Origin of the sequence: Pedobacter sp. B4-66, from assembly GCF_018492665.1 — a bacterium.
In the GTDB taxonomy this organism is placed as follows: domain Bacteria; phylum Bacteroidota; class Bacteroidia; order Sphingobacteriales; family Sphingobacteriaceae; genus Pedobacter.
In genome coordinates this window covers 57,672-288,357 of record NZ_JAFVME010000012.1, presented here as the reverse complement: position 1 = coordinate 288,357, position 230,686 = coordinate 57,672, and the positions used below count along the sequence as shown (strand labels likewise).

The following is a 230,686-nucleotide window of genomic DNA, read 5'->3' as shown; positions in this document are numbered from 1 at the left end:
CAAGACTTACACCATCTTTTCCAGTTAAGTAAGTAATGGTTTGTCCGTTGCGCATGAACCATTTGTAAGTAAGACCAGTTACCGGGTTCTTAACAAACAGGTTTGCTGAAGTACCTGTACAAGCAGTAGCTGTAGCACTCTGTACTGATGGTGCTACCAGGATACGTTGAGCATAGTTAAAGTCAAGTGTGGTTAACACAGCTGCTAAACCAGATCTTAATCTTAACTCTACTCCATCAAATTGTTTTTGTGGAACATAAGTAATGATTGCTTCACTATTACCACTAAGGATTTGTACATCTACAATTGGATTGCTAATAACCAGCATATCGTTATTGCTTGCGCCGTTATTTAAAGTAGTTACCTCAATAGATGACAAAACACCTAATGAAAGCAATTTACCTGGTGAAGTAATACGTAATCTAAGGGTATCACCTACACTGCTAAGACCACCAGTGAAGCCTACTTGTTGATAAACCGAAGCACCTAAGGCACCTACCGGCATAACAAATGAAGATCCACTTTCTGAATTGTTGTCTACTGCAAATCCAGGGTTGAACACAGCTGACAGAACAGCTAAACCATCAACACCATCTTTGATAGCTACTGTTGCGGCCTGACATGGAATTGCACCTGGAATCGGTTTTGGAAGAATTGTAACATCAACACTTGCAGCGGCAGAGGCAGGACATGCTCCCACTCCTGTTGTTTCTACTGTAACGTAGAATGTTTTTATAATTGGCGCATTGGTTGTATTATCTAAAGCACCTGTTGTATACTGTGCACCAGTATGAACTAATGTTGCTAAGGTTGCATCACTATACCATTTAAATACTGCACCGGCAGTACTTGAAGTAGCGACAAGCACAGCAGGAGAACCTGAACTAATGGTTACATTGGCTGGAGTAATTACCGGTGGATTTAAAGTACCTATCTTAATAGTAGCTGTTGCTTTTCCTGAAGTACCACATGAAGTTGTTGCCTCTACTGAGTAAGTAGTTTGGGCTGCTCCTACTGTAGTAGTAAAGGTTACACCATCTTTTAATGGGATATAAGTACCAGTACCATCATACCATTTATAAGTTACGCCAACAAGTGGGTTACTTACCTCAATGGTAACCTGATTTCCAACACAACTGTTAATAGTTGCATTAACTAATATTGGTGTTGTTGGAGCAGGGGTAACAATTACATTCACAGATGTTCTGTAGCTAGTACATCCTGAAGCAGTAACTGCTTCTACATAGAATTTAGTGTTAGCTGATAAAGCTGGTGTTGTAAAGGTAGCACCGTCTTTTCCAGTTTGATATGCACCAGCCTCATTGTACCATTTATATGTAATACCTGGTAGAGGAGTTTGAACTGCTAAAGTAGCTGTTTGGTTTGCACAGATTGTTACATTTTGCGCAGTAACAACTGGAGCTACCACTACACGTTGTGCATACTTGAAATCTACAGTAGACAATACTCCTGCAAGACCAGAATTTAAACGAACTTCAATTTTATTGAATCTTTTTGTCGGCACAAAAGTCACTAAAGCCTCAGTGTTACCACTTAACAATTCAATACGTACAAGTTGATCGTTTAATGGAACACCATCACTATTACTTGAGTTGCCATTATAAGTGCCTATCATAATGTTTGATAGTAAACCTACTGAAAGCAGTTTTCCTGGGGCACTTATTGATACACGAACAGTATCACCTACGTTTGAAAGCGTGTTAAAGCCTACTCTTTGATATACAGATGCACCAAGTAAGCCAACTGGCATTACCAATGATGATCCGGTTTTAGAATCGTTATCGATTGCTAAAAGTGGGTTGAATACTCCTGCAAGAAGAGCAACACCATCAACACCATTTTCTTGAGTTGTTGGAGCTTCACAAGCAATTGGATTTGGTCCACCACCATTTACTGTAATAGTTACCTGTGCACGAGCCGAAGAAGTACATCCAGAAGCATTTTTTGCTTCAAGGAAATAGGTAGTTGTTACCGTAAGTGGAGAAGTAACATAAGTTGGTCCAGTATATACTGGCGTAGTAGAATTAGCTGAAGTATACCAGTTGAAAGTAACATTTGCATCTGTTGATGTTCCTGTTAATACAACTGTTTGACCTACATTCACTGCTGTTGCAGATGCCGAGATTTGTGGCAATACAGGAAGTGGATTTACTGTAACTGGCACCGCTACACGCGTTGCACTTACACAAGTTCCATTTGCTGCTTCTACATAATAAGTAATACCTGAAGTTAATACAGGGGTAGTAAATGTTGATCCGGTAAATATAGCAGTACCACCGGTTGCAGTTGTGTACCAATTGTAATCAGTACCCGCTACTGGAGCAGTTACTGAAATCACAGCAGTAGAACCTGAACAAACAGGAGCTACGGCAGCAACAGTTGGAAGACCTGGTGCTGTAGTTACTTTAACAGTAACCGGAACACGAGTAACATTAGCACAACTACCTTTACTTACTTCTATATAATAAGTTGTTGTTGCGGTTAATACTGGTGTAGTGAAGTTCTCACCTGTATGTAATAATGTTCCATTGGTAGCAGCGCTATACCATCTTAAAGTTGTACCACCGTTTGCAGCAGCAGAAAGTACAGTTGCGCTTCCAGAACAGATCGTTTGACCTGCGGCTGAAACAGTTGGATTAGGGTAAACAATTGTAGCACCGTAGATATTAAGGTTTACTAAAACGTTAGCTAGACCTTCAGCTCTTACTTCTACCCTGTCATAAACGCCACCTGCCGGTAAAGTTGCAGTAAAGCGTTTACCGCTTAATAATGTTAAATTAAGTAATGACGACTGAAGGTTATAAGTTTTAACCACAGATGATCCGTTCATTACTGTTACTTTGATGCCACCCAATAGAGTTACATCAGCAAGACCACCCGGAGTTTCAAGATCCAGACGGATGCTATCAGTAGCCACACCCGGGCTACCAAAAATTAGACGTTGATATCCTGAACCACCAACTCCTACAGGTAGAGAGATTGTGGTGAAGTTTGTAAAGTTGTTATCAATTGAATTACCAGCATTCTGAATTGTACATAATACGCAAATGCCTTCAATTCCACTTTGCTGACTATTTGCAGCATTACAATTAGGGTTAACTGGTCCGCCCAATACCGTTACAGTAACAGGAACTCTAGTTGCACTTACACAACCTGAAGCATTAGATGTTTCCACATAGTAAGTAGTGGTAGCAGATAACGGTGCAGTTGTATATGATGTACCCTGAGCCAATGCTACTCCACCTGTAGGTGCACTATACCATTTGATAGTTATACCTGCTGGAGCAGTTGCGGCTAATGTTGCAGTTTGTCCTGCGCTAATGGTTGAATTATTAGTTGTAACCGTCGCAAGAGCTGGCAAAGTATTTACCGTTACTGCAACCGCAGTACGTGTTACACTTGTACAGTTACCCGCTGATGCTTCTACATAATAAGTAGTTGAAGCTGTTAATACAGGAGTAGTAAAGCTTGAGCCTGTGAATAATGATGCTCCACCATTCACAGCTGCATACCATTTATATGTTATACCGTTTACTGGTGCAGTAATTGCAAGTATTGCCGCTGATCCTGAACAAATCGGAGCAACCGTAGCTACTGTAGGATTTGATGGAGTAGTGGTCACTGTTACAGTTACCGGGATACGTTCAACATTTGCACAACCATCTTTACTCACTTCAATATAATAAGTAGTGGTAGCTGTTAGTGCCGGAGTTGTGAAAGTATTTCCTGTAGCTAAAACTGTTCCGCTAGTCGCAGAAGCATACCATTTTAAAGTAGTACCTCCATTAGCAGTAGCAGTTAAAGTAGTAGTGCTACCTGAACAGATTGTTTGACCTGTGGCAGCTACAGTTGGATTTGGATAAATGATAGTTGCACCATAAACATTATAAGTAGTTAATGCTGTGATTAAAGCTCCGAAACGGATCTCGACACGGTCGTAAACACCACCTGCCGGAACTGTTACGTTAACTCTACTTCCACTTAACAATACAAGGTTTAAAAGTGATGAGTTTAGTGGATAAGTGCTCACAACAGTGGTACCATTAAATACAGTAACCGTAGTACCTGCCAATACGCCTACATCTGCCAAACCTGTTGGAATACCAAGGTCTAAACGGATACTATCTGTTGCAGATCCAGTTTTACCAAAGATCAATTTCTGGTAACCTTGAGCACCTACTCCAACAGCTAAGTGAATACCAGTAAAGTTATTTGCGTTTGCATCTGTAGAAGCTCCTGCGTCAGAGATTCCGCACAATAAACAAAGTCCGTCTATTCCACTTTGCTGAGTTGTTGCAGCGTTACAATTTGGATTTACAGGTCCGCTTGTTACTGTTACAGTAACTGGAACTCTGCTTGTGCTTGCACATCCCTGTGCACTTTCTGTTCCTACATAATAAGTAGTGGTAGCTGTTAATACAGGAGTAGTAAAGTTTGCTCCTGTTGCAAGTGCTGCCCCACCTGTTGCAGCTGCATACCATTTGATCGTACTACCAGCTTCAGTTGTGCTTGCACGAAGTGTTGCTGTTTGTCCTGAACTGATATTTTCATTGGCAGTCAGGATTGAAGCTAAAGCCGGAGCAGGATTAATAGTTACAGTAACTGCTGTACGGCTGCTTACTGCTGTTCCTGAAACTGCTTCTACATAATAAGTAGTAGTGGCGGTTAATGCCGGAGTAGTGAAACTTGAACCCGAAGCAATTGAAGTGTTTCCAGTTGCTGCATACCAGTTATAAGTTACACCCGGCAAGGTGTTACTTACCGTTAAGGTTCCAGTTGTTCCATTACAAGTAGTAACACCTGCAACTACGGGCTGACCTACATTTACCAATAAGGCATAATCGGTGCTGGTTGAAATACCGGCATTGTCGGTAGCTGTTAATTTTATAGTAAAGCTTCCACCTAATGTTGGGGTACCACTGATTTTACGAGTTATTGGATCAAAAGTCAATCCTGCTGGAACACCTGTTGCTGCATAAGTGTATGGTGATGTACCACCGCTTACTGCAGGTAAGGTTTGTTCCGGATAAGCTGTCCCCACCAATCCGTTTGGTAAAGTTGCACCTGGAAGTACCAATATCCCGTTTACTTTAATTGAATAAGTCTGGGTTACTGTTCTGCCCGCAGCATCTTTAGCAGTTACACTTACACTACTTGTTCCTGAAGCTGTCGGAGTGCCTTTGATTTCGCGGGTAGCGATATCAAAAGTCAATCCTGCAGGCAGGTTAGTTGCAGTATAAGTATAAGGACCTGTTCCGCCTGTTGCAGCAGGAATAGTCTGTGTTGCATAAACAACACCCACGTTACCATCAGCAAGTACTTTTGGTGCCAGTGCTAATGGATCAACTACTTTAATCGTATAGTTAGTTGTTACTTTTTTACCATCTGCATCAGTTACTGTTACCGGAATAGTAAAGGTTCCTGAAGCGGTAGGCGTACCTTTGATCTGACGGGTCGTCGGATCAAAGGTTAATCCTGCCGGAACACCCGTTGCAGCATAGGTATAAGGACCTTGACCACCGGTAGCAGATGGAATAATTTGTGTTGGATATAATGTACCTACTGTACCATCAGCCAAAACAGCTGTCGGTAATAACAGTGGATCCCTTACAATAATGGTGTAATCATTTGTTACTGTATTTCCGTTCGCATCAGTTACTTTAACCGGAACAGTGAACGTTCCTGCTTGAGTAGGTGTACCTGAAATAACACGCGTTCCAGGAGTAAAGGTTAATCCCGGGGGAAGGTTAGTAGCTACATAAACATATGGACCTGTACCACCTGTTGCAGCAGGAAGAGTTTGCGGAGGATAAGCTGTACCAACCGTTCCGTTTGGAAGTATTGCATCTGCCAATGCTAAAGCAGCAGTTACTTTTAAAGCATAAGCAGCAGTTGCATTACAGCCTTTGCTATCAGTAGCGATAATAGAGAAAGTGAAATCACCTAAAGCTGTTGGTGTTCCGCTGATTGCTCCTGTTGCTGATAAACTCAGACCTGCTGGAAGTGTACTGCCAGAAGCAACTGTATAAGTAAATGCTGGAGTACCTCCTGTTGCTGCAGTAATCTGTTTTGAATAAGCTGAATTTACAGTTGCATTAGCTAATGTAGTTGTTGCAAAAGTAATGGCTGGATTTACAGTAACCAATACAGGAACACGTTGTACATTTGCACAGCTTCCTTTAGCGACTTCGATATAATAAGTAGTATTGGCAGTTAACGCCGGAGTTGTAAAAGTATTTCCTGTAGCCAAAGCTGTACCACTGGTCGCAGAAGCATACCATCTCAAGGTAGTACCACCATTAGCAGTAGCAGTTAAAGTAGTGGTGCTACCTGAACAGATTGCCTGACCAGTTGCAGCTACAGTTGGATTTGGATAAATAACGGTTGCACCATAAACGTTATAGGTAGTTAATGCTGTCACGACTCCACCGAAACGAATTTCAACACGGTCGTAAACGCCACCCGCAGGAACGGTTACATTAACTCTGCTTCCAGTTAACAATACAAGGTTTAAAAGTGATGAGTTTAATGGATAAGTACTCACTACATTAGTACCGTTAAATACTGTAACTGTAGTTGAACTTAATACCCCTACATCTGCCAGACCAGTTGGAATACCAAGATCTAAACGGATGCTATCTGCTGCTGATCCTTGATTAGCAAAAATTAAGCGTTGATATCCTGATGCACCTACTCCAACAGCCAAATTAATGCCTGTAAAGTTATTTGCGTTTGCATCTGTAGAAGCTCCTGCGTCAGAGATTCCGCACAATAAACAAAGTCCATCAATTCCACTTTGCTGAGTTGTTGCAGCATTACAGTTTGGATTTACAGGTCCGCTTGTTACTGTAACAGTAACCGGAACTCTGAGTGTGCTTGCACATCCCTGTGCACTTTCTGTTCCTACATAATAAGTAGTAGTAACTGTTAATACAGGAGTAGTAAAGTTTGTTCCTGTTGATACAGCTGCCCCACCTGTTGCAGCTGCATACCATTTAATCGTACTACCAGCTTCAGTTGTGCTTGCACGAAGTGTTGCTGTTTGTCCTGAGCTGATATTTTCATTGGCAGTCAGAATCGAAGCCAAGGCCGGAGCAGGATTAATAGTTACTGTAACTGCTGTACGGCTGCTTACTGCTGTTCCTGAAACTGCTTCTACATAATAAGTAGTAGTGGCGGTTAATGCCGGAGTAGTGAAGCTTGAACCCGAAGCAATTGAAGTGTTTCCAGTTGCTGCATACCAGTTATAAGTTACACCCGGCAAGGTGTTGCTTACCGTTAAGGTTCCAGCTGTTCCATGACAGGTAGTAACACCAGCAGCTACTGGCTGACCTACATTTACCAATAAGGCATAATCAGTGCTGGTTGAAATACCGGCATTGTCGGTAGCTGTTAATTTTATAGTAAAGCTCCCTCCTGTTGTTGGAGTACCACTGATTTTACGAGTTATTGGATCAAAAGTCAATCCTGCTGGAACACCTGTTACTGCATAAGTGTATGGTGATGTACCACCGCTTACTGCAGGTAAGGTTTGTTCCGGATAAGCTGTCCCCACCAATCCGTTTGGTAAAGTTGCACCCGGAAGTACCAATATCCCGTTTACCTTAATTGAATAAGTCTGGGTTACTGTTTTTCCAGTAGCATCTTTAGCGGTTACACTTACATTTTTCATTCCTGATGCAGTAGGTGTTCCTTTGATTTCGCGGGTAGCGATATCAAAAGTCAATCCTGCAGGTAGGTTAGTTGCAGTATAAGTATAAGGTCCTGTTCCGCCTGTTGCAGCAGGAATAGTTTGGGTAGCATAAACAACACCCACGTTACCATCAGCAAGTACTTTTGGTGCCAGTGCTAATGGATCAACTACTTTAATCGTATAGTTAGTTGTTTTAGTTTTGCCATCTGCATCAGTTACTGTTACCGGAATAGTAAAAGTTCCTGAAGTAGTTGGAGTTCCATCAATTTTATTTGTAGCCGGATCAAAGGTCAATCCTGCAGGCAGACCTGTTGCCGCATAGGTATAAGGATCTTGACCACCGGTAGCAGATGGAATAATCTGTGTTGGATATAATGTACCTACTGTACCATCAGCCAAAACAGCTGTCGGTAATACCAGTGGATCTCTTACAATAATAGTGTAATCTTTTGTTACGGTATTTCCATTGGCATCGGTTACTTTAACCGGAACAGTGAACGTTCCTGCTTGAGTAGGTGTACCTGAAATAACACGCGTTCCTGGAGTAAAGGTTAATCCCGGCGGCAGATTAATAGCCGTATAAACATAAGGACCTGTACCGCCTGTTGCAGCAGGAATAGTTTGCGGAGGATAAGCTGTACCAACCGTTCCGTTTGGAAGTATTGCATCTGCCAATGCTAAAGCAGCCGTTACTTTTAAAGCATAAGCAGCAGTTGCATTACAGCCTTTGCTATCAGTAGCGATAATAGAGAAAGTGAAATCACCGATAGCTGTTGGTGTTCCGCTGATCACTCCTGTTGCCGATAAACTTAGACCTGCCGGAAGTGTACTACCTGAAGCAAGTGCATAAGTAAACGCTGGAGTACCTCCTGTTGCTGCAGTAATCTGTTTTGAATAAACTGAATTTACAGTTGCATTAGCTAATGTAGTTGTTGCAAAAGTGACAGCAGGGTTAACAGTAACCAATACAGGAACACGTTGTGCATTTGCACAAGTTCCTTTAGCGACTTCTATATAATAGGTAGTGCTGGCAGTTAATGCTGGAGTTGTAAAAGTATTTCCTGTAGCCAAAGCTGTACCACTAGTCGCAGTAGCATACCATTTCAAAGTAGTACCTCCATTAGCAGTAGCAGTTAAAGTAGTGGTACTACCTGAACAAATTGCCTGACCAGTTGCAGCTACAGTTGGATTTGGATAAATGATGGTTGCACCGTAAACATTATAAGTAGTTAACGCAGTCAGCACACCACCGAAACGAATCTCGACACGGTCGTAAACACCACCCGCAGGAACCGTTACGTTAACTCTGTTTCCACTTAACAACACCAAGTTTAAAAGTGATGAGTTTAATGGATAAGTGCTCACTACATCAGTACCATCAAAAACAGTAACGGTAGCTGAACTAAGCAACCCTACATCTGCCAGACCACCTGGAATACCAAGATCTAAACGGATGCTATCTGTAGCAACTCCTTTGTTCGCGAAAATTAAACGCTGATATCCTGTTGCACCTACGCCAACAGCCAGGTTAATACCTGTTGAATTGGTAAGATTTGCATCAGTGGAAGCTCCCGGATCGGAAATTCCGCACAATAAGCAAATTCCATCAATTCCACTTTGCTGAGTTGTTGCAGCATTACAAGCAAGTCCCGTAGTTACTGGTATTACTGTAACTGTAACAGGGACTCTTGATGAGCTTAGACATCCTGATCCATTTACTGTTTCAACATAATATATAGTGGTGGCTGTTAATACAGGAGTAGTATAGTTTGCTCCCGTTGCCAATGCTACACCACCTGAGGAAGCTGCATACCATTTAATGGTATTACCAGCATCAGCCGTAGCACGAAGTATAGTTGATTGACCTGAACTAATAACTTCATTATTTGTTGTTATAGTAGCTAAACTCGGTGCAGAATTTACAACGACATTTACCGCTACTCTCGCACTGGCACAATTACCCAATACCGATTCAACAAAATAAGTTTTATTAGCTGTTAGTATTGAAGTATTATAGGTAGTCCCTGTGAACAAAACTGCTCCGCCAGTGGAATTCTCATACCAACGATATGTTTGACCTGAAACCGGAGAAGTGACTTGCAAAGTAGCCGTTGTTCCATTACATATAGGCAAAGGCGCAACAACACTAGGCAGAACAGGATCATTTACATTAATTATTACTTCTGCAAGAGGTGAAGTATTACTACACCCTGTTCGTTTGGCTTCTACATAAAATTTATTAACCCCAGCTACCAAACTCGATGGAGTAAAGCTTGTACCATTAGTACCCGTACCACCAGAGGCTTGGGTATACCATGTATAAGTTGCTCCCAATTGGGGATTATTTATTTTTAGAACTACCGGCTCACCAAGACAAACTGTTGCTAGTTTTGAAATTGTACCATTAATTTCTGTTGTAGTAGGCATCACCCTACTAACTTCATGCAGGTTAATAGAAGACAAAACACTTAATACTCCTCCAATTCTAAGTTGAACCCTGTCGAACTGTGTTGTAGGAGCAAAAGTAATAACAGCCTTATTTCCTCCTGCACTAAGTAATCTCAAATTTAAAAGCCCCCCTGAACCACCTACTGTAGCACCAGGAACATTCCCATTAAAAGTTTGAATTTCAATAGAACTTAAAAGCTGAGCTTCGAGCAGTGCCGCTGGTGTTGATACAACCATACGAACAGAGTCACCAACAACAGATCCGCCTAAAAAAACTATGGTTTGTTGAGTATATCCAGCTAAACCAGCTGTAGCAGTTAAAACAGATGCGGTAGTCTCATTTCCATCAATAGCATTTCCAGGATTTACTACTGCTCCTAAAGCGACCACACTCCCACTAATACCATGAAGCTCTTCAACAGGAACATCACAAACATTAGAGGTGGCATCTTTCAAATAGTAAGCATGATAAACATTTATACTCGCAGCAGAGACTTTCAATAGACCACCACCTATGGTGACCCTTAAACGATCATAAGCTCCACCAGGCCCAGGGACAAAAACTTCTGATTGATTTCCGCTAGCTAATAGTTTTAATAAGCCTGAATTAATATCGATCTTAGAGCCTACCGGAGTTGCTCCGTTATAAGCTTGAACAACAATTTCTCCTAGAAGATCCACATCTAAAACCGAGCTTACTGAAACCTTAACAACAGAACCAGTACTACCACTAAGTTTAGCTCCAGGGAATACAAGTTCCTGATAAGCATTTCCACCAAGCAAACTTGTAGTAACGGAAATAGTGGATGCAGTATTAACATCTCCATCTACCGCGTTTCCTTGACCGGAAATACCGCAGATAAGACAAGTTATTGGGCTAGTTTTACTAACTTGTGTTGTAGCATAAACGCGCTCTTTAGCTTGAGCATACGATTTAGTATTTAATAACGTTATGGTTATAATACTTATAAGAACAAGAATAGACTTTTTAAGATTTCCTGGCAGGGTAGATGTCCATTTCATAGGAGAGGGATTGAGATTATCTAATTAACGTGGTACAATTTTAATCATAGATTAGATCGCAAGCCGCGTTCGAATTGTTCATTTAGACCATAAAAACCCTCATTAACCGTTCATTTTGTTCATTTTTGGATAAAAAATTCGACCCAACAATCAATACAAATCACAATTAACTGAAAAACAGCACATTAAGAAATTAATTCATTAACGTTCATTTTTTATCCACTCACGAAATATTCACTATTCCTACATAAAGCTTTATATTCGTTACGTTCAAGAATTTGACGCTCAATTACAATGTATGGATGAAACATTTATCTTAAACGAACTCAAAAGCTTAATTCTATCCAAAACAGGAATTCGAACCATTACACCTGCAGATTGCAAAAGAATTTCCATTGAGATCAGTAAGACATTGAACAAGAATGTTAGTGAAACAACGATCAAGAGATTATTTGGCTTCGCTATGGTTAAGCATAACTTCTCTAAGTTTACGTTAACCACATTATCAGAATATGTTAATGAAGAATATCCTGAAAACGGAAGTATTCAAGTAAACTTAAGCAAGCAAACTTCTCTTCGTAGTTGGAAAGAGATTCATGATAAAGCATCAAAAGTAACTGACTTTACACTCAAAAGTGTGAGGAATCGATCGGGCATGCCATATGATCTGACTATAGGCAGAAAATTTGCCGAACATGATTTTGAAGATTTCTTTAAGAATAATTATAGCTTCACCTGTTTCATTTCTCAGCCTGGCTATGGAAGAACTATTCTACTTAGTCATTTGGCAGAAAAATTTCTTAATAGTAATACACCAGAATATAAAGACTCTACGCTCCTATTCATAACAGCTTATAGTTTCTTCAATAAAGACAATTCAATACTAAATTTTGAGGATCAATTGAAGCTCCAATTAGGCATCCACCCTAAGGATAGTTTAATTAACTATATAAAGCAAAACTATAATGCATCAGGAGGTAAATTCATTATCTTTCTTGATGGTTTTTCGGAATTAATTGTAAAAGGTGATCTTAAAAAACAACTATTCGAAAGCATTATAAATTTCATATGTAATATTGAAGATACCGAATCTATTAAATTGGTAATGAGTATGAGATCCACAACCTGGATCAAATTTTATGACCGGATAAGACATTCCGCGTTCTTGAAAACTAAGTGGTTTCCTGGAAATTACTTTAATGCTAATGACGTATCCAATGTTCCTCCACTTACAGAAAAAGAAGTCGATTTAATTCTAACAAAAATCAATAAAATTGAGTCGAATACAATAAACACAAAACTTAAAGCTCAATTAAAATTCCCATTCCATATTCAGCTGTATTATCAGCTAAAAGAAGAAGACCCTCATTTCAATTATTCTACTAATATTACCTTCTATGAGCTAATATCTCGTTTCATTCAGGACAAGATATATAGATCTAATTATTACACTGAAAAGATCCTCTTCTTAAAGAAGATAATTCAGCTAACTAATTATGGAAAAAAGGGCAATTCAGTACCAAAAGACGATCTTATTAGTGAACTATTGGCATTTAAAAATGCATATATGGAGCTTCTATCTGAAGGAATACTTATGGAAGAGAAAAGCCAGCAGGAATTTCACCCTCGTGAGTTTGTTCGTTTCATTCACCCCCATATTTTTGAATATTTCTTGTTCATTGAGCTTTTAGAAAAATTCCATCTAAAGGTAGACAGCTCTTTCTTTGATTATATCAAAGAAGAATACAAGAACACTAATGCCAAATTTCAACTTTTACAGTGGACAATTAGGTTTATTATAAGAATTGGTGATTTTAAATCTTTAAATAACATATTCAATCTTGAACTAAATAATTACGAAAAAAATTACTTAATTCTATTCATAGCGGAGAATTTAGAATACCGCAATAAATACAGTCCTGAAACAATCAAATTATTGAGAGAGCATAAACTCCACGATGCCATAATTAAAGAATTGATTAATTTCGACTTCATAGATTCTTGTTATAAAGAAGCCATAACAGTACTTATTACAGTAACTGATACGAATGAAAATCTAATGATTTATCACTCGCTCTTAGCCTTTTTCGATATTTTAAGTCTAGATACAGCGCTAATTAAGGAAAGAATTGAAATACTAACTCAATTTAAAAGTACAAAATGGCTAGTAGCGCCAGATCAAATCATTTCATTAATTCATTCTAAAATCTTGAATATACATTCAGACGAGGAATTGATATTTAATGATATTGAGGCTTTAATATTGATGCAAGATCCTAATGATCTTACTCCTCAGCAGGCTGTTTCCTATTTTCTTATCATCATTTTAAATCAATTCTCAGAGGACAAAAAGAACACAATACATCTTATTAATTCAATTTCGGCTCATCATGTAAAAGCGCTTTCAAAACGAGCTCCTCTATCGGTTTTTTTAATGAGTATTTATGCACTTATCAGTTCTAAGACCGATCCAGATAAAAAAACAGAAAGACTAGAGAATATTCTTATTTCCTTTGCGGACAACAAATCAAGATTTAAAATCACAAAATATACTGAATCAATTATTAAACTAGTTCAAGCCTATCAATCAAAAAATAGAAAAGAATACACTATGGCTTATACCTATAGTAATGAGTGTCTTGATTTATTTAAGAGAAATCACCTAAACCTAGATTGTCTTGCCGTTTATAATTTAATCATAGAAATTTTTACTGCTATGAAAGATCCCATAAAAGTAAACGAGTTTAAATACGAACGTCTTTGTTTTATGGAAGATAATAATATATCCAATCGTTTATTTTCATTACCAAACGAAACAAAGAAATTTTAAGGGGCTCTTTTGCCCCTTAAAGCTATTTTTTATATTCTGATGCAATCTTTAATGCATTATAAGCATTAACTATACCTCCTGTAACACAAAGATCTGAAAAGGGAACTGCCTTAGTAGACTCTTCCTCTTTGATCATCACACTTTGATCTACTTTAACCACAGATTTCAAAATGATATCCTTAACTTCAATTGCAGTTAATTTAGGGTAATAGGAACGAATTAATGCAGCCAAACCTGCCACGACAGGTGAAGCCATACTAGTCCCATCTAATTTTTCATATTTAGATCCAGGAATTGTAGAGTTAATATTTACACCGGGAGCAAAAACATCTACAGTAGTTTTTCCATAATTAGAAAAGCTAGCTTTTACAGTTTCATCATTTGCCGGCCCAGAGGCTCCTACTGTGATCCATGAAGCAGCAACTCCCCCATCCTCATAGTTTGGACTTGGAAAATTTTTAGAGACTTCAAGATTCTCATTATCATTCCCTGCAGCATGTACAATTAAAACGTCTTTTGAAACCGCATATTTTACAGCCTCATCAACCACAGCTTTATCCCATGAATAAGATTTACCAAAACTCATATTAATAACCTTTGCACCGTTATCTGCAGCGTAACGGATTGAGTTAGCAACATCTTTATCTCTTTCATCTCCATTTGGGGTGCTGCGAACAGCCATAATTTCTACGTTATTCGCAATGCCATCAATCCCCATTCCATTATTTCTTACTGCCCCAATTATCCCTGCGACATGAGAGCCGTGCCTAGCATCCGGACCAGCAACATCATTATTTCCATAAAACCTTTCTTTGCTATTATTTGGATCATCTCCAACAATAGAACGAGGATCATAGTCAAGATTTAGATTATAATCAACCTGGGATTTGAAGTGCTCATAGCCATCCAATATTTGAGTTTTATAGAAGTCCTCAAAAGTTGTGTTTTTTATTTGTTGCAGTAATATCCTCTGAATATTTGTTTCAATATCAGAAGAAGGCTGAAATGCTTGAATATCATCTGACGAAGGATTATCTTTTCCAATTTTCTTTACTACATCATCAATCGCTGATTTGATTGCAGAATAATTTTCAAGTCCTGCTTTTGCTTCTGCCAGCTCCTTCTCAAGTTCAGCCTTATTTTTTTGATAAACCTCAAAAGCTACAAGGTCATTTGCAGGCACCGAAGATGTATCTAATTTATCAAATTTTGCATTATCTCGGCGTACTAATCTGGTCAACTCTAATGTTTCATAATTAACTGACCCTTTGCTAGACCCCAAGAAATTCCAGCCATTTATGTCATCGATATAACCGTTTTTATCATCATCCTTACCATTACCCGCTTTTTCTTTCTTGTTGATCCAGATTACAGATTTTAGATCTTCATGGTTAGTATCAACCCCTCCATCTAAAACAGCGACAATTACCTTAATGGATTTCTTACCTTTTAGTAGCTCATTATAGGCTCTTTCGGTACTGATTCCAAATGTAGAATCTGCTTTCAAATCCAGATTTTGCCAATTGTTTTTTTGAGCGAACGTCATAAATGGAATAACCATTAATAAAGAGATTCCAAGTATTCTACTAGAAAATTTACTCATGTTCTTTTCAATCATATATAAAGTTTTAAATCAAAGTTAATTAAATAAAAGTTCAAGGCGTTAATAACAAATGTGTGATTATCACCCTATACAACGAGAAAACCAGATATTCTATATCTGGTTTTCATAATAACAGCAAAATGTATTCCAATCTTCAAATAAGACTATACTTGAAGCACTCTTTCGTAAAACAGGGTTATCAGAGATTTAAGAAACGATGTTTTCATCAGTCTCTCGAGCTATTACATCGGCTATTGATGTTTGCGCCAATACGTTTAAAGTTGCATTTCTCACATCTATAAAAGTCTTTCTAATGCCACAGGTTACTTCATCATGGCATTCATCACATTTACGATAAAACTTTAAGCTAGCACAGGGTACCATTGCAATTGGCCCATCGGTAATACGCAGGATATCAGCAAGAAATATATCTTGTGGATCCTTATTTAAACTGTAACCACCTCCGGCCCCCTTTTTACTATAAAGGTATCCTGCATTACGCATATCTAACAGGATTTGTTCCAAAAACTTTCTGGGGATCATTTCCTGTTCAGCTAATCTCACTATTTGCATTGGGGGATTACCCGTGTTCTTACCAAGAGCAACCAGTGCTTTTATTGCATATTTCGTTTTCTTAGACAGCATATAACAAAGCTAAGAAAAGATATAAGTATAGTAAAGCTTCGTCAAAGATAATTTACCTAAATAGTTAACAAATTGTGTTTTTCCTTTATTATCTCAGCTTTTCGCCAAACATTATTTCAAGTTTACCCTACTGACTAGCTGTTACAAGCAAAATTCAGCATCCCACTTGAAAGAATAGAAAACTAACAGACTCCTCATATTCATTTCATATAATAAATCACAAATTTCATCATCCAAAAGCCTAATATTTAAAATTCGTATAATTAATTAAACTTCCAATACAGATTGAAAATTAAGAAACATTATTTAAATATCTTAAAAATTGAACTCCAAAACCAACTCTCTTCGGCCTTCAACATAGTCTCTAATGTTTTATTGACATTTTTTGCCAGTTTATTTATATCCTTTACTGAACTCCTGAATGTTTTATAGTTTCTGTCCTTATCATCCCCCTTCACTTCTGACAATTCGTTCAAGAGCTTTATTATCGGATCAAGCTCACGCTTCTTTCTTTCCTTAGCAACTTGCCTTGCAATATTCCAAGTGTCTTTATCTGCATAAAAATACTCCTTACGTTCACCAGATCTATGTTGTTTCTCAACAAGCCCCCACCCTATTAAATCTCGTAAATTCATATTAGCATTACCCCTTGAGATAGTTAACTCTTCCATAATCTCTTCAGTAGTCAATGCCTCAGGTGAAATAAGAAGCAAGGCATGGATCTGAGCCATCGTCCTATTAATACCCCATTCAGAGCCAAGCTTTCCCCAGGCTTCAATAAATTTCAATCTTCCTTCCGATAATTCCATAAACAAAAATAAAATTAATTATCAAAAGTTCAAAAATTACTGAAAGTTAAAATAATAATTAAAAGTAACCGTTTTACATTCGACGAGTACCAACCGTTAAATTTAACTTGAATTAGACATTATAAAAAGCCGTGTTTAAGAATTTGTATCGAATAAAAGCCAAATTCCGCTAGTCTTTTGTATTTTTGCTAATATTTACCTGCTTAATCCCTATGGCGAAAATACTAATTATTGAAGACGATTTAACTTTCTCTCAGATATTAGAGGGCTTTTTAAAAAAGCATGGACATGAGCCACTCGCTATAAATGAAGTAAAAAAAAGCTTTCAGATACTTGAGAAACAAACTTTCGATTTGCTTTTGGTGGACTATCGTTTACCCGATGGGAATGGTCTCGATATTTTGACACATCTTCGTGAAAAGGGGTCTTTACAACCAATCATCATCATGACAAGTTTTAATGATGTAAGAACGGCAGTAAAGTCTATTCAGTTAAGTGCATTCGATTACATTACAAAGCCTGTTAATCCTGACGAGTTGTTAATGATTATCAATAATGCTTTAGGTAAAAAGGAATCCGAAAGCACAATCGACTCTGTGGAACATGCGGATGCAATAAAAGGGAAAAGTGCAATTGCCGACAAGCTATATGAGCATATAAATCTTGTTGCGCCAACTGATATGTCCGTAATTATTCAGGGAGAAAGCGGAACCGGTAAAGAGTACGCAGCAAGGGCTTTGCATATGCAAAGTAAACGCAAAGACAAATCATTTATAGCAATAGATTGTGGTGCACTCTCTAAAGATCTCGCAGCCAGTGAGCTCTTTGGTCATGCGAAAGGGGCATTTACTGGAGCACTAAATGATAAAAAGGGACAATTTGAAATAGCTAATGGCGGAACCCTCTTTCTAGATGAAGTAGGAAATCTTAGTTATGAGGTTCAGGTAAAGCTGCTAAGAGCTCTTCAGGAGAGGACAATACAGCCTGTTGGAAGCACTAAAACGATCAAAGTTGATGTCCGTATAATTACCGCAACAAATGATGACCTAAAAGCGAGCGTTAGCAATGGAACATTTAGAGAAGATTTGTACCATCGTCTTAACGAATTTAAAATACATCTCCCAGCATTAAGAGACCGTGGAAAGGATCTCGAACTTTTCATTAATCACTTCATCAAGCTATCAAATACCGAACTGCAGCGGAATGTATTGAATATATCTAGCCCTGCCAAAGAACTTCTACTTCAATACGATTGGCCTGGAAATCTAAGAGAATTAAAAAATGTAATTAAGCGTATGGTGTTGCTAACACCTAACGAAACGGCCGAAGTAGATTCTTTACCTGAAGAAATGATTGTAGCTATTAATCAAGCACCCAAACCTAGCGGATCAGACCTTAAAGCAATTAATGAGGTGAATGAAAAAGCGCTTATCCTGGAAACATTGGTAAAAGTGAAATATAATAAATCAAAAGCCGCTAAATTACTTAACATAGATAGAAAAACTTTGTATAGCAAAATGGAACGCTATGAGATAGAATAGTCTGTTTTTTTCATTTCTTCTTCTACTTTTACCAAAAGCTCTTTTAATCCGCCAAGTAATGAGCCTATTTCAACCTTTAAATGGTCATTCAAAAGCACCGTGTCGTTTAATTTTAATTCACACTCCCTGTAAGCCGCAGCCAGACCTTTAGCGCCAATTTGAGCTATCCTACCTGCCAACCTATGCGTCAACAATCTTAAAACTGCTAAATCATTATCAGCAATCGCCAATTCAATTTCATGGCTGTCATTCAAACAGTCTTCCGAAAATCTTAGTAGAATTTTATTCAACTGTTCTTTATCATCATATGTCATCTTTCTTAAAGAGGAAAGGTCTAATTCAACATCTTGAAAAACTAGACTATCATTATTAGAAATTTCAAAAAAAGCAGCCAAAAGTTCTGCTTCTCTAAATGGTTTCATTATTATTCCGTCGAAACCATTTTCTAATAAAAACGTACGTTCGTCAGGCAAAACCTGAGCAGTAATCGCATAAATTCGTACATTATAACCTACCTTCTCTCGCAATAGTCGGCAAAGTTTTACCCCATCCATTTCAGGCATCCTCATATCCATCAGCACATAATTCACGGAACTATCCCAATCAGCATTTAACAACTTAGATGGAGAGTTAAAGCTTTTATAACTAATCGCGTTCTTTTTAAAAATGATCTCACATAAATCCAGTATTAGTTGATCATCGTCTACTATCCATACTTTATAACTTGACAATTGTTTATAACTTGACACCTGGGTATCAACGGTCTCTAGTTCTTTTGCAAATGCAAAGGTTAAATAAACCGTAAAAGCACTCCCCTCATTTACCTTACTTTTCACATAAATTCTTCCACCTTGATTCTCAATAAGCGACTTTACAATTGTCAGGCCCAACCCAGTCCCTGTACTGTTAACCGCATCATGCTCGATAGCATTAATCTGTTCAAATTCGTTAAAAATCAATTTACTCTCTTCTTCAGAAAGTCCAATACCTGTATCTTTTACAATAAAAGTAAAATGTATGTTTTCACCTTGCCTCTTATAAAATGCAGAAAGTATGATATCTCCTACCTGAGTAAATTTCACTGCATTGCCTAATAAATTATAGAGAATCTGCTTCAATCTAAATGGATCACCATAAATATATTTAAGCCCCTGCAGATCAAAATCAACAATCATTTTCAATGATTTGGCCTCAGCCTGTGGTCTCATCACAGAGATAACTTCATCTAAAAGCTGCTTTACATCAAATATTTTATAAGAGAAGGTAAACTTGCCAGATATGATCCTATTGTAATCCAGTACTTCATTAACAATTTGCAGCAGATGCTCAGATGAGTGATAAATAGCATCAATATCTTTAGCCTGTGAGTATTCTTGTTGCTTAATCAGTTCTGCATAACCAATTATAGATTGAAGAGGCGTCCTAATCTCGTGACTCATGTTCGAAAGAAAGCGCTGCTTTGCCATACCATGATACTCTGCCTCATCTTTTGCCAACTCAAGTTCATTCCTATATCTCCCACTTCTGGTAATATCTGTTAAAATAAGATATAGCAATACGCCCGTCAATACCAAAAAGACAAGCATAATTAATGAAATTGTATTGATTCCTGTATTTACAACCTTTTTTGCTTGAATCCCATTTACTTCTATCTGACTTACAACTTCACTTTCTACTTTCCTTAAGACATCTAACATTTGACTAACCAACAAACTATTGGCGTTAGCCAGAACTGCTTCTCTATTTAGAAAACTAGCATTTTTTTTCCTCTGATCGTTCTCGATAATTTTTAGAGATTTCTTTAGATCACTAGCCATTTTCTCCTCAGCCGACAGCGCAATAGTATCCCTTTTTACCTTTTCCTCACTTACAATTCGTATTGGATTATCATTTTCACTTTTCTTTTTCCCAAAAATCTTTCCAAAAAAGCTCCGCCGTCTATCTTCATCAGGATAGATCGTTGTTGTAGATGTTTTCTCCTCAGTAGCAAGAATAGTACTATCTGCTTGCTCGGCACTCTTAGAAACAATATCATTAATATTCTTAACCTGTTCAGAAAACGACCTATTATTTATCAGACGCTCCCTAACCTTTAAATAATCAACAAATTGCTTATCTCGCTCCCCTAGCAGCCTTTTTATAGTTGCAATTCTGGCTAGCTGAAGAGAGTCATTTGCATACAAAAAGCCTAAGCTATCCAAAACAGATCTTAGTTGTCGCGACTCTTTAAAAAGTTGTCGATAATTCCCAGGGTCATTAAAAGCCTGCTTCTTCTGCGACTGATCCAAGCTTCCAATCTTTCTTGAAATAACATTAACAATCCTCAATCGTTCGCTAGGAGCTGAAATATTTTCGACGGTATTTAGCATTTCTTTAAATGCTACTCTGCTAACTCCCCATGCCAAAAAAAGGGCAAAACACGCCAATAGCAAGGCTATAATAACCTTACCTTTTATTGATTTCATGAAACCTTTCTTGGAAATATTATTCATTTTAATAAAAGAGTACTTCTTTACCTAACGAATAATCAACAAGTATTGTTCCACTTAACCTAAATAAGCAATATTAATAACATCGAGACTTCACTATGATCATTAAAGATCCGGCTTACACGGTCAATTCCCGATTATACTTGCTACGATATTGAATAGGTGACAAACCTGTAATCCTTTTGAAAGTTGTGCGAAAAGCTTTATTATCAGTATACCCAACCTTATACATTACTTCATTAATGTTTTCGCGGGAAGATTCTAAACTAATTTTAGCAGCCTCCATCTTTACTCTTTGAATGTACTCTACTATGGTATTAGATGTTGCTTTTTTAAACCTACGCTCAAGATTCCTCCTTCCTATCGCCTGCATAGAAGCTAACTGATCGATAGTTATTTTCTCCTGAAAATTATTCTCAATAAACTCCTGAATTTTCTTTATTGATTCATCTTCATGCTCCTTTTGTCCCTGGAATATTGTGAATGACAATTGATTTTCCCGGTCAAGTTCTATGGCAAATACTTTTGCTGATAAAACAGCTATGTCCCTACCTGCATATTTTTCTATCAGATATAAGATTAGATTCAGATAAGAAAAAGCACCTCCACTCGAATAAATTCCGTTCTCATCAGTAATAATTTTCTCTGTAACCAAGCTTACATCAGGAAACATTCTTCTAAAGTCATTTTCAGCCAACCAATGAGTGGCACATTTTTTTCCTTTTAGCAGACCTGTTGAGGCCAACAAAAAAGCACCAAGACATAAACTTGCTATCTCAGCTCCCCCATTATACTGTTTTACAATCCATGGAACAAAATCCTTATTCTGTTCTATTGCTCCACTTATTTCTCCATCAATAGCTGGTATAATGATAAGGTCTGTTTTTTCTACATCCCCAATCAACAAGTCTGTATTTGCGGTAAACAACCCACCACTTATCGGCGTCTCCTTTGTTAAACCTATCAATTGAACTGAAAATAGAGGTGGTTGACCTTTTGCCTTAAAAAACTCATTCACCTGACTAAATAATTGTCGGGAACCTTCAAGACTCCCTAAAATAGCCCCTTTAGGAACCAGGATAGATATATGTTTCATAAATTAAAATTAACCATAAAAATCATTTAAAAAAATTCGTGAAAATCAGACAAATATGTACCTTAACAAAACCATTTATAAACACCAAAAACAGTTTAGCAGTAGAGAAATAGGGGTTTCTGCACTAACGTTTATTGCTTGAGTAATAGAATTACCTCAAGGATAGGCCATGTTAAATAAATGTTAACTTGAATTAACCAAAATATAATAAAAGCAAATCAAGGAAGTAGCTAATTTTGTTGCGTAATGGCGAATAAAAAATTACCAGATCATGAATTGTTACAAAGATGCCGGGAAGGGAACACTCGCGCATTTGATCTGCTATTTGAAAGATACTTCAATAGATTAAATCTTTTCGCATTAAAATACATCCGACAACAATCCATAACAGAAGAACTGATAATGGATTTAATGTTAAAGGTTTGGGAGAAAAAGGACAACTTTCAAGAAGAGGGCTCTTTAGGTCCATATCTTTTTAAAGCGCTCAAAAATTCAATGATTGATCATTTCCGGAAAAAGGAACTCTCAACAACCCCCATTAACGAGTTAATAGAAGATACTTTTGTACAAGATACCACCAACGAGGTAGTTTCTTACAATGAGCTTCAAAAAATTTATCTTGACAATCTCAACCAGTTAAGTCCTCAGAGAAAGCTTGTATTTGAAATGAGCAGACATGAGAACCTCAGCTACAGACAAATTGCAGACAATCTAAACCTATCTGTAAAAACAGTTGAAAGCCATGTTTCAGCAGCTCTTCTCTTCCTTAGAAAAAAAATGAGAAGCCACATCAATCTTATCATCAGCATAATCACAATCCACTTTTTGTAACTGATAATCAATTAATTAAATAGAATTCAATTTTTATAGCATTTAGCATTCAGGGTATTCTTCCTTTTTTACGTATTCTATTATGAAGGCCCAAATGCCAAACCAAATTGAACAAAGTATTACTAAAAAAGTATTTAAACAATACCTGCAGTGATCAAGAACTGGAGCAGGTAAAGCAATTTCTGCAGCAGCCGGAATCGGCAGCTCTATTTCGTGAAGTTCTCGATGAGGTCTGGCAGGAAATGGAAGATCCGGAGCTCGATCTTCAAGCAATGGCTAGTTATCGCCAGCAATTAATGCAGAGCTTTCAAAACGAAAATGAAAGCAGTCAGGAAACAACCAGACTATGGCCAAAAAGATGGCTTAAATATGCTGCGATTCTACTTCTCCCACTTATGTTTGGTATATACCAATTCTCAAAAAGAAGCAAAGAAGGCCCTGTTAAAGTTGCCCTCTTAGAAGCATACAATCCAAAAGGTCAACGTTCAAAAGTCACCTTATCAGATGGCACGATAGTCTATCTTGGCTCAAACAGTAAAATACGATATCCTAAAACATTCGCAAACATTCGGGAAATGGAACTAGTTGGTGAAGCATTTTTTGATGTAAAAAGAGACACTACCCGCCCATTTATTATCCATACCAATAAAATTCAAACTAAGGTACTTGGCACATCTTTCAAGATTGAAGCATTTCAGGGAAGTCCAATCGAGGTAAGTGTGGCAACTGGAAAGGTTAGAGTAGACAGGCAAGCTAATAATTCTAATAAACATTTAACATCTGTTGCAGTCCTCACACCTGGGCGTCTTGTGAATTGGGATGAAAAGTCAGAAAAAGCAACTTTAAATGAAGTCTCAACTCGAGAATTGGAACTATGGAAAGATGGAAACCTAACCTTTAACAATCAACGGTTAGGAGATGTTGTAGCGGTATTAGAACGATGCTATAATGTAAACATCAAAATATTATCAAACGACCTATCCAATTACCGAATCAATACTACCTGTTCTTTAAACGAATCGATAGATAAAATTATGTCTGTAATGGGCAAAGCAGGTCGTTTTAAGTACAAACTAGAGCGCAATCAAATCATAATTTCAAACTAAAAAATTAAACTATGTAAAGAGAAAAGCTACCAAAAAAAACGCCCTGTTAAACAGGGCGAATTCACTAGAAATCCATTTAGTCATTGGTTTACGAGGCCTCAAGACTTCAAGGATTCGCTTCCGAGTTAAAGAACTCAGAAGGCTAACAGATTTATTACCCCATTTTCTTTGGGGAAAAACCTACTAAACAAACAAAAATATGCAAAAAGGATTGTACCTCCACCCATGTATCAGATTTATTATGAAGATATCTGCAATCACATTAATTGTACAACTTACCTTAACAGGAATGTTGTTTGCAAACAGCGCCAATAGTCAGGATTTGAACAAGATACAGTTAAACCTAAAATTGAAAAATGCAGGTTTAAAAGAATGTTTCCAAACCTTACAGAAACAAACGGGCATAAAGTTCTCTTTTGGAGAAGCGCTAGTTAAAAGAAATGAGAAAAAGACCAGCATCACTGCACGTCAGATTTCAATGGAAACAGCTTTAAAACTGATTCTAGATGAAACCAACTTACGTTGCATACAGATTGGTAATAACCTCATCATTGATGAAAAGCCTGCCCCACCTAAGCCCACAACACCAGCTGTTGAGCGAATTGTAACAGGTACCGTAACCGCCGATGACATTGACGGCCCTTTACCGGGTGTTACCGTTCAGCTAAAAGGAACAAACAAAAGAACGGCTACAGCATTAGATGGCAAGTACAGTATTGCCGTTGACAATGACCAGTCTGTTCTTGTATTTAGTTATATGGGTTACATTGCTCAAGAAATCACCGTAGGTAGCTCAGCTAGCTTAAATGTAACCCTTAAAACAGACAGACAATCCTTAAATGAGATTGTAGTAATTGGTTATGGAACTGCTAGAAAACAAGATCTTTCCGCTGCTGTCGCAACAGTTCCGGATATGGATAAAATTAAAGATCGTCCGGTTTTAAATGTTGAAGCCATGATTCAAGGGAAAGTAGCTGGCGTAACAGTAGTAAACAACGGCGGTCATCCTGACCAGACTCCAAAAATAACTATCCGCGGTATAGGCTCCAGAAAAGACGAAAGTGCATTATATGTTGTAGATGGTGTTCCAAATGCCCCTTATAATCCTTCCGATGTAGAATCAATTACTATATTGAAAGATGCGGCATCTGCAGCAATCTATGGTGCTTTCTCTGGTTCTGCTGGGGTAATCTTAATCACCACTCGTCAAGCTAAACAAGGCGCTCCAAGTGTAGAATACAATAGCTTTGCAGGACTAAAAAGTGCCTGGCGTTTACCACATGCGCTCACTGCAGAAGAAGAAGCTAAAGTATCAAACCTTGCTAATACAAATGCAGGGCAAAGCCCTCTTGATGGCTGGGACGCAACAAAAAACCCATATGCTCAAGTAACACGTACTGATTGGGTTGACGAAATTTTTAGAACCGGCTTAGTACAAAGACATAATGTAAGTATCAATGCAGGGACTGAGAAGTTCTCTAACCTAATACAAGGACGTTATGAAAAAGAAGAGGGAACACTGCTTAATACCTATAACCAAAACCTATCTCTGCGTTTTAACTCTAATTATCAGTTTAACAAAAAAATAAAACTACGTCAGGAATTGTTTTGGAACAATAATGACAAGAGAGGGACTTCAACCGAAAGCGGTTATAGCGGCACAATTCTTTCTGCTATTTATATGCCAAGTTCAGCTACACCCTATTATGAAGATGGAACTTTCGGAGGTGTTGGGCCAAGGGACTCTAAATATTTAGGTATTCATGGTGACGCTATTAATCCAGTAGCTACGCTATTAAGGTATAAACCTTTCAATAAAGGCAATGACTTACAATCTACGACAGAGCTCTCCGTTTCTGATATTATTAACGGGTTAACGGTTTTTTCGCGTTTTTCATACCGAAAAACCAACTCTTTATTCAAAAATTTCGAACCAATCAGAACTGAACCTGGAAAACCAAATACTCAGAATCAGCTAACTTATGAATCAAACAATGGGTATCACTGGATTTGGGAAAGTACTGCGAATTACAATCGTACGTTCAATAGACACAGTATTGGCGCTATGATTTCAACGACTGCTCAAGAAAGTGGTAGACGCTTTTTTAAAACAGGAGCTAAGGGATTTGAACTTGAAGAAAACTGGGCACAATTCTTCAACAATGCCACAATATTTGACCAGAATATCCCTGAAGATCTACAAGAGTATGATAGGAACTTATCTTATGTAGGACGACTTTCCTATAGTTGGGCAGATCGCTATTTTGTAACCGGTAGCTACCGTTATGATGTAGCAGGCCGCTTAACAGTAGGACATCGCGGCAAAACCTTCCCTGGGGTTACTGCTGCCTGGAAATTAAGCTCTGAACCTTTTTTCAATATTGAAGGTATAGATCTTTTTAAAATTCGTGCCAGCTGGGGTAGAATTGGAAATATTGCCTCTATAGAGGACAAAGCATACGGATATCCAAGATTAAATGCCAATTATACTTATCAGGTAGGCGATGGTGCTCCAAGAAGCAATTCGCTTTCTTTAGGAAGTTTATTTAATCCGTTATTATCATGGGAAACCTCTCAGCAAAGCGACATAGGGTTTGACTTATCATTATTAAAACAAAGATTATCAATCACCGGTGATTATTTTAATAAGCTAACCTACGATCTAATCAAAACCCAAGATACAGAATGGACAAACACTTACGGCCTAGGTGCACCTCTAATTAATCAAGGAAAAATTCGCAACACAGGGTATGAGCTTGCAGCATCCTGGAAAGATAATGCAGGATCACTGAGCTATGATTTCGGTGCTAATATTGCAACTTTAAAAAACAGAGTTGACTATATAGACCAAAATCCAAATTCCTTCTTTTTACACACCGAAAACTGGAGATCTGTATTAAATCCATTCCGTTCAGTTGTTGGTCAACCTTATTATTCTTATTGGCTTGTTAAACAGGAAGGCATTTTTCAGTCAGATGCTGAAGCAAATGCTTATGTAAAGGATGGCAAGAAAATCCAACCAGACGCAAAAGCCGGCGATTTTAAATTCAGAGACTTAAATAATGATGGAAAAATTGATGATGGCGACCGTTCTTATATGGGAAGTGCAGCTCCAAAATTAACCTATGGTTTTACAACCAATCTGGCTTGGAATAACTTTGACTTCAGTATGTTTTTACAAGGAGTAAGTGGTGCAAAACTTTTCCATGCATTCAAACAATCAACGCTAAATGGGTCAGAACAAGGATACAACAGATGGAATAAAATTCTTAACGCCTGGACACCAGAAAACACTAACACTGACATTCCACGAATTTCAGCAAGCGACAAGAATAAGAATTTCCAAACTGTATCAGATTGGTACCTTGAAAGTGGCGATTACTTACGTATCAAGAGCATTATTATAGGTTACACATTCAAAAACATGCCTTTTAAGTCAAACTTAAGAATATTTGTAGGTGCAGACAATCTTGTAACCTTTACCAAATACACTGGAATGGACCCAGAGGTAGGCGGCATTGGACTTGATGGTGGCCAGTTCCCACTATCTCGTATCTATTCATTTGGACTAAAACTTAAACTTTGATCAAAGTAATTCAATCATGAAAAATAAACTTAACTATATATTAGCGGCCTTACTCCTTTTATCGGTAAGTGCCTGTAAAAAAAGCTGGGTAGATAACAAGCCTTTCGGAACGCCATCAACAGCATTTTTCTGGCGTACTGACGCAGAACTAACAAAAGGTGTAGCCGCCTTATATGTTCCAATGCGTTATGAATCAACTTGGGGAAGAGATTTATTCTGGGTACAAAATGCAAGTGATGATCTTATCGTGGGAAGAACAAAAGCAGATGGTGAGAATATCAAAAACTTTATTCCAAGTGGTAGAGAAGGCTATCTAACTGGTGGATGGAATGACTTATACTGGATGCTAAGCAAAGCGAATGATGCCATTAAAGAAATACCAAATGCAAACCAAGCAAGTGAGGCTATTCGCAAGAGATCTTTAGGAGAAGCTTACTTTGTACGTGGATTCGCACATTTCTGGATCGCTTATATCTGGGGTCATAAAGATCAAGGTGTGCCATTTGATGCTGTTGAAAACCCTGAATATGGCAAAAGAATACCCCCGCAACTAAAATCAGTAACGGACAACTATGCACAAATTATATCCGATCTAGAAAAGGCAGCAGACTTACTTCCCCTATTTGAAAGTTATGGTGGTTCAGATCGCGGAAGAGCTCATAAAGCTGCTGCCTGGGGATATATGGTAAAAGCCTATGCTTATTGGGCTCAGTACGACAAAAGCAAATGGCAACAGGTTCCTGCACTTTGTGATAAAATAAAAAATGAAGGAAACCGCGCTTTGATTACAGGTAAAGCGAATGGTAAAGAAAACTATCAAAGTGTATTTACTATCGCTAATAACTGGAGTTCTGAATACATCTGGTCTGTAACATCAGGAGTAGAAGGAGGTTCGGAATTCCCAGGTGTAAGCCTTGAAAATAAAGGATGGGGAATCTTCAATGGATGGGGATACTTCCAGCCAACACTAGAGCTTTATAACGAGTATGAAGTAAATGACCCAAGGCGTGAAGTTACTATTTTGAAATTTGGCGATAAGTTCAAATTTTTTGGACAGGAAAGATCGTACTACTCGACCAATAGTCTTTCTGGCTTCCAAATCAACAAATACATGGAGCCCTTTGGTTATGGATCTAATGGCGATGCATCTTCAAATGATAAAATTAATCCAAGTGGAGATTATCCTACCACAATGCTTAACCTATCATTAATGCGCTATGCAGAGATTCTTTTATTTAAAGCTGAAGCACTAATTGAGCAAGGTAAAAATGGAGAGGCTGCAGCACCGATAAATGAACTGAGAACAAGAGTAGGTTTACCGTCTATAAACACCCCTACCTTAGATGATTTGAAACATGAACGTCGTGTAGAACTTGCATGTGAGTGGACAGACAGACTACAGGATTTAAAGAGATGGGGTGATTTCGCTAAAATCAATGCACCACTTCATGGTCGTGATCATGCAGACAAAACAAACCCTAACTCCCCATTTGTAGTTAAGGAAGTATGGCCAGCACGCAGTTTCACTGTTAAAAAAATTGCATGGCCAATGAGCCCTGATGAAGTTACAAGAAGTAACGGTGCTTACAAACAAACACCGGGCTGGTAATAAATCAGTATAAAAAAGGGTGTCCGAAAATTAAACGGACACCCTTTTGCTTTTATTAAAATCATCAACCACCTAATCAAACCATTTGCTAGATTTACATCACTGATCTGGGGTAAGATCCAATACATAGATCAAGACAATCCTAAGCGTATATAAATGCAATACCAACCATATTGCAAACAATAACAGATTAGAATGAAAACAGAAAACCCGATCCAAAAAATCATTAAAACAAGCCTATTTGCGCTACTATTAACCGTAAATGCTACCTATTCACAAGCTCAGGAGAACACTAAAGAATCAAAGTATTCCTTATCGAATGCTCATTCTCATAACGATTATGAAAATGACATTCCCTTTCAAAGAGCTTTCCAAAAAGGATTTGGTTCTATTGAAGCAGATATCTTCCCTGTAAATAATGAATTACTGGTTGCGCACAGCAAAGATCAACTCAACCCCTCAATTACGCTATACGGCACCTATTTAAAACCTGCAATAACTGCTTTACGGAAAGATCCAAATCGCAAACTTCACTTGCTAATCGACATTAAAGAAAACTATCCTATCGCTTTAGCAACATTAGTTAAGCAGTTAGAACCGCATAAAGAGATACTGAAAACAAGTACTCATGCCGGTCGGCTAACCATTACAATAAGTGGTTCCAGACCAAAACCTGCTGACTACAAAAACTATCCTGATTACATTTACTTCGATGGAGAATGGCCTCTACAGCATACCCCTGAAGAGTCAAAACATGTAGACCTAGTAAGCTTTTCATTTACTAATTACAGCAAATGGAATGGAAAAGGAAGATTAGATCATGCGGATTACACAAGAGTCAAAAACCTTATTGATAGTGTTCATGCGGAAGGTAAAAAGATCCGTTTTTGGGCAACTCCTGATACAAAAAGCACTTGGTTGGCGTTAATGAATCTTCACGTAGATTTAATCGGAACAGATGTTATCGAATCATTCGGAAACTTCATAAAAGACCTCCCTAAAAACATCTATACCAATAAAGAAATCCACAAAGCCTACCAGCCTACCTATCAATCAGATGGAAAAAATGGAAAAATAAAAAATGTCATTCTTCTAATTGGTGATGGAATGGGACTTACTCAAATATATTCTGCATTTACAGCAAATCAGGGTCAGCTTAATCTATTTCAGATGCGCAATATTGGTCTCTCTGTTACTAATGCAGCTGATACTTACATCACGGACTCAGCAGCTGGTGGAACAGCAATGGCTGGTGGCAAGAAAACAAACAACCGCGCCATTGGAGTAGATTCTACAGAGAAACCACTGAAATCACTAGCCGTTTACGCAGCAGAAGAAGGCAAAAAGACTGCTATCGTATCTGTTGGAGATCTTGCTGATGCTACCCCGGCAGCATTTTATGCCCATCAACCAGACCGTTCAATGGAACCCCAGATTGCACAAGACATGCATACTTCTGGAATCAACATGCTCTTGGGCTCTGGTATTTCTAACTTCAAGAAGAATCTAAATGGCACAACTGCAGTTGAATTGTTAGAAAAGAAAGGCTATACAGTTGCTTACTCTTTTGAAGATTTCAAAAAAAGCAATGCCGATAAACTTGTTGGAATAGTTACTGACAATGAAACAAGACCTAAAATCGAAGGTAGAGGAGAATTCTTAACTGAAGCTTTTTTAAAAGTAACTCAACAATTCTCTAAAGCCCCTAAAGGTCTATTTATGATGTTAGAAGGCGCGCAAATCGACCATGGTGGTCACAGAAACAACCTTTCGCAAGTAATCACCGAAAACCTTGATTTTGACAAAGTTATTGGCAAAGCACTTGAATTTGCAGATAGTAATGGCGAAACGCTAATAGTAGTTACTGCTGATCATGAAACAGGAGGCCTTACCTTACTTGATGGCGATATTCAATCGGGCTATGTATTGGGCGAGTTTTCTACAAATGACCATACTGCTGTTCCTGTGCCTGTTTTTGCCTATGGTCCTCATTCAGATGATTTCAAAGGAGTATACTCTAACACAGAGATATTTAAAAGACTGCTAAAATATATTCAGAAATAATCTCTGAAATTACACCCCAGCAAATAAATAAAAAACACATAAACCACTGACATACTAACAATTAAAAGCTAACCATAACTTATTTTAGCTATTTTAGATAAAATAAGGTGTTAGCATGAACAGAAAGTTTTTTATTTATTTGCTTTTAGCTGTGGTAGCTTATGGCTGCAAAAAAGACAAAGCAGTTACCGATGTAAAGGAACCTGTTGTTGAAAAAGACAGTGTTGAACTTTCTTTTGTTAAAATAGAAAAGAGCAAAAACACTGGAAAAGTTAACAGTGACATCTATGGTGTAATTTCCGAAAAAGAGATAAACCTATTTGTCCCAGAATTACTTAAAAATAAAAAATTCATTACAACATTTGCGACAAAAAACGCAAGTATTACGGTTAATGATACATTGCAAGTCAGTGGGGTAACCTCAACCGATTTCAGCAAATCTGTAAACTATAAATTAACCTCTCCTAGAGGCACTACAAAAACCTATAAATTTAACATTAAGTACTTTACAGGTATTCCAATCCTTTATCTGAATACCACCGATTCTGTTACGTCAAAAGATGTTTATGTTACCGGAAACTTGATTGTAGATCCAAATAATCTAGAAAATCCCGAAAAACTAAATATCCCTTTACAAGTAAAAGGGCGTGGAAATAGCACCTGGGATAAGCCTAAAAAACCATACCGCTTAAAATTCAACACTAAATCTCCCATTTTAGGTATGGAGACCGCTAAAAACTGGGTACTGTTAGCAAATTATTCCGACAAAACATTGATCAGAACAAGTATTGCCTTTGATCTGGGCACCAAAATAGGAGCCGATTTCACACCGAAAGGATGTTTTGTTGAACTGGTAATGAATAACTACCATGTAGGCAATTATTTTTTAACCAGTCAGGTTGAAGTAAATGAAAACAGGGTTAACATCACGGAGTTAAAAAAGGGGAACACATCGGCAGATGACATAACAGGAGGTTATTTACTTGAACAAGATAAAAGGCTCGATGAAAAATTCTGGTTCAAAACAACAGCAGATATACCTTTTACTATTAAATCTCCTGATGAGATAACAGAAGATCAGTTAGCCTACATTCATAACTACATTCAACAAACCGAAGATGCTATCTATTCTGCTGATTTTGCAGATCCAGAAAAAGGGTACGCAAATTACATTAAAATAGAGTCTTTTATTAACTGGTTTTTAGTTCAGGAGCTACTGAAAAATGAAGACGCAAAAGAGTTTAGCAGTAATTTTTATTACAAAGAGAGAAATGGTAAATTGGGCTTAGGTCCATTATGGGATTTCGATCTCTCCTGCGGCAATAACGACTACTCTAATTCGCGCTACCCTACCGGTTGGTGGGTAAAAGATGGACCTTGGTTTAGTCATTTATTCAAAGACCCGGCATTCAGACAAAAAGTTAAATTGCGGTGGAACCAGATTCGTGGTAAAGAGATTAATGAAATTACTTCAACAATAGATAAAACAGTGGCCTATATTGATTTGTCACAAAAAAAGAACTTTAATAGATGGCTTATTTTAGACCAGTATGTTTGGCCAAATCAGTTTGTATTAGGAACGTACCCTAAAGAAGTTGCTCAGCTTAAAGCATGGTTAACGGAAAGAATAGCATGGCTGGATAAAGAGATGAATAATCTTTAACTTTTCTTTATAACATAAACAATCATCTCAGTTCTTATATAAAAACCAAGCTTCTTGTATAACTTAACGGCACCATGATTATCATTTCTTACATGCAAAAAAGGCGTTTCTGACTTAGCCAATATCCTTCTGATTTGCTCACAAATTAATTCATAAGCGTAGCCTTTACCAAAGTAATCAGGATGCGTACATACAGCGCTAATTTCAGTAAAAGGTGTTGGATTAAACCTATGCCCTGCCATTGCAATCAAATCCTTACCATTAAATACACCCGTATAATTGCCTAGTTCAATTGTTCTTGAATTAAATGGCCCCGGTTTAGTTAACTCAACAAGTGCAGTCATTTCTGGAACATGTGACTCATCCAAGTCTCTGAAATCTATATATGCTCCTCCCGGAACTTTTTTAGACTCATAAATCATCTGAAACATATCGATGTGAGTAACAATGCGCCATTGATCAGGAATATTTATTGGATCAGGTGTAAAAACAATAAACAGGCTTTCCTTTGGGCTGTTTTCATAAAGAGTCTCAAAATCATACCTCGAATTATCCTTCAGTCCGGCGAAAGAAGCCACGTCTTCTAAGTAGTATTTTACATCATCAGTTCCTCTCGAAAAAATGCTATGAGCCGAAATTAGAGCATTGTAAATAGGATTATCTAAAATATGTTCCATCATGTAGAATGTCAAGACTGTAAAGATATCAAAAAGTTAAAGCAGATAATTCTAACATAAGTTTTACCATACAACACATATAAATTATTTATTATTGTTAAAACCGACCAAATATACCCTATGCAACCTTTTAGCAATATTATCCTCATTATACTCTTATTAACCCTCTTTCTAAATACAAACGCACAATCCCTTAACCCTCCATCCGATTTGCGGGTTGATTTACTTTTAAATACTGATAAAGTATGGAAAAACGGCCTGCCTGTTGCAGTATCATTACAGCAGGCAAAGCAATCCACTATATCATACCAGATGGCTCGTATACCTAACCAAACCCCGTATTTTTCATGGGTAATTAATGATCATTTGGAAGGCAGTTTCCAAACTGCGTATAGGATTTTTGTTGCATCTTCCGCAGAAAACCTCAAAGTGAATAAAGGCGATTTTTGGGATTCAGGAAAGGTAATTAAAAGCCAACAGACAGGAATCATTTATAATGGGCGCAAGCTTAATCCTAATACTGTTTACTATTGGAAGGTAAAAACCTGGAACAATAAACAAACTGCTAGTGATTTTTCACAAGCTAGCTCATTTATTACCGACAGCACCTTAAAGCCCTACCAAGCTGCTCATCAACCACTTGTAAAATCATTACAAAAACCCGTTTTCAGTAAACAATTAAATAGCCTTAGTACTTTATATGATTTTGGGAAAGATGCCTTTGGTCAATTAAAAATGCGCATCAGCTCATTTTCTGATGGAGATACTATGTTAGTCCACATAGGGGAAGCAATAGATTCCCTTGGAGGTGTTGACAGAAAACCAAGGGGCACTATCCGCTATCGCTTAATAAAATTGCCATTGCTAAAGGGAGAACACAGCTACGATCTTAAGTTTTTAGCTGATGAACGCAACACCGGATCGAAAGCCATACTTATGCCAGATTACATAGGAGAGGTACTTCCCTTCCGATACGTGGAACTAGAAAAAAATGACAAGATTGTAATTGAGGTACAGCGTTATGCTGTAAACTATCCATTTAACGACCAGGCCTCCTCATTTAAAAGCTCCGACACCCTTTTAAACAAAATCTGGGATTTATCTAAGCACACTATTAAAGCCACTTCATTTACAGGCTTGTATGTTGATGGCGACCGCGAGCGGATTCCTTACGAAGCAGATGCATTAATTAATCAGTTATCACACTATGCCTCTGATGCTGAATTTAACATGGCTAAAAGATCATTAGACTACCTGATTTATCATGCTACCTGGCCAACCGAATGGTCATTGCAAAACCTATTAGTAGCCTGGAATGATTACCTCTATTCTGGTGATATCAGAACTGTTCAACTACTTTATCCTCAATTAAAACCTAAACTACTACTTGCCCTTGCCAGACCAGATGGACTAATAAGCACCAAAACCGGCAAACAAGATAGTAGCTTTACCAAGTCGATTCATTTTTCTACTTTTAATGGAGAAACTGTACTAAAAGACATTGTAGATTGGCCGCAGAAAGGAGGTTTTGGACTGCCTCCATCCTATCCAGGCGAAACGGATGGCTTTGTGTTTACAGATTATAATGCAGTCGTTAATGCCTTTCACTATCAGGCCTTAATTTGCATGAAGGATCTAGCTGAGGCATTGGGTGAAAAAGAAGATGCTATTTTTTATACCCAGCAGGCTAAAAAAGTAAAACAGGCTTTCCAACATAGTTTTATAAATCCAACCACGGGAACAGTAAAAGATGGCGAAGATACCATGCACAGCTCATTACATGCCAACATGCTCGCGCTTGCTTTTAACCTGGTCCCTAATGTGAACAAAGCAAGTGTTATAGCTCATATTCGCACAAGGGGAATGGCGTGTAGTGTTTATGGCGCGCAGTTCCTGCTAGATGCACTGTATGATGCAAATGAAGCAGAATATGGATTACAGCTTTTAACATCAACAGATAAGCGCAGCTGGTATAATATGCTACATTCTGGTTCAACCATGACAACTGAAGCATGGGATACTGATTACAAAAATAATCAAGACTGGAACCATGCCTGGGGAGCTGCCCCAGCTAACATCATTGTTAGGAAACTTATGGGGGTTGAACCTTTATCTCCCGCTTTTGGAGTTATACAAATAAAACCACAACCGGGCACACTTAACTCAGCCGAGCTCCAATTATCGACCTTACATGGAAAAATAAATGTAGCATTTAGTAAAACTCCAAAGCAGTTTCAATTAAAAGTCAACATCCCTCCCAATACAAAAGGGATTATCTATTTGCCAAAGCAAACTGAAAGTGATCGCATATTTATGAACGGGAACTCATTAACAGCAAAACCAGATGGCAAATTTTGGATAATTAAAGATGTCAAATCAGGCACACATACCTGGAAAGTAAGCTATTAGCAAAACACTACAATTAAATTCTGATAATGCTGCTTAATGGCTTTCATAACTGATATGTTTTATACCAACTTACCAAAAAAAAAATTAAGCTATTTATTTAATAAATGAATAGCCCAGCCTATTACAAAGAAGCCCAATCCAGTAATAACTGGAGGCAAAATTACCTTAGGCCCCGATATTCCAATATAAATTATGGCAACTCCTAAAACGATTAATAAAAATACCGCGATGTTTAAAATTGATTTCTTTTCCATATGCCTTCCGCTTAAATAAAACCCTATAATAGAACCTCTTTGTCCTATTGCATAGCTATTGCCCCATCACCAATCTGGTTTGAGCCACATCATTAACAGCATCTTGTAATTGAACACTTAATACACCATCCTTTACCACAGAACGATCAATAGCTAAGGTTATTTGTTGGATACCCTGAGGGAAATTAGTAACTACACTGTTATCTGTAAACTTCAAAACAGTTTGACCGGCCCAGGCAGTTACACCCGATGTAGTGTTTAATGCCAACTTAACATTTCCTTTATTCAATACTTCTAAATCGAACTTTATGAAGCTATAACGTTTATTATTCACCTCTATAACAGGTAAATCAACAACTGGCAATTCTCCTGAAACCTTACTATACAAAGGCACCAATGGTACTTTTGTATTTGCTTTCGTAATTAGATCTAAACCTCCTGCACTAAGTTTACTACCTAACTCTTTACTTGCTGTTACTGTTCTCCATCTACGCACATAACGCTCATTCGGAACACGAAATTTACCGGTTTCACCAATTTTAGACAAGAAAGCAACCAAATTAATAAATTCTTGCTTATCCAAATTAGTCGTTAATCCTGGCGGCATTAATGAACCAGGCACCTTTTCAATCACTTTGATCTGCGTTTTGACAATGGCTATTTCCTTCCCACTCATATCCCGTATAACCACGTTTGTATTACCATCACTTATCAGATATCCCAAAACTTCAGACCCATCATTTTTAACAACCTTCTTTAGCTCAAAACCTTCTTTGATAGACTGATTAGGGTATAATATAGAACGGATAATAGTTTCTACAGGAGAACTTGTTCCTAAACTACTCAAATCCGGCCCAATACGTCCACCTGCACCACCAGTTGCATGACAGGTTTGGCAGCTAATTGCAGTTTTTCGGTATACTGCTTCGCCTAGTTCTGGATTACCCAAACCTTTTACTTCGCTAGCCAATTTGGCAATTTCTTGATCATTAGGCTGCTGTGGAGTACGCTCAGGAGGCAAAACCCCACCCGAAGCTTCCAATGCCTTTTTCAGATTTTTAACATCTTCATCATTATTTCTACTTGCTGCCAATTGACTTTGCATGGCTTGACGAGCTGCTTTTGCAAAACTTACAGGAATCTTTTTGGCACTAACCGCAACAGAAAAGGCATTCACGCTTTCTTTACTAGCCAATAATGGCTGGAATAACTCCGTAGCATCTGTTTGGGCAGGCAGGCTTTTTAATAAAGCAACGGCCATATTACTGGCTTCAGTAGCGTCAACACTAACCAATTGCGCCGTAGCCAATATTCTTAAATCCGTAGGATTTTTTGCTGTGGTCAATTCCAATAATGATTTTTTCGATTGAGTTGAACCTATTGTCGCCAGAGAGTTAAGAGCCGATTTCTTAATATTTTTGTTCTCTTTTTTAGCCAGGCTAGCTAACCTAGGGATTAAGCTTTCCAACTTCCACAGACCCACTAAACGAATTGCACCTGTCGCTTCAGATTCATCTTCATTCTCCAAAAAAGAAGCAATATGATTTAAATTCTGGTCGGGCTTTAAATTCCGCTGACGAACAACATCTTCCAATGTAGCCAACTGCGCTGTTATACTTTTATCATGCTTACTATTTCCCTGAAAAGCTAAATTGAAAAGTATATTCAAATCAGCAACCTTACCATATTTGGCAATCGAGCTTAAAACATCTTTCTCATACTCATCTGGCACCTTCCCTTGTTGATAAAGTTGAACCAGTTGCCCTACCGCATCCACATCACTTACTGATTTTAAAGCATACACCGTTTTCTTGTCATCTCCTAAAAAGGAAGGATCAGCTTTAATCTTTTTTAACCATACTGACTCCAATTCTCGGGTAGTTTGCCATAATGCAAAGTCAAGAAACTCATCCATAGGTTGCTCTAAAGCCTTCAATGCAATACGTTCTGCTTCGGGTGTATTTAATTTGCGCAGGGCAATCACAGCTTCCAATCGAACTTGGGGATGTTTATCTGTTATTGCTTTTGATAATATCGTCTGCACATCCGAAACCTTGTTAAACCAAAGTTGAAGCGCTCTCAAAGCAGCGGCTCTTGCATTATGAGTTTCAGCATTCAGCAAACTATTCAGTAATTTTTGGTTCACCACATCTAAGGATTGATATACCCAAAGTGCTTCCAATTGCTGATGCTCATAGTTTACATCTTTTTTATCCAGATTATCCACCCATTTTTCCAAAGCCGGAATAACATTCTTAGCTCCACGATTTTTCAACACTTGCTTAGCTTGTGAACGTGTCCAATCTTCAGGCAACTTCAAAGCATCCAAGAGCTCATCAATGCTGGCTTTACTCAATTTAGGAACTTTAACCAGCGGCCTATTTTTAGCTACAATACGCCAGATACGGCCATGCTGCTGATCACGACGAGGATCATAAAAATCGACCTCACCATGCTGAATGATAGGATTATACCAGTCTGCCACATAAATTGCACCATCCGGTCCTACTGTAATATCTACAGGCCTAAATGCTACGTTATCTGTCCACATCAAATCCTCCACCTGTTTCGAGGCGTAGCCACTTCCCTGTTCTTCCAGCTTAAAACGATTGATGCGATTGGCTCTAAAATCATTCGTAATAACACTTCCCTGCAATGATTCAGGTAAATGACGGCCTGAAATCACATCCAATCCACTGTGTTTAGGTTGCCCCGGATTTAAACCACGAATAGTCCTTTCCGCACCCAAAGCAGTCACAAAAGTTGCACCCGGGAAGGAATAATTTATACCTTCACCACCAGCGCCATCTGTTAAAAAAGACTGCCCCCATTTATCAAACTGTAACCCCCAGGGATTAACTAAACCTCTGGCATACACATCCAGTTCTAAAGTTTGAGGTTGCAATTTCCAAACGCCTCCTCCTTCCAGTCTTTTTGTGCCAAAAGGAGTTTCCACGTGGCTATAGATGTAAATAGATTGGTTAAAATAAAGTCGGCCTTCTGGTCCCCAACGAAAAGTATGAATCAAATGATGAGTATCACCGGTTCCAAAGCCAGTTAGAACTTGTCGTCTGGTATCTGCCTTGCCATCGCCATCTGTGTCCTTTAAATGTAGAATTTCTGTTGAATTGGCTACATAAACACCACCATCACCAGGTAAAATACCTGTTGGTGTCATCAAACCTTCAGCAAAAATGGTAGACTTATCAGCTTTACCATCGCCATCCGTATCTTCTAAAATAAAAATCTTATCATTTGCTTGCTCTCCCGTTTTCAAATGCGGATAAGCAGTACTGCTCACTACCCATAAACGTCCATCTTCATCCCAATTCATTTGAATAGGCTTTGCCACCATTGGCTCGGAGGCAAACAAGGTAACTTCAAAACCATCTGCTACTTTAAAGGATTCCTGTTCTTTCTTAGGGTCCGGATCAGGTTTTTCTTCATCAAACTGATAAACAGCGGCCGTAGCTAAAATAGCCACCGGAATCATCATCACTCCACAAAACACCTTGATTGAACGTTTAATTTTCATCTTACTTTACTGTTACAATTTGATATACGATAGATTTTGGTGCACTATTTAAATAAATTTGATTTTCCAACCAAACCATAATATATTCTAAATCAGCTAACCCCTCTTTATGTCTGCCTTGCTCATAGGCTCTAAAACCTGTAATATAGGTTTCGTTCCAAGGACGATACTGTTGAAAAAACAAATCATTCTTTTTGTTAATTAAATGTTGAATCTGCTTTGTCTGATCAAAAACACCACCCTGCTTGATTTCTATACCAGCCCCCCAGCTCTTTTCCGAAGCAGTAATCACGGGTACATTATCTGCAATTAAGGTATAAAAGCCTTTTTTTAAGCCTCCAATTTTGACAGTCCTCTTCTGCTCAATTTTGGGTAATTCAGCAGCTAATAGCGGCAATGGCAAGTAAGATTCTGCTATCGTAAATTTCATCTGTTGAGCTTCTGAGGGGACTATTTTCGCCGGTGTTGCAGCCTCAAGACCCGATTTTACCACTTGGATGTTTATCACCTGAGGTTGCGAAACTAAACCTAACCCATTCTCTAAGGCAGTGGCCATCAGGTAGTATCCGACTTCATTTAAATGGATACCATCCTCAGAAATTTTAGCTTGCTTTTGAAAATCGGTCACGGGATTATACAGATCGATAAACTGCTTATCCCGAGCCTTCGCAATATCAGCAATAGCTTTAGCATAAAGTTGTAAATCTTTATTTCTGGATTCCAAAATATCAACCGGTATTCCAGAAAGTACCGGAATGGGAGAAAGTAAAATAGCTTTAGCGCCTAGTTCGTCGGTTTTATCCAATAATTTATTTAAACCATCCTTAAATTTATCCAGTCCGGCAGCACCATCTTGCGCCTCTACACCACCATAAGCTATAAATATTATTGTAGGTTTAGCCGCGGTAATTTGCTGCATTAAAGTTTCGTAGGCCGTTGGAGGATTAGTAAAATGACTGCGTGCTTGCCCAAATACATTATCGCCCTCCCAGCCAAGGTTGCGAAAAGTCACTTTTTTATCTGGCCAACGTGTGGTTAATGCCAATTCTAAATAGCCATTTTTATCGCTTTCAAACAACGAATTGCCCAGGAAAACGACGCGATCACTATCCTTCAATTCAAATTCTACCGTCTTTCCTGCTTGATTTTGCGCCATAACAATAGACGGTATAGCAAAGAACAATAATAAGACATAACCAAACGTGGTCGACAAAGCGATCTTTCTCATGTATAGTTTTAGGTAATTTCCTCAGAAATTATTGTTAAAAATGCGATTTATATAGGTCGCATAATTGTACAAAAAACTTTTCAAATTATCATCCTGTTCTCTAGGTTACCAATTGTATCAATCTTAATAGATTAGATCATTTTCAGCTACAACTCTTTGACATACAGACACTAAAACAACTATCTATACCAAAAGCAATGATTATTGCCACTTACCGTCCTTTATTGATCCGTCCTTTAAACTTACTAATACCGTCCATAAAAGCTTCCACAATTATTCTTCCTGCAGGAAGATGCTTAAGATCATAACTGAATACAGCATTCTTGACAGATTTGTATTCATGTTTTTGCCATACAATACCATCTACCGTGATCTGCACCGTCATGTCACTTAGCTTGTTGGAAACCACGCTCAATTGCGTTTGGTCAACTACTGATCTTGGAAACATGGAAAACGCATAACGAGCTATTGTGCTATCTACTTCAAAGCCCGGAACTACCTTAAAACTAAACATTTCACCATTCCCGCAATCACTCTCGAAAGCATGGATAAGATTTCTCTTCATATCAAATAGGCGAAGATAACCATCTCCATTTTTAGGCTGTGCCCAGAATTGTAATCCATTGCCGGCAGTGTCGATCAGGTGAAGGGAGTGGGTACCTGCAGAAAGGCGTATGGTATCAGTATAAAGCGTTACAGCGGCTAACTGCGATGCTGTTTTTTGAAAAATAGTATCTTTTTGTGCATTTACAAGAAAAATGCTGTTGTCTTTAGGTTGTTTATTTGTAAGAAATTGCAGAACAAATTCTGAAGGGAATTTCTCTGGTGCAGTGAAGACAGCTTTCATTTCATTATCCGCTGACCATGCATCTTTCTTCCCGTTAGGTTGAATAAGCATTACATTAAATACATTTTCGCCATCTTTTCCCTGAATTTCTCCCGGTAATACAACCTCGACTACTTTATTAAAAGGAAGGTTTCCTTTCCAATGGAATGTTTTGGAGGGGAAACCATCGGTTCCATACGCAATTGTGAGCGAACGAACTGGATCGGCACCAAGATTCCTAAAGGATATACGAGGGCCGGAACTGGCCGGGTTCAACCGAAAAAAACGTTGTTCATCACTAGGAACCATAATGGATTCAACCGCCACATCTATTTTTTGCTTAGGTGGCGAATAATGAAACAAATAGGCTGAAATATTTTCAACCGCCTGTATGTTCTCAGTAGCGGTGTAAGGTTCCATTTGCAACGACACCTTATGGCTTCCCGGCTTTGTAAATACATCGATCACATCAGGCTGTTGTAAGTCACCCGGACACCAGTACGCCCGGTCGTATATCCAGGTACCCCCTTGCGGATACAGCGGATTGTTGCCACACTTTTTCCACATATCCCTCCTGTCAACTACTTTTCCATCCAAGATGAGTTCACGCCAGCGACTACAAAACTCACTGCAACCACGTGGCCTGTCCATACCATGCCCGGTATGCTGCATACGTATCCGACTTAACGCCGCACCACTTATCGACTCATAACTTATCGGCAGCAGATTCTCTTCAATTTTCTCTTTCGGATCTCCATATTTATACGCCTTATTCCACAAGGTTGTTATGCCAAGTGGTGTAACAACAGGAGGACCGGATAGGATTTCAAAGTCTAGGGTAAGTGCCCAGCCTACAGTTTTATCCTCATAACCGGAATGTACATAAACAATTTCTACACTATCACGAAGGAAAGGAGCGAAGTCGGTAACATCTACCTGCCATTTCCAGCTCCACCCTTTATTGTAAATACTGCCATACGGTGTAAGCATCCTGCCCAATTCGTAGTTAAGCACTGGGCCATGTGTTCCACCTTTGCGCCTCAATACAATATGATCCAGGTAATCCCAATGCGCAGTATGCAGGCTATCAGGGCTTCCTAGCGTAACGTGCATTGTTATTTTCCTTACGGGGTAATCAGCCTTAGGAAATATACCCCATGCAGGATAGGGATTTTCACCTTTAGCATCGCAAATAATAGTAGAATGGTTATGTGTAACGACGTGGCTTATCTCCTGCTTTTGCGCGACAGCGCTATAACAGATGATAAGACACAACAGAGTTAGTACAGGCTTTAAGTTCATTAATTTGAAAAAATATTAGTTAAGAAACGAAATAAAGATAACATGTTTTAATCACTTGAATTATTATTTCGACCTCAATAACTAAAATACGCTGTGGGATTTTTAGCATAAAAAAATCCCGCTCTACTCAACGTAAAGCGGGATCGTAGCCCGTAGGGGAATCGAACCCCTGTTTCCAGAATGAAAATCTGGCGTCCTCACCCCTAGACGAACGGGCCATTTTGGTTGCCTCAGCATTATTAATGCTGCGAACCTTTTGGTAGCGGGGACCAGACTCGAACTGATGACCTTCGGGTTATGAGCCCGACGAGCTACCAACTGCTCCACCCCGCACTATATACAATTTGGAGTCTTTATTAAATCCTTAACTCTTCTTCCGAATTGGAATGCAAAGATATAATTCGTTTCTTTGCGGTGCAAATTTATTTTAAAAAATATTTTTATGTCGCATAAAGCAGGTTTTGTAAGTATCATAGGTAAGCCCAATGTGGGCAAATCAACCTTAATGAATGCCCTGGTGGGCGAAAAGCTTTCGATCATTACTCCGAAAGCCCAAACTACCCGCCACCGTATTTTAGGAATTGTTAATGAAGAAGATTATCAAATAGTTTTTTCTGACACCCCGGGCATCATAAAACCGAGATATGGTTTGCAAGATTCTATGATGAGTTCAGTAAAAGGAGCCTTAACAGATGCGGATCTTATCCTGTTTGTTACCGACATTAATGAACAACACGACGAAAATGATGTGTTAGAAAAAATCATCAACACTACAATCCCGATGATTGTATTAATTAACAAGATTGATAATGCAACTCAGGAGCAGGTAGAGGAAAAGTCAGCATACTGGCAGGAAAAATTAAATCCAAAGCATATTTATGCTATTTCGGCTCTTCACCAATACAATCTTGAAGGCATTCTTACCATGATTTTAGATCATTTACCAGAACATGCACCTTTTTATGATAAAGATGACCTTACAGATCGTAACCAAAGATTCTTTGTTTCTGAGATCATCAGAGAAAAGATCTTTAACAACTATCAGAAAGAAATACCTTATAGCACAGAGGTCGTAGTTACTGCTTTCAAAGAAGAAGAAAACATCACTAGAATCAGTGCAGAAATCATAGTAGAGCGCGATTCTCAAAAAAACATACTAATAGGTAAAGGAGGTGCAAGTCTGAAGAAAGTTGGGACTGAAGCACGTAAGGATATTGAGAAATTTTTAGATCAAAAAGTCTTTCTTGAAACCTTTGTAAAGGTAATTCCAGACTGGAGAAGTAAAAAGAACTACTTAAAAAGTTTCGGGTACGAAAATTAAGCTTACCTTTGCAACCCCTTAATAATTAATACAATTCACAACACACCATGAGCAATATTATCGCAATCGTCGGAAGACCAAACGTAGGCAAATCTACCCTTTTTAACCGCTTAACAGAAAGTCGTAAAGCTATTGTTGATGATTTTAGCGGCGTAACCCGTGATCGTCACTACGGCTCGGCTGAATGGACAGACAGGCAATTCACTGTAATTGACACAGGTGGCTATGTAGCAAACTCTGAAGATGTTTTTGAAACAGCAATCCGCGAACAAGTAATTATTGCTATCGAAGAAGCAAGTGTATTACTGTTTATGGTTGATGTTACAACAGGCATTACGGATCTAGACGACGAAATAGCACAATTACTTAGAAGAAGTAAAAAGCCAGTATTTACAGTAGTAAACAAGGTTGATAATACCCAATTACAAAACGAAGCTTCTGTATTTTACGGATTCGGCCTTGGAGAAATCTACCCTATCTCGTCTATGACTGGATCAGGAACAGGTGATCTTCTTGATGATGTTGTAAGAAACTTCGAGGATCTTCCTGAAGAAGAAAACACGCTTCCTAAAATCACTATAGTAGGTAGACCAAACGTTGGCAAATCATCATTAATCAATGCATTAATTGGTAAAGACAGAAACATTGTTACCCCAATTGCAGGTACAACCAGAGACTCAATACATATTCATTACAACCAATTCGGTCATGAATTCATGTTTATTGATACTGCCGGTTTACGTAAAAAAACCAAAGTAAAAGAGAACATTGAGTTTTATTCTGTAATGCGTACAATTAAAGCATTAGAGGAAGCTGATGTAGTTATCTTAATGGTAGATGCAACTGAAGGTTTAGAATCTCAGGACGTAAACATTTTCCACCTTGCAGAGAAAAACAAGAAAGGCATCGTGATTCTTGTAAACAAATGGGACTTAATTGAGAAAGATAGCAAAACTGTAAAAGCATTTGAAGATCAGATTCGTCAGAAATTGCAACCATTTACGGATGTGCCAATTGTTTTCACTTCAGTAGTAACTAAACAACGTATTTTCCAAGCTATTGAAACTGCTTTAGAAGTACATAAAAACAGAGGCAAGAAAATCCCTACATCTAAATTAAATGATGTAATGTTGCCGATCATTGAAAACTATCCGCCACCTGCATTAAAAGGTAAATACATCAAAATAAAATACATCACACAGATCAACGGAACATCTCCAATGTTTGCTTTCTTCTGTAACTTACCTCAATACATCAAAGAACCTTACAAAAGGTTTATTGAGAATAAGCTTCGTGAACATTTTGATTTTAGCGGAGTACCAATCCAGATTTATTTCAGACAAAAATAAGCTTATTGCAAGCTTGTTAATGCCTGTTTTACCATAGCATCACTTAGGTTAAGCGCTTTATAATAACCTGCATCACCTAAGTGATACTTACATAAAAGCACCTTCATATCATTCAAGATAAGCGGCTTTGCCGAAGCAAGCTGCCTCTGGTCAACAACTATATTACGGTTCTGGATATACTTTACCAGATCGCGGTAATCTACCTCACTTACATTAAAGGTTGCCAAATTCTGTTCAATAAATGGCGTGGAGTACCTACTAGCCAAAACATCATAAACAAAATCAAGCAATACTCTTTTCGAGGCCAGAATGTTATAGCATTTATTATAACCAACAGTATCCATCTTCACGTAAATATCTGGCTGAATACCTCCACCAACATAGGTTCTGCCCTTCACACTGTCTTTTTTAACCAATCTTTTTGAGGTAAGCTCTCCATCATTGAAACGATTTTCGATCTCATCTTGATAAGCCTTGTAGCCATCTTTATATGACTTTTGAATACTTCTTCCAGATGGAGTATAATATCGCGCAATCGTTAAATTTAGTGCTGAACCATCAACAAAAGGAAACTGCTCCTGAACCAAACCTTTACCAAAAGATCTGCGACCAATAATCAGTCCCCTATTAAGATCCTGTACCGCACCAGCAAGGATTTCGCTGGCTGAAGCTGTATTCTCATTGATTAGAACAACCAACTTACCATCTTCAAACTCTCCGCCACCTGTTGCTACATAGTCTGTACGCGGCTCATGTTTGCCTTCTGTATAAACAATCAGTTTATTTTCTTCAAGGATTTGATTAGCTAAACCTGTGGCTGCAGTTAAATATCCGCCGCCATTATCACGAAGGTCAAGCACTAGTTTCTTCATCCCTACCGCTTTAAGCCCCCTTATTGATTCGACAAAGTCACTATCCGTATCCGCACCAAACTTACTAATTCTCAAATAGCCCACATCATTATTCAGCATATACGAAGCATCAATACTACTCACCCGCACCCTATCACGTTTTACGGTAAAAACAGTGGCCTGCGCATTACCCGGATGCATAATAGTTAGTTTCACGGCAGTCCCCTTTCGTCCTTTAATCTTACCAATCATCTGATCTCTTGGCAAAGCTTTACCACTAACAAAAATTGTATCCACTTTAAGAATTCTATCACCTTGTCTTATTCCAGCTAAAAATGCAGGCCCATCTTTAATTACATTAGTAACCAACAAAGAATCATTCAAAATATAATATTCGATACCAATGCCTTCAAAATTTCCACTTAGTGTTTCAGCAAATTCACTTGCCTTAGCAGGAGGAAGATATACGCTATGTGGATCCAGCTTATGCAATAAACTATCAATAGGAAGGTTATTTAAGCTATCCGGGTTAACCTCATCAACATAATTTCTATTAATGATGTGAAGAATCTCATCTACTTTCTGTGCATTATTATCTGCCACATAAGTAGTTTTTTGAAAGCTATAGCCCTGGTCTTTCAAGAACTTATAGCCCAAGAACATACCACCTATTAAGGTTACAGAATAAGTTAATGCAATTAGGAGATTATATTGGGTGTTCTTTTTCATTAGTAAAGGCACTGTAAAGGTATAAAATTACACGGGGATATACAGCAAAATTCGGGAGAGTTTATCAGTAAATATGTGCGATTTTCGCTATTTACAATTGATTTCCCCTATTATTTCTAGTTTAACAAGAAAATCGCCAATTTTAACAAAAATTAGAACAATGATAAGAATAACCGAGCAAGAATCAGCCTACAATGATATTGATAAAATGTCTGTACTTGAAATTCTGAAGGGTATAAATAATGAAGATAAAACAGTTCCGCAGGCCGTTGAAAAAGTAATCCCACAAATAGAAAAACTTGCTACTGCAGTTGCAGAGCGGATGAGGAATGGAGGAAGATTATTTTATATCGGCGCAGGCACTAGTGGTCGACTTGGCGTTGTTGATGCTTCAGAATGCCCTCCTACCTTTGGTGTTCCATTTGATTGGGTTGTCGGCATTATCGCCGGCGGAGATAGAGCGATAAGAAGAGCGGTTGAAAATGCTGAAGACGATGATAAGCAAGCATGGATTGATCTGCAAGAATTTAACATTGGCGCTAACGACTGTTTAATTGGTCTTGCAGCCTCAGGAACTACCCCATATGTAATTGGCGGATTAAACACTGCCCGTAAAAACAGTATTTTAACCGGTTGCATCGTGTGTAACGAAAGTGGTCCAATAGCCAAGGAAAGCGATTTTCCTGTTGAAGTTGTTGTGGGTCCTGAATTCTTAACAGGATCTACCAGGATGAAATCTGGAACAGCACAAAAACTAGTGCTAAATATGCTTAGCACTACTGTAATGATAAAATTAGGCCGAGTTAAAGGCAATAAAATGGTCGACATGCAGTTAACCAATCATAAGCTGGTAGACAGAGGAGTACTAATGGTAATGGACGAATTAAAAATAGATTATGGCCAAGCCGAAGAGCTACTTATCCGTTATGGTAGTGTTCGCAAAGCTGTAGAATCCTTTAATAAATAACCAACCATGCACGAAATAGAACCTTATTATCTTTGGAGAGATGATTACATCGCGGCCGAAGATGAGCGTTCTCCATTCTATAATACTGAATACTCGGAGTTTTACTTCGACAAGCAGCTATATAATTTCCTGATACACCCGCAATGGGATGATTTCGGATCAAGCACCATGTACCTCAAAGTACTTTATGCTGATTATGACAGAAATTATGTAATTATAGAACTGATTGGAGAGTGGAACGATGCAATTGGAAACGACATTATGCTCTTAAAACGCGAAATAATAGAGTTGATGATTGATGAGGGTATCAACAAATTCATATTGGTTGGCGAAAATGTATTGAACTTTCATTCTTCTGAAGACAGTTATTACGAAGAATGGTTTCAGGATATTGAAGATGGCTGGATTACAGGCATCAATTTCCAGGAACATGTGATTAATGAATTTCGCAGCGGTAATATCGATTACTACATTAACTTCGGTGGTGAACTTGACGATATGGCATGGAGAACACTCAAACCATTGCAATTCTTCAAAAAAGTTGAAGAAATACTGACAAAAAGGCTCGGGGCATAGCTTTTGTTAGAATGAAACTATTAGTATCTTTAAATAAATTTAAAACACATGGATAACAACAATAATTACGATTGGGCACAGAAATCTGTTTTTGTGCAACAAGAAACGGGAGTAGTTGCCAAGAAATTCTTTGCAAATGTATTCTTATGGATGTTTGTAGCATTAAGTGTTTCTACAGCGGTAGCATTTTACCTGGCTACCAATCCGGAATTACTTTTTAACTTTTTTAGTGCTCAAACAGGCAAACCTAATATACTTGGCTGGGTAGTTATGCTTTCACCTCTAGCCATATCATTAATTATGAATGGAGGACTAAATAGGCTATCATATGGCGCCATAGTTGGTCTTTTTATCCTGTTCGCAGCATTGCTAGGTATTAGTCTGAGCTCAATATTATTAGTATATACTTCAGCTTCCATCATTAGTTGTTTTGCAGCCGCGGCCGGAATATTTGGTATTATGGCAGTAATGGGCTATACCACAAATGTTGATTTAAGCAAATTTGGCCCTATTTTAATGGTCGGGGTAGTTGGTCTTATTATTGCAAGTGTTGTAAACGTGTTCATTCAAAGTCAAAACTTTAGCTTGTTCATGGCCTATATAGGTATCGCAATTTTTACGGCATTAACAGCTTATCACGTTCAAATGTTAAAAAGAATAGGACAAGGGATAGAGGAAAGTGGAGCACAGATGCTTGATACCGATTCTAAAAAATTAGCAATTATTGGAGCAATGTCACTTTATGTTACTTTCATCAACATTTTCATGTTCCTGTTAAGAATATTTGGCAACAGAAGATAACAACCCGTTTTCAAACAATATTCAAAAAGGCTGTGCAGATTTGCATGGCCTTTTTTGTTTTATTTCCAAAACAATATTCCGAAGACACTGAATAATTGCATCTTCCGTGCAATTTTATATGCTTTACCTCCCGTTTTTTTGGAAATCATTTTTCTTTGTTGCACCTTTGTAATGCTTATAGAGAAAGACGGAGGGATTAGACCCTGCGATGTCTTAGCAACCTGTGCTTACAAGGTGCTACATTCTACTGGAACCAAAACATTGATTCCCGAAAGATAAGTTAAAGTCGACACCTAAACCGGACTTTTCGAATAAGCTTTGTATGTAATGAGTTCGGCACTTGTTTAGGCGTAGCCTCTATCAACTTTAGCTTATTACCTACTCATATTACTATTAAAAATGGACATTAGAGCAGAGTTAGAAAAACGTATCTTGATCATTGATGGTGCGATGGGCACTATGATACAACGTTACGTCCTTTCTGAAGAAGATTTCAGGGGCGAACGATTCAAAGATCATCCGTGTGATGTAAAAGGTAATAACGATTTACTAAACATTACCCGTCCGGATATCATTAAGGCTATTCATACCGAATACTTAAAGGCCGGTACAGATATCATTGAGACCAATACCTTTAGTACCCAGCGTATTTCACTGGCCGATTACCAGATGGAAGAGCTTGACTATGAAATGAGCTTTGAAGGTGCTAAAATAGCCAAAGAGGCTGTTAATGAATTCATGGCGGCTAACCCCGACAGAAAATGCTTTGTTGCAGGTGCAGTTGGCCCTACCAACAGAACATTATCAATTTCCCCAGATGTAAACGACCCTGGATATAGGGCACTTACTTTCGATGAATTAGTTGATGCTTATTACGAACAAATACGCGGATTAGTTGATGGCGGTTCAGACCTGCTATTAATCGAAACCATTTTTGACACCTTAAATGCAAAGGCTGCCATATTTGCCATTAAAAAATATGAGGATGTAATTGGTTGTAAAATAGAAATAATGATCTCTGGAACCATTACTGATGCTTCTGGAAGAACTTTATCAGGTCAAACTGCCGAAGCTTTCTTAAACTCTGTAATCCACGCCAATCCTTTAAGTATAGGTTTCAATTGTGCCTTAGGTGCAAAAGATATGAGACCGCACATAGAAGAACTTTCTGCTAAAGCAGGATGCTACGTTTCTGCCTATCCTAACGCCGGTTTGCCTAATGAATTTGGCGCTTATGATGAAATGCCTCATGAAACGGCTCATTTAGTGGAAGATTTTATTCAGCATGGCTTTGTAAACATAGTTGGCGGTTGCTGTGGAACTACTCCGGATCACATCGGCTGTATAGCTGCAAAAGCAAAAAATGTAGCACCTCGTAAAATACCTCAAATAGAGCCACACCTGCGTTTAAGCGGCCTGGAACCAGTTACAATTACTCCAGAGAGTATTTTTGTAAACATAGGTGAGCGTACAAACATTACAGGTTCTCCAAAATTCTCTAAGCTAATTTTAGGTGGAGATTTTGAAGCTGCACTTACAGTTGCTCGTCAGCAGGTTGAAGGTGGTGCACAGGTTATCGACGTGAACATGGATGAGGGGATGATTGATTCAGAAGCCTCAATGACCAAATTCCTTAACCTGATTGCTTCTGAGCCGGACATTTCAAAACTACCTATCATGGTCGATTCGTCCAAATGGACAGTTATCGAAGCCGGATTAAAATGTTTGCAGGGAAAAGGAATTGTAAACTCTATCTCGCTTAAAGAAGGAGAAGACAAATTCCGCGAAAGTGCACGCAAAATCATGACTTATGGCGCTGCCGTAGTGGTAATGGCTTTTGATGAGCAAGGACAGGCCGACAATTTTGAAAGAAGAAAAGAGATCTGTAAAAGATCATACGATATTTTAGTTGATGAAATTGGCTTTCCAGCTCAGGACATCATCTTCGATCCGAACATCCTTACCGTTGCAACCGGATTAGAAGAGCACAACAACTATGCGGTAGATTTTATAAACGCTACCCGCTGGATTAAAGAAAACCTGCCTCATGCAAAAGTAAGTGGTGGTGTTTCAAACATCTCCTTCTCTTTTAGAGGAAATAATACCGTTAGAGAGGCTATGCACTCTGCATTCTTGTACCATGCCATCAAAGCTGGTCTAGATATGGGAATTGTAAATGCTGGTATGCTTGAGGTTTATCAGGAAATCCCACCAGAACTATTGGTTCTTGTTGAGGATGTATTGCTAAACCGCAGAGATGACGCTACCGAACGATTGGTAGAGTTTGCCGACACCATCAAATCTAAAGGAAAAGAGATTGTCAGAGACGAAGAATGGCGCAAAAACAGTGTCGAAGAAAGACTGTCTCATTCATTAGTTAAAGGAATTATAGAGTACCTTGATGCTGATGTTGAAGAAGCACGTCAGAAATACCCTAGGCCAATTCAGGTAATTGAAGGTCCATTGATGGATGGAATGAACATTGTAGGTGACCTATTTGGAGCCGGTAAAATGTTCTTACCTCAGGTTGTAAAATCTGCCCGCGTAATGAAAAAGGCTGTTGCTTATCTCTTGCCATTTATTGAGCAGGAAAAGCTGGATAACCCAGATCAGGATCAGAATTCATCTGCAGGAAGAGTATTAATGGCAACTGTAAAAGGTGACGTACACGATATCGGAAAGAACATTGTAGGTGTAGTTTTAGCTTGTAATAACTTCGAAATCGTTGATATGGGCGTAATGGTCCCTGCACAGGAGATCATTAAAAAAGCCAAAGAGATAAACGCTGATATTATTGGATTAAGTGGTTTAATTACCCCTTCTCTTGATGAAATGGTACATTTTGCCAAAGAAATGGAGCGCGAAGGTTTCACCATTCCTTTGATTATCGGTGGTGCTACAACTTCGAGAATCCATGCTGCTGTTAAAGTTGCACCTAACTATTCTGGCCCAGCTATACATGTGCTTGATGCTTCTAGAAGTGTAACTGTTTGCAGTACCTTAATGAACAAGGATGCCCGCGAAGATTACATCAACGGTATCCGCGAAGAATACGATAAAGCACGTGAGGCTCACTTAAACAAACGTTCAGATAAGCGCTTTAAAACAATTGAACAAGCCAGAGAAGACAACTTTAAGATAGATACCGCATTAGTTGCTCCTGCCCCATCATTTACAGGAACCATGGTATTTGAGAACTACCCTCTTGAAGAACTTGTACCTTACATCGACTGGACACCTTTTTTCCAAACCTGGGAACTACGTGGCAGTTATCCTCGTATCCTTGAAGATAAAGTTGTTGGTGATGAGGCTAAAAAGCTTTTTAATGATGCTAAAGTATTATTGAAAAAGATTGTTGATGAGAAATTACTTACAGCAAAAGCTGTAATAGGTTTCTGGCCAGCTCACGCAAAAGGCGATGATATTGTGCTTGATGTAGAAGGTAAAGAGGTAGTAATTCACACCTTACGCCAACAAGCTGAAAAGGTTGCAGGTCAACCTTACTATGCACTATCAGATTTTATTGCTCCAAAGGAAACCGGTGTTCCTGATTATTTTGGTGGTTTCGCCCTTACTACAGGAATTGGCTGTGATGAAATGGTAGCTGAGTTTGAAGCTAACTACGACGACTACAACAGTATTATGGCAAAAGCACTAGCTGATAGACTTGCCGAAGCTTTTGCTGAGAAAATGCATGAGCTTGTGCGTAAAGATTACTGGGGCTATGCAAAAGATGAAAGTCTGGACAATGAGGCGCTGATTAAAGAAGAATACGCAGGTATTCGTCCGGCACCAGGTTACCCAGCTTGTCCGGAGCATACAGAAAAAGGCACCTTATTTGAATTGCTTGATGCAGAAAACAGAATTGGCTTACGTTTAACTGAAAGCTATGCAATGCATCCTACCGCAGCAGTAAGTGGCTTTTACTTTGCTCACCCACAATCAAGATACTTTGGCCTTGGTAAAATCACTAAAGACCAGATTGATGATTATGCAGTGAGAAAAGACATGCCTGTAGAAGAAGTAGAGAGATGGTTAAGTCCTAACTTAGCCTATTAATTTAAACCGAACCAACACAATACGAGACCATTACAATGAAAATTATAGATCATATAAAAAACGCTAACGGTAAAACGTTATTCTCATTTGAACTATTACCGCCTGTAAAAGGCAAAAGCATAGAAGAAATTTATAAAGCAATAGACCCGTTGATGGAGTTTAACCCTCCATTTATCGATGTAACCTATCACAGAGAAGACTACATCTACAAGCAACACAGTAACGGCCTGTTAGAAAAAGTTTCTTATCGCAAAAGACCGGGTACAGTAGCCATTTGTGCTGCTATCATGAACAGATACAAAGTAGATGCAGTACCTCACTTAATTTGTGGTGGTTTTACCAAAGAAGAAACTGAAAATGCATTAATAGATCTTCAGTTTCTAGGCATCGACAATGTATTGGTATTAAGAGGAGATGCCCGCCATGCGGACTCTTCTTTTATCCCAACACCAGGCGGTCATGCCTTTGCCACGGACTTACTTCAGCAGGTAGCAGATATGAACGTTGGAAAATACCTTCACGAAGATCATTCTGCATTTAAAACGGACTTCTGCATAGGCGTTGCCGGTTATCCAGAGAAACATTTTGAGGCCCCTAATTTGAAAGCTGACTTTAAATACTTGAAACAGAAAGTAGATATGGGTGCAGAGTTTATTGTAACCCAGATGTTTTTTGACAACAGCAAATACGTAAATTTTGTGCAGCAATGCAGAGAGAACGGCATCAATGTACCGATCATTCCGGGTTTAAAACCGATCACCTCATCTAAGCAGTTAATCAGTTTACCAAAGGTATTTCATATTGATCTTCCAGAGGAATTAACTGAAGCTGTTCAGGCATGTAAAGATGAAAAGCAAGTAAAAGAAATAGGGATAGAATGGATGATACAACAATGCAAAGAGCTGATTCAGGTTGGCGCACCTGTATTGCATTTCTATACAATGAGCAATCCAGAACCTACTAAGAAAATAGCACAAGCTATATTTTAAGAAAACATACTATCAAAACAATCGTCGTCCTGAAAAATTCAGGACGACGATTGTTTTTAAATTAGTCTTTGTACCTTTATGGTGACAACACTAATTCTAATGCTATGAAAAAACTGATGATACTTACACTTGTAATTACAAGTGCACTTGCTGGCTGTACTACCATGAAATCTGGAACAATAGGAACTGGTGGCTTATCTCAATTAAGTGGAACATGGGAACTTAACTACATTTCTGGTCCAAGAATAGCATTTAACGGCTTATATCCAGGCAAAAAACCTACTATTAAATTTGAAATAACAGAGAAAAAGTTCAGCGGCAATACCAGTTGTAACTCTTACTCTGGAGCCCTTGTTGCCGATGATACAAACATCAATTTCACCTCCCCGTTTGCAATGACAAAAATGGCTTGTCCTGGCGAAGGCGAATCAACATTCCTTGAAATGCTTAAGAAAGTTGGCACTTATGCAGTAACTAGCGACACCACCCTTAACTTTATGATGGGTGATATCGCTATTATGAGATTTAGTAAAAAGTAGGTACTATCTAGTAAATATCCGAAAGCTAGTACCTATTCAAATACGCTTTAAAAGATTCATAATCAGTATTCATGTTTTCTGCCTTTTTTGGCTTAGCTAACAGATCTTTTACCTGATCGGGAAACTCAATCTTTGCTTTGATCGTGTCCGGAAAAACGTCAGGGAATTTACAAGCATGCGCTGTAGAAAGGAATACACCTGTATAATTGCTATCAGCATTTTCCAATTTATACTGTTGCAAAGCAAGCCATGCTATTGCAGTATGCGGACAAGCAATATAATTGAACTGCTCATATATCGCATTAATACCTTTCAAGGTATCTTCGTCAGTAAAACGATAACTCTGCACAATCTGTTGCAATGCTTCTTTGTCGTTTTTAAACAAATCCATTATCCTTACCCAATTGCTAGGCGCACCAACATCCATAGCGTTAGAATAAGTTTGTACTGACGGTTTAGTTTCGTAGATCCCTGTTTCTAAAAACCTCGGAACAGTATCATTCACATTAGTTGCCGCTATAAATTTCTTTACAGGTAAGCCCATTTTATAAGCTAAAAGTCCCGCAGCAATATTTCCGAAATTCCCACTTGGCACAGAAAATACTAGATCAGCTTTGCCCTGTCTTTTTAACTGAGCATAAGCATTAAAGTAGTAAAATGTTTGAGGGATTAACCTCGAGATATTAATGGAATTTGCAGAAGTTAATCTTAATTTGGCGTTCAGTTCATCATCAGCAAAGGCTTGTTTCACCAAACTCTGGCAATCATCAAAAGTTCCATTTACTTCTAATGCATAAATGTTTTGTCCATTCGTACAAAGTTGTAGTTCCTGTATTTCGCTCACTTTCCCTTTAGGGTAAAGGATAGTTACCCTTGTATTGGGAACACCTAAAAAGCCTAAAGCTACGGCTCCACCAGTGTCTCCAGAAGTAGCGACAAGCACATCCAGGGTTTTCTCATTGTCTTTTAAGAAATAAGCCATAATACGGCTCATAAATCTAGCGCCAAAGTCTTTAAAGGCAAGCGATGGGCCATGAAACAACTCAAGGACTGCGGTATTGTCATCAAGCGCAACTACAGGAGCTTCAAAATTGATGGCATCCTCAATAATGCTTTGAAGATCTTCTTTAGGCATTGCTCCTTTAAGTAAAGCCGCAGCTACTTTAAAAGCAATTTCTGAAAGTGAAAACTGGTCAATGTTATCAATAAATTCTTTATCCAATTCTGGAATGCTGACAGGCATATATAACCCTTTGTCCAAGGGCATGCTGTTAAAAACAGCTGTTGCAAAGTCAACACTTAAACTATGGTTATTGGTACTGTATAATTTCATTTTGTTTGGTCATGTTTTAAATTGATCATCATCCTCTCTAGTCCAGTATAATTGGTCCCTTTTTATTTACTTCCGAAACAAAAGACAAGCTGTTTATAGAAATACTCTGCAAATGCTGCTTTAACTTTTCGGTGATCTTATTTGCCGTATCCGCATCCTTTGTAAGTGCAAATACCGAAGGCCCAGAGCCCGAAATACCAAACCCTACAGCTCCGGCTTTCATGGCAATAGTACGAAGTTTATAAAAATCAGGGATTAAGATAGAACGAGTAGGCTCAACAAGTATATCTGTCATGCTTCTTCCAATCAGGTCATAATCTTTCATAAACAAGCCACTAACTAGTCCGGCCACATTTCCCCATTGAGTAACTGCGTCCTTTAACAACACTTTAGAGCGGATCATCTGACGCGCATCTTTAGTCGGCACATCAACCTCAGGATAAACTATTGCAGCGTGCATCTCCTCAGGAAAAGGCAAACTAATAATGTCTAATGGCTGATAGCTCCTGATCAATACAAAACCACCCATAAGTGCAGGCGCAACATTATCTGCGTGACCATAACCACAAGCCAATTCCTCGCCTTTCATAGCAAAAGGAACCAGTTCTTTGTTGGTCAACAAATTACCCAACAACGAATTTATGGCGAACAAACCAGCCACAGTACTAGCCGAACTTGAACCAAGTCCGCTGCCTATTGGCATCTTTTTATGAAGCTCAATATCAACACCCAAATCAGGTTTCCCTATGTGATTCAAGTAATGTTGTACACTAGCACTTACTGTATTTTTTGTAGGATTTAATGGCAATTTACCATCGTCACCTGTAATTTTTGAAATATTGATACCCTTACCCTCAGTAAGGCTCATAATCACCTCATCACCCGGCTGATTTACCGCAAAACCCAAAACATCATATCCACAAACCACATTTGCTACGGTAGCCGGGGCGAAAACTTTTATAGAATTTCTCATCGTTTACCTACGTTTATAATGTCAGCAAATACACCTGCAGCAGTTACTTCAGCACCAGCGCCTGGCCCTTTTACCACTAATGGCCTGTCTTTATAACGATTGGTAGTAAACGAGATAATGTTATCGCTACCTGAAAGTGTATAGAAAGGATGATCCTCATCAACCATTTGTAAGTTGATGGAAACCTTTCCACCTTCAAGCTTACCAATATACCTAAGTACTTTATTCTCTTTAATGGCCTGATTTTTCAAACCCTCAAAGTATGCTGAGTTATTTTTCAATTCTTTATAAAAATCGGCCACGCTTTCTGCAGCCATACACGATGGAGGCAACATATTTTCCAGTTCAATATCTTTTTCTTCCAATGCATATCCGGCATCACGAGCCAGAATAAGCATTTTACGCATAAAGTCTTTACCGTTAAGGTCATCTCTCGGATCAGGCTCAGTATAGCCCTTTTCCTGAGCTTCTTTTACCACCTCATGAAACAGAACCCCATCTTTATAATTATTAAAAATGTAAGAGATAGTACCCGATAAAATAGCTTCAATGCTACCTACCTTATCACCGCTTAACATCAAATCTTTAAGTGTACGGATGATTGGCAAACCTGCACCTACATTCGTTTCATAGAAAAAGTCGACTCCATAAGTTCTTGCTGCTTTTTTAAAGGCTGCATATTGTTCGTAATCTGCAGAGTTACCTAGTTTATTACAAGTAACCACAGAAATACTCGATTGCAAAATATCCAGATAAAACTCAACCGGATTATGACTTGCAGTATTATCAACAAACACACAGTTTGGCAGATTCATCGCTTTCATTCGTCTGATAAAATCAGGCAAACTTGCTTTGGTCTCTTGGCTATTCAAATCCTCTTCCCAGGTATTAAGATCGATACCCCTTGGATCGAGATACATTTTGCGGGTATTACTTACCCCCATAACTTTAACTTGCAGATCGTTATTATCGGCGAGGAAAGGCATCTGATCCTGAAGCTGTTTAAACAAGGTTTTCCCTATGTTTCCGGTTCCAAGACAAAATATATGCAACGTTTTCTTAAGGTCTGCATAAAATGCATCATGTATCGCATTTACGGCTTTAGACAAATCCGTTTTTGAGATAATTACCGAAATGTTGTACTCCGAAGAACCCTGGGCAATAGCCCTAACATTTACACCATTACGACCAAGCGCGCTAAACAACTTGCCCGACATACCTGGTGTACGTTTCATGTTTTCGCCAACTATTGCTACAACAGACAAACCGTTTTCTACTTCAGGATATTCCAGTTTTCTGGCCTGAAGCTCCAATTCAAATTCTTTATTAATTAACGACAATGCTTTTAAAGAATCAGCCGGTTTCACCGCAAAAGTAATGCTGTGCTCAGATGACGATTGAGTAATCAACACAACGTTAACCTGCTCACGAGAAAGCATAGAAAACAGCCTACCACTAAAGCCTGCTTTACCCACCATACCGCTTCCAGACAAGTTTAAAACGCTGATCTCGTCAATCGATGAGATTCCCTTTATCGGAAGGTTCGAAGGGCTTACACCGTGTTTAATATATGTTCCTGCAAAAGCAGTATTGAATGTATTTTTAATTACAATCGGAATCTTCTTTAAAAAGGCAGGAATCATTGTTGGAGGATAAATTACCTTTGCACCAAAGTAAGATAGCTCCATTGCCTCTGTATAGCTTAATTCAGATAATGAAAAAGCTTTTTTAACGATGCGAGGATCAGCAGTTAGCATACCATCAACATCAGTCCATATCTGTATTTCAGACGCATTTAAGGCTGCACCCCATATTGCGGCTGTATAATCACTACCACCACGACCAAGCGTAGTAACGCGTCCCTCATCATTGCTCGAGATGAAACCTGTAACAAACAACATTTTGTTATTATTGGCTTCGTAAAAATCATTGATGAGCATCTCGGTCATGTAAGTATTTACCTTAGCCTGGCCAAAATTACTGTCAGTTTTGATCAACTCAGCTCCGTCCACATAAAGTGCATCAGGAAATTGTCGCTTAGCGATATGACTAATCATTACCGTAGAACAGCGCTCTCCATAGCTAAGAATCAAATCTCTGGTTTGAGCACTAAGCTCACGAAGATTATATACAGATTGTAAGATATCTTCAAGCTCATTGAAATAAATTTTAAGCTTAGTAAGCACCGGATTTTGTGCTCCTGCAGGTAATAAAGTTCTAATTACCTTAAAGTGTTTCTCCTCAACAAGTTTCAATGCATCGCCGTAGTCTCTTAAGTTCCGGGCATTTTCCGCCATGTCAAGTAATGCGTTGGTAACACCGCCCATTGCTGATAAAACTACTATAGGGTTCTCATCTCCCTGTAGCGGCTTAAGTATCTCTATCAAAGCGCTTATGCTTTCGACAGAACCGACTGATGTGCCTCCAAATTTTAAAATATTCATAGTTGTTGGTTATAAAAAAAGCGCCTTCCCGGTTTAGAGGAAGGCGCTTTTCGTGGTTTTTATTTTTTTCAGTTACACCATTAGCTTACCTTCCTCCGAGAAATTCCGGTGGTTGTGGTAGTGGTTGTAATTGTTAAGTTCATATACATTGTATTTTTTACACTTACTGTGCTATGGTGTAAAGTAAAGTTATATTTTTCTAATTAGCAAATGATTAGAAAAATATTTTGGGTTATCTATTGAAAGAAGTACATAGTAAGTACTAAATACAATTCCTTACCTTTACACCTTTATATGCAAGGATTAGTAATTAAATCAACAGGAAGCTGGTATCAGGTACATGCAGAAAATGGCACCGATTACGATTGCCGTATTAAAGGTAAGTTCAGAATTCAAGGTATTCAGACCACAAATCCCATTGCGGTTGGAGATCAGGTAGACTTTGAGCTTGAACCAAATTCGGATAACGGGGTCATCTATAAACTGCACGACAGAAAAAATTACATTATCCGTAAGTCGATCAATTTATCCAAACAGGCGCAAATTATTGCGGCAAATATGGATCAGGCTTTTCTTGTGGTTACACTTGCCTCTCCCCGTACCTCTTTAGGTTTTATTGATCGTTTTTTGGCAACTGCCGAAGCGTATTCTATCCCCGCAGTATTGATTTTCAATAAACTGGATCTCTTTAATGAGGATGGCTTAGCCATTTTATCAGAGTATGCTGCTATTTACGAAAACATTGGCTACCCATGCTATACCGTATCTGCTATAGAAGGCACCAATATCCCTCAAATAGAAAGCTTGCTTAAAGATAAAACAACCTTGTTTTCGGGACACTCCGGTGTAGGAAAATCAAGTTTAATTAATGCCTTACTACCCGGCAGAAGCATCAAAACAGGCGAAATATCTGAAGCCAGCGATAAAGGTCAGCATACAACCACCTTTGCCGAAATGCATACTTTACCTTTCGGAGGCTACCTTATCGACACTCCCGGCATCAGAGAACTGGGCATATTTGACATCAGGCCAGAAGAGCTTGGTCATTATTTCAGAGAGATGAGAGATTTGATGCATGAATGTAAATTCAATAATTGCCGACATGTAAATGAACCTGGATGCGCTGTTATAAAAGCAGTCGAAAACAGTGAAATAGAGATCAGTAGATACGAAAGTTACCTTAGTATTTACAACGGAAACGAAACAAGAGCTTAATCCTTATGAGGGCTGTTATCCAAAGAGTTACCGAAGCAAGCTGTAAGGTAGATGGCAAAATAACAGGTACTATTAACGATGGTTTCCTGGTTTTGTTAGGCATTGAAGATGCCGACACACAAGAAGATTTAGAATGGTTGGCGCAAAAAATAGTCAATATGCGCGTTTTTGGAGATGCCGACGGGCTGATGAACAAAGCTCTTGCTAATATTGACGGAAATATTTTGCTGATTAGCCAATTTACCCTATTTGCATCTACCAAAAAAGGCACCAGACCCGGCTTTACAAGAGCTGCAAGACCTGATAAGGCAATCCCTTTGTACGAAACAATGATTAAACAGTTATCTTCCTTACTAAATAAGGAAATCCAAACTGGAATATTCGGTGCGGATATGAAAATAAGTCTGGTAAACGACGGCCCGGTTACCATCACCATCGACACCAAAAACAAGGAGTAACTTTTCCTGTAACACATCTTAAATTTACTTGGGTTTTGGCTAGAGTCAGTCCACAGTGAGTCCACCTTTTCTCTAGCAAAACGTGGACTAGACGTGGATTGAATCTTTAGTCACCGTAGACTAACTTAAGCTAGCATCTAAACCAAACCTAGCGCGCTCCAAAACTTTTATTTTATAGCAATTCTGTTTTCATCTTAAATTATTATGTAGTTTTAATAAGATTAATCAAATAGCAAAGTCTCTTGATATGAGATTCCAAAAACCCAATACAGAAACCACTATTCTAATCTCTTTTATCCTATTAAAGCTCTTTTTACATTGTTTCCTTGTCAGCCCTGTATATGAGCTGCATCGTGATGAGTTTTTACATCTAGACCAGGCAAATCATCTTGCATGGGGCTTTCAATCAATCCCTCCGGTTACTTCTATTTTTGCTTTGATCATAAAAACACTTGGTGGAAGTTTATTTGTAATAAGATTGCTAACTGCCTGCATTGGTGCGGGAACCCTAATATACACCTGGTTTATTGTAAAAGAACTAAAAGGCAACTTGTTTGCAAAGACTTTATGTATGGTGGCACTACTTGCTTGTGCCATAGCACGTTTAGACTTGCTATTTCAACCCAATGCTTTTGATATTCTATGCTGGACGGCTACTTATTATTACTTCATCAGGTACATTTCTACAAACAAACCCAACTTTATCTATTTCGCTGTGATTGCTATTGCAATTGGTTTTTTAAACAAATACAGCATCGCATTTTTGGTTATCGGTTTAATACTCGGATTTTCTTTATCCCGCCAACGGTACATATTTACAATCAAACACTTATACTTTGCAGTTGTACTGGGTTTGTTATTGATTCTCCCTAATCTTTTATGGCAATACGAGAATCATTTCCCTGTAGTTAAACACATGAGGGAGCTTGCTGTAACTCAGCTCGATAAAATAAATCGCATAGATTTCCTTAAAGATCAGCTGCTCTACTACATTGCCGACCTTTGGATTTTATTTGCTGCCGCATTTGCATTTTTTGTTTACAACCCTTTTAAAGATTTCAGATGGATTGGTTTAAGCTACGTCATTACGATTGCATTTTTTACCTGGTTTAGGGCAAAAGGTTATTATGCTGCAGGGCTCTACCCTGTCCTATTAGCTTCTGGTTCAGTTTATCTTGCCGATGTGCTAAAAAATGGATGGAAAAAATATCTGAAAGTTGTCCCTTTAATTACTGCAATAGGGATGTTCTTTCTAGTCCTTCAGTTTGCTTATCCAATATTAACGCCTCAACAGATTATACTCAAAAAAAAGAAATTTGAAAGAGTAGGCGCCTTAAGATGGGAAGATGGAAAAAATCATCACCTGCCTCAGGATTTTGCAGATATGCTGGGTTGGAAGGAACTTGCAAGCATTGTGGATGAGGTGTATAAAACGATTCCGGATAAAGAAAAAGTAATTATTTTGTGTGATAATTACGGTGAGGCCGGTGCTATAAATCATTATTCTGTTTTCAAAAACATCAGCGCTGTTTCGTTCAATGCAGACTATATGACCTGGGCTAATCTCGACAAACAAATTAAAACTGTGATCCTTGTTAGCAGTATTGATGATGATGACCCCGATCGAAAAGTGGAAAAACCTATATTTGAACGGGTAACTAAAATTAACTCTATTAAAAACAAAATGGCCCGCGAATATGGTACATCGGTTTATTTGCTAGAGAATCCTAAAATTGATATTAATGCCCGGTTAAGAGCAGAACTTAAATACCATCAGGAATAAAATGACAATAGAAGAAGTACAGAAAACTGTAGACCAATGGATCAATACTACAGGAATCAGATATTTTAATGAATTAACCAACACCGCCATTTTAATGGAAGAAGTTGGCGAAGTAGCCAGAATCATGTCGAGAAAATATGGTGAGCAGTCATTTAAAAAAAGTGATGAAGCAGTTGATCTGGGTGATGAAATGGCTGATGTACTTTTTGTATTGATTTGTCTGGCCAATCAGACTGGGATTGATTTGACCACTGCATTAGAGAAGAATTTGGTTAAAAAGAATATCCGCGATGCGGAAAGACATAAAAACAACGAGAAGTTAAAATAAACGGCTGAATAAAAATGAGGTTATCTAAAAAGTATAATTCTATTGTACTTTTTAGATAACCTCCTGGTTAATAATTAAAAATCGGCAGCCAGATTTGATTTTCGCAGATCAAATAAATCTGCAAACTCCTGATTTAAGGTCTGAGCCAATTTCACATATCCTTTCCTCGCCTTTAGTTTACTTCCTTTTTTCTCAGTCATAAAGGTCTCAAGCATTGTATCGTTTGTTGGTCTGTGCTTTAAACTATCGGCACCATCTTCTCCAATACCTATATTAGAAATTATTACCTGATATTTAAAATCCTTTATCTGAACAATAACCACCGCGTTAAATGGTGAATAGAGTATACTTGAGGCGCTGAGTGAAGAAATATCATATTTATTGACGTTAAACTTGTGTCTGAAAAGTCTACCAACAATTTGATCATTTGTCTGATATATTTCGTTGTTAATTTTAAAGCCCTTCATTATTGAAACTAATGTCCCCAGCTTCTCACTCAAAGCCTCCTTTTCAAGATTGGAGGTATAAACCTTTTTAAAAAGAATATTCCCATCCTTTAAAATAATTGAAGTACCTGGAATACTGTCTTGAATAACCTGTCCGCTCGACAGATCATTTTGGCTTCCTTGCCCAAAACCAAAGAGGGGCAAGAAAAGCAATAATAATAATGTTCTCATAGAATTTTATTTGTGTGTATTACAATATACAAAATCTAAGATCTACATCAACAAAAAAAGGCAGCGTTTTTAGACGCTGCCTTTCAGGTATTATAAAATAATGTTTTTAGTCGCGGGTTAGTGCGGCTTTAATTTTAGCTGCGGCTTCTGCTAACTCCTCGTTTGTAGGTTTCAGCTTTTCCTTACTAAAATTCATATCGTTTACGGCATTCATCGGGATTAAATGAATATGTACATGGGGTACTTCAAGTCCGATTACCGCGACACCTACCTTTTTACAAGGGAAGGCCTCTTTTAATCCTTTAGCTACTATTTTGGCAAATAAAGTTAATCCGAAATAACTTTCGTCATCCATATCAAAGATGTAATCGATTTCCTTTTTAGGGATAACCAAAACATGCCCCATTACTAATGGACTTACATCTAAAAAGGCAAGGAATTCGCTGGTTTCTGCAACTATATGCGCCGGAATATCACCATTAACGATTTTTGAAAATATGCTTGACATGTTTTTGGATTTTATCTTGTGATTTCCAATATTTCGAATTCGATTTTACCTGCAGGAACCTGAATTTCAGTTTTATCACCAACAGATTTACCTAGCAAGCCTTGTGCGATAGGAGATTTTACAGAGATCTTTCCTGTTTTTAAATCTGCTTCTGACTCGGCCACCAATTGATAACTCATGGTTGCTCCGTTTTTAAGATTTTTGATCTTTACGATTGATAATGCCAGTACTTTAGAAGTATCTAGTTTCGATTCATCAATTAGTCTAGCTGTTGCAAGTGTTGCCTGAAGCTTAGATATTTTGGCTTCATGTAATCCTTGGGCTTCTTTTGCTGCATCATATTCCGCGTTCTCAGAAAGGTCACCTTTATCTCTTGCTTCAGCTATTGCTTTAGATATCAACTGCCTTCCGGTAGTCTTTAAATAGTGTACTTCTTCCTTTAGTCTATCTAAACCATCTTGGGTATAATATGTTACCTCTGTCATAGCTCGTTTATTTTGTTAATTACTCTAAAAAACAAACAAGACTACATGGGGTTCTAACCTACATAGTCTTGCTTCAATTAAAACGAAGATAATGGGGTAATACCACAAAAACAAATTATTGACCTAAAATGATGCAGTTATGAATAAAATAAGGCTATTTTTATATTTCCAATAAGTTAACTGGTATAAAATGAACACTTTAAAAGTACTATTCCTTTTCTTAATCACTTCATTTACAGTTAGTGGGCAAGAATTATATACGCCAAGAAATATAAAGAACGCTTACGACAAAGGAACCCGTTCATATGACGGCAATCCCGGTAAAAATTACTGGCAAAACCACGGAAAGTACGACATTCAGGTATCGGTAGACGAAAAAAACAAGATAGTTACCGGAAAGGAAACAATTACTTACACAAATAATAGTCCGGATACCCTAAAATCGGCAGCAATAAGATTTGTAAATAATATCCACAAACCTGAGGCACCAAGGGCAGGTTATGTTGTAGCTGATTATTTATCATCAGGATTGAAAATAAAATCTTTTGCCATAAACGGCAAAACTCTTGAAGTGAACAGCTCTGCCTGGGGTACTGTTGCAAGTGTTGCACTTAAAGATGCATTAATCCCAGGCCAGTCGGCATCCTTTGAAATAGAATGGAGCTATCCTTTATCAAAGCAAAGTGGCCGAGAAGGGCAAATTGACAACACCTCTCTTTTTGTTGCTTATGCTTACCCAAGGATTTCGGTATACGATGATTATAATGGCTGGGACATGATGCCTCATACCGATAGAACTGAGTTTTATAATGATTTTAACGACTATAAATTGGCGATTAAAGCTCCTAAGAATTATGTGGTTTGGGCAACCGGCGATTTTTTAAACCCAGATGAAGTACTGGAACCGGAATATGCATCAAGACTTAAAAAATCTTACACTTCCGACGAGGTAATCCACATTGCCACTGCCGAAGAGATGAAAAAGGGTACTGTAACCAAACAAAAGGATGGTAATATCTGGAAGTTTGAAGTCAATAACATAAGCGATGTTACTTTTTCGCTAAGCAGTACTTATGTATGGGATGCAGCAAGTGTGGTGGTTGATAAAAAAACGAATAGAAGGGCTAGCGTTCAGGCTGCATATAATGAAGCTGCCAATGATTTTCCTCATGCTGTTGAATGGGGTCGACTGGCTTTAGATTGGTTTTCAAACAATTTGCCAGGAGTGCCCTACCCCTTTTCAAAGATGACGGCTTTTCAAGGGTTTGCCGACATGGAATATCCGATGATGATTAATGACTCTAGCACTCCTGACCTTGAGTTTTCGCAATTTGTACTCAATCATGAAGTTGCTCATACTTATTTCCCCTTTTACATGGGTACCAATGAAACGCGCTATGCTTTTATGGATGAAGGTTGGGCTACAACACTAGAATATCTAATCGGTCAACAACAATTGGGGAAAGAAAAAGCTGCCGAGAATTATAAAAAGTTTCGAGTTAAAAAATGGATATCTGATTCTTCAACAGAACAAGATCAACCGATCATTTCCATGTCTACACAGGTGTCTGATGCCGGCTATGGGAATAATGCCTATGGCAAGCCCTCATTGGCCTACTTAGCGCTTAAAGATATGCTTGGTGATGAAATGTTCGGAAAGGCATTACGCACTTATATGGATCGCTGGAACGGCAAACATCCTATTCCGTGGGATTTCTTTTATTCCATTAATGATGCTACAAAACAAAACTTAAACTGGTTTTGGAACAGCTGGTTTTTTAGCAATAACTACATTGATCTTTCTATTGCAAAGGTTACCGTAAAAGGAAAGAACTATACCATTTCTGTAAAAAATACAGGAGGATTTGCTGTGCCATTTGATATAAAAGTAACGTTTGTAGATGGCAAGGAACAGCTATTGCACCAAACTCCAATAGCCTGGAAAAACAATCGTAAGGAGACTTTTTTTGAGGTAAATGTAAATGCCCCCGTTCAATCGATTACATTAGACGGAGGCATTTTTATGGATGCCAGCCCTGCTGACAATATTTGGATACAAAAATTATAAGCTGCTTAGCTTCTCGGCAAGCACTTCTGATATTTTACGGTAAGAATCGAAAGTCCAACCGCCAACGTGTGGGGTTAGTATCACTTTGTCGGACTTAACTAACTCCTGATACCAGTCCTGAGTTCCTAAAGCAGGGAATTTCTCTACTTCGAGTACATCCAGTCCTGCTCCAAGTATTTTATTTGCTTTAATAGCATTTAAAACAGCTTTGGTATTTACCACCTCACCTCTGGCGGTATTGATGAAAAATATAGGTTTGCGGAAATGAAGCAAGTACTCTTCATCAACCATTTGTCTGGTTTCCTTTGTTAGGGGAACGTGTAAGCTTAGCACATCGCTTTGCTTTACAATCTCTTCCATACTTACTTCTTTGACGTAAGCATCTGTAAAGCCTGTTTTATATTTGTCGTACGCAATAACGTTAACATCAAAACCTGCCATTTTCTTTGCAAAGCTTTTACCCATAAAGCCATAGCCTATTATACCTACGGTTTTACCTTTTAATTCATATCCACGACTACCCTCTCTATCCCAAACGCCATTTCGTACTTCTATATCGGCTTTGCGGAAGTTGTTCATTAGCGACAGCAACAGACCAGTAGCGTGCTCTCCCACTGCATCCATGTTTCCTTCCGGAGCATTTAGCAATTGGATATTTTTTTCTTTTGCAAAAGCCTCGTCTATATTATCTAAACCTGCACCTGCTCGTGCCACAAACTTCAGCTTAGTTGCAGCACTTAAAAGTTCTTTATCAATTAAAAACTTTGTACGAACAGCTATTCCTTCGTATTCAGCAATTATGGCAAGTGTTTCAGCTCTTGTAATTAATGGCTGATCAATTACTTCGTATCCTATTGCGGTGGCACTTTCTTTAAATATCGGATGCAGATCGTCAACTATTAATATTTTCCTTTTGGTCATTATTAGAATTCTATTTATGCGGAGTCAGTTTATTTAGTTAGGAAAGCCAAGTGCTGTGTAAGCTCTATAAAACTTGCAACAGACAACTGCTCGGCACGCTTATCAAAAAACGGATGATCGTCCATTTTATCTTTAGGTACGACACCTGAAAGCGCATTACGCAAGGTTTTTCTACGTTGATTAAAGCCTGCTTTTACGGTACGCCAGAAAAGCTTTTCATCACACGGCAATGTTTCTACATTATTTCGGCTAAGTCTGATTACTCCTGAGTTTACTTTTGGAGGTGGATTAAATGTACCCGGTTTAACAGTAAACAAGTATTCAATATCGTAATAAGCCTGGATCAGCACACTTAAAATACCGTAATCTTTAGTACCTTCTTTAGAAGCACAACGCTCTGCAACCTCCTTTTGAAACATCCCCACCATTTCAACTACATGTTCTCTGTTTTCAAGAATCTTGAACAAGATCTGAGAAGAAATATTGTAAGGGAAATTACCGATGATGGCATACTTAGCAGGAAAAATCTCTGAAAGATTTAATGCCAGGAAATCTCCATTTATCAGCCTATTACCTAGCTGAGGGTACTTTTCTTTCAGAAAATGATACGATTCTACATCTATATCAATAAGGAAAGTTTCCAAATCTGTTCGCTCTAATAAGATATCTGATAAGATTCCCATTCCCGGCCCAACCTCAAGTACCTGTTTGTACTTATCTGTATGAATAAGGCCATTTACTATTTTTGCCGCAATCTTTTTATCAGTTAAAAAATGTTGCCCTAAATGTTTTTTTGCCTTTACCAAACTCATATCCTGATCTATTAAAAGCTGCAAAATAAGTAAAGTTTTACTAGTATCGGACTAACATTAAGGTGAAATTCTGTAATTTGCGCTAAATTTTCTATTTGGATATGAGCAATAAAATTAAAATCGGTATAAGTATAGGTGATGTAAACGGGATAGGATTAGAGGTTATTCTTAAAACCTTGTCCGAAAATCGCATCCTTGATTATTGTACGCCTATTGTTTACGGCCATACTAAAGTTGCATCTTATCATCGCAAGGCATTAGGATTAAGTGATTTTGTTTTCAACGTGATCAATAGTGCTGATGCAGCTAATCCAAAAAAGGCAAACCTGATTAATTGCTGGGAAGAAGATGTAAAGATAGACCTGGGAGTTTCTAATGAAACCGGCGGTAAATATGCCTTGTTATCTTTAGAAAAAGCAACTGACGACCTTATTAATGGAAACATTGATGCATTGGTAACTGCTCCAATAAACAAACACAATATACAATCTGATACTTTTAATTTTCCGGGCCATACAGAATACCTGCAAGAACGCAGCGGCAGTGATGATGTGCTGATGTTTTTAATAAGCGAAGACATTCGTGTTGGTGTTGTAACAGGACATATTCCTATTACTGAAGTATCGAGCAGCATTACCAAAGACAAGATTGTAAAGAAATTGGTGATGATGAATGAGAGCCTGAAAAAGGATTTCTGGGTAGAAAAACCAAAAATTGCAGTTCTTGGGCTTAATCCACATGCAGGCGACAATGGTTTGTTAGGAAAAGAAGAAGCAGACATTATTGCACCTGCAATTCAGGAAGCCTTTGATAAAGGTGTGATTTGTTTTGGACCATATCCTGCAGACGGTTTTTTTGGCAATGGTGGTTACAAACAGTTTGATGCTGTATTGGCAATGTACCATGACCAAGGCTTGATTCCGTTTAAAACAATTGCTTTCAGTACAGGGGTTAATTATAGTGCAGGTTTAAAAATTATACGCACCTCCCCTGACCATGGAACAGGATATGATATTGCAGGAAAGAATCTTGCTGATCCGACTTCATTTATAGAAGCTGTTTTTGCCGCAACTCATATTGTAAAAAACAGAAGAGAACAGGAAGAATTATTAAAAAATCAACTACGCAGTGGAGGAAAAATTATAGAAACTGCTGCAGATATGAAAGATGACGCAAATTAAGAGGATTTTATTTTTCAATAACATTTTAGAAATGTCAAATTAATTCTTACATTTGCGGGCTAAAATTTTGTTACAATTGAAACCATTAAAACAATTTTCGATCCCTTTTACAGGCTTAAAAATTGGCAAACATCAGTTTGACTTTGAGATTGATAACAGCTTTTTTGATGCTTTTGAATACTCTTTAGTAAAAAAAGGTGATTTAAAAGCTAGCGTTGAACTAGACAAACAGGAAACAATGCTAATTTTGCAGATCCACATTGAGGGATCTATAATTTTAGACTGCGACAAATGTTTAGCCGAATTTGCAGCACCAATAAATGTTCAGGAGAGGCAGATTGTGAAATTTGCTGAAGATGAATTAGAGAGTGATGATCTGGAGATCATTGTTCTGAATAAAAAAGAAAGTGAATTAGATATATCTGAGGTTCTTTATGAATTTATCACTGTATCTGTCCCTTATATAAAAATCTGCGAGCAGAACGGCGATGGCCAGAAATGCGACCAGGAAATGATAGCAAGATTGGAAAGTCTTTCTGTCGGAACACAAAACGAAGAAGAACAACAAGATGATGACCCACGTTGGGCAGCATTAAAAAAATTAAAATAATAATTAAATAAATCAGCAATGGCACATCCAAAACGCAAGATTTCTAAAAGTAGAAGAGATAAAAGAAGAACACACTATAAAGCAGAAGCTCCTTCTTTAGCTACTTGTCAAACAACTGGCGCAATCCACACACCTCACCGCGCTTACAACGTTGATGGTAACTTGTACTACAACGGTAAATTAGTTATTGAAAACACCTCAATAGGTTAATTTTCTGAAAAATAGTTTGTGTTTTAAGTCTTTGAAAGTTTAACTTAGGGACTGGAAACAAGGGTGATTTTACCTTATACACAAACTGATTTTTTACTATGAAAATAGGTCTCGATATAATGGGCGGAGACTATGCTCCTAAAGCAAATGTTTTAGGAGCAATAGCTGCCCATCCATTGTTATCTCCAGGTGAGCAAATAGTGCTTATTGGAGATACGCAGCAGATAAAACCTTTACTCTCCGAAAACGGATTTGATCCGAGTCTCTTTGAATACGTTCATACCGAGGAGGTAATAGGTATGGGTGAACATCCCACTAAGGCTATCGTTCAGAAGCCTAATTCCAGTATTTCTATAGGTTTTCAATTACTTAAAGAAGGTAAGCTTGATTCATTTGCTAGCGCAGGTAATTCGGGAGCCATGCTTGTTGGTGCCGTTTTTAGTGTAAAAACTATTCCCGGAATCATCAGACCATGTCTTTCTACCTTTTTACCCAAGCTTAGCGGTGGAGTAGGTTTAATGGTGGATGTAGGTGCGAACGCTGATTGCAAGCCGGATACTTTATTACAATTTGGTGTACTTGGAAGCTTGTACGCAGAAAATGTAATGGGTATTAATAATCCAAAAGTAGCCTTGATGAACATTGGTGAAGAAGATGAAAAAGGTAATATGCTGAGTTTAGCAACTTTCCCTTTGATGAAAGACACCAATTTGTTTAACTTCATAGGTAACGTAGAAGGTCGGGATTTATTTAACGATAAAGCCGATGTTGTTGTTTGTGATGGTTTTACTGGAAATGTAATGCTTAAACTTGCAGAATCTTTCTATGTATTAACTTTAAAAAGAGGTTTAAAAGATGAATTCTTTGACCGCTTTAATTACGAGAACTACGGCGGAAGTCCTGTTCTTGGAGTAAATGCTCCGGTTGTTATAGGACACGGAATTTCTAGTCCAACGGCTGTAAAAAACATGATATTACAGTCGAGAGACATGATTACTACAGGCTTGGTAGGCAAAATACAGGCCGCTTTTAATAATTAATATCAAAAAATGAGTAAAATTCATGCTGCGATTACGGCTGTTAATGGCTACGTTCCCGAATACGTGCTTACAAATAAAGAGCTAGAATCGATTGTAGACACTACGGATGAATGGATTACATCCAGAACAGGCATAAAAGAGCGCAGAATACTAAAAGGTGAAGGTTTAGGTACTTCAGATATGGCAGTTCATGCTGTTAATGGATTACTTGAAAAACGTGGGATTGGTGCTGAGGAGATTGAATTGATCATCTTCTGTACAACTACACCGGATTTACCTTTCCCAGCCTCTGCTAATATTTTAGCAGATAAGATTGGAGCAAAAAATGCATGGGGTTACGACCTTCAGGCTGCCTGCTCCGGTTTCATTTATGGTGTTTCAACCGGAGCTCAATTCATTGAATCAGGTAAGCACAAAAAAGTATTGGTAGTTGGTGGCGATAAAATGTCTTCCATCATCAACTATCAGGACCGCACTACTTGTATTATTTTTGGTGACGGCTGTGGTGCTGTACTTTTAGAACCAAATGAAGAAGGTTTTGGAGTGATGGATTCTATCCTTAGAAGTGATGGTTCGGGCAGACAATTTTTACACCAGAAAGCTGGTGGTTCAGCAAGACCTGCATCACACGAGACAATTGACAACAATGAACATTCTGTTTATCAGGAAGGTCAGGCAGTATTTAAATTTGCTGTAACTAATATGGCAGATGTTGCTGCTGAAATCATGGATCGTAATAACCTTACATCAGAAGACGTAACCTGGTTAGTGCCTCATCAGGCTAATAAGCGCATTATTGATGCTACGGCTTCGAGAATGGGTGTTGGTTCTGAAAAGGTTATGATTAATATTCAGCGCTACGGTAATACTACAAATGGTACCATCCCATTATGTTTATGGGAATGGGAAAGCCAATTAAAAAAAGGGGACAACATTATACTTGCTGCCTTTGGCGGTGGTTTTACATGGGGTTCAGTTTATTTAAAATGGGCATATTAATTTTTTTAACCAGAATACAACTTATAGATTGTTAAGTCGTTATGAGTCAAGTTTATCGATTTTTTGAATGTAAACTCATAATGATTATTATAATAATTAATCATAACTTAGTTAATTCTAAAACACATTGTTTTCTTAAAATAACACCAAAAAATGGATATCAAACAAATTCAGGAACTTATTAAATTTGTTTCTCGTTCGGGCGTAAATGAAGTCGCTATTGAGCAAGAAGACTTCAAGATAACTATTAAAACAAATCAGACCCCAACAGTTGTTCATGCTACTGTTCCAGCACCTGTTGTTACGTCTGCAATCCCTGCAGCTGCAGCTCCACAAGTGGTGGCAGCTCCGGCAGCATCTGCACCTGCAGCTGAGGACACTTCAAAATACATCACTATTAAATCCCCAATGATTGGAACGTTTTATCGTTCATCAAGTCCTGATAAACCATTGTTCGTAAACGTTGGTGACGAGGTTTCTACTGGTAAAGTGATCTGTATTATTGAAGCAATGAAATTATTCAATGAAATAGAAAGTGAAGTTTCTGGAAGAATCGTAAAAGTACTTGTTGATAATGCATCACCAGTAGAATACGATCAACCGCTGTTTTTAGTAGAACCAATTTAATCCGTCATACTGAATTTTAGTACCTAATAAAGGTATTGAGATAAAGTGCGTAGCATTCTTGAAGACAAAAAATCAATAAATACTACTCCTGAAAATTCAGGATGACGAAAAGGAAAAATATATGTTTAAGAAAATATTAATTGCCAACAGGGGCGAAATCGCTTTGCGAATTATTCGTACCTGTAAAGAAATGGGCATTAAAACGGTAGCCGTTTACTCTACTGCTGACAGAGAAAGCTTACACGTACGCTTTGCTGATGAAGCTGTTTGTATTGGGCCACCACCAAGTAAAGATTCTTACCTGAGCATTCCTAACATTATATCTGCTGCTGAATTAACTAATGCAGATGCAATTCACCCAGGTTATGGATTTCTATCAGAGAATGCCAAATTCTCTTCAGTTTGCCGTGATTACGGAATTAAATTTATTGGTGCAACACCCGAGCAAATCAACTCAATGGGCGACAAAGCGTCGGCTAAAGAGACGATGAAAAAAGCTGGTGTTCCTACTATTCCCGGATCTGAAGGTTTACTTGAAAGCGTTAAAGAGGGCATAGCAATTGCCAACGAAATGGGCTACCCTGTTATCCTAAAAGCAACTGCCGGTGGTGGTGGTCGTGGAATGCGTGTGGTATGGAAAGATGAAGAATTTGAAAATGCATGGGATAGTGCAAGACAAGAATCTGGTGCTGCTTTTGGCAACGACGGATTATATCTTGAAAAATACATTGAAGATCCACGTCATATCGAGATCCAGATTATTGGTGATCAGTATGGCAAAGCTTGTCACTTATCTGAGCGTGATTGTTCAATCCAACGTCGTCACCAAAAACTTGTTGAAGAGGCTCCATCTCCTTTCATGACTCCCGAATTAAGAGAGAAAATGGGTGAAGCTGCTATCAAAGGTGCGATTGCTGTACAGTACGAAGGTGCTGGTACCATAGAATTTTTGGTAGACAAACACCGCAATTTCTATTTCATGGAAATGAATACCCGTATTCAGGTTGAGCATCCGGTAACTGAAGAGGTAATTAACTACGATTTGATCAAAGAACAAATTAAAGTGGCTTCTGGCGTTCCTATTTCAGGAAAAAATTATATGCCTGATATGCATGCTATTGAATGCAGGATTAATGCTGAAGATCCTTTTAACAACTTCAGACCTTGTCCTGGTAAAATAACTAATTTCCACTCTCCTGGAGGTCATGGTGTTAGGGTTGATACTCACGTTTATGCTGGTTATCAAATTCCTTCTAACTACGACTCTATGATTGCTAAATTAATCTGTGTTGCACAAACACGTGAAGAGGCAATCAGCACTATGGAGCGTGCTTTAAGTGAATTTGTTATTGAAGGTGTAAAAACTACGATACCTTTTCACTTAAAATTGATGAAAGATCCTAACTTTAGAGCTGGTAATTTTACCACGAAGTTTATGGAAACCTTCGAATTTTCAGAATAGAAAAAACTATTTATAAGATTTAAAACGTAAATACCATTCTGAATAAAATAGAATGGTATTTTTGTTTTACAAATAACGTACATGAGTGATACTAAAAAAAGGGACCTTATTGGTGCTATAAAAGAAAAAGGAAAAACATTAGAAGCAGAAATGTCTTTCTTTGACCACATTGACGTACTTAGGAAGCACTTATTGCGCGCATTAGGTGTTCTTCTGGCGCTTACCATTGGAGCATTTTACTATACTGATTTTATTTTCAATACGATCATTATGGGGCCAAAAAATCCCAGTTTCTGGACCTATCGAATGATGTGTAAATTATACGAGCGTTTCCCTTCTATTGGCTCTGATTTTTGTATCACAAAGATTGATGCAAAAATCATCAACACACAAATGTCCGGCCAATTTACACTCCAGCTGAACTCCTGTGTGATGACGGGTATAATACTCGGCATCCCTTATCTACTATTCGAACTTTGGCTTTTTATTAAACCAGCATTGCATGAAAATGAAAGAAAATCAGCAAGTGGCTTTGTTGCTTTTGCTTCGTTACTATTCTTTACGGGTATTACTTTCGGGTATTACATTGTCTGCCCTTTATCTGTTAATTTTCTAATCAACTTCACTGTCAGTCCGGAGATTGAAAATACTTTTACAATTGATTCTTATCTTTCATCAATCATGACGTTAACACTGGGGTCAGGCATTATTTTTCAGTTACCCGTGATCATATACATCTTGTCAAAACTTGGAATAATGACTCCTGCTTTTATGCGTTCAAGCAGAAGGTATTCAGCTGTGATTATTCTTATCATCGCAGCCGTGATTACACCTACAGCAGATCCATTTACAATGCTTGTGGTAGCTCTTCCGTTATTCTTATTATATGAGTTGAGTATCTTTATATCGGCTAGTATAGAGAGGAAAAGAAACAAAGATATTTATGGGGTAGCCAAAGTAAAATAAGCTTAGTACAATATTTAATTATTATAACATCGTTTAAAAATGTCAACAGATAAAAAAATAAAAATTGCAATAGGTGCAGATCACGCTGGTTTTGAATATAAAGAGTTATTAAAATCATATTTAACAGATTTTGAAGTTAAAGATTTTGGAACTCATTCAAGTCAATCTGTTGACTACCCTGATTTTGCTCATCCAGTAGCATCTGCAGTTGAAAGCGGAGAATACGCTTTTGGTGTTTTAGTGTGTGGAAGTGCTAATGGTGTTGCAATTACTGCAAATAAACACCAGCAGGTAAGAGCAGCTATTTGCTGGCTTAATGAACTAGCGGCGCTTGCAAGACAGCATAACAACGCGAATGTTTTATGTATTCCTGCCAGATTTGTATCCGAAGATCTTGCAAAAGAAATGACAACCACCTTTATTAATACTCCTTTTGAAGGCGGTAGACATGAAGGAAGGGTTGGAAAAATTTCCTGCTAAGCATCTGTTAAAAGAACAAAACCTAAAAATCTAATCGAGCTGACATGAAAAAACATTTTTTATACTCGAGTTTCTTATTACTAATGGGTTGCAGCGCAGTTGCACAAAATAAGGACGCTATAAAATTTAGTCAAACCATTAACAAGGATAATGCTTATAAGCACCTATCAGTGTTGGCTTCTGACGAATATGAAGGCAGAGAAACCGGAAAAAAAGGGGGTTGGATGGCAGCCGACTACATTAAAGAGCATTTCAAAAGTATCGGTTTAAAGGCTCCTGTCGCAGGGAATTATTTTCAACCAGTTGATATTGTATCTTATGGCCTGTCTCAGCTACTTACAGTAGATGGTCAACCTGCTGAGGCACTGACTGATTTTTTCCTTATGCCTAAAAGTGTTTCAGCTAAAGGCTTTGCTTTTAATACAAATAGTGTACTCTTTGCTGGCTATGGCTTAACCAAAGATGATTACAATGATTATGCAAACCAAGCCGTTGCTGGTAAAGTAGTAATGATTTTTAAATCTGGAGAGCCTGGTTCTCCTGCCCCTACTGCATCATTAAGGAATTCGAGCGCGGTAAATGCCAAGCTGAAATACCTGTCTGAACATAAAGCTCAGGCAGTAATCCTTATTGATCCTATTGTTGACAATATGCCTGAAAATATGAAAAGCTATCTCTTATCAGAGGATATGGCTTTGAAAAATAAGGAAATGATGGATCGTATGGATGTACCTCAAGCGATGCCGGTCATTACGATAGGAACTGCTCTCGCTAATAAAATTCTTGCTGGTGCAAATACCAATTTAGATGCACTTAAAAAGAAGATTTCTGACGGAGGAAAACCATCTCCACAAGAAATAAAGATCAGTGTTTGTGCAAGCGCAAGTAAAATAGAGAAAAAAGTTAAGTCAGATAATGTTTTAGGTTTTCTTGAAGGTTCTGACCCAAAATTAAAACATGAGATTTTAGTTATCACTGGTCACTATGACCACATCGGCATTACACCTGATGCTAAAGGTGATGATAAAATTAACAACGGAGCTGATGATGATGGCTCTGGAACTACTGGTGTTTTATTAATTGCCGAGGCATTTGCTAAAGCTAAAAAAGCTGGAAAAGGGCCTAAGAGAAGCATCCTGTTCATGACTGTTACCGGTGAAGAAAAAGGATTGCTAGGCTCTGAATGGTATTCTGAAAATCCGGTATTCCCACTGAAAAATACCATTACCAATTTAAATATTGACATGATTGGTCGTGGAGACAAAGCTCACGAAAGTGATAATAACTTCGTTTATATTATCGGTTCAGATATGTTAAGTTCTGATCTTGACAGAATTGGTAAAAAGGCGAACAAGACTTATGTCAACATCAATCTGGATGAAAAATATAATAATCGTACTGATCCTAATCAGTTCTATTACCGTTCAGATCACTATAATTTTGCCAAGCATGGCATTCCGGTAATATTTTATTTTAATGGTGTGCATGATGATTATCATATGCCAGGTGATGAGGTTAGCAAGATCGATTTCCCTATGCTTGCAAAAAGAGCAAAACTTGTTTATTTTACTGCATGGGAACTTGCAAATGGCTTAAAGCGCCCTGCTGTAGATAAAAATGAAGACGGTACGCCTAAGATGTAAGATTCAAATTACATTTTTTAATGAATACTTGCTTAGTTTTATCTAAGTTTGAAACAAACATGATTCAAAAACGGGAAAAATAGTTTCAAGCCTTTAAAAGGCAGCTTCTGAGAATTGAATTGGTAAATTAAAACAGGTGAAGACGATGGATATATCAGAGGAATTTTTGGAGAAGGCAGATGAGAAGGCCTTCGATTTAGGACATCGTAAAATTATCAATCATAACATAGGCAAATATAATGTTGCTGTTGAACGTGGCTTATCCAAATTTGAGAATTTAGAAAACTCAAAGAAAAAAGCACATGTAATTAAATGGCGCGTTATGGAGAATCTGGATAAATTTTTACCAGAGTTTGAGTCTAACTTTCAGCGTAGAGGTGGTAAAGTAATCTGGGCAAATGACGTAAACGAGGCTCAGAAAGAAATACTGAACATCATTAAAAAGAACGGTGGAAAAACGGTTATAAAATCGAAATCAATGACCACAGAAGAGATTCATTTAAATGAATTTCTGGAAAAGAACGATATTGAATCACTGGAAAGCGATCTTGGGGAATATATAGTTCAATTACTTGGTCAGCCACCTTACCATATAGTAACACCTGCAATGCACTTAAGCAAAGAGGACATTGCTAAATTATTTCACGAAAAATTTGGTACCCCTCTTGATTATACACCTCAACAACTTACACAAAAAGCTCGTGAGCTATTAAGAGATAAATACTTAAAATCTGATATAGGAATTAGTGGCGGAAACTTTTTAATAGCTGACACTGGTAGTATTGCATTAACTGAAAATGAAGGTAATGCAAGGTTATGTACAACTTTCCCTAAAATCCATATTGCAATTGTAGGTATAGAAAAGGTTATCCCTTCGATGGCAGATCTGGATCTGTTCTGGCCGCTTTTGGCTAGCCACGGAACCGGACAAAATCTGACTGTTTACAATACCATTTTGAGCGGACCAAGACGCGGAGAAGAAACCGATGGCCCGGAAGAAATGTACGTGATCTTACTTGATAACGGACGAACCAATTTATTGGCTCAAAAAGAACAGCGCCAAGGTTTATATTGCATTCGTTGTGGTGCTTGTCTTAATGCTTGTCCGGTTTATAAAAACATTGGTGGTCATACTTACAATACTACATATAGTGGTCCAGTTGGTTCTATTATTACGCCTCACTTGAAGGGCATGAAGGACTTTAAACACTTAAGCTATGCCTCAAGCCTTTGCGGAAAATGCTCTGAAGTATGCCCGGTTAAAATAGACATCCATAAAATGCTATTGCTTAACAGAAGAGATGCAGCAACTCAACATGACAATAGTAAGGCTGAAGAAATTGGTTGGAAGATCTGGAATGTCGGGATGTTAAAAAGATCGAGGATGGACTTTCTTAGCGGAAAGATCAAGAACTTTTTCCTCAAAAACTTATTTAGAAAGATCTGGGGCAAGTATCGTTCAATGCCAACAATAGCTCCAAAGTCTTTTGCCAAACAGTGGGAAGAAAAAAACAAGGAATCTAAAAACTTATAACTATAAGCATGACCTTCGACCGAAAAGACAAAAGTGACAGCGCATTATTAGATTTCTATAAGCGTTTACTTTATCCAAGAATGGTCGAGGAGAAAATGCTCATACTGCTTCGTCAGGGTCGTATTGGCAAATGGTTCTCAGGAATCGGTCAGGAAGCAATTGCTGTAGGTAGTACTATGGCAATGGAAGCTCAGGAATACATCTTGCCTATGCATAGAAATCTTGGTGTATTTACTACCCGGGATATCCCTTTGCGTAAGCTAATGGCACAATGGCAGGGCAAAATTACCGGATTCACTAAGGGCAGGGATCGTTCCTTTCATTTTGGGACCCAAGACTATAAAATCATAGGTATGATATCTCATCTAGGCCCGCAAATGGCACTTGCAGATGGAATTGCACTTGCTGATTTAATAGAGAACAAGGAACATGCAACTTTAGTATTTACCGGAGAAGGCGCTACTAGTGAGGGTGATTTTCATGAAGCGCTAAACGTTGCTGCTGTATGGAATTTGCCAGTTATCTTTCTTATAGAAAATAATGGCTACGGTCTCTCCACTCCTATTAATGAACAATTTAAATGTAAGGATCTTGTAGATAAAGCTATCGGCTACGGAATTGAGGGCATCCAGATAGATGGGAACAATATTCTTGAGGTGTATGACACCCTGAATTCAGTTGCCAGTTCAATTCGGAAAGAACCAAGACCAGTCTTAATTGAATGTCTTACATTTAGAATGAGAGGCCACGAGGAGGCTTCAGGCACCAAATATGTTCCTCAGGAACTATTTGATGAATGGGGCGCCAAAGACCCTCTTAAAAACTTTGAACGGTATTTACTTAACCTAGCCGTTCTTACAGATGACTCCATTAAAGAAATTAAAGCCTCATTTAAAACCGATATTGATCTGGAGGTCGAACGTGCATTTCATGACCCGGAACCCATAGCCGATTTACAAACGGAGCTGGAAGATATGTATTCACCATATTGCTTTGAAGCTGTAGAGCCTACCGAACCAACAAGAGAAATACGTTACCTGGATGCCATTACCGATGGATTAAAGGTAGGTATGGCAAAACACAAGAACCTTGTTTTAATGGGACAAGATATTGCCGAATATGGAGGTGCTTTTAAAATCACCGATGGTTTTGTAAATGAGTTTGGAAAAGCCAGGGTTAGAAATACGCCTATCTGCGAATCTGTTATCGTTGGTGCAGGATTAGGACTTTCCATAAATGGGTATAAAGCTGTTGTAGAAATGCAATTTGCAGATTTTGTTACGTGTGGCTTTAATCAGATTGTGAATAATCTGGCTAAAACCCATTACAGATGGGGAGAAAAAGCTGATGTTGTAGTTCGTATGCCTACAGGAGCAGGAACTGGCGCAGGCCCTTTCCACTCGCAAAGTAATGAAGCTTGGTTCACTAAAACTCCGGGATTAAAGGTGGTTTATCCGGCCCTTCCTTATGATGCAAAAGGTCTGTTACTAGCTGCAATAGATGATCCAAATCCTGTAATGTATTTTGAGCATAAATACCTTTATCGAAGTTTGAATGGAAATGTTCCAGGCGGTTATTATAATATCGAAATTGGTAAGGCCAATATTCTAAATCACGGCACACAAATAACCATAATAACTTATGGACTAGGCGTTCATTGGGCACTTTCTTTTCTTAGCGAAAATCCTGAGATTTCAGCCACTTTAGTAGATTTACGAAGTTTGCAACCTTGGGATAAAGAAACTGTTGCTGCAACTGTTAAAACAACAGGCAGAGCACTTATTTTACATGAAGACACACTAACATGTGGGTTTGGAGCTGAGTTAGCGGCATGGATCTCGGAACATTGCTTTAAACATCTTGATGCTCCGGTTATGCGTTGTGCAAGTGCCGATACAGCTATCCCCATGAGTAAAACGCTGGAAGATAGCTTCCTTGCAAAAAGCCAATTGGCCGATACTGTTAAACGTTTGTTAGCTTACTAAATTAACTTGGCATGATAATGGCCTGTTACTTAGGCACAAGCTAAGTTAATAGTATGAAGTTATTACATTTATTTTTCCTGCTCCCTATAGCTATAATTGGTTGTAATCAGGGCCCAAAGCATCCCCAGGCAGATCTCATTAACGCACGCATTGGCGCGCCTATGACTGAGGCCACTATACTACTTTATGCAGATTCCATTGATGCAACCCTCAATACTTATGAAAAGAATACCAGTCTGGTTTATCAACTTGGACAGGCAACTATGTATATAGAAAAATATGGCTGGAACGGCAAACCCGTACTATTTTCTCAATATAAAAATGATGAGGGGATAAGTAACCAGGTAAGAAAATACTATTTTAAAAATGATAGCCTGATTTTGTTGAAAGAAGGGACAAAATTAGCCAAACAAGGAGTAAATGCTTTTGAAGACGGGCGTACTTACTTTAGAAATAACATTCCATTTAAAGAAGAGTATCGTACTTCGTCTGATTTCTCTTTACTCAAAAAAGAGCCTTTTCAAATGAGAAAGAAAAGCACTTCCGATCAAACAAAAGAATATAGTCAGGATATTAAATTACTAAATGATGCCATAATTGGAGCTAATGAGTTTGATTTGGTGTTCGATAATATTATATCTGCTCCTGACGAGCGCTATATACTTTTAAAAAGTAAAATTGCAGGCGGTTACAGCGCAAGTATCTTAATAAAAGATACTGATGATTTTATAGACAGTCTACTAAAAGATCCCTCAATTTTTAGAGACAAAAAGCTGAATATAAAGTGGGAAATAAAGGACAAAGAAGCGATTTATGTACCGGTAGCGGCTAATGTTACCTCTGCTAATGGGTTAAAAAGATAAGTATTCCCGTTATCCAGGCAAACACAACGATATCTCTTTCTAAGTCGCTCTCCTTTTTTAAACTGTCTTCCATCTTTTATGCTAAACACTGTATTAATAGGCAGCTCTTCCAAACGGGAAACATTTAGTAACAAGTCATACTTTTTCAAAGCTCTTGATAACTTTAGGTCAGTACAACTTGCGGCTGATGGGTTATTTAAATAACTAATAATGGCAGACTGTATATCCTCCGGAAAAATATTCTGATCAATAAATGGCACCATCATTCGTTTAAAATTGCGCTTCCATTCATCACCATGAGGCTTGACCTTATTCTTATGGTCATTCCAGGTTAGTAAATGAGCAAATTCATGAACAGTGGTTACAAGAAATGCATAAGCATTAAGATCATTGTTAACTGAAATCTTATGGCCTGCTCCTTTAAAGGGGTGTCTGTAATCGCCTAATTTTGTTGCCCTGTTTTTTGAAATCTTAAATTCACACTGAAAATAATCTATCCACCGGGCTATAATCGGAGCCGCAGCATCAGGCATATATTGTGCTAAGATATTCTCCTTTTTCACAAAGGCCAAGATAATTAAATTACTTTAAAAGTTGGTAAGCGATCAAACTAGCTACATATGCCATTCCTGTCATATACACTATTTGAATAACCGGCCACCTCCATGATTTAGTTTCTCTAAATACAACTGCTACAGTACTCATACACTGCATTGCAAAGGCATAGAACAACATTAAAGAGAATGCAGTAGCAAATGTAAACACAGGTAAACCGGTATCAGGATCTTTAGCCCCGCGCATTTTATTACGGATGGTGGCAACTTCTCCATCATTATCAACACTATAAATAGTAGCCATTGTTCCTACAAAGGCTTCCCTTGCTGCAAAAGAAGTAATTAATGCAATACCAATTTTCCAATCAAAACCTAAAGGTTTTATGACAGGCTCAATTACATGCCCTAAAATACCGGCATAAGAGTTTTCAAGCTTCTCTGCGGCTCTATCTCTTTCCAATGTACTGATTTGCACACTATCTTTTTGAGCTTCTATAGCCGCGTATTTATCATCAATTTCTTTGAACCTTTCAGATGGGCCATAAGTTGCCAGTACCCAAAGGATAATAGAGATAGCAATAATTACCTTACCTGCTTCAAAAACAAAAGTTTTTGATTTCTCATACATGGTATAAATCACATTTGACCATCTAGGCATTCTGTAAACAGGAAGTTCCATAATGAAATATGATTTCTCCTTTGCCTTTATTAAGAACTTCATTACAAAAGCCACAAAAACCGCAGCTAAAATACTGATGACATACATCCCCATAAGGGTAAGGCCTTGCAAGTTTATAAAGCCCCAAACCATTTTTTCGGGAACTACCAATGAGATTAATAAAGTATAAACTGGTAATCTGGCCGAGCAACTCACTAACGGAGCAACCATAATAGTAATAATACGATCTTTCCAACTCTCGATATTACGGGCACTCATTATGGATGGAACAGCACAAGCCAAACTTCCTATCATTGGTACGACAGATTTACCACTTAAGCCAAACTTTCGCATAATCTTATCCATCATGAAAGTAACACGAGCCATATAGCCGGTATCCTCCAGTATAGATATAAAAGCAAATAAGATTGCTATTTGAGGAATAAATATCATTACTCCGCCCAAGCCAGCCAATACACCATCTAAAAGGAGATTAGTTAGAATACCGTCGGGCAAATGCTGGTGACCGTATTCAGTAAGCCAGACAAAACCATATTCAATTAACTCCATAGGGTATGACGACCAGGAGAAAATAGAGTTAAAAATAAAGAATAGAATACCAATAAAAATAAGGAAGCCCCAGAACTTATTGGTCAGCACTGAATCGAGTTTGTCACTAAAAACAAACTTTTTTGCAGCTCCGGTATCTTCTACTACTCCACTTAAAACAGTACCAAGATATCTATAACGAGCAATAGTTTCTGCCGCCTGTAGTTTAGAAGATTCAAAAGCATGCTCTGTTTTAATCTTCTCAAATGCTTCATGTTCCTGAGCAGAATAGGTATTAAGGTGCTCATGTTGATGTAGTATTTGTAAAGCAAGGTAGTTGTTTTCAGTTTCTACCTGGGCCTTAACCAAATCAATGGCTTCGGGTGCTAATACGTGTACATCTGCACCTTCTACCTGAGTAGCGATAATCGTAGTATTATTAATAGCCTCTTTAAGCTCAGTTAATCCTGAATTGCTTCTTGCAGAAATTGCAACTACCTGTATGCCTAACCTTTCAGAAAGCTTATTGATATCGACATCAATACCTTCCTTTTTAGCCATATCGGTCATGTTAAGAGCAAGAACCAAAGGGACACCTAAATCAGCTACCTGAGAATAAAGCAATAAATTTCTTCGAAGATTTGTTGCATCTGCTACCAGCACAACAATATCAGGATGGCTTGAATTATTTTTATCGGCAAGAACCTGAAATACTATGCTCTCATCTTTACTTTTAGGGTATAAACTATAAGTACCAGGTAAATCAATTATCTCAGCCTGTCTGTTATTGGACAGTTTACAATAACCAACTTTCTTATCAACAGTAATACCGGGAAAGTTTCCGATCTTCTGATTTAATCCCGTAAGCAGGTTAAAAAGTGTAGATTTCCCTGTGTTGGGGTTACCAACTAAAGCAATTTTAATATTTTTTACCAAAACTATTATTGAATTATAATAATAGATGCTTCGTTTTTACGCAAACAAAGTTGGTACCCTGCCACACGAATAGCAATTGGATCACCAAGTGGCGCAAAACGTTCTACTTCTACTGTTTCACCAGGCAAGCATCCCATTTCCATTAATTTTACAGACATTTCAAGATCTGTAAACGCTACGATAGTTCCTTGTTCTCCTGGATTTAACTGCGAAAGCTTCATCTATGTATAAGTATTATTTTGGAGCGCAATTTAGACTTAATCTATAATAAATCCAAATAAGCGGGTGTTTATATATAGTCATAAAAAAAGCCCTTTACTAAATAAGGGGCTTCTTCCTAGAGCTATAAAATTACTTATGAGGATAGCTTGAATAGCTTACCGTTGGACATTTACATCCTGGTCTAAAAATACCACAGCCGCTAACAAACCCCACCAACACTAAAAGAATCAATAAGTTAAGTTGCCTTTTCATTATAATTAGATTTATGTAGTAAAACATAACTGAAAACGCCCATGAAAACGCCGATCATATCACACCCAAAATCCCACCATTCAGCAGATCTGTAAGTAAAGATTTTCCATTGTAACAATTCAATACCACCGCCTAATGCCGCTGTAATAACAATGATTTTAAATATGGTTAGGGACCGGAAACTATAATTATGCTGGTGTCTTATTTTACCAAAAAACAAAAGTATAGTGAGCACATAAAAGAACCCTAAATGAACCATTTTATCAAAACCTGCAAAAAAAATGCCTGATCCACTAGTATCAGGCATTTTCATATTACAAAGCACTAAAATTACAACTGTCCATACTATGGCCCAGATTTGATATTTTAACTCCCCGAATTTATTCATTAATTAAGCTCCTACAAGTGCTTTATATGCATCAGCAGTTAACAAACCGTCAACTTCCGATAAATCTGAAACTGTAACCTTTACCATCCATCCAGCTCCATATGGATCAGAATTTACCAATTCAGGATTGTCATTAAGCGCTGCATTTGTTTCAGTAACAGTAGCTGTTATTGGCATAAACAAATCCGATACAGTTTTAACTGCTTCAACAGTACCAAAAACCTCATCTTTACTTACTTCATCACCTACGGTATTGATATCAATATATACGATATCACCCAATTCACGTTGAGCAAAATCAGTAATACCAATATAAGCTTCATTACCCTCAACTCTAACCCACTCGTGGTCTTTGGTGTACTTTAATTCTGATGGAAAATTCATTTCTCTAAATTTATTTTTTCGTAAATCTTTTTGCCGCTCAACATATTAAATAAGCTGCGCGCCTTCAAAGGTAATTAATATCAGTGTTTATAACAATCCTTAATTCAGTGTAATCCTTAAACTAAATCCAAAATTGCTAAACGAGGTATTAAACGTTTGCGAAGTATATGGTTTAGTAACATTAGAATCATAGAATACGCGTATGTTGAAACGCTGGTTAAGCACATAATCAACACTTGGTCTAAATGTTATATTTTTAGCCCCTGATGAAACTTCAGCCTCAGTAATGTCTGCCCTGTAAATTACAGTCTTGTTATCCCTTACAGCTATGTCCAACTTAAAATCCATGTTATTGTCTGTTTTTAACCCTTTAAACAAACCAAATGGGAACCTAAATTTATTGGTTCTGTAGCCAACTCCAAAAACCATATTGTTTTCCGTTAACTGAGCCAACTGACTGTTTGCAAGACTGAGACCTAACAACCTGGATCTGCCATATTCAAAATTAGCTGTCATGTTATTTTTCAACCTGGTATCAACGCCAATAAGTGGAGCAAATTGCTCAGCAATGGTTACCTGAGAATATTGGAACTTCGGAAGGAAATTTCCTCCGTTAACATCTTCCCTGCTAATTACAGAACCATTACTTTCCTGATACCTCAATAAAGAATTAAAGCTGTTTACACTGTAAACAGATCTATATGAATGTCTGACATCAATTGAATTAAAACGCTCAGCCAGAAAAGATATACGAGTAAGTCCACGATAATTCAAACGCCAGTTTGGCAAAGGAATACTAGGGAGAGAGTTCAACCCCACTGAAGAAGCACTTCTACCAGAATAAGCAGCTATAAATGAAGAAACCACTACATCCTGTGCATTTTTATCATAACCATCTGCATACCCACCAGCAACGCCATTTGAATTCGGATTCTGAGCACCCAAACGCTGTGAAATTATTTGTCTGTTTGCCATAAACTGATTAAACAATTTAGATACAGTGCTTCCTGATTTCTCTGAGAATGCCGTGCTTAAAGAAATAAATGAAACGCTATAATCTCCTGTTGTATACGGGCTGAAATCTTCAAATCCGCGACTGTCTCTGTCGTACCTATAGTTTGTTGAGAAGTTCGATGTCCTGTTTTTATTGGCTGTAAGCGTAATGGTTAAATCACGGATAGGCTCTATTAGACTTGTAAAACTTAAATCCTCTCTTAGCGTGTTTACATAAAGCTGAGACTGCAATGTATCCTGGGTAAGCCAGCCACTATTAACGGCCATACTTCTTATGTCCCTTTGACTTCCAAATACAAAGCCTAAACCTGGAGCACCTGTTATATCATCAATACCAAAGTAATTAGTTTTCGGTAAATATCCAGGCATAAATATACCTCTGGTTTGTGTATACGCTCCTACAATATTTTTAACCCCCGTAAGCAAACCGACCAAGAAGCCCGCGCCTGATTGTTTATCAGCGGTACCACTTCCTGCCTTTCTTACAAAGCCAAATTTGTTGTAAAGACTCGCCAGATTCAGGTTCGGGTTAATCTGTATAATTCTGGAGTTTTGAATTGTATTACCCAGATCAATTAAAGGATTTCTCAGCGTAGATAGTGGTTCGGTTTGCCAGTTAAAACTTGTTCCATAACGTGTGGTAACATTTAACCAATCCATACCCGGAATTTTATTTACCGGCAGATTATAAGTTACATTTAAATTATGAGAATAATCGGTAGTTCTGCCTAGTCGTTTTAAATTTTGCCATAATGTATCCCTCTTCACCCCATTAATTCGCCCCTCGGGTTCATCAATAATAGAGTAGTTTGTTGCATCAAAATCAAGCGTGAGTGACCGCGTAAAATTCCACGAAATACCATAAACTCTGGTAATAAGAAAATTTTTATTGAAGGTGGTATTTATCGGAATTGCATTATTCGGATCATTGTTGCGCAAACTATTTTCTGAATAGTAGCGATCCAGATCAATCCTGAAATTAATTGAATTTGGCAATAGACTAAAGTTTATCTCTTTTAATAGTGCCAGCGTATTTGATTTAATGATTTTAGCCAAAGGCTCGTAACTCTTAGACTGTCCTGCATAATTATACGCCAATGAAGCCCTATAAGTTTGTTGAATATTATTTTGGTTTATAAAATCTCTATGGGCAAACTTAGTATAAGCGTAACTGGCATTTAGATTTTCTACATCCCATAACTGAGGCTTTTTATCTAAATCAGTACGTTCTTTTCTCACATTTGTAAAACTTATACTATTACGGGTTGTATAGTCCTGCGCATAGTTTAATATCTCTTTTTTCTCTGCCTTAGTCGCTACATCCAGAGCTGTTTTCAATTCGATATCCGGTGTTCTTGGATCATATTGTGGTGTACTTATCTGACTTGAATAACTGATGAACATAGGGATTTTTACGCCTGTCTTTTTAGGCAAAAACTTACCTAGCTCCATACTCGAAGAAATATCAAAGAATACGTTATCAGCCCTATTTCTTTCACTCACTCTTTTTTCAAGTGACCCGAAACCTATTGTAGATTTGCTACCTGAAATGTTTACATCTGCAAAATCCGCAAGTTGCGCATTCATCCTTGCTGTTGCAGCCCACCCTCCTCTTTCGTCAAATTGAGTTAACCTCAGCTCGTTAAACCATATTTGTGCATTTTTATCCAAACCATCGTCTTCTCCTGGATTTGCAGGATTTTTAAGCGGGTTTTTTACACCAAGCATATAAACCCTAACCTTACTCATATCGGGCTGCCCTTTTATGGTAATTGTTTTACCGTTTTCAATAAATTCATAGGGAATATTTATTGGCCATGGCTGCCCATTGAGCATTGCTTTGTTCCTTGCTATTTTAGCCTTTTGGAAAATTTCAAGTTCAATATCAAGCTTATTCTGGTCAGGCCAAATTGCGTACGGATCACTAGTACCTGGATTTGTTACCCTTAGTGGTTGCGAATACTCATAATAGTTATCCTGATTATCAGTCCCGATACGTAAGAATGCACTTAAATCGTTATTATTTAATACGTTGTTACCAAGAGCTTCGAGGTGAATGTACATTTCCAAATGCTTATATGATCTAAAATCATTAATAGCAGTTTTAAATGCGGCTCTTCCATATCCATCTCTTAAATTCTTTATGGTTACTGCTAACGATTGCTCATTCTGCCTGGTATCACCACGATAATTGCTAAAGTCACGTTCCCTCTCAATGCCCGGAGGAACTACATAAGGTATAGGAGTACGCTTCCCGTTCTCTTCAATATTTACAGTTGCTACTTCAATGGTCGAATTATCGGATCCTATTGGCATTAATACAGGATCAACAATCACCTGAGCGGGATCGTTATTTGCATTATATTGACGCCATTCACCTCTTATCAACTGAATCTTTCCGAACCTCAAAACGGTAGTATCCGCATAATTGGTAAGGAACATTCTAATAAAGCGTATAGATTTAAAATCCTGAATATTTCCAACCTTTTGTTGGTATTGAGCCAATGGAATCCTAATCTGATACCAGGTTACAGGCTGAGTTTGTCCATTCGCCAATTTAACCTGAGAGGTCACTTTGTCTGTAACAAAGTTTTGCCCAACCATTAAATCACCTGGGCGCATTGATACCTTATACTGGAAATACTCATCTGATTGAGTCATGTTGTTATCCCGGTTGATATCTTCCCCATCCGGTAAAGAGGTAGAAGCCGAATTTTCAACACCAAAATCTTCCTGAGACTGTTGTGGCGTTTTAGAGTTTCCTTCAGTACCGTTATATTTTTGGTAGCGTTTTAAAATTCCCGCACCTGCCTGATCCAAAGCATTACTTCTGTAATAGGAGTAATCATCAGAAGATGGATCATTTTCTAATTCGGCTGCAGCATCAGGATTTAGCTGACCTTTTATCTGATTAACAAGCGAAGCAAATTTTGTGCGCTCATCATTGTTAGACAAACCGTCTAATCCAACATCCTGTGTCCTTCTAGCCGCTGGATCATTATCGAATGCCTGCACTACGGGTTGTAATTTAGGAACCCTGCCCCAATTTGTTTCATCAAATTTAGTAGGGTCGCCATTAGCGGGCAATCCATTTTCTAATGATTTACGACCATCTTTCAGAATATCTTCCGAAATATTACCAATATTAAAATACAAATCACCACCAGCAGAATTTGGCTTATACAGATTCGGATCCATAACCCATAACTCTATAAACTCAATATTTAATGCTTCAAAATCATTGGTCTCGATTCTTCTGAATAGCCCACCCCACCTTGATTTAGGATTATTTAACAAACCATTTGAACTAAATCCTGTAGGTGCATAATTATAAGGTCCTCTTACGGTTGGATAAAAGGCAACATCTAATGTTGGTAAGGTAATTGATTGACCGGTACTTGTTTCTTTAAAAGGGAAAACTTCTTGTTCTATAATTTCACGTACATAGTGATTAGATAATTCAGTACGGTTACTTCTCAAACTAGAAGGCAGATTACTTGCATTTCTATTGTAAAAAGTAGGATCGATATTATAAAATGCTATTCTCGCTCTATTGTAACCATAGGCCAGATCATTAATCAAACCTGATTCCGTAAATAACTGAGGTGTTCCCGACAATTGCCATGCAACTGCGCTCTTAAGATCTATAACAGATCTCGTGGCTTCAAAATCATCGAGATAACTTACACCTCCATTTTTGCCTCCAAAATTAAGCGCATTCGGGTGACCTGGAAGCAGCTGAGCAAACTCTCCGGAAAACGTAATACTCGAAGGAGCTTTAGTTGATAGGAATGGTAATTTATCAACTAGCTTAGTCAGGAACCTTGAAGGAGCGCTATAATTCACGTCCATTCCCCATATTGTATTAGAGATCGGCTCCTCGCCAATATTAACTTTTGGTGTTAATGGCTTTTCGGAGAGGTTCATAATCGTACCTCCCAAATTCAGCTTATTGTTCACCTTATAATCCAGTCTGGCACCAAATAAAGATCGTTGCTGCAAACCAAAAAGCTCGTTGTTTTCAGTCGATATTCTGATTGGCTGACCTGATATTAAGATTCCAGTGTTCAATATCTTAACTCTTCCTCCCTGATAATCCACCGTATAATCAACGCCTTCCTGAAGAGGAATTGTACCTGCAAAAACTCTTACAGATCCCTCTGGCACGTTGATAGCATTTAAACTAAACTCAGAGGCAATATCCGACTGATAACTCCCTTTAATGATATACCTGTTTTGTTTAGTAAACAATTGCTGAGCAACAACCTTAGTCGAATCATACAATGCAGTATAGGTATACTTATCTATAAAAGCCTGTTCTGTTGGCAAAAACTGATTTGCCAAATCCCTCCCGAAAGGCTCAACAAGTGGAAAAATTATCCTGCCATTTAGTGGATCTATAGTAATGTATCCATTTTTAGTATTTGAAAGTACATAGGCCGTATTTCCGTTGGCATTGTTGGTACTATTTGTATTATTAAAAGCACTATTGTTACCAAATGTGTTTGAAGAATTCTGATTAGAATTTGAATTAAAGGGATTATTCTCTGTTTCAAAGTCAAAAACTCCATCCGGTTTCATCTCATCCTGCTGGTTTAAACGATCCAGACCGGCAACTTGTATCCAAAGCTTATCCTTTAATGGCTTTTTAAATTCATCAAGCTTCTCTCCCTCAGTAATAACGGGTCTTTCAATACCTGTCTTCTCGTCTATCCTAAATATATCTAACCTGAAATTCTGCTGACTAATCTGATAGCCACCAATAGAATAGATGTTTTTCATCATCAAAGCCCATGTAGGCAGTTTTACTTTTGTAGTCTCATTTTTTAATAATTTAGCAAACAAAACTTTGGGACTAGCCTGGTCAAATGGTACATCAGTTGTAAACTCACCCACCTGATACTCTACCCCGTTAAAAGTATATCGGTATGCAACGGCAAGAACCTCATCAGTATTTAAAGCATTATTTAGTGACATATAACCTAGCTTCGGATGAAAGGTGAACTCTCTCTCTGTCAACTTTCTGGCATAAGTTAGCTTTGCATAATTGTCTGTACCTCCTGTTGGCTGAAAAAATGAAATAACTGAATTTGAATTCGTCTGACGGGCATCTGCCGGTAACATATCCAACAAATTATTCGAATGTTTCGGGAATTGATTGTTCTTAAATGCCGAAGGAAGTACCGAAGTCCCTCCACCCAAGGTATTATTATATGGCTTATTCTCCCCCAAATCCATAAATGCAAGAATGTCTCTTGAGTCCTGAGTGTTGCCTGCTTTATTTGTAACCCATACTTCTATCTTTGTAATTATAACCCCAGTTGTAATAGTAGGAGGATTAGAAAGTGCTTTATTATAGTTATCTCTAAAATATTGTGCGAGGAAATAGTGCTTATTTGCTTCATAATTATCAGCACTTATCCGATACTCATTCTGTTGAGCACCATTATTGATCTGTATTTCTCTGGATTGTGATTTTTGCTGCGTAAAAACGGTATTCACATTCAGTTTGCCGAACTGCAATTGAGTTTTCACACCGAACAAAGCTTGTGTTCCAGAAATCAAAGTAGTATTTAAGGGTAAGCTAACATTACCTGCCTCAATTTTCTTAATAATATCATCATCACCGCCCGTATAATCCAACTTAATCTGATTCTCAAAATCAAATTGAGCTTCAGTATTATAGTTCATATTAACCTTCAATTTGGTCCCTATATTACCAATAACATCCATCTGGATCCGTTGATTAAAATCAAAGTTCCCCTGCACTCTTTGGCGCTCATTAAACAAAGGGTTTTCATTCTTGTTGATTCTACCCAAAAAAGTTAACTCAGCCTCTCCACGAGGCTGAATATTGATGGTATTACCTCCAAATATTTTCTCAAAGGCCTTGCTATTAATGCTCAAACTTGGAATAATCCCGGTTCTTCTAACATCATTAATTTCCTGATTCGAAAGCCCTCTCCAATTCTCGCGTTTAATCTCACTACCGATCAAACGCTGGTACTGCTCAATCGTTAGATATTGAGGGGCAGCAATAAGCTTATCACCTACCAATTGCCTGATGATATACCTTTTATTTACCGCATCATATTCAACTTCCCGTTTCACATTATCCGGCAAAGGCTTAAAAGAATTAGATAATGGTCGTATCCCTAATCTTTGTTTTTCTTTTAAACCAAATGAATTTTTTGATGTATCACTGGGAGCTCGCCCCACTACGATTTGTGAGATGGCCTGTTTTCCCCAAAAGGATGTAATCAAAAGGAGAAATATTATTAGCGTTAATTTGTTTTTCAAGGGTAAAAAAGGTTATAAATTTTTCAAGGCTAACTTAATCATTTGTTCTACTGATAAATCCTGACCGCCCACCTTCAATGCATTGTCGATTGCCTTTTCAGATGCAGCTTTTGCAAAACCTAGCATCATTAAAGCTGATAAAGCTTCTTCTTTTACGGTATTGTTTAAAGGGGCCGCAATTAACGACCCCGTTCCTTCTTTCTTTAATTTATCCTGCAACTCAAGTACAAGTCTTTGTGCAGATTTCACACCTATACCTTTTATTCGCTGTATAAGCGGAAGGTCGCCACTAATAATGGCAGACTGAATCTCATTCGGGGTAATGGATGAAAGCATCATTCGTCCCGTATTTGGTCCTATGCCGGATACTGAGATCAAGTGAAGGAACAGTCTTCTTTCACCTTCATCAGCAAAGCCATAAAGTGTATGGGCATCCTCTTTAATATGGAGCCATGTATAAATTTTACACCGCTCAGCATCAGCAAGACTACTGTATGTATTTAAAGATATATTTATATGGTAGCCTACACCTCCGGCTTCTACAACAATATACGCGGGGCATTTAAAGGTTAACTTACCATCAATATAAGCAAACATATTTTATTTTTTTGAGATTCTTTTTAATAGACCTTTTTTAGGATTCGCTTCGTGTTCTTTTGCTTGTACATCTAAAACCGCAATGGTTACCATGTTTACAATTTCTCTCACAGAGCTACCTAACTGAACAATATGTACCGGTTTTTTTAATCCAAGTAAGATCGGACCAACAGCCTCAGCTTCTCCAAGTTCCTGCAATAATTTATAGGCTATGTTACCAGATTCCAGATTAGGAAAAACTAATGTATTGGCAGGAGCTCCAATTAATCTGCTAAAAGGAAAATTATCCTTTAGCATTTCATTGTTAATCGCAAAGTTCCCTTGCATTTCACCATCCACCATAATGTGCGGATATTTCTCATGCAATATCTTAACGGCTTTCCTTACCTTTTCAGGTACAACACCTTCATTAGATCCAAAATTAGAATATGAAAGTAAAGCGACCCTTGGTTGAATGTTAAATTTACTTACCGAACGTTCTAAAAGCAAAGTTAAATCAACTAATTCTTCTGCAGTAGGATCAACATTAACAGTTGTATCACCGAAAAACACAGGGCCTTTCTTGGTCATCATCATGTACATACCAGCAACACGATTTACCCCTTCCTCAGTACCAATAACCTGTAACGCGGGTTTAATAGTAGAGACGTAATTCTTTGTTAAACCTGAGATCATTGCGTCGGCTTCACCAAACTCAACCATAGAAGCACCGAAATAGTTCCTATCACGCATAAATTTGGTAGCCTCAAATAAAGTTACCCCTCTACGCTGTCTCTTCTCATATAAGGAATTCGCATATTTATTCATGCGTTCCTGCTCCTCAAAAGGATCAATGATCGTTACATCTTCCAACTCTAAGGCGTTGTCTTCAATTATTTTCTCGATGATTCCCCTGTTTCCAAGTAAAATAGGAATAGCTATATTCTCATCTTTTACAATCTGAGCAGCCTTTAATATTCTGTAATTATCAGCTTCAGCAAAAACAACACGCTTAGGATCAGACTTAGCTTTATTGGTAATCGCACGCATAATAGCATCATCACCACCTAATCTGCGTTTCAGTTCCTCAATGTAAGCATCCCAATCAGTAATTATCTTACGCGCAACGCCAGACTCAATTGCGGCCTTAGCCACAGCTGTAGATACATTCGTCATTAAACGAAGATCCATTGGCTTAGGAATGATATAGTCTTTACCGAATTTAATATTTCTTTCATTGTAAGCCATATTAACAGCTTCTGGAACAGGCTTCTTAGCCAATTCAGCAATTGCCTTTACAGCAGCTATTTTCATTGGTTCGTTAATGGCTGTAGCCCTAACATCAAGTGCACCTCTAAAAATATATGGAAATCCCAAAACGTTATTCACCTGGTTAGGATAATCAGAACGACCGGTAGCCATAATTAAATCCTTGCGTGAGTTCAACGCCAACTCATAAGCAATTTCAGGGTCAGGATTTGCCATCGCGAATACAATAGGATTTTTTGCCATAGATTTAAGCATATCCTCTGTAACACAATTTGCAGATGATAATCCGATGAATACATCAGAATCTTTCATCGCTTCAGCAAGTGTATCTAACTTCCTTGATGTTGCAAATTCGGCTTTAATGGGATCAAGGTTTTCGCGGCTATCTTTGATAACACCCGAACGATCACACATTACAATATTTTCTTTTTTAGCACCTAAAGAAACGTATAAACGAGAGCAGGAAATTGCGGCAGCACCTGCCCCATTTACCACAATCTTAATCTTATCCATTTTCTTTTTTTGCAGTTCACATGCATTAAGCAATGCCGCTGCAGAAATGATGGCGGTACCATGTTGATCGTCGTGCATTACAGGAATCTTCATCTCCTCTTTTAAACGACGCTCTATCTCAAAGCACTCAGGTGCCTTAATATCTTCTAAATTTATTCCCCCAAAAGTAGGCTCAAGGGCTTTTACGATCTTAACAAAATCATCAACATTTTTGGTATCTAATTCAAGATCAAAAACATCAATATCAGCAAATATTTTAAAAAGGAGTCCCTTTCCCTCCATAACAGGCTTTCCTGCTTCTGGCCCAATATCGCCTAAACCCAATACTGCGCTACCGTTACTAATTACAGCTACCAAATTCCCCTTGGCAGTGTATTTATAAACATCCTCTGTGTTCTCAGCTATTTTTAAACAAGGCTCTGCTACACCTGGTGAATAAGCCAGTGCAAGGTCTCTTTGAGAGTTCGTCGGTTTTGTTGGTATAACCTGAATTTTACCTGGCCGCCCCTGCGAATGGTAATCTAAAGCATCCTGCTTCCTGTTTATTTTACTCATAAAATTGTCAATTGTAAAGGATCAAAGTTACAATTCTTTTACTAAGGCTTAAAATAAAAAAAAGCCAATTAAATTACGGATAACTCTTATTTAAACGCAATTATGAACAAAATGAACAGGAAAATAAACAAACTGAATGCTAACTTTTCAGACGACTTGAGATGTCGCTTTCTACATGGGAACTATACACTTTTATCTTCTGTCCAGGAACGATTGTCAAGCTTTTCAACTTGTTCCAAACTTTAAGATCTTGAACTTCCACATGATATTTATTGGCAATTGCGCCTAAGTTTTGCCCGGGCTTAACCTTATGATAGAAAAAGAGCGGCTTTGATTTCACGTTCCTGGCAGGCCGAGATTCGTTATTTGAAGCCAGAACCACTTTCATATTTGTTTCAATATCTGTGTTAAGCACTTCATAAATACGGGCATAATTAGCCAGGCTTACTTTAGGAACAATAACACGCTTGGGTTCCAGATCAGTGCCATTTACGATCTTCTTCTTATAAGAAGGATTTAACGTACACAACTCCTCTTCATCCATATTCAAAGCGTTAGCCAATGTAGGTATAGAAATAAAGCGATTAACTTGTATAGTATCGGTAATCTTAATATAAGATGGTCTTTGAGAACTGATATGATGCTTATCGGAGCACTTCATCACATATACCGCAGCTATAAATGCAGGCACATAATTCCTTGTCTCTGTAGGCAAAAACTTTCTGAGTTCCCAGAAATCGTTAGAGTTGGATTTCTCCATTGCCCTTTTTACATTCCCCATACCACAATTATAGGCTGCAATCGCCAAAAGCCAGTCACCCAGTTCCTCATATGCATCCCTAAAATAGGTCGCCGCAGCATAACTTGCCTGTATTGGATCTTTTCTGTCATCAACAAAATTATCCATATTTAAGCCATACTCTCTGGCAGTGCCAAACATAAATTGCCACAAACCCGTAGCGCCAACTCTGGAAACTGCATGAGGATTCATTGAAGACTCTATAATTGGCAGATATTTGATTTCCTCAGGAATATTAAGGCTTTTAAGTGCCTTTTCAAAAATTGGGAAATAGTAATCCGATAAGCCTAGCATCCTACCCATCATGTCCTTCCTTCCGCTATAAATATCTATATACTTTTGTACATATTCATTATAGGTAAGAGGAACAGTCTTTTGAATAGAATCTAGTCTATTTTTATAATTGAAGTTATAGTTGTTAAACAACGGGGTTTCATCAACTTCAGGCACTGAAGTAGTATCATTTAAAATCAACCCGTGTTGTTGAGCTGTCGCCGAAAAGCTAATAAATGCTAGAATGCAATAGGATACGAGATGTACTTTTATTTTCATAGGCATTTCATACTGCTTTCAAGGCTATTGTAAATAACCTCCTTAGTTTAATGTTTCATTTAAAAATGTTTGGGACAACGAAAGTAGTTCTTCCTCCCTAAAATGTTTGGTCATCAATTGAATACTTAACGGCAAACCCTCATCATTATTGCCCAAAGGTATGGCTACAGCTGGAATCCCTGTTAAAGAGGCCAATACAGTAAATATATCCGCCATATACATTACCAACGGATCATCTATATTATCGCCAATTTTAAAAGCTGGCGTTGGGGTTACAGGAGTTAAAACCACATCAAACTCTTTCAACATCTCTTCCATTTTCTCCCTAATCAACCTCCTTACTTGCTGTGCTTTCTGATAGTAGGCATCATAATAACCGGCACTCAAAACAAAAGTCCCTAGCAATATCCTTCTTTTTACTTCCTCACCAAAACCTTCTGCTCTTGATTTTTTATAGAGATCATTCAGATTCGTTGCATCCAGGTTACGATGACCATAATGTACGCCGTCATAACGAGATAAGTTAGATGAAGCCTCTGCAGTGGTAAGCACATAATAAGCAGGCACCAGATAGTCAAGTAAATCAAATGACACATATTCAACCGTATGCCCTTGAACTTTAAATCGCTCAATTGCATCCAATATTGAATTCTTAATTGCCGGATCTAATACTTCACTTTCTAAGGTCTCCCTTATAACTGCAATTTTCTTTTTTGAGTTATTATTCAGATTTGCAGAATACGCAGGCACTTCTCTTTTAGAAACTGTACTGTCGTAGTCATCAGCTCCCGCTAAAACCTCAAGCAAAATTGCTGCGTCACTAACGGAAGAAGTGATAGTACCAACCTGATCAAAAGATGAAGCATAGGCAATTACGCCATATCTTGAAATACGTCCATAAGTAGGTTTAAAGCCTATGCACCCACAGAAAGCAGCAGGCTGTCTTACAGACCCTCCAGTATCAGTCCCTAGAGCAGACAAGCATAGATCAGCTTGAACAGCAACGGCTGAACCGCCTGATGATCCTCCTGCAACCCTTTCAGTATCCGCAGCATTACTTACTGGACCATAATAAGAAGTTTCATTAGAACCACCCATTGCAAATTCATCACAATTAAGCCTGCCTATAATAACGGCATCTTCCTTGATCAATCTTTCAACAACGGTAGCAGAATATGGAGACACAAAACCTTCAAGCATTTTTGAAGAAGCGGTAACAATGTGGTCTTTATAAGATATATTATCTTTTATACCAATTACCATTCCTGCTAGTTTGCCGGCAGTTCCACTATCAATTTTCGCCTGCACTTGCTTAGCATGCTCAGAAGCCGAATAAAAAAACACCTCATTGAATGCATTGAGGTGTTGATGAGCTTCTATTTGCTTAAAATAATAATCTAACAACTCAGGTAAGCTGAGCTTTTTTTGATCAATAAGAGTTTGTATCTCTGTTAAGGAGCTATACTTCTTCAAATTCAAGAATACATTAAGATTAAAAATTAGGTTCTAAAACCTATAACGGTTTGTTGGTACGGTTTCTTTCTACCGTTTCATTATCATCAACCCCGTCTTTGCCATCTTTAAATTCCTTAATACCTTTTCCAAGACCTTTCATTAATTCAGGAATCTTTCTACCTCCAAAAAGTAAAAGTACTATTACAAGAATAATGGCTATTTCCATGCCACCTAATGCGGCTGATATCGTTGTGTTTAACATGATATTTTAGTTAAAGTTTAGTTTTATCTGTTTCTATTCTAGTGTTCTGTGTATCGTCATTTGCAGCAACAAGGTCCTGCTTTTCAAAATTCAAGGGCTGCTTAGTTTCCTCTACCGCCTGAGCTTCTGGTTCTGGTGTAGTCTCAGAAGGATGGTGACGATTCGTATTGGTATCATTAATAACCGACTCGATATCATCAACAATACCTACGGAATTAATGTTACGATGGATTTCTCTTTTAACCCCCTCTGAGGCATCTTTAAAATCTCTGATTCCTTTCCCTAAACCTCTCGCCAATTCGGGTAATTTTTTACCTCCAAATAACAAAAGTACCACCGCCAGGATGAGCATTATCTCGCCGCCACCCATGTTCAGGAATTCAATTAACGTCCCTCTATACATTTTCTTACTGATTTATAATTAATTAATACAAATATAAACATTTATAATCCACAATATCCTATTTTGCTATCCATGCTTCCGGATTCTGGGCTGCCATCCCTCGTCTGATCTGGAATTGCAACTGTGGAGTACCCTCTGTAGTACCGACGGTACCTATCGTTTGTTTTGTAGACACTTCCTGATCTTTAGATACATTAACAGACTTTAAGTTCTGGTAAACTGTAAAATATTCTCCATGCTTAATCAACACGAAATACCTGCCGAATTGCTCCATTACAGTAGTAACCTTACCATTAAACACTGCACGTACGGAAGCCCCTTCAGCAGTTTCAATGTTTACTCCGTCGTTTGTATATGAAGCCTGCCCTTCCATATGCCTACCGAATCGCTCGGTAATTGAACCTGTAGCAACAGGCCATGGTAACGAACCTCGGTTGCTTTCAAATTGCGAAGATAATCTTGCAGCCTCCGGAGTTGCAGTCAGGTACCCTCCACTTGTTTTAGCCTTTGGAACAGCGGCAACAGGAGCTGGTTTGTTCTCTGCTTTAGCTCGTGCGGCAGCGGCCCTTTCAGCAGCCAAACGCTCTTCTTCAGCTATCCTTCTAGCCTTTTCGATCTCCCTTGCAATCGCTGCACGTATATTTCTATCAAGCTGAGCTGATATTTTTTTTCGCGTTGCAATGTCTTGCCTATACTGCTTTTCTTCTTTACTAAACTTATTCAGCACTTGAGACTGCTCGTTCTTATTCTTTCCAAGTTTATTCTTCTCCTGCTCTTGTTCATGCAAAAGACTGCTCTTCTCCTTAAGATTCTTATCTAAAATTACAATCTTGTAGTTAAGATCTTTCTGTTTACCCTGAATGTAATCAGCCTGCTTTTTACGATACTGGCCAAATTGTTGCAGGTACTTAATCCGCTTATATGCTTGATTAAAGTCACTTGCTGCAAAAATAAACATCATCTTATCATAAGAATTCCGATTGCGCTGAGCAAACCTGATCATACTTGCATATTCCTTTTTAAGCTGACCTAATTGTCCCTTTAAATTATGAACGACATTAGTGTTTTCATGAATCTGATTATCAAGATTCTTCATCTCCGAATTGATTACTGAGATCTTGCTTTGCATTAAGCCTATCTTAGCGTTTAGTGCATTGATCTGACTTAAAGTAAGTTTTTTGTTATTTGCAGCTTTATTGGCATTTTTCTGCAACAAATCAATTTCGCGTTGTATTGCTTCTTTTTTTCTTTTCAACTCTGCACTACTTTGTCCAAAAACGACAGAGGCAGATAGTACAAACAAGAGGAGTAAAAGTAATTTGTTTAGCTTCATTGCATCAAAAGTATAAAAAATCAGTTTATTACCTCGTACTTATTTGGAACATTAAACGGAAAATCTAGTGGAACATTGCTTTCAATTTTCGAAAACTCCATATTGATATTGATTCTCTTATCTCCTGCCATCGAGTTAATTTTCAGATTAGTTGGAAATAGATAGCCATTAATATTTTGATATTCTCCATAAGCAACCCTCAAAGATCTCCCGGATGCAATATCATTAAGGTTATTCTCATTAACCTTTAGCAAGGTATTAAAAATTACCCGATAAGCTAAACCATCATTAACCCCGCTAAGCGTCCAAAAGCCATTTTCCTGAGCTATTAAGGTTTCATCCCTAAAGAACTCTTTAACAGTGTTCCCTGAAAATATCGCTTGCAACAACTCAAAATTAACCTGTTTATTGGTATAAGTATGAACATAATTAAAAGGTTTTTTTAAATAAACACCCTGCAAGTTGTTTCTAACCTTAATGCTATCTGGAGTAATTAATGCTCTTGCCACTTCAATACCAAGTGCGGTAATACTTACCCAGATCTTTTTGTCTTTCTCCATCCTGATATTCATGTTCACATTATTGGAATTCCCATTAACATCAAGACTAGCTTTGGCTTTAAGAGACAATGTATTGAATGAAATGTCCTTAGCTCTAAGCTCCTTAATAGTTTCCGATTTCTTACTATCCACCGGCGTTTCTATTACCGTCTTGGGTGGTTTAACAATAAGTTTCTTAGTCTTGCAAGCCATTATTACTGAAACAAAAGCAAGAAATAGCAAGCTATTGAATATATTTCTTCTCATTAATCTTCTTATTTAACTTCTCTGAATCATTCCCGGCTGTTTTAGCCTTTTTCCACTGCACTAATGCCAAATCTTTATCCCCTTTTAGGAACAATACATCACCATAATACTCTACATACAACGGATTTTCTGCATCCAACTGGAGTGCCATCTTAATATTTGTTAAAGCGGCTGCATTTTGGTTATCATTTTGAAGGCCCAGTGCCATGTAATAATACAAAATAGCTTGATTAGGGTACACAGACAAAGCAGCATCAGCTGTTTTAATTACATCCTTATACAAGCCTAGTGAAGTCTGGATATTCAAAATCTGTTCCCATACCACATATAGTTGATCTGTGATCTTTAAAGCCGATTGAAACTGAACCAAGGCAGCCTGTAAATCCCCTTGCTGATAGAGCGCATCACCATATAATGCAAAAATCTTAGGATCATCAGGATGAACCTTTGATGCGATCGCTGCAAGCTCAATAGCATCATTTATCCGTAGCTGGTTCTTCTTACCTCCAAAAAGCATCATTACTACTTTGACTTTTTGGTCTACCGGCATCATGGAATTCTCAAAAGCCTTTTTTAGTGATGCCTGCGCCTCTATATTATTCTTTAAAGCGCCGTACACATCGGCCATAGCCAGATCAACTTCAAAATTATCAGACTCCAGCTCCTTTGCTTTTTTAAGTACTGCCAAAGCTTCTGCATTCTGATTCTTTTGCATAAGTACACCACTGGTATATAGTAAACTCTTAACGTCATTCACATCCTCTGCAAGAATCTTTTCAACAGCCTTTTTATCCAAGACTTCATCTTTTTCCAGATTGATTCGTTGCCTTGCCTCAGTTAAAGCATCAGACGACCCAAATTTCTTTTCCAGTACATCATATCCTTTTAAAGCTTCCTCTTCTTTTCCGGCTAAAAGCAAAGCATTAGACCTATCGAAATAATAGGAATCCTCATCGGGAGAAAGTGCAATTAATTTATCAAAAACTAACACCAAATTATCCATATCTCCTTTTCGCTTATATAGTTCCGCTAATAATTTCCAGTACCACAAATTCTTAGGACTCAATGAAGTAGCCTTTTTTATAGCCATTTCGGATTCCATCAATTTATTTTGTCTGAAATTCAGTGTAGCAACCTCAAAATAAGCGGCTGAATTGCTAGGATCTATCTTTAAAAGCTTATCAAAATTCTCAGCAGCTTTCGGATAATTTTCATTCAATTTTTCCTTTAACCCGGCAAAGAAAAGTGTTTTTACAGCCATGCTATCCAATGTAGAAACCACAGGTTCCTGGGCAAACACAGCCGTGCTGCCAGAAAGCAATAACATAAAAAACCACTTCCTTTTCATAATATATTATTTACCTGTACGCCCATAACCACCGGCACCACGTGTGGTGTCACTCAGCTCACCTACCGATTTCCAACTTATTGTTTCATGCTTTGCAATAACCATTTGAGCAATCCTATCGCCATTTGCAACTACAAAATCAGTATCAGATAAATTAACCAATAGAAAGGCACGAATATCCATACCGGCAGCATGCTCAGTTTCATATTGAGGCAATGGATGTTCGGAATTGTTTATGATGTTTATGTTCATTTTTTAAATAAAATAGATTTCAACTTGTCCTTTTCAAAATAGATAACTCCCGCAAGGAAAGCCAACAGTAATGCATTCCCAATATAAATATTCCTGTTAAATACCCAAAAGGAAAGTACCACAAGAACCACTGATATAAGCAAATATGCCAAAATCCTTTTCAGATCATAAGGAATAGGATAATATTTTTGCCCTAAGACGTAAGATATTACCATCATTACAAAATAAGCCAGCATAGATACCCATGCAGAGCCCATATAACTGTATTTAGGTATTAGCACAAAGTTTAAAACTATAGTAATAACGGCTCCAACTATAGAAATATATAAACCAAAACGGGTTTGATCAGATAAACGATACCAGATAGAGAGGTTCATGTATATCCCCAGGCAGACATAACCAAACAACAAATACGGAACAGCAGGCAGTCCTACCCAATAATCTGCAATATGCTTGGCATCCCTACTAATGAAATATTTTAGTATTTCGATGTTAGCAATCAACCCAACGAATAACAATGCCAGGGCAACAACGAAATAGTGCAAAATGATTGCATAAGTTTTTTTCGCATTTGCATTTTTTGCATAGCTAAAAAAGAATGGCTCAGCACCGAGTCTAAATGCAGTAATAAAAATACTCATAAATATGGCTATCTTACAGACTGCACCATAAATCCCTACTTCATCATCCGCTACTGATTTAGGCAATAGTTCGCTCAATACAATTTTATCCAGATTCTCATTTACAATAAATGAAAGATTAGCGACTAAGATTGGCCATGAATAAGAAAACATCTTTGTGAATAGGTCCTTATCAAACTTTAACTGGAGCTTCAAAAATTCCGGCAATAGCATTAGGAATGTAGCTAAACTGGCAATCAGATTAGAAATAAAAACGTAACCAACCCATTTTTCACGATACCATGAAGCAAACCACTCGCACATTGGCCCATCATGTTTTAAGATTATCGGTATCAAAAAGATAAACATCAGGTTAAGTCCAACAAAACAACCAATATTCAAAAATTTAACAACACTATATTTAAATGCTCTATCCTCAGCTCTTAATTTAGCAAAGGGAATTACGCAAATAGCATCAACAAACAATATCCATATAAAGAACTGCACATAACTCTTATAATCAGCAACCTGGCTTATATCACCTGCAAGATATGCAGCTACTGAATTCGCAAATACCAATCCTGTAATCAGGAAAAGAGAGGAGATGAAAGCGATACACAGGAATGAATTATTATAAACTTCCTGCTTTTTATTGTCATGCTTATTCAGATACCTGAAGTAAGTGCTTTCCATACCAAAAGCCAACACAGCATTAATCAATGAAGCATAAGCATACAATTTGGTAAAAATCCCAAAAGTAGCGGTGGGGTATGCACGAGTAAAAAGAGGTGTTAAAATAAAATTAAACAGCCGGGAAAATACAGTGCTTATACCATAAACTGCAGTCTGCCCCAGAAACTTCTTTAATACAGACATCTATTTCTTAATGATTTCAAAATTCTGATAGTTTTTCAACTCACCTGAAGTAACCTCAACGTTCTCAATCTTGGCCCTATCTGGCCCTTCATTACACCATTCTACAAAAACTTCCAGTAAGGTATCGTCACCCTCTGCTTCCATATACAAAGTACCATCCTTTTCATTCCTGATTATCCCTCTAATACCCATCTGATCCGCAACAGCTTTTGTGGTAGCCCTAAAAGATACCCCTTGTACTTTCCCTGTTATTCTAATATTTATATGTTTTGTTTCCATTTGTACTTTTCTAAAACCAATTTAGAACCTTAACGGTTATTCACTAAACTCTAATGTGTTTAATCTATTTTTTTCTATTAAAAATTCCTGCCAAATCCGATTCAAGATAACTGCTGCCGGTTTAATATCGTTTAACATAGCCGATACCTGACCAATCTCTAACTCGCCTTCATTCATATCTCCTTCAAACATCCCCAGTTTGGCGCGTGCCCTACCTAACAAATGTTTCAGTCCCTCCGCATCTGCGCCTTCAGATTCGGCATTAGCTATTGCATCGGCAAATTCATTTTTCAACAGCCGAACAGGAACCAGCTTTTTCATTCTCAGCTTAGTATCCCCTTCTCCTGCATTCAGAATCTTATGCTTAAAGTTGGGGTGGGCCGACGATTCTTCTGCAACAGCAAATGCCGATCCTATCTGAACCCCCTCCGCACCAAGAGCAAAAGCAGCAAGCATTGCAGCGCCACCTCCAATCCCTCCGGCAGCAATGACCGGAATTTGAACCGCAGCTTTAACCATTGGCATCAAACACAAAGTGGTTGTTTCTTCTCTTCCATTGTGTCCTCCAGCTTCAAATCCCTCTGCTACAACTGCATCCACACCACAAGCCTCTGCTTTTAAGGCAAATTTTGTATTGGCAATTACATGAACTACGACAATACCCCTTTCCTTTAGAAACCCAGTCCAGCTAGCTGGATTTCCTGCCGATGTAAATACAATCTTTACACCCTCTGCCACTATAATATCCATCACATGCTGCACATTTGGATAAAGTAGTGGAACATTAACAGCAAAAGGCTTTGAAGTTGCTTTCTTACATTTTTGAATATGTTCCAACAAAACCTCCGGATACATAGACCCCGCGCCTATGATCCCTAAACCACCTGCATTAGAAACTGCAGAAGCTAATCTCCAACCACTACACCACACCATTCCGGCCTGAATAATTGGATACTGAATACCAAAAAGAGCTGCAATTCTATTCTTCATCAAATACAAAGAAAAGGTATTTATCTAAATAAAACTTAAAACAATCTTTCTACTCTCGACCCCAACATTATTATCCCACTTATTTCTTCAAAATCTATAAGATTTATCCCTGGTCTTTTCCCAATTTCCAAACTACCATAACGCTCCTGCACCCCCAGAAACTCAGCCCCATTAATTGTCGCCCATTTTAAAAGCTCGTCAAAGTCAATACCAAAATTGATTTGTAAGGTCTGCATTTCTGCAAATATATTTAGCCTATTATTGCTCGCTAAACTATCTGTACCAAGCGTAATTTTAGCTCCGGAATTTCTTAGCATCTCAACATCTGGAAGCCTGTTTTCTATATACAAATTTGCGTTTGGACAAAGGCACCAGTATAAATTAGGATTATAAGCTTCTGCAAATTCCACATCAGCACTAGAAGTAAATGTATTATGTACCAATAGCGTTTTCAGCTTATCAGAAAGCATTGGCAGATAGGTTTGTAAAGATGTTTTACCAGAAGGCTTATAAAATTCAATATCAAGGCCTAAAAACTTATACAAGTCTAAAAAGCCTCCTTCTTTCCTTTCAAAAAAGAGATTTTCATCTTCCGTTTCCTGATTATGAATACTTAGCACTTCTTCATTTGTTTCACCATTAACACGCAGCTCTTTAAATAACGAAGTAGAAACCGAATATGGGGCATGAGGGACAATGGAAACTTTAAGCGGATTAAACTTCTCTTTAAATTCAAGTGCACGTTTAATAGATTCCTGCGCTATTAAAGGATTAAAGCCCATCACCTCCAAAAAAGTATGGTAATAAATTGGGCTTCCAAGTTTAGTCCCTCTGGAAATTACTTGATTCGAAATATCACCAACAGCAACTATTCCATTTTCAAACATCTCCCTGTCTGCCCTCAGCATAGCTAGGTCAATTGCATCCTCATCAGAAGTTCTCAGTTTCATGATAGCTTGCACAAAACCTAATAGTCCTGTACGTGTCTCTATCTGTCCTTTTAAATGCGACAATTCAAGATGGCAATGGGTATTTACAAATCCCGGAACCAGTAATCCCTCATACTGAGTTATGTCTTTTATCCCTTCATTTACCGCTTCTTCAGGCGTAAAAACATGAATTATAGTCCCATCAATTTCAACACCGACAACCCCATTTTTAATTGGAGGGCCGGCAACCGGAAATACATATGACGCAGATATATAAGAAATCATAAATACAAAGAACGGATAATAAGCGCAGAAATCTATAAATTAGTGCTGGCTAAAAACTATTTTATATAAGTTTGCTGCTACATCAAAATCCCTATAAATGAACCGCATAGACAGACTTTTTGGAATACTAGTTCTACTTCAGACAAAAAAATATGTTACGGCAGATAAAATTTCTGATCAATTTGAGATTAGCATCCGCACAGTTTATCGTGATATAAAAGCACTTACTGAACAGGGGATTCCAATTAGCTTTGAGCAGCCAAAGGGATATTTTATTGTGCAAGGATACTTTTTGCCACCTGTTTCATTTAACTCCGAAGAAGCAAACGCCTTGCTAATTATGGAACGTTTGGTTTCAGGTTTTACCGATCAATCTATTCTCAAACACTATACAACTGCCTTAAACAAGGTTAAAGCCGTGCTACGCAGCACTCAGAAAGAAAAACTGGAATTTTTAAGTAAAAATATGATATTGCGACTTCCAGATTCAATAAAAAATGAGTTTGAATATCTATCCGCCTTACAAAATGCAATTTCATCACAATGCATCATAGAAATTGCATACACAAATAACAATGCAGAAACAAGCAAACGGGAGGTTGAGCCGATTGGATTATTATTTTATGCTTTTAACTGGCATTTAATAGCTTGGTGCCACCTTAGAACTGAATATCGAGATTTTAGGGTATCACGTATTGAAGAGGTAAGAAGTTTAGAGATCCCATTCAGGAAAACCGGACATATGCAATTAAGTGACTATATGAAGCTGCTTCCGGTAAGTTATTAAAATAATAATTTATTCTAAAAACAGACTGCCATAGGGTTGTCAGTCGCCCTCGTTTACTTTGTTCTATAAAACAAAAACAAAGTTATGAGCAGAATTAAAATGTATTTAAAGGAACTAGAGCAAGAGGCTTTAACCACGCGTAAAATGTTGCAAAGGGTACCAACTGATAAGTTCTCATGGCAGCCACATAAAAAAAGCATGACCGTTAAACAATTGGCCACTCATATCGCTGAATTGCCAAGCTGGATTACAATGGCCATTAAAACTGACGAACTTGATTTTGCGGCTAACCCTTATCAGCCTGCTGAGGTAAACACTACTGAAGAATTATTGGCTTATTTTGAAAAATCATTATCCGATGGCCGATCTGAATTAAAAGAAGAAAATGAACAGCTTTTAGATAAAGACTGGACCTTGCGAAATGGTCAGCAAATCTACAGCGTTGAACCCAAAGCCGACGTGATCCGTATGAGCATTAATCAAATTATTCATCATAGAGCTCAATTAGGGGTATTTTTAAGACTTCTTGACATCCCAATCCCTGGAAGTTTTGGCCCCAGTGCTGATGAAATGGATTTTTAGAATGATTCTTTCAATTTTTAAATGGGGTCATTTTGTGATAAGAATGACTATGCTTTCATTGTAAAATGAAGCACTTAAAAATATTTTGATAGCATATTTGGTTATAAATTGATTTCCTTTGTAAAAAAGAAATCAATTTATAACTACAATATCCATGTCTGATTCTAGCATCCGATTAAATAAATACATTAGTGAGAGCGGTTTATGTTCACGTAGAGCAGCCGACAGATATATTGAGCAGGGCAACGTATTTATCAACGGAAAGCGCGCTAAGGTTGGCGACAAAGTTATCTTTGGTGACATTGTTACTGTAAACGGGCAGACTATCGAGCCTAAAGAAGTTGAAAATTCGGTTCTTATTGCCTACAATAAACCTGTTGGCATTACCAGTACTACCGAGGCTGGTGTAAAAAGTAATATTGTTGATCACGTTAATCATAGTGAAAGGGTATTCCCAATTGGACGTTTGGATAAAGACTCACAAGGTTTAATTTTCCTTACCAACAATGGCGATCTGGTAAATAAAATACTTAGAGCAGGTAACAATCACGAAAAAGAATATATAGTTACTGTAAACAAACCACTTACCGAATCTTTTTTAACTGGCATGGCCAAAGGTGTGCCTGTACTAGGTGTAATGACCAAAAAGTGCAAGGTAATCCAGGAAAGTCCTTTTGTATTTAAAATCATATTAATTCAAGGCCTAAACCGCCAAATCAGACGCATGTGTGAGCATTTCGGTTTTGAAGTGACAAAGCTGGAACGGGTTAGAATCATGAACATTAGCATAAAAGGTATTCCTGTTGGCGAATGGCGCGAACTTACTCCCGAAGAGCAGACGGAAATATTCAACATGGTTGCAAAATCCAGTTCATTAGAAAATGCTTCTGTTCCTAAAAGAGTAAATAAAAAACCTAAAGCAAGAGTTGAAGAGGACTTATCTGAAAATGTAACCCCAAAAAGATCTTCAGGTAGACCCAGTGGGCCTAAAAAACCTTATGCTAAAGCTTCAGGTTCAGTAAGCAGAGCGGATCGTCCTGCAGGTGGTAAAGGCAAAGCAGGACCAAAATCTCCTGGCGGATTCAAATCCACTTCTGCAAGTACTGATTGGAACAAAAGCAATGGACCAAGCAAAAGACCAGTAAGGCCAACAAAAGGCAGATCTGGCGCACCAGCTGCAAAAACCAGAAGTCCAAAACGATAATTCAGGAGAACCTGTACTTATCTAGTAAATTTGTCATTACCACATCGACATTCCGTGAAAAGATTTTTTTTAGGTAACTTTGCAATCAAATGCTTACTACAAAAAAAACTGACATACGTTCATTAGATCTGGCACAGCTGCAACAGCACTTCACTGCCATGAAAGAACCTTCTTACAGAGCCAAACAGGTTTACCAATGGCTTTGGGAAAAGTCAGCACGAACATTCGATGAAATGAGTAACCTTTCTAAAGAGCTAAGAATTAAGCTTAATGAAAATTACGCAATTAATGTAGTAGAGGTTAACAACTCGCAATTTAGCAATGACCATACCATCAAAAATACATTTAAGTTGTATGATGGCAACATTGTAGAAGGTGTTTTGATTCCAATGGACGATCGTATGACTGCATGTGTAAGTTCTCAGGTTGGTTGTAGTTTAACCTGTAAATTTTGTGCAACAGGCTATATGGATCGTAAGCGAAACCTCAATGCTGATGAAATTTATGATCAGGTGGTATTAATTGACCAGCAGGCAAAACAAAATTACAATGCTCCATTAACAAACATTGTATATATGGGAATGGGCGAACCCCTTCTTAATTATGCCAACGTATTAAAATCAATAGAGCGCATTACTGCTCCGGATGGTTTAAATATGTCGTACAAACGAATTACCGTTTCTACTGCAGGTATCTCAAAAATGATAAAAAAACTGGGTGATGATGGAGTTAAGTTTAACCTTGCCTTGTCTTTACATGCAGCAAATGATAAAAAGCGAAATGAAATTATGCCCATCAATGAGCACAATACATTAAAAGCGCTTGAAGAATCATTAAAATATTATTATTCCAAAACAAAAAATCCTGTAACCTACGAGTACATTGTCTTTAATCACTTTAATGATGAAATCGAGGATGCAATGGAACTTGCAAAGTTCTGCAAACATGTTCCCTGCAAAGTCAACCTCATTGAATATAACCCGATTCAGTTTGCTGATTTTTTAAATGCTGAAGGAGATAAAATCGATGCCTTCTCTAATTATTTAAAAAGCCAGGGCATCACTACAAACATCAGACGTAGTCGCGGTAAGGATATTGACGCAGCATGCGGGCAGCTTGCCGTCAAAGAACAAAACTAGTAGTTAGATTTTTAGAAGGTCGTATATAGACTTGCAATACTTAGAACCCATATCTAAATACCAACACTCCCCAACCACTTATATGTAAAAAAGGAATAGATTAGCGGATGAACTTCGTTAACAAAGCCTTTCAGGATCTGATTGGCCTGCTATTTCCAAATTTATGTTGTGGATGTGGTATCGACATTTACCATGGAGAATCTTATCTGTGCAGCAAATGTTTATTTACCATTCCATATACTGATCACCACTTACACGCGGACAATAAAGTTGCTAAACAATTTTGGGGAAGGATACCTTTTAATGCAGCAATGGCCTTAATGTATTTTAAAAAAGGCGGAAAGGTGCAAAACATCATTCACAATTTAAAATATAAGAATCAACAGGGTTTAGGCCTCAAGCTTGGCCTTATGATTGCAGATCGACTAAAAGATGCTCCTGCTTACAACCAGATTGACTTGATCATTCCGGTTCCATTACATAAGAAAAAGAAAAGCAGTAGAGGCTACAATCAAAGCGAACTCATTGCCAATGGCATATCCTCAGGGCTCAACATTGAAGTAAATTCCGACTTACTGATTAGAACCATTACAACCGACACTCAGACTAAAAAAGGCAGGTACCTGCGCTTTGAAAACATGAAAACCGTTTTCTCTGTTAAAAACAAAGGAAATTTAACTGATAAGCATATTTTACTGGTTGATGATGTCATAACAACCGGAGCTACGATAGAGGCCTGTGCAATAGAATTACACAAATGTGGGATAAAAAAATTAAGTATTGTTGCTGCTGCCTTTGCAGAATAAATTTATCTAAGTTTGTTAAATGCGTTTATCTTATCTGTTTATAGGATTTCTTTTTTTAACATTTATGGCCTGCCGTAAATCTGAGGGAATAACTACGGATAGCAGTGCGAAGCTATCCTTTTCTATGGACACGCTCCTTTTTGATACCGTATTTACCTCCTCAGGATCTACCAATAAGCGAATTAAGGTTTACAATTCCAATTTAAAAGCGGTTAACATTACAGACATCAAACTAAGTGGAGGTACAAGTTCTTATTTTAGCCTCATTATAAACGGACAATCTGTTAATCAAAAAACAAATCTCCAAATTGATGGCAAAGATTCTATCAGCATATATGTAAAAGTTACCATTGATGGAAATAATCAGACCGAGCCATTTATTGCACAAGACTCCATTTTATTTAATACTAATGGCAACAAGCAATCCATTGCACTTATAGCTTATGGGCAAAATGCGGTTTTTATAAACAACCAAACAATCAGTTCAAATACCACCTGGACAAGCTCTCTACCCTATATTGTCTACAAATCCGTAACTGTTGCACCGCAAGCCACATTAAATATACTTCCAGGTACAAAAATCCTTTTTCATGGCAGTTCGGCTATGAATATTAAAGGGAAGCTAGTGGCTAATGGAACTGTTGCAAACCCGATCTTATTTTCAGGTGATAGAACTGAAAACTTCTACGCAGAAGAACCAGGACAATGGAATGGAGTACATTTTTATAGCAGTAGTTCAGGCTCAACACTTAATTATACAATAATCAAAAATGCGGTAATTGGAATTACCGCAGATTCGCTTTCCACAACCAATAAACCCAAACTATCTCTTACCCATAGTATTGTAAAGAACATGACAATCGCAGGTTTTGTAGGCTACAACACGCAGCTGGATGCTTTTAACAATTTATTTTACAATGCTGGTCAATATCTTTTATACGGTGTTGCGGGTGGTAAGTATAACCTTAAACAGAATACATTTGCAGGCTATACTAAAAAATTAGCCCGTAAAACACCCTCAGTTTATTTTAGTGATTCAGATAACGGACGACCTGCTGCAAATCTCAATATTCAAATCGCTAATAACATCATCTGGGGAAGTTTAGCTGAGGAGTTTCTGATTGAAAAAAAAGCAAATACAATTCTTGAAACCACCATAAGAAATAATGCCATTAAGACGCTGCTAAAAACCTATGAAGGTAATTTTAACTTGTTAAATATTGACCCGGGCTTTATAGATCCGATTAAGTATAACTTTATGCTTCAGGACAGCAGCCCTCTTAAAAATAAAGGTTTTGGCTATGAGCAATAATTAAAAAATACACCTCCATTATAACAATTTCAAAATAATCTCGTTTATATTATTGAGAGCGTTAATTTAGATGGTAAGGGTCGATATTCCATATAGAAATATCGGCCCTTTACTTTTTTATACAATTTCAACAAGATATTTTGGCAATTAAAAAATAATTCGTTCCTTTGTTGTGAGAGCGTTAATTTAAGGGTCGATAATTCCATGCTAATGGAGTATCGGCCCTTTATCTTTTACAAGAATTCCTACTAGAATTTGCTTATTTTGAAAAGCTTATGGAGATAATATTCTTTATTTCTTCTGGTTTAAATGGCTTCAGTATATGTCCATTCATACCACAAGCTTTGAACTTACTATTTTCATCCTGTAGTGTAGATGCAGTAAGTGCAATTATTGGAACCGATTTAAAATACTCATCATTTAATTCCCTAATAATACTTGTGGTTTCAAAGCCATCTATACCCGGCATTTGAATATCCATAAAAATAAGGTCGAAAGTTTTGCTCATTGCCTTCTCAATTGCCTCTTTACCATTTCTCGCAAAATCCAAATCAAATCCCCATTTACTTAGTATCCTACTGGCTATTAAAATATTAACTTCATTATCATCAACAACCAATATCTTCTTCCCAACAAATGATGCTGGCGGCTCATTAGAATTGGAAACAGTAGTATTTTGCGTTAGTTTATTAAAGCTAATGTCAAAAGAAAATTCGGTTCCTCTTCCCTCCTGACTATTTACACTAATATTTGAATGGTATAATTTCAGTAGTTTTTTTGTAATCGCCAATCCAAGGCCTGTACCTCCGTATTTTCTGGATATGTCAGTTTTAGCTTGGGTAAAGGTCTCAAAGATGTACGATAGTTTATCCTCAGGAATACCAATACCATTATCTTTTACTAAAAAGCGTACTTTGGCTTGTTCCTTATTTTCACTAACCAAGTCTATTTTTAGGTCTATTTTCCCATAATCAGTAAACTTTATTGCATTCCCGATTAAGTTCATTAAAATCTGATACAACCTGGTTTTATCTCCAAGAATATCTAGAGGAATCTTATCATCATAATGCAGTTCCAATTTATCTCCCTTTTGATTAGCGTTAACTTGTAGTGAATTAACAATATCACCGGCGAGACTTTTTATATTTAATGGTATAGATTCCAATTCCAAATTACCGGTCTCAATTTTAGTGAAATCAAGAATATCATTAATGATGTTTAAAAGGTTCTCTGCTGAGAATTTGAGAATATTGAGATCTTCTATTTGAGATGCTTTAGGATCATTGTCAATAAGAAGATGTGTCATACCTATTACCGCATTCAAGGGCGTTCTGATTTCATGACTCATAACAGAAAGGAACATTTCCTTAGCCTCACTTAATTGTAAAGCCTGCTCTTTGGATTCTAAAAGTTCCTGTTCTATCTGTTTACGTTGAGTTATATCTGATATAAGATCAATCTGACGTTCAACTTCTCCTTTATCATTTATAATTGGTGTATTAGAAACTGCCAGCCAGAGAGGTTCATTCTCTTTCGTTTTTGCCTGAACTTCTATTGAATAAGATTCACTTTGCTTTGCCTTAGCTCTTGAACTTAAGATAAGCTCTTTCTGAGCTTCATCTTTTGAAAGAACATCACCTAGTTTCTGTCCTTTGAGTTCTTCAAGTGAATATCCGGTTAATTTTTTAAGTGATTGATTAATCCAGGTAGTTTTACCATCCGCATCAGAGATATTAACCCCTGTATTCGTTTTACTTGCAACTAAAGAAAGAACCTGCAATTCTTCTTCAGCCTTCTTCTTCTCAGTAATATCAATAATGATCTCCACTTCCATATCAACCTTCCCATCATCATTAAGTACTACAGTATTATAAATAGACACCCAGATTGGTTGCTTATCCTTTCTATAGGCAAGGAGATCGACAGTAAGAGACCTGTTCTGCTTAATCAGCAGTCTCGCCCTTTCCAACAGTTCGAGGTCAGTTTTGGGTCCCACTATCAAATCCCCTAAACGCTTTCCCTTTAAATCATTAATGGTATAACCTGTAATCTTTTCAAATGCAGCATTTACCCAGGTTACATGGTTATTAGCATCACTTATAACTACGGCGTTATTAACCTTACTCGCCACAAAAGAGAGTTTTACCAATTCACCCTCTACTCTTTTATTTTCAGTTATATCTCTTCCGTAAGTATACCAACGCCCCTCTCTGGTCACCATGTTCCAACTTAGCCAACGCAAAGCACCATGTTTACTTACTACCCTGAACTCTATATTAAACTGCTTGATTTTTTTCCTCAGACCTTCTTCAATAGCCTCCACCAAACGGTTAATATCTTCCTTATTACAAAAATTCCATATAGTTAACCCAATAGATTCTTCAACGGTATAACCAAGTATACCGGTCACAGCATCATTTATAAATAAAATTTTACCTGAATAATCTAAAATACAGTGAATCTCTGGAGAAACAGTAGAAAGGTTTAGCAGCTCCTCAAAGCGCTTAGTTTTAGCCTCCAGCTCTTCACTTTTCTTTCTTAGGGTAATATGAGTGATGGTTTCATTGGCAAGAGTTACCAAACCATCTTTTTGATCTTTAGTTAAATTCCTGGCTACTACGTCAAATACAGCAATAACCCCTATCCTAAAGCCATTTTCATCCAGCAATGGAGCCCCGGCATAGAACCGAACTCCTGGTTTTCCGATAACCATTGGATGGTCCTTAAATTTTTTATCATTTAAAGTATCCGGGATTTCTAATACTCCATTTCCTTTAATGGTTTCTTCACTAAAGGAGATTTCTCGTGGAATATCACCATCCTCAATACCGATAAAAGATTTCAAAAAGAGCCGGGTTTCATCAACCAAAATAATAACCGCAATGGGTACATTACATATTAAAGTTGCAAGTTTGGTAATATTGTCGAACTTATCCTCTGAAGGAGTATCTAAAATATTATACTGATGCAGTGCTTTAAGACGTTCATTCTCATTGGCTGACGAATTCCGGCTCTTTGATAACATTTAATTTATAATTCCCTTATTATTTATAAAGAGGGAATTTACTTACCAATTCAATTACTTTTTGTTTTACCTGCTTAAGATTATCTTCGTCTTCAGCATTGGTAATTACCTGATCAATCAGATCAACAATAATCTCCATTTCCTTTTCTTTAAAACCTCTGGTTGTAATTGCTGCAGTTCCTACACGGATACCTGAAGTTACAAATGGAGATTTATCATCAAAAGGAACCATATTTTTATTTACAGTAATGTCTGCTTTTTCAAGTGCATTTTCAGCAAGTTTACCAGTGATGTTCTTGTTCCGTAAATCAATCAACATCAAATGGTTATCAGTCCCACCAGAAATGATTCCGTAACCTTTAGCTACAAATGCTTTAGCCATAGCCTGTGCGTTAGCCTGTACTTGCTTTATGTATGTTAAGTACTCATCACTTAATGCCTCTCCAAAAGCAATTGCTTTTGCAGCAATAATATGCTCTAAAGGACCACCTTGTGTACCTGGGAAAACAGCCATATCTAAAACTGAAGACATCATTCTGATTTCACCTTTAGGTGTTTTTAATCCAAATGGGTTTTCAAAATCTTTACCCATCATAATCATGCCTCCACGTGGCCCACGTAGTGTTTTATGTGTAGTTGTAGTAACAATATGACAATGAGGAAGTGGGTTGGTTAACAATCCACGAGCAATAAGACCTGCCGGGTGAGAAATATCAGCCATTACCAATGCGCCAATTTTATCAGCTACACTACGAACAAAAGCGTAATCCCACTCTCTTGAATAAGCAGATGCTCCAACAATAATTAATTTAGGACGTTCAGCTAAAGCTACTTCTTCAAGTTTAGCGTAATCAATTAAACCGTCCTCTTTTTTAACTCCGTAGAATAACGGATGATACAATTTTCCTGAAAAATTAACCGGAGAACCATGAGTTAAGTGACCACCATGAGAAAGATCAAATCCTAAGATTTTATCTCCTGGTTGAATTACTGCAAGCATTACCGCAGCATTTGCCTGAGCACCAGAATGAGGTTGTACGTTAACCCATTCAGCACCAAAAAGTTTCTTAGCACGCTCAATAGCAATGGTTTCCACCTCATCTACTACCTGGCATCCACCATAATACCTTTTGCCCGGAAGGCCTTCAGCATATTTATTTGTTAAACAAGAACCAGCGGCTTCCATTACCTGCTTGCTCACAAAATTTTCGGAAGCTATCAGTTCTAGTCCATTTTCTTGACGGCCCAATTCTCTGTCAATCAAATCAAAAATTAAAGTATCTCTAGTCATTTATCGAAGTATATTTTTGTAAAATTAGCAATTTTCCTTCTTACTTTGATAACAAAATACCTTACTTTGTACTTCTATTGATAAAACCCCTGCATGGAAGATATTAACGGTCCATTATTACCTAACATAAATTACCCTACTGATTTAAAGCAGTATAAGGAACAAGACCTTGAGCAAATCTGCAAGGAACTTAGACAGTATATTATAGATGTAGTTAGTGTAAATGGTGGACATTTTGGTGCTAGTCTTGGTGTTGTTGAGCTTACAGTGGCCTTACATTATGCTTTAAACACCCCTTATGACAAATTAGTTTGGGATGTTGGCCATCAGGCTTACGGGCATAAAATACTTACCGGACGCAGGCCCGTTTTCCATACCAACAGAATTTTAAATGGCATCAGTGGCTTTCCAAAAATTAGTGAAAGCGAGTATGATACTTTTGGTGTAGGCCACTCTTCTACCTCTATTTCTGCCGCTTTAGGTATGGCTGTAGCTTCACATTATAAAGGGGAAACTGATCGCCAGCATGTAGCTGTGATTGGAGATGGCGCTATGACTGCCGGATTAGCTTTTGAAGGATTAAATCATGCCGGGATTGAGAACTCAAACTTACTGGTGATCCTTAACGATAACTGCATGTCTATTGACCCAAATGTTGGGGCATTAAAAGAGTATTTAACAAATATCACTACTTCAAAATCTTACAATCGTTTCCGCGATGACATTTCAAATGTATTAATCAAGCTTTCTGAGCTTGGTCCTAATGCACATAAATTTGTTAAGAAAATTGAAAAAAGCATAAAAGGGACCTTACTTAAGCAGAGCAATTTGTTTGAAGCATTGAATTTCAGATATTTTGGCCCGGTAGACGGCCATGATGTAGTAAGGTTAACTCAGGTAATTAAAGATTTAAAAGATATTCCGGGACCTAAACTGTTACATTGTGTAACTGTAAAGGGTAAAGGTTTTGCTTTGGCAGAGAAAGATCAAACCAAATGGCATGCACCGGGTCTTTTTGATAAAATTACAGGAGAAATTAAAAAATCTGTTCCTGATAAACCTCAACCTCCAAAATATCAGGATGTTTTTGGGCACACTTTGGTTGAACTTGCAGAGGCCAATAAAAAGATTGTAGGTGTTACTCCTGCAATGCCTTCAGGATCTTCCATGAACATCATGATGAAAGCAATGCCTACCCGCGCATTTGATGTTGGTATTGCTGAACAACATGCTGTTACCTTTTCAGCTGGATTAGCAACTCAGGGACTTGTTCCTTTTTGCACTATCTACTCTAGCTTCATGCAAAGGGCTTATGATCAGGTAATTCATGATGTAGCCATACAGAATTTAAATGTAGTTTTTTGCCTTGATCGTGCCGGATTAGCAGGTGCTGATGGTGCAACACACCATGGCGCTTACGATTTAGCCTACATGCGCTCTATCCCGCAGATGACTGTTTCTGCACCAATGAATGAGGAAGAATTGCGTAATTTAATGTACACAGCTCAACAAGAAAATATGGGCCCTTTCTCTATACGTTACCCAAGAGGAAACGGGGTTATAGTAGACTGGAAACGTCCATTGAAAGTCCTCGAAGTAGGGAAAGGCAGAAAAATCTGCGATGGCGAAGATGTAGCCATCCTAACGATTGGTCATGTTGGCAATTTTGCTGTAGATGCATGCAAAGAACTAAATAGTGAAGGGATACATCCTGCTCATTACGACCTTCGTTTCGCAAAGCCTTTAGACCAGGCTATGCTTCATGATGTTTTTAAACGATACAAATATATAGTAACTGTAGAGGATGGATGTTTGCAAGGTGGGGTAGGCAGTGCTATACTTGAATTCATGGCCGACCACCAATATAATGCTCAGGTAATTCGTTTAGGTATTCCTGATGAATTTATTGAACATGGAGAACAGGCTGAGTTATGGGCACTATGTGGTTATGACACTACAGCAATTATTAATACAATAAAAAAGATTGCCGTAAGCAGAACTACAAAAACAATGGCATCTTAATGCCTAAAAGAACAGGTCCAAGGCACCAACCATTTGTAAAGCCAGAACCCGAATTAATGGATCTGGCTATTAATCATATTTCTTCTTATCATCCATTATCAAAGCCTCTTGAAGATAAGATCCGAGATTGTTTATTTGAAGCAAAGGTTAAGAAAAACGAATACCTGCTTAAACAAGGAGAAACAAGTGAATACTTGTATTTCATAATCAAAGGACTGGTTGTTGGCTACACCACGCTTAAAGAAAAAAAACTTACTACTTATATCTGCCTCGAAGGCGAGTCGGTTTCGGCAATTAAAGGAATGTATGGCGAAGGGCCATCCGGGGAAAGTATTTACGCTGTTGAGGATTCTCATCTGATCGGTTTACCAATAAGCAATCTACTCCAATGGCTGGAAACCTCATTTGAAATGAATATTATCATCAGAAAAATTGTGGAGTCCTTCTACAAATCTGCCCATCAAAGATCTAATTTAGTACGAATGGGGACAGCACAAGAGAAATATGAATTTTACCTTTCTACCACCCATCATAACATAAACAGAATTCCCCCACAGTATATTGCCGATTTGCTGGACATAAAACCGGAAACACTCAATAAAATTTTAAAAAAGACGAAAGAGCCAAAAGATGCAGCAATACAAATGCATTGTAAGCTGATTGAAGAATACATGTTAAATCAACAAGCTTTTAAGCAACATGGATTAACTCTTTCGAAAATGTCAACTGACATTGGAATTCCTACCCACCTCTTATCACATATATTAAATTTTCACTACAAAAAAAGTTTCAGCTCTTTCATAAATTACTATAGAGTTGGGTACGTTAGAAATAAACTTCAGAACCCTTCTACCTGGCAACACCTTACAATTGAGGCTTTAGGAAATGAGGGGGGCTTTTCTTCAAGAAGTGCATTTTTCTCGGAATTTAAAAACCACACAGGCATGACTCCTTCCGAGTATGCCAAATCCAGATAAAACAGAGTCCTGCATTATAACTCAGGACTTAATAAGCTTTCTTTTTCTTGTATCAAAATAACCTATTGATTACATTTGTTAACAATAGTTTAATTCTCTTTTTTACAAACACCTGAGTTTAACAACAATTTAATTAAGAATAAAGAAAATGGAAGCTTCGGAAACTGCCTGGTTAAATACTAACAAAGTCTATAAAAAATGTCCATACTGCAAACAAGGCGAACTTGATTCAAGAATTAGAAGAGGTCCCTTAGTTAAGTCATTCTTATTTTGGCTTGACCTTAAAAGATACGCTTGTGGATCATGTGGTCGCAAAGTTTATATGGTAGGCAAAGGCGACAAATAGCAATTGGCTATAATCCGATCTTCTTGCTTTCTTTAATCTGTTTACTTAACCTGTTTACCTCTTTTATTAGCAAAGGCATAGCGGGAACTGCCATATCTCCATGCCCAAAACCTTCCAGCTCGTATAAAACGGTCGATTTATGTCCTGCGAGCTTCATCATTCTTGCCAGATAAGCATTCTCCTCATAACGGCCTAACATTTCCATTTCCCTATCACCTGTAATTAACAGCATTGGTGGAGCCGTAGGGCGCACATGATATAATGGAGCATACTCATCTATTACAGGCTGAACATCTTTTATCTTGCGTTCCTGCCTCACTGTAAAATGGGTGATTGCTTGTCCGCTAAAAGGAATTATTCCGGCAATAGAATCTGCGTCAATATTATACTTGGCCAGGTATTTTTTATCCAACGTCAACATCATATCCAGGTACCCCCCTGCCGAATGACCTGAAACAAAAATTAGCTTATTGTTTCCACCATAACTGGCTACGTTATTAAAAGCCCAGGCAACGGATGCAGTTGCATCCTCAATAATGTCTTTCACACGCACTTTAGGCGATAATCTATAACCCACACCTATTACAATGAACCCCTTTTCCAACAGTTCTCTTGGTATTTCTTTATTACCCCCGGTAAGTCCACCACCATGAAACCAAACTATAGTTGAACTATTTGATTTATTTTTAGGGTAGTACACATCAAGCTTGCACCTTTCCTCACGGTAGGCGTCCCCTTTGGTTGATGATGGATAATAGCTAATGTCTTTCTTAGTTTCGTAAGTTGCATTCTGCGAAAAAGCAGGAATAGATAACAAAACACCAAACAGGAATAAAAGTATTTTTCTCATAATACATGTGATTTAATAATTTTCAACGATAATTCATAAAAACCTTTGTATCAAATTTGATCGATTTGCTAAATCGCTTTATTTTATTTTAATTTAGGTTTTAAATATGCTCCCCTTCATACTTATTAGAAGGGTCGTCATCCCGACTATAGAAGAGATGACGACAGCGTTAAGCACTAACCAAATGAAACACCTTAACCCCTTTTTCCTCGTAATCCTTGCAATTAGTCTTTCAGCTTATAAAAAGCCTGATAAAAAACAACCGGCCGACTATGTCAATCCCTTTATAGGCGCAAGTACCAGTGCAGATGCAGCCGGCACATATCATGGTCTTGGTAAAACTTTTCCTGGAGCTACCACCCCATTTGGAATGGTACAGGTAAGTCCAAATACAATTACCGGTGGAGATAATGGCTCTGGTTACAGTTACGAACATACTTCTATTGAAGGATTTGCATTTACTCAAATGAGCGGCATAGGCTGGTACGGTGATTTGGGAAATTTTCTGGTGATGCCAACTACAGGAAAACTACAAACCAGCGCAGGTAAATCAAATGATACCCAATCCGGCTACCGTTCTAACTATGATAAAAAGTCGGAACAGGCCTCTGCTGGTTATTACTCAGTAATACTTACAGAAAATCACATCAAAGCAGAAGCAACCGCAGCAAAAAGGAGCGGAATGCTGCGTTTTACTTTTCCTGAAAACAAACAATCCCGCATACAAATTGATCTTGCCCGAAGGGTTGGTGGAACCTCCACGCTTCAATACATTAAAGTTGTAAATAAAAATACCATTCAGGGATGGATGAAATGTACTCCTGATGGTGGCGGCTGGGGAAATGGTGACGGAAAGGCTGATTATACCGTATATTTTTACGCCGAGTTCAGTAAGCCTCTAACACAATATGGAATATGGTCGGCCGACATTCCCAATGACTGGAAAAGAAAGCTTGAGGATGTTACCAGCGACAAATACCAGCAAAAAATAGCGGAGTCATCGGTATTAAAAGGTATAAATGAAAAAGAGGGAAAACACTTAGGTTTTTTCACCGAATTTGAGACCAAAGCAAATGAGCAGGTTACAATGAAGACTGGTATCTCCTTTGTAAGCATAGACGGTGCAAAGCTGAACCTTAACACGGATATTCAGGGTTGGGATTTTGATAAAGTAAAAGCCAACACTAAAAAACTATGGAACGAAGCCTTATCAAAAATAAAAGTTGAGGGCGGCACCGAAGAAGAGAAAATAGTTTTCTACACAGCGCTGTACCATACCCAAATTGACCCACGCACATTTCAGGATGCAGATGGTCAATATTTTGGTGGCGATCACAAGCCCCACAAAGCAAATGGTTTTACCAAAAGAACCATTTTTAGTGGCTGGGATGTTTTTAGAAGTCAGATGCCCTTACAAACTATAATTAACCCAACGGTAGTAACCGACATGATAAATTCATTGGTTACCCTGGCCGACGAAAAACAGGAAAACTATTTGGAGCGTTGGGAATTTCTGAATGCTTACAGCGGCTGCATGATTGGAAATCCTGCTGTGTCCGTAATTGCTGATGCCTACGCCAAAGGTTTAAGAAATTTCAATGTTGCCAAAGCATATCAGCTTTCGGTAGCCAGTGTCGAGAAATACGGCAACGGAACACTTGGCTATGCTTATGAACCTTATGGTATTTCAAATACACTCGAATATTCCTATTTTGAATGGTGCGTTTCTAAAATGGCCGAAGCTTTGAAAAAAACCGACGACCAGCAAAAGTACTTCAAGAGATCACAATCTTACAAGAACATATTCGATCCGGTAAAAGGATGGTTCAGGCCCAAAGATAAAGAAGGAAAATGGCTTCCATGGCCAGAAGAAGGGCGACTTAAGCAATGGTATGGATCTGTAGAAGCCAATCCATATCAGCAAGGCTGGTTTGTTCCTCAGGACATCGAAGGAATGACAACCTTAATGGGAGGTAAAGAAAAAGTATTGGCAGACCTCACGAATTTCTTCGAAAAAGTTCCTCAAAACATGATGTGGAACGATTATTACAATCATGCCAATGAACCGGTTCATCATGTACCTTTCCTATTTAACAGAGTTGGTGCCCCCTGGCTTACACAAAAATGGACCAGAGCAATCTGTAGCCGTGCATATCACAATGCTGTTGAAGGTTTAGTCGGCAATGAAGACGTAGGACAGATGTCCGCCTGGTACGTAATGGCCGCCAGCGGTTTTCACCCTATCACCCCAGGTAGCACCAGATATGAGCTTACAAGCCCGGTTTTCAACAAGGTGGAAATCGGAGGGAAATTCACTATTGAGGCCAAAAATAACAGTGCACAAAACATTTACATCCAAAGCGCAAAACTTAACGGCAAACCCTATAAAAAAGTCTATTTAGATCATCAGGATATTACGCGAGGCGGTAAACTTGAACTAATCATGGGTAATCAACCAAACACACAATTCGGAACCAATTAATATGAAAAAACTTTTATCATTCGCTTTAATCTGCTCGTTTTTTCTGCTTTCAGCAGAGCAAACAAACGCACAAACTGTTCAGGAAAAATTACCTACTTGGGCTTTAGGTCCATTCTTAAGACCAGCAGGTGTAAACCCAATCATCTCACCAAATACAAGCACCACCTTTCTGGATCCGCTATCTGGAAAATATGTAGATTGGGAATCGAACGACACCTTTAACCCTGCAGCAACCGTAAAAGGAAAAGAAATTGTAGTACTATACAGGGCGGAGGATAAATCAGGTGTAGGAATTGGCCACAGAACATCCAGACTTGGCTATGCTTATAGTACAGATGGCCTAACCTTTAAAAGGAAAAGTGAACCCGTATTTTATCCAGGCAACGACAACCAAAAAGAATTAGAAAATCCTGGAGGATGTGAAGACCCAAGGGTAGCTGTAACCAGCGATGGCACTTATGTAATGTTTTATACACAATGGAATAAAAAAGTAGCCCGACTAGGTGTTGCCACTTCTAAAGATTTAATTAAGTGGACTAAACACGGCCCTGCTTTTGCAAAAGCTTACAACGGCAAATTTTACGACATGTTCACTAAATCAGCTTCTATCGTAACCAAACTGGTAAATGGCAAACAAGTAATTGCAAAGGTGAATGGAAAATATTTAATGTACTGGGGAGAAAAGTTCCTTAATGCAGCAACCTCTGACGACCTGGTGAACTGGGCACCAGCATTAGATGAACAAGGAAAGATCAAGGAACTGATCAAACCAAGAAAGAACTATTTCGACAGCGACCTCACTGAGGCAGGCCCACCTGCATTGTTAACAGATAAAGGGATACTTGTATTGTACAATGGAAAAAATGCTTCAGGCGACCAGGCCGATAAAAACTATACAGCCAATACTTATGCGGCCGGACAAGTTCTTTTTGATGCTAAAAACCCTGAAAAAGTGATTGGCAGATTAGATAAACCATTTTTTGTTCCTACAGAATCATTTGAGAAAAGCGGACAATACCCAGCCGGGACAGTATTTGTTGAAGGCTTAATCTTTCATCAAAAAAAATGGTTCCTATATTATGGATGTGCCGACTCTAGAGTAGCGGTTGCAGTATTTGATCCTTTAAAGAGATAAACTATAACGCGTCAGGCTAATTCGCAAATTGCTTTAGTATCTTTTGCAGATCAGCTCGTTTACCCAATTGTTTTTCAAACGGCTTATAATAATCTGCATCAATCCTGATATATTTCACAGCTTGTTTTGCTTCACTCCATCCATTTTTTACAGCCAGAAGTGATTCTGGCTGTAACTCATGCAATTCCAATAGCGTTTTAGAAATATGCGCTTTCATTTCTATTGTTAAAGCATTATTAATCAGCACCGGACCTAAAGGTATTTCGGGAGACATCCACACCAATTTAACCTTAGCCTTATTTTGAGGGCTCTCTGTAAAGTTAAAGTACTCCGTGCTCCCCACAGCGGCAAGGTCGGCATTGCCATTGGCAACTGCTTCAATAGTCAATTTATGGTTCTTCCCATAAGCAACAGCCTTAAAATCCTTTTCCGCATCAACAATCCCCATTTTGGTAAATGCAAGCCTCGGCACAAGGTTACCTGATGTTGAGCCTTCCGCTACTAATAAAAGACGCGTTTTCGATGCCTGTCTCTTAATATCTTCAAGTTTATTAATGCCGAAACCAGCGGGAGCAACTATTGCTGTTTTATAATTGTCAACAGCTTCGGGGGCCACCTCAAGTGCCAGAAAAGGTTTCATTGGATAGGTTTCTTTTGAAGCCTCCAAGAGCAAGTACCCAAATGTATTGATAAGTGCAATATCAACCTCATTGTGTTGAATAGCCTCAATAAACGAACGAACTGTAGGGTAACTTTTAACTTCCACCCTTCTTCCTAACTTTTCAGTAAGAAAGGCCGCCAAAGGCGAGATATTGGCAATTCTGTTATTGTCAGCATATTGATAAGTAGCCAGCTTTAATACCCTATCTTCAACTACCTGCTGCTTTTTCTGTGAAAAAGCATTAAATTCCAAAAACCATAATATGGCTATTAAGAACAAAAACCCTTTTTTCATTGCAATAAAATTTTGATCCGATGTTTATTCAAAATAAATGAATTAAAATCATAAAAATAAGACTCAAAACACCTAATTCATTTTACCTTCTTTCAGGTATCCTAAATTGGATATATCTTACGTATATTTAATTATAAATAACCTCTTGATTGGCCATAAATATGGGTACCAAAACGAACATTAGTATCATCATTGCTGAAGATCATCAACTCTTCGCAGAGGGGCTGGAAAAATTGCTTACCAGCGAATTCGTTAATTATAATGTTCTTGCTAAAGTAAACAACGGCAAAAAGCTAATGCATCTACTCAATAGCTATACTCCGGATTTAGTCTTGCTAGACATTAATATGCCCTTTATGGATGGCTTGACTGCCTCGTTGGAAATACGCAAAAAACTTCCTGAAGTAAAGATCATCATCATTTCCATGTACACCAATCCGGCAATTATTAGCCAATGTAAAAAAAACGGTGTAAATGGATTTATTCCTAAGGATACGAGTATAGATATACTTAAAGAGAGTATTGAAAAGGTACTTAATGATGAAGATGTTTTTTTAACCGGATCAAATGTTCAGGAGGATTTAGAGGGCAATGAAGATATTTATACACTTCGTTCTAAGCTATCTCCTCGACAACTTGAAATTGTGCGCATTATGAATCAGGGCACAACTTCAAATAAAGATATTGCCAACGAATTGTTCATTAGCATTTTCACTGTTGAAACACATCTTAAGAATATCTATCAGACGCTTAAGATCAACAGTAAAATCGAATTGATCAGGTTAAACTTAAAAGTCTGAATCAATACCCGCTTGTCTCCGTAAAAGAATTATTTATAAATAAAACTTTGATTATAAGAAGTTGGAGCGTAATCAGCCTTATAAGTCACCACGACTTTTGCAGAAACAGGAATATCAGCCTGATTATAAGTGTAATTATAGGTTCGGGTTTCTACTTTGTCTTCGGTAGTTAGCAACTCATTTTCCCCGTATAAAACTGGGAGAGCACTCCCGTACAACACAAAAGGAAGTTTCTTAGCAGATAAAATCCCCTTTTTTGATCCGTATGTATATTTTAATGTGTTATCTCTAGATAACGTTTCAGATACAAGGTTCTTATTCGCATAAGAAAACAGATGTATACCTAGTGTATCGGTACTTGATCTTGTCAGCTCGCGAGTGTAATAATTATAATATTTTCGATCGAAATATTTTATGACCGTTACTTCATTGTTTACCACCTTATAGCTCACACTATCTACATAATATTCATGGTTAGGGCTTTTAGAATAAGGGGGATTACATATTCTGGATCCGGAAAAAGGAAGGCCATTCTTGTAAAAAATTTTGGTGACACTGGAATTAGATGATGGGGAGGTAAAGGAATTGATCTCAGTAACCTTTACGACCTCGTTCTTGTCATTATATTCAAAATACTCTTCCTCAGAGCCTCTTGAATATCTTACAAGCCTATCCTTTTTATCGTATTCTAAAAATGCTTCAAACTGGTCGTTAATATTAATCCTATCAAGAGCTGTTGGAATTTCTTCTGGTTTAATTCCAGAGTCCTTCTTTTTGCAGGAAGCAATTGTGAGGATGATACAAAAGGCGATGTAAGAGAGTCGTTTTTTCATTGGTTAATAGATTAAATTTAAAGATAAAAAGAAAGGCGGTAATTACCCGCCTTTCTTCTCAAAAAATTATTCTACTGTAACAGACTTAGCCAGATTTCTAGGTTGATCAACATTACACCCTCTCATTACCGCAATGTGATAAGATAATAGTTGCAATGGAATAGTCGCTAACAATGGCAAGAAAGCTTCACTGGCATCAGGAATCTCAATGCAGTAATCTGCCATTTTTCTAACTTCAGTATCACCTTCTGTAACGATAGCCAAAACAATTCCTTTTCTGGCTTTAACTTCCTGAATATTGCTGATTACTTTTTCGTAAGATGAGTTTTTGGTTGCAATAACTACTACCGGCATCTCTTCATCAATTAAGGCGATAGGACCGTGTTTCATTTCAGCAGCCGGATAACCCTCAGCATGTATATAAGAGATCTCCTTAAGCTTTAAAGCACCCTCTAACGCCACTGGGAACCCACTTCCCCTACCAAGGAACAAACAGTTTCTTGAATCTTTAAACTTAGCAGAGATTTCTTTGATCAGATTTTCTGATTCTAAAGCTTTTTCTATTTTTTGAGGGATATTATCTAGCTCAGTTAATAGCTCAGTTAATTTAGAACTAGTTAAAGTTCCTTTTTGCTGTGCAAGATGGAAAGCGATCAAAGTTAATACTGTAACCTGAGCTGTAAATGCTTTAGTTGATGCTACACCAATCTCTGGACCAGCGTGAGTATAAGCACCTGCATGAGTAAGTCTTGGAATAGAAGCCCCAACAACATTACATACACCAAAAATGGTTGCTCCTTTTTCCTTAGCCATTTCAATAGCAGCCATGGTATCTGCAGTCTCACCAGATTGAGAGATGGCAATTACTACGTCCTTCTCAGTTATGATTGGGTTTCTGTATCTAAATTCCGAAGCATATTCTACCTCAACAGGTATCCTTGCATACTCTTCAATTAAATACTCCCCAACCAATCCTGCATGCCATGAAGTACCACAAGCAACAATAATGATCCGGTCTACATTTTTAAGTTTATGCGCAAATTCACTGATACCACCTAATTGTACTCTTCCTTCATTAGGATAGATACGACCTCTTAGACAATCTCTTACAGAACGTGGTTGCTCATAAATCTCTTTGAGCATAAAGTGGTCATAACCACCTTTCTCCAACATTTCCAGTTTCAATTCTAATTCCTGGATATATGGCGTCTGAACTACATTATCTAAACGTTTGATCATTAACTCATCACGCTTAAGAAAAGCGATCTCATTGTCGTTCAGGTAAATTACGTTTTTAGTATATTCTACAATCGGCGTTGCATCAGAAGCAATAAAATATTCACCCTGACCTACACCAATAACCATTGGACTACCTTTTCTAGCTGCAATCAATTGGTCAGGCTGTGCTTCATCCATTACAACGATAGCGTAAGCACCGCTTACTTTATGAAGTGCTAACCTTACAGCCTCCAAAAGATCAACTTTTTCTTGCTTATAGATTTCTTCAATCAGGTGTATCAATACTTCAGTATCCGTATCGCTATTAAATTCATGACCTTTACTCACCAGCATCTCTTTAAGAGCTGCATAATTTTCAATAATTCCGTTATGTATTATTGTTAAGTCACCACTATGAGATGTATGTGGATGAGAATTCCTGTCAGATGGAGCACCGTGAGTTGCCCATCTTGTATGTCCAATACCAATTGTACCGGAAAGGTTTTTACCTTCTGCAAAGTTTTCAAGCTCCAGTACTTTACCGGCTTTCTTATAGATATTTAATCCATCGTTATTGATCAGCGCTATACCGGCACTGTCATAACCACGGTATTCTAATCTTTTTAATCCTTTAATAACTAAAGGCCAGGCTTCTCTATGGCCTATGTAACCAACTATTCCACACATAAATTCAATAGGTAAATAAAATAAAGATGTTTATAAATTTTATCAAACTTAAAGTTTAAAACCCAAATCTAATAATCATTTTTATTATTTATAGGCGTTTAACCGCAAAATCAACCGTTTGCGTAACTTTGGTCCGAAAATCGCGACACGATAGGATTCCCTTCTCAGATAGCCAACTAACAATAGCTTACCAAACCCTTTCTTCGACTTATACATAAAAAATATCCAAAAAAATAAGCATATTTAACCAATAAATTAATATGCTCCATGACAAATAAAAAGATATTAATAACCGGTGCTAGCAGGGGCCTTGGTTTAGCAATATCTCAAAAACTATCTTCCCAATATCACCTGATTCTTCACGCTTCAAGTCCGGATAGCTTTACTTCTATTCCACCAAACAGCCAGATTTTATGTGCGGACCTTTCAAATCCCGAACAGGTAACCGGCTTTTGCAAACAACTAAAAAAAGAACACGGCGACTCCCTTTATGGGATTATAAATAATGCCGGTGTTACCTTTGATAATTCATTGATATTTCAACCGGAAAAGGCAATCGATGCCATGCTCAATGTTAACCTGAGGGCACCAATCATGATTTGCAAAACCGCCATGAAAATTTTTAGCCTCAGCAAGCAAGGGGTAATCATCAACATCAGTTCAATAGTCGGAGAAACGGGAAATGCCTTTCAGGCAGTATATGCCGCTACAAAAGCCGGTTTGGTTGCGCTTTCCAAATCATTAGCGCAAGAGGCTGCTTCTTTAAATGAGGAGCACAAAATCCGTGTGCTTAGCATATCCCCGGGATTTATAGAAACTGACATGACTAACACTATCCCGGAAAAAGAAAAGGAAAAGTATTTAAAAATGATCCCGTCAAAAAGGTTTGGTAGCGCGGAGGAAATCGCAGACTTGGTATCCTTCCTCCTATCGGAACAATCTGCCTATATCAACGGGACAAATATTCACATTAACGGAGGTCTGGCCTGATTAATACACATCACATATGGACAACCTTTTAGGAGTATCCCCGGCAGGTCTACTAATCCACGGACCAAAAAAAACACTTTTAAATGCCTATCACTGGCATTTGCCTGATACCGGCATTATCGCCAGCTATTCCCCTAACTCAAGAGATGTAGAAGATCACTTCGGAGTGTTCAGGGGCGTCGATCAGATCGAGGCATTTGCCCAGGCCACTGTAGTATCATGTAGCGGATTCTTAGAATGCAGGAAACAAAAATGTGATCCTGAATATCTCAAGAACAATTTCGTTCCGTTATTTCTCAGCATCGGGCAAGTCAACTTCAGAAGTTACCTGGAGGAAGGCGATGTGTTCATCAGCATGGGAAAAATCACATTTTACAAATTCAGACAAATGACCTGCGACGGCAGAATTTACAAAGTTCCCAAAGGCCTCGATCTTGATGCCTATTTCCTCAATTATAGCAAAGAACAATTTCTCAATTACGAACTGAGTGAAGATTTCACCCTGATCGCAGAACTGTTCGACGTAACAGGAAAAGGAATGAAAAGAGATAAAATAAAAAAATAGAGCATATGGAAAGACAAGAAATTATTGACGGACTGGTGGATATCTTAAGAACCGTAAGAACTATAGACCAGGAAAAGCTGGAAAACGTAACGGAAGAAACAGATTTCATTGCAGACCTTAAAACTCCTTCAACAGAAATGATCAATATCGCGGCAAAAGCAGAGCAGAAGTTTGATGTCGAGTTTGACGATGATGACATCGATGACCTGGGATCAACAGTTAAAGATATTGTTGACCTCATCATTAGCACTAAAGAAAAAGGATAACCATGATGGCAGAGGGAAGAAGAGTAGCAATAGTAGGTATGGGTGGGGCTTTCCCCAACTGTAAGGATCTGAATGACTTTAAGCAAAAGCTGTTTGCCGGCAAAAGCCTGATCAGGGATTGGGATAAAGCCCAGGCGCTTGGAAAAGCTATCCGTTCTACAGTTTGCGGGTACATTACTGAAGCCGAAATGAGCCTCGAAACCATCTACTCTACCCTTGTTCTGGAATATCCGGAAACTTTTATCGATCATCTCAACAGAGTTCCAAACGGCAATCTGGCCACTTCAGATATTGGCAGTATCTGGTCCATGATCGCAACACAGGAGGCCATTAAAATGGCTGGCTGGACAAATACTGAAACTGAATCTGAACAAACGGGCGTGGTCATCGGTTCAGGTTCTGCCGGTCAGATCATTACCGGAACAGCCTGGCACAATTTCTTCGAATTAAAACGTAAAAGCAGAGCACTCGGTTCGCATACTGTTGACAGGGGAATGGTATACCGCCATGCAGCAAATGTTTCCTGTTTAATTAAAAACAAGGGCGTTTGCGAAGCCATCGGTTCTGCATGTGCCACTGGCCTTGGTAATATTGGTTACGCTTACCGACTAATCAATTTTGGGATTCAGGATCGCGTGGTGTGTGGTGGGGTAGAAGAAACCGCATTGGAAACATTTATTGGATTTGATGCCATGCAGGTTTTAAGTAAAGGTTTTAGTCCTGCCGAAAGCTCTCGTCCTTTTGATACCAGCAGAAACGGCTTTGTCTGTTCTTTTGGATGTGGAATCGTGGCACTTGAAGAATACGAAATGGCCAAAGCCCGGGGCGCTAAAATCCTTGCCGTCATCGACAATTACCACAACAATTCTGACGGCGATGGAAATATGTTCTCACCTTCTTTCATGGGTCAGAAAAGACTATGGAAAGGCCTCTTTGGCGATCAACTGATTAAACCGGACGTGGTAAAAGTTCATGGAACCTCAACACCTGTCGGGGATGCCATCGAGTTGCTAAGCGTTGTGGATGTAATGGGCGAGGAAAGCTATCACATTTCTGCTCCGAAATCCCAGTTCGGTCATATGCTAGGCGCAGCGGGTGCCGTAGAGCTGATCACCTCTATATTCATGCTTGAAGAGCAACAGGTATTACCCTGCCTAAACTCAGACATATTGAACCCTGAACTCGAACCATTCCAAAAACTCCCCGATTGGGATGGCCCCAAAAAACCGCTTGCGGAATACAGACACCTGATTTCAAAGGAAAATATACATAAAAGCATCAATCAAATAGTTTGTTTAAATTATGGTTTTGGCGGCACCAACAGTGCAATGTCTATCTCAAAACACCAATAAAATGATCGATAATAAAAATAAAGTCGCTGTTATTTTCGGGGTCAGAAATGACAGCTCCATCGCATATGATATTGCAGTTAAGCTTCACCAATCCGGATGTAAAATCGCACTTAGTTATGTAGACGATACAAAAATCAATGTATTGCACCTGCTAACTGAACTGAACATCCCCGAAACACTCGCCATGCATGTCGATGTCAGAGATGAAGAACAGATCACCGCATTTATGCAACATATCTATAAAGAACTCGGCTCAATTGATTATGTACTTCATGGAGTAGCATTTGGCAATCAACAAGTAATGTGTTACAGCATTCCGGGCAGCGATACCCCAGCTCCCAGTTATCTGAATATTCCTTTCGAGGATTTTATGGATTCCTTTAATATCAGTGCCTATTCACTACTAAGGATTGCAAGAGTTGCAGAACCTTTCCTGGCCGACAATGCCTCTATCCTGACACTCACTTATAATGCTTCACAGCGGGTATTTCCCGGATATGCAGGAATGTCAATCAACAAGGCTGCCCTGGAAAATATTGTCCTGTATCTGGCCAGCCATTTCCGGGCTAAAAAAATAAGAGTCAATGCGCTATCGGCCGGTCTGGTTATGACTACCTCTGCTGGTGGTATCAATGGAGTGCGTAAACTCCGAAAACTAGGTAAAGTGACTGCTCCCCTGGGTAATATAGACGCAGGCGATGCGGGAAACGCAGCCCTGTATTATTTCTCAGATCTGTCGAAGAAAGTTACCGGCAATATCCATTTCGTCGACGGCGGTTTTAACATTATGGGAGTAGCAATCGATGAATAGTCAGAAATTTGCCGTAGGCAATGACCTGGTTTTTATCCCTGATTTTAAACAATCATTAACTCCGCTATTCCAAAACAAGGTATACACCGCAGCAGAAATCGCTTATTGCGATAGGTTTGAGGACTCCCTGCTCCGTTATGCCTCCACCTGGGCTGCTAAAGAAGCGGTATACAAGGCTATAAAACAGTTAGATCGCGCTACGCTTTCCTGGAAAAAAATTGAGATCACCCGAGAAAAAATCGGCGGGCGCCCACATGTTATATTTCATCACAACCCGGCAAATCCCTTTCAGGTTAGCTTAACACTGTCACATGATGGAGATTATGCCTGGGCCATTGCTATTGCTGAACTGATATGATGACCGGAAATTACTTTGAAAATCAATTCGTAAAGTTGCACTATTATAAGTTTGGCACCGGAGCAAAGCATATGTTGTGCTTTCATGGCTTTGGTATGCACGGAAAACAATTTAAGCTTGTTGCAGATCAGTTGGGCCATCAATATACTTTCTGGGGTTTTGATCTTTTTTTTCACAAAGGCACTCAACTAAAAGATCAGAGTTTAACAACCATAAAAAAAGGGCTGCAAAAAAGCGAACTGGCAGCAATGATTGCAGCTTTTTGCCTACACGAAAAAATTGAAACCTTTTCAGTGATCGGGTACTCCATGGGTTCTCATTATGCTACAGCAATTGTTGAAGAATTGCCTTCAATGATCAACGAATACATCATAGCAGCACCATCATCCATAAATCCCGGTGCGATGATCCGGTTCTTCGGGAAAAACAAGGCAGGCAATAAACTATTAGAGAAACTGATGCTTAGTGAGAAAGCGATGATCAACATCATCAATTTTTGCAAATTACTGAGATTCATTGACGCCAAAGGCCGTGACATTTTACACAAAGAAGTTATTACCTACGAACTCCGTTTTGCCTTATATGCCTGTTTCACCTATCTCCGCCTATTAGAGACTGACCAAGAGAAACTCATTCATTCACTTACTACCCACAACATCAAAAGTATATTTATATTTGGCCGTTATGATAAAATGTATTTACCAGGCATTGGAAAGGCTTTTTTTGCCAAATACAAACACGGAGAAGTGTTAATATTAGATGAAAACCACGAAATGATCAATCAGAATTTTGTAAATCGATTAACAGCTTCCCTAGCATGATTATTAAAGCAAAACCCTTAAATCCATTCTTTTTTAAGTGCGGGGCACTGATGATTGGCTGGCTCTTTAAAAGACGTTTCAACAAGATCATCATCAGGGATATTGACATCAAACCAGATCACTCTTATTTGCTCATGTGCAATCATTTTAGTTTTCTTGATGGACTTTTGGCTTATCATCTATGCAATAAAGTGCTTAAAAAGGAAAGCAAAATGCAGAAGCTGCATATCATGGTATTGAAAAAACAGATGCAGAAAAACAAATGGCTTAAGTACTGCGGCTGCTTCTCCATCGACCCTGGAAAGCGCTCTATTACAGAAAGCTTTAACTATGCGGCAGAAGTTCTGTCCGAACCGGGAAACGTCTTGCTATTTTATCCTCAGGGAAACCTGGAAAGCAGCCATGTAAGGCGCATACAATTTCAGGATGGACTGAGAGAGATTGTGCCAAATGTAAAAGGAAAATGTCAGCTCATCTGGAGCAGCAATCTAATTGAGTATTTTGAAAGCACAAAACCATCTGTATATTACAATATGCTGGATTGTGGCACGAATGAGGAATTTGAGTTTGAAGCCCTAAAAGATCAAGTGAATTTGCATCATCGCCAATCAATAGAAAAGAACATAAGATTTACTACTTGACCCTGCGCAATCCATCTTTTGCCTGGGTATCAATACTATTCTGATATTCATGATCTTTCATCCCCAGGGTTAAGTTGTAATAATAGGCAGCCTTAGCATTGTTATTTTTCTGCTCATAGAGCATCCCTAAAAACAAAGCCGAATTCGCTGCAAAATAATAATTTTCGTTCTTCCCTAAATTTATGGCCTTCTGATAGTTCACTGTCGCTGCATTAAAGCTATCTAAACGGTCATATATCCTCCCCAGCCTGTAATAAAGCTCAATCTGATCACGCAGTGTCTTTAGCTCAGCTTGAGGCTTATCTTTAATTTGCTCCAAAGCTTTGCTGTAATACCCTCCATCAAAGTAAAGTCTGGCCCTTAAAAGATCAATGTCCGGTTTATCACCGTTCGCTTCCTTCAATGCCTGCTTGTCTTTTTCATCAGATGCGTATCCTTTTGTGCGAACCAGTTTGATGTAATTGGAATACCCTAACATATCGTCCTTTAAAAAATAGTGATAAGCCAGTTTCAGGTAGGTGTCTTTAATATAATTAGTGCCTTTGTACTCCTTTAAATAATTGGCAAGAAAAACAGCAGCATCTTTATCCATTCTGCACAATTTGGCATTACCTAACAAATACTGAACAGTCGGCATTGATGCGTAGGTATTAGATTTTGGAATGTCCTCTAAATAAGAGATTGCCTTATCATTCTTTCCGGTTTTAAATGCCACGTAACCTTGAAGGTAGGTCTTAAGTAAACTCTTATCGTTCATGTCCTCTAAAAAAGCGCTGAGCTTGTTATAATTGTCTCTATTGTGAAGCAGGTCTATATCCATAAAGCATAATAGAAAAATCACCTCGTCATTATAGAAACTGTATTTCGTACCCTTAATATTTGATTTAAATGCTTCCAGTCGTTTTACTCCATTCGAAACATTGCCACGAAGTCCTAAAAAATCTGCGATACCCTTCAAGTTAGACGGAATAGCACCAAATACCACTTCTATTAATGCCAGACTTTTCTGATTAGGTAAAAAAGTACTGAATTTTTCATTGTTCTTTTTCAACAAATTCTGGGCTTTCCTTAAATCCATAGTGGAAGAAGTATAGTCTCCAAACTTTGCTTTGATTAACCCCCATTGCAGGTATACTTCTGCCTGGGCAAACAAGTAATAAGGCGAACTTTCATCATTGTCTTCCAAAGCGTCTATCCTTTCCGACCGGCGCTCTTTAAATTTGGTATAATCAGCTTTATTGTCAGAAGTCAGTAAGTGAAAATAGTCCACATAATTGTCCAAAAGAATGGAAATCCCATTTTTTGGATTATTCCTTTTTCCTTCAGCAATGTATGCTCTCGCATCATTTAATCTCAAATCAAATATTGCCCTATACGCAGCCGTTGCAGTTGAATCGAATACGAAATTGGCTTTTAAAGAGCCCTGACAGCAGACTAGTAGTAATACAAGAAAAAACTTATTGGGCATGAAATTTTGTTAAATCTTATTTAGGAAACCACATCAAACTCCTCAAACTTAGAATTTTTACTCTTGAATTCAGGGACAATGGTCTTCATTTGGATTACGACTTTTCGATTGTCATTAATAATGGCGTGATCTACTAATTTATAGATCTGGGCTTCTATTTCATTAAAAACATACTCACGAACCTGACCAATCATGATCTTCTCATGATGAGTAGGCATCGTATTTTCATTATCATTCAAAAGCTCTTCATACAACTTTTCTCCTGGTCTTAAGCCCGAATAGGTGATCTTAATGTCTTCATTAGGAACTAATCCAGCTAGTCGAATCATTTTCTTGGCCAGCTCAACAATTTTAACAGACTTACCCATGTCAAAAACATAAATCTCACCGCCCTTGCCCATGCATCCGGCTTCCAATACCAGTCGACATGCCTCTGGTATGGTCATGAAATAGCGGGTAATTTCAGGATGGGTAACTGTTACAGGACCACCTTTCTCAATTTGTTGTTTAAATCTAGGGATTACCGAACCATTGGACCCCAAAACATTTCCAAATCGGGTAGTAATAAACCTGGTAATTGGCTTTACGTTTAGATCATTAATATATCCTAAACCATTTGAAAATATAAAATCTGGAGTTGTAAGAGAGTTATTTAATGATTGTACATAGATCTCGGCAATACGTTTAGAAGCCCCCATGATATTTGTTGGGTTAACGGCTTTATCCGTAGAGATCATTACAAATTTCTGAACCCCATGTTTAACTGACAGGTCAGCAATTGTTTTTGTACCCAATACATTCGTTTTAATCGCTTCTGCCGGATTATCTTCCATCATAGGTACATGTTTGTATGCTGCCGCATGATACACGTAATGAGGCTTAAAAGTCTCAAACAGAAAGTTCATTCGTTTCTCATCTTTTACATCGCCTATAAAAGCATGAAAGTTAATATCCTTATGCGTTTCTTCTAATTCTAGGTACAAATGATGCAAAGCAGTCTCACTATGATCGCACAGAATGATCAGGCCTGATTCAAATTTCAACACTTGCCTTACGATTTCACTACCTATAGATCCTGCTGCACCCGTAATTAGAATCCGCCTCCCCTTTAATTGGTTTTGTATACCTTCAGTATCAATATGAATCGGTTTTCTGTTTAATAGATCCTCAATATTAAGGTTTTGAATCTGCGCGGTACTCACATCACCACGAGCCCAAACATCAGGCGGTGGGATATTAAGTATCTTAACATCATTTTCCAAACACACGTCAACTATTTGTTCCTTTCTGTCTGAAGGTATGGTATAAGAAGCAAATATTACTTCATCCACTTCATGTTTAATGATTAAGGTTTCAAGAGTTGCGGCATCCAGAATCTTAACTCCATCAATGGTTTTCCCAACCTTTCGCAAATCGTCATCTACATAGGCAATAATAGTCTTATTTACTTTTGCATCATGATCGAATGTTCTTTTGGTTGCTACCCCAGCTTCCCCGGCACCATAAATAATTATTCTGATTTTATCGAGTTTAGCATTTTTTATGTACATAAAAAAGTACTTTACAATTACCCTATAGGTAATCAGAAATAGAAAACTAAATAAAGAATAGGTAATAATTGTAACGTTACTAAGAATTCTATCACCTCCTAGTACTATTATGATGGCATTAGAAAAGAAAATTGAAAGAGAGCTTAAAACAACTGCGAACAATATTCTGAATGAATCCTGTGCGCTGGTGTAGCGAACAATTCCCGCAAACGTTTTGATGTTAAAAAACACTAAAGTATTTACGACAATAACCAACAATATAGACTTATATAATGCCAAAGCATTAATGTTCTCTATAAGAAAGTTATTTTTCAGAACTTTTGCCAGAACGAGCGCAAATACACTCAAACAAATATCGATTGTGAATATAATCCAGCGAGGTACAATTTCTAGTTTAGTGAACATTCATAGGGTGATTTTATCCAAAAACAAACTTAGCAATAATTAAACCAAACTTTTAATACCCAAAAGTAGGTATTTATTAAATTATAAAAAATGAAAAACAAAAAGTCCTAATTAATTTATAATTAGGACTCTACCTTTCTGGGCCATTTAAAAAAGGCTTGAAATACCTTTTACTACTCTTTGCAAATCCTCCTCGCCTAAATTAGATCCTGAAGGAAGACACAAACCATTGCGAAACAACTCTTCAGAGACCCCATTGCCATAAAAAGGGCTGTCGGCAAACACCGGCTGCATATGCATTGGCTTCCAAAGAGGTCTGCTTTCAATATTATCCTCTGATAGTATATTGTAAAGGCTCTTTTTGTTAATCCCTTTAGCGTTAACGGGATTTACATGAATTGTACTTAACCATCTGTTTGAAAAATACCCTTTTGGCTCTTCCAAAACACTTATACATTCAAAAGCAGATAATTCCTTTTTATAAAATTCAAAATTTGACCTTCTTTTATTTACACGATCCTGTAAAACTTCCATTTGCCCTCTGCCGATACCTGCAGAAACATTACTCATTCTGTAGTTATAACCAATTTCGCTATGTTCATAATGATGAGCTTTATCTCTTGCCTGAGTTGCTAAAAATCTACCTTGCGTAATGTACTCTTCCTGATCAGAAATTAAGGCTCCTCCACCAGAAGTGGTGATAATTTTATTCCCATTAAACGAGAGAATACCCATTAAACCAAAGGTACCCATCGCTTTTTCATTGATGGTTGAACCTAGAGCTTCAGCCGCGTCTTCTATGATTGGAATTTCAAATTCATTTGCAATAGCCATAATCTTATCCATTTGTGCTGGCATGCCGTACAAATGTACAGGAATAATCGCTTTAGGCTTCTTACCTTTTGCTATCCTATCTACGATTGCCTCACGTAATAAATCTGGACACATGTTCCAGGTTTCCTTTTCACTGTCTACAAAAATAGGTGTTGCACCTACATAAGCAATAGGATTAGCACTCGCAGAAAAGGTCATAGATTGACAAATTACTTCATCACCTGGTTTTACACCTAGCATAATTAAAGCAAGGTGAATTGCCGAAGTTCCAGAACTTAAAGCCGCGGCATACTTTGACCCAGTATAGGCAACGAGGTCGTTCTCAAAGCCATCAACATGAGGCCCCAGAGGAGCAATCCAATTAGTTTCGAAAGCCTCAGTAACATATTTAAGTTCATTATCTCCCATGTGGGGAGAAGAAAGCCATATTTTATCGTTCATTACATTATAGTATTATATTTAATTATTCTAGCAGGATTTCCTACTACAACTGCAAAATCAGGTACATCCTTTATGATGACTGCACCTGCACCTATGGTAGCCCATTGACCTATTTTAATTCCTTGAATCACATTAGCACCTATACCAATGTGCGTCCCTTCTCCCACAATTACGTTTCCCGCTAAACCTACCTGCGGGGAGATATGTACAAAATCACCAATTTTACAATCATGGTCTATTGAAGCATTCGTGTTCAGAATAGCATGTCTTCCTATATAAGCATCGGCATTTATTGAAACATTTGCCATAACCACCGTTCCCGCTAATATTTCAACTGAATCAGCAATTACGCTCGAGGGATGGATAGCAATTCCAAACTCCAGATTTAACTGCTTAGCAAGCATTTCTCTAATCCGGTTATTACCAATACTAATAATAGCTTCAGGAGAGGTTAGTTTCTTAAACTCAAGTATAGTGCCATTTATCTTAAAAGAAGATAAGCATTTGATTTCTTCATTATCATCCCACACACCAGTAATATCCTGTTTGTTCAGTTTTAGTATATCAATAATCACTTTTGCGTGACCGCTAGCACCGATAATATGCATTAGTTTCCAGTAAATTTTTCCATAGTTACGGAGGTATCAGATGATATTCCCTCCTTAACAATTACCTTTTTAATAGTTAACAATATAATTTTCAAATCTAACCAAAAACTCAGATGATCTACATACCATATATCTAATTCAAATTTTTGTTTCCAACCAATTGCATTTCGTCCATTAATTTGCGCCCAACCGGTAATACCTGGTCTAACGTCATGCCTTCTGTTTTGGTCTTTTGAATATAAAGGCAGGTATTCAGGAAGCAGAGGTCTTGGTCCAATTAAGCTCATATCACCTTTTATCACATTTAATAGTTGAGGAATTTCGTCGAGAGATGTTTTACGGACAAATAATCCCACTGCAGTTAATCGCTCTTCATCTGACAATAATTGCCCATCCTCTCCTTTTCTATCGTTCATCGTTTTAAACTTAACTATTTTGAACAGCTTTCCATTTTTACCTGGTCGAAGTTGAAAAAAGAAGGGTTTACCTTGGTTGGCAAGACATAATAAAACTGTAACCAACAAAAATATAGGCAGCAAGATTATAAAGCCAATTGATGCAATAAAAACATCAAGAATGTATTTCAAGCAATTTTTATACATTACTAAATAACTTTAAATACTCAATGTATTTATTTGCCAGCACTTTGCGGTCAAAGTTCTGCTTTGCAAAGGAATAACCAGACTCGCCTTGTTGTCTAATCAATTCTGGATCGCTCATGTATAATTTAACTTTTTCGGCAAAATCCTTTGGATTTTCAGGTTTCACAAATATACCTGCATTAGCTTCTTCTACTAACTCTCTGGACACACCATCAATCGCCATGAAAATAGGCTTTTTACAAGCCATATAATCAAATGTTTTATTTGAGTATACTGTTTTAAATGTCTCCACATCTTTCAGAACAGAAGCTCCCATATCAGATGCAAAAATATATTTAAACACTTCAGCTTTGGCTACAGGATCAAGAAAAAGAATATTCTGTAATTGCATTTTGCTCGCTAATTCCTTTAACTGATTTTTTTGCATTCCCTGACCAATCAATACAAATAAAACATTTGTATCTCTAAGTAAGTCGGCAGTTTCCAATACCTGATCCAAATGATTCGCTACACCATGTGCTCCAACATAAGTAATAACAAACTTATCTTGCCAGTTTAGATTTTTTCTGAAACCAGTTACATCAAAATCATGAAGTAAATGATCAGATAAACTAAAATCAGCTGCATTCGGAATAAAAATAATTTTATCCTCTGGTACAGATTTTTTCTCGATTAAAGTTTTTCTGAAGGCCGGTGTTAAAACATTAATCTTTTTGGCTTTTTTATAAATAAATGCCTCCAATGCATACGCAAGTTTAATGATCATTTTATTTGTGACAACTCCAGTATCTATAGCAGATTCAGGCCACAAATCTCTAATTTCGAAGACAAAAGGCTTTCCTTTTATTCTAGATAAAAGATAACCTGTAATTCCAATAAAAAGTGGTGGAGAAGTCACCAAAATAATATCATATTTCCCTTTAACTTTGAACAACCCTGCCCAAAGAGCAGAAAATACAAAAGAAAAGTAGCCCCATAATCTTCCAATAAATCCGGAATTATAGCTTTCAGAAACATGTGTTCTCCATACGTTAACCTTTCCCTGCTGATTATTTACAAACCATTTACCTTTATAAATATCGCGTTTCTCATGGCCATTATAATGCATCATACCCGCGAGTACGGTTACTTCATGACCTTGTTCAGTCCATTGCGCTGTCAATTCATTAAATCTGGATCCTCCGGGATCATCTTGCTCTAAAAAATACTGATGAAGTAATAGGACTCTCATTTATTTTATTGAAATTATTGTTTTTATATTTTCCTCGTATGTAGAAAGTGTTAATTCACTACATGCTTCTTTTATACCATAAAATTCAGAATAATACCCTTCACTCATAGTTGGAGTTATAGGTTTCCCTGATGTTTCAACACTTTCAAAGGTTAGCATTTCCGGATATCTTGTATGCCATATTTGACGAAGTAGCATTTCTTTAGGCTTTCCTATTATTGTATCTTCGATCTCCCAAACATGCTGCTTCTTCCAAATTTTAAGCTTCCTTATCTGCATTATATTTTTATCTATATGTCTAAATGCACTTACAGTGCCTTCAAAAAGAAAGTAGTCTTCTGTTTCTTCTGTTTTTACCTTCTCACATTGTGTCCAATGATACCAAATGAATCTGGAACCCTTTTCCATTTGGTCATTATCGTCTAACATAACAGTATTATGAGAGCGCGTCCCCATAAAGTATTTTAAATCTTCGGGACTACAATTGTACTTGTATGTTCCTCCATCATGCAGGATATTTTTTTCATTATACCAAAGATCCAAATGTAAATTATCAGCTTGTGCAGGTCTGTCTTTATGCTTACCTGCCCTGATAAAACTTAGAGAGTCTGGGGATCTAAATATATAGTATCCACCTTCCCCAAACATACTAACACCATTCTCAATGGCTGTAGATTTAGCCCCAGCACTTGATTCAAGTCCATACCATATCGCATCTTCAGATTTCCTGTATGGCCAACTGAATCCTAAAGAATAACTCAGGGCTTCCAATTGTGGCATATAATCTCTATAATGCGCATTGTTCAATTTAAAGAAGAGAGCACCATCATTATTACCATAATTAGGCAAAAACCCCGTCTCTTCATTAAGTGAGCTCATCAGAAATTTCAAACTTTTCTCTGCTCTGTCATAAACCACATCTTCAAATTTCTCTTTATTTAACTCTGATAGGCGTATAGCCCAAGTCAAGAGCTGAATAACCACCCTATGGTAATTCATTGAGAACTGAAGAAAGGTTCCATCCTGATAAACCTGATATTCAATTTCCTGTTCAAACCATCGCTTTCCATCTTTCTTCCATTTATTTGATCTAGGGAATTGGGGGAATAACAAACCGACCAAATACAAAAGAAGGGTTTCAGTAATTGCGTGGTTATTTCTAACTGCAATTCTGGAAAAATTTATATTATCATACACATGCTGAGCCTGATGATAAATATAATGCTGAATCTTATTGAAAAGACCTTCGGTTAAATTAGGAGAATCTTTATAATAGTATAGGGCAAAAGTCCAATTCATTATTCTCAATGAGATTTCCTGACTGCACTTAAAATTCGGTCCTTGATTAATTTTATTTCCATCTAACCAACGCTCTATTTCATTAAATACTTGTTTGGAACAATCCTCCCCGAAATATTTATCATACCGAATCATGGTATAAAGGTGGGAAAACCTGGAAGGCTCCCATACAAATTTAATATCACCAGCCTTTTGGTCGTAGTCATTAATATCAAGCCAATGAGCATTGGCATCGTATTGAAATCCAGTATCTGGATTCGTTATCCAATCATAATTGGCTCCCAAGTCATACTCCAGACTAGAAAAAAATGGGTATTTATATTCCGAAAGATTTTTATAATCTCTTTCTAGTCCTTCAGGAATAGATTCTTTGGTCAAAATAGATTCCATGTTTTCAAAAAAGAATGGCTTGGCCTCAGCTTTCCATTTTTTTAGAGAAAAAAAGGTTTTCAAGGGGGGATCTAAAGGAAACTTCCTCTTTAGAAGCCCGCTCTTTTTCTTTAATTCAAATCCAACTCTGAAGGTGATATACCTCCAGCCCATGTTACCTATTAGCTGTCCAGCTTTCTGAATCTTTTGGTACATTAATCTTCTTTTATATCGAAAATTTGAATGATGTGATCCACAATTCTATCAGCAGTTTTACCATCCCAAAGTGGTGGGATGCCACCTTTCTTCCATTCACCTTTAAAGAGCTTCTCAAAAGCAGGTTTAATTGCACTAGGATCCGTACCAATCAGTTCATTAGTACCAATAGTTATTGTTTCTGGTCTTTCTGTGTTATTTCTTAATGTAATACAAGGAACTCCCATTACTGTAGTTTCTTCAGTTATACCTCCAGAATCCGTTACCACCAACTTCGCTTTTTCAACAAGAAAGTTAAATTCAAGATAACTTAAAGGCTCAATGAAATGAAGATTTGGTGCTGAGATCCCTAGTCCTTGAAGATTCTTTGCTGTTCTAGGATGAACAGGAAATATAATTGGGACACTATTACTGTTCGAAATAATTTCTTCCATTAACAACTTCAGTTGTTGTTCCTGATCTACATTACCTGGTCTGTGTAAAGTTAAAACCAGGTATCCACCTTCTGATAAACTTGCTTCATTCCAAATTGGCGGGGCAATAAAACGTGTTTTATTTTTGAGCAGAGTGTCTATCATTGTATTGCCTACAAAATAAATTCGTCCTTCTTCAATCCCTGATTTTCTTAAATTCTCATTTGCAACTTCAGAGGTTGTGAAAAAATAATTTGTGATGCTATCAGTAACTAAGCGGTTAATCTCTTCAGGCATTGTCCAATCATCTGATCTTATGCCCGCTTCAACATGTGCAACTTTAATTTTTAACTTTTGAGCAGTAATTGCACAAGCCATAGTAGATGTTACATCACCTACCACTAAAACCAAGTCAGTTGGGTTTGCCAACAATTCTTGCTCAAATCTGATCATTATAGCGCCAGTCTGCTCTGCCTGGGAGCCTCCTCCAGCTTCTAAATTAGCATGAGGTTCTGGTATACCTAATTGGTCAAAAAAATCTCCCGACATTTTTTTATCAAAGTGCTGACCGGTATGTATTAATCGAAAATCGATGTCATTCCCTGCATCCTTTGCTCTCTGCATGGAATGTACTATTGGCGCAATCTTCATAAAGTTCGGGCGGGCGCCCGCAATGATAGTAATCAACATAATTTAAAATTCATTTAAAACAATTTTTAATACATTTATGACATTAGACAACCGAATTCTAAGTTTTTACAAATCCATAGAACTTTTGGAGATCCCAAATATCAGTTTTTTATTTTTTAAGCTTAAGGCTGGTTTTTCAATTATGATCCACGAAAAATAAGCCAAAACTAGTACCGCACCTATAACTAACAACGGAGCCCATTCTTTTTCACCCAATTGATAATGCAATATTAGATTAATTACAGGCATGTGAAACAGATATAAACCATAAGAAATATCATTATGCTTTAATAATCTATTACTTAATCCCGTATTTGAATAAGCCAAAGATATAACCACTTGTGTTAAGATCAGTATAGATATCAACCCCCATATATTAGGCCAATAAGAAGGGGTAAATAAATGAAACCAATTTGAAAAGATTAAACAGTAAACTATGTACAGTAAAAGCCAAGACAAACCCTTATCCAAATACCAATGCTTAATTTTATCCCAGTTTTCATAAATAATAGCTCCTCCAAGAAAATAAAATAGGTAAGGCATTAAATTTAACCCTAACAGTTTCACCAAATAGGATTCAGAGGATTTAAAATTCTGATCATACCACATGTTATAAGCTATGGATACTCCCATAAGAATCAAAAGCAATGTAACTTTATTAATTCTTAAATTCTTTACCGACCAGAAAAATAACGGCAGAAAAAGATAGAAAGAAAACTCCAAAAAAATCGTCCACAAACTCCCATTTGGTGTTCCTACTCCAAACTCCCTTAACATCTGAGGAGTATAAAACTGAAAAACAGTAACTTGAGTCGCTGTCCAAGCAAAAAATTGCTTTGAAAACAGATTTGAACTGTTAACAAATCCTGTTATGAACAAGATTATCAAAACAAATAAAAAAGCAAACCATAGTGCTGGAAAAATTCTGAGGCATCTATTCTTGAGATATCCTGGCAAAGATGGATTTCTTTCGAAGGCCGCATAAATTAGAAAGCCACTAACTGTAAAAAATATAGGTACACCAGGAAAGAAACGTATAAAATTGGAAACTTCAGGAGCTATTTTTGAAGAAAGCCCTAAATGTTCGCGTGTATGCCAGAATACAACCTGGAGTGCCGCGAATAAACGAATTAAATCAAAATTATTTTCTCTTGATATAGTTGCCATAGTTATTATAAACTAATCCATTGTTTGGTTTTCAAACTTTCAATCGCTGCAAATGAGGCTTTTGTAGTATTAATAATTTCATCAAAAGGAATCAGAGCATCCCCTCCGCTTATTGTTCTTTCCAGAAGAAGTTTAAATTGAGCTTTGTGTCCTTTATCTAATCCCGTTTTCAGTTTAGAAAATGATTTAAACCCGAATCCAGTAGTAATCCTGAAATTATCCATAACAATTGTTCTCTCCTGAGAATAAACCTCCACTCTTTCTTTTGAGTATGACTTAGATCCATTAGAGAAATAATTTATAACACCTGTACTTCCATTCTCATACTCCAATAAGATAGATGCATTATCCGTATTCTCCTGAGGATTTGGGCCCATTGCATTCATACATACGGCTTTCACTCTGCTTCCAGTCAAATAAGTTATTAAATCAATGAAGTGGCATGCTTCTCCAATAATTCTTCCGCCTCCAACTTTCATATCATGAACCCAAACACTTGGCGGAATATGACCAGCATTCATAGTAGCAATTACATTCATTGGTGAGCCACCAACTAATTGTTTAATTTTCTGAATATGAGGAGAAAACCTTCTATTAAAGCCCACCGTAAGCGTCTTAGAACCGTTATAAGCTTTCAAAATCTGTTCTAGTTCATGCTCATTAAGTGCCAGTGGTTTCTCAACAAACACATGTTTACCATTATTCAGTCCGTCTACTACCATTTGCGCATGTTGATTATGACGCGTGGTAATCAGAATTAGATCAACATGCTCATCTTTGAGCATCTCATGATAATCAGTAGTACTTTTAGCAATATCGTATTTCTTAGCAAGAGCGGTACCACTAACGCCTCCGGCACTTACAATTGAAATAAGTTTAGCATCTAATGTTTTTAACGCCGGAAGCATAGTCATCTTTGTAAAATTACCTGCTCCAATAATTCCAACACCACCACTCCCTTTTTCAAAAGAATTTGTTTTCAACGTCACAGTGCTCGAAGAGTCACTTTCTAAAGGATATTCCAAAATAGAGGCAATAGAGCCCTGTCCACCTATGTTATCATAAATGTCTTTATAGTTCTCTAAGAGTACGCGCTCAGTTATCAGAGACTTCACCTCTAGCTTTCCGGTTGCAATTGCATGTAACACTGCTTCAAAATTTCTTTTTTCAGTCCAACGCACAAAAGGTAGCGGATAATCTATTCCCTTTCTTTCATAGTCTTCGTCATATCTTCCTGGGCCATAAGAACAGGACACTTGAAATGATAATTCCTTTTCATAGAATTCTGCTCTGCTAAGATCCAAGCCAATAACACCTACCAATACAATTCGTCCCCTCTTCCTGCTCATTTGAGCGGCCTGTGAAATAATGTCATTGTTTTTTGCTGAAGCAGTAATAATAACTCCATCAGCCCCTATGTTATTGGTTAAACCCAATACAGACTTAACCACATCATCACCAGCTCTTGGATTAACTCCAATAATACCCTTAGCTTTGGCCAATTCAATTTTCTTATCATCCAAATCAACCCCAATCACCCGACAACCATTAGCAACTAAAAGTTCCGCAGTCAAAAGGCCAATTAATCCTAAGCCGATCACAACTACAGTTTCACCAAGAGTTGGATTTAATAATCGAATGCCCTGCAAACCAATAGAACCTACAACAGTAAAAGCAGCCTCCTCATCACTAACGTTTTCAGGAACATGAGCAACTAAATTTTTTGGAATATTTACATATTCTGCATGAGCTCCATTTGAGGCAACTCTATCACCCACTTTAAATTCACTTATACCTTCTCCTACAGCCACTACTTTTCCAATATTGCAATATCCTAGCGGCAAGGGCTCCCCCAATTTATTAAACACCGCCTCAAGAGTCGGCATTAACCCCTCCGTTTTAATTTTATCTAAAACTTGCTTAACCTTATCTGGTTGTTGCCGTGCTTTTGAAATAAGATTGGATTTTCCAAACTCAACAAGCATACGTTCTGTTCCCAACGAGACCAGACTTCTAGTGGTTTGAATCAAAACACCTCCCTTGGAAACCTGAGGCGCTGGAATATTTTCTAATATTGTTTCTCCTGTTTTAAAGGATTGAATAATCTGCTTCATTTAAAAATATATTTTCTCTGTCTAATTTTTTACAGCTATCTATCAATTCTTGGTATTTTGTGGTCGATGCTAGTTCAATGAGATTACCAGGAAGTTTAGAAATATTATTAATATCCCAGGAGATTCCAACTCCATATTCCAATACCTTTTCGCTTAAATAAGTATTAGAAGAAACAATTATTGGCACATTAAAATAAATTGACTCATATAACTTATTTGGCAATGCCAGTCTAACGTTTAAATCAGTCGAATCATACATAACAAAATTGAAATCGATGTCTGCATAAATAGCTTCAAGATCGTTTGGATATTTAAACTCTCCGTAATAAAAAAACGTTTTATTATCGATGAAGGGTAGAATTCTGTTTAAAAGAGTACCTGAGCCATAAATATGAATTTCAAATCTCTCTGGGGATTGGGCCACGGCATCCAATAAATCAAGAATTTGTTGATACCTCAATAAACCAATAACCCCAATTTTTATTTTATTGCTACTTTTTATCAATCCCGGTGTTATATCTTTAAAAGATTTATACTCTAACTTATTTTCAAGAACTTTAATTTTAGAAGGTTGAACATCATATTTTTCATTTAAATATTGGCCAAATTTATAAGAGGTAACTATAATTTGATCTTGCTTACTTAGAAGATATTTATTTAAAACATCAAAAATCTTTAACTTAACCCTTCTCAAATCTCCTATCTCATATATTCTAAATTTGCATTTAAAGAACATTGATATTATTAAAAGATCAAATGAAAAAGCATAGATAACATCAAATTTTTCATTTAAGCCTTTAATTTTTGAATAATAATTAAATATCTTAAATATCCTTTTGTGGTATTTTTTGTTCTCAACTTTTCCTAGTATTACCTTTTTACAACCATCAGGGATACTATTTTTCTTAAAATAATCTCTTTGTTGGTATGCTACTGTAACTTCATGTTCGTCTTTTAATAGATTTATTCGCTTTATGAATCTTGGTTGCGAGTCTACGGGTAAAAGAATTAATATCTTCATTCTTAAAGGGAGATTTTAAAAATCAAAACTAATGATATGCTTTTTTTTTCATGGAAAATATCATTTACCCATTCGAATGACTCGCTGCAACTTTTAGTAGAAGCAAGTTTCAAAAAATACATTGTCTTCAAATTAATTTATATTTACTTTATTTTGTTTTCAATTGCCTTAATAGTCTCAACATGAATAGGGTCGCTTTTAAGTGGGTCTAAAATCTGACTAAAGTTATCTAAGTTTACTTTCTTCTCAGATTTATAGATTTTTATCGCTGATTTATAGACATTCCACATCTTCAATAATTCAGACACTCGTCCTTTTTCATCACTCGTCTTGGCAAGTTGATAAGCTGACTTCATTAAATTATCCGATTCACTCACATAGCTATCTGGAATTTGCGACAAATAGCTTAAATCTCTAAACGGCATAAACTGTCCTTTTCCGCTATTATACCATTTTGTATTAAACACGTCTACAGTCCAAAATTTCTCCCATATCTCATAAAACCTCCTAAGTTTAGGTGCAGCATCTTTCCCCGCCGCTTTGTTATACCACTCATTTAACAAAGCATCAACATCTTGATCAGGGTTCCACAATAATTTAGACATTATCCATGGTTTAGGTCCCTCACCCCAATTTGGATAAAGCTCTGCATAATAATATTTAATGTTATTCTTTTTGCCTAACTGAAGATAATCTTGCATGTGGTGGAACCAAACCCTAGGAACAAGATAGTTAAAGCCATAAGCATAGTCATACCAACCCAATGAAGAAGATTTTTGCTTCCATTCATTCATAATATCGATACCTAATTTCTTCACGGAAGGGTCCTTCCATTTTAACCTTTCATAGGTTATAAAAGGGATAATATTTGGATTTATGCTATTTCTTGGGGGTTCAGCTAAATTATTGTAGGCTAAAGTCCCAAACTTTTTATTCGGATAAATCTTATTTACTTTGGAAGCAACTTGATTCGCCCAATCAAAATAATCTTCAGAGACATCCTCCAAGCCGAGGAAATTATTTCTATTACTTCTTCTTGATTTTGAAAGCGAAGACTGATCAAAAACCTTATAGTCATTGGTTCCTAAAGAATAGGATGTCTTATCCGGATTTTGTTTAAAATATCTAACTATGTTATTTGCTGCTGAATCAGCTATTCCTTTTGCGGTGAAATTTGGTTGCCATTTATATTGGCCTGTTTTTGGCGTGGCCCTTTTTCCATTCTCCATACCATAGAAATCCGGATTTTTACGCAAGTATTGGTTAGGGGGAAACAGTTTATTCAGATTATGATGAAACTCGATCCTACCTCTAAATCTATTTAATCTAGCCCATACATCCAATGGCTTGCTAAGATTTATATTTGCCGGTGAGATTTGTCTGGAAAGAAAGACAGGATTATCTAAAATCTTAATATCCGGAATAATCAAGGAACTTTTCAACGGAACATACTCTCCCAATGCCGTAGGCATTAACCAAGTTATATCCAAAAATCTCTCTAAAAATTCATAAACACCAAATTCAGTCCCCCAATCGCTTCCACCAACAATAACAACACTTTTCTTATTAATGCTCTGAATTAAAAAGCCGTCCTCATCTAATCCATTTAAATCTATTCTTGATTTCTTAATGAAATCTGTATTTCCAATACTAATAAAGTTCCTTGAACCTGTTTGAGTTGTTATCTTTAAGTTAGCTCCTGTACTCTTTAATAGATACTTCTGTAAGGTTTGAGCAGCTTTCATAATTTGTTTACTGCTTTTCATCGGAACAACAATATCGGCAGAAGGTGCACTTTTATTTACTATTAACACCCCAGATGGATTCTGGTATATTTCATTACCCTTTGAAAGAAATGGGCCTATAAAAAAACATCCAAATATTAAAACCTTTAAATACTTCATAACTTCTAAATTAACCGACATTATTTTTATCATTTAATAGATCGTTAAAAATCCCACACAACACTCTATAATTATCCTCGTCTCTAAAATTTTCAGCCCATTGCTTATAGGCATTCTCTCTCATCTTCAAGTAATTATTTCGAGAATTCCAATTCTTAGTAATCAATTCTGCAATCTCTTCTAATTTAAAATCTTTACTTATTAAATACCCACAATCACTGTTTACGAGTTCCTTAGTAGCTCCCACATTTGTGGCGATTACTGGTATTCCAAAAGAAAAACTTTCCATAATGCTAACTGGAACTCCTTCGTACTCGCTAAAATTTAGAAACCAATGAAAAGCGTTTTTCTCATAAAATGAAAACAACTCAGTTTGCGACATTGTTCCATGAAAGAAAACTTCCACATTTGGGCTCGTAATAAAGTCTGCGTCGTTCTTTAGCCTACTCATTTCTTTTCCTCCTCCAATATGATGCCATTCTATTTTGACATCTTCTTTCCAGATTTTTAATAGGTCAATTATTAAATGAATTCGCTTTAAAGCCGTCAAATTGCTACATGAAACTAATTTAACCTTATCCCATTCTAATAAAGCACAAGAAGATGAACTATTACCCGTGCCCAAATAATTCAAGAAAATTTTATCAGACGAGATTTTGTAATCATAAATCAATCTGTTTTTAATATCATTTGAAATGGGAAGAAGAACATCGGATTTTGTGTAAATCTCTTGTCTTAAAGGAAGATAACCATTGTTTCTGTCTAAATAAAAGTCCCCGGCATGGAGTCTTGTTATTTTGGTATATCGTTGAACAGATTTGGCAGCAAATAAAGGAATTTCGGCCCAATAAGAGTATAACAGGCAATCAGAGCCGATAGTTTCGCTTTTACTCTTAAAATCCTTATATACTGCCCTATAAACTAGGAGAGAATTTATCCATTTAATTACCTTCTTCTTATTTAAGAATACCCTGGCCTTTATAAAATCTGAGATAAAGAATCCAACTGGACTAAAATTGAATATGCCTTTAACAATTCTATTAAGCCCCTGAGGAGATGATACAGGTAAAACTACTACATTAGGAGGTAAGGTTCTATTGATTTCAATAGAATATGGATTATACAGTGGCATTATAAAAACCTTATCAAAATTTTTGGAGATATGTCTCAACTCATTATCGAAATAAGTTTCTTTAGAGCCATATGGATATGAGGCTGTAAAACACAAAATATTTTTACTCATACAATTATATTCTTGCTACTACTTTCTTAAAAGGGTCAAAAACAAATAACAATAAGCAGAGCACTTTAATTATCCCAGATGGTCTAACTAAAAACGGTTCTTTAAGTTCCCCCATTATAAATACAATTAATAGTACAAAAATTCCTAATTTATATATCTTCCCCAAGTCGGTTTTAAACAGCCCTTTTGAATAAAGATAATAAAGGAAATAAAACATTATCGAACCTATTAAGCCAGCAGCAAACACAATCCTCACATACCCTACATCAGAATTGACTATTCTTCCAACAGTATCTTTTTTATTTTCAACACTGTCCCAGACCCCTTCACCAAATATTAATCCAGTTTCAGTTTTAGGAAAAAAATACATATTATTTAATACTGTCGTTGATCTAGTTTCAAAGCTTCCTGTCTTATTATAGTTATCAATCGATTCAAAGGCTCGAGAAAGTATTTTCTCGTTAAGAACCATCAACTTTTCTTTAGGGATCACTACTGCATAAAAATTATACGCGAGAATAGAAAATAATAAAACGCCTAGCGATTGTAAAATTAAAGGTTTTAACGATTTCTTATTTATGGCATTTTGTAAAATCAGCGCTCCAATAAACAATCCAGAAAAGATCATCCCTGTTCTTGCAATAAAAATTTGAGATATAAAGACTATAATAATAGCAATTATTATAGTCTTATTACTTTTTCCATTTCTAAACTTCGACAAATACAAATATCCAAGAATAAGAATGCATAAAGACTGAAGATATGAAAGTCCTGCCCCGCCAGTATTAGAGAACCCTTTAAGTCGAACGGAAGACACATGTCTTTCCTGAATAAGTAATACTGTTTCTACAATATCTCTAAATGTTCCACTTAAAAAACTGATTAACACAAAAATACTTTGCATTACAAGGACAACCGAAATCAAATAAAGTATGTTCTTTACTGGGTATCTTTTAATTAAATAAAAACCGAAAAGAAAAGCACCAAAAATTCCCTCCCAAAAAAACCAAAATGTTTGTTGTAGAAAACCAAAATGATATTTTCCAGAAAAAATTGTTACCCCAAAAAAATAGACGCTAAATAATATCCAGATTAGTAGCCCAGATTTTAGAAATCGATTCCCAAAGAATTGATTCATTAATTCTTTTTTATCTACAACTAGAAATAAGTAGAACAAGACTAACTTTGAAGAAGCAAAATTTATCCCATTAAATACCAGGCTATAAATAAAAACGAATAACAAAACCCCATCAAAAATTGTAAGTACCATCGATCTCTTTTCCATCTTACAAGCCTTTTTTGTATGTTAACAACAAAATCCCAGGAACTTTTAACCTCATCAGAAATGCTATTCGAGTAGAAAATCTAAACGCCTTCATAAAGATTTTAAATAACGGTGAGATTATTAATTTAATGTTTGAATCGGTATAAAAATCCTTTAAAATCGATTCAAACGCTTTACTTTTGTTTTTATCATTTGTACTCCTTATACTTCTATAACAAATTGTTTCAGCCAAAATAAGATACCCTTGAAGTTTTCGAAGAAGCATTGTTTCATCTTCTTTATTTAAAAAGTCAGAAAAATATTCAATGTACTTCTTAATCGCGTTTATTCTATTACTAAAGAAATCCATTTCATTCCAAACCAAGCGATCCTCATCCATTCTATGCAAAATATCATAATCAGTAATATTCATTAAATACTTGACTTTGTTATTTCTCTTTAATAATGCTCGGGTGTGAAGCTCAGGATCCTGCAATCTTTGAAAATCTTCATTAAAGCCATTTAATTCATTAATAAAATGGCTATCCCATACAGGTCCAGAGGTATGCCACACTACGTCTGATTTTAAGAAGCTCTTTAAAAAGAATCTTCTTTTATTAGTCGCGAGATAGTAGCGAAAAAGATAACCAGAAGATGGTCTTTCTTTTAAAAACACCTCTTTTTCCACTCCTCTACAATAGGCAACATTAAAAATATACATATCGAAGCCTGGAGTTTTTTCTATCCAATTATCTCTTTGCTGTAAACAGAAAGGCAGCAGAAGATCATCTGCATCTAGGAACAATAGATATCTTCCTTTAGAAGCTTTAATTCCTATGTTTCTGCAAACCGACCCTCCTCTTTTGTCTTTAGTATAATCAAGTCGCTTTAATACTCTAATTCTATCTGCATGACTTTCTTTAGAAGCGGCTATAGCTAATTCGTACGAATCATCTGTTGAACCATCATCTACAATTATTAATTCCCAATCTTTAAAGATTTGTTCTTTCACAGAATTTATCGTTTCTATGATATAGTTAGCCTTGTTATAAAGAGGTACAATTACTGAGTATTTAAATTGATGATTCATAATTACGCATTTGTATTTTTAACGATTTCTTGAAATTCATCAATTCTGTTCTTTAATTCATTGAGAGGTAAATCCCACCATCTTGATTCCAGTAGCTGTGTGCATACTTCCAGTTCAAATCTCGATTTTATTATTTTAGCGGGTGTCCCACCTACAATGGCATATGGAGGAACAAATCCTGTCACTACACTATTAGCAGCTACGATTGCGCCCGTTGAAATATGTGCCCCACTCAATATTACAGAGTGTGCTCCTATCCAAACGTCATGTTCAATTAAAATGCTGCCTTTCGAAACTAAATCAGATTTATGGTCTTTATTCTTTAAAATATTCTTGTTAATATAATATGTTGTAAATCTTGAATAATCATGATTGAACTCTTGAAACGTTACATTTTTTGCTATTGAACAATAATTACCAATTTTAATGCCATTAACAAGAGCATTCAAGTCAATATTCGGGCCCCAAATAGAGGTGAAATTTCCAATTTCTATGTTGCCATTTAAATCAGCTCTATAAATCTTACAATCGTGACCTATAGCAATTCTTCCTGATATATTTGAACCTTTTACGATCGTATTTTTACCTATTAATACTTGAGAACCAATATAATTTTGATTTTCAATCATTCGTTTTAAGCCTACCTTATTTATAATTTTTTGCAAAAAATTCATGGTGCCATTGTTATTGCTGATAGTACAAGAATTACCACAGATGATACTAAATTAACTAAAGAGCAGATTTCTATAATATTCATCTACAGCACTTTTGTTAAATTTCTCAAGTAATATTTTTCTATTGTTAACAACTCTATCATTAAAAATCTGGTTATATTCTTCAATGTCTTCTTGTGATTTAATCAAATCAGCCGAAATAACGCTTAGTCCCCAGTCGCTTAATGTTCGATATAATAAACTCTTGGGATGCATAATAATCAACTTCCCCATCCAAAGAAGAGACAAGGAGTTGTTTGCTGCCTGCTGCCTCAAATGAAAAAATACAACAATATCCACACTATTTATTAGTGCAAGGTATTCTTTTAATGGAAGAAACTCTTCTAAAAACGTCGCTTTACTACTCCAATTTTGTTTTGCCCGATTTTTAATTAATTCGCGATAGTTTACCTTTCCAGAGTATGAAAGAGGAAATATTACTCTATCGATATCTAGCTTTAAAGATTTTAAGTAGGATATAGCATCTATGTGATTGTTAGAAACATCCAATGAGTTACCCAATAATATCTCTAAACCATGTCCACCATGATTCCCTTCAACCAGATTATCTTCCGTTTTAAAAAGTTCATCACTTGATAAATAAGCAAAAGGAACATGGATAATATTAGGATTTAACCTTCTAGCTAATTCGAGATCTCCCATTACCCATGTACAGCAATATGTGATATTTTGAACCGCTCGGTAAGAATCGGTCTTTGAGATAAAGGATAGTATATATTTCTTAAATTTTCTTAATCGATCTTTTACCCAGATTCCCTTATTTACAACTTGTTCAGTTTCTGGCAATAGTAATTCAAAGTCCAGTTCTCTTATTTTATAACCATCAGCACCCCAAAAAATCCAATAAAATTGTTCGTACCCCTTATTTGCGAGAACAAATGCTGTAGACTCCTGACTTAAAAAATGGATAAAAACCTTTTTAAAATCAACAGCACGATAACCTTTATCTCTTAACTCTTCAAAGTCTTTGACAAGGATAACTTTCTCTTTATTCTTTGTATGCTTAAGCTCCTTCCCAAAAATAACGAAAGTATTGTCCGGTGTTTGACGGCTAAAATAATCAATAAAATAATCTACAAATGGGCTATCCTTTGCTAAGTGTAAATACATTAGTTTTTTAATTTAATACTTGTTAACATTGATAAAATATCTTTATATGCCTTTGTCTTAAATAAAACATTTAATAGCAGATATAATATGGCAAAAACGGTCAATTGTATACTAAATCCCAAAATAAAATTCAATTGAATCTTAGCAAACGTAAATTTGATCACCAAAAAGCAAATTGACACCAATAATAGATATGGGGCAAAGTTAAAGACAATAGTTTTAAGATTAAGATTTATAAGTCTACCCATTACATGCAATTCTGGGAAAAAGGCGCACGCGGATCCTATACAATACCCATAAACCATGCCCATTAGTCCTCCTAAATGCAGCCCAAAAACAATTCCAAAAATCATTAGGCCTCTTGAAAGTAACCCAATTTTAAACATTTTTTTTGTTTGTCCGAGTGACAAATAAATATTTCCACTAAGAGTCCCCAGAGCCTGAAGCATACCCAAAATGCTTAAAACTTGAAAGATAGGAATTACGGGCCTCCAGTTTTCACCATAAACTATCAAAATTACGGGTTCAGAAAGCATCGATAGACAAACCATAACAGGGAATGCTACAAATGCAATTATTCTTGAAATTTTTAAATATATATTTGCTATTTGCTCCTTGTTGTCTTGAATTAACGAAAATGATGGAAATAATACTTTAGCTAATGTCCCTGTAAGTTGTCTAACAGGTAAGAGCATTAGCGAATACGCTTTATTATAATAAGCCAAAGTATCTTTACCAAGGGTTCTACCCACCAATAAATTGTCAATATTTCTAACCCAATAATTAATAGATTGATCCGCTAACAATGGTAACCCAAATTTGATTAAATCCTTTATATACACCTTTTTGATAGATCTATTTGGGACCCACTTTACATGAAGATAATTTAAGTAGGTATTTAAAATTAATGCTATATAGGTTTGTGCTATTAAGGCCAAAATACCATACTTATAAAAGGCAAGTATTATCGCACAAACACCACTTATGATCGTTGATATAATACTCCGATAAAAAATCTGCTTAAATGCAACATCTTTCAATAGTTTATTATTCCAAACAATTCCAATAGAGTTAATTATAAAGGTAAAGGAAAGTATTTTGGTTACATTCTCTAATTTACTTTCCTTAAAAAAGGAAGCTATAAAAGGTGCTGAAAAAAAAACTATTAATGTCAAAAAACAACCTATAATTAGGTTAATCCAGAATACGGTACTGTATTCGTCATCTGAAACCTCTTTCTTTTGAATTAATGCGGCACCAAAACCAAAATCTTTTAAAACATTTAGAAAACCAATAGCTAAAGTAACCATTGCTAAGAGTCCGAAGTCGGCAGGACTAATTAAACGAGCTAATACTCCGGTAATAACTAAACCTATCAGAGTAATACTCAACTGATTTACTATAGACCAGAAAAACCCGCCAATTATTACTTTCTTAATTGAGCTCAAGATTTAAAAGTATTAATAATTGTTTCAATAATCACATCTTGTTCGGAATCACTAAGAGAGTAGTACAACGGTAGCCTTACTAATGCATCAGTGTAAAAATCCGCATTCACTAAATCCTCACCCTTATATTTATCTACATAAAACGGGCTTTTATGAAGAGACAAATAGTGAAAAACAGGATGGATATTTTTGGCCTTGCATGTATCAATGAGTTTGTTTCTCTGTTCAAGTCCCTCTGTTACCAAATAGTACATATGTCCATTGTTAGTCGCATAATCTGGGATAAAGGGAGTACGTAATATTTTATCGAGTCCTGCGGATTTGAATGAATTATCATACCGAGTCCATATTTCTTTTCTCCTATTCTGTATCTTATCCAAGTTTTCAATCTGAGCAAATAAAAAGGCCGCTATAATATCTGATGGTAAAAAAGATGACCCCACGTCTACCCAACCATATTTATCAACTTCCCCGCGGAAAAACGACGATCTATTTGTACCCTTTTCCCTAATTATTTCTGCCCTTCCAGCAAAACTGGGATCATTAATAGTTAACATTCCCCCTTCGCCCGAAATAATATTCTTCGTTTCATGAAAAGAAAATGCGCCCAAATGACCTATACTACCTAGTGGTTTCCCCTTGTAATAGCTATCTATTGCCTGAGCTGCATCCTCAATAACATAAAGGTTATGCTTCTCAGCAATATCCATTATTCTATCCATATCACAGGCTACACCCGCATAGTGAACAGGGACAATAGCTTTAGTTTTAGATGTAATTAATCCTTCAATTTTTGAAACATCAATATTAGGATTACTTTCCTCGCTATCTGCAAAGATAATTTTAGCTCCTCGTAATACAAATGCATTCACTGTACTAACGAATGTATAAGACGGAATTATAACCTCGTCACCAGGCTCTATATTAATCAATATAGCAGCCATCTCTAATGCATCAGTACAAGACGTAGTAAGAAGAACTTTACCGAAACCAAATCTCGTTTCAAAAAAATCATGGCATTTTTTAGTATACATGCCATCACCTGATATTTTTCCTGAAGCGACAGCCAGTTGTATATATTCAGTTTCATTTCCAGTAAGGTATGGTTTATTAAAAGGTATCATATTTATATATCTATGTAATAAGGGAGATTAACTTTATTTATTTTTTGAATGAATTATTGCAAATTTTGATTTCAACTTTAGAAAATATTCTTCTATATAATTATAAGATAAAATACTAACAAGATAGGTTAACAAAAACACTAATAAATACTCGGCTATCAAAGTGATCATAGAGCCCGTCTTAGCAAGAAAGCTATGAACAAAAGCAAAAGCTAAATACATAATAATCGGATGGTACATATAAATGCCATAGGATACTTCACCAAGTTTCTTAAAAATTTTATTTTCGAATCCATTTCTTACAATGTATCCTAAAATCAGCATAAACAATATTGCATTTAAATAAGGTAATGAGTTCGTTAGCAATGCTCCTGTTAAAATAACGGAAACAAAGTATATCAAAATATTTGAACTAAATATTTTTTCAAACTGTTTTTTCTTATTGATCAGCACCCAACTTAATAAGCCACCCATAGCCATAAATTCTATTTTTAACGAGTCTAAAAATCTCAAGGAGATAGCGATATCATAACCCATTTTTTTTGCACCTTTGGCTAGAATATATAAAGCAATTGGCTTACCAATGGCAATTATGATCAACATGAATGGCAAATTTTTATGATAAAATTTAACTAATAAGGGCCAAAACAAGTAAAATTGCTCTTCAACACTAACCGACCAAGACTGTGCAGCACCCACAACCGGGGGGAATATAATCAGTGCTAGATTTGACAAAAAGAAAATGAACAAAGTCAAATTCCCTCCATATTCTAGTTGAGAAATTCTAGTTTGATAATCTATTTCATTGCCCCAGAATGTGTGACCTAGTGTAATTGGAAGTATAAAGAAAGAAATAACAAGGATAATGTAATAGAGGGGCCAAATCCTCAATATTCTTCTGACATAAAATTTTCTTATTTTGATTGTATTAGTCGCTTTCTTTTCTTGCAGTAATAGATAGGTGATCAGAAACCCTGATAGTACAAAAAACAAGTAAACTCCGTTTTTCCCTAATCCACTTATAAAAGGCTTTATATAACGATTCTGGAATAAAGAAAGCTCCCCCACTCTATACTTATAAAGCTCTATATGGTGAAACATCACTGCGACGGCCGCAATTCCCCTCAACTCCGTTAAACCTTTAAAATATATTGGCTTCTCCATAGTTATCGAATAAATCTAGCTGGGTTTCCAACATACAATCCGGCCTTTTCCATATTTTTTATTACAACAGATCCACCTCCAATTTGGACTTGTTGCACTATCTTGATATTATCAATAATTGTTGCATTAATACCAATTATACAACTGTTTTCAACTGTAACAAAACCCGCAATTGCAACTCTTGGCGAAAGAAATGAGTTTTTACCAATTTCGGAATCATGGGCAATGCAGCACCCTACATTTATTAAAACATTCTCTCCAATGGTAACATTTTGATCAACTATACACCCTGGGTAAATTACAGCCCCTGCTTGAATAATACAAGAAGGGTCGATTAAGCAGTTAGAATGTATCAATTTCGCGAAGGGTATTTCAACTTTAAACTTATTAAAGACATCATTCCTGAACGTCATATGCTTATAACCAATGCCAATCAAAAGTTCATCGAATATTCCCTTCTTAAATTGCGAAGAGACATCATTGAGGTCACCTAGAACTGGAATATCGTTAACCAAAACTCCTTGATTCTTAAAATCATCAAAGAACCCAACAACTGTAAATTGGTTATCTTGAGTTGCATGGTAGGCGATTTGTTGACCTAGATCTCCTGAGCCGATGATTGCTAATCTTTTCATAATTCCATTAACTCTTCAATTCCTTTAATGAGCTTATTCTTTTATCAAAATGCGTGAAATTTTGATCCCGATCAATAAGCCAGGCATCTATTCCTAAAGATTGTGCCGGAATAACATCCAATTTCAAGGAATCTCCGATATACAAAATCCGATTGGGTTCAACATTCAATATTTCGATCGCACGTTTATAAAACTGAATATCAGGCTTGCTGACCTTCTCAACTTCTGAACCTATGATAACATCAAAAACAGTTTTACCAAAAATAGTTTCGATAAGATCTTGGAGAGAAGAATTAAAATTAGAAAGAATCGCTTTATTTATTTTTAGATTCTTGAGAGATTCAGTATCTTCAAATGCCCTCCAAGGTAAGTAGGAACATGCCTTAAATATTTCATCTAGAACCTTATCATTAGCAACAATTCCCAATGATATAAGAACTTCATAATTGAACGTCTTGTAAAATTCTGAAGAAGTTCTATCTGGGAAATGAATTATTTCTGAAAGCACCTTATGCTTTCTTCTCAACTCCATTTGATCAACCGTGATATTATTATTACTTAACACTTGCAGAATTCTATCCCATAAATCAGGCTTATGAATTAAAGTATTAGCCGCATCAAACAATATAAAATCATAATTTTCAATATTCATCCTCTTAAAAAATAAAATGTTTAACTGAATTATCCAAAATTGATGAACTATCCTCTTGTTCCGTATAAATAACATCCATCATAATTCTAATGGCTACTCCATTAATAATTTTTGGATTAGACAACGGCAAATGGTATAAATATTCTTCTATTGTATACTTTACATCTTCAAATCCAAAATTGGATCTGATAGAATTTGTTCCTGAAATTCTACAATTAACTTCGAATGGAATGATATCTCCATCAATTGTAGCTATTGATTGTAAATTCGCGCTACCTCGAATATTAGAATGTCGAATTATTTTCATTAATATTTCTTCCAGTTTCTTATCATATTTACGATTTACTCTGCATTGGTTGGTTGCGCCATTTTCAAGAGTACGTTCAAGATTAATAAAACCATGCAGCTCATTATTTCTATTTACGTAAAAAGCAGTTGTAATTTCGTTTCCTTTAAATAATTCTTGCACCATATACTCATCAGAAAAACCAGAAAATTTTGAAGGATTAAAAAACAAACCTCTTGAACCTCGCCCTTCCCTCGGTTTTACAATAGTTTCAGAAAATTCTTGACTATAGTTACTTGGTAAAAAAGCTTTAGCAAATGGAATTCCATGCTTTTCATGATGGATATATGATTTATATTTATCCAAATAAATTTCAGCTGTTTCCAAATCAGAAACAGCTATCATACAAGAGATCTGATTCTGGTACTTGGATAAATAATATACCTCATAATCGGTTGAAGGTATAATTAAATCTACTTTGTGATTTCGCACAATCTTTTCAATTGCTTCGATATAGAGACTATCATAAGCAAAGGGAACTTCAAAAAACTTATCACATAAATGATTACCTGCAGTAAATTTTACCGTATTACAACCGAAGATTTCAATTGGCATCTTTAGAGATCTAATATTTCTAATGATTCCTTGTCCAACATTCCCTCCAATGCCTGTTACTAATACTCTTTTTTGATCCATTCTTTAAGTTCTTTTAAACCTTCTTTAATATTTTTGAATTCCATTTGCCCTAATTCTTGAAATGTAAAGCTATTATCGTATACAAATGATTTGGAGGAATCTGATCCCGAAAAATTCAAAGAAGTTTCTGGAATTAACTCGATAATCATCTGGGCAATTTCCTTATTAGAATAAGAACTATTACTTACTGCCATTAATTCTGTGTTAATTGGATGCAGTGCAGCTTTCACAGCAATATTTGCTACGTCTACAACATGGATATAATTCTGCATCCTTTCTCCTTCACCTAGTAAAATAATCTCGCCGAATAATAATGCTTTTTCCATTACTTTTGGTAAAAAAGTATCTTTATTCATCCCAGCTCCAAACATGGAAGAAATTCTAATAATTGCATATGACTTACTTTCTTTTACAATTTCCTCACCCCAAAGTTTGCTTATAGCATACTTTGATTTTGGTGATGGTGGTTCGCTTTTCAATATGACACCCTCTTTAGTTCGATTTTCATAAATAGATACACTAGAACAAAAAATAATTCTCGATTCTGGAAATAAATCAATAATTGTTCGTGGCAGGAGAATATTTGCGTCAATTAATTTTTGATCATCATTTGGCTTATTTAGACCCGGAACGTAAGAACTTATCAAATAAATATGACTAAACTCTCTTCCCTTCAATGTACTGAGCTTTTCAACTTGTACAAGTTCAATACATTGAGGAGCTTTGTCCGTATTATGATTGTAAACACCAATAATATTGAAAGTATCCTTCAATAAATTAAAAATAGCTATGCCAAGAAAGTTGTTGATACCCACTATTAAAATCTCAGGTCTATTCATCTTCAGCAGCATTACATATTTTCAATAACCTTCAAATTTGCGGAAAATGTATTATTTTCCCACTTAACTGTTCCCCCATCTAGCCAAGAATTCCCCAATTGTTTCTTTAAAAAATCATATTCCCATCTCGTTGGTTCCAGATTTTTCTTTACCTTAATTTTAAATACGGCATTCTTTAAATTTATTGAATTCTTATTGGCCCAAAATGCGGTAAAATCTCTTAATCCATCCGTTAATTTCTGTTGATTAATCAATGGGCCGTTAACTCTGAACGTCCATTTAGCCCAAATTGGCCCTACTAGGTAAGGTCCAGGCATACCAGCTTTATCAATTACTGGCAACCATTTCTCCAACCCTTTAGAATCTATATATACGATAGCAATTGAATGATTATATCCTGCAAAATGAGCGTCAACAAAAACACCGTGGTGAGTAACTCCAAGAAAAGTTTTCGAAATTTCACCCATGCGATTAGAAATTTTTTCAGAAACCTTTATAATTGGATTATCCGAGATTCCAATAGCGTTTCTAAAGGATTTTGAAAGAGGAGAATTGTATGTCACAATTAATTGAAAAAGACTGATTGTTAATATGCTAAAAAAAGCCAACCCTACTTTCAGATCTTTTACAGTAAAATTATTTAGGATTTTAATCCTATCCTCAGATACTGGTACAGTTGGCGCAACATAGCCACAATTATCATCGGTACAACGTTCCACAGTTCTGTTAATTGCAATATGTCTATAAATTACTTTACAAGCATGATAGATACCTGGTATTCTTAGGGCGAGTGATACTGGCTTTAGATACCATATGGTATTAAATATCTTTATATAAGTATCCAACCCATTGTAAACTCTTCCTTTCATATCAACTGAATATATATCATTCAAGAGCATATCAAATTCGATACCTTTTAGTGTTGGCTCATTTAGATAATTCTCTTGTATGGTAAGGAATTCAATACGGTTCTTTGAATCAAGATGTTCTAAAATTATTCTAGTCCTAACGCATAATGGACATTCAGCATCATAATAAAATTTAATCAATTTTATCGAATCCTTCTTTTTGTGAAAGAGTTTATCCCACCAGGAGGTTGGTATCATGAGAAGATAAATAGCTACTACTCCTAAAGCAAAGAAGGGGATGGGAAAGAAAATCAAAATGCCTAAATGCAAACCGATTCCTATTATCATCACCAAGAATCTTAATTTCTTAATCCAGAAGACAAACAAAAAAATTGTTTCAAAAATCAAGGTCAAATATCCTAATCCTATGACTAAGGGTTTTGAATTCAGCAATAGCGAATTATTATGAATTACTGCTTCTGGTAAAGATCCTGGAAGCCACAATCCTAAACCATGAATCCAAAGTTTCGAATCAAACTTAAAGAAAACAGAATCAAAATATACAAAGCCAATACCCAATAAAATTATCAAATAATAAGATAGTACTGAAACTGTATTTGGAGGATTAAATCTAAATCTAGTATTTGAATATTTTAATTTAACAATTAATCGATCAAAAGAAAGCGACCTTGATATTGGTAGAAACATGAAAAGAAAACTTACAGTTAAATAAGTATAGAACATATGATATTCAAAGGAAGAAATTGTTCCTATCACAATCACAGCCATAACATAATTTACTATTGACGCAATCCTTGTAAATAGACCAAAAACTAAAAATAAAAGTGCAGCAAGCCAGAATAAAAATACGGGCCACATCTCTATTTCTCCTGGAATTAAATATGGTATCTTATCAAAAATTAGATGCCTGAAGCAAAACAATTGAATTACTTCTCCAAACATCACTATGCTGAAAGCAATTCTAAAAATAGCTAGACCTTTACCATCTATTTTTTTATTATAAAGGCTTCTAAAGCTCTGATATATTTTTTTGAACATAATTTATTCTCTTTAAAATCTGATATGTATAAATATCATATCAAATTCCTCTTATCACTGCCATAGTTGCTCTGTGTGAATTTCATTGTTTATATATGAACAAACTACCCAATACAAATTGTTTATAGCTCTAACAACTTTTAGATCTTTATATCCCAACATTTGAACTTCCGATGCTATAAACTTCAAATCCAGTCTGCCTTAATTCTTCTTTGTTTAAAGCGCTTCTTCCATCAAATATAAATGCAGGTCTTTTCATATTCTTGTTGATTTTCTCCCAATCATAGGCATTAAACTCATCCCATTCCGTCAAGATGGCTATTCCATGAGCCTGATTGCAGGCTTCATAAGGATCATTAACAATTCTCACCAATTTTCTATTCAAACTTGCGTCACGTGTGTTTAAATAATCAAGGTCCGCATAAACCTGCTCTGCAGTAACCTTAGGATCATACACAACTAACTCAGCCTCTTCATTGAGCAAATAATCCGCAACATAAATTGCAGCAGATTCTCTTGTATCATTAGTATCCTTCTTAAACGCCCAACCTAAAAAAGCAATTTTCTTTCCAGAAACAGTGTTAAATAACGTCTGAACGATTCTTTCTGCAAATCTCCGCTTCTGATGATCGTTCATGATAATAACCTGCTCCCAATAGGCTGCCACCTCTTGCAATCCATAGCTCCTGGCAATATAAACAAGGTTTAATATATCCTTTTGAAAACACGAACCACCAAATCCAACAGAGGCTTTTAAAAACTTTGGTCCGATACGACTATCCATTCCAATCGCCTTGGATACCTCATTTACATCGGCTTCGGTTTTTTCACACAATTCTGAAATTGCATTGATTGAGGAAACCCTTTGTGCTAAAAATGCATTTGCCGTTAGTTTAGAGAGTTCAGATGACCATAAATTAGTTGTCAATATCTTTTCTGAAGAAACCCAGTTCGAGTAAATTTCAACAAGAGAATCAACAGCATCTTTATCTTCACCGCCAATTAAAACCCTGTCCGGATTAAGGAGGTCTTCTATGGCTGTTCCTTCCGCCAAAAACTCAGGATTTGACAGAATATGGTACCTTACATTATTTCCAGAGTTCTCTAAAATGCTCTTTAGGGCTTCAGCGGTTCTTACCGGCAAAGTAGATTTCTCAACAATGATTTTATCACTATTAGCAACTTCAGCAATCTTTCTAGCACACAATTCAATAAACTTCAAATCGGCGGCCATACCCTTACCCTTTCCATAAGTCTTCGTAGGAGTGTTAACTGAGATAAAGATCATCTCCGCCTCTCTAATCCCTTTATCTACATCTGTAGAGAAGAATAAATTCTTGCCTCTTGACCCTGCCACTATTTCTGATAGCCCAGGTTCGTAAACTGGTAAATTATCTAAATTTTCATCGTTCCAAGCATTTATCCTTGCCACATTCATATCTACAATTGTGACTTTGATATGAGGGCATTGATGTGCAATAACAGCCATTGTTGGCCCACCTACATATCCGGCCCCTATACAACAGATATTTTTTATCTCCATCTTATAATCTGCCATCAACCAAACTTCTATCTAAGCAAGCCTTGGTATCAAAAATTACACCATTGTTACGTTTAATTTTCTGGTAATCAAATCTTAAAAATTCATTGTGAGAAACAGCGACTATAACAGCATCATAAACGGTACCATCGTCAAGTTTATTCAAAATATCAACATTATATTCATGTTTTACCTCCGCTGCATCTGCCCATGGATCATAAATATCTACCTCCAGTCCAAACTGGATTAATTCATCATATATATCAACAACTCTTGTGTTCCTCACATCAGGGCAGTTTTCTTTAAAAGTTACTCCCATGATCAAAGCCTTTGATCCTTTAATTTTATGATCCTTTTGAATCATAAGCTTAACTACCTTATCTGCAACAAAAGCTCCCATCTTGTCATTAACTCTTCTCCCTGATAGTATAACCTGAGGATGGTAACCTAAAGCTTGCGCCTTATGAGCCAGATAATATGGATCTACTCCAATGCAATGCCCACCTACAAGTCCGGGTTTATATTTCAGAAAATTCCATTTAGTTCCAGCGGCCTCAATGACGTCATTTGTATCGATTCCAATACGGTCAAAAATTAAAGACAGCTCATTAACAAAAGAAATATTTACATCTCTCTGTGCATTTTCGATAGCTTTAGATGCTTCGGCGACTTTAATACTAGGCGCTTTATGAGTACCTGCAGAGATTATTGAACTATATAAATCATCCACTCTATCTGCAATTTCAGGAGTTGAACCAGAAGTCACCTTCATAATCTTTGTTAAAGTGTTGATCTTATCTCCTGGATTGATTCGTTCTGGTGAATATCCAGCAAAAAAGTCCTTATTAAATTTTAAACCAGAAAACTTTTCCAAAACAGGCACACAATCTTCTTCAGTACATCCTGGGTAAACGGTAGATTCATAGATCACTATATCCCCAGATTTTAGGATTGCACCTAACATCTCAGATGCTTTAATTAAAGGGGTAAGATCTGGAGATTTAAATTGATCAATAGGAGTAGGTACAGTAACAATAAAAGTATTGTATTTCCTAAGGTCTTCACTATTTGATGAGAACTTAAGTCCTGTTTTTGATTTACTCTCCTTTCTATCAGCTATTACCTTATTTAAGTCTTCGAGATTTGCTTCCTGCGTACGGTCTTTACCCAGAGTGAGTTCATCCACCCTACTAACATTTATGTCAAATCCTAATACATCATATTTTTTTCCAAACTCTATTGCCAATGGCAAACCTACATACCCCAGACCAATAATGGCAATTTTTGAATTGCTAACGCTTAACTGCATAGTGAAATTGAATTAAAATCTTTTAAATAAATCTTTAAAAATAGCCTTAATTGTAGGCTTGTGATGCTGAACATCATCAGAGTAATATCCGTAGCCATAGCCATAGCCGTAGCCGTAGCCATAGCCATAACTACCTCCTAATTGTACACCATTAAGTATAATATTTAGCTTATTAAACTTCTTTGATTTGTAAAGTGAATCGAATTGTGATATTTGACGCTTAAACGTTACACCATGTCTTACTATATATATACTGGCATCTGCCAAACGGGCAAGAATCTGAGCATCGGTAACTAACCCAATTGGTGGTGTATCAATAACGATCTCGTCGAAACTACTTCTTAAGTAAGTGAATAACTCTTCGATATCACTACCGATCAACAGCTCAGATGGATTAGGAGGAATTGGCCCTGAACCTATTACAAACAAATTTTCATTAATTCCCGATGGCTGAACAATCTCTGTCATGTTCGCCTTGCCTATCAAATAATTACTTAGTCCAGTTTTATTACTTAAACTCAAATATTTACTAACTTTTGGCTTGCGCAGATCCAGTTCTAATAAAACAGTTTTTTTACCGCTTATAGCTAAAGCCGTAGCAATGTTACTACCGACAAAACTTTTCCCCTCACCCGACATACTTGAGGTAAGTAGCGTAACAAAACCCTGATTATTAATGTGTTTACCATGAACGAATTGTAAATTCGTTCTAATTGCTCTGAATTGTTCGGCAATCGCCTTTCTGCTATTTGTGCTTACTACTATGGCTTCATTCCCTTCCTCGTACGCAAGTTCTCCCAAAATTGGCGCTGATGTCAATTTAGATATATCTGATGTAGAGATAATTTTATTGTTAATTAGGTCTTTACTGTAAACATATCCAATAGGAAACATTAAACCTAAAATTATAGCAAAAGCATATACAAGTGTTCTCTTGGGTTTAATAGGATTAGTGGAAGCAAATGCGGCATCTACAACTCTACTATCTGCAACTGCTGAGGCATATGATAAGGCAGCCTCTTCCTTTTTCTGTAAAAGGTACAAATAGAGACTTTCTTTAATACTTTGTTGCCTTTTTATATTTATAAATCTTCTTTCCTGACCAGGAATCCTTTTTATCGAGCTCTCATACCGAGAGTTATTTGAGGTTAAACCTTGAATTGTACCTTCTAAAGTAGCCTGAACATTTTTTATACCAGCCTTAATCCCTGCACGCGTTGCCTCAATTTGCTGATTAATAGGTTCAAACATTGGGTTATTGGGTTGCGTAGTTGCCAATAGGCTTATCTTTTTTAATTGCAACTCACTTAATTGATTAATCTGACCTAAAAGTACCGGATCATCAATCCCCATAGTACTTGGCAATTTCTCTTGAGGGCTTTCCGAATCTACATACTTCTGCAAATTCTTTATTATACCCAATTTTAGATTAACTTCATTGAGTTTGGCATCATTAGCCTTAACATTATCCAAATAAAGGGACGCCTCGCTACTTATATCGGTTAAACCCTGACTACTTTTAAACCCCTCAACATCTTTCTCTACTTCAACCAATTCTCCGGTAATCAAAGCAAGCCTCTCATCGATAAAATTAATAGTACTTTGAGTTGTCCTGTTTTTATCAGAAAGAGCGGCCTCATTATAAACTTGAATAAGTGTATTTATTACATCTGTACCCATCTGAGGGACAACGCTTTCATAATTTAACCGCAATACTGTAGACTGTTTAGTTGTTACCTCTACCGTTAAATTTGACAAACAATTATTAACAACTCTTACAGGATCATTAAAAGTAATCAAGAAAACATGCCCTTTATGTCTAGTAAAATATCCTGTTGTATCGATTTTATATGTTCCCAAAAAATTTCTTTGAAATTGATTTAAGATACCTTTAACTCTCTTCCCATTTTCAGCATCTTCTAAAAGATATTCAGTTTTGCTGGGAAAAGTCAGTTTCCATTCTCTTCCAAAATATTGTTCTTTTATCGCAAATGTCTGAAAGTTAATAGGCCTTTCTTCATACATATCAGTTGTAATTACACGTCCTTCGGCGCTCAAATTTACGTTCAAATTAAGCCGTTTTACAACTGTAGCCATTAACGTTTTTGATTGTAGAATTTCAATTTCGTTTTCTACCACTTTTGATCCTCCGAATAGATCAAGTTGACCCAAAATATCATCTGCCGGGCTGCCCTTTTTCTCATCCTTAATTAACAGGGTACTGCTAATTTGGTAAACAGGCTTCGCATATCGTAAGTATAAAAAAGCAAGAGCCAAAGCAAGTACAACTCCTACAAAAAAAACAGGCCAATGAAATAAATATTTGCCAATAACTTCTCTTATGTTTATACTCTCAACTTCTACAATTTCACTTTCTAAATTACCCTCGTTTACTTCTTTATTCATAAATTATCTAACAATTAAAAACGACTAATAATTAATGCTATCACTGACAGTGCTGATAAAACAATACTAACATTTCTATAGCTTGAATCTACACTTGCATATTTAGCATTGCCTGGTTGGACGTAAAGTACATCGTTATTTTGCAAGTAGTAATAAGGTGAATTGAACAAATCCTTACTTTGCATATTGAGTCGAATATATTGTCTATTACCATTCTGCTCCCGAATTAACAAAACATTTTTTCTAACGGCCGTTATACTAAGGTCTCCAGCCATACCTAAAGCCTCCGATACAGTAACTCGCTCACTATTAACAGGGAACACCCCAGGGCGAGCGACATCTCCGAGCACAGAAACTTTAAAATTGATTAAGCGAAGACCAACAACTGGTTCTTTTAAATAATCGACCAATTTACTCTGAACCAGCTTTCTTGCCTCAGTTATTGTTAAGCCAGAAACTTTCACTGATCCAACCAAAGGCAGCTGTATCATACCATCTTGATCGACTATAAATCCATTTGCCGTATTTGCAGGGTTCACATTGACCGCAGTATTACTCTGCAAAGAGCTTGTAGTACCCATGTTAAATATGGCTGAAGCCTCGGGATTTAAACTGCTCACAGTTATAGCAAGAATATCATTCTTTTGAATTGTTAAAATAGTTTGATTCAAAATCTTTTCATGCAAAGCACTATCTACAGGCAAATCTGTAAAGTAAGGAACAGACTTATATTTCACGCCACATGAGCTCATAAAGAGCACAGCGATTATTAAGTAAAAGAATTTTCTCATAGGCTTTTATAGCACAATTATTAAATTTTTCAAATGTAATACTTAAGGTTTACTTCTGAATGATAAAAAATCATTAATTCACAGCGCCATGTACAAACTTCATACCACAAAGTTTTAAATTTTATACTTAGCTTCGTATTGATTAATTATTAATAAAAGAATCAAATGTTTTTCTTCAACCGTTCCAAAAAATCTAATTACACTGATTTTAACTCAATCGGCATTGATATGCACTCTCACCTGATTCCAGGAGTGGATGATGGCGCAAAGGATATACAGGACAGCATTAAATTAATTTCTGGATTAAAAGAATTAGGGTTCCATCACCTGATTACTACACCGCACACTTTACAGGACATTCACCCAAACACGACCGAAACTTTAAAAAATGGGCATTCCAAATTGGATGGAAAATTACCTGAAGGCATAACCTTAAATCTTTCATCTGAATATTACCTGGATGAACAATTTCAAGGTCAACTAAATGAAGGAAATTTAATGCCATTGCCCGGTAACCGTTTGTTAGTTGAATTTAGCCAAATATCAAGACCACATGACTTAGAAGAGGTAATATTTGACATTGGCATAAAAGGTTACCAAGTCATCTTAGCGCACCCTGAACGGTACTTATTCTTCCATAAACATTTCGATTACTACAAAAGAATTAAAGAAATGGGAGTTGAACTACAAGTAAATGCATTGTCCTTAACTGAACACTACGGCAAACACATAAAATCAATTGCAGAAAAGTTAATCGAAAAAGATATGATTGATTTTATAGGAACGGATATTCATCATGTAAGACATCTGGAAACCTTAAAAAGAGTTCCCTCAAGCAAATACTTTGCAAGACTGGTAGATAGTGGTTTACTTAAAAACAAAGAACTGATTTAAAATAGATTTACCAGGCATTCTTATTACCAATAAGTATTTGCCATATGGTCAAAAATGTAATCTTTAAATCTAGCAACAAAGACCAGTTTTCCAAATACCAGATATCAGCATCTACCCGCTCCTCCATAGAGCCATCTTCTCGTGTTTCCCCACGCAAGCCGTTTACCTGTGCCCAGCCTGTTATCCCAGGCAATAAAAAATGACGAACCATAAACTGGTCTATCAAGGCAGAATACTCAGCAGTATGCTGTAACATATGGGGCCGTGGCCCTACAACCGACATATCTCCCATCAATACATTAAAAAACTGAGGCATCTCATCTATACTGTTTCTACGCATAAAGGCTCCAATCTTTGTAATCCGACTATCTTCCTTACTCGCCTGTTTGGTATCAGAATCGCCATTTACACACATGCTCCTAAACTTCCAGCAATAAAAAGGCTCATTGTGTTTACCTGACCTTAGCTGTTTAAAGAAAACCGGCCCCTTAGACTCCATCTTAATCAAAATAGCCATTAAAGGCACCAGCCAGCTCATCACAAAAACCACAACCAACAATGAAAAAACGATATCAAAAATCCGCTTTACCACTTGATTGATCATAATTTCCAAAGGCTCAGTGCGCGGACTAAGAACCGGCAAATGGCCATACAGCTGAACCATTACATTCTTTTTAAAATAATCCTTAACATCCGGAACCAATTTAAATCGGATCATTTCCTTGTCGGCCTGACGCATTAATTGATTAATCTTATGTAAAGCACGATCCGGCAAGGCACAATAAACTTCTCTTATACTACTCTCCCGTACGTAATCTATACACTCTTCAACACTTCCCAAAATATTGATATCTCCATTTTTAAGTGATGGATCATCATCAAAAAAACCGACAACCCTATATCCCAAATGCGTGTTCCTTTCCATATACTTCCTAAGGTCTATTCCCAAAGGTCCTGCCCCTACAATAACTACCTTTTTATAGTTGATCATTTTCGTCCGGCGCGAGCGACGAAGTAAAAGAAAGCCTATTTTAACAAATAGAAGCAATGGAACAAACACCAACAAGGCAACTCCCATTAGCTTGCCCGAAATACTAAAGTCCTTAATAGCAAACAACAAAACTGCTATAACGACAATAAAAAGCAGCAATGACCCCAAAGTCTGTCTTATAGTTGGGATAGCATCTTTAACAAAAATGTCATTATACAGTCGGGTAATCTGAGTTACATTAAACCAGATGAAATTAATCAGTAAAATATGAAGCAGACTAGGGTCGACACCCGAATAACCTAAAGTATGGTGCGTTATGGAATACCCAATAAAAATCGACAAATTAACCAGAAAAAGATCCAATAATATACTTATAGCTTTATAATAAGTACCGTACTTATCTATCATTTATCTGAGTTTTGTTCTATTTTAATTTTATTTGGCCAAAAATATGGATTAAATCCACAAATAGCATGTTTTAATTACCCAAAATATATGGATTAATTATTGCTTATAATATCCTAAATTTGCCTGTCACCTATTTAAATAAACTTGAAGCAATACTTTGTAGGTTCTTACAAGCGCCTAAAACAAACTAACATCTTAGCTAACTTCATCAACCTAAGCAGCATACAACTCTCTAATGCATTGTTGCTGATGTTGATTTATCCAATAATTACACATATTATTGGAATTGAAGCTTTTGGTTTTGTTATGCTTGCTAATACATTTTCAGGACTTGCAGGAATTGCTATCAATTATGGTACCAATCAATCAGGAATAAGAGACATTGCCTTAAATATTAAGAATCCCTATCGGCTTCGTAATGTTTTTTATGTTACGCTCTGGATGAGGTTGTTCATCTTCGTACTCTTTATCCTCACAGTCGCCGCAATGCAATGGCTTAACATTAAATACTATACATTCATTATTCTGGCTATCCCTCTCGTTGCCGCAGAAGTTCTAAATCCATTGTTCTTCTTTACCGGCACAGAGCGGTTAAAGCTTTACAACATAGCTAACCTCATCTCTAAAGTTACAATCATAACTTTAGTCATTATTGTAATCAAAGGCCCTGACGATGCGAAGTGGGTAAACCTGATCATGGGTACTTCAGCTTGCCTTACCTATCTTGCACTTCTTGGCTATGCGGTAATTCACTATAAACTGAAGCTCTTAATTCCCAAAAAGCACGAAATGCTAAAAATTGGGAAAGAAAATTTTTATTTAACCATTAACAGTGTATCAGTCCAGCTTCAACAGTCATTAATGGTATTTGCCTTAGCTAAATGGGGGAGCCCTACCTGGCTTGGAGCATATTCCCTTTGTGATAAGATCATATGGTCATCCCGAATCATGATCATAGCTGTATCCAATGCGATTTATCCAAAAGCTGCTCAATTTTATCAGGAAGGCCCGAAACTTTGGGAAGCTTACATGAAGCGAATGAAGGGTCTGATGGCAATTGTCTTTTCTTTTGGTTCACTCCTTCTGTTTATAATGCCGGGCTTTTTTATCCACTTAATATCCGGCGAGCACAATGAAATGGCCAGCAATTTTCTTAGGATTATGGCATTTGTTCCTGCTGTTGCAGCACTTAATTCTCTTAATGTTGTTGATCTTCTACTCAAAAACAATACACGATCTATTTTTAACATCTCTATAATTCTTTTCATCATCGCCTGTATAACCTGTTTTTTACTGATACAAAGCCGAAGCTACCATTGGCTCGGATTGTACACTTTAATTGTAGAATGCAGTGCCTTAATGATGTATGAATATGTTATAAAGAAATCCAGAAATTATGCCCATCACAAACTTGCCTAAATCCGTTGCCGTTATTTTAATAAACTGGAATAGTTATGAATATACCCATAACTGTATTCAATCTTTATATGAAATGGAATTTCAGGACTTTGACATCATCCTTGTTGACAATGGATCCAAAGATGGTTCAGATAAAAAATTAATTAAAGACTTTCCGAACATCATCTTTCTAAAGATAATAGATAATATAGGTTTCACCGGTAGCAATAACCTTGCATTAAATTACTGCATCAATAGGGAATACAAATATTCAATGCTCTTAAATAACGACACTATTGTAGAACCCGACTTTTTAAAGATCCTGTACGATTACATTAATATCCACCCGGAGGTAGCAGCCGTCCAGCCTAAAATCTATTTTGAGCACGATCGCAATTTGCTATGGAATGCAGGATCATATTTCAACCATTGGACGGGTCAATCTTATACTGAAGGCTATAACAAAAGAATTACTCTAAATTCAGAGAAACTTAAAGAGGTAGACTGGATTACAGGCTGTGGGCTGCTTGTCCGCACCGAACTACTGAAAACATCGGGCCTCCTTGACGAGAGCTTATTCATGTACTATGAAGATGTTGACCTGTCCTTTAGGATAAAAGAATCAGGACTTAAACTAATGTATGTTCCGGATAGCATAATATACCACATTGCCGGTGCTGCATACAAAGCAAAAAAGAAAACCAAGGAAGGTATTGTGAATCCCATTGTCCATTATCATAATGCGCGCAATCAAATATGGATGATCAAGCAATACCTGAACCCCCTCCAAAAAATCATTGCCTTCACCTGCACATTCGCTTATTTTAGTGCCGTGCTGGTCTATTTTCTGTTAAGATGGCGAATCGTAAAATTTAAAACTTACGTAAAAGCTGTTAAAGATGGTATTAAGGGCAAAATGACAAGAAAATACAAATTTGACCCCTCTGTTTAATCGGTATAAAATTTTGCAAGATCATCCCAGGCCTTTATGGCATCAAAACTTTCTTCAATTTCTATTACCCTATCACGATTAAATAAAGATAAAGGTTCAGAAAAATCTGCCTGCTCATTATTAGCTACAATACAATCCTTATTCAAGCGTGATTTCATTTCCTTAGCTACCCTTGCTGCGAATTCTCCCTGAGTCTCAATATAGCCGGTAGGCGCAAATGTTATTGATGAATCTTTTGAAGCCGCCATCCTTTCTATAAAATAAGCATAATAATCAGCCAGTAATTCAACATGAATATTATCTCTTATGTAAAGAGGGGTATTTACAGATCTCGTTTCTCCCCTTATCCAACCGGTAATAAGGTAGTTTAAGAACCTTTTCTCTTCAAAAGCCCCAAAAGGATTACTAATCACGAATTTTCCAATCTTTACCTCAAATAGCTTTGCGTAATAAAGGAACAGTTCATAGCTCATCGATTTAGAAAGACCATATCCGGAATAATGCTTTTGAGGAAGATTATCCTGAACTTTATTGATGTCTTCAAATACCGAACCCGTAACCACAAGCTTGCAGGCTGTGGCAGCGAGCACCTCAAATACCTGATATATATTTTTAGTGTTTGATTTTATAGCTCCTGCAATATCGAAATCAGAATTCTTATAGTTGCTTACTTCAGCAGCATGATGACAAAGAACATCAAATCCCCCTTCCTTTAGCAATTCAACAAATTCAGGATCTCCGAACTTTATGCCAAAATGAGATTTTGTGATTTTCTCTACGCCTTCAATTCTTCTGAAGCGCTCTGGGGCATAGGCTTTACCATTTTCTCTGGTAAAAATAGCAGTCACATCATGTCCACTCGATACCAGTTTCTTAATAAACCAATAACCTGTAAAAGAGCTTCCACCAGTAAAAAGTATCTTCATTATTTTAGATGATAATCCTCATTAAAACCAGGATGATTCAAATCCTTTTCAGAAACAACAACCGGTGTTATTGGCCATTGGATATTAAATCGTGGGTCATTGTAACGAACCCCTCGCTCAAGTTCAGGGGCATAAAACCCGGTACTCATATAAAATGCTTCTGTATCTTCTGATAAAGTAATAAATCCATGAGCAAATCCTTTTGGCACATACATCATAGTACGGTTATCAGCAGTAATCTCATGCCCAAATGATTGTCCGAAAGTTTCTGAGTCCTTCCTAAGATCCAGAATCACGTCATATAAAGCTCCTTTGATGCATCTAACTATTTTAGTTTCTGCTTTCGGCGCAAGCTGATAATGCATTCCCCGAAGTGTCCCTTTATCTTTACTTAATGAGTTGTTGATCTGAACTATTGAATGATCAAGGCCATGAGTCTCAAATTCATTAACACAAAAAGCTCGGGCAAAGAAACCACGTTCGTCTTCCCTCTTTTCCAGATCAATAAGGTATGCTCCCTTGAGTGGCGTTTCTGTAAATCTCATAATTTATTGCTTGATTTTATTCAGGGTATGTTTCAAAGTCCTTAACCTCACGTACCTATCTCCATCAAAATCTTCCTGATTAAAGCCTTTTGTAATATATTTTTGATTCAGTTCCTCCATTCCGGAAGCCAGGGTATAATCTAGTTTAAATCCCGGAGCCAAAGTATTTAACAGATCGAAATTAACTCGGTAATTTCTTGGGTCATCCCCCACTTCACCTGTAAATTTAATACTTGCCGTAGGAACTAATTTCTGTACATAGTCAGCAACATCCTTCACCTGATAATTCTCCTCATTACCTCCAATATTAATGGCCTTGTTATGAACAAGTGCAGCATCTACTGTCATTAAATGAACAAATGCCTTTGCAATATCACTGCAATGAATAAGCGGACGCCATGGCGAACCATCACTCATGATCCTAATCTCTCCTTTTGCATGTGCGCAACCCAGTAAATTATTTACTACCAAATCTATTCGCAACATAGGCGAGAAACCATAAGCAGTGGCATTTCTAAGATATACCGGAGTAAAATGCTCATCCGCCATTAATGAAATTTGCTTTTCAGCTTCAATTTTAGAAATTGCATAGGCAGATACCGGATTAAGTGTATCTGTTTCAGAAAGGTCCAATTTATCTCCTTTACCATATACAGAACAACTGCCTGAGAAAAGGAACCTTTTGATCCCGGCCTTCTTTGCCAGTTCTGCAAGTGCAACGGATCCTTTTAGGTTAACATCATAAGTAATCTGCTCATCAAGATCCCCCATAGGGTCATTGGATATTGCGGCAAGGTGCATGATACAATCATACCCTCTCAAATCCTCTACAGTAAGATTCCTGATGTCCTTGATCAGCTCTTTATCAGGTCTGATAAATGACTCAAATTCGCAGCCATTAAAAAGATCAATATCGCAGCCAGTCACCTCATGCCCTAACTCTTTTAACTGCTTTACAAGGTGCACACCAATATAACCTAAATGGCCTGTTACAAATACATTCATAATTATTAATTAAATCCAGGGAGCTTCATTTCTTTCCAGCAATCCTGTAAGATAGTCTCGGTCTCTTTGGGTATCCATACAAGCCCAAAACCCTTTATGTTTATAAATATTCAACTGTCCATCCTTAGCAAGATTGATCAATGGTTTTTTTTCTAAGACACATTCCTTGTCTTTGGACAGGTATTCTAAAAAGTCTTTTTTGAAAAAGAAAAATCCTCCGTTAATCCATTTTTCATTGAATTCCGGTTTTTCCGAAAACTCTACTACTCTGTCCTGATCTAATTTTATTTCTCCAAATCTTGAGGGTGGGTTAACCCCTAGAACAGTTCCGATCTTATTGTGTGATAAATGATAGTTAAAATGCTCATTCAGATCGGCATCACATAAACCATCTCCGTAGGTTACCCCAAAATGTTCAGCTCCATTTAAATACTTTTCTGTAGCGATAGAAATCCGGCCTCCCGTCATCGTTTCTGCTCCGGTATAAGCCAAAGTAACTTCCCAGTCAAGGTTATGATCTATTGACAATATGTTTTTGGTATTCGTTCTGAAATCAATAGAGAAATCACTATTTAACTCTGAGTATTTCAAAAAATAATCTTTTATAACTTCAGATTTAAATCCTGTGCAGAGTACAAATTTCTTAAAACCATATTTAGCATAAGAGTTCATAATATGCAGCAAAATGGGATTCTCTCCTATTGGAACCATCGGTTTTGGACGAAACTCAGTCTCTTCTTTAATCCTTGTTCCTAAACCCCCACATAAAATAAAAATTGGAATGTTATTTCTCATAAGCGGCAGTAAAGTTATTTATTCTGATCAATATATTTATAGTTTTAGGTTTTATCGTATAGTTTTGACTTATTTTGCAGAACAGATAAGTAAGGTCACTAAAAACTGCCAATGATAATTTTTCCCCTGATATTTCTTTTATCCTTTATGTATTCGATGGCAGATATCATCAAGGGCAACAGGCAGGGAGTTCTCTTATTCTTTATTTTTGGCCTTTCTATTTATACCACAACAATGTCCCTGTCATTCGTACTGGGATTTAAGTTTTTAATCCCTGTTTTTCAACCCATAAAAGAACTACTTGTACTTATTACATTAGGTATAGGTATTTATCAGCTGAAAGAGAAATTAAAACTGAATGTGGTAGACTATCTCATGGGAGCGTACTTTTGCTACACTTTGCTCTATGTCGTAATCCCTCTCGGAGATTATGGTTTTTCAGATCGCTTATCAGCTTTTAAAAGCACTTCATTCTTCCCTTTAATATACGCCGCCGGACGGTTTATAGATGCCGGGAAGGTCAACATCAGCAGGTATTTTCATTATATACTCATTGTTGCAATTGCAGCTACTGCAGTACTGGTTTATGAGCTAATCTCTGATCTGCATTTCCAGACCAATACGGGCTATGCCGATTACAACTTTTACTATTTTGGCCAGGAACCTACAGGGAATTATGGATTAACCTGGACTTTCGAAACCGAAACCGGGTTTCGTAGGTTTGCTAGTTTTTTTTCAAATCCTCTTGAATATGCAGCCGCAACCTTGTTAGCTCTTGCTGTTATTGCCGGATTATACACTGATGATGAAAACAATTTAAAAATAAGTGCATTTGGCCAACTGGCTTTAATCTCTACTTTTATTGCTATTGTTGCTGCCCTCTCAAGGGCACCTCTTGCCAGTTACTTCGCAATGATCTATGTGTATGCTTTTATTACCCGTAAAAGCTATATGTTAAAAACTTTTCATTATGGATTCATTGCTGCTGTTCTGTATTTTATTTTTCTGATCCAAAATGAGGACATCTATAGCTTTGTAGTAGATACCATCACTTTTCAGAATGCTTCCAGTGTAGGACATATCGTAGAATGGCTCGCCGGGATAGACGCTATGATCAGACAGCCCTTAGGATTAGGTATGGGAAGTTCAGGAAAAGTAGCAGGTATGCTGGGCGTTAATGTTGGTGGAGAAAATCAATTTATCATCATAGGTGTCCAGGCCGGTGTAATTGCCTTAGTGCTTTACCTCTTAATACATGCCTATTTACTCACTTACACCTATAAATGGATTAAAATACTAAAGGGGAATGAAAGAAAAATTGCCATTATGTTATTCCTTTTCAAAATTGGAAGCGTGGTTCCTTTATTAACTACAAACTTTGAAAACTATTCCTATGTAATTTACATCAGTTGGTTTTTATCAGGAATCTTTATTAAAAGTATAACGACACAAAGAACCGCTCATGACTAAAACTATTGTTATAGGGCTTGACATAAGGGACTTGAGAATTGCCAAAACAGGCCAAAGAACTTACCTGGAGGAAATTTACAAAGAATTTCAAAAAGAACATCCGGGCTTCAAATTTCACTTTTTCGACACTTCAATTCGAGTATATACCGGCCGAAATAAGTTTTATAAATTAATAGAACAATTTCGTTTTATATTATGGAAGCAGCTTATCCTGCCGCTGAAAGCCGCCTTACATGGTTGCGATATCGTCTTTTGTACAGATTACTTTGTTCCATTAATAAACCTGAATTTCAAAACCATACCAGTTTTTCATGATGCTTTTTTCTGGGAATACCCGGCACACTATAACAAGTATTGGCTCATGACCTTCAGATCTCTTGGCGTTCCGGCGGCAAAAAGAGCCGCATTTATCACTACTCCTACTCAATACGCAAAAAATACAGTTTTAAGTTATCTAAAGATCCCGGCAGATAGAATCATTCCAATACCTGAAGCGCCAAAAACCCTAACTCACAAAAAAGATCTTTCATCAGGTAACCTGAACATAAAAACATCTAGATACTTATTACATATTGGCGTTTTTGAAAAAAGAAAAAACCTGGCCCTACTCATCGAGGCATTTCACCTCTTAAGATCTGCCGGATACCATGACTATACACTTATCCTGGGTGGCCAGTTCAGCCCTAAGAATGATATGGATGCCGGTTTAGAAATTATCGAAACCATAAGAAAATATCAGCTTCAGGATTACGTAATAATGCCTGGCTATATTCCTGACAATGATCTTGCCTGGTACTATCAAAATGCAGAGTTATATGTCCTTCCTTCATTAAATGAAGGTTTTGGTTTGCCTGTACTCGAAGCGTTTCAGCATAATGTCCCTGTAATTGTTTCCAATAACACCTGCCTTCCGGAAGTAGGCGGAGATGCAGTACTTCAATTTGATCCTTACAATCCCAATGACCTCTATCATAAGATGAAAATGGTCATTGACAATCCTCAACTGAAATCAGAAATGATAGAAAAAGGAAAAATACGTCTTCAGGAATTTTCCTGGGAAAGAACAGCCGCCGAATTATTAGCCTTGTTTAAAAAAGTAAAATAGTAGATTTGCAAAATCTAACTCAAAAAAACGACGCTATTTAGATGGAGGTAAATCAGAAGAAATCCTATTTCTCATACATTAATTCAAGATTTAATAATGAATGGAGTAAAAGTAATACAGCCATTACCTTATATAGGATGTTCATCTACTTGCTTAGGGGTTGCTGGCACCGTTTATTCTTTGGTTCTGCAAGCGGCCTGGTTTTTGTAGGAAAGGGTGCATCAATACGTTATGCTAAATATTTAAATGTAGGCAAAGACTTCATCGTTGAAGATTATGCCGAAGTAAATTGTATGGCATATAAAAAAATTATGATCGGAGACAGGGTAACTATAGGGAAATTTGCATTGGTAAGACCAACTAATTCTTACGGCGGCGCTATAGGAGAAGGCCTTAAAATCGGAGATAATTCAAGTATTGGTCCTTACGCTTATATCGGATGCTCCGGTATGATAGAAATAGGAAACAATGTAATGATGTCCCCCAGGGTTAGTATTTATGCTGAAAATCATGTTTTCGACAGAACAGATATCACCATAAAAGATCAGGGAGTAAAAAGAGAATTTGTAAAAATAGAAGACGATTGCTGGATCGCGGCCAACAGTATTATCCTTGCAGGTGTTACCATTGGAAAGGGCTCGATAATTGCAGCAGGCAGTGTTGTAACGCGCGATGTACCTCCTTATAGCATAGTTGCAGGGGTACCGGCCGTTGTAATAAAATCTAGAAATTAATATATGAATATACTTATACTGCATAGTTCATCTGACTTATACGGAGCAAGTAATGTGCTATTGAATGTTATCAAAGTGCTAAAGAACAATGGCAATACGCCAATTGTAGTGCTTTCTGAAGAAGGCCCGCTGGTAGATAAACTACGTAATCAACAAGTTGAAGTTCATATCATCAGACTAGGAATTTTAAGACGGAAATATTTTTCATTCCCAGGAATTATAAACAGGTTATTGGTGTTAAAAAAAGCCAATAAATCACTCCAGGATCTTGTTAAGGAACGGAATATTAAATTGGTGTATTCACATACCACTGCTGTGCTGGTAGGTGCTATTGTAGCACGCCGTTTAAAATTAAAGCACATCTGGCATGTTCTTGAAATTACGACAAAACCTCTGTTTTTTGTCAGAGTCATGGGCTGGCTATTAAACAAATACAGCACTTCAGTAATTACCGCATCTGATGCGGTTAAAAATCATTGGAAGCAATGGGTAGATCCCGCGAAATTAAAAACCATTTACAATGGATTGGACTGTACTCCTTTTGCAGATAAAAAAGGGGCATTAAAAGCCGAGCTGAATATTTCGGACCAAACTATTCTGGTCGGAATGATCGGTAGAGTTCACTTCTGGAAAGGACAGGATTACTTTATAAAAATCGCAGCTGAGTTATTAAAGTTAAATGCCAATATTAAGTTTGTCATGGTTGGTGATGCTTTTCCGGGATATGAATACCTATACTCCCAAAACCAGCAAGTCATTGATGAAAATGGCATCAATAATATGATCTATAATTTGGGCTATAGAGAAGATATCGTTAACATCATGAACTCTCTTGATGTGTTTGTTTTACCTTCTGTACTGCCTGATCCATTCCCTACTGTTGTTCTTGAAGCGATGGCTGCCGGAAAAGCTGTAGTGGCAACAAGACAGGGTGGGGCTCAGGAAATGATAGAAAATGGTGATAGCGGATTATTAATCCCAATTAATCAGGCATTTGAGGCTGCAAACACCATGCTTCCGCTAATCAATTCGATAAACGAAAGAGAAAGAATGGGAAAAAATGCCGCTTCAAGAATCAGAGCACAATTTTCTGCGAATTCATTTGAATTGGCCATTCTTGAAACCTTTACAGGACAAACTAAACGTGAGACTGTTGTAAGAAAGGAATCTGCCAAAAATATTTCTTTAGTTTTGCAGGATTAAAAATCCCCTTTCATAAATGAAGATTGCAATCATAGGCTCCCGTGGTTACCCGTATGTATATGGAGGCTTTGAAACCCTCGTAAAAGAATTAAGTGAACGACTGATAAAACATGATGTAGAAGTACATGTTTACTGTCAGAAAAATCTGTTCAAATCCTTTCCTCCAGTAGTAAATGGAGTTCATTTACATTACATCCCCACTTTAAAAGGGAAATCCCTGAATCAGATTGTCCACAGTTTTTTTTCCATTATTCATGCTACTTTTAGCTCGGTTGACGTAATTTTTGTTGTAAACCTAGCTGCAGGTCCAATGGGTTGGATCCCAAAAATAACAGGAAAGAAAACCATGATCAATGTAGATGGTCTGGAGTGGTTACGTCCCAAATGGAAAGGAATGGGCTCAAGGTATTTTCATTTCGCAGCTAAAATGGCCGTTAAATTATTCGATCAAATCATTACTGATGCTGAGGCAATGCGAAAAGTTTATCTTGAAGAATTTAATACAGACTCAACTGTAATTGCCTATGGTGCTCCTCCCTTTAAACCGGCTGAAGCAAGCTCACTGGCACGTTTCAATCTGAACAAAGAAGAATATTATCTCATTGTTGGCAGATTGATCCCTGATAATAACGCGGATCTTATTATAAAAGGCTTCCTCTCTTCAACATCAACCAAAAAACTCGTGGTTGTTGGCGATGTTCCATATGCCGATACCTATGCCGAAAGCCTGAAAAAGCTTCAGAATGACAATCTGATCTTTTTAGGATATATCACTGACCAGCAAGAGCTTGCTGCATTGTATCAGAATTCATTTGCCTATATTCATGGACACAAATACGGAGGTACAAATCCTGCAATGCTTAAAGCAATGTCGAATAACTGTGCTATTCTTGCCCTGGATACTGTTTTTAATCGGGAAATGTTAAGTAATGGAGAGTTTGGTCTGTTTTTTGGGGAAAGTGAGAAATTTGTAGCGGATTGTTTAGCATTATTGGAAAATCATCCCGATCAGGTAAAAACACTAAGGACAAAAGTAAGTTCAGGCCTTACTGACAAATATAATTGGGATAAGGTCACTAATGCCTATTACCAAGCAATGAAAGAGCTTGTAAAGCCTTCAAAATAAACTATTACCTATGAAACTAAATTTACTGCATTATTACAAGGCAATTATTCTGATTACATTTCTCTTTACCGGAATCACCGGCAAAGCTCAGGTAGTTTTCGAAAACCCCACTAATCCTGTTTACAAATACCTTTCGCGTCAGGCGCAAAAGGGAAATATAGAATTCAATGACCTTATACAACCGGTTAGCAGAAGACAGATTGCATCTTTATTGAGAGAATTGCAGGACTCTGTTGTCAAACTTTCGCTAACTGAGCAAAAGGAGCTCAAGTTTTACCAACAGGAATTTAGCGAATTTGACCCTGCAATAAAAGACAGTACAACCTTCTTTAAGAAAGACCCTTACAACAGATGGAGGTTTTTATCCGTAACAAAAGATGACTTTTTTCTTCGTGGTGATCCCGCACTGACTTTTGAGACATTCCAGGGTGCCGGGAAAAGTGTATCCCGTGTAGGTACAGGATTAACTTTCTGGGGACATGTAGGTAAGCACCTTAGCTTTCAATTTTATTTTCAGGACATTACAGACCGCGGAAAAGGTATTGATAGCAACAGAATGTTTACACCTGAAACCGGAATTATCAGAACTGCCAATATAAACCCAAACGCAAAAACCGTTAACTACAGTGATTTTAGGGGAAATGTAACCTATAGCTGGAAAAATGGCTCAGTTAGTTTAGGTAAAGATCAATTGCTATGGGGATACGGACAAAGCGGTCGAATGGTAATGTCGGACAAAGCACCTGCTTATCCAAACATAAGACTCGATTATCAGCCCCTTCCCTGGCTCCGTTTTAATTACACGCATGCCTGGTTAAATTCTGCAATAATTGATTCTGCAAGATCATATCCAAAAGGGAATGGTGTATATGGTGAAACCAGAGAATTATACGTGCAAAAATTTATGGCCTCTCATACTTTAAGCTTTTTACCTGTTAAAGGGCTAGACCTTAGCGTAGGGGAATCGATGGTTTACAGTGATAATTTTGACATAGGCTACCTCATCCCTATTATGTTCTTTAAAGCCTACGATCAGTACCAAAGCCGTTATAAGCTTACTACGGGATCAAACAGTCAGTTTTTCTTTTCAGTAAGTTCAAGGAACCATTTGCCAAAAACTCATCTTTACGCTACCCTCTTTATAGATGAAATCCGTACAGCTGAAATCTTTAATAAAGCAAGGAGCAGGAATCAGCTTGGCTATAATTTAGGCGCATCAGTAACCGATGTAGGTATACCCTATTTAACAATCGGGGCCGAATATACGCACATCAATCCTTTTGTTTACAATAATGTAATGCAGGCACAGACCTATTCAAATCAAAGCTATACGCTGGGTGATTGGATCGGACAAAATGCAGATCGCTTTACCGCATGGCTAAGCTATACTCCTATGCCAAGATTGACCACAAGATTTGAATACAACACGATAAGAAAAGGCAGAGATGGTAGTCTCGAGGATCAGTACTTTGCTGAACCCCAGCCAGGATTTTTAAGTCAGGGTCCGGTTGAGCATCAACAACAATTTTTGCTTGAAGCCAATTATCAGTTGCTTCATAAATTATATGTAAAAGCAGCGTACATGCATCAAAATGGAATCATCAGACCAAGCATACAAACCTCGGCTGTCCCTAACGAGTTTAAGTTCGGTGTATCATATGGCTTTTAAGCCTTAATACTTTATATTTGTAGTTTATCATAACATCTTCATGAATAATAAATTCCGTTACTACATACTATTGATTCTATTGGTTATTGGCTATGCTAAAGGCCAGGCCCAAACGATCTCAATGAGTGATATCCAGAATGTAAAAGTTAGTCAGTTATCTGATGCCCAGATCAAACAAGCCTGGGACAAACTGCAGGAATCTGGTGTTCCGGAACAAGAGGCCTACAAACTAATGCTTCAAAAAGGCATGCCTGCAGGTGAAGTTCAAGCCTTTAAGGACAGAGTTGTTTTGCTCGGATTGAATAAAAAAGTAGTTAAAACACCGGAAGCTCCTGAACAGGAGAAAAAAGAAGCAAACAGAGATACTGCAAATACTGTAAAAAAACCGGAGCCCGTTATTGTAGAAAAACCAGCACCTGAACCTCCTCTTGGTGTTTATGGAATGGAATTCTTTAATCAAACCGCAATTAAATTTGAACCTAATTTTAGTCTGGCAACACCTAAAAGTTATGTTTTAGGCCCTGGAGATGAGTTAATTGTACTTGTTACAGGCTTAAATGAAACAAGCATACGTACAAAAATAACTCCCGAAGGTAATTTACAAATTCCTCGTGCGGGCATTATTTACCTGAACGGCTTTACCATCGAGCAGGCAACAGGGCTGATTCGCAATAAAATGACCAAGGTATACCCTGCTTTAAGTGGAGGACAAACTCAGGTAGCTGTAAATCTTGGCAATACCAGAAGTATAAAGGTAACTTTAGTAGGGGAAGTAAAAACTCCGGGTTCTTACACCATATCCTCATTATCAACACTGTTTAATGCCCTGTATAATTCTGGTGGACCAAACGCGAACGGATCCTTAAGATACATTGAGCTCTTAAGAAATAACAAGCTTTACAAAACAATCGATTTTTACAGTTTTCTGCAAAAAGGTCTGATGGAAGGCAATGTAAGACTGGAAGATCAGGATGTGATCAGAATTCCGGTTTATAAAAAAAGAGTGGGGATTAAGGGCGAAATTAAGCGCCCTGCAGTATATGAACTAAAGGAAAATGAACAACTTGAAGACCTGATCAGCTATGCCGGCGGATTTACAGATATTGCCTACCGTGGAATAGCAAAAGTAGATCAGATTAACGCCTTGGAAAGAGAAGTAAAAGATGTGCCGGCTAATTTATTTGGAAATTTCACGCCACATAATGGCGATCTGGTTCAAATAGGAGCAATTACAAACAGATACACCAATAGAATCGTTCTGGAAGGCGCAGTTAACCGACCTGGGGTTTACGAACTCACAGCCGGGCTAAGCTTGTCTGAGCTCTTAAAAACAGCTCAGGGCTTAAAAGTGGAAGCTTATATGGAGCGGGGCTATATTAAAAGAACCCTACCTAACCTTGAAAGGGAAATGATCTCATTTAATCCTGCAGATGTAATTAACGGGAAAAGCGATGTACCATTAATGAGAGAGGATTCTATTACGATCCAGGATAGATCCGTTTTTGTTTCTCAACAGAATGTTACCGTGAATGGCTTTGTAAAAAAACCGGCCACTTTCACCTTTAGGAAGGGGATGAAACTAGGTGATGTGATCGCAATGGCCGGTGGCTTTCAGGATGAAGCGGCCGAACACCATATTGAAATTTCCAGAATCATAAAAAACACTTCCGACAGTGTCGCAAATCAGCTGGTAAAAACATTCACAATAGACATCAATAACAACACAGCGGCAGAACAGGAGCTCGAACTTCAACCTATGGATTACATTTATGTACCTAGACTCGTAAATTATAAAGCCCTGGGTAACATTAGCGTAAAGGGAGAAGTATTATTCCCGGGCGATTATGCAGTCCAAAGAAGAGATGAGACCGCGCTCGACCTACTACAAAGAGCTGGTGGACTTAGCCCATACGGCGCACTGGAGAATGCACAGGTTTACAGAAAAGGTACGAGATTAAACCTTGATCTTACAAATAAGAGCAATGATCCAAATGTAAAAAGAACTATGATCCTTTTACCTGGTGACAGTATTTACATCCCCAGAGCCATTTCACTTGTTGAAGTATCTGGAGCGGTAAACAATCCTCAATTAATTAGTTACAATGGCAAACGATTTAAGTATTACATCAATGCTGCTGCAGGTACAAAGGAAAATGCGCGCTTAAAAGGAGCTTACGTACAATACCCTAATGGGCTGAACAAGCCTGTCGGTCATTTCCTATTCTTCCGCACCTATCCCGCAGTTAAACCGGGAAGTAAAATTGTAGTCCCGCTAAAAGATCCTAACAATAAATTCAGACTTGGTTTCGCTGAAATCAGCGGAATGACTTCTGCCATAACTGCATTAATAGGACTGATAGCCATCCTAGCCAAATAAAATGACTCAGCAAAACGAAACAAATAACTCCAGCTCTGAATTTTCCATAAAAAAGTTAATTAATGAGCGTATAACCGATGTTAAGTATATATTTAATTTTAAGAAACAGCTTTTCATAGTTGTTCTTATAGGTGGCATATTGGGAGCTTTGGTTGCCTGGATGAAACCGGCAAATTATACCGCCAGATTAAGCTTTGTTGTTGATGATTCTAAATCTGGAGGTGGTGCGGGTCTCGCAGGGCTTGCCGGTCAGCTAGGTTTTAACCTGGATGGCCTTAGTGGTGCAGGTGGAGTATTATCTGGCGACAATGTGCAGGAGCTTTTAAAAAGCCGTAAATTGATTAAAGCGACATTGCTAACACCATATGATTCAACAAAAAACCAATCACTTGCAGATCGTTATTTTCAGGTATATGAATTGAATAAAAAATGGGAAAAACACCTGAAAGCAGGTGAACAACTTACTTTCCCCATTGGCGGAAAAAACAATACCAGATTACAGGATAGTCTGCTACAAGAAATGTCTGCGCTCATCTTAAAAGGCGAATTTAGCATCACCAAAACGGATAAAAAGCTGAGCTTTTTTGAAATCAATACAACAATGCGAGATGAAGGATTAGCTAACTTGTTTTCTACCAGAATGTTAAATCAAGCTACAGATTTTTTTATCAGTACAAAAACTCAGCGACTTCGAAACAATGTTAACCGTCTGCAACACCGTGCAGATAGCATAGGAGTGATTTTAAATCGTAAAACATATGCTGCATCGGCTGCTAGTCAAACCCTTTTAGATCTCAATCCAGCGTATTCATCAGCAAACGCAACAGCAGAGCTGAAAGAAAGAGACAAGATTGTATTAAGTACCATTTTTACGGAAACCGTAAAGAATTTGGAAATGAGTAAAACCATGCTGGCTCAGGAAACGCCCACAGTACAAATTGTTGATGAACCTGAACTTCCATTAAAAAGGAATAAACTAAAATATCCCTATGCCATCCTGATTGGCATGCTACTTTCAGGTATTGTATTTGCAGTTTACTTAAACCTTGTTAAGAAAGATCCAAATCAGGATTAAAAACGATAAGAAATCCCAAACTCACCATGAATGTTGTATTTGTCATTATGAGGAATATAGTAGGTTCCAGGTGCATAATCCGCCATTAACCATTGAGAATTTAAAGATTTAATTGCCTGAAATTTAGCGTTAAACAGCAAATTCTTATAATTCCATTCTCCTTGTGCTGCAAGAGAAAAATCAACCCATTTACGACTTTGGCCATCCAAGTCTTGAATATATCTGTTGTAAAAATCTACATTATGTTCATAACGCTCAAAGGTAAGCCCCAATTTCTTCAATCCTTTAACCCAATTAATATCCAAAGATTGTAAATTCCCATCGGTACCGGCTCCTAAACGCTGTCCAAGATGAGTATAGCCTTCACGAACTCTTGAATGGGTATAAAAATTCCCCGCATCTTTAATGGTTCGGATTAGGGATTGTGATAATTGTGTAATTTCTCCATTGATCTGAATAAACTCATCAGTACGTCCTTTTAAAGGCACAAGTTTTCTGACACCAAACAGGTAAGCTTTGGAATGATCGGGCGAGGTTAGGAACTCCCTAAAATTATAAGCATTGTCATTTTTAGCAAATTCAAAGTAAACTTCGGCTTTTGCTTTGGTAAAAATCCAGCGGGCAAATAAAGAAGTTCGCTGATCCCGATCAAAAGGATCATCAAAAGTTGCAACCGCATTCTTTTGAAAAGGTACAAAGAACGGGAAATAATCACCAAAGCTATTAACATCTCTACCATAAGATACGAATGTTCTCGTAAACCCAAAAAATAGGCCCGGAACCCATTTAGGTTGATAGACTAGATTTAATCCGGCGAGATATCTCCAGGCTCCATCCTTAGGGCTATATACATTCATCCCAGTTGACAATGTTTCCTTTGGCAAAGGAGAATATCCCGAAGAGGTTATCCTACCACCAATAATCTGAGCTTCTAACGATCCAATATAAATATTTACCGGTCGTACTGTGTTTAAAGTAAAATGTCTGAATCCTGGCGCCGAATTCCCCATAATTAGAGAATTTCGAACACCGGGCCCCCACCATAAGTTTTCATTTGAAAACCCAAAAGATGCTGGACCGAAAGTCAATCGAATACTACTCTGTCCTAATAATAATTTATTATAAGCTCCAGTTCCAAATCTCTCAGGAGCATCAATATAATTATAAGCATTATAGTATTTCCGTATATCGGCATCAGATTTCCCCTTTGCAAAACCATCAAAAACATCATTAGTGGCACTAACATATTCCGGTCTGAACTGAATGCTTAATGGTCCGAATTTCGCAAAAAAACCTCCACTGATTAATGTCTGATATCCCTTAGCAGGAATCATGGCACCATCATTCCAACCATAAGGTCTTTGCGAATTAAATTGGTGTTGCCAGGTAAATGGCAAAATTTGGAATTTCCCTTTTCCGTTTGCAAATGTGAAAGGCTGATCAAAATTTAGCCAACCTTCCGCTCTGAGTGTGCTATCAGGGTCATAAACATTTGTCACATTTTTTAAAGCCGATACAGAAAGTGGTCTTACACTAAAAGATATCGTTGAATCGAGTTCTCCTGTCAATTGCTTCCTTCGATAATAATCTTCCAGAACAGGTGTTCCGACAGGAACCGTCTGAGCAGATACGATATCAAACAACCCACTACAAATAATAAATCCGGGAATCAAAAAAAATAGCTTCTTCATTAGTCTCGTTCTTAAAATCTATAGGTTAAACCCGCTTGTAATTGTAAATTAAATACGTCTTTCCCCGGAACCATATACTTCTCTCCCGGTTGCTGAATCAGATACCATTGATAGTTTAAAGATTGAATAGCCTGAAGTCGGGCATTAAAAATAAAATTCTTATAATTCCATTCTCCATTAGCAGCAAGGCTAAAGTCAGTCCAGTTTCTTCTATAATCCTTTGAATCTATATATGCATAATAATAAAAATCTGTATTGTGTACATATCGCTCCAGCTGAAGGCCTAAACGTTTTAAGCCACTAATCCAGCTTACTTCCAGGGATTGCATATTTCCACCTGGCCCAATACCTGCTCCTAAAACCTCTCCTCTATTGGTGTACCCATGAGGAATACTGACACTATTGTACCAACCAGAGGCTTTCAATACATTCTTAAGCGACGGGTCTCCCATTTGGGTAATTTCAACACCCAATAAGATATTTTCATTGCGGGAACGATTAAATGGCAGCAATTTTCTTACCCCAAAAATATAGGCTCTTGAATTTGCAGGTTCTAAAAGAAAATCGCCCGAATAGTTGTTATGCCCATATTCAAAATACATTTCAGCTTGCTCTTCAGGCCATAACCATCTCAAAAACAAAGACCCTCTTTCATCCCGCTTATTGAGCGGTTCATCAGCAGTAATTGTCTTATTGGACGAGAAAAAAGGCAAATAGTCTGAGAAACTATTCAAATCCTTACTATAAGTTTGCGAACTCTTTGTTAAACCTAAAAATAACCCAGGAACCCACTTTGGATGCCAGGTTAATACAATTCCCGACAAATAACGCCAATCGTTTGGCTTAGGTACATAAAGAGGTGAACCTAAATATGTCTTATTAGGTTCAAGAGGCCCGTACCCCGATCCTTCTAATCTACCGGCGATTAATTGCCCCTCAAATGATCCTATAGGGGTATTGATAGGTTTCGTTGTATTCAGTGTCAAATGCTTAAAACCGGGGGCAGTATTGCTCATTAGCAAGGAATTTCGCATTCCTGGTCCCCACCAAAGATTTTCTGTAGAGGCGCCTATCGACATTCCTTTATAATTCAATCGAATACTACTTTGTCCCCAATAAGCCCTTGAATACTCTTTAGATCCAAATCTAACCGGCAAATCTATCTTGTTGTAGAAGTCATAATAACGGGCAAAAATAATATCATAGTGATCTTTATTAAAGGTCTCAAACCCGGGATTTCCTGCTATAACAAATTCAGGTTGAAACTGAATACTTAATGGACCGTATTCAGCATAAATACCTGGACTTAGCAACATCTGAAGTCCCTTGGCTGGAATCATTGCACCATCATTCCAACCATATGGATGATGGCTGTTAAACTGTGTTTGAAAAGTAACGGGTAGGAGTTTCGCTCTAAATTTCCCATCGGTCCATTCACTTTCTGTTTCTAGCAAATTATACCTGACTTCTGAAGAATCTGGATAAAAACCATCTTGCTTCTTAAACGATAGCCTTGGGACTATTGGCCTTACAGTAAAAGAAACTGAAGAATCTACATTCCCCTTTAACTGTTCTCTGCGATAATAATCTTCAAGCGCTTTAGCTCCTACAGGTATGGTCTGAGCGCAAATAGACGTTGTTACTAAGGTTAACGACGCAACTAATGTAAATTTAAGCCACCTCATAAGGTAATCACTTTAACTTTAATGTTATCAACAGACCAGCTTTCATCACAAAGAGGATCATTAGTATTGGTTTGCACCAATTTGTCAAGGGCCTGAATCAATAAGGAAGATTTAGAATGACTAATATTCTTTTTAATCTTATAAAGTGTAGTTCCTCCCACATTATGACATACGCTCGGAAGATTGATTTTATATGCACCCTCCCTGGAAACGTTGTTGTAGTTTGGGTAGTCATTAGGATATGACTGTGGTACACATGCCTGCCCGGCAATACATGCATTATTTGAGAAGGTTGTATTAATGTATTCCTTCCCATCAACGATTAATTTCCAGATATCCGGACCGTCTATATTATCTTTATTTTGATTTCCGTCCCAGCTATCATGAATGTACAAATCAAAAGTAACTTCTACCAAGTCATGCTTTGGTAAATCTTTAAGAGAAAGGTCAAATCCTCCGTTATTATATCTACCTAATACCTTCGTTTTATTAAAAGTCGTTAAAACTCCATTTGAGATATTTTTCAGGTCACTTTGTTCAAAATCATTACTGTAAACCTCCACCTGATTGTGAACATCCTTAGTACAAGAATTGAGTAAAATAAGAAAAAAGATAATTAGTATACTTCTATTCATTCAGTTTCTATTAATGGACAGTTTTAGCCAAACCCAAGCGCAACAACTATAATGCCGAATTATCAAAATTTGACATATCATCTTACTTATTCATGAAAAACAGGTAGAAATTAATTCTCAGATATTTTATCTAAAACCTTGTCAGCAAAGCTTTTTTCTGGCTTCAACGAACTTGAGGCTACAATATTTGTAGAAAACATAGCTTCTTTTCTTTTGAATCGATTTATAAACAAACTTAAAATACCATTTAAGCTTAACATTAGAAGCAAAACTAGACTGACAAGTTGAGCATCACCGATATTTTGCAATGAAAGCGCTACAACTATGAAAACAACATTCACAGAAGCAAGCACCAATGCTGCCTGCACATGACTTAAACCAAGAAAAAGCAAACGATGATGAATATGATTGCTATCGGCAGTAAAAGGAGATGTACCTCGCATGATCCGTAATGTAAAAACACGTAAAGTATCAAAAACAGGTATAATTAAAATTGCAGAAACTAATCCAAGACCTGAAGTTATTCGAAATGGGCCTGCAATTACATTCTCTGTAAGGCTAACACTCATAAACTTGATACTTAATACAGCAGAAACAAAACCCAATAACAGAGAGCCGGAGTCTCCCATAAAAATCCTTGCAGGCGTTATGTTAAAAAATAAAAACCCTAATAATGCGCCAGCCAAGCTCGTTGCAAGGTATGCCCATCCCAAATCTCCAGACTTATAAAAAAGCACACCAAATACGACACAAAGAATTAGTCCTATTGATCCTGCGAGACCATCAATACCATCAATTAGATTAAAAGCATTAACAATTCCGACAATAAAAAAAACAGTTAAAATTACACTAGGATAATAAGGCATATCATAAATTCCAAATATACCGTGTAAATCAACTATTCTTATGTTTGCAATCATTGAAACAATACAAGCACTTACAAACTGCGCCACAAATTTGATCCCTGGGCCCAAACCTATAATATCGTCTTTTAGTCCGATCATAAAAAGTACAAGTCCTGCACCCATTAACACATTAGCTTCAGGTAATAATTGCGAAGGGATAAATATTGAGCAAGAAAAAAGAAACCCTGTAAAGATTGCTACACCTCCAAAGTTAGGTATGATGCGCTTATGAATCTTCCTTGATTCATTAGGATCATCAAATAACCGTTTTCTAAACGAAACGGTTATAATCGGCGGTATAGCAAATGCTACAACTAAAAGACTAGTAATATAAATAAGGGTGAACAGCATAGGTCGCGTTTATGTGAGAGCTGAGAACATAGAATATGCCAAAGTTATCAATTTTAACTACAACCGCCATTATATATCCTTTTTTTTACTTAAAGTGATATCAGGCTATTTTTTTTAGTTACTTTTTTTTAAGTCAAACAATTCAGTTACCCAACCTTCAATTGAGTATTTATGTTTCAATCTCGGGTTTACCATACAGTACGGTGTAGCAAAGAAAGATTCGGGAACTACCGGATTTTCTCTATCAATTACTAATATGTTCTGGGGATTATAAAAGTCATAAGCTTTGATATGCGCATTCGTAGTGATTAATTTCTTATCTGCACCCAAAGCCTCTATTGTTCTAATAGTTAAACCAGCTTGAGCCGGATGTTGAATATCCAAAACAGCAAACGATTCACTGATACATTGAATTGTTTTATCCTGAGGAAAAGACCTAAAACTGAACTCTTTAAATCTGGCACGATAAAATCTCATATCTATCAACTTTTTATAAAAAAAGAGGATAGGGCTTGAAAAAAACATAAAAAAAAAGGAGCCTAATGATAATTTATCCATATTTTTTTTCATTTTAACTAGCAGTTGGTATCGATCGCTATGAACGGTCCCGATAAAACAAAGCGCATTTTTTATAGGAACCTCAATATTAGCTTTTGCGTAAGAATCAATAAAAAAAAGTGGTCTGAATTTAACTCCCGGAACCGCCTTGGCATCGGTCTCATCAAATGAATACACATTATCAAAAAATGGTAAATACGCTAAAGTGTATTTCTTATTTTGAAGCGAATCCCACATATATAAAATAAAAGTTGCGGATGTTTGCTGCTGCTTTAATCTATCAAGAAGGGATGGAAGCATCGCTTCAATATTAATAACAAAAACATAATCGTACCGCTTTATTTTTGTTTTGACAAAAATGGCCTCATAATAAGAAATAATCTTTCTCTTCAGCAAATTCTTATTAATACGGATACTTGCTTTTGTAATAAAATTATTCTTTGGCCTTTCGTCAAAACAGTCCACCTCAGCCCCCATTTGTCTAAGTTTATTGGCAATTTCTAACTCATAACCAAAAAAACTGGGTGTAAACAATAAAATTTTCTTATTAACAAGACTACTCATTATCTGTATAAACCACGGGTTTTCATTTCATTTATAGACTCAGCGTAATTATCTGACTCTACTTCCTGCAAATTTACCCAATCGGTAAACAACTTTAATCCTTCTCTAAAATTGAATTTGGGCTCAAACCCTAACGTTTTATGAATTTTAGTCAAATCGGCATAGTTATGACGAATATCTCCCAAGCGATAATTCCCTGTTATGGAGATAGGAACTTCAACACTGTAATTCCTGATTAACTCTTCAGCAACAGTTATCACATCAACGGGAGTACCGTATCCAACATTGAAAACCTCTCCATCGGCCTCCGACTTCTCAATCCCTAAAATAGTCGCTTCTACAACGTCGTCTATAAAAACGAAATCTCTTGTTTCCTTTCCATCTTCAAAGATATTTATTCCGTTGCCGTTCTTTATCTGCGTCGAAAATATAGATAGTATTCCAGTATAAGGATTTTTTAAAGATTGACCCGGCCCGTATACATTCTGATATCTGAATGCAACAGGAGCTATCCCTAGAGTTGGACATACCGTCATAATCATTTGCTCCTGGTTTTGTTTCGTTATACCATACACAGATGATGGGTGAATTTTCGATTCCTCATCTGTGGCCATTAATACCAATTGCTCACTGCTCTTGCTGCATTTGACTTCAAAATCTCCAGTATCCATATGTGCTGCTACACGGTGTTTAGGATACACAACTCCCCCTTCAGCAGTTTTATATTTTCCCTCACCATAAATAGAACGTGAAGAAGCTATAATCACTTTCTTTACCTTATTATTTTGATTTGCAAGAATATCGAGTAGAATTGCAGTCCCGTTAATGTTAACATCTACATATTTTTGAATCTCGTACATCGACTGACCTGTTCCTGTTTCAGCAGCAAAATGAACAACAACATCCTGGCCATTCAAAGCTTGTTGCCAGTCCTCCTTTGAAGTAACAGTTCCTTGAATAAATTTAACCTTGTCTTTTATACTCTTATACAGAGGAGAAGTCTCAATGGGAGTATCTCCATGAATTTGTGGAGACAAATTGTCTAGCACTGTAATTTCATACCCTTTATTTATAAGTTTCAATGCTAAATTGGAGCCTATAAACCCTGCGCCCCCCGTTATTAATATTTTATTCATTTTCTTTCTTCGTAAAATTAAACCTTAAAAGATCCATCTGGATTGGTCTTTTCCCAGGTCATAGTATTTAAATTATATCTCTTAACAACCTTTGCAGGTATCCCTACAATAACTGAATAGTCTGGAAAATGCCCTTTTACAACTGAGCTTGCCCCTACTACACATTGCTTACCTAATACAGTTCCAGCCTGGATAGCAACCCCATAACCAATAAAACAATTACTGCCTATCTTTGTATCATTTACTATCATTTTTTGATCCAGAATATGTGTCCCAATCTCCTGATAATCATGGTCAATATTTGTAACAAAAACATTTCCAGAAATTGTAGTATTACTTCCAACAATAAGATTTCCTGCTGAAGTAATGTGAAAATTCTGCCCAATCGAGACTCCCTCTTCAAATGTAATTGTCCCTTCCCCATGAGTTTCAATTCTCAAGCCCGGAAATATTCGAACCCTCTTGCTTACAATAACCCGCTTAAGTCCCAATGTAAAAAGAGGGATACCGATATAAGAGGGAAATGAAAATTTCTTAAAGAAAGGAGCGTAGCAAATAGAAACAAATGCCCAATACAATTTATAAATCATTATGATCTGGTTAATGTTATCAATAGCCTTCTTACATATTTTAGTTTTGCAAAGATGTACAAAACACTGAAAACGGGAAAACTAATGAGTTTAGCCTTTCTGGCCTCCTTTAAAGTAAACTCATTACCCTTTTGCATGGCCGTCAAATTAGCTGACAGGCCACTATGACCAAAACTTGGCTTACCTCCGCCTGTAATAACTAGTGATTCTGGCAAATAATAGAAATTAGAATTAGCGCAATATCGTATCCAAAGATTTCCATCTTCTGCATGAGTCAAAGTTTCATTATATCCACCTAACTGTTCATAAAGTTCTCTCTTAAAAATGGCCGTTGAAGTCTGCGGATACATTTTAATTAATAATTCTGTCACTGAAGCCTTATGTAAAGTTTCAATTTTTTTAAAAATTATTTTTAGAGCTTCATTATTTCTACTGCACCCTAAAAAATCAATTGTCGAATGATCTCTCAGAATTGTCAGCTGTTTCTCCAACTTATTTGGCAGCCAAACATCATCTGAATCAAGCAATGCAAACAAATCACCTTTTGCAATTTGCATACCGGCATTTCTTGCAGATGATACCCCACCATTTCCTTTCTCAATTATTTTGATGTTCTGACCGGTATGTAGGAAAGCAAGTTTCTTTACAATTTCAAGTGAGTTATCTACACTGCCATCATCAACAATAATGATTTCAAATACTTTATTCGTTTGATTTATTACTGAATATAGTGTTTCCTCAATTGTATATGCTGCATTATACATTGGTATTATCACAGATATTGTTGGGTATTCATTAGGCGCCATAATTTACTTAAATCTTAATTCAACCTTAATTTTAGCTCCAGGTTACGTCATTGATTATTGTCTTAGCAGGATTTCCTGCAATAACCGAATTCGGCTTGGTAAAAACACCTCTTACAACTGAATTCGAGGCAATAACACAACCATCTGGAATAACCGTACCTTTATAGATAGAAACACCACAGCCAATCCATACATTATCTCCTATTATGATCTCATTCCTCTTTTCCTTTTTACCTTCATACTGAATTTCATGGAAATCATTATCTAGAAACTGACAATTCCAAGAGATAACGCAGTTATCCCCGATTTCCAATTTATTAGTGATAATAAAGGTATTCTGTACATTCGTAAATCCCCCTTTTCCGATCTTAACTATCGCATTCGGTCCAATATCCAATCTGCTACCCCTTCCAATATAATAATCTCCATTTAAAACGAACTTGCCCCTTATATTCAAATAAGTTTTATCCGATTTATGGCTAAATCCAACATCCATTACTCCAATATTCAATCTATAAGCAGTCTCAATATTTTTTATACCTCTAATTCTTACTTTTGGATGAAGTATAAAAAATTTATTGTAAAGCATTTTAACTAATAAAGCTCTAAATAGCACTATTATAAAATTGCTTTGTGATATCTGACATCGCTTGAAAAGTAATACTAAGTTATTCATCTACCTTCCCTCTACATTTATTAAACAAACCACCTATCATTTCAATAATATCTATTCTGTTTTCTTTAGTAACTCTCTAAACTTTATTTTCGATGCTAAAGTCGCTAATATCGGCCAAAATAATATTGTTCCTGCGGTAGCCCACATATTGCTAAATATATTTAGTAATATAATTGTTGCCAGGCAGGCCCAACCCGTAATATAATACTTTGAATTCCTACTGATAATAAAAGGATAAAAGAGCATAACCATTGCCGAATAGATATACATAGACCATGCCCCGAACCAACCTAACAGGTAATAAGACCTATAGTAAACCGTCGGTGCATTTAATATTCTGATAACATAAAAATCCTCTGCACGATCTGGTTCGAGATTCCTGTCTAAGGACAGCAATGAAATTACCCTTTTTGATATAAAATCAGGCAACAATTCAGCAGCAATGAAATAGGGGATATTTTTAGGGTTAAAATCCTCCTGTCTCTTATTCACAATATTCTGCATATTACCTATGGGAGTAGCGATATATAAATACCCCCAGTAGTATTCCGGAGGAATGTTGCTCTCAATAAATTTATCTGAAGCCCCCCCAATTCGCAAAATATAAGCTTTGTCTTCCTTACTCGCCTTATACCTTATATTTCCTATAATCCCGAAAAAATATATCAGTATAAATAACGACAATACAATGGTTAAGACTTTCTTAATCCCAACCTTTCCAATTGCCATTAAATAAATGAATAGACTTGCAATCAATATGATCATTACAGCACCTCTATTTATCACCAAAATATTAGGTATAACAGAAATTATGTATAGAATGAAAGCCTTTCTTTTTTCTTCAGAACAAACATATTGGTGAAATAGATAAATACTATAAAAAATACCATACGTTCCCAGTATGACATGGAACGTTGGAATTCCGGTAAAATCCTTATAGCTGTATGCCGGATTTATTATAGTAAGAATAATCGGGATACCACCTGAATAAGCAAATTCCAAAAAATATCCTGCATATATCGTTGAAATAACAATTATCCTGTTTTTATCAGGATCAATTTTCGCAAATTCATTTCTTTTAAACTTCTCAAGAATAAAAGCTAAAAAAAATGAGATTAAAAATGTTGCAAAAAGAAACAAGATAAGATTAGCAGAAAGAGCGGGATATTTGTCAGACCAACGAAGAGTATATACCAAAAAAACCAGTAGGAAACCTAATGAATAAATAAAGAAAGGATTGGTCAGCCATTTAGTATTCATAGTTTATGCTGTCATAAAAATTATGTCCAACCAGTGTTTTATTGTCAAAACCCGATTTCTTAAATCTTCTTGCTCAACTTCCAGAAAGCTGCCGTCTACGACTGGAGCATTATCATCAAAAAAAGCAATAGATTTTTGATCATAAATTTTTGAGTCTTCCTTCAACCTGAGGTTATTTGTAAGCACCTTTGTATTTGTAGCCAATGATTCTATTACTCTCATTGCCAAACCAGTCTGATTGGGATTGCTTACATCTACCATAACTTTTGTATTTCCAAGAAATGTTAAATAATCATTTCTCTTCATAGGTTTTAAAGATACGACACTCCGATCTATTTTGGAGCCTTTTAATATTTCCTTGACATAAGAAGTAAATGGCATATATAGAAAGCCCTTAAACTTATAATTATTAGCCTTGGCGAAATCACGAAATTTAAGAAGTGCCTTGTATCTTTCAGGGAAAAAGAATCCCATAAAAAAAAAGTCAAATTCAGCTTCCTTTTTGTTTCTGACATAATCAGCTACGTCATCTGAATAAAATAAAGGCAAGTATTTCAAACCCGAAAAACACTTACAATCTTCAAAATCAAATGAATAAGTAAAATTAAACAAATGGAGAAGATGAGAAAAAGGATTAGCTTTTTGAGAGTCCCATTGATACATAATTAACTTCGCTCCGGGATTTAGTTCTTTAAATTTACTTACAAATTCAGCAGGCATCATAAAACCTCTGATTACAAACAAATAATCATACTCATACGAAAAATCCACTTTTTTGTAGTGCATTTCTTGATAACGGCCTAAATATCCCGGCATGAAATTATTGACCAATTTAAACCCCACTGCATAACTACGCTCTGGAAAAAAAGAGACCTCCGCCCCCATCTCTTCTAGCTTACCTATAATTATCTGATGATAATCATGAAATACCGGACCAATAAACAAGATCCTCTTTCCCTTTAATCTACTATCCATGTTACGGGTTAACATTTAACAAGGCTACCTTCTCCCAATAAAAATCCATATTACGCCCAATCATACCTTTATATTTTTCCTTATCTTCTAGAAGGCCATAAATGGAATACGCGCTGTGCCCCATTATACTCGCATAATAAAGTAAACTTGAATAAGTACCAAATAAAATTGAGTTTGCTGATTTGTTTAAAGCTAATTCCATTATTACAGGATTAGGAATCTCAACTAAGTGAATATTGAACTTTACAAAAAGATTCCTCTGAGCCTGTTTAACAATTTCGCTTTCTAAGCGATGAAATTTTATGAAAATTTGGCTGATGTTATTCTGTTTTAAATAAGTAATAAGGCCCTGTTCAATTCCTCGCAAATATAGCTCACAACTGTAATTGTAGAAATCAACACAGCAATCACCGATATAAATTATTGAATCAGTGAAATTGTATTCCGCTGACTGAACACCTTTGTTATCCGGGATTTTTACTACATGTTTTTTTGATGGATTTGCCAAGGGAAAAACCTCTTCAGTAATCCCAAAAAAATTGACATCTTTAAAATTTGCATAACAAGAATATGAAAAAGGTAAAGACTGTAGTCTGGGACTATACCCCCTTAATAGTGACAAAACAGCAGGTATCATTCGTTTTAAATCAAAACTTGAAGTGCGCCAAGAATCCCTGGCGTGTGCGACTGTATGACTATCGATTGTTTCTTCCAGGAAATAGTGAACCAAGCCTTCTTCAATAAAATTGAAATTCGCACATTTTTCATGAGTGACCACAATTTTCTCCACATAATTCAGGACTGGAACATACGCGTTGAACTGCGCTGAACCTACAAATCCATCTATTATCGAGTCAATTAATTTGTTTCTATTAAAAAATCTTATGCTATTTGCTATTGTTCCCATTTTAGTACTACTACAATAGAATGAACTAATATCAACCATCTTAAAACTATGATCACTATTTGTGAACGCGTTTGTAATCATCAGGACGTCCTCATCAGGAATGCCAAGATGCTCAATAACAGCTTTTGATACTAGAAATGTAATTGGAGAATGGACTAAAAAAATGTTTTTCACTATATACTTTATTACAAAGAAAACTAAAAGTAAATACTTTGTCCGTATTTACTGTTTGTAGTCGTTTTACCTAAATTTTAAATTATTTTCTAAGAACTAATATTTCCTCATTTCTTAACATCTTAAAGCACTCCTTTATAATATTCTTTAAATCCTTATAATTTAATATCAAGTAAAGGCCGATGGTTAAAGAAATCACTAAATAATTTTCTTTAATAATAAATGACAAGAAAATATAAAATACTACTGGGGCAAATAGTTCTACTTTATAAATATATCTAAATAAAGAAAGAAACGAGCTAAACTGCCTAGTTAACTTATTCCCATAATAAATTACAAAAAAATTATAAAACAAAACCGATATCACAACCGCAATTGCAACCGACTCAAAAGATAGCTGAAAGTGATGGAATATCATCGAAAGGATTGCTACCAAAGCTGCTGTAAAACATGCAATAATCGTCAAAATATTTTCCTTACCTCTTTGAACTAACAACGTTGAATACCCATAGCTATTATCAATTAATAATTGTCCTAACAAGAGTAACTGTAATGACTTCGAAGCTTTATGATAACTTGGCAGATATAGGAAAAGTACAGGCATAGCAAGTAAACTGAAAAGAATAATCAACAAGGTAAGCGTCAAATAGAATTTTCTTATTTTTTCAATAAAGTCTATTAGCTCCCGACTGTCCGTTTTATTACTAAGAACATTAATCAGTTTTGGATAAAACAAATAATTCAATGAGCCTAATAAAAGAAAAATTGCTTGTGAAATACTATTCGAAAAGTTAAAAAGAGCAAAATCTTCTATTGAGTAATAGTAGCTAACCAGTGTTCTTGCTGTAATAATAATCCCATAAAAACTTAGTGCATAGCACAAGAGAAAAAAACCACGTCTAAATAATTCCTTTACATAACTTAGCTTAGGAAAGCCAAATACAATCCCCTTAATTGGACTGTAATAAATAAATAATAATAGTCCGATAACATGGGAAATTAACAGAGCCAACACCACGGCCCACAACAATTCCTTTCCTTTAAAAACAAAAAGAGCTATAAATTGAAAAACAGGTGGTATTAAAGAATAGATGTTGATCGTTTTTACTTTTCCAAATAGTCTAAAAATTGTTATAAATAGATTATTAAAATGAACTAAAATACCAATAGTAATAACCGGTACTATAAATTCTTTGAAATTGTACTTATCATTAAGATTTAAACTATCAACTGAAAGCACAACAATAACACCTACAAACAATGCAATGCTAATAGCAACCAAACTCCAAAAAGCACTGCTGGTTAACCTCTTCTGTTCTTCTGATGTCATTTCATTCTTACTTGCAAAAATTACTTGATAAGAATAATAAACACCGAAATTTGTATAATTGATGTACTGCAAGACAAGCGTTATAAAACCATATATACCAAAAAAATATAGCCCTAAGTATTTAGCAATCAGCATAGAATTAATAATCTGTAATCCAAACGCTAAATATTTAGTAATCATAAAACTGACTACTTTGTTGGTATAAAGGGACTTTATTAATTTTATCATGAATAGGTTTTAATTTAGCCCATCAATAAGCTCAAACGAAAGCCTAGTACCTTTACTTAAGTCTTTATTTACCTTTTTACCTAAAATCTCTTTATAATATTTAGGATGTAAGCCGAAACCGGGGCGTATTGACCGTACATTTTCGGCAGTAATTACTTCCCCACATTTAATATCTTTAACAACGTATAAGGATCTCGAGGAACTTCTGCTGCTAAGCTGCTTCTCAGTTAACGTGTAATTTATCACCCCTATTGCTTTTTCAGCTTCCCTAACCGCTTTTACCATCTCCGTAAATTCTTGTACATTCATAGAAAAAGATGCATCTGGTCCGCCCACAGACCGATCTAATATGAAGTGCTTTTCAATTACTTTGGCTCCAAAACAAACAGATACTATTGGTACAGTACTACCGATTGTATGATCCGATAAGCCAGTAATAACACCATATTTTTCTGCCATATCCTTAACCATAACCATATTTGCCTCTTCTATAGGTGCAGGATAAGAAGAAGTACACTTCAACAATATAATTTCATCATTCCCCATACGCTTGCAAGCATCCAATGCCAATTCAATGTCTTCCTCAGAAGCTATACCCGTTGAAATAATTATCGGTTTTCTTTTAGAAGCGACCAACTCAATCAAAGGAATATCAGTAATTTCAAACGATGCTATTTTATAGGCAGGAACATTCAGCTCTTCTAAAAACTCTACTGCTGTCGGATCAAATGGAGAAGAAAAAAAACCTAAACCATTTCTTTCTGCAATGGCTTGCAATTCGGCATGCCATTCCCATGGTGTATATGCTTTCTTATACAGCTCGTGCAAGGTTTGCCCGGCCCAGGGGCCATCCTCTTTAGTCGAAAAATCTTTTGTCTTACAATCTATTGTAATTGTATCTGCGGTATAGGTCTGAAGTTTTATAGCATCAGCACCTGCTACTGCCGCTGCCTCGATAGTCCTAATTGCAGTTTCAAGAGACTGATTATGATTAGCTGATAATTCAGCAATTATATATGTTCTTCCTGCCCCTATTTCATGGTTCCCTATTTTCATTGACAATTTAAATTTATATAATTAATAATTTTTTGTAAGCCGGATCCCGGTCTAATTCCATCTTTTGAGTCATATACCTTTGAGTATATTTCATTTAATGAAGACAGACAGTTTTTCATTTCTTCAACTTTGTATATCCACGGATACCCTTTAAAATCCAGTTCTTGTTTCTCACTCTGAGTTATCGCAATAACAGGAGCTCCGACGATCATCGCTTCAAAATAAATATTACCGGGAGAGGTGATGATCAGATCATAGGAGCAAAATATTGAGGGGAGATTATTATGTGGCCCACTAACACTCACGTTTGCAGGAAGAATCTGCTCCCTTAACGAACTACTATTTGAAATGATAGAGAAATTGTAGTTCAAATTTAACTCATTTACATACTCAACCATTCTTCCAGATAAATTAGCAGGATCAGTACCCCCAAACACACATAAAATCTTACAAAGACTCTTCTCCCTACTATAAGAATTTCTAATACGTTCTAATGAAGAGTTACAAATAAAAAATGCTGCCCCTTCCAGAATGTCTGCTTCTATTGTATTTGGAAATGGACCACCGCCCTCTGCCACATTTACTACAAGAGTATTCTGATATTTTTTGCCCGAATAACCAAATACTACTATAGGCATAATTGTCCGATCTCTCAATTCCTTCAGTTTACCTTGCTTTAAATTATATACATCAATTACAAGCAAACTAAAATCCTCATAAACTTCCCCCGGTACTTCATCAATCGATGAATAATACTTAAAGGTCGATCCTTCCGGCAAAATAGACGGAATAACAAATTCGCTGTCCTTCAAAATTATTATAAAAGGCATGCAGTCCTGAGGAAGCATCTCAATTAGGTTTTTCATCCTATAGAGGTGCCCTAAACCTACAGAATAGCCAGCCTGGATTATAAAAAGAATCCTTTTATTTTTTTGAAAGCTCACAAATGTACCATGAATTTCTTTCCTCTAATTGGTTTTTCCAAAGATCAATCCGCTCTACACACTCAATCTTCAAACCGGCAGTAGAAATTATTGTTTTTATCTGCTCTAAATCTAGAAATGTATAAACGTAGCCTTCATAAATTTTAGCTCTTTCATCTAATAGATATGAATTCTTATCAACTTCCTTCCCAAGCTTATAAAACCAATTATCGGTAGTTCTAAAATTTAGAATTATTCTACCATTATCCTTTATAGCATCTGACATCGCGGCCAGGTCTTTTTCTATTTCAGAATACGTACTATAAAATATAAGCCCCCAAGCTATTACAAGATCAAACTTTACATCAAACTCATACGTTCGGTAATCTCCTAACAATAGTTGCTGTAGTCTATCTTCATTTTTGAACCGCTCTGATGTCACCGCTATGGCTTCATTAGTATATTCAATGCCATATGTTTTAAAACAAAAATCAATTAACAACTGTAGATGCCTACCGGAGCCAAATCCTATGTCAATAGCACTTTTCGTTTTATTATCCTGCCTATTTCCAAAACTTCGCTGTAAAAAGGCCACTAGCCTCTCATCGGGATAGGTGATAGGACTTGAATTTACATGCTTAGCCGATGCCGCATGGGTAGACTGATCTATATCTTTAAGCTTCATAGTTATGCGTTATTTTATTTAAAAAATCATCTCCATTAATAAATGCATCATTTAAGTTTTTGCCGTTAACAATAAAATATCCGTTCTTTATTATATCAGCCATATTTGTTGGTACATTGGTAGCATTAGCAAATGAACCTGGTTTGTATTCAATAACATACTGAGGACAATATACCTCGTCAATTGCAGATTTTACACCAATATACTCAGAATCATTCGGTATAATATACTGTAAAACATATGAGCCGTAATTTTCAATAGTGGCCTCCACTGGAATATTCGTCACAATTTGCAGGCCAACATCCAATATAGAAACACCAGTTGCCCTTTTTACGAGATTTCTGGAGATCATTAACCCCGAAGGTCTGGGAGCCATTTCGATCATCCACACATCATTATTTTGATCTACAATTAGATCCGCATGAAAAACGCCATTTTCAAGTCCAATTGCCATTACCGCATTGTTCATGGTTCTATCAAGACTGTCTTGTGACATTTTTGGAAGTACCAGAGGCGCTCCAAATGCATATTCTACACGGAATGGCAAAGGGGTTAACTTTTTTTCCCTAACACACAGCACAGTTACGTTACCATTCTCCACCCATCCATCAACTCCCAATGAAGTACCAACTATAAAATCCTCTATAAGAATTCCGTCTTGATAAGCCCCGTCCTCTAATTCTACCCAATCCTTAATTTCCCTGATGACTTTCACCCCTCTAGATCCGGAACCATGCGTAGGCTTTACCACAAATGGAATAGATTTTTCTACTTCAACATTCAGCTTTGCTTCCTCTAAGCTATTGTATGAAATTTGTATAGGCGTTAATATATCTGAATTTTGAACTGCCTGATAAAATGCAGTTTTATCAGTACAAATGTGACAAGTTTTTTCAGAAGGCCCGATCAAATTCAAAGCATCATTTATATAGCCTACGGAAGTCAAATACCTCCCCAATGGCACCGGAATAACTCCTGCTATATTAAATGCAGTACTGAGTCCTAAAATTTCAGCCTTATCTTTAATATCAATAACCCTATGATCGTCGGCTAAGCTAAAACCCTCTGCATTGGGATTATAATCGATCGCCAAAACCTTATATCCCATTTTTTTTGCAGCAATGATTCCGCCCTCCTGCTCAGGACCAGCACCAATGCATAATAACCAAACGGAAGATTCATCTATGTTATTCATCATTTGCTTGCTTTAAAAATTGATACTTAAACTCAGCAATTTTCCAATCCTGCTCATTGTCGATATCCTGATATTCCAAATCTTTAAGAAAAAGAGCTCCGGTATCATCACCTTGCAAAAATCCTCTCTTCATAAACGACTCAACTTTGAAAAAGTAAAACTGGCCACAATCCTGATATGCCTTTTCTAAATCCTGAGTTCGGGTTTGCATATGTTTTGGAAAGAAGTTGGAAATCCGCTCCTTTTCTACTTTCAATGCCCTTTGAATTGGAGAAGAAAACTCAGCTACAGGAAATACCGTTGAGAATTCGCCATCTTGAATTATTTTAAAAGCTTCTATCAGCTTTTCTGATGAGATAAGCGATGCAGTAGGATATATACAGCACCCAAATTCAAAAACTTTATCCTCTTTTTTATAATATGTTATTACTTCTTTTAAAACATCCGCAGTGGCTGCAAAATCATTTGAATTTTCATTAGATCTTAAAAACGGAACTTTAGCCCCATAATTAACTGCAACCGATGCAATTTCTTCATCATCTGTAGAAACCATTATCTCATCAAAGAGTTTACTTTCAATTGCCGCTTGAATTGAATAAGCAATAATAGGTTTACCCAGGAAATCCTTAATGTTTTTTCTGGGAATCCGTTTACTACCACCTCTCGCTGGAATAATTGCAATCTTAGTCATTATAAAAATTAATAATTCGTTCAATTACATATTGCTGTTCTTCCTCTGTTAAGGTTGGATACATTGGCAAACTGATACAATGCTTATAATATTCTTCAGAATGGACCCGATCACCTTCTTTCCAACCCAATTGTCTATAGTAGGGCATTAAATGACAGGGAATGTAATGAATCTGAGCAAATATTTTTTGCTCTTTCAAATAATTATAAAGACCAAGACGGTTCTCTACTTCCAATACGTAAAGATGATAAGCATGACCTTCTACTACAGCTGACTGACTTTTAATAAAGTGTTTTCCTTCAAAAGCATTAAAATAGATTCTTGCTATTGACCTTCTTCTTTCCAGCCCTTTGTCGGCTCTTTTTAACTGACTATTTCCTAATGCGGCTTGAAAATCAGTTAAGCGGTAATTATAGCCCAATGACTGCATTTCCATATACCAACCTGGATAGGAATCTATACCCCCGGCAAATTCAATGTCATTCGTATAAGAATTTTCAGATTTTACAATCCCATGGGTACGAAGCTGTAATAGCTTATTGTATAGCTGCTCATTATTTGTAGTTATCATTCCTCCTTCACCCGAGGCTATATGTTTAACAGGATGAAACGAAAAAATTGCCAAATCAGCATTTTTCCCATTACCACAATACTGCTTAATACCCTTCGAATCAACAAAATAAGCGCCCGGTGCATGACAAGCGTCTTCAATTATCCATAAATCGAACTCATCTGCCAGTGCTTTAAACTCTTCTAAGTTTACAGCTCTACCTGCAAAATCAACGGGTATTATTCCTTTAAACGTTCCTTTTGGTGAAGCTTCCAAAAGTGATCTGACTGAATGAATATCCAGTAAATAAGTATCCGGATCGATATCGCCAAAAACCACATCACCGCCACAATAACGCACACAGTTCGCAGATGCAGCAAAGGTAATAGGCGTTGTAATAACCTTATCTCCTTCTTTTACATCTAAAGCCAAAGTACACAAATGCAATGCTGCAGTTCCATTTGAAAGTGCAACGGCATATTTTGCTCCAACATAGCTAGCAAATGCTTGTTCAAACTCAGCTATTTTAGGGCCTTGTGTAAGATAATCAGATTTCAAGGTATCTATAACAACTTGAATGTCTTCTTCTGTTATATATTGTTTACCGTAGGGAATAATTGTACCGCTCATTAGCTTTCAAATGTTGGATCTACATGTTCTTTAATCAAATTCCTTAAACTGTCGATAGTTTCCCATTCAGTGTTCTCACCTGAATTGTATTTAAAGCCTTCTTTAACTTTTTTCGCATTAAATTTCTCGATAAAGCTATCTAGATTCCATTTCGGCCGTTGAGGTAAAATGGCGTAATATTTTCCTAAATCATAAGTAAAAAAAGAGTCTGATTCAGTTATCATTTCTTCATGAATTTTTTCTCCGGGTCTGATACCTATAATTTTGTGTTCACAATTTGGCCCGATAGCTTCAGCAACATCTAGAATTCTATATGATGGAATTTTTGGCACAAATATTTCTCCTCCCCAAGCAGCTTCAAGAGCATGAAGAACCATATCGACCCCTCCATCCAGAGAAATATTAAATCGCGTCATATTTGACACTGTAATAGGTAAAACCCCATCTTTTTTCTTCTTCATAAAGAAAGGAATAACAGATCCGTTAGACCCCATAACGTTGCCATATCTTACAACAGAAAATTTAATTGGATTATTTCCTGAAATATTATTTGCAGCAACAAAAAGTTTATCAGAAGCTAGTTTTGTCGCTCCATATAAATTTATTGGTGCTGCTGCCTTATCTGTAGATAAAGCAACTACTTTTTGAACATTGGTATCAAGCGCGGCATTAATAACATTTTCAGCTCCATTTATATTGGTCTTAACACATTCCATTGGATTATATTCAGCGATAGGAACATGCTTCATTGCTGCAGCGTGTATAACATAATCTATACCCCTAAATGCTCTGATCAATCGTTCTGAATCTCTAACATCACCAATAAAAAACCTTACCTGAGGATACAAGTCGCTAGGAAATTCCTGCGCCATCTCAAATTGCTTTTGCTCGTCTCTAGAATAGATTACTAATCGAGATATATTTGGCCATTGATTTAATATCCTTCGAGTAAGCGCCTGGCCTAAAGATCCTGTTCCACCAGTAATTAGAACTTGCTTATTATCTAAATTTAACATCTTCAATTTTTAGTATTAGTATTACCTCATAATATCCTTAAACATTTTTCTCACCAACAACAATAGGCAAGCAAAAAATCCAAATATGAATCCCCCTAAAATCAGGCCTTTTATTTTACCCGTCTTTTCAAAATTTAAAGGAAAAACAGGATTATCAATTACCTGAATTAATGGTGTTTCTCTATTTAAAGCTATCTTTGAAAGCTCCAAATTCTTCACTAACTCACTCAATATGGCTTTATTAGCCTCTACACTGAACTGCGAGCGTTGCACTGGAACTGTTCGCTGAGCTTGTCGTGCGAGATTTAAATTTGGGGTCGCATCAGTTGCAGCAGCCCCACTATAGATTGCTCCAGTCATAACGCTTCTAACAGAATCCGTTTTTCTCTGAAGAATACCTATATTCAATAACGATTTTTTCGTTTTTGTTTGGATATAAAAGTCATTTACATTCTTAACAATTTGCTCATTAAATTTTTTTGCAAAGAATTCATCTTTAGCCTTCACCAATGCTTTAATAATATTTAGTTTCTTATCCGGTTTATCAACCATTAAATAACTTTTATTAATATCACTTACAATCGTACCAAGAATACTGTCTTGCAAGCGTGTGAATTGCGAGTTTTTTTTGAATTGAATATCTTTCAATTCAGGACTTTTAGACCATTTTTCTCTAGAGTGGTTGAAATCAATATATCGATCAATTAGCAATTCTTTTTTTCCATTATAATCAACTTCGGTTAGTAATGTTTTTTCAATCATTTTTCGGGATTTATACAATTCCAAAATATTATCTCCCTGAAAAATACCACCACCGCCACCGCCACCAATATCAATACCAACCATTGAAGCCAGACCGGCATATTGCCCCATTCCTCCGCCTTTATCGCCTTCTTCTAAAACAAATGTGGTTGCAGCTGAATAAACAGGTTTATCAAAAAAACCGTAAATAAAACCTAAAATACCCCCCAAAATACCACAAGCAATAATAACGAGCCATTTAGATAAAAGATATCTAAACAACTCACGGAATTTAAGGATAAGATCTTTTAATGAAATCTCGTTATTTTCCTTCTTATTTTCTTTTATCTTTTCTTCCATATACTGCTTTAACAAGCTTATCATTTAATGGCTTCATCCTAAGGTTGGATAATATATGTACCTATTTAAGTAAAGTTATGAATATCGCTGCTAACGATGCGATAGCTGTTGAAATCCCAACTAGACCTTGGATCCCAATCTTTTCTCTTTCCGCTCGTTTCGGTACAAAAATTTCTGCTCCTGGTTTTACCTGAGGGTAATTATTAAAGAACAAAAACTTCTTAGCAGCTGCTACCGACCCATTAGAATACACAATATAGGCTCCTCTTTTGTACGCATTATAGCTATATCCACCAGCACCATCAACATAGCCTTTAAAGCTCCTGCCTTTGATAAAAACGATGCTATTTGGCTTAAGTACTTCTCCAGTAACCCTAACTGTTTGTAGCTCCTTTGGAACCCGTATTACATCACCATCTTCCACAATCAAATCGTTTCTGGATAATGGTTTTTTTAAGATTCTTACTAAGTCAATACCAACCAGATCGCTTCGCAGAACCTGCAAATCCTTTTCTATTGTTGTGGTGTCTTTTGCTCCTGACTGCTTCAAACGCTGCAAATTCATCAGCTTTTCTTTCTCTTCTTTTCTTCTCTCCAAACTATCCGCGGCTCTTGCTTCAGCACCACCGGTACGTTTTAAAGATGCTCCTTCAACATAAGCCAGAGGACTAAGGCCGCCCGCTCTTTTTATAATATCAGAGATCCGTTCATCTTTTTTAGTAATCGTATAAGTACCAGGATAAAGCACCTCTCCTTCTACTTTAATCTGTCGCTGTACCTGATAGGATTCTGAACTTCGGATTGAAACTATATCGAATGGTTTTAATGTAAAATCCTTTTCCTGAATCTTTAAATTCTGATCAACATTAACAGTAAATACCTCTGCTGTTTGTGCTGATGCCGAAGTGGCATCACTATTTTTAATTCTGCGTGAAATCTCAATGCGATTTGGAGTTGCGCCTTCTTTAAAGCCACCTGCCATCTGGATCAATGCTTCCAGGTTCATATTATCACCAAACTCAAAAGTTCCAGGCTGTCTAACCTCTCCCTGAATAGTTACCTTATACTCCTCTCTTAAATCGAATATTGAAGAAATGGTTACTTTATCCTCTCTCTGAAGTTTAACATCAGCTTCAGTGCCTGCCAATACTTTTGCAACATCAAATGATAAAAGTGACAAACTATTGTCTGCATTTAAACGAGATATATACCCTCTATTTAAAAATGCATCTTCCTTTAAACCATCCGCCTTAGCAATCAATTGCTTTAAGGTCAAATTATCATCAAGTTCAAATTGCCCTGGACGGAAAACCGCACCAGCAATCTCTACCCTGTTTTCAAAGCGGTCTAAAATAGCCTCTACAACATACTTATCACCATTCAAAGGATTGTATTTATTGTAATCATCAGCCTGTACGTCTGTGATTTTACGTTCTTTATTGGTTTTTTGAAGCACCTTGATCTGCGCAGTATAGGCATCGTTAGAAAAGCCACCTGCAAAGCGAACCATATCTTCTAATGATTCCGTATTTAAGGCTTCATATAAGGCCGGCCGCTTAACCTCACCAGCCATTTCAACCCTTGTTTGATACACCGGCACATTAATCACATCCTGATCTTGCAACCTGATGTTATTCTGCTGGATTCCGTTTAATAGAAAATCATAAACGTCTATAGTCGAAACCACTTTATTGTTTCTAACCACCTGTATTTTACGGAATGATCCATTTCTGTTTGGCCCTCCAGATTCATACAACGCATTAAACACGGTAAATAAAGATGGAACAGTATATGATCCCGGTTTTACCACCTCACCAATTACTGTTACTTTTATACTTCTGATGTTACCTAAAGTTATAGCTACACTAGTACGCCCTGATTTCAAACTTGGGTAGGTACCTGCCATACTGGAACGAATCTTTGAAGTGGCCTGTTCAATAGTCAATCCACCAACCGATATCAAGCCTACATATTGTAAACGAATAGTGCCATCAGGACTAACCTTTAACTTATAGTTCACCTCATTATCACCACTTAAATCAACAAGTAACTCATCATCAGGGCCAATTACATAGCTTTTTGGCGTAGCCATTCTAAGGTTTGGCTCAAATGTAAGGTTCTCATTTTTAAACAGGTCTTCACCAAATATTTTAGGTTTAAGTCCTTCAAAAAGCTTTTGCATCTCCAAATTCGTTTCCTCTTCCAGAGCCTTTTTATCTTTTAAATCGCCATTTAAGCCAGTATTTTTAGCGTTTTTTGTAGTATCGCGTAAATTCTGACGGTCATACCCCCTACTTCTATCCAGCTCATTTCCATTTTGCTGATTCCTACCGGAGCCATTCCCATCTGATTTCTCATTCCCCTGATCACCATCTTGCTTCCTGATCTTCTCTACTCTTAATCGAAGCTTCTGAATTTCCGTTGCATTCATTCCCTGAGCCGCCGCCATTTGTTCAAGCTGGGCATCATTATATCCTATCGACTCCGCTTTTTTAATCAATTGTCTGATTTGAGTATCAGTAAGGTCATCAACTTTCACATCTGCGTAATTCGTCTGAGAAAAAGCCATTTGAGAAAAAACAATGGCAAAGAAAAAAAGAAATGCAGTGAATATATTTTTAAATTTCATAGGGTGTTAGGTCGTGTGTAAGATGCTTTATTCGAAATAATTCAGTGTTTTAAACCCTCCTTGTTTCAGGTATTCATCCTTTTTCATTAAATGAAGATCAGAATCAATCATATCTTTTACTAACGCTGGAAGATCATACTTAGGTATCCAACCTAGTTTTGTATTAGCTTTAGTAGGATCTCCAAGTAATAAATCAACCTCTGTTGGTCTGAAATATTTTTCATCAACCTGTACTACAACGGTACCCGGTTTCAAAAACTCATCGTTTAATCCCAATTTAGTTATTAACTCCTGGTCTACATCAATAATTACTCCACGCTCATACTGATCTTTGCCACTGAACTCAATTTCGATACCTAGTTCTGCAAAGCTCATTTTAACAAAATCTCTTACCGTGGTGGTAACACCTGTTGCGATTACATAATCTTCCGGTGTTTCCTGTTGAAGAATTAGCCACATGGCTTCTATATAGTCTTTGGCATGTCCCCAATCGCGTTGTGCCGACAAGTTCCCAAGATATAAACAGTTTTGTAAGCCCAAAGCTATTTTGCAAGCTGCTCTGGTAATTTTACGGGTAACAAAAGTCTCGCCCCTAACCGGGCTTTCGTGGTTAAATAAGATACCATTACAGGCGTACATTTCGTAAGCTTCTCTATAGTTAACCGTAATCCAGTAAGCATACATTTTTGCTGCAGCATATGGTGATCTTGGATAAAAAGGCGTAGTTTCACTTTGAGGAACTGCCTGTACCAATCCGTACAATTCTGAAGTAGATGCCTGATAAACCCTTGTTTTTTTGGTAAGTCCCAATATACGAACAGCCTCTAACAACCTAAGTGTACCGATACCATCGGCATTTGCGGTGTACTCAGGCATTTCGAAACTAACCTTAACGTGGCTCATTGCGGCAAGGTTATAAATTTCATCAGGTTGAGTTTCCTGTATAATTCGAATCAAATTGGTTGAATCTGTCAAATCACCATAATGCAATTTAAAATTCACATTATTCTCGTGTTGATCCTGATATAGGTGATCTATACGCTCAGTATTAAACGACGAAGACCTTCTCTTTAACCCATGTACAAAGTACCCTTTTTTTAGCAAAAATTCTGCTAAATAGGCTCCGTCCTGTCCCGTTACTCCCGTAATTAAGGCAATTTTCATCTATCTGTATACGCTTTAGGTGCTATGAAGTTGCATGAGACTTATTTAAGTTAGATCTGAGCGGTAAGCTCATGCAGTTTCATTTGGTGTTTCTGTTCAATTTATTCACGCAAACATACGGAATTATTTACTTTGTAAGCAAAAGATAAACCGCCATTAAAGCCAGAAATGAAGTAAAAGCTTATTTATTGCTTCCTAATTGAATTTGAATACCTACAGAAAAAGGGTTCAAAAGAAATTCGGTCTTACGGTCGTTATTCACCATCTGGGTATTACTAATATCTTGCAAAATCGTTTTTTGCTTCTCAAAAGAATAAAAGAGATCCAGATTACCTTCTACAAAAATAGAGATTTCGGGTATTGGATTAAATTTAACACCCAAAACCGGGGAAGCCAAAATTCCGCTTTTGGTAGATTCCAAATCCTCCCCAACTGAGCTCACACTCCTGGCCCTCAGTTCATTTCTATTCTCCAGACTTCCTCTAAATCTACTGTAGCGATAGCCAACATCAAATCCAAAATAGGGCTGAACCCTCGAGTAATTAAAGTTTTTCTCGAACCCTAACTTAAAAGAATAGTCCAATAGCTTACCATTGGCTTCCTCACAGGTTTTACATTCATTAAAAAACTTTTTTGATTTATTATAGAAAGTTCCGCCCAAACGGTAATTGATCTGATTGTCATTAAATTTAACCATCAACCCATTAAAATAAGCATCGGTAAATTTATCAGAATTCGATTCATCAAATATTTTAGGCATTTGCATTGCGCTATATCCTTTAACGGAGATGCTATAATTATAATCAGCATTTATTTGAGAAAAAGCGGCAACAGTAGTAAATAAAAATACAATCAGTAGTAAAGTTTTTTTCATACGCATTTAAATTGCCAGTCTAGGCAGTAAGCTATTTTAAAATTTATCCCTGTTTGTGTGTTTGATGGTCTGAAACAAAAGCTTCAAACGATTACCTTCCCCATTTCAAATGTAAAACAATAAATCAGTTTACCTTAGATAAAATTACATTGCTATCCACTTATTTTAAATTTTCAGTAAGAAAACAAGAATGCCATTCGGCAGCATAAAACTGTGCGTCACCCTAAGTTCTGTCCGCACGAAAAGTACTATGCGAGGCCGAACGGCACTCCATCAATTTAATATCGGCTTAGGCGATAACCGTAATAAGACCTATATAGTGACTATCCGAAACCAAGCCTTTGGTTTTTACCGAGCTAAAGCTGATATAGCAATGCACGCCATGGCCAACAAATGTTGGAGGTACACTTAAGGTATAGGTTCCTGCCGATCGTGGGGCAGCATTTACGACCTTCGCAAATTTGTCTATTGTAGGATCGTACACTAGAATGGAGATCTGGTCTGTTGCATCCAGGAATCGCTCGTCCGGCCCACCTACCGGCCAGTTAAAGACAAGCTCTGCACCAATTGCCGATGTTACATCGGGATCTTCGGGCAACTCGAGCCTACCTCTGTTGAACATTAATTCGGGATAATCAATGGTAAAGTTTGGCGCTGTACCTGTGATGGCATTTTTAAGATTATAGGCAACCGCCAGATTCATTGCCGAGGCCGAAGACGAGGCCTTCCCTTTAAAGCCCTTATCAACTAAATTACTGATCCAGCTTAAGAAGCCGGTAACCAGAGCGAATTTAATTTGCTGGTTCAATTGCGCAATGGTAGGCGGCTTTGAACTTTTTCGAGGCAAACCTCTGATGACATCAAGTTTACGCCAGTAAGCACCTACTACTGAACCTGTTTTTTTACGAAACCCACCCAGGATTCCTTGTCTGATAATTCCCATTTCTGTAAGAATTTAAATTAAAAAATCTGTTAATTTTGATCATCTCAGGGATAAGCCTTTTGATGATCGTCGCTCATTGATCTGAAACCCTGCAGTGTCTCATTTCCCTGATGACGACACAAATAGAAAGATTAAAAAAATGCTGTGGCAGTCCCTCGGGGTACCGTACCCTTGAGGTAAAACAGGTTGAAATGTGGGTTTAAGCCTATAGTGGGGCGATATTTTTTTCTTTAAAAAATATCAATCTTAAGAACGAGCGCTCTCGCCAAACTCCTGATCCAGGTGTTTTAGCATCCGTACCAGCAGTACCCTTATATTCTGCGCAGTAGTTTGAACCACCTGCTTATACTTAGTTGTTAAACTATTGGGCGAAATGTATCCATTGCCGATCCCTGGCGTTATAAAGGTTTTAGAAACAGCGATGATTAAGTGGGCCACTGGACTCCCATCCAAACCACCGGCTTTATTTAGCAGCTTAAAAAAGTAGGCGAGCGCATCCACAGAAAGCATAACCCTGATTCTGGGATTTGCATCGGCGGCATCTGGCTTTGCCCATGTCACTTTCTGCAAATTAAAAAACCCTGCGTAGCGATCTTCAATTTCGGTCATTACCCTATCCAGGCAATCGCCCGCCAGTTCGTAAAGCATTGCCGGCAATTCAGGTCGGGGCTCATATTTAGAAAGCACATTTAACAAATAAATACAATCGTATTGAACCTGTTTTAGGTGTCGCTCTACTAAGCTATTGTCCATCTCGCCTAGCATCTCATCCTGCATTATTTTAGATATCCGTTCACCGATCAGAGGAATTTCATTAAGCCAAAAACTTACCTCCTGCTCATTTAAACTGAAATATGAAGGATCGAGATCCTTCATAACCAATGTTCTTAATAGTTGAATCTGTGTGTTCATAATGGCTCTATCCTTCCCAAATAAATACTATTTGCAACACGAGATCCATTTAAGGCAAATACGCTGATGTACACTTCCAGAGATTTACCAATCAGTTTAGGGTTAAATTTGAAATTGCATTCTTTATCTCTTCTTTTAAAACCTCCAATAAATCCATCTGCAATTTTTAATTCCGGACTATACACAGCCAGCATAATCTGATCATCAAAAGTGCCAAGCAGATTGGTTAACCAGGTTACTTTCATTACATCGGCAGCAATAAGTTGAGCTTCCGGTGCGATTAGAGGTTGCAAAGTCCCTTTGCTTAAAGTAAGTTTTGAATAATCGACCAACAAATCAGGATATACCCCTGTAACCGTTTGCTTATAATTTTGAGAAAATGCTACGTTTAATTCTGTTTTGCTTCGCGCCATATTCTTAAACCCAATAGTTATGAAAGGATGAAACGACACCAGCAGTGTTTGTACGAAATTGAATTTCCCTCTACTGGAAATTTGCGCTGCTGTAGGTGGTTTTGTAGATTTTTTTGGTTTACCGCGGACATAAGCGATGTCTTTCCAATGCGCACCTACTACACCGCCAATTGTTCCTGAAATTGGTCCGAAGATACCTGATGTTAATTTTGCCATGATTTCTATTTTTTATATGATTAATTATTAATTGATTTCCATTAAGTCGGAAAATTTTGGTCCTTTTTGGGCGCTCAAAATCCGTCTGCTTTTGTACCGCTCTTGTTCGTACCTCGTTCGGCCCTGGTCGAACGAGGTACGAACAAGAGCCGTTTCAGGATGGCTGCAGAGACGACTATATTTTTAGCCGTATTATCGATCTTTTTCGAATTCAAATCAGAACTCAAAACCCAATAAATATTCCGATTCACATCCAGTTTTTTTGCTTTCATGAATTAAATGTAGAGGAAATAAAAATGGCGTTCTGCGTTCTATGCGTTCGAGCGAACACGACAACAGAAAACACATAATATACTCACAATATGCATGTTATATGATTTTAAACTGATAAATGCAGGCAATTGTTGTGCGCTGTGCGGCACTGTTTGAGATGTGGTTTAAAAAACCAATGATGTTATTAAAAAAGGGTTAAAGGATGTTTGAGAATATTGGGATTTAGCTACAGCGCTTCAATTTCCTTAACTGATAAGCCTGTACCTTTGGAAATATCCGCGATTGCTATACCTAATTTTTTGAAGGTTTTAGCCATTTCCAGTGCTTTAATACGCTCGCCTTCGGCCTTACCTTCAACTTTCCCTTCATTTTTAGCGCGGTCCAATAATAATTCTTCGATGCCCATAGTTACTGTGCTCCCTCCTTTTATTTTTTCCAGTTCTTCTTCAAATATACCATTATTTTCCGGGTTCAAAAAACGGACGTAATACCGTAGAAAATTCATTAACACCCGGATCTTCCTTTAGCGGAGCTTTTCTTTGTGGCTCCGTTTTAACCTCAATTAACAGTGCTTCTACACCAGTATCCTCTGAAACAGAATAAATCGACATTTGCCAAACATATACCTAAATCAGTACAATAACAATGATTGATTAATTTTAAGATACAACATTAAACTATTGATTTATATATTATTCAATTAAATGAATCATCTCTAAGTAATTCTAAATTTACGTCAGCATGTTGAATGCAAATCAACATGCTTATTTTAAAGTACTCTGCCTTGTCGACGAAACCAGCTGCACCAGATTATCGGGATATCTGATAAGTTCAAATTAGTAAATTAGCTAATAAACTAATTTCTTAACCTACTGCCTTGTAGGTTCCGTGCACGCAGTTGTCGTGCGCGCTATGCGCCACCATATGAGTTGCGGTTTTAACAACCAACGACATGGGAAGACTGTATGTAGTTCCGAACGATGTGTGCAAAATAACCGGAAGAAAAACCAGGTATGCACAACAATTATTAAAAAATCTTAGAGAGTTCTTAAACAAGAAAAAACACCAGCTCATTACTAAGAAAGAACTGGCCGATTATTTAGGGATTGATGAGGAGGCGATTGAATTAGACTAAGAACTTTTAAGGTTCCGCTAAAGCGTTCGTCATGCATTTGAGGTAGGGCATCTCACGCCAGCAGTGCTTCCTTTCTCTTGAGAGATCCTGAACTAGGCTCAAGATGACGAACGCTTTAAAAACCAACACTACGTATTTATAAACCTTTCCCTTAGCAACTTTGCGGCTACCTCGGCTTCTTCCTTGTTATAGGTACCAAAGCCTAAATACATATTACTTGTAGCAAGACCATGAAAAGGCATACCCGGATCATAAGGCACATTTATTTCCTGTCTTTCCAAAAAACTCAGCGACTCTTTAACACTTGAAAAATCCGGAAAACGAATCCAAAATGCCAAACCGCTATCAGGAGCTTCAATTTCCATAAAATCTTCCAGATAATTTTTAAGCACCCAAAGTAAATCATCCCTGTCCTTTTCTTTAATCCTTCTAATTTCAGATGCCTCCCGCCCTAAATCACCTGAATATATCATTTCAACTATTGCATTCTCTTCCAGTACATCATGAAATTCACAAGGCTTTTGAAGCATTGAATTCATTAACTCAATAAAATCTTTGGTGGCGCCAATTACCCGGGTATTGCGCATATAAACCGACAACTGACTTAATGCACCGATATAGATCACGTAACCCTCATGATCATAACAGGCAAGCGGCTTGTATGGCTTCGGCCTATACCAAAATTCATGATAATCATCCTCTTCGAGGATGTAAAACTTATATCTTTTAGCCAGTTCCAAAACCGCAGCGCACTTATCTTCATCAAGAACATTACATTCAGGATATCCGCATTGCGGACGCAGGCAAAGCAATTTAATCTTCGAAACCTGGAGCAAATCCTCCAGTTTTTCAATAAAATCAGCATCCAATGTACTTAAAGAAAAAGATTTGGCTGCTGCAGTATGTAAAACATCACTTAAAACAAGGTCCTGAGGCACAGTATTTACAACACCATCTCTCGGATTTAAGATGGTACGAAGAACGCGGGTAAGGCCTTCCTTTCGGCCAAGTACAATATCCAAACAGCCTTTATTTAACTTAAAATCACGACAATCATTAAAATATGTCCTCACAGCTTCTCTGTAAGCAATACCATAGCTATCAGTAATCTGATCTATCTGACTAATATTTTCATACCCCTTGCGGTGCATTCTGCGGTACTTGAACATTATCCTTTCCGGGTAGTTAAAAGGATTAACTGTATTTAAACCTACAGGTGTGAAATTTTGGATAAGCATATGATGAGGATGTACGGCAGCTTTTAAACCCGACTTAATAGCGATTGGCAACTCATTTACAAAGCCGGTTGAGGTAAATACCCCTTGGGATTGGGTACTATTTCTTTTTACAAATGTGCCTGAACCGGGCATTGTGGTAAGCCAACCCGAAGTGCAGAGAATTCCATAAGCTCTCTCTACCGTATTGGAGTTAATATGGTTCAGTTTCGAGAATGCCAGCTGTGAGGGAAGGCGCTCACCGGGTCTGGCTTCATTAGATAGTATTTTTTGCATTACAAACTCCATAATCTGATGGCCGGGGCGGCGGCCAAGGGGATCGTGAATCTTCCAGAGTAAAAGATTGATTTTTTTCATTGCAAGAGCATTAAGTTATGATAATTAAAAAGTTAGCAACAACTAATTTAAGTTAAATAATTAACAGATAGCGAATTACAAAAAGCACATCACCTATTTTAAGTCAAACCGCAATACCTAACATTTAAAACTTCTGCTAAACTTTGTAAAGAATATGGAACTGAATAAGGCAAAACTGATTGACAAGTATGTATTGCCCTGCTTTGCAAAAACTGCGAAGGAGGACAGATACTTTGTGGATGACATTAACAGTGTTTGCCGACTACATAAAGCTGTTAAATTCCAGAAACTGGAAAGTCCGGGAGCAGCGGATGAAGGTCGTATTTGGTTTCCTATTGTACCTCTTGTTCATAGTTATTACTTTACTCCTGATGCAAAATACAAATGGGGATCAAGAATATGGAATAAGCAGGAGTTCATCTTTTATACCTCCAGCCTGCTAAATCAGCAGCTTCGCAGCGACTATATTGAAGTGTTGGAAGCCGGAGAACTTCTTTCTATAAGCTATCCAAATTTATTGGCACTGATGGACAGGTATCCTGAGGTGCATCAAAAGATCCAACAGATTTCGGCAAGTAATGAACGCCATTACAGGTATCATAACCAGTTATTGAATAAACCACCTCTGGAAAGGGTAAAGCAATTTGAAGAAGAGAATTATTTGTTCGCTCAGGTTGCAAGCAATAGTATAAAAGCCGCTCATGTGGGCCTTACCAGACAAGGATATGAAATTCAGTTAAAGAAACTGGCAACTTTGCGGTAGTATCTTCTTTCAAAAATGCAATCCTGTTTGCATTTAAAATGCAATTGCGTTTGCAATAAAAATGCAATCCTGTTGCTAACGCACCCCCTGTCCCCTGCTGTACCTTAGTATAACGAACAATTAACCTCTTCTGGACGGCGCTAGCCGGGACAGGCCACATATTTAAAATAAGAAAATGATGAAAGATTAAAAAACAGAAACCATGAAAAGAGCATTAATTTTCGAGAACATCACTTTTATTGCAGCCGTTTTACTGCTGATACTATTTGCTTACGCAGGCATATCAAAGGTTGCCGATTATCAGCGGTTTGTTGCCCAAATGAAATTAGCTCCGGCACCATTAATACAAAACATGGCAGAAATACTGGGATGGCTAGTACCCCTGGTAGAATTTATTATTGTCGGTTTGCTGGTAAAGGATAAGCTAAGGAAAATCGGGCTCTACGCATCATTCCTCCTACTATTAAGTTTTCAGATTTATATATCAGTAATGTTACTATCCGGTCTGGAGCTTCCATGTACCTGCGGAGGATTGATTTCAAGGCTGCAATGGAGGGAACATCTTGTATTTAATGCGGTGTTTATGCTGATAGCCGCTTTCCCTTTCATTTTTAAATGGATAGATGCAAAATACAATAAACACGAATATTCGCTGCAATGAAGCAGCAATAGATTATAACTTAACCTAAATTTTTTCATTATGAAAAAGCAATTAAAAACATCAATCATGGCCATTGCATTATTGGCCAGCGTTACTGGAGCATTTGCTTCAGACATTTCAAATGCCTTAAGTGGCAAAAAACAAACTACTTACAATTGGCAGAAGTATAACCGCAATACTGGACTCCCGACCGGTCCAGTAGTCCCTGGGACAAGTACTAATCCATTTCCTGAGGATTGTCAGAATCAGATCTCTGCTTTGTGTGCCATTGGTACCCCGGTTGGGGGCGGTACACCTATAGTTCTGAGGTATAAGCTTTAAACTTTAGAAACAACCCTTCGCGCTGAAATTCAGCGCGAAGGGTTGTTTTTTCTTAATTTAGGTCATCAAGCACCAATATAGAATAAGGGCGGATCTCTTTTTTAAACAGGAATCCATATTTCTCAAGCTGCCTATAAAGCATTTCAGGAGAAATGCCTTCTTCAATATTTTCTTTAGAAAATTCAAGGTCAATATCAAAATAGATGTCATCAGCTGGTTTAATTTCACATAGAAAAGGATCTGGTAAAACAAAAGACTCATTCTTTCTGTACCACCAGTCTAGTATGTCCATGATCCTTGCATTCTTAATTCTTTTGTCCCCATTCATTTCTTCTATTATCTCCAATTTTGAGTCGGGCCCCATTACAACTGGTTTAAGTAGTTCACTTTTTATTTTGGTTACCACCATACACGGGATATTTTTGATCTCTGTTCTGGCCTTAATTTTAAACTGCCGCTCTAGATCATTAAACATATAATTCCTTAAAACAGGATCAGCAACACGGCTTGGAAGCGTCAAGCTATAGCAATAGGTATTTTCATCTTCCCATTCTTCGTAATTCTTATATGTTGATTTCTTTAAACTGGCATCACTGGGATCAAATAAACGTAAAGAATCACGAGTGTGAACTTCCATTAAATTACGCCGCATGGAGGGTATGAAATTGCTATACGCGTTCCAATAAAAATCGGTAATCGTACAATTAAGCTGGAAATATCTTGCTCCTTTATCTGTTAAAGCACGTCCGAAACCACCAATACCATTGATACGGGGAGTTATAATTGACCTATAGGTAAAGATCGAATCTCCTAAATGAAATTCTTTCATTCTGTCAAATGTTATATTGTCTTTTTTTGTACGTAAGGCCGCAGTATTTTTTCCATCATTAAAATTCAATATGTTTTCGGTCTTAATCTCTGCACCACCTGTTATGGCTTTAACTATTCCGTCCTTATCTATCCAGATGTTATGCGGAATCATATTATGAGGAAAAAGTTTTCTCAATAGGGTGTCTTTTGTGGCCAGCGTTAGATTGGCGGCACGAATATCTTTATTACTGGTTTTTGATAAAAACTTCTTGATTACGTTTTCATCTTCTGTAGTTACCATCAGTACGTTAAATTTTCCCGGATGTGCAGCTTTTAATGAGTCCAGGAAGGTCATTTCTTTAATGCAGGGAACACAAAAGGTGCCCCAGAAATCAATGATCAGCAGGCCGTCTTTATAAAGCTCTTTTAACTGTACTTTATTGCTTTTCTGGTTGATGATACCTTGTATTAGTAAATCCGGAATTTTATCCCCAATTTTTATTTCTTTTAATTTCTGCTGTGCAAAGACATTTGCTGTTAACAAAAATACTGTTGCAAGTAGGCTAAAGCCTCTGTGTTTAGTAATCATTGTTTTGTATTAAGTTAGAATTATATAAAATTTCTGTTTTAGGAATTGGAAATGAAACTGCCCTTGGCAGCCATGAGGTTTTTAGCGCGGTCATTACTGCATTTAACTGACCTGTTCTCTTCAGATCAAGGAAGCGGTGTCCCCACTCTCCAAATAATTCCAGCCTTCTTTCTTCAGCTATGGCATTCAGACATTCCCACATGGACACTTCAGGTGGCAAGGGTAAAAGCCCCGCCCTTTCCCTGGTCACATTTAAATCTGCAACGGCATCGGCAATATGACCTTGGTTTGCAAATGCTTCGGCACGGATCAAGTATTGTTCACTTAACCTCAAAGCCATTACATACTCCGGACTAGCAGCATTAGCTTCCCTGTTTTTATACTTAGCTGGATAATGATAAGGTTTGGTAATGCCACCTACGGTCACACTACTGACAGATACCCATTTGTCTTTCCGTGCATCAGTCTCCGAAAAAGCCTGGATCAATCCCATGGTCATAGCGTAATTAGGCAATTCAGTAAATGAGGAAGGAATTAATTCAGCCGCATCATTTACACATCCGTTTTGTGCCCAGAATTGCAAAATGCTTTCTCTGCTATTGGCCAGAAAGGTATCTTCCAGCTTAGGAAGCGGGCTGTACAAACCACAATTAATTACAGCGCTGGCTTCTTTCTCTGCTTCGCTCCATCTTTTTTGATAGAGGTATACCCTTGCCAAAAGTGCCTTTGCTGTCCAGTTATTTGCCCGCACTTTACCATGCCCTTGATACTGAGGTTTGAGTAATAATATGGCTTGCTGTAAATCTTTGATTAGTTGCTCATCAATCTCTTCCTGTGTTTTTTGAAAAGCCCTGGCATTTTCATTCACATTTGTTGTTAAGATCAGCGGAACATGACCGTAAAAATTTACCAGATAAAAATTGGCAAAAGCCCTTAGAAACAAGGCCTCACCAAAAAGCTGTTGCTTAGCAGTGGCGGATAAACCGGGAGACTGTTCAAGGCCTTCCATAAGCGCATTACATTGGTAGATTACAGAATACAAGGTGTTCCACAAAGCAGCGTTCTGATAATTATCTGCTGACAACCTGCTTTGATTGTATTCCAGTATACTGCCTAATGCGGAAGTATAGGTATATTCATCCGTATATATACTGATGTTCTTGGTATAAATATAGGTTGATGTACCCAGTACAAAATACGCGTTTAACAATGCGGCAGTTGCCAGTGAACTATCTGCAAATACTACATTTCGCTCTACCTGATTTTTTGATACAGGCGGTTCTACAAATTTGTTGCAGGCAGTATAAAGACTCATTACTACTGTAAGTAAGATTAAAATACAGGTGTTTCTCATGGTAGTTATAGTGTTAATTGAAGGCCAAAGACAAATGATTTTAAGGGAGGTAGATTACGGGCTGCGCCAGAAGACAGGGCACCAGATTCAGGATCTAAAACCGCAGTACCCTTATCCCATAGTGTCCATAAATTTTGCCCCTGCAGGTAGATGCGAATGTTTTTAACTTTAATGTTTTCCGTTAATTTTTCGCTCAATACATAAGACACGGAAACATTTTTAAGCCTCAGATAAGACGTATTAAAAACATTTAATGAGGAACTCGGGTAATAAACATCGTAGGCAATGGTGCTTGCTTTCGGAAAACTTGCATCACGACGATCTGGCGACCATCTGTTTTTTACAATATTGTAATTATTAATAGCTCCCGTACCCGGATAGGTGTAAAGTCCATGTCCTCTTGTTACCTGCTTAACAAATTGTGCAAAAACATTCAATTCGATGTTTTTATAATTAAAGGTATTACTAAAACCACCATAATAATCCGGGGTTAGCTTACCCAGTGTGAAATTGAAATAAGGACTTTCGGCGGCCTCACCATTTTCTCCGGCATATTGTGGTTTCCCTGTTACCGGGTCATTTCCTAAAAACTGGTAACCGTAAATGCGGGTAATGTCGTACCCCAGTTCATATTCAGCATCGTAGCCCGAGTTTTTAAAATCCTTAAACGATTGCAGTTTGTTTTTTGGAAACGTGATGTTAAAAGAGCTTGTCCAGCTCAGGTCTTGCTTTTTCAAAATATCTGCCATAGCAGCAAGCTCCCAGCCGCTATTTCTTATTACCGCAGGTAAATTTGCCTGGTAAGAGGAAAACCCAGTGATCTGGGGAATGTTATAATAAACGAGCTGATCTTTGCTTTTACTGATGTAGTAATCTGCGGATAAGGTTATCCGATTTTTCAGAAACCCAAGTTCTAAGGCTAAATCTGTTTTGCGGGTAGTTTCCCAATGGAAATTATCGTTGCTGATCCTGCTTGGTTGCATGGTTGCAACATCATGGTAAATGTTCGACCCTAAACTGCTATAAGTTGATAAATACTGATAATCGCCAATCTGGTCATTACCGGTTGTACCATAACTGGCCCGCAGCTTCCCATAGCTTAAAAAGCCGAGGTTATTTTTAACAAAACCCATATTGCTAAAAATCCATGTTGCTCCTACGGCGCCAAAACTACCATAGCGATTACCCGGGCCAAACCTTGATGAGCCATCTCTCCTTATTGTACCGTTTAAAATATAGCTGTCATCCAGATTATAGGTTAGCCTGCCGAATAAAGAAGCGTACTTGTATTGAGTATAATTGGTTGACCGGTAATCTATAGTGCCGGCCGAAGAAAGGTTTTCCATCAGGCTTTCCAGTTTAAAATTGCTGGCCTGTATTTGTAAAAGATCGTTAGTCCGCTTTTGAAAGGTAGCACCTGCAAGAAATGAAAGCCTTGCTTTGTTAAATGTTAACTGGTAATTGACCTGAGGTTCAAATATAATGGACTGTAGTGAGTTGTTACCATATTGGGCATAATTGATGTTGCCCGGAGCCAATGCCCTGTTTGGAAAAATAAGTTGTTGGTTATAGGTAGTGCTGGTATGCCCTCCATCTATTTTTATGTTGAGCTCTGGCAGTATGTTGTAACTAAGGTTCAGACTGGTAATTGTATTGTCTGCATTGGTTTTGCTTCTGGCATAGATCTCGGCTGCCGGATTTGTACCTGCATACCAATTGAATGTCCCATCAGCTAGGTACAAGGAATAATTGGGTACCAGTAAATAACTGGCACTGTTTGTCAAGTTG

182 protein-coding genes, 2 tRNA genes and 1 riboswitch (2 of these 185 only partly in view) are annotated in these 230,686 nt (G+C 37.1%); of the genes, 69 read left to right on the top strand and 115 right to left on the bottom strand.

Annotated features, from left to right (window positions below; translation table 11 throughout):
* Positions 1–11,185 carry part of the coding region annotated (locus J1905_RS20010) for an Ig-like domain-containing protein (RefSeq protein WP_214228989.1) on the bottom strand (this coding region is incomplete at its 3' end). 3,658 nt of the annotated region lie to the left of the window's left edge, so 11,185 of the 14,843 annotated nt are shown.
* 298 nt (positions 11,186–11,483) lie between these two features.
* On the opposite strand from J1905_RS20010, the gene J1905_RS20005 reads away from it, so the two are divergent.
* Entirely contained in the window at positions 11,484–14,015 is a 2,532-nt protein-coding gene (locus J1905_RS20005; RefSeq protein WP_214228988.1) for an NACHT domain-containing protein, read from the top strand.
* 22 nt (positions 14,016–14,037) lie between these two features.
* Here the strand turns inward: J1905_RS20005 and J1905_RS20000 are convergent, their stop codons facing one another.
* The 3 genes from J1905_RS20000 to J1905_RS19990 form a co-directional block, all read right to left on the bottom strand.
* Complete coding sequence (locus J1905_RS20000) at positions 14,038–15,633, bottom strand: S8 family peptidase (RefSeq protein ID WP_214228987.1); 1,596 nt, start codon at positions 15,631–15,633, stop codon at positions 14,038–14,040.
* Between the two features lie 192 nt (positions 15,634–15,825).
* Positions 15,826–16,263 carry an RrF2 family transcriptional regulator gene (locus tag J1905_RS19995; RefSeq protein WP_048903680.1) on the bottom strand — a complete coding sequence of 146 codons (438 nt, stop codon included), beginning with the start codon at positions 16,261–16,263 and terminating at the stop codon, positions 15,826–15,828.
* 302 nt (positions 16,264–16,565) lie between these two features.
* Positions 16,566–17,072 (bottom strand): GbsR/MarR family transcriptional regulator, encoded by a 507-nt coding sequence (locus tag J1905_RS19990; RefSeq protein WP_214228986.1) that lies wholly within the window; start codon positions 17,070–17,072, stop codon positions 16,566–16,568.
* 212 nt (positions 17,073–17,284) lie between these two features.
* Between J1905_RS19990 and J1905_RS19985 the strand changes: the two genes are divergently transcribed.
* The gene (locus J1905_RS19985; protein WP_214228985.1) at positions 17,285–18,613 is read left to right on the top strand and encodes a sigma-54-dependent transcriptional regulator; all 1,329 of its coding nucleotides are present in this window, start codon (positions 17,285–17,287) and stop codon (positions 18,611–18,613) included.
* On the opposite strand, the gene J1905_RS19980 is transcribed toward J1905_RS19985, so the two are convergent.
* Together J1905_RS19980 and J1905_RS19975 are read right to left on the bottom strand one after the other, a co-directional pair.
* Positions 18,598–21,078: a hybrid sensor histidine kinase/response regulator gene (locus J1905_RS19980; protein ID WP_250318150.1), complete on the bottom strand. Its 2,481-nt coding sequence runs from the start codon at positions 21,076–21,078 to the stop codon at positions 18,598–18,600. The two genes, J1905_RS19985 and J1905_RS19980, sit on opposite strands and share 16 nt — an antisense overlap.
* A gap of 142 nt (positions 21,079–21,220) precedes the next feature.
* Entirely contained in the window at positions 21,221–22,198 is a 978-nt protein-coding gene (locus tag J1905_RS19975) for a GlxA family transcriptional regulator (RefSeq protein ID WP_214228983.1), read from the bottom strand.
* Positions 22,199–22,444: 246 nt separating this feature from the next.
* On the opposite strand from J1905_RS19975, the gene J1905_RS19970 reads away from it, so the two are divergent.
* From J1905_RS19970 to J1905_RS19945, 6 genes are all read left to right on the top strand, one after another.
* Complete coding sequence (locus tag J1905_RS19970) at positions 22,445–23,029, top strand: RNA polymerase sigma-70 factor (protein WP_214228982.1); 585 nt, start codon at positions 22,445–22,447, stop codon at positions 23,027–23,029.
* Positions 23,030–23,136: 107 nt separating this feature from the next.
* Positions 23,137–24,135: a FecR family protein gene (locus tag J1905_RS19965; protein WP_214228981.1), complete on the top strand. Its 999-nt coding sequence runs from the start codon at positions 23,137–23,139 to the stop codon at positions 24,133–24,135.
* Between the two features lie 241 nt (positions 24,136–24,376).
* Positions 24,377–27,721, top strand: coding sequence for a SusC/RagA family TonB-linked outer membrane protein (locus J1905_RS19960; RefSeq protein WP_250318149.1), 3,345 nt, complete (start codon positions 24,377–24,379; stop codon positions 27,719–27,721).
* 16 nt (positions 27,722–27,737) lie between these two features.
* A complete protein-coding gene (locus tag J1905_RS19955; protein WP_214228980.1) occupies positions 27,738–29,330 on the top strand; it encodes a RagB/SusD family nutrient uptake outer membrane protein in 1,593 nt (530 codons plus the stop codon).
* A gap of 195 nt (positions 29,331–29,525) precedes the next feature.
* Positions 29,526–31,394, top strand: coding sequence for an alkaline phosphatase (locus J1905_RS19950; RefSeq protein WP_214228979.1), 1,869 nt, complete (start codon positions 29,526–29,528; stop codon positions 31,392–31,394).
* 115 nt (positions 31,395–31,509) lie between these two features.
* Positions 31,510–33,057, top strand: coding sequence for a CotH kinase family protein (locus J1905_RS19945; protein ID WP_214228978.1), 1,548 nt, complete (start codon positions 31,510–31,512; stop codon positions 33,055–33,057).
* Here J1905_RS19945 and J1905_RS19940 read toward each other — a convergent pair.
* Positions 33,054–33,737 (bottom strand): GNAT family N-acetyltransferase, encoded by a 684-nt coding sequence (locus tag J1905_RS19940; protein ID WP_214228977.1) that lies wholly within the window; start codon positions 33,735–33,737, stop codon positions 33,054–33,056. The genes J1905_RS19945 and J1905_RS19940 overlap by 4 nt on opposite strands.
* A 117-nt stretch (positions 33,738–33,854) precedes the next feature.
* Between J1905_RS19940 and J1905_RS19935 the strand changes: the two genes are divergently transcribed.
* Positions 33,855–36,143: an alpha-L-rhamnosidase-related protein gene (locus tag J1905_RS19935; protein ID WP_250318148.1), complete on the top strand. Its 2,289-nt coding sequence runs from the start codon at positions 33,855–33,857 to the stop codon at positions 36,141–36,143.
* 89 nt (positions 36,144–36,232) lie between these two features.
* Here the strand turns inward: J1905_RS19935 and J1905_RS19930 are convergent, their stop codons facing one another.
* The 6 genes from J1905_RS19930 to J1905_RS19905 all read right to left on the bottom strand — a co-directional run bounded on the left by J1905_RS19930 (position 36,233) and on the right by J1905_RS19905 (position 43,621).
* Positions 36,233–36,397: a hypothetical protein gene (locus tag J1905_RS19930; protein WP_214228976.1), complete on the bottom strand. Its 165-nt coding sequence runs from the start codon at positions 36,395–36,397 to the stop codon at positions 36,233–36,235.
* Between the two features lie 55 nt (positions 36,398–36,452).
* On the bottom strand, positions 36,453–39,932 hold the full coding sequence (locus tag J1905_RS19925; protein WP_214228975.1) for a PVC-type heme-binding CxxCH protein: 3,480 nt from the start codon (positions 39,930–39,932) through the stop codon (positions 36,453–36,455).
* Position 39,933: 1 nt separating this feature from the next.
* Entirely contained in the window at positions 39,934–41,160 is a 1,227-nt protein-coding gene (locus J1905_RS19920) for a GDSL-type esterase/lipase family protein (RefSeq protein ID WP_214228974.1), read from the bottom strand.
* 211 nt (positions 41,161–41,371) lie between these two features.
* Complete coding sequence (locus J1905_RS19915; RefSeq protein WP_214228973.1) at positions 41,372–43,288, bottom strand: peptide-N-glycosidase F-related protein; 1,917 nt, start codon at positions 43,286–43,288, stop codon at positions 41,372–41,374.
* Positions 43,289–43,434: 146 nt separating this feature from the next.
* Positions 43,435–43,506, bottom strand: a tRNA-Glu gene (locus tag J1905_RS19910).
* A 39-nt stretch (positions 43,507–43,545) separates the two neighbouring features.
* Positions 43,546–43,621: transfer RNA gene (locus J1905_RS19905), tRNA-Met, on the bottom strand.
* Positions 43,622–43,730: 109 nt separating this feature from the next.
* Here J1905_RS19905 and era point away from each other — a divergent pair.
* On the top strand, positions 43,731–44,609 hold the full coding sequence (era, locus tag J1905_RS19900; RefSeq protein WP_108206229.1) for a GTPase Era: 879 nt from the start codon (positions 43,731–43,733) through the stop codon (positions 44,607–44,609).
* Between the two features lie 47 nt (positions 44,610–44,656).
* Complete coding sequence (der, locus tag J1905_RS19895) at positions 44,657–45,958, top strand: ribosome biogenesis GTPase Der (RefSeq protein WP_214228972.1); 1,302 nt, start codon at positions 44,657–44,659, stop codon at positions 45,956–45,958.
* A 2-nt stretch (positions 45,959–45,960) separates the two neighbouring features.
* On the opposite strand, the gene J1905_RS19890 is transcribed toward der, so the two are convergent.
* Positions 45,961–47,538 carry a S41 family peptidase gene (locus J1905_RS19890; protein ID WP_214228971.1) on the bottom strand — a complete coding sequence of 526 codons (1,578 nt, stop codon included), beginning with the start codon at positions 47,536–47,538 and terminating at the stop codon, positions 45,961–45,963.
* A gap of 160 nt (positions 47,539–47,698) precedes the next feature.
* Here J1905_RS19890 and murQ point away from each other — a divergent pair, with 160 nt between their 5' ends.
* The 6 genes from murQ to J1905_RS19860 all read left to right on the top strand — a co-directional run bounded on the left by murQ (position 47,699) and on the right by J1905_RS19860 (position 55,469).
* Positions 47,699–48,505, top strand: a complete 807-nt coding sequence (gene murQ / locus J1905_RS19885) for an N-acetylmuramic acid 6-phosphate etherase (protein WP_214228970.1) — start codon at positions 47,699–47,701, stop codon at positions 48,503–48,505.
* A gap of 6 nt (positions 48,506–48,511) precedes the next feature.
* A complete protein-coding gene (locus J1905_RS19880; RefSeq protein WP_173090423.1) occupies positions 48,512–49,081 on the top strand; it encodes a hypothetical protein in 570 nt (189 codons plus the stop codon).
* A 48-nt stretch (positions 49,082–49,129) separates the two neighbouring features.
* Positions 49,130–49,882, top strand: a complete 753-nt coding sequence (locus tag J1905_RS19875) for a Bax inhibitor-1/YccA family protein (RefSeq protein WP_214228969.1) — start codon at positions 49,130–49,132, stop codon at positions 49,880–49,882.
* Between the two features lie 172 nt (positions 49,883–50,054).
* Positions 50,055–50,164, top strand: a riboswitch (SAM riboswitch).
* A 117-nt stretch (positions 50,165–50,281) separates the two neighbouring features.
* On the top strand, positions 50,282–53,941 hold the full coding sequence (gene metH / locus J1905_RS19870; protein WP_214228968.1) for a methionine synthase: 3,660 nt from the start codon (positions 50,282–50,284) through the stop codon (positions 53,939–53,941).
* Positions 53,942–53,976: 35 nt separating this feature from the next.
* Complete coding sequence (gene metF, locus J1905_RS19865; protein WP_214228967.1) at positions 53,977–54,930, top strand: methylenetetrahydrofolate reductase [NAD(P)H]; 954 nt, start codon at positions 53,977–53,979, stop codon at positions 54,928–54,930.
* Positions 54,931–55,034: 104 nt separating this feature from the next.
* The gene (locus tag J1905_RS19860) at positions 55,035–55,469 is read left to right on the top strand and encodes an META domain-containing protein (protein WP_173090419.1); all 435 of its coding nucleotides are present in this window, start codon (positions 55,035–55,037) and stop codon (positions 55,467–55,469) included.
* A gap of 25 nt (positions 55,470–55,494) precedes the next feature.
* On the opposite strand, the gene thrC is transcribed toward J1905_RS19860, so the two are convergent.
* The 3 genes from thrC to thrA are packed head-to-tail and all read right to left on the bottom strand — an operon-like array spanning position 55,495 to position 60,219.
* Entirely contained in the window at positions 55,495–56,802 is a 1,308-nt protein-coding gene (gene thrC, locus J1905_RS19855) for a threonine synthase (RefSeq protein WP_214228966.1), read from the bottom strand.
* A 37-nt stretch (positions 56,803–56,839) separates the two neighbouring features.
* Positions 56,840–57,775 carry a homoserine kinase gene (locus J1905_RS19850; protein ID WP_214228965.1) on the bottom strand — a complete coding sequence of 312 codons (936 nt, stop codon included), beginning with the start codon at positions 57,773–57,775 and terminating at the stop codon, positions 56,840–56,842.
* Entirely contained in the window at positions 57,772–60,219 is a 2,448-nt protein-coding gene (thrA, locus tag J1905_RS19845; protein WP_214228964.1) for a bifunctional aspartate kinase/homoserine dehydrogenase I, read from the bottom strand. The genes J1905_RS19850 and thrA overlap by 4 nt, the downstream gene beginning before the upstream one ends.
* A 294-nt stretch (positions 60,220–60,513) precedes the next feature.
* Here thrA and rsgA point away from each other — a divergent pair, with 294 nt between their 5' ends.
* The 4 genes from rsgA to J1905_RS19825 all read left to right on the top strand — a co-directional run bounded on the left by rsgA (position 60,514) and on the right by J1905_RS19825 (position 64,003).
* Complete coding sequence (rsgA, locus tag J1905_RS19840; RefSeq protein ID WP_214228963.1) at positions 60,514–61,434, top strand: ribosome small subunit-dependent GTPase A; 921 nt, start codon at positions 60,514–60,516, stop codon at positions 61,432–61,434.
* 5 nt (positions 61,435–61,439) lie between these two features.
* Complete coding sequence (gene dtd / locus J1905_RS19835) at positions 61,440–61,892, top strand: D-aminoacyl-tRNA deacylase (protein WP_214228962.1); 453 nt, start codon at positions 61,440–61,442, stop codon at positions 61,890–61,892.
* Positions 61,893–62,139: 247 nt separating this feature from the next.
* Positions 62,140–63,675, top strand: coding sequence for a glycosyltransferase family 39 protein (locus tag J1905_RS19830; RefSeq protein ID WP_214228961.1), 1,536 nt, complete (start codon positions 62,140–62,142; stop codon positions 63,673–63,675).
* A 1-nt stretch (position 63,676) separates the two neighbouring features.
* Positions 63,677–64,003, top strand: coding sequence for a nucleotide pyrophosphohydrolase (locus tag J1905_RS19825; protein ID WP_214228960.1), 327 nt, complete (start codon positions 63,677–63,679; stop codon positions 64,001–64,003).
* 74 nt (positions 64,004–64,077) lie between these two features.
* Here the strand turns inward: J1905_RS19825 and J1905_RS19820 are convergent, their stop codons facing one another.
* The 3 genes from J1905_RS19820 to greA all read right to left on the bottom strand — a co-directional run bounded on the left by J1905_RS19820 (position 64,078) and on the right by greA (position 65,673).
* Positions 64,078–64,680 carry a hypothetical protein gene (locus J1905_RS19820; RefSeq protein WP_214228959.1) on the bottom strand — a complete coding sequence of 201 codons (603 nt, stop codon included), beginning with the start codon at positions 64,678–64,680 and terminating at the stop codon, positions 64,078–64,080.
* 106 nt (positions 64,681–64,786) lie between these two features.
* Positions 64,787–65,188: an HIT family protein gene (locus J1905_RS19815; protein ID WP_173090412.1), complete on the bottom strand. Its 402-nt coding sequence runs from the start codon at positions 65,186–65,188 to the stop codon at positions 64,787–64,789.
* An 11-nt stretch (positions 65,189–65,199) separates the two neighbouring features.
* The gene (gene greA / locus J1905_RS19810) at positions 65,200–65,673 is read right to left on the bottom strand and encodes a transcription elongation factor GreA (RefSeq protein ID WP_173090411.1); all 474 of its coding nucleotides are present in this window, start codon (positions 65,671–65,673) and stop codon (positions 65,200–65,202) included.
* Positions 65,674–65,863: 190 nt separating this feature from the next.
* Between greA and J1905_RS19805 the strand changes: the two genes are divergently transcribed.
* On the top strand, positions 65,864–67,741 hold the full coding sequence (locus J1905_RS19805; RefSeq protein WP_214228958.1) for a M1 family metallopeptidase: 1,878 nt from the start codon (positions 65,864–65,866) through the stop codon (positions 67,739–67,741).
* On the opposite strand, the gene J1905_RS19800 is transcribed toward J1905_RS19805, so the two are convergent.
* The gene (locus J1905_RS19800; protein ID WP_214228957.1) at positions 67,736–68,662 is read right to left on the bottom strand and encodes a 2-hydroxyacid dehydrogenase; all 927 of its coding nucleotides are present in this window, start codon (positions 68,660–68,662) and stop codon (positions 67,736–67,738) included. The two genes, J1905_RS19805 and J1905_RS19800, sit on opposite strands and share 6 nt — an antisense overlap.
* 29 nt (positions 68,663–68,691) lie before the next feature.
* A complete protein-coding gene (gene rsmA / locus J1905_RS19795; protein WP_214228996.1) occupies positions 68,692–69,474 on the bottom strand; it encodes a 16S rRNA (adenine(1518)-N(6)/adenine(1519)-N(6))-dimethyltransferase RsmA in 783 nt (260 codons plus the stop codon).
* Between the two features lie 101 nt (positions 69,475–69,575).
* Here rsmA and pdxA point away from each other — a divergent pair, with 101 nt between their 5' ends.
* The 13 genes from pdxA (at position 69,576) to J1905_RS19730 (ending at position 83,074) form a co-directional block, all read left to right on the top strand.
* Positions 69,576–70,655 (top strand): 4-hydroxythreonine-4-phosphate dehydrogenase PdxA, encoded by a 1,080-nt coding sequence (gene pdxA, locus J1905_RS19790; RefSeq protein ID WP_214228956.1) that lies wholly within the window; start codon positions 69,576–69,578, stop codon positions 70,653–70,655.
* A 76-nt stretch (positions 70,656–70,731) separates the two neighbouring features.
* Complete coding sequence (locus J1905_RS19785) at positions 70,732–71,265, top strand: YceD family protein (protein ID WP_214228955.1); 534 nt, start codon at positions 70,732–70,734, stop codon at positions 71,263–71,265.
* Positions 71,266–71,283: 18 nt separating this feature from the next.
* The gene (rpmF, locus tag J1905_RS19780) at positions 71,284–71,475 is read left to right on the top strand and encodes a 50S ribosomal protein L32 (RefSeq protein ID WP_048903635.1); all 192 of its coding nucleotides are present in this window, start codon (positions 71,284–71,286) and stop codon (positions 71,473–71,475) included.
* 98 nt (positions 71,476–71,573) lie between these two features.
* Positions 71,574–72,515: a phosphate acyltransferase PlsX gene (plsX, locus tag J1905_RS19775; RefSeq protein ID WP_173090406.1), complete on the top strand. Its 942-nt coding sequence runs from the start codon at positions 71,574–71,576 to the stop codon at positions 72,513–72,515.
* A gap of 9 nt (positions 72,516–72,524) precedes the next feature.
* On the top strand, positions 72,525–73,514 hold the full coding sequence (locus J1905_RS19770) for a beta-ketoacyl-ACP synthase III (protein ID WP_214228954.1): 990 nt from the start codon (positions 72,525–72,527) through the stop codon (positions 73,512–73,514).
* Positions 73,515–73,667: 153 nt separating this feature from the next.
* A complete protein-coding gene (gene accB, locus J1905_RS19765; protein WP_214228953.1) occupies positions 73,668–74,141 on the top strand; it encodes an acetyl-CoA carboxylase biotin carboxyl carrier protein in 474 nt (157 codons plus the stop codon).
* 121 nt (positions 74,142–74,262) lie between these two features.
* Positions 74,263–75,603 (top strand): acetyl-CoA carboxylase biotin carboxylase subunit, encoded by a 1,341-nt coding sequence (gene accC / locus J1905_RS19760; RefSeq protein WP_214228952.1) that lies wholly within the window; start codon positions 74,263–74,265, stop codon positions 75,601–75,603.
* 81 nt (positions 75,604–75,684) lie between these two features.
* Positions 75,685–76,569 carry a twin-arginine translocase subunit TatC gene (tatC, locus tag J1905_RS19755; protein WP_214228951.1) on the top strand — a complete coding sequence of 295 codons (885 nt, stop codon included), beginning with the start codon at positions 75,685–75,687 and terminating at the stop codon, positions 76,567–76,569.
* 39 nt (positions 76,570–76,608) lie between these two features.
* Positions 76,609–77,049 carry a ribose 5-phosphate isomerase B gene (gene rpiB / locus J1905_RS19750; protein WP_214228950.1) on the top strand — a complete coding sequence of 147 codons (441 nt, stop codon included), beginning with the start codon at positions 76,609–76,611 and terminating at the stop codon, positions 77,047–77,049.
* 44 nt (positions 77,050–77,093) lie between these two features.
* Positions 77,094–78,692, top strand: a complete 1,599-nt coding sequence (locus tag J1905_RS19745; protein ID WP_214228949.1) for a M28 family peptidase — start codon at positions 77,094–77,096, stop codon at positions 78,690–78,692.
* 145 nt (positions 78,693–78,837) lie between these two features.
* Positions 78,838–80,226 (top strand): LutB/LldF family L-lactate oxidation iron-sulfur protein, encoded by a 1,389-nt coding sequence (locus J1905_RS19740; RefSeq protein ID WP_214228948.1) that lies wholly within the window; start codon positions 78,838–78,840, stop codon positions 80,224–80,226.
* A gap of 8 nt (positions 80,227–80,234) precedes the next feature.
* Positions 80,235–82,211, top strand: a complete 1,977-nt coding sequence (locus J1905_RS19735) for an alpha-ketoacid dehydrogenase subunit alpha/beta (RefSeq protein ID WP_214228947.1) — start codon at positions 80,235–80,237, stop codon at positions 82,209–82,211.
* Positions 82,212–82,264: 53 nt separating this feature from the next.
* Complete coding sequence (locus J1905_RS19730; RefSeq protein ID WP_214228946.1) at positions 82,265–83,074, top strand: hypothetical protein; 810 nt, start codon at positions 82,265–82,267, stop codon at positions 83,072–83,074.
* On the opposite strand, the gene J1905_RS19725 is transcribed toward J1905_RS19730, so the two are convergent.
* From J1905_RS19725 to J1905_RS19630, 20 genes are all read right to left on the bottom strand, one after another.
* A complete protein-coding gene (locus tag J1905_RS19725) occupies positions 83,023–83,607 on the bottom strand; it encodes a SprT-like domain-containing protein (protein ID WP_214228995.1) in 585 nt (194 codons plus the stop codon). The genes J1905_RS19730 and J1905_RS19725 overlap by 52 nt on opposite strands.
* Before the next feature lie 49 nt (positions 83,608–83,656).
* Positions 83,657–85,771, bottom strand: a complete 2,115-nt coding sequence (gene feoB, locus J1905_RS19720; RefSeq protein WP_214228945.1) for a ferrous iron transport protein B — start codon at positions 85,769–85,771, stop codon at positions 83,657–83,659.
* Positions 85,772–85,776: 5 nt separating this feature from the next.
* Positions 85,777–85,992 carry a FeoA family protein gene (locus tag J1905_RS19715; RefSeq protein ID WP_048903622.1) on the bottom strand — a complete coding sequence of 72 codons (216 nt, stop codon included), beginning with the start codon at positions 85,990–85,992 and terminating at the stop codon, positions 85,777–85,779.
* 236 nt (positions 85,993–86,228) lie between these two features.
* A complete protein-coding gene (locus J1905_RS19710) occupies positions 86,229–86,633 on the bottom strand; it encodes a VanZ family protein (RefSeq protein WP_214228944.1) in 405 nt (134 codons plus the stop codon).
* A gap of 3 nt (positions 86,634–86,636) precedes the next feature.
* Positions 86,637–87,017, bottom strand: coding sequence for a glycine cleavage system protein GcvH (gcvH, locus tag J1905_RS19705; protein ID WP_173090394.1), 381 nt, complete (start codon positions 87,015–87,017; stop codon positions 86,637–86,639).
* A 99-nt stretch (positions 87,018–87,116) separates the two neighbouring features.
* Complete coding sequence (gene sov, locus J1905_RS19700) at positions 87,117–94,292, bottom strand: T9SS outer membrane translocon Sov/SprA (RefSeq protein ID WP_502928747.1); 7,176 nt, start codon at positions 94,290–94,292, stop codon at positions 87,117–87,119.
* A gap of 51 nt (positions 94,293–94,343) precedes the next feature.
* Positions 94,344–94,928: a Holliday junction branch migration protein RuvA gene (gene ruvA / locus J1905_RS19695; protein ID WP_214228942.1), complete on the bottom strand. Its 585-nt coding sequence runs from the start codon at positions 94,926–94,928 to the stop codon at positions 94,344–94,346.
* Positions 94,929–94,931: 3 nt separating this feature from the next.
* A complete protein-coding gene (locus J1905_RS19690) occupies positions 94,932–97,244 on the bottom strand; it encodes an NADP-dependent malic enzyme (protein WP_214228941.1) in 2,313 nt (770 codons plus the stop codon).
* Positions 97,245–97,383: 139 nt separating this feature from the next.
* The gene (locus J1905_RS19685) at positions 97,384–98,595 is read right to left on the bottom strand and encodes a lytic transglycosylase domain-containing protein (protein ID WP_214228940.1); all 1,212 of its coding nucleotides are present in this window, start codon (positions 98,593–98,595) and stop codon (positions 97,384–97,386) included.
* A 42-nt stretch (positions 98,596–98,637) separates the two neighbouring features.
* Entirely contained in the window at positions 98,638–100,074 is a 1,437-nt protein-coding gene (gene gatA / locus J1905_RS19680; RefSeq protein ID WP_214228939.1) for an Asp-tRNA(Asn)/Glu-tRNA(Gln) amidotransferase subunit GatA, read from the bottom strand.
* Between the two features lie 34 nt (positions 100,075–100,108).
* Positions 100,109–100,312, bottom strand: a complete 204-nt coding sequence (locus J1905_RS19675) for a Sec-independent protein translocase subunit TatA/TatB (protein ID WP_108206269.1) — start codon at positions 100,310–100,312, stop codon at positions 100,109–100,111.
* A 10-nt stretch (positions 100,313–100,322) separates the two neighbouring features.
* Positions 100,323–100,715, bottom strand: a complete 393-nt coding sequence (locus tag J1905_RS19670) for a Sec-independent protein translocase subunit TatA/TatB (protein WP_214228938.1) — start codon at positions 100,713–100,715, stop codon at positions 100,323–100,325.
* Positions 100,716–100,773: 58 nt separating this feature from the next.
* Positions 100,774–102,048: a murein hydrolase activator EnvC family protein gene (locus J1905_RS19665; RefSeq protein ID WP_214228937.1), complete on the bottom strand. Its 1,275-nt coding sequence runs from the start codon at positions 102,046–102,048 to the stop codon at positions 100,774–100,776.
* Positions 102,049–102,068: 20 nt separating this feature from the next.
* Complete coding sequence (gene lolB1 / locus J1905_RS19660; protein WP_214228936.1) at positions 102,069–102,854, bottom strand: lipoprotein insertase outer membrane protein LolB1; 786 nt, start codon at positions 102,852–102,854, stop codon at positions 102,069–102,071.
* Positions 102,832–104,202, bottom strand: coding sequence for a tetratricopeptide repeat protein (locus J1905_RS19655; RefSeq protein WP_214228935.1), 1,371 nt, complete (start codon positions 104,200–104,202; stop codon positions 102,832–102,834). The genes lolB1 and J1905_RS19655 overlap by 23 nt, the downstream gene beginning before the upstream one ends.
* A gap of 6 nt (positions 104,203–104,208) precedes the next feature.
* Positions 104,209–104,454 (bottom strand): dCTP deaminase/dUTPase family protein, encoded by a 246-nt coding sequence (locus J1905_RS19650; RefSeq protein WP_214228934.1) that lies wholly within the window; start codon positions 104,452–104,454, stop codon positions 104,209–104,211.
* Positions 104,451–105,950: a lipopolysaccharide biosynthesis protein gene (locus J1905_RS19645; protein ID WP_214228933.1), complete on the bottom strand. Its 1,500-nt coding sequence runs from the start codon at positions 105,948–105,950 to the stop codon at positions 104,451–104,453. Before J1905_RS19645 ends, J1905_RS19650 begins: the two co-directional genes overlap by 4 nt.
* Positions 105,951–106,229 (bottom strand): acylphosphatase, encoded by a 279-nt coding sequence (locus J1905_RS19640; RefSeq protein ID WP_214228932.1) that lies wholly within the window; start codon positions 106,227–106,229, stop codon positions 105,951–105,953.
* A 36-nt stretch (positions 106,230–106,265) separates the two neighbouring features.
* Complete coding sequence (locus tag J1905_RS19635) at positions 106,266–107,219, bottom strand: NAD(P)H-dependent flavin oxidoreductase (RefSeq protein ID WP_214228931.1); 954 nt, start codon at positions 107,217–107,219, stop codon at positions 106,266–106,268.
* A 35-nt stretch (positions 107,220–107,254) separates the two neighbouring features.
* The gene (locus J1905_RS19630) at positions 107,255–108,433 is read right to left on the bottom strand and encodes an amidohydrolase family protein (RefSeq protein ID WP_214228930.1); all 1,179 of its coding nucleotides are present in this window, start codon (positions 108,431–108,433) and stop codon (positions 107,255–107,257) included.
* A 97-nt stretch (positions 108,434–108,530) separates the two neighbouring features.
* On the opposite strand from J1905_RS19630, the gene J1905_RS19625 reads away from it, so the two are divergent.
* The 6 genes from J1905_RS19625 (at position 108,531) to J1905_RS19600 (ending at position 114,263) form a co-directional block, all read left to right on the top strand.
* Entirely contained in the window at positions 108,531–109,220 is a 690-nt protein-coding gene (locus tag J1905_RS19625) for a helix-turn-helix transcriptional regulator (RefSeq protein WP_214228929.1), read from the top strand.
* A gap of 84 nt (positions 109,221–109,304) precedes the next feature.
* Positions 109,305–109,802 (top strand): DinB family protein, encoded by a 498-nt coding sequence (locus tag J1905_RS19620; RefSeq protein WP_214228928.1) that lies wholly within the window; start codon positions 109,305–109,307, stop codon positions 109,800–109,802.
* 154 nt (positions 109,803–109,956) lie between these two features.
* Complete coding sequence (gene rluF, locus J1905_RS19615; RefSeq protein ID WP_214228927.1) at positions 109,957–111,006, top strand: 23S rRNA pseudouridine(2604) synthase RluF; 1,050 nt, start codon at positions 109,957–109,959, stop codon at positions 111,004–111,006.
* 89 nt (positions 111,007–111,095) lie between these two features.
* Positions 111,096–112,145: a dual-specificity RNA methyltransferase RlmN gene (gene rlmN / locus J1905_RS19610; RefSeq protein WP_214228926.1), complete on the top strand. Its 1,050-nt coding sequence runs from the start codon at positions 111,096–111,098 to the stop codon at positions 112,143–112,145.
* Positions 112,146–112,252: 107 nt separating this feature from the next.
* Positions 112,253–112,951 (top strand): ComF family protein, encoded by a 699-nt coding sequence (locus J1905_RS19605; RefSeq protein ID WP_214228925.1) that lies wholly within the window; start codon positions 112,253–112,255, stop codon positions 112,949–112,951.
* Positions 112,952–112,970: 19 nt separating this feature from the next.
* On the top strand, positions 112,971–114,263 hold the full coding sequence (locus J1905_RS19600; RefSeq protein WP_214228924.1) for a hypothetical protein: 1,293 nt from the start codon (positions 112,971–112,973) through the stop codon (positions 114,261–114,263).
* 259 nt (positions 114,264–114,522) lie between these two features.
* Here the strand turns inward: J1905_RS19600 and J1905_RS19595 are convergent, their stop codons facing one another.
* Together J1905_RS19595 and glyA are read right to left on the bottom strand one after the other, a co-directional pair.
* Positions 114,523–117,288, bottom strand: coding sequence for a PAS domain S-box protein (locus tag J1905_RS19595; RefSeq protein ID WP_214228923.1), 2,766 nt, complete (start codon positions 117,286–117,288; stop codon positions 114,523–114,525).
* A 19-nt stretch (positions 117,289–117,307) separates the two neighbouring features.
* The gene (gene glyA / locus J1905_RS19590; protein WP_214228922.1) at positions 117,308–118,579 is read right to left on the bottom strand and encodes a serine hydroxymethyltransferase; all 1,272 of its coding nucleotides are present in this window, start codon (positions 118,577–118,579) and stop codon (positions 117,308–117,310) included.
* Positions 118,580–118,672: 93 nt separating this feature from the next.
* Here glyA and dxs point away from each other — a divergent pair, with 93 nt between their 5' ends.
* Together dxs and J1905_RS19580 are read left to right on the top strand one after the other, a co-directional pair.
* On the top strand, positions 118,673–120,601 hold the full coding sequence (gene dxs, locus J1905_RS19585) for a 1-deoxy-D-xylulose-5-phosphate synthase (RefSeq protein ID WP_173090372.1): 1,929 nt from the start codon (positions 118,673–118,675) through the stop codon (positions 120,599–120,601).
* Entirely contained in the window at positions 120,601–121,578 is a 978-nt protein-coding gene (locus tag J1905_RS19580) for a helix-turn-helix domain-containing protein (RefSeq protein WP_214228921.1), read from the top strand. The genes dxs and J1905_RS19580 overlap by 1 nt, the downstream gene beginning before the upstream one ends.
* 353 nt (positions 121,579–121,931) lie before the next feature.
* Here the strand turns inward: J1905_RS19580 and J1905_RS19575 are convergent, their stop codons facing one another.
* Complete coding sequence (locus J1905_RS19575) at positions 121,932–122,774, bottom strand: alpha/beta hydrolase (RefSeq protein ID WP_214228920.1); 843 nt, start codon at positions 122,772–122,774, stop codon at positions 121,932–121,934.
* Between the two features lie 184 nt (positions 122,775–122,958).
* Between J1905_RS19575 and J1905_RS19570 the strand changes: the two genes are divergently transcribed.
* Entirely contained in the window at positions 122,959–125,256 is a 2,298-nt protein-coding gene (locus J1905_RS19570) for a GH92 family glycosyl hydrolase (RefSeq protein WP_214228919.1), read from the top strand.
* Between the two features lies 1 nt (position 125,257).
* Positions 125,258–126,391 carry a beta-1,2-mannosidase gene (locus J1905_RS19565; protein ID WP_214228918.1) on the top strand — a complete coding sequence of 378 codons (1,134 nt, stop codon included), beginning with the start codon at positions 125,258–125,260 and terminating at the stop codon, positions 126,389–126,391.
* Positions 126,392–126,407: 16 nt separating this feature from the next.
* On the opposite strand, the gene J1905_RS19560 is transcribed toward J1905_RS19565, so the two are convergent.
* Entirely contained in the window at positions 126,408–127,346 is a 939-nt protein-coding gene (locus tag J1905_RS19560) for a phosphate/phosphite/phosphonate ABC transporter substrate-binding protein (protein ID WP_214228917.1), read from the bottom strand.
* Between the two features lie 161 nt (positions 127,347–127,507).
* Between J1905_RS19560 and J1905_RS19555 the strand changes: the two genes are divergently transcribed.
* A complete protein-coding gene (locus J1905_RS19555) occupies positions 127,508–128,146 on the top strand; it encodes a response regulator transcription factor (protein ID WP_214228916.1) in 639 nt (212 codons plus the stop codon).
* A gap of 29 nt (positions 128,147–128,175) precedes the next feature.
* Here the strand turns inward: J1905_RS19555 and J1905_RS19550 are convergent, their stop codons facing one another.
* Both J1905_RS19550 and glmS read right to left on the bottom strand, forming a co-directional pair.
* On the bottom strand, positions 128,176–128,979 hold the full coding sequence (locus tag J1905_RS19550) for a hypothetical protein (protein WP_214228915.1): 804 nt from the start codon (positions 128,977–128,979) through the stop codon (positions 128,176–128,178).
* Positions 128,980–129,045: 66 nt separating this feature from the next.
* Positions 129,046–130,884 carry a glutamine--fructose-6-phosphate transaminase (isomerizing) gene (glmS, locus tag J1905_RS19545; protein ID WP_214228914.1) on the bottom strand — a complete coding sequence of 613 codons (1,839 nt, stop codon included), beginning with the start codon at positions 130,882–130,884 and terminating at the stop codon, positions 129,046–129,048.
* Positions 130,885–131,151: 267 nt separating this feature from the next.
* On the opposite strand from glmS, the gene J1905_RS19540 reads away from it, so the two are divergent.
* Genes J1905_RS19540 through J1905_RS19505 form a run of 8 tightly spaced genes read left to right on the top strand, consistent with a single transcriptional unit; the run spans position 131,152 to position 136,688 of the window.
* A complete protein-coding gene (locus J1905_RS19540; RefSeq protein ID WP_214228913.1) occupies positions 131,152–131,874 on the top strand; it encodes an SDR family NAD(P)-dependent oxidoreductase in 723 nt (240 codons plus the stop codon).
* A gap of 16 nt (positions 131,875–131,890) precedes the next feature.
* On the top strand, positions 131,891–132,439 hold the full coding sequence (locus J1905_RS19535) for a hypothetical protein (RefSeq protein ID WP_214228912.1): 549 nt from the start codon (positions 131,891–131,893) through the stop codon (positions 132,437–132,439).
* A gap of 5 nt (positions 132,440–132,444) precedes the next feature.
* A complete protein-coding gene (locus J1905_RS19530; protein WP_214228911.1) occupies positions 132,445–132,705 on the top strand; it encodes a phosphopantetheine-binding protein in 261 nt (86 codons plus the stop codon).
* 2 nt (positions 132,706–132,707) lie between these two features.
* Positions 132,708–134,057, top strand: a complete 1,350-nt coding sequence (locus J1905_RS19525; protein WP_214228910.1) for a beta-ketoacyl-[acyl-carrier-protein] synthase family protein — start codon at positions 132,708–132,710, stop codon at positions 134,055–134,057.
* Position 134,058: 1 nt separating this feature from the next.
* Positions 134,059–134,868 carry an enoyl-ACP reductase FabI gene (locus J1905_RS19520; protein ID WP_214228909.1) on the top strand — a complete coding sequence of 270 codons (810 nt, stop codon included), beginning with the start codon at positions 134,059–134,061 and terminating at the stop codon, positions 134,866–134,868.
* Complete coding sequence (locus tag J1905_RS19515) at positions 134,861–135,226, top strand: holo-ACP synthase (RefSeq protein WP_214228908.1); 366 nt, start codon at positions 134,861–134,863, stop codon at positions 135,224–135,226. The genes J1905_RS19520 and J1905_RS19515 overlap by 8 nt, the downstream gene beginning before the upstream one ends.
* Positions 135,223–136,047 (top strand): alpha/beta hydrolase, encoded by an 825-nt coding sequence (locus tag J1905_RS19510; protein WP_250318146.1) that lies wholly within the window; start codon positions 135,223–135,225, stop codon positions 136,045–136,047. The genes J1905_RS19515 and J1905_RS19510 overlap by 4 nt, the downstream gene beginning before the upstream one ends.
* Positions 136,044–136,688: a 1-acyl-sn-glycerol-3-phosphate acyltransferase gene (locus J1905_RS19505; RefSeq protein ID WP_214228907.1), complete on the top strand. Its 645-nt coding sequence runs from the start codon at positions 136,044–136,046 to the stop codon at positions 136,686–136,688. Before J1905_RS19510 ends, J1905_RS19505 begins: the two co-directional genes overlap by 4 nt.
* Here the strand turns inward: J1905_RS19505 and J1905_RS19500 are convergent.
* From J1905_RS19500 to J1905_RS19360, 29 genes are all read right to left on the bottom strand, one after another.
* Positions 136,681–138,156, bottom strand: a complete 1,476-nt coding sequence (locus J1905_RS19500; RefSeq protein ID WP_214228906.1) for a tetratricopeptide repeat protein — start codon at positions 138,154–138,156, stop codon at positions 136,681–136,683. The genes J1905_RS19505 and J1905_RS19500 overlap by 8 nt on opposite strands.
* Before the next feature lie 20 nt (positions 138,157–138,176).
* Complete coding sequence (locus J1905_RS19495; protein WP_214228905.1) at positions 138,177–140,111, bottom strand: polysaccharide biosynthesis protein; 1,935 nt, start codon at positions 140,109–140,111, stop codon at positions 138,177–138,179.
* A gap of 147 nt (positions 140,112–140,258) precedes the next feature.
* The gene (locus J1905_RS19490) at positions 140,259–141,386 is read right to left on the bottom strand and encodes a DegT/DnrJ/EryC1/StrS family aminotransferase (protein ID WP_214228904.1); all 1,128 of its coding nucleotides are present in this window, start codon (positions 141,384–141,386) and stop codon (positions 140,259–140,261) included.
* Complete coding sequence (locus J1905_RS19485) at positions 141,386–141,994, bottom strand: acetyltransferase (RefSeq protein ID WP_214228903.1); 609 nt, start codon at positions 141,992–141,994, stop codon at positions 141,386–141,388. The genes J1905_RS19490 and J1905_RS19485 overlap by 1 nt, the downstream gene beginning before the upstream one ends.
* Entirely contained in the window at positions 141,994–142,596 is a 603-nt protein-coding gene (locus J1905_RS19480) for a sugar transferase (protein ID WP_214228902.1), read from the bottom strand. The genes J1905_RS19485 and J1905_RS19480 overlap by 1 nt, the downstream gene beginning before the upstream one ends.
* On the bottom strand, positions 142,589–143,827 hold the full coding sequence (locus tag J1905_RS19475; RefSeq protein WP_214228901.1) for a glycosyltransferase family 4 protein: 1,239 nt from the start codon (positions 143,825–143,827) through the stop codon (positions 142,589–142,591). The genes J1905_RS19480 and J1905_RS19475 overlap by 8 nt, the downstream gene beginning before the upstream one ends.
* On the bottom strand, positions 143,828–145,711 hold the full coding sequence (locus J1905_RS19470) for an alginate lyase family protein (RefSeq protein WP_214228900.1): 1,884 nt from the start codon (positions 145,709–145,711) through the stop codon (positions 143,828–143,830).
* Positions 145,711–146,814, bottom strand: a complete 1,104-nt coding sequence (gene wecB, locus J1905_RS19465; RefSeq protein WP_214228899.1) for a non-hydrolyzing UDP-N-acetylglucosamine 2-epimerase — start codon at positions 146,812–146,814, stop codon at positions 145,711–145,713. The genes J1905_RS19470 and wecB overlap by 1 nt, the downstream gene beginning before the upstream one ends.
* A 66-nt stretch (positions 146,815–146,880) precedes the next feature.
* On the bottom strand, positions 146,881–147,981 hold the full coding sequence (locus tag J1905_RS19460) for an acyltransferase family protein (protein ID WP_214228898.1): 1,101 nt from the start codon (positions 147,979–147,981) through the stop codon (positions 146,881–146,883).
* Positions 147,982–147,986: 5 nt separating this feature from the next.
* Positions 147,987–150,095, bottom strand: a complete 2,109-nt coding sequence (locus tag J1905_RS19455) for a bi-domain-containing oxidoreductase (RefSeq protein WP_214228897.1) — start codon at positions 150,093–150,095, stop codon at positions 147,987–147,989.
* Positions 150,070–151,116, bottom strand: coding sequence for a glycosyltransferase family protein (locus J1905_RS19450; protein ID WP_214228896.1), 1,047 nt, complete (start codon positions 151,114–151,116; stop codon positions 150,070–150,072). Before J1905_RS19450 ends, J1905_RS19455 begins: the two co-directional genes overlap by 26 nt.
* Positions 151,117–151,259: 143 nt before the next feature.
* Positions 151,260–153,020: a DUF4838 domain-containing protein gene (locus tag J1905_RS19445; RefSeq protein WP_214228895.1), complete on the bottom strand. Its 1,761-nt coding sequence runs from the start codon at positions 153,018–153,020 to the stop codon at positions 151,260–151,262.
* 10 nt (positions 153,021–153,030) lie between these two features.
* Positions 153,031–154,263, bottom strand: coding sequence for a glycosyltransferase (locus J1905_RS19440; RefSeq protein ID WP_214228894.1), 1,233 nt, complete (start codon positions 154,261–154,263; stop codon positions 153,031–153,033).
* Between the two features lie 4 nt (positions 154,264–154,267).
* Positions 154,268–155,548 carry a hypothetical protein gene (locus tag J1905_RS19435; protein ID WP_214228893.1) on the bottom strand — a complete coding sequence of 427 codons (1,281 nt, stop codon included), beginning with the start codon at positions 155,546–155,548 and terminating at the stop codon, positions 154,268–154,270.
* A gap of 1 nt (position 155,549) precedes the next feature.
* Positions 155,550–156,617 (bottom strand): glycosyltransferase family 2 protein, encoded by a 1,068-nt coding sequence (locus J1905_RS19430; protein WP_214228892.1) that lies wholly within the window; start codon positions 156,615–156,617, stop codon positions 155,550–155,552.
* A 2-nt stretch (positions 156,618–156,619) separates the two neighbouring features.
* A complete protein-coding gene (locus tag J1905_RS19425; protein WP_250318145.1) occupies positions 156,620–157,291 on the bottom strand; it encodes a xenobiotic acyltransferase family protein in 672 nt (223 codons plus the stop codon).
* A gap of 51 nt (positions 157,292–157,342) precedes the next feature.
* Positions 157,343–158,461 (bottom strand): TDP-N-acetylfucosamine:lipid II N-acetylfucosaminyltransferase family protein, encoded by a 1,119-nt coding sequence (locus J1905_RS19420; RefSeq protein ID WP_214228891.1) that lies wholly within the window; start codon positions 158,459–158,461, stop codon positions 157,343–157,345.
* Positions 158,461–159,909, bottom strand: a complete 1,449-nt coding sequence (locus J1905_RS19415) for an MOP flippase family protein (RefSeq protein ID WP_214228890.1) — start codon at positions 159,907–159,909, stop codon at positions 158,461–158,463. Before J1905_RS19415 ends, J1905_RS19420 begins: the two co-directional genes overlap by 1 nt.
* A complete protein-coding gene (gene rffA, locus J1905_RS19410; protein ID WP_214228889.1) occupies positions 159,906–161,033 on the bottom strand; it encodes a dTDP-4-amino-4,6-dideoxygalactose transaminase in 1,128 nt (375 codons plus the stop codon). Before rffA ends, J1905_RS19415 begins: the two co-directional genes overlap by 4 nt.
* A 33-nt stretch (positions 161,034–161,066) precedes the next feature.
* On the bottom strand, positions 161,067–162,197 hold the full coding sequence (locus J1905_RS19405) for an acyltransferase family protein (RefSeq protein ID WP_214228888.1): 1,131 nt from the start codon (positions 162,195–162,197) through the stop codon (positions 161,067–161,069).
* 2 nt (positions 162,198–162,199) lie between these two features.
* Positions 162,200–162,832, bottom strand: coding sequence for an acetyltransferase (locus J1905_RS19400; protein ID WP_214228887.1), 633 nt, complete (start codon positions 162,830–162,832; stop codon positions 162,200–162,202).
* Positions 162,833–162,839: 7 nt separating this feature from the next.
* Positions 162,840–163,484 carry an HAD family hydrolase gene (locus J1905_RS19395; RefSeq protein ID WP_214228886.1) on the bottom strand — a complete coding sequence of 215 codons (645 nt, stop codon included), beginning with the start codon at positions 163,482–163,484 and terminating at the stop codon, positions 162,840–162,842.
* Positions 163,485–163,488: 4 nt separating this feature from the next.
* A complete protein-coding gene (locus tag J1905_RS19390; protein WP_214228885.1) occupies positions 163,489–164,466 on the bottom strand; it encodes an ATP-grasp domain-containing protein in 978 nt (325 codons plus the stop codon).
* Positions 164,445–165,305, bottom strand: a complete 861-nt coding sequence (locus J1905_RS19385; RefSeq protein WP_214228884.1) for an NAD-dependent epimerase/dehydratase family protein — start codon at positions 165,303–165,305, stop codon at positions 164,445–164,447. Before J1905_RS19385 ends, J1905_RS19390 begins: the two co-directional genes overlap by 22 nt.
* Before the next feature lie 11 nt (positions 165,306–165,316).
* Positions 165,317–167,212 (bottom strand): DCC1-like thiol-disulfide oxidoreductase family protein, encoded by a 1,896-nt coding sequence (locus J1905_RS19380; protein ID WP_214228883.1) that lies wholly within the window; start codon positions 167,210–167,212, stop codon positions 165,317–165,319.
* A gap of 148 nt (positions 167,213–167,360) precedes the next feature.
* Entirely contained in the window at positions 167,361–168,770 is a 1,410-nt protein-coding gene (locus J1905_RS19375) for a nucleotide sugar dehydrogenase (RefSeq protein WP_250318144.1), read from the bottom strand.
* Positions 168,757–170,061 carry a nucleotide sugar dehydrogenase gene (locus J1905_RS19370; protein WP_214228882.1) on the bottom strand — a complete coding sequence of 435 codons (1,305 nt, stop codon included), beginning with the start codon at positions 170,059–170,061 and terminating at the stop codon, positions 168,757–168,759. The genes J1905_RS19375 and J1905_RS19370 overlap by 14 nt, the downstream gene beginning before the upstream one ends.
* Before the next feature lie 12 nt (positions 170,062–170,073).
* The gene (locus J1905_RS19365; RefSeq protein WP_214228881.1) at positions 170,074–172,467 is read right to left on the bottom strand and encodes a GumC family protein; all 2,394 of its coding nucleotides are present in this window, start codon (positions 172,465–172,467) and stop codon (positions 170,074–170,076) included.
* 14 nt (positions 172,468–172,481) lie between these two features.
* A complete protein-coding gene (locus J1905_RS19360) occupies positions 172,482–173,258 on the bottom strand; it encodes a polysaccharide biosynthesis/export family protein (protein ID WP_214228880.1) in 777 nt (258 codons plus the stop codon).
* Between the two features lie 165 nt (positions 173,259–173,423).
* Here J1905_RS19360 and J1905_RS19355 point away from each other — a divergent pair, with 165 nt between their 5' ends.
* Positions 173,424–174,152: a tyrosine-protein phosphatase gene (locus J1905_RS19355; RefSeq protein ID WP_214228879.1), complete on the top strand. Its 729-nt coding sequence runs from the start codon at positions 173,424–173,426 to the stop codon at positions 174,150–174,152.
* Positions 174,153–174,159: 7 nt separating this feature from the next.
* Here J1905_RS19355 and J1905_RS19350 read toward each other — a convergent pair whose 3' ends face one another.
* On the bottom strand, positions 174,160–175,551 hold the full coding sequence (locus J1905_RS19350; RefSeq protein WP_214228878.1) for an undecaprenyl-phosphate glucose phosphotransferase: 1,392 nt from the start codon (positions 175,549–175,551) through the stop codon (positions 174,160–174,162).
* A 144-nt stretch (positions 175,552–175,695) separates the two neighbouring features.
* On the opposite strand from J1905_RS19350, the gene J1905_RS19345 reads away from it, so the two are divergent.
* Together J1905_RS19345 and J1905_RS19340 are read left to right on the top strand one after the other, a co-directional pair.
* A complete protein-coding gene (locus J1905_RS19345; protein WP_214228877.1) occupies positions 175,696–176,970 on the top strand; it encodes a lipopolysaccharide biosynthesis protein in 1,275 nt (424 codons plus the stop codon).
* Entirely contained in the window at positions 176,948–177,901 is a 954-nt protein-coding gene (locus J1905_RS19340) for a glycosyltransferase family 2 protein (RefSeq protein ID WP_214228876.1), read from the top strand. Before J1905_RS19345 ends, J1905_RS19340 begins: the two co-directional genes overlap by 23 nt.
* Here the strand turns inward: J1905_RS19340 and J1905_RS19335 are convergent.
* The 4 genes from J1905_RS19335 to J1905_RS19320 are packed head-to-tail and all read right to left on the bottom strand — an operon-like array spanning position 177,898 to position 181,172.
* Positions 177,898–178,827, bottom strand: coding sequence for an NAD-dependent epimerase/dehydratase family protein (locus J1905_RS19335; protein WP_214228875.1), 930 nt, complete (start codon positions 178,825–178,827; stop codon positions 177,898–177,900). The genes J1905_RS19340 and J1905_RS19335 overlap by 4 nt on opposite strands.
* Positions 178,827–179,372 carry a dTDP-4-dehydrorhamnose 3,5-epimerase gene (rfbC, locus tag J1905_RS19330; RefSeq protein ID WP_214228874.1) on the bottom strand — a complete coding sequence of 182 codons (546 nt, stop codon included), beginning with the start codon at positions 179,370–179,372 and terminating at the stop codon, positions 178,827–178,829. The genes J1905_RS19335 and rfbC overlap by 1 nt, the downstream gene beginning before the upstream one ends.
* A gap of 3 nt (positions 179,373–179,375) precedes the next feature.
* Positions 179,376–180,377: an NAD-dependent epimerase/dehydratase family protein gene (locus tag J1905_RS19325; protein WP_214228873.1), complete on the bottom strand. Its 1,002-nt coding sequence runs from the start codon at positions 180,375–180,377 to the stop codon at positions 179,376–179,378.
* A gap of 9 nt (positions 180,378–180,386) precedes the next feature.
* Positions 180,387–181,172, bottom strand: a complete 786-nt coding sequence (locus J1905_RS19320) for a sugar phosphate nucleotidyltransferase (protein ID WP_214228872.1) — start codon at positions 181,170–181,172, stop codon at positions 180,387–180,389.
* A gap of 111 nt (positions 181,173–181,283) precedes the next feature.
* Between J1905_RS19320 and J1905_RS19315 the strand changes: the two genes are divergently transcribed.
* From J1905_RS19315 to J1905_RS19280, 8 genes are read left to right on the top strand one after another with little or no spacing between them, the layout of a single operon-like run.
* Complete coding sequence (locus tag J1905_RS19315) at positions 181,284–182,642, top strand: O-antigen ligase family protein (RefSeq protein WP_214228871.1); 1,359 nt, start codon at positions 181,284–181,286, stop codon at positions 182,640–182,642.
* The gene (locus J1905_RS19310) at positions 182,635–183,747 is read left to right on the top strand and encodes a glycosyltransferase family 4 protein (protein WP_214228870.1); all 1,113 of its coding nucleotides are present in this window, start codon (positions 182,635–182,637) and stop codon (positions 183,745–183,747) included. The genes J1905_RS19315 and J1905_RS19310 overlap by 8 nt, the downstream gene beginning before the upstream one ends.
* A gap of 41 nt (positions 183,748–183,788) precedes the next feature.
* Entirely contained in the window at positions 183,789–184,481 is a 693-nt protein-coding gene (locus tag J1905_RS23770) for an acyltransferase (protein ID WP_214228869.1), read from the top strand.
* A gap of 3 nt (positions 184,482–184,484) precedes the next feature.
* Complete coding sequence (locus J1905_RS19300; RefSeq protein ID WP_214228868.1) at positions 184,485–185,684, top strand: glycosyltransferase family 4 protein; 1,200 nt, start codon at positions 184,485–184,487, stop codon at positions 185,682–185,684.
* 16 nt (positions 185,685–185,700) lie between these two features.
* Complete coding sequence (locus tag J1905_RS19295; RefSeq protein WP_214228867.1) at positions 185,701–186,810, top strand: DUF1972 domain-containing protein; 1,110 nt, start codon at positions 185,701–185,703, stop codon at positions 186,808–186,810.
* Between the two features lie 10 nt (positions 186,811–186,820).
* Positions 186,821–188,479 carry a capsule assembly Wzi family protein gene (locus J1905_RS19290; RefSeq protein ID WP_214228866.1) on the top strand — a complete coding sequence of 553 codons (1,659 nt, stop codon included), beginning with the start codon at positions 186,821–186,823 and terminating at the stop codon, positions 188,477–188,479.
* Between the two features lie 40 nt (positions 188,480–188,519).
* Entirely contained in the window at positions 188,520–190,856 is a 2,337-nt protein-coding gene (locus J1905_RS19285) for an SLBB domain-containing protein (RefSeq protein WP_214228865.1), read from the top strand.
* Between the two features lies 1 nt (position 190,857).
* Entirely contained in the window at positions 190,858–191,931 is a 1,074-nt protein-coding gene (locus tag J1905_RS19280) for a hypothetical protein (protein WP_214228864.1), read from the top strand.
* On the opposite strand, the gene J1905_RS19275 is transcribed toward J1905_RS19280, so the two are convergent.
* The 29 genes from J1905_RS19275 to J1905_RS19135 form a co-directional block, all read right to left on the bottom strand.
* Positions 191,928–193,622, bottom strand: coding sequence for a capsule assembly Wzi family protein (locus J1905_RS19275; protein ID WP_214228863.1), 1,695 nt, complete (start codon positions 193,620–193,622; stop codon positions 191,928–191,930). The two genes, J1905_RS19280 and J1905_RS19275, sit on opposite strands and share 4 nt — an antisense overlap.
* Positions 193,623–193,633: 11 nt before the next feature.
* Positions 193,634–195,307 (bottom strand): capsule assembly Wzi family protein, encoded by a 1,674-nt coding sequence (locus tag J1905_RS19270; RefSeq protein ID WP_214228862.1) that lies wholly within the window; start codon positions 195,305–195,307, stop codon positions 193,634–193,636.
* Positions 195,304–195,942: a hypothetical protein gene (locus J1905_RS19265; protein WP_214228861.1), complete on the bottom strand. Its 639-nt coding sequence runs from the start codon at positions 195,940–195,942 to the stop codon at positions 195,304–195,306. The genes J1905_RS19270 and J1905_RS19265 overlap by 4 nt, the downstream gene beginning before the upstream one ends.
* A 110-nt stretch (positions 195,943–196,052) precedes the next feature.
* Entirely contained in the window at positions 196,053–196,970 is a 918-nt protein-coding gene (locus J1905_RS19260; protein WP_214228860.1) for an MraY family glycosyltransferase, read from the bottom strand.
* Between the two features lie 342 nt (positions 196,971–197,312).
* Entirely contained in the window at positions 197,313–198,320 is a 1,008-nt protein-coding gene (locus tag J1905_RS19255; protein WP_214228859.1) for a WaaS/CpsH family glycosyltransferase, read from the bottom strand.
* Positions 198,320–199,456, bottom strand: a complete 1,137-nt coding sequence (locus J1905_RS19250; protein ID WP_214228858.1) for an NAD-dependent epimerase/dehydratase family protein — start codon at positions 199,454–199,456, stop codon at positions 198,320–198,322. Before J1905_RS19250 ends, J1905_RS19255 begins: the two co-directional genes overlap by 1 nt.
* A gap of 17 nt (positions 199,457–199,473) precedes the next feature.
* Complete coding sequence (locus tag J1905_RS19245; RefSeq protein ID WP_214228857.1) at positions 199,474–200,046, bottom strand: acyltransferase; 573 nt, start codon at positions 200,044–200,046, stop codon at positions 199,474–199,476.
* Positions 200,046–200,852, bottom strand: a complete 807-nt coding sequence (locus J1905_RS19240) for a glycosyltransferase family 2 protein (protein WP_214228856.1) — start codon at positions 200,850–200,852, stop codon at positions 200,046–200,048. Before J1905_RS19240 ends, J1905_RS19245 begins: the two co-directional genes overlap by 1 nt.
* A gap of 31 nt (positions 200,853–200,883) precedes the next feature.
* Positions 200,884–201,441, bottom strand: coding sequence for an acyltransferase (locus J1905_RS19235; RefSeq protein ID WP_214228855.1), 558 nt, complete (start codon positions 201,439–201,441; stop codon positions 200,884–200,886).
* A gap of 138 nt (positions 201,442–201,579) precedes the next feature.
* Positions 201,580–202,788 carry an O-antigen polymerase gene (locus J1905_RS19230; RefSeq protein WP_214228854.1) on the bottom strand — a complete coding sequence of 403 codons (1,209 nt, stop codon included), beginning with the start codon at positions 202,786–202,788 and terminating at the stop codon, positions 201,580–201,582.
* Positions 202,789–202,791: 3 nt separating this feature from the next.
* Complete coding sequence (locus J1905_RS19225; protein ID WP_214228853.1) at positions 202,792–203,763, bottom strand: WaaS/CpsH family glycosyltransferase; 972 nt, start codon at positions 203,761–203,763, stop codon at positions 202,792–202,794.
* A gap of 1 nt (position 203,764) precedes the next feature.
* Positions 203,765–204,844 carry a polysialyltransferase family glycosyltransferase gene (locus J1905_RS19220; RefSeq protein WP_214228852.1) on the bottom strand — a complete coding sequence of 360 codons (1,080 nt, stop codon included), beginning with the start codon at positions 204,842–204,844 and terminating at the stop codon, positions 203,765–203,767.
* 82 nt (positions 204,845–204,926) lie between these two features.
* Complete coding sequence (locus J1905_RS19215) at positions 204,927–206,402, bottom strand: lipopolysaccharide biosynthesis protein (RefSeq protein WP_214228851.1); 1,476 nt, start codon at positions 206,400–206,402, stop codon at positions 204,927–204,929.
* A gap of 9 nt (positions 206,403–206,411) precedes the next feature.
* Positions 206,412–207,458, bottom strand: coding sequence for a pseudaminic acid synthase (pseI, locus tag J1905_RS19210; RefSeq protein ID WP_214228850.1), 1,047 nt, complete (start codon positions 207,456–207,458; stop codon positions 206,412–206,414).
* Positions 207,455–208,324 carry a hypothetical protein gene (locus J1905_RS19205; protein WP_214228849.1) on the bottom strand — a complete coding sequence of 290 codons (870 nt, stop codon included), beginning with the start codon at positions 208,322–208,324 and terminating at the stop codon, positions 207,455–207,457. Before J1905_RS19205 ends, pseI begins: the two co-directional genes overlap by 4 nt.
* A 58-nt stretch (positions 208,325–208,382) precedes the next feature.
* Positions 208,383–209,066, bottom strand: coding sequence for a class I SAM-dependent methyltransferase (locus J1905_RS19200; protein ID WP_214228848.1), 684 nt, complete (start codon positions 209,064–209,066; stop codon positions 208,383–208,385).
* On the bottom strand, positions 209,056–210,264 hold the full coding sequence (locus J1905_RS19195) for an ATP-grasp domain-containing protein (RefSeq protein WP_214228847.1): 1,209 nt from the start codon (positions 210,262–210,264) through the stop codon (positions 209,056–209,058). The genes J1905_RS19200 and J1905_RS19195 overlap by 11 nt, the downstream gene beginning before the upstream one ends.
* Positions 210,254–210,952: a pseudaminic acid cytidylyltransferase gene (pseF, locus tag J1905_RS19190; RefSeq protein WP_214228846.1), complete on the bottom strand. Its 699-nt coding sequence runs from the start codon at positions 210,950–210,952 to the stop codon at positions 210,254–210,256. The genes J1905_RS19195 and pseF overlap by 11 nt, the downstream gene beginning before the upstream one ends.
* Entirely contained in the window at positions 210,945–212,132 is a 1,188-nt protein-coding gene (gene pseC / locus J1905_RS19185) for a UDP-4-amino-4,6-dideoxy-N-acetyl-beta-L-altrosamine transaminase (RefSeq protein WP_214228845.1), read from the bottom strand. Before pseC ends, pseF begins: the two co-directional genes overlap by 8 nt.
* Positions 212,132–213,148 (bottom strand): UDP-N-acetylglucosamine 4,6-dehydratase (inverting), encoded by a 1,017-nt coding sequence (gene pseB / locus J1905_RS19180; RefSeq protein WP_214228844.1) that lies wholly within the window; start codon positions 213,146–213,148, stop codon positions 212,132–212,134. Before pseB ends, pseC begins: the two co-directional genes overlap by 1 nt.
* A gap of 21 nt (positions 213,149–213,169) precedes the next feature.
* Positions 213,170–214,249, bottom strand: coding sequence for a Wzz/FepE/Etk N-terminal domain-containing protein (locus tag J1905_RS19175; RefSeq protein WP_214228843.1), 1,080 nt, complete (start codon positions 214,247–214,249; stop codon positions 213,170–213,172).
* A gap of 61 nt (positions 214,250–214,310) precedes the next feature.
* A complete protein-coding gene (locus J1905_RS19170; protein WP_214228842.1) occupies positions 214,311–216,878 on the bottom strand; it encodes an SLBB domain-containing protein in 2,568 nt (855 codons plus the stop codon).
* Between the two features lie 27 nt (positions 216,879–216,905).
* Complete coding sequence (gene gmd, locus J1905_RS19165) at positions 216,906–218,042, bottom strand: GDP-mannose 4,6-dehydratase (RefSeq protein ID WP_214228841.1); 1,137 nt, start codon at positions 218,040–218,042, stop codon at positions 216,906–216,908.
* Positions 218,043–218,223: 181 nt separating this feature from the next.
* Positions 218,224–218,916: a hypothetical protein gene (locus tag J1905_RS19160; protein ID WP_214228840.1), complete on the bottom strand. Its 693-nt coding sequence runs from the start codon at positions 218,914–218,916 to the stop codon at positions 218,224–218,226.
* A gap of 289 nt (positions 218,917–219,205) precedes the next feature.
* Positions 219,206–219,859 (bottom strand): DUF6266 family protein, encoded by a 654-nt coding sequence (locus J1905_RS19155; protein ID WP_214228839.1) that lies wholly within the window; start codon positions 219,857–219,859, stop codon positions 219,206–219,208.
* A gap of 246 nt (positions 219,860–220,105) precedes the next feature.
* Positions 220,106–220,771, bottom strand: a complete 666-nt coding sequence (locus tag J1905_RS19150; RefSeq protein ID WP_214228838.1) for a hypothetical protein — start codon at positions 220,769–220,771, stop codon at positions 220,106–220,108.
* Positions 220,768–221,400 carry a DUF6266 family protein gene (locus J1905_RS19145; RefSeq protein WP_214228837.1) on the bottom strand — a complete coding sequence of 211 codons (633 nt, stop codon included), beginning with the start codon at positions 221,398–221,400 and terminating at the stop codon, positions 220,768–220,770. The genes J1905_RS19150 and J1905_RS19145 overlap by 4 nt, the downstream gene beginning before the upstream one ends.
* Positions 221,401–221,899: 499 nt before the next feature.
* Positions 221,900–222,148 (bottom strand): hypothetical protein, encoded by a 249-nt coding sequence (locus J1905_RS19140; RefSeq protein WP_250318143.1) that lies wholly within the window; start codon positions 222,146–222,148, stop codon positions 221,900–221,902.
* Positions 222,132–222,284, bottom strand: coding sequence for a hypothetical protein (locus J1905_RS19135; RefSeq protein ID WP_214228836.1), 153 nt, complete (start codon positions 222,282–222,284; stop codon positions 222,132–222,134). The genes J1905_RS19140 and J1905_RS19135 overlap by 17 nt, the downstream gene beginning before the upstream one ends.
* Before the next feature lie 341 nt (positions 222,285–222,625).
* Between J1905_RS19135 and J1905_RS19130 the strand changes: the two genes are divergently transcribed.
* A complete protein-coding gene (locus J1905_RS19130; protein WP_214228835.1) occupies positions 222,626–222,808 on the top strand; it encodes a hypothetical protein in 183 nt (60 codons plus the stop codon).
* 128 nt (positions 222,809–222,936) lie between these two features.
* On the opposite strand, the gene J1905_RS19125 is transcribed toward J1905_RS19130, so the two are convergent.
* Positions 222,937–224,400, bottom strand: a complete 1,464-nt coding sequence (locus J1905_RS19125; RefSeq protein ID WP_214228834.1) for a GntR family transcriptional regulator — start codon at positions 224,398–224,400, stop codon at positions 222,937–222,939.
* 154 nt (positions 224,401–224,554) lie between these two features.
* On the opposite strand from J1905_RS19125, the gene J1905_RS19120 reads away from it, so the two are divergent.
* The 3 genes from J1905_RS19120 (at position 224,555) to J1905_RS19110 (ending at position 226,145) form a co-directional block, all read left to right on the top strand.
* Positions 224,555–225,163, top strand: a complete 609-nt coding sequence (locus J1905_RS19120) for a cyclic nucleotide-binding domain-containing protein (protein ID WP_214228833.1) — start codon at positions 224,555–224,557, stop codon at positions 225,161–225,163.
* Positions 225,164–225,365: 202 nt separating this feature from the next.
* Positions 225,366–225,824 (top strand): MauE/DoxX family redox-associated membrane protein, encoded by a 459-nt coding sequence (locus tag J1905_RS19115; protein ID WP_214228832.1) that lies wholly within the window; start codon positions 225,366–225,368, stop codon positions 225,822–225,824.
* 39 nt (positions 225,825–225,863) lie between these two features.
* Entirely contained in the window at positions 225,864–226,145 is a 282-nt protein-coding gene (locus J1905_RS19110) for a hypothetical protein (protein ID WP_214228831.1), read from the top strand.
* Positions 226,146–226,197: 52 nt separating this feature from the next.
* On the opposite strand, the gene J1905_RS19105 is transcribed toward J1905_RS19110, so the two are convergent.
* The 3 genes in view from J1905_RS19105 to J1905_RS19095 are tightly spaced (at most 5 nt apart) and all read right to left on the bottom strand, a layout consistent with a single transcriptional unit that may run on beyond the window.
* Positions 226,198–227,544, bottom strand: coding sequence for a TlpA family protein disulfide reductase (locus J1905_RS19105; RefSeq protein WP_214228830.1), 1,347 nt, complete (start codon positions 227,542–227,544; stop codon positions 226,198–226,200).
* Entirely contained in the window at positions 227,534–228,898 is a 1,365-nt protein-coding gene (locus J1905_RS19100) for a RagB/SusD family nutrient uptake outer membrane protein (protein WP_214228829.1), read from the bottom strand. Before J1905_RS19100 ends, J1905_RS19105 begins: the two co-directional genes overlap by 11 nt.
* Positions 228,899–228,903: 5 nt before the next feature.
* On the bottom strand, positions 228,904–230,686 hold the 3' portion of the coding sequence (locus tag J1905_RS19095; RefSeq protein ID WP_214228828.1) for a SusC/RagA family TonB-linked outer membrane protein. Its footprint extends 1,202 nt past the window's final position; the window shows 1,783 of its 2,985 coding nt (coding positions 1,203–2,985); its start codon lies beyond the right edge, outside the window; the stop codon is at positions 228,904–228,906.

Coding starts and splice junctions, on each gene's coding strand:
- J1905_RS20005 (WP_214228988.1), top strand. CDS start 11,484: ATGGATGAAACATTTATCTTAAACGAACTCAAAAGCTTAATTCTATCC.
- J1905_RS20000 (WP_214228987.1), bottom strand. CDS start 15,633: ATGATTGAAAAGAACATGAGTAAATTTTCTAGTAGAATACTTGGAATC.
- J1905_RS19995 (WP_048903680.1), bottom strand. CDS start 16,263: ATGCTGTCTAAGAAAACGAAATATGCAATAAAAGCACTGGTTGCTCTT.
- J1905_RS19990 (WP_214228986.1), bottom strand. CDS start 17,072: ATGGAATTATCGGAAGGAAGATTGAAATTTATTGAAGCCTGGGGAAAG.
- J1905_RS19985 (WP_214228985.1), top strand. CDS start 17,285: ATGGCGAAAATACTAATTATTGAAGACGATTTAACTTTCTCTCAGATA.
- J1905_RS19980 (WP_250318150.1), bottom strand. CDS start 21,078: ATGAAATCAATAAAAGGTAAGGTTATTATAGCCTTGCTATTGGCGTGT.
- J1905_RS19975 (WP_214228983.1), bottom strand. CDS start 22,198: ATGAAACATATATCTATCCTGGTTCCTAAAGGGGCTATTTTAGGGAGT.
- J1905_RS19970 (WP_214228982.1), top strand. CDS start 22,445: ATGGCGAATAAAAAATTACCAGATCATGAATTGTTACAAAGATGCCGG.
- J1905_RS19960 (WP_250318149.1), top strand. CDS start 24,377: ATGAAGATATCTGCAATCACATTAATTGTACAACTTACCTTAACAGGA.
- J1905_RS19955 (WP_214228980.1), top strand. CDS start 27,738: ATGAAAAATAAACTTAACTATATATTAGCGGCCTTACTCCTTTTATCG.
- J1905_RS19950 (WP_214228979.1), top strand. CDS start 29,526: ATGAAAACAGAAAACCCGATCCAAAAAATCATTAAAACAAGCCTATTT.
- J1905_RS19945 (WP_214228978.1), top strand. CDS start 31,510: ATGAACAGAAAGTTTTTTATTTATTTGCTTTTAGCTGTGGTAGCTTAT.
- J1905_RS19940 (WP_214228977.1), bottom strand. CDS start 33,737: ATGATGGAACATATTTTAGATAATCCTATTTACAATGCTCTAATTTCG.
- J1905_RS19935 (WP_250318148.1), top strand. CDS start 33,855: ATGCAACCTTTTAGCAATATTATCCTCATTATACTCTTATTAACCCTC.
- J1905_RS19930 (WP_214228976.1), bottom strand. CDS start 36,397: ATGGAAAAGAAATCAATTTTAAACATCGCGGTATTTTTATTAATCGTT.
- J1905_RS19925 (WP_214228975.1), bottom strand. CDS start 39,932: ATGAAAATTAAACGTTCAATCAAGGTGTTTTGTGGAGTGATGATGATT.
- J1905_RS19920 (WP_214228974.1), bottom strand. CDS start 41,160: ATGAGAAAGATCGCTTTGTCGACCACGTTTGGTTATGTCTTATTATTG.
- J1905_RS19915 (WP_214228973.1), bottom strand. CDS start 43,288: ATGAACTTAAAGCCTGTACTAACTCTGTTGTGTCTTATCATCTGTTAT.
- era (WP_108206229.1), top strand. CDS start 43,731: ATGTCGCATAAAGCAGGTTTTGTAAGTATCATAGGTAAGCCCAATGTG.
- der (WP_214228972.1), top strand. CDS start 44,657: ATGAGCAATATTATCGCAATCGTCGGAAGACCAAACGTAGGCAAATCT.
- J1905_RS19890 (WP_214228971.1), bottom strand. CDS start 47,538: ATGAAAAAGAACACCCAATATAATCTCCTAATTGCATTAACTTATTCT.
- murQ (WP_214228970.1), top strand. CDS start 47,699: ATGATAAGAATAACCGAGCAAGAATCAGCCTACAATGATATTGATAAA.
- J1905_RS19880 (WP_173090423.1), top strand. CDS start 48,512: ATGCACGAAATAGAACCTTATTATCTTTGGAGAGATGATTACATCGCG.
- J1905_RS19875 (WP_214228969.1), top strand. CDS start 49,130: ATGGATAACAACAATAATTACGATTGGGCACAGAAATCTGTTTTTGTG.
- metH (WP_214228968.1), top strand. CDS start 50,282: ATGGACATTAGAGCAGAGTTAGAAAAACGTATCTTGATCATTGATGGT.
- metF (WP_214228967.1), top strand. CDS start 53,977: ATGAAAATTATAGATCATATAAAAAACGCTAACGGTAAAACGTTATTC.
- J1905_RS19860 (WP_173090419.1), top strand. CDS start 55,035: ATGAAAAAACTGATGATACTTACACTTGTAATTACAAGTGCACTTGCT.
- thrC (WP_214228966.1), bottom strand. CDS start 56,802: ATGAAATTATACAGTACCAATAACCATAGTTTAAGTGTTGACTTTGCA.
- J1905_RS19850 (WP_214228965.1), bottom strand. CDS start 57,775: ATGAGAAATTCTATAAAAGTTTTCGCCCCGGCTACCGTAGCAAATGTG.
- thrA (WP_214228964.1), bottom strand. CDS start 60,219: ATGAATATTTTAAAATTTGGAGGCACATCAGTCGGTTCTGTCGAAAGC.
- rsgA (WP_214228963.1), top strand. CDS start 60,514: ATGCAAGGATTAGTAATTAAATCAACAGGAAGCTGGTATCAGGTACAT.
- dtd (WP_214228962.1), top strand. CDS start 61,440: ATGAGGGCTGTTATCCAAAGAGTTACCGAAGCAAGCTGTAAGGTAGAT.
- J1905_RS19830 (WP_214228961.1), top strand. CDS start 62,140: ATGAGATTCCAAAAACCCAATACAGAAACCACTATTCTAATCTCTTTT.
- J1905_RS19825 (WP_214228960.1), top strand. CDS start 63,677: ATGACAATAGAAGAAGTACAGAAAACTGTAGACCAATGGATCAATACT.
- J1905_RS19820 (WP_214228959.1), bottom strand. CDS start 64,680: ATGAGAACATTATTATTATTGCTTTTCTTGCCCCTCTTTGGTTTTGGG.
- J1905_RS19815 (WP_173090412.1), bottom strand. CDS start 65,188: ATGTCAAGCATATTTTCAAAAATCGTTAATGGTGATATTCCGGCGCAT.
- greA (WP_173090411.1), bottom strand. CDS start 65,673: ATGACAGAGGTAACATATTATACCCAAGATGGTTTAGATAGACTAAAG.
- J1905_RS19805 (WP_214228958.1), top strand. CDS start 65,864: ATGAACACTTTAAAAGTACTATTCCTTTTCTTAATCACTTCATTTACA.
- J1905_RS19800 (WP_214228957.1), bottom strand. CDS start 68,662: ATGACCAAAAGGAAAATATTAATAGTTGACGATCTGCATCCGATATTT.
- rsmA (WP_214228996.1), bottom strand. CDS start 69,474: ATGAGTTTGGTAAAGGCAAAAAAACATTTAGGGCAACATTTTTTAACT.
- pdxA (WP_214228956.1), top strand. CDS start 69,576: ATGAGCAATAAAATTAAAATCGGTATAAGTATAGGTGATGTAAACGGG.
- rpmF (WP_048903635.1), top strand. CDS start 71,284: ATGGCACATCCAAAACGCAAGATTTCTAAAAGTAGAAGAGATAAAAGA.
- plsX (WP_173090406.1), top strand. CDS start 71,574: ATGAAAATAGGTCTCGATATAATGGGCGGAGACTATGCTCCTAAAGCA.
- J1905_RS19770 (WP_214228954.1), top strand. CDS start 72,525: ATGAGTAAAATTCATGCTGCGATTACGGCTGTTAATGGCTACGTTCCC.
- accB (WP_214228953.1), top strand. CDS start 73,668: ATGGATATCAAACAAATTCAGGAACTTATTAAATTTGTTTCTCGTTCG.
- accC (WP_214228952.1), top strand. CDS start 74,263: ATGTTTAAGAAAATATTAATTGCCAACAGGGGCGAAATCGCTTTGCGA.
- tatC (WP_214228951.1), top strand. CDS start 75,685: ATGAGTGATACTAAAAAAAGGGACCTTATTGGTGCTATAAAAGAAAAA.
- rpiB (WP_214228950.1), top strand. CDS start 76,609: ATGTCAACAGATAAAAAAATAAAAATTGCAATAGGTGCAGATCACGCT.
- J1905_RS19745 (WP_214228949.1), top strand. CDS start 77,094: ATGAAAAAACATTTTTTATACTCGAGTTTCTTATTACTAATGGGTTGC.
- J1905_RS19740 (WP_214228948.1), top strand. CDS start 78,838: ATGGATATATCAGAGGAATTTTTGGAGAAGGCAGATGAGAAGGCCTTC.
- J1905_RS19735 (WP_214228947.1), top strand. CDS start 80,235: ATGACCTTCGACCGAAAAGACAAAAGTGACAGCGCATTATTAGATTTC.
- J1905_RS19730 (WP_214228946.1), top strand. CDS start 82,265: ATGAAGTTATTACATTTATTTTTCCTGCTCCCTATAGCTATAATTGGT.
- J1905_RS19725 (WP_214228995.1), bottom strand. CDS start 83,607: ATGCCTGATGCTGCGGCTCCGATTATAGCCCGGTGGATAGATTATTTT.
- J1905_RS19715 (WP_048903622.1), bottom strand. CDS start 85,992: ATGAAGCTTTCGCAGTTAAATCCAGGAGAACAAGGAACTATCGTAGCG.
- J1905_RS19710 (WP_214228944.1), bottom strand. CDS start 86,633: ATGAATAAATTCGGGGAGTTAAAATATCAAATCTGGGCCATAGTATGG.
- gcvH (WP_173090394.1), bottom strand. CDS start 87,017: ATGAATTTTCCATCAGAATTAAAGTACACCAAAGACCACGAGTGGGTT.
- ruvA (WP_214228942.1), bottom strand. CDS start 94,928: ATGTTTGCTTATATTGATGGTAAGTTAACCTTTAAATGCCCCGCGTAT.
- J1905_RS19690 (WP_214228941.1), bottom strand. CDS start 97,244: ATGAGTAAAATAAACAGGAAGCAGGATGCTTTAGATTACCATTCGCAG.
- J1905_RS19685 (WP_214228940.1), bottom strand. CDS start 98,595: ATGAAAATAAAAGTACATCTCGTATCCTATTGCATTCTAGCATTTATT.
- J1905_RS19675 (WP_108206269.1), bottom strand. CDS start 100,312: ATGTTAAACACAACGATATCAGCCGCATTAGGTGGCATGGAAATAGCC.
- J1905_RS19670 (WP_214228938.1), bottom strand. CDS start 100,715: ATGTATAGAGGGACGTTAATTGAATTCCTGAACATGGGTGGCGGCGAG.
- J1905_RS19665 (WP_214228937.1), bottom strand. CDS start 102,048: ATGAAGCTAAACAAATTACTTTTACTCCTCTTGTTTGTACTATCTGCC.
- lolB1 (WP_214228936.1), bottom strand. CDS start 102,854: ATGAGAAGAAATATATTCAATAGCTTGCTATTTCTTGCTTTTGTTTCA.
- J1905_RS19655 (WP_214228935.1), bottom strand. CDS start 104,202: ATGAAAAGGAAGTGGTTTTTTATGTTATTGCTTTCTGGCAGCACGGCT.
- J1905_RS19650 (WP_214228934.1), bottom strand. CDS start 104,454: ATGAACATAAACATCATAAACAATTCCGAACATCCATTGCCTCAATAT.
- J1905_RS19645 (WP_214228933.1), bottom strand. CDS start 105,950: ATGTCTGTATTAAAGAAGTTTCTGGGGCAGACTGCAGTTTATGGTATA.
- J1905_RS19640 (WP_214228932.1), bottom strand. CDS start 106,229: ATGGAAACAAAACATATAAATATTAGAATAACAGGGAAAGTACAAGGG.
- J1905_RS19635 (WP_214228931.1), bottom strand. CDS start 107,219: ATGAAGAATAGAATTGCAGCTCTTTTTGGTATTCAGTATCCAATTATT.
- J1905_RS19630 (WP_214228930.1), bottom strand. CDS start 108,433: ATGATTTCTTATATATCTGCGTCATATGTATTTCCGGTTGCCGGCCCT.
- J1905_RS19625 (WP_214228929.1), top strand. CDS start 108,531: ATGAACCGCATAGACAGACTTTTTGGAATACTAGTTCTACTTCAGACA.
- J1905_RS19620 (WP_214228928.1), top strand. CDS start 109,305: ATGAGCAGAATTAAAATGTATTTAAAGGAACTAGAGCAAGAGGCTTTA.
- rluF (WP_214228927.1), top strand. CDS start 109,957: ATGTCTGATTCTAGCATCCGATTAAATAAATACATTAGTGAGAGCGGT.
- rlmN (WP_214228926.1), top strand. CDS start 111,096: ATGCTTACTACAAAAAAAACTGACATACGTTCATTAGATCTGGCACAG.
- J1905_RS19605 (WP_214228925.1), top strand. CDS start 112,253: ATGAACTTCGTTAACAAAGCCTTTCAGGATCTGATTGGCCTGCTATTT.
- J1905_RS19600 (WP_214228924.1), top strand. CDS start 112,971: ATGCGTTTATCTTATCTGTTTATAGGATTTCTTTTTTTAACATTTATG.
- J1905_RS19595 (WP_214228923.1), bottom strand. CDS start 117,288: ATGTTATCAAAGAGCCGGAATTCGTCAGCCAATGAGAATGAACGTCTT.
- glyA (WP_214228922.1), bottom strand. CDS start 118,579: ATGACTAGAGATACTTTAATTTTTGATTTGATTGACAGAGAATTGGGC.
- dxs (WP_173090372.1), top strand. CDS start 118,673: ATGGAAGATATTAACGGTCCATTATTACCTAACATAAATTACCCTACT.
- J1905_RS19580 (WP_214228921.1), top strand. CDS start 120,601: ATGCCTAAAAGAACAGGTCCAAGGCACCAACCATTTGTAAAGCCAGAA.
- J1905_RS19575 (WP_214228920.1), bottom strand. CDS start 122,774: ATGAGAAAAATACTTTTATTCCTGTTTGGTGTTTTGTTATCTATTCCT.
- J1905_RS19570 (WP_214228919.1), top strand. CDS start 122,959: ATGAAACACCTTAACCCCTTTTTCCTCGTAATCCTTGCAATTAGTCTT.
- J1905_RS19565 (WP_214228918.1), top strand. CDS start 125,258: ATGAAAAAACTTTTATCATTCGCTTTAATCTGCTCGTTTTTTCTGCTT.
- J1905_RS19560 (WP_214228917.1), bottom strand. CDS start 127,346: ATGAAAAAAGGGTTTTTGTTCTTAATAGCCATATTATGGTTTTTGGAA.
- J1905_RS19555 (WP_214228916.1), top strand. CDS start 127,508: ATGGGTACCAAAACGAACATTAGTATCATCATTGCTGAAGATCATCAA.
- J1905_RS19550 (WP_214228915.1), bottom strand. CDS start 128,979: ATGAAAAAACGACTCTCTTACATCGCCTTTTGTATCATCCTCACAATT.
- glmS (WP_214228914.1), bottom strand. CDS start 130,884: ATGTGTGGAATAGTTGGTTACATAGGCCATAGAGAAGCCTGGCCTTTA.
- J1905_RS19540 (WP_214228913.1), top strand. CDS start 131,152: ATGACAAATAAAAAGATATTAATAACCGGTGCTAGCAGGGGCCTTGGT.
- J1905_RS19535 (WP_214228912.1), top strand. CDS start 131,891: ATGGACAACCTTTTAGGAGTATCCCCGGCAGGTCTACTAATCCACGGA.
- J1905_RS19530 (WP_214228911.1), top strand. CDS start 132,445: ATGGAAAGACAAGAAATTATTGACGGACTGGTGGATATCTTAAGAACC.
- J1905_RS19525 (WP_214228910.1), top strand. CDS start 132,708: ATGATGGCAGAGGGAAGAAGAGTAGCAATAGTAGGTATGGGTGGGGCT.
- J1905_RS19520 (WP_214228909.1), top strand. CDS start 134,059: ATGATCGATAATAAAAATAAAGTCGCTGTTATTTTCGGGGTCAGAAAT.
- J1905_RS19515 (WP_214228908.1), top strand. CDS start 134,861: ATGAATAGTCAGAAATTTGCCGTAGGCAATGACCTGGTTTTTATCCCT.
- J1905_RS19510 (WP_250318146.1), top strand. CDS start 135,223: ATGATGACCGGAAATTACTTTGAAAATCAATTCGTAAAGTTGCACTAT.
- J1905_RS19505 (WP_214228907.1), top strand. CDS start 136,044: ATGATTATTAAAGCAAAACCCTTAAATCCATTCTTTTTTAAGTGCGGG.
- J1905_RS19500 (WP_214228906.1), bottom strand. CDS start 138,156: ATGCCCAATAAGTTTTTTCTTGTATTACTACTAGTCTGCTGTCAGGGC.
- J1905_RS19495 (WP_214228905.1), bottom strand. CDS start 140,111: ATGTTCACTAAACTAGAAATTGTACCTCGCTGGATTATATTCACAATC.
- J1905_RS19490 (WP_214228904.1), bottom strand. CDS start 141,386: ATGAACGATAAAATATGGCTTTCTTCTCCCCACATGGGAGATAATGAA.
- J1905_RS19485 (WP_214228903.1), bottom strand. CDS start 141,994: ATGCATATTATCGGTGCTAGCGGTCACGCAAAAGTGATTATTGATATA.
- J1905_RS19480 (WP_214228902.1), bottom strand. CDS start 142,596: ATGTATAAAAATTGCTTGAAATACATTCTTGATGTTTTTATTGCATCA.
- J1905_RS19475 (WP_214228901.1), bottom strand. CDS start 143,827: ATGAGAGTCCTATTACTTCATCAGTATTTTTTAGAGCAAGATGATCCC.
- J1905_RS19470 (WP_214228900.1), bottom strand. CDS start 145,711: ATGTACCAAAAGATTCAGAAAGCTGGACAGCTAATAGGTAACATGGGC.
- wecB (WP_214228899.1), bottom strand. CDS start 146,814: ATGTTGATTACTATCATTGCGGGCGCCCGCCCGAACTTTATGAAGATT.
- J1905_RS19460 (WP_214228898.1), bottom strand. CDS start 147,981: ATGGCAACTATATCAAGAGAAAATAATTTTGATTTAATTCGTTTATTC.
- J1905_RS19455 (WP_214228897.1), bottom strand. CDS start 150,095: ATGAAGCAGATTATTCAATCCTTTAAAACAGGAGAAACAATATTAGAA.
- J1905_RS19450 (WP_214228896.1), bottom strand. CDS start 151,116: ATGAAGATATTAATTCTTTTACCCGTAGACTCGCAACCAAGATTCATA.
- J1905_RS19445 (WP_214228895.1), bottom strand. CDS start 153,020: ATGAAGTATTTAAAGGTTTTAATATTTGGATGTTTTTTTATAGGCCCA.
- J1905_RS19440 (WP_214228894.1), bottom strand. CDS start 154,263: ATGAGTAAAAATATTTTGTGTTTTACAGCCTCATATCCATATGGCTCT.
- J1905_RS19435 (WP_214228893.1), bottom strand. CDS start 155,548: ATGGAAAAGAGATCGATGGTACTTACAATTTTTGATGGGGTTTTGTTA.
- J1905_RS19430 (WP_214228892.1), bottom strand. CDS start 156,617: ATGAATCATCAATTTAAATACTCAGTAATTGTACCTCTTTATAACAAG.
- J1905_RS19425 (WP_250318145.1), bottom strand. CDS start 157,291: ATGAATTTTTTGCAAAAAATTATAAATAAGGTAGGCTTAAAACGAATG.
- J1905_RS19420 (WP_214228891.1), bottom strand. CDS start 158,461: ATGTATTTACACTTAGCAAAGGATAGCCCATTTGTAGATTATTTTATT.
- rffA (WP_214228889.1), bottom strand. CDS start 161,033: ATGATACCTTTTAATAAACCATACCTTACTGGAAATGAAACTGAATAT.
- J1905_RS19405 (WP_214228888.1), bottom strand. CDS start 162,197: ATGGAGAAGCCAATATATTTTAAAGGTTTAACGGAGTTGAGGGGAATT.
- J1905_RS19400 (WP_214228887.1), bottom strand. CDS start 162,832: ATGAAAAGATTAGCAATCATCGGCTCAGGAGATCTAGGTCAACAAATC.
- J1905_RS19395 (WP_214228886.1), bottom strand. CDS start 163,484: ATGAATATTGAAAATTATGATTTTATATTGTTTGATGCGGCTAATACT.
- J1905_RS19390 (WP_214228885.1), bottom strand. CDS start 164,466: ATGGATCAAAAAAGAGTATTAGTAACAGGCATTGGAGGGAATGTTGGA.
- J1905_RS19385 (WP_214228884.1), bottom strand. CDS start 165,305: ATGAATAGACCTGAGATTTTAATAGTGGGTATCAACAACTTTCTTGGC.
- J1905_RS19380 (WP_214228883.1), bottom strand. CDS start 167,212: ATGTTCAAAAAAATATATCAGAGCTTTAGAAGCCTTTATAATAAAAAA.
- J1905_RS19375 (WP_250318144.1), bottom strand. CDS start 168,770: ATGGCAGATTATAAGATGGAGATAAAAAATATCTGTTGTATAGGGGCC.
- J1905_RS19370 (WP_214228882.1), bottom strand. CDS start 170,061: ATGCAGTTAAGCGTTAGCAATTCAAAAATTGCCATTATTGGTCTGGGG.
- J1905_RS19365 (WP_214228881.1), bottom strand. CDS start 172,467: ATGAATAAAGAAGTAAACGAGGGTAATTTAGAAAGTGAAATTGTAGAA.
- J1905_RS19360 (WP_214228880.1), bottom strand. CDS start 173,258: ATGAGAAAATTCTTTTACTTAATAATCGCTGTGCTCTTTATGAGCTCA.
- J1905_RS19355 (WP_214228879.1), top strand. CDS start 173,424: ATGTTTTTCTTCAACCGTTCCAAAAAATCTAATTACACTGATTTTAAC.
- J1905_RS19350 (WP_214228878.1), bottom strand. CDS start 175,551: ATGATAGATAAGTACGGTACTTATTATAAAGCTATAAGTATATTATTG.
- J1905_RS19340 (WP_214228876.1), top strand. CDS start 176,948: ATGCCCATCACAAACTTGCCTAAATCCGTTGCCGTTATTTTAATAAAC.
- J1905_RS19335 (WP_214228875.1), bottom strand. CDS start 178,827: ATGAAGATACTTTTTACTGGTGGAAGCTCTTTTACAGGTTATTGGTTT.
- rfbC (WP_214228874.1), bottom strand. CDS start 179,372: ATGAGATTTACAGAAACGCCACTCAAGGGAGCATACCTTATTGATCTG.
- J1905_RS19325 (WP_214228873.1), bottom strand. CDS start 180,377: ATGAATGTATTTGTAACAGGCCATTTAGGTTATATTGGTGTGCACCTT.
- J1905_RS19320 (WP_214228872.1), bottom strand. CDS start 181,172: ATGAGAAATAACATTCCAATTTTTATTTTATGTGGGGGTTTAGGAACA.
- J1905_RS19315 (WP_214228871.1), top strand. CDS start 181,284: ATGATAATTTTTCCCCTGATATTTCTTTTATCCTTTATGTATTCGATG.
- J1905_RS19310 (WP_214228870.1), top strand. CDS start 182,635: ATGACTAAAACTATTGTTATAGGGCTTGACATAAGGGACTTGAGAATT.
- J1905_RS23770 (WP_214228869.1), top strand. CDS start 183,789: ATGGAGGTAAATCAGAAGAAATCCTATTTCTCATACATTAATTCAAGA.
- J1905_RS19300 (WP_214228868.1), top strand. CDS start 184,485: ATGAATATACTTATACTGCATAGTTCATCTGACTTATACGGAGCAAGT.
- J1905_RS19295 (WP_214228867.1), top strand. CDS start 185,701: ATGAAGATTGCAATCATAGGCTCCCGTGGTTACCCGTATGTATATGGA.
- J1905_RS19290 (WP_214228866.1), top strand. CDS start 186,821: ATGAAACTAAATTTACTGCATTATTACAAGGCAATTATTCTGATTACA.
- J1905_RS19285 (WP_214228865.1), top strand. CDS start 188,520: ATGAATAATAAATTCCGTTACTACATACTATTGATTCTATTGGTTATT.
- J1905_RS19280 (WP_214228864.1), top strand. CDS start 190,858: ATGACTCAGCAAAACGAAACAAATAACTCCAGCTCTGAATTTTCCATA.
- J1905_RS19275 (WP_214228863.1), bottom strand. CDS start 193,622: ATGAAGAAGCTATTTTTTTTGATTCCCGGATTTATTATTTGTAGTGGG.
- J1905_RS19270 (WP_214228862.1), bottom strand. CDS start 195,307: ATGAGGTGGCTTAAATTTACATTAGTTGCGTCGTTAACCTTAGTAACA.
- J1905_RS19265 (WP_214228861.1), bottom strand. CDS start 195,942: ATGAATAGAAGTATACTAATTATCTTTTTTCTTATTTTACTCAATTCT.
- J1905_RS19260 (WP_214228860.1), bottom strand. CDS start 196,970: ATGGGTGCAGGACTTGTACTTTTTATGATCGGACTAAAAGACGATATT.
- J1905_RS19255 (WP_214228859.1), bottom strand. CDS start 198,320: ATGAGTAGTCTTGTTAATAAGAAAATTTTATTGTTTACACCCAGTTTT.
- J1905_RS19250 (WP_214228858.1), bottom strand. CDS start 199,456: ATGAATAAAATATTAATAACGGGGGGCGCAGGGTTTATAGGCTCCAAT.
- J1905_RS19245 (WP_214228857.1), bottom strand. CDS start 200,046: ATGATTTATAAATTGTATTGGGCATTTGTTTCTATTTGCTACGCTCCT.
- J1905_RS19240 (WP_214228856.1), bottom strand. CDS start 200,852: ATGGCGCCTAATGAATACCCAACAATATCTGTGATAATACCAATGTAT.
- J1905_RS19235 (WP_214228855.1), bottom strand. CDS start 201,441: ATGCTTTACAATAAATTTTTTATACTTCATCCAAAAGTAAGAATTAGA.
- J1905_RS19230 (WP_214228854.1), bottom strand. CDS start 202,788: ATGAATACTAAATGGCTGACCAATCCTTTCTTTATTTATTCATTAGGT.
- J1905_RS19225 (WP_214228853.1), bottom strand. CDS start 203,763: ATGGATAGTAGATTAAAGGGAAAGAGGATCTTGTTTATTGGTCCGGTA.
- J1905_RS19215 (WP_214228851.1), bottom strand. CDS start 206,402: ATGATAAAATTAATAAAGTCCCTTTATACCAACAAAGTAGTCAGTTTT.
- pseI (WP_214228850.1), bottom strand. CDS start 207,458: ATGAAAATAGGGAACCATGAAATAGGGGCAGGAAGAACATATATAATT.
- J1905_RS19205 (WP_214228849.1), bottom strand. CDS start 208,324: ATGAAAAACCTAATTGAGATGCTTCCTCAGGACTGCATGCCTTTTATA.
- J1905_RS19200 (WP_214228848.1), bottom strand. CDS start 209,066: ATGAAGCTTAAAGATATAGATCAGTCTACCCATGCGGCATCGGCTAAG.
- J1905_RS19195 (WP_214228847.1), bottom strand. CDS start 210,264: ATGATGAATAACATAGATGAATCTTCCGTTTGGTTATTATGCATTGGT.
- pseF (WP_214228846.1), bottom strand. CDS start 210,952: ATGACTAAGATTGCAATTATTCCAGCGAGAGGTGGTAGTAAACGGATT.
- pseC (WP_214228845.1), bottom strand. CDS start 212,132: ATGAGCGGTACAATTATTCCCTACGGTAAACAATATATAACAGAAGAA.
- pseB (WP_214228844.1), bottom strand. CDS start 213,148: ATGTTAAATTTAGATAATAAGCAAGTTCTAATTACTGGTGGAACAGGA.
- J1905_RS19175 (WP_214228843.1), bottom strand. CDS start 214,249: ATGGAAGAAAAGATAAAAGAAAATAAGAAGGAAAATAACGAGATTTCA.
- J1905_RS19170 (WP_214228842.1), bottom strand. CDS start 216,878: ATGAAATTTAAAAATATATTCACTGCATTTCTTTTTTTCTTTGCCATT.
- gmd (WP_214228841.1), bottom strand. CDS start 218,042: ATGAAAATTGCCTTAATTACGGGAGTAACGGGACAGGACGGAGCCTAT.
- J1905_RS19160 (WP_214228840.1), bottom strand. CDS start 218,916: ATGAAAAAAACTTTACTACTGATTGTATTTTTATTTACTACTGTTGCC.
- J1905_RS19155 (WP_214228839.1), bottom strand. CDS start 219,859: ATGGGAATTATCAGACAAGGAATCCTGGGTGGGTTTCGTAAAAAAACA.
- J1905_RS19150 (WP_214228838.1), bottom strand. CDS start 220,771: ATGAACACACAGATTCAACTATTAAGAACATTGGTTATGAAGGATCTC.
- J1905_RS19145 (WP_214228837.1), bottom strand. CDS start 221,400: ATGGCAAAATTAACATCAGGTATCTTCGGACCAATTTCAGGAACAATT.
- J1905_RS19135 (WP_214228836.1), bottom strand. CDS start 222,284: ATGTCGATTTATTCTGTTTCAGAGGATACTGGTGTAGAAGCACTGTTA.
- J1905_RS19130 (WP_214228835.1), top strand. CDS start 222,626: ATGGGAAGACTGTATGTAGTTCCGAACGATGTGTGCAAAATAACCGGA.
- J1905_RS19125 (WP_214228834.1), bottom strand. CDS start 224,400: ATGAAAAAAATCAATCTTTTACTCTGGAAGATTCACGATCCCCTTGGC.
- J1905_RS19120 (WP_214228833.1), top strand. CDS start 224,555: ATGGAACTGAATAAGGCAAAACTGATTGACAAGTATGTATTGCCCTGC.
- J1905_RS19115 (WP_214228832.1), top strand. CDS start 225,366: ATGAAAAGAGCATTAATTTTCGAGAACATCACTTTTATTGCAGCCGTT.
- J1905_RS19110 (WP_214228831.1), top strand. CDS start 225,864: ATGAAAAAGCAATTAAAAACATCAATCATGGCCATTGCATTATTGGCC.
- J1905_RS19105 (WP_214228830.1), bottom strand. CDS start 227,544: ATGATTACTAAACACAGAGGCTTTAGCCTACTTGCAACAGTATTTTTG.
- J1905_RS19100 (WP_214228829.1), bottom strand. CDS start 228,898: ATGAGAAACACCTGTATTTTAATCTTACTTACAGTAGTAATGAGTCTT.